This window comes from Streptomyces sp. NPDC005722 (genome assembly GCF_040630935.1).
Taxonomy (GTDB): domain Bacteria; phylum Actinomycetota; class Actinomycetes; order Streptomycetales; family Streptomycetaceae; genus Actinacidiphila.
Genome location: NZ_JBEXYN010000005.1, coordinates 168,050 through 370,326 on the forward strand (window position 1 = coordinate 168,050; position 202,277 = coordinate 370,326).

The following is a 202,277-nucleotide window of genomic DNA, read 5'->3' on the forward strand; positions in this document are numbered from 1 at the left end:
GCACGCCGCGCTGATCGGCTCCGACCCGGTCCAGGGGTCGGTGGTGAAGACCGCGCCGGCGCAGGTGCGGCTGACCTTCTCCGAGGGCGTGCTGCTGTCCAGGGACGCCATCCGCGTCCTCGGCCCGGACGGCAGACGCGCCGAGACCGGTGACGCCAACGACGGCGGCCGGGGGAACACCACCGCGGCCGTCGCCCTGCGCCCGGGACTCGGCGACGGCACGTACACCGTCGCCTGGAAGGCCGTCTCGGCCGACAGCCACCCGGTGGCGGGCGCCTTCACCTTCTCCATCGGCGCGCCCTCGAAGACCTCGGTCGCGCTGCCCACCGAGGAGGTGGGCGGCGGTGTCGTCGGCACCCTGTACGACATCGCCCGCTACGCCGCCTACCTCGGCTTCGCGCTGCTGGTCGGCGCCGCCTTCTTCATCGGCGTGTGCTGGCCGGACGGCGCCCGCACCCGCTCGATGCGGCGACTGGTGGCCACCGGCTGGGCGGCGATGGTCGCCGCGACGATACTGCTGCTGATGCTGCGCGCCCCCTACGCGAACGGTGGCGGCCTCGGCGACGCCTTCGACCTCGGCGGCGTACGCGAGGTCCTGGACACCCGGCCCGGCGCGGCGCTGCTGTCCCGGCTGCTGCTGCTCGCCGCGGGTGCGGTGTTCATCGCCGTCCTCTTCGGCAGCTGGGCCAAGCGCGAGGACCCGGTCGAACGCCAGGACCTGGCCTGGGGGCTGGCGATCGGCGGCACGGTCGTGTCGGTCGGCCTCGCCGCGACGTGGGCCATGGCCGAGCACGCCTCGGTCGGCATCCAGGCGTCGGTGGCGATGCCCGTCGACATCGTGCACCTGCTGGCCATGGCCGTCTGGCTCGGCGGCCTCACCGCGCTGCTGGTCGCCCTGTGGAGCGGGCAGCGCGTGGAGCGGGCCACGGTGCAGCGCTTCTCGAAGATCGCCTTCGGGGCCGTGGTGACCCTGGTCGTCACCGGCGTCTACCAGTCCTGGCGTCAGCTCGGCTCCTGGGACGCGCTGGTGTCCACCGGCTACGGGCAGCTGCTGCTGGTCAAGATCGGCCTGGTCATCGTGCTGGTGGAGCTGGCCTGGCTGTCCCGCCGCTGGACGGGGCGGCTCGGCGAGGCGGCCGCCGTACGCGGCAGGACCGCCGTCGCCCAGCCGGTCGCGGTGGGGCGCAAGGGCGCGGGCGGCGACGGTGACGCCTCCGAGCGCGCCGGGCAGCTGGCCCGGCAGGAGGCGGCGCTCGCCAAGGAACGCGCCCGCAAGGAGCGCGACGCCGACGCCGAGCGCACGGGCCTGCGCAAGTCGGTGCTGGCGGAGGTGGCCGTCGCGGTCGTGGTGCTGGCCGTCACGACGCTGCTCACCGGCACCCAGCCGGGCAGGGCCGCCGAGGAGGGCGCCGCCCAGCAGGCGACGGCGCCGGTGTCCGAGGTGCCCGAGCCGCTGGACGTGAGGATCCCCTTCGACACCGGCGGCCGCGACGGCAAGGGCGAGGCGGAGGTGACCCTGGACCCGGGCGGCATCGCCGAGAACGAGCTCCACCTGCTGGTCACCGCCTCCGACGGCCGCGCCTTCGACGTCCCCGAGGTGCAGGTCTCCTTCACGCTGAAGGCCAAGAAGATCGGGCCCATCCCGGTGACGCTCGGGAAGATCGACACCGGTCACTGGAGCGCCGAGAACGTCCAGATCCCCGTCCCCGGGGAGTGGACGGTCTCCGTCACCGTCCGGACCTCGGACATCGACCAGGTCACCCGCACCAAGGTAGTGAAGATCGGCTCATGAACGACCGTCCCCAGGACCTCTCGCGGCGCCGTCTGCTCGGCGCCGCGGGCGCGGCGGGCGCCGCCGGACTGCTCGTGGGCGGCGCCTCGGGCGCCGTCACCGCGCACGCCACCCGCGACGAGGCCACCGCGCTGACCTCGGTCGGCGCGACGGCCGTCCCCTTCCACGGCACCCACCAGGCGGGCATCACCACCCCGCTGCAGGCCCGCGGCCACCTGGTCGCCTTCGACCTGACCGCGGGGACCGGCCGCAAGGGCGCCGCGGCCCTGCTGCGCCGCTGGTCGGCGGCGGCCGAGGCGATGACGGAGGGCCGGGCGCCCGCGGGCGACAACCAGGTCGCCCTGGACGCCGGGCCGTCCTCGCTCACCGTCACCTTCGGCTTCGGCCGCGGCTTCTTCGCCAGGACGGGGCTGGGCGGACGGATGCCGCAGGCCCTCGCCCCGCTGCCGGACTTCGCCTCCGACGCGCTCGACCGGGGGCGCAGCGAGGGCGACCTGTGGATCCAGATCGGCGCGGACGACGCCCTGGTCGCCTTCCACGCGCTGCGCGTGCTGCAGAAGGAGGCCGCGGGCACGGCCTCCCTGCGCTGGCAGATGAACGGCTTCAACCGCACCCCGGGCACGACGGCCGAGCCGCGTACCGCCCGCAACCTGATGGGCCAGGTCGACGGCTCCAACAACCCCCGGCCCACCGACCCCGACTTCGACGCGCGCGTCTTCGTCCCCGCCGGCGGCTCGCCGCAGTGGATGGCGAACGGTTCCTACGCGGTCGTCCGGCGCATCCGCATGCTGCTGGACACCTGGGACAACCTCCCCCTGGAGCGTCAGGAGAAGGTGATCGGGCGCCGCAAGTCCGACGGCGCCCCGCTGTCCGGCGGCACCGAGTCGAGCAAGCCCGACCTCGACAGGATCGGCCCGGACGGCCGTGCGTTCGCGATCGCCGCCGACGCGCACGTCCGCGTCGCCGCCCCGGCCTCCAACGGCGGCGCGGCGATGCTGCGGCGCGGCTACTCGTACCACGACGGCTACCGCGAGGACGGCGCGCCGGACGCCGGGCTGCTCTTCGTGGCCTGGCAGGTCGACCCGCTCAAGGGGTTCGTGCCGGTGCAGCGCAAGCTCGACCGGGGCGACGGCCTGTCGCGCTTCCTGCGCCACGAGGCGAGCGGGCTCTTCGCGGTCCCGGGCGGGGCGGCACCGGGCGAGTACGTCGGCGAGCGGCTGCTGGAGTCCTGAGGAAGGGCGCCGCGTCAGGGCCTAGGCTGCTGGCATGTCGCCGGCGAGCCGTTACACCTATCTCGGCCCTGAGGGCACGTTCACCGAGGCCGCGCTCCGGACGCTGCCGGAGGCCGCCACCCGCGAGCTGGTGCCGATGGTCTCGGTGCAGGCCGCGCTCGACGCGGTGCGCTGCGGCGAGGCGGCGGCCGCCCTGGTCCCCATCGAGAACTCGATGGAGGGCGGCATCACCGCGACCCTGGACGAACTGGCGGCGGGCTCCCCGCTGATGATCTACCGCGAGGTGCTGCTCCCCATCGCGTTCGCGCTGCTGGTGCGCCCGGGCACGGGGCTCGGGGACGTCAAGACCGTGACCGGTCACCCGGCGGCCCAGGTGCAGGTCCGCAACTGGCTGTCGGCGCACCTGCCCGACGCCGCGTGGGAGTCGGCCGCGTCGAACGCCGACGGCGCCCGGCTGGTGGCGGAGGGCCGCCACGACGCGGCGTTCGCGGGCGAGTTCGCGGCACCGACGTACGGGCTGGAGCCGCTGGCCACCGAGATCCACGACGCGGCGAACGCCCAGACGCGCTTCGTCCTGGTCGGCCGTCCGGCCCGGCCGGTCGCGCCGACCGGCGCCGACAAGACCTCCGCGGTGTTCTGGCTGGGCGACGACCACCCCGGTGCGCTGCTGGAGCTGCTGCAGGAGTACGCGGTGCGCGGGGTGAACCTGATCCGCATCGAGTCGCGGCCGACGGGTGAGGGGATCGGCCGGTACTGCTTCTCGGTGGACTGCGAGGGGCACATCACCGAGCGCCGGGTCGGCGAGGCGCTGATGGGCCTGAAGCGGATCTGCCCGCAGGTGCGTTTCCTCGGCTCGTACCCGCGCGCGGACGAGGTGCCGCCGCAACAGCGCAGGGGGACGACGGACGAGGAGTTCACGGCCGCGGCGGACTGGCTGGGCCGCGCCCTGGACGGGCGGGTCTGAGCGGTTCGCGCACCGCTTCACGGGGCCTCCGGTGAACAACCGGTGGCCCCTTCGGTTGTCCACCGCGTTATCCACAGGCCCTTGCCGAGGGCTGGGGATAAGTCGACAGAACAAGTCGCCCAAGGAACCGCCAGATCGACAAATCGGCACACTCGCACCAAGTAGGCCCGCAGGCCCACAGGTCATCATTCGTCATCCCAATACCTTCGAACAACTCGATAGAGGGAAGAGTTCTCACTCGAAAGGGAGTGTTAGGAGGGTTTGGAGCGGGAATCCATGCCCCGGCACCCACCCCACGGAATGATCAAGTCCATCTTCCACAGCCCATCCACACGGGCTGTGGACAAGTGAGGGGGAAACCTCTCCCCCTGTGGATAACTCTCCGCTCCGGACCTGCCCCAACTGCCGTTGTCCACAGGGCACATGCCCTCCCCGGAGGGACGCGAAGAATTCGGTTGACGGTAACCGACCCGCCATTATCGGCGGCGCGGCATTTCCCGCACCCTCCTTTCGAAGCGGACATAACGCCTCATAAAGCACTTAACTTGTCGCGTCGGCACCCGGCGCACCGGTAGCCTGTTCCCGTGATTGACCTTCGCCTGCTTCGTGAGGACCCCGACCGTGTGCGCGCCTCCCAGCGCGCCCGTGGAGAGGACGTCGCGCTCGTCGACGCCCTCCTCTCCGCCGACGAGCGGCGCAGGTCGTCCAGTACCCGCTTCGACGAGCTGCGCGCGGAGCAGAAGGCGATGGGCAAGCTCATCGGCAAGGCGCAGGGCGACGAGAAGGCCGGGCTGCTCAAGAGGGCCGGCGAGCTCTCCGCCGCCGTCAAGGCCGCGGACGCCGAGCAGCACGAGGCGGCCGAGGAGGCGCAGCGCCTGCTGCTGCAGCTCGGCAACATCGTCCACCCCGACGCCCCCGTCGGCGGCGAGGAGGACTTCATCGTCAAGGAGGTCGTCGGCAGCCCGCGCGACTTCGCCGCCGAGGGCTTCGAGCCCCGGGACCACATCGACCTCGGCGAGCTGCTCGGCGCCATCGACGTCGACCGCGGCGCCAAGGTCTCCGGCTCGCGCTTCTACTACCTGACCGGCGTCGGCGCCCTGCTGGAGCTGGCCCTGGTCAACGCGGCCATCGCGCAGGCCACCGCGGCCGGCTTCACCCCGATGCTGACCCCGACGCTGGTCAAGCCGGAGGCCATGGCCGGCACCGGCTACCTCGGCCAGGTCGAGGACGACGTGTACTACCTGGAGAAGGACGGCCTCTACCTGGTCGGCACCTCCGAGGTCCCGCTCGCCGCGTACCACATGGACGAGATCATCGAGGCGTCGAAGCTGCCGCTGCGCTACGCGGGCTTCTCGCCGTGCTACCGGCGCGAGGCGGGCTCGTACGGCAAGGACACCCGCGGCATCATCCGCGTCCACCAGTTCGACAAGGTGGAGATGTTCGTCTTCACCCGCCCCGAGGACGCCGAGGCCGAGCACGCGCGGCTGGTCGAGTGGGAAAAGCAGTGGCTGACCTCGCTCGAGCTGCCCTTCCGGGTGATCGAGCTGGCCTCCGGCGACCTCGGCTCCTCGGCCGCGCGCAAGTTCGACTGCGAGGCGTGGATCCCCACCCAGGGCAAGTACCGCGAGCTGACCTCGACCTCGAACACCACCGAGTTCCAGGCCCGCCGGCTCTCGGTGCGCCTGCGGGACGAGAACGGCACCCGCCCGCTGGCCACCCTCAACGGCACGCTGTGCGCCATCCCGCGCACCATCGTCGCCATCCTGGAGAACCACCAGCAGGCCGACGGCTCGGTCCGCGTCCCCGAGGCGCTGCGCCCGTACCTGGGCGGCCGTGAGGTGCTGGAGCCGGTCGCCAAGTGACCTCTCCGCTCCCCTACCGCCTCGTCGCGACGGATCTCGACGGCACGCTGCTCGGCCCCGACCACACCGTCTCCGAACGCTCCCGCAAGGCGCTCGCCGCGGCCACCGCGGCGGGTGCCGGCCACATCGTCGTCACCGGGCGCCCGGTGGCCCGTACGGTGCACGTCCTGGACGACCTCGGCTACGAGGGCCTGGCCGTCTGCATGCAGGGCGCGCAGGTCTACCACGCGGGCGAGCGGCGGCTGCTGACCTCGGTCACCCTGGACCGGCAGACCGCCCGGGCGGCGGTGGCCGCGATCGAGGCGGAGACCGGCCGGCTGGCCGTGGCGGCGGCGCTCGACGGCGTGGACGGCGACATCGTGCTCGGCCCCGGCTACCGGCTGTTCGACTCCGAGCTGCCGGTGGGCGGCACGGTGGACGACGTCGAGGGGCTGTGGGCGTCGCCCGTCAGCAAGCTCTACATCCAGCGCCCGGGCATGGGGGACGACGAGCTCGCACAGGCCGCGACCGCGGCCGCCGGCGGCCTGGTCAGCGCCGTGATGTCCGGTGAGGGCATCGTGGAGCTGCTGCCGCTGGGCCTGTCCAAGGCCCGGGGGCTGTCGCTGGCCGCCCGCCGGCTGGGCGTGACGGCCGCGCAGACCATCGCCTTCGGCGACATGCCCAACGACCTGCCGATGTTCGAGTGGGCGGCGCACGGCGTCGCGATGGGCAACGCCCACCCGCTGCTGAAGGCGGCCGCCGACGAGGTCACGGCCTCCAACGGCGAGGACGGGATCGCGCTGGTCCTGGAGCGGCTCTTCCCCGGGGCGTGAGCCCGCGGCAGGCGAGGCCGGTCAGCAGGGGCGATGTCGTGCCCGGGGTCGGTGTACGTACGGCCCTGGGCCACCAGGGGGTCAGAGCGCGTACAGCCCGAATGCCGCCGGGGACTCGGTCCACAGCGCGCTGCCGGGCAGCGCGCGCACCGGCCGGGAGCCCGGCTCCGCCAGGTTGGTGCTGTTGTGGTGCAGCAGGAAGGACCGCAGGTCCGGCGGGGCGGCGGCCATGACGCAGCTGGTCACGGTGAGGACCAGCAGTCAGAGGTGCGTCCCGGGGGTGGAGCGCACCCAGGCGCCCACGCCGGGGAGGACGACCCGGGCCGCCGCGCCGCGTGGTGCGGAGCGGCGGCGCCCGGTGCCGGCGGTGCCGGCCGTCTCGTCCGTTGCCATCCCCTCCGTCGTGCGGCAGGGGACGGCGCGCATTCAGCGGGTTCAGGCCGCCTTGATCGCGGAGATGTCGAAGGTCAGCTTGACCTTGTCGCTGATCAGGACGCCGCCGCCCTCGAGGGCCGCGTTGTAGGTCAGGCCCCAGTCGCCGCGGTTGACGGTGGTGGCACCCTCGAAGCCGACACGGAGGTTGCCGTACGGGTCGGTGGCGGAGCCGTTGTAGGTGAAGTCGATGGAGACCGGCTTGGTGGTGTCCTTGATCGTGAGGTCACCGTGCATGCGGTAGGTCTCGTCGTCGACCTGCTCGGCGGAGGTGCTGCGGAAGCTGATCTCCGGGTAGGTGGCGGCGTCGAAGAAGTCGCCGGTGCGCAGGTGCTCGTCGCGCTGGGCCTGGTTGGTGTCGATGCTGACGACCTTGATGGTGACCTCGGCGGAGGAGTTGGCCGGCTTGCCGCCGTCCAGCTGCAGCTTGCCCTCGTACTCCGCGAACTGGCCGCGCACGGTGGTGACCATCGCGTGGCGCACGGCGAAGCCGACCTCGCTGTGGGTCGGGTCGATGGTGTACTCACCGGTCAGGTGCGCCAGGTCGGCGGACGCCGCGGTGGTGACGGCAGCGGTCTCGGCGGCGTCGCTCTTACGGTTGAAGAGGCCCATGATGAACTCCTTGGGGACGTGTTGGTTTACGATTCAACCTCATGCACCGTAACCGCATTCCCTTGAATTTTCAATGAGTCCTGTGACGTGGCCCACTTCCGGGGGACGGGGACGAAGCGCCGGGGACCCCTGTCGAGGGACCACAGGCGGCGGAGCCCGGCGACGGATAGCGCGGCGAGCGCGTCGATGTGGTGGGCCAGCTCCGGGCTGAACAGCGCGATGAGCAGGCCGAGGGCGGCCAGGAACACACCCACGGCGAAGAGCAGCGGAATCTCGGACATCACGCCGCAAATCTGACAATCCGATGTGCGGACGTCGGGGGAGCAGGGCCGCCCGGGCGGCAGAAGACCACCCGGGCGGCTTACGAGGCAACGGGGCCTAGGCCGGAACGATCACTCCTCGCCGGCCAGCGTCAGCGACCGCATCCGCTGCCCCGCGAACGCCGTCGCGGCGAGGGTCACACCGACCAGCAGCACCACCGCGAGCGGCAGGCCCACGTCGGAGGTCACCATGCCCTCGCCGGCGATCCTCTGGGCGAGCGCCAGGGCCCACTGCTGCACGCTCAGCGTGCGCGCCCCCGGCACCAGGCTGCCGATCAGCGACTCCCAGATCAGCGCGTAGACCAGGCCGAACACCACGGCCTGCCGGGTCACCACGCCCAGCAGCAGGAAGATCGCCGCGTACGTGACGGAGGCGACCGCCGCCGCGACGGTGAACGCGACCGCGATGCCCTGGCTGTTGCCGTTGAGGATGAACCCGGCGATCAGCGTCGGCACGGCCGAGAAGACCGCCGACACCGCGATGGCGACCAGCAGCTTCGTGACGATGATCGTCGGCCGCCGCACCGGCTTGGCCAGCAGGTAGATGATCGAGCCGTCGTCGATCTCCGGGCCGATGGCGCCGGTGCCGGCGATCACGCCGACCAGCGGCACCATCGTCGCCAGCGCGAAGCCGCCGAGCACCGAACTCGCGATGGAGTCGTCGGCGCCGACCAGCACCCGCACCGCCACGGAGATCAGGATCAGCAGCGCGGGAAGGGCGAACAGGACCAGGGCCCGGCGGCGGCCCAGCAGCCCCCGGTAGGTCAGCCTGGCCACGGTGGGATTGAACATCGGAACTCCTTGCAGCCGTTGCCTACGCCGTGACCAGGTAGGAGAAGACGCTCTCCAGGGACTCGTCGGACGGCGAGACCGTGTAGAGCCGGATGCCCCGCTCCCGCGCGACGCGCGGCAGCAGCTCGGTGAAGCCGGCGAAGTCGATCGCCTGGACGCGCAGCGCCCGCTCCTTCCAGTCCAGTTCGATGGCGGCCGTGGAGCCGTCCGCGATCAGCGCGGCGGCGAGCGCCCGGTCGTCGCTGGAGCGCACCAGGTAGCGGTGCGGCCGGTCCGTCATGAGCCGGCGGATCTTGCGGAAGTCGCCCGAGGCGGCGTGCCGGCCGGCGACGACCACCTCGATGTGGCTCGCCAGCTGCTCCACCTCCTCCAGGATGTGCGAGGAGAACAGCACCGTGCGGCCCTCGGCGCCCATCTGCCGCAGCAGGTCCATCAGGTGCAGCCGCTGCCGGGGGTCCATGCCGTTGAACGGCTCGTCCAGCAGCAGCACCGACGGGTCGTGCACCAGCGCGGAGGCCATCTTGGCGCGCTGCCGCATGCCCTTGCTGTACGTGGAGACCGGTCGGTCCTGCGCGAACTCCATCTCGACCGTGGCCAGGGCGCGCTGCGCCGCCGCCCCCGCGTCCGGCAGGCCGTGCAGCTCGGCGTTGGCGACCACGAACTCGCGGGCCGTCAGGAAGTCGTACATCGCCTCGCGCTCGGGGACGATGCCGATGTGCCGGTACACCTGCTCGTTGCGCCAGACCGTGGCGCCGTCGAGGGTGACGGTGCCGGCCGAGGGCGCCAGGAAGCCGCCCATCATGTTGATCAGGGTGGACTTGCCCGCGCCGTTGGGGCCGAGCAGCCCGGTGACGCCGGGGCCGATCGTCATCGTCACGTCGTTGACGGCGACGACGTTGCCGAACCAGCGGGACACGTGGTCGATGGACAGGGTGGTCACGACAGTACGGCCTTTCGGTAGCGGCGCATCAGCAGGCCGAAGGTGCCGGCGATCACGGCGAGGAGGACGAGGAGGTAGACCGTGCCGACGACCGCGTCCTTCGGACCCGCGCCCTCGGGGAAGCTGGAGGTCGCGCCCAGCCACCAGGTCTGCGCGCCGTCGATCAGCGTGATCGGCGAGAACAGGCCCAGCCAGCCGATCACGTCGGCGTTGCCGTTGATCGAGGCCACGCCCTGCACGCTGGTCACCGCACCGTACGAGAGCGTGAACACCGCGATGACCGCGGCGACGCCGAAGCCCCGGCGCGGCGTCAGCGCCGCGATCACCAGGCCGATGCCCGAGAACAGCAGCGACAGCAGCAGTGCGGCCAGCATCGCCTTGGCGAAGCCCGCGCTCTGGTCGCCCACGTCGAACTTGGCCAGCAGCGCCCCGACGTACATGATCAGCAGCGGCGTCGCGGTGAGGATGAACAGCGCGGTGGTCAGCGCCGCGAACTTCGACGCGACGTAGTCGACCGCCTCGATCGGGCGGGAGAAGTACAGCGGCGTCGTCTTGAACCGCAGGTCCAGCGAGACGGACTGCGGGGCCTGGGCCGCCAGGTAGAGGCCGATGACCGCCTGCATGATGATCGCGTACTGGGTGTACTCGATCGGCAGCTTGGTCGCCTTGGTGCCGATCGCCACCGCGACCATGATCCCGGCCGGCACGCACATCACGGCCAGCAGGATCATCGGCAGCACCTTGGACTTCGCCGAGCGGCCGAGCCCGTACGCGCTGCGCAGGCTCTGGACGTACAGCGACGTGCGCGCGTAGCCCCGTCCCAGCCGCGGGCCGTCGTAGTGCCGGTAGCCGATGTCGTGGATGACGTCGGCGGCGGGCGGCCTGCCCTCAAGCTGCGTCATGCTCGTCCCCTCCCCGGAAGATCTCGGCGATGCGGTGCCGGTGCTGCTCCATGCGCACCAGGCCCGTGCCGAGCTCCGCGACCGCGTCGCGGACCGCGTCGTACGTCTCGTCCCCGTCGATGTCGACCATGATCAGCCGGCCGTCCGCGTGCGCGTTGAGCCCGGCCGCGGTCAGCTTCTCCACCAGTTCGTCCTCGTGCTCGGTGACCTCGACGGTGAGCGAGGCGGTCGCCTGCGTGAAGTCGCTGGTCGAGGAGGAGCGCAGGAGGGAGCCGCCGTCGATGACGACGATGTGGTCGCTGGTGCGCTCCAGTTCACCCAGCAGGTGGGAGGTGACCAGCACGGAGATGCCGAACTCGGTGTGGACACGCCGGATCAGCTCGAGCATGTCGTCGCGGCCGACGGGGTCCAGCCCGTTCGTCGGCTCGTCGAGCAGCACCAGCCGCGGGTCGTGGACCAGTGCCTGGGCCAGCTTCACCCGCTGCTTCATGCCCGTGGAGTACCCGCCCATGGGGCGGTACCGCTCCTCGTACAGGCCGACGTGGCGGAGCGTGTCCGCGGTGCGCTCGCGCGCGGCGGACGGCGGCAGCCCCGAGATACGGGCCATGTGGACGACGAACTCCGTCGCCGACACGTCAGGGGGCAGGCAGTCGTGCTCCGGCATGTAGCCCACATGGGCGCGGATCGCCGCGCCCTCTGTCGCCACATCCATGCCCAGGACGGCGGCCCGGCCTTCCGTGGCCGGCGCCAACCCGAGGAGGATCTTGATCAGGGTCGACTTGCCGGCTCCGTTGGCACCGACCAACCCGGTCACGCCGGGTGCGATGTCGACGGTGAGCCGGTCCAGAGCGGTCACCCTCGGGTACCGCTTCGTCAGGCTTTCGGTAGCGATCACAGTCACGCCACGAACCTAGTGGCGCGGGCCACACCCCGTCGTCAGTCTGGGGGGCGGTTGTGCGTAGTCCTTGGGGTTGACCTTCCCGTAGGGGAGGCGGTGCGGTGCGTCCGTCTTGCCGGGGTTCCTCCTGCGGGTCGCACGGTTCAGCCGTGCCGGGGCGTCGTCCGGGAGCACGGTCGGCTCCACCGGTCGACCCCGACGGGCCGGACCCCGCGGGGGTGCCGCGTGGCGCTGCGCCGGGTCGTGGGGTGCGCGTGCGGGTGCGGGTGGGGATACGGGTGCGGGCCTGCGGATGCGCGTGTGCGGGGCCCGCGTGGGGGGTTCGGGGGTGTGCGGTGTTCGGCGTTGCGGTGTTCGGCGTTGCGGTGTTCGGCTGTGCGGTGCTCGGGCGGGGGCGCCCCTGCTCCGCCGGACGCGCGGATGCGGCGGTGTCGCCCGCCGTCGTGCGCGGGCGGGCCGGCGACCGGAGGGTACGTGACCCACGGGTGGGGCCGGTTCGAACCGGCGGTGACCGGCACAACTTCGGGGGTGCGGGTCGTCTCCGGCATCGTCGTCCTCGTCCTCGCGGTCGCGCTCGGGTTCCTGCTCGGGTTCCTGCTCAGGGTGGTGCTCAGGGTGGTGCTCAGGGTGGTGCTCTGCGCCGTGCTCCGGCCCGGGCCCTCGTGCGCGCCCGTCGTCCGGGGGGTCCGGACGGTTCCGCTGGAGCGGGTGCCGTGTCCGGCGCCGTGGTGGTGCCGGTGCGCTGCGCCTCGGGGGTTCCGCTCGTCGCGGTCCTCCGCGGCCTGCGGGGCCGGGGCGGCTTGACGTTCCGTCAACGGGGGCCGTGCGGCACGCCGTACGGGCTGGTCACGCGCGTCCGCGGCGGTCATGCGCAGAGCGCCCACTCGCGGCGGGGGGTACGGGCCGGGGCGGCGGTCGCGTCGCTCAGCACGGGGTCGAGACCCGCGTCGCCGATCGGACGGGTGCGCACACGGGCCACGGGCGAGGCGCCGTGGGCCTCGGCGCGGATGCGCTGCTTCATCGTCGGCGGCAGGGACAGTCCACCGGAACCGGTCGCGGCGGCGAGGCAGGGCGCGGACTCGAACGGGACGGACGGCTCGGCCACGGCGGGCTCGTCACGGTACGGCCTGAGGGACGACCCGCTGGACGAGCCGCGCGAGGGCGCGAGGGACGACCGGCGGGAGGCACTGCGCGTGGGTGTGAGCGACGACCGGCGGGACGAACTGCGCGACGACGGGACCTCGGCTGTGCGGCCGCCCGGTTCGGCACGGAGTCCCGTTCCCGACGCGGCGGCTCCCACGGCCACCGGTTGTGGTGCCGGTTCCGTACGCGGAGCCGGCGCCCAGTGGCGCACCGCCTCGGCGGTCGGGAGGAACCGGGTGCCGGGGACGGTCTCCGGTCGCGGCGCGGCCGGAGCCGTGCTACGCGAGACCGGGACGGCGAACCCGAAGTACGCGACCATCTTGAGCAGGAGCGTCACGAAGACGTCCCAGAACGTCCTGACGCGGTTGTTGGCAGCCATGACCTCTCACTTCCTTCGGTGAGTCGGGAGCGACTAATCCGATGATGCGGAAGTGAGCACGAAATCCTCGGTGCCGCACCCCGAGGGTGCCGATATTCCGATCAACACCACCCGGGTGGCCCAGCCGTGCCCCGGCCGGCCCCTCCGGCGCCGGTCTTCCGTCCCGCGCCGCCCCGAGTTGCGGCCCTCCCCCTCCCGGGGTAGCGGCCCTGTGAACCGGCCGGGGCGCCCTGCGGGGCGCTCCCAGGTTCCCGTGGTGAGCGGGGCCACCGGCCGGACGGGCACGGCTCGCCGAACGGTTTCCACCGGACGGCGGCTGCCGTCCCGATCATCGGACCGCACCGGGCCGGGCGGCGCGGGGCCAGCCCGTAGGGTGGGGAACATGCGCCTGAGCACTGTGATTCTGCCGATCTACCGCTGGCACGAGCAGGGGCGGAAGGTCTGGCGCCGGGCCGAGGAGCTCGGCTTCCACACCGCCTACACCTACGACCACCTGTCGTGGCGGAGCTTCCGGGACCGCCCGTGGTTCGGGGCGGTGCCGACGCTGACGGCGGCGGCCGCGACGACGGAGCGGATCCGGCTGGGCACGCTCGTGACCTCGCCGAACTTCCGGCACCCGGTGACGCTCGCCAAGGAGCTGATCACCCTCGACGACGTCAGCGACGGACGGCTGACGCTCGGCATCGGCGCCGGCGGGGTGGGCTTCGACGCGACGGCGCTGGGCCAGGTGGCGTGGTCGCCGCGCGAACGGGCCGACCGCTTCAGCGAGTTCGTCGACGTGCTGGACCGGCTGCTGACGGAGCCGGTGGTGAGCTACGAGGGCGAGTTCTACTCGGCGCACGAGGTGCGGAACATCCCCGGCTGCCTGCAGCGGCCGCGGCTGCCCTTCGCGGTGGCGGCGACGGGCCCGCGCGGGCTGCGGCTGGCGGCACGCTACGGCCAGGCCTGGGTGACCTACGGCGACCCGAAGGGCCCGGCGGACGTGCCGGTGGACAAGTGCCCCGAGGTCGTCTCGCGCCAGTACGACCAGTTGGAGATCGCCTGCGCCGAGATCGACCGCGACCCGGGCGAGCTCGACCGCGTCCTGCTGACCGGCTCGACGGCCGAGCGCCCGCTGGAGTCGCTCGACGCGTTCGTCGACTTCGCGGGCCGCTACGCGGAGGCCGGCATCACGGAGGTCGTGCTCCACTGGCCGGTGCCGGACTCCGTCTACGCGGCGGACGAGAAGGTCTTCGAGCGCATCGCGACCGAGGCGCCGGCCCAGCTCAGTTGAGCCGGCGGCGGGCGTTGCGCCGCCACTGGACGAGCAGCGCGGGGGACGCCACGGGCGGCGGGCCCGCCGGACAGACGTCGAAGTGGCTGATCCGGCAGGTGTCGGAGGGCACGGTGGCACGCAGGTTGACCGCCGTGCCGTCGCCCGCGACGCGCCAGCGGCGGCCGGCCGGGACGGCGGCCGGCGGCCACTCACCGGGCTCCACCAGGATCCAGTGACCGCCCGCGGTGCGGTGGCGGTACGCGGCGCAGGCGCACCGGCCGCAGGTCGTGGGGGTGCCGGCCGACGGGTCGGCGACGGGTATCGCGGTGCGCGCGGCCAGGCGGATGCCGTCCACGACGGTCGGCAAAGCGTCGGCCAGGAGCACCGGTTCCCGGTCGGGCCGTTCTTCACAACGCACAAGGGCCATGGCGAGATCGTGGCACCCGGCACTGACAACCGGCTGCGCAGAGTGTGGCGGTGCTCGCACTCCGCACCCGCCTGCTGTCATATGCAGGCACATGGGGGACCATGGGTCGGTGACCTCAGCCACCCAGCATCCCCGGACCCCGGACGCCACCCTCGCGGCCCCCTCGCCGCGGCTGATCGCCACCGACCTGGACGGCACGCTGCTGCGCGACGACAAGACCGTCTCGGCCCGGACGATCGCCGCGCTGGCGGACGCGGAGGCCGCGGGCATCGAGGTCTTCTTCGTCACCGGGCGTCCCGCGCGGTGGATGGACGTCGTCGCCGCGCACACCGCCGGCCACGGCATGGCGATCTGCGCCAACGGCGCCGCCGTCTACGACCTGCACCGCGGCAGGCGGCTGCTGGCGGCCTACCCCCTCGACCCGCGGGACGCCCTCGCGGTCGTCGCGGCCCTGCGCACCGCCGTCCCCGGCACGACCTTCGCCGTCGAGCTGACCGGCGGTTTCGCGTACGAGCCGGAGTACCCGCCGTACGCCCCCGCCCCCGACGCGGTGGTCGCCCCGGTGGAGGAGCTGCTGGACACCGCGCGGCAGGGCCAGCCCGTGCTGAAGCTGCTGGCCAAGCACCCCTCCATCGACCCGGACGTCTTCCTGCGCGCCGCGCGGGCGGTGGCCGGGGAGCACGCCGAGATCACCCGGTCCAGCGCCTCGGCGCTGCTGGAGATCAGCGGCACGGGCGTCAGCAAGGCGACGACGCTCGCGCGCTGCTGCGCGGACCTCGGCATCTCCGCCCAGGAAGTGGTGGCCTTCGGGGACATGCCCAACGACCTCGCCATGCTGTCGTGGGCGGGCACCTCCTACGCCGTCGCCAACGCCCACCCCGACGTGCTGGCCGCCACGACGCACCGCACCGGGGCGAACGAGGAGGACGGCGTGGCCCGCGTCATCGAGCGGATCCTCGCCGCCCGCTGACGCCGGCCGGGCGGCTCACAACGGCGCCTCCCAGGCGAGCGTGGTGCCCTTGCCGTCCGGCCCCGGCCCGAAGGTGGACTCGCCGCCCAGCGACTCCGCGCGGCGGGCGAGGTTGCGCAGACCGCTGCGCCGCCCGGTCTCGGGGATGCCGACGCCGTCGTCGGAGACGATGAGCCGCACCCCCTCGCGGCCGTCGGCGAGGACGGCGGTGGCGTCGAGCACCACCTCCACCCAGGTCGCGTCGGCGTGCCGCTGCACGTTGGACAGCGCCTCGCGCAGCGCCGCCACGAGGTTGCGGGCGCTGAGCGCGCCGACCCGGTGGTCGACGGGTCCGACGAAGCGGACGGAGGGCGGGAAGCCCAGGCCGCGGGCGGCGGAGCCGGTCTCGCGGAGCACCTGGGCGCGCAGTCCCGACGGCGCTTCGTCCCGCGGCTCCTGCTGCAGCGCGAAGATCGCCGTCCGTACCTCCTGGATGGTGGCGTCCAGCTCCTCGACCGCGTGCGCGATGCCCTCCTCGGCGTCGGGCGGCAGCGCCTTGCGCCGGGCCCCCTGGAGCATCAGGCCCGTCGCGAAGAGCCGCTGAATGACCAGGTCGTGCAGGTCACGGGCGATCCGGTCGCGCTCCTCGTAGACGGCCAGCCGGTTGCGGTCGCGCTGGGCGTCGGCGATGAGCAGGGCCAGCGCTGCCTGCGCGGCGAACTGGGTGGCCACGAAGCGCTCGTCGTCGGTGAAGCCCGGCGCGCCGTGGGTCCTGGGCAGCGCGAGCGCGCCCATCACGTGGCCGCTGCTCTGCAGCGGCAGCATCATGCAGGCGCCGAAGCGGGGGGCGATCGCCGAGGACATCCGTTCGTCGGTCGACGCGTCCTCCACGAACACCGGCTCGCCCGCCATCAGCGGCACCACGGGCGGGCTGTTCGCCTCGAGCACCGTGCCGACCAGGCCCGCGGGCTGTTCGGCCGAGACCGCGACCACCTCGAGGCCGCCCTCGACGGTCGGCAGCAGAAGCAGCCCCGCGTCGGCCCCCACGAGCGCGCGGGCCTGCTCGGCGACGACGTCGAGCGCGTCGTCGCCCGGTTGCTCGTCGCCCGGTTGTTCGTCGGCCAGCAGCGCGGTGGTGACCGAGCCGACGGCGTCCAGCAGTCTGGCCAGTGGTTCTGCCATACGGCGAGCCTAGGACGGAGCCGCGTCCTACGCCGTGATCGACTCCGGCTCCGGCGCGCCCAGTGCGTCGGCCGCGCGCTCGCGCTCCAGGCCCCGGCGGAACGGGCCGTCGGCCGCGGCCAGCGCACGGTGCGTCCCGCGCTGGACGATCCGGCCGCGGTCGAGGACGAGGATCTCGTCGACCTCCTCCAGACCGGTGAGGCGATGGGTGATCAGCACGGTCGTCCGGCCCGTGGTCGCGGCCAGCAGATCGGCGGTCAGGGCGTCGGCGGTGGCCAGGTCGAGGTGTTCGGCGGGCTCGTCGAGCACCAGCACGGGGAAGTCGGCGAGCAGCGCGCGGGCCAGCGCCAGCCGCTGACGCTGGCCGCCGGACAGGCGCGTGCCGTGCTCGCCGACCGGGAGGTCGAGGTCCAGGTCGAGCCGGGCGGCGGCGAGCGCCTCGCGCAGCCGCGCGTCGTCCGCGCCGGGGCGGGCCAGGCGCAGGTTCTCCCGGACCGTGCTGTCGAAGGCGTGCGCGTCCTGGGCGCACAGGCCGACCATACGGCGCACGGCGTCGCCGTCGAGGGCCGTGGCGTCGGTGCCCGCGAGGGTGTACGTGCCCTCCTCGACGTCCAGGAAGCGCAGCAGCACGTGGGCGAGGGTCGTCTTGCCCGATCCGGAGGGGCCGACGACGGCGATCCGGCGTCCGGGCGTCAGTTCCAGGCCGACGCCGTCCAGCGCGGGCCGGGGCTGCCCCGGGTGGCGGGCGGTGAGCCCGCGCAGCACCAGGGGGTGGGGCCCGGCGGGCGCGGGGGCCGGGTGCTCGGGCTCCCGTACGGGCGCGGGGGTGTCGAGCACGTCGTACACGCGCCGGGCCGCCTGCCCGCTGCGCTGCCGGTACTGCGCCGCGAGCGGCAGGGCCGCCACCGCCTCGAAGGCCGCGAGCGGGGTCAGCACCACGACCGCGAGCGCCACCCCGGACAGTTCGCCGGCGGCCACCGCCCGTACGCCCGCCCAGGCGCAGGCTGTGACGGTGAGTCCGCTGACCAGGGCGCCGAGTCCGGCGCCGAAGGCCGCGCCGGACGCGGAGCGGGCCGCGATCCGGGTGAGCACGCGGTCCGCCCCGGCCGCCCGGGCGCGGCGTCCGGGCAGCGCCCCGGCGACCGTCAGTTCCGCGGTGCCGGTGAGCACCTCGGCCACCTGGGCCGCGAGTTCGCCGCGGGCGGGGGCGAGGGCGCGCTCGGCACGCCGGGCGAGCGCCGCGGAGGCGGCCGGTACGGCCACGCCGGCCGTGAGCAGGCCCACCGCCAGGGCCGCTCCGGCCCCGGGCAGCAGCCACGCGGTGAACCCGGCCGTCGCGGTTCCGGTGAGCGCGGCGGCACCGGCCGGGAGCAGCCAGCGCAGGAAGTAGTCCTGGAGGCCGTCCACGTCGGCGACCAGGCGGGAGAGCAGGTCGCCGCGCCGGGCGTCGCGCAGCGCGGCGGGGGCGAGCCGCTCCAGCCGGCCGTACACCGCGACCCTGAGGTCGGCGAGGGCGCGGAAGACGGCGTCGTGCGAGACCAGGCGCTCGGCGTAGCGGAAGACCGCCCGGCCGATGCCGAAGGCCCGGGTCGCGGTGACCGCGACCATCAGGTACAGCACCGACGGCTGCTGGGAGGCCCGGGATATCAGCCAGGCCGAGGTCGCCATCAGGCCGACGGCGCTCAGCAGGGCGAGGGCGCCGAGCAGCAGCGCGAGGGCGAACCGCGGCCGCAGCGGCGAGGCGGTCCGGCGCACCCGGGTCAGCGGGGCGGCGGAGGGGACGGACGCGGCGGGGGCGACGGCGAGACCGGCGCCGAGGGGTTCGGGCGCGGGTGCCACGGCCCGGACGGGGCGCTCCGCGACGGCCGGTACGGCACGCTGCGGGGGGCCGTCGAACCGTAGCGTGCGGTCCGCCACGGCGAGCAGCGCGGGGCGGTGGACGACGAGGAGCACCGTGCGGCCGGCCGCGAGCCGCCGGACGGCGTCGACGACGGCCGCCTCGGTCTCGCCGTCCAGGGCCGCGGTGGGCTCGTCGAGCAGCAGCAGCGGGCGGTCGGCGAGGAACGCCCGGGCCAGGGCGACGCGTTGGCGCTGCCCGGCGGAGAGCCCGGCCCCGCCCTCGCCGACGGCCGTCGCGGGGTCGAGCTCGGGGGCGCCGGCGTCCAGGAGCGCGGCACGGACCTCGGCCGGGCCCGCGTCCGGCCGGGCCAGCCGTACGTTGTCGGCGATGGTGCCGGCGAACAGGTGCGGCCGCTGGGGGACCCAGGCGATCTGCCCGTGCCAGCCGGCCGGGTCGTGGGCGGCGAGGTCGGTGCCGTCGGCCAGCACCCGTCCCGCGGTCGGCTCGGTGAAGCCCAGCAGCACGGAGAGCAGGGTGCTCTTGCCGATCGCGCTGGGACCGGTGAGGGCGATCGTCTCGCCGGGGGAGACCCGCAGGGAGACCGGGCCGAGGCGGCCCTCGACCGCGACCCCGTCCAGTTCGAGGACGGCGGTCCGCAGGTCGGGGGCCGGGGTCGTGCCGCGGCGGGGCGGCGCGGTCTCCAGGACGGCGAAGACCTCGTCGGCGGCGGAGAGCCCCTCGGCGGCCGCGTGGTAGTGCGCTCCCACCTGGCGCAGCGGGAGGTACGCCTCGGGTGCCAGGACGAGGATGACCAGCCCGGTGTAGAGGTCGAGTTCGCCGTGGACCAGCCGCATGCCGACGCCGACGGCGACCAGGGCGACGGAGATGGTGGAGAGCAGTTCCAGGGCGAAGGAGGAGAGGAAGGTGATGCGCAGCGTCCGCATCGTGGCGCGCCGGTGGTCGGCGGTGATGGCACGGATGGACTCGGCCTGGGCCTTGGCCCGGCCGAAGACCTTGAGGGTGGGCAGGCCCGCGACGACGTCGAGGAAGTGGCCGGACAGCCGGGCGAGCAGCTGCCACTGACGGTCCATGCGGGCCTGGGTGGCCCAGCCGATGAGGACCATGAAGACCGGGATGAGGGGGAGGGTCAGGGCGATGGTGAGCGCCGAGATCCAGTCCTCGGTGACGATGCGGGCGAGGACCGCGGCGGGCACCACGACGGCCAGGCCCAGTTGGGGCAGGTAGCGGGCGAAGTAGCCGTCGAGGGCGTCGACGCCCCGGGTGGCGAGCGTGGTGAGCTCGCCGGTCCGCCGCTCGGTGAGCCCCGCCGGGCCCAGGGCGGTGACGTGCTCCAGCAGCCGTGTGCGCAGCTGGGACTTGACGGCGGCGGAGGCGCGGTGCGCGCACAGCTCGGTGAGCCAGGAGACGGCCGCCCGGCCGGCCGCGACGCCGGCGAGCAGCAGCAGCGGGGTGCGCAGCGCCCCGGCGTCGAGACCGCCCTCGAAGCCCCCGACGACGATCTCCGCGACGATCATCGCCTGCGCGATGACCAGGCCCGCGCCGGCCAGCCCGAGCAGGACGGAGACGGCGAGGAACACACGGGTCGCGCGGGCGTACCTCAGCAGCCGGGGGTCGACGGGTTTCACGTGAAACAGCCCCTCAGTGCGCTTCGGCGATGTGCTGGGTGCCGATCCGCTTGCGGAACACCCAGTACGTCCAGGCCTGGTAGAGCACGACCAGCGGGGCCGCGATCGCGGCGCACCAGGTCATGATCTTCAGCGTGTACGGGGTCGAGGAGGCGTTCTCCACCGTCAGGCTCCACGCCGGGTCGAGCGTGGAGGGCATGACGTCCGGGAAGAGCACCAGGAAGAGCATCGCCACCGCGGCGACGACGGTGACCCCGGAGAAGGCGAAGGCCCAGCCCTCGCGGCCCCGCAGGTTGGCGCCCAGCGCGGCGAGCAGCGCGAGCACGGCGACCGCCGCGGCCGCCAGGCTCCAGGCGTCGCCGCCGTGCCCCTGCGTCCAGGCCAGGAAGGCGAGTGCGAGCACCGCGGTGACCGCTCCGGCCCGGGTGGCGAAGCGGCGGGCGCGGGTGCGGATGTCGCCGAGGGTCTTCAGTGCCGCGAAGACCGCGCCGTGGAAGGTGAAGAGGCTGAGCGTCACGAGCCCGCCGAGCAGGGCGTAGGGGCCGAACAGCTCCCGGACCCCGCCGGTGTACTCGCCGGAGGCGTCGATCTCCACCCCGTGCACGATGTTGGCGAACGCCACGCCCCAGAGGAACGCGGGGAGCAGGGAGGTCCAGAAGATGGCCTGCTCCCAGGCCGTCTGCCAGCGTTCGGACGGGCGCTTGGCGCGGTACTCGAAGGCGACGACCCGGATGATCAGGCAGAGCAGGATCACCAGCAGCGGCAGGTAGAAGCCGGAGAAGAGGGTGGCGTACCACTCGGGGAAGGCGGCGAAGGTGGCGCCGCCGGCGGTGATCAGCCAGACCTCGTTGCCGTCCCAGACCGGGCCGATGGTGTTGATCAGCACCCGCCGCTCGGGCCGGTCGCGGGCGAGCAGCCGGGTGAGGACGCCGATGCCGAAGTCGAAGCCCTCGAGGAAGAAGTAGCCGGTCCACAGGACCGCGATGAGGACGAACCAGACGTCGTGGAGGTGCATGCCGTCTCTCCCTAGTACGAGAAGGCCATCGGGCGGTCGGCGTCGGCGTCGCCGCCGATCTTCGTGGGGGGGTTGAGGTCCGCCTCGGTGAGCTCGGGTGGCCCGGCCTTGGCGTACTTGACCAGCAGCTTCACCTCGACGACGGCGAGGACGGCGTAGAGCGTGGTGAGGACGACCAGCGAGGTCAGCATCTCGGCGGTGGAGACGCCGGGGGAGACCGCGTCCTCGGTGCGCAGCAGCCCGTACACCACCCACGGCTGGCGGCCGTTCTCGGTGAAGATCCAGCCCCAGGAGTTGGCGATCAGCGGGAAGCCCATGGTGAGCAGCCCGATCCGCCAGTACCAGCGGGACAGCGCCGGGGAGAGGGCGGCGTTCCTGGTGAGCATCAGGTGCGGCGGCTCGTCGTCGGCGGTGCGCCGGTCCTCGGCGAGCCAGAACCTGCGGCGGGTGAGCCACAGTCCCGCCAGGCCGACCGCGAAGGAGGTCATGCCGAAGCCGATCATCCAGCGGAAGCCCCAGTAGGCGACCGGGATGTTGGGCCGGTAGTCGCCGGGGCCGTACTTCTCCTGTTCGGCCTTGTTGACGTCGTTGATGCCGGGGACGTACGAGTCGAAGTCGTCGTGGGCGAGGAAGGACAGCAGGCCGGGGACCTCGACGGCCACGGTGTTGTGGCCCTCCTCGACGTCGCCGTAGGCGAAGATCGAGAACGGGGCCGGGGACTCGCCGTCCCACAGGGCCTCGGCGGCGGCCATCTTCATGGGCTGCTGCTCGTACATGACCTTGCCCAGCCGGTCGCCGCTGATCGCGGTGAGCAGTCCGGCGACGACGGCGGTGACCAGGGCGAGGCGCAGCGAGGTCCGCATGACGGCGACGTGCTTGCGGCGGGCCAGGTGGTAGGCCGATATGCCGATCATGAACGCGGCGCCGGTCAGGAAGGCCGCGGCGAGCGTGTGGAAGACCACGACGAGGGTGGTGTTCTGGCTGAGCACGGCCCAGAAGTCGGTGAGCTCCGCGCGGCCGGTGACCTTGTTGTAGCGGTAGCCGACCGGGTGCTGCATCCAGGAGTTCGCGGCGAGGATGAAGTACGCGGACAGGATCGTGCCCAGCGAGACCAGCCAGATGCAGGCCAGGTGGAGCTTCTGCGGGAGCTTGTCCCAGCCGAAGATCCACAGCCCGATGAAGGTGGACTCGAAGAAGAAGGCGATCAGCGACTCGAAGGCGAGCGGGGCGCCGAACACGTCGCCGACGAAGCGCGAGTAGTCCGACCAGTTCATGCCGAACTGGAACTCCTGGACCAGGCCGGTGGCCACGCCCATGGCGATGTTGATCAGGAAGAGCTTGCCCCAGAACTTGGTCGCCCGGAGGTACTTCTCCTTGCCCGTGCGCACCCAGGCCGTCTGGAGGCCCGCGGTCAGCGCGGCGAGGGAGATCGTGAGGGGGACGAAGAGGTAGTGGTAGACGGTCGTGATGCCGAATTGCCATCGCGCGACGGCCACGGAGTCCAGTGCCAGGTCCACGTCACGCCTCCTTACATCGAGCTTGTGAAAGTGAACGCATTCACAAGCTCAGTATGCCGCACACGTTTTCGCCCCCTCACACCGGGGGGTGGGAGGGGGCGAAAAGGGGCGTCCTACGACACCCTGCGGCACCCGGAACACTGCGCCGGGACGGTCACAGCTCCTTCCGGAAGGCCTCCGCGGTACGGAGCAGGACGTCGTTGGCGGGCTCCTCGCCGACCGTGATCCGCACGCCCTCCCCCGCGAACGGACGGACGGTGACGCCGGCCCGCTCGCAGGCCGCGGCGAAGTCGGTCGTGCGCTCCCCCAGCCGCAGCCACACGAAGTTGGCGTGCGTCTCCGGCACCGTCCAGCCCTGCGCGGTCAGCCCGTCGAACACCCGGGTCCGCTCGGTGACCAGCGCCTCCACCCGCTCCAGCAGCGCCGCCTCCGCGCGCAGCGAGGCCACCGCCGCGTCCTGGGCGAGCTGGCTCACGCCGAAGGGGACGGCCGTCTTGCGCAGCGCCGCGGCGACCGGCTCGTGCGCGATCGCGAACCCCACGCGCAGTCCGGCGAGCCCGTACGCCTTGGAGAAGGTGCGCAGCACCGCCACGTTGGGGCGGTCGCGGTAGACCTCGACGCCGTCCGGGACCTCGGGGTCGCGGATGAACTCCTTGTACGCCTCGTCCAGCACGACCAGCACGTCCTGCGGGACGCGGTCCAGGAAGCGCTCCAGCGCGGCCCGGCGCACCACCGTGCCGGTGGGGTTGTTGGGGTTGCAGACGAAGACCAGCCGCGTCCGGTCGGTGATCGCCGCGGCCATCGCGTCCAGGTCGTGGACGTCGTCCGCGTCCAGCGGCACCCGCACCGAGGCCGCCCCGCTGATCTGCGTGATGATCGGATAGGCCTCGAAGGACCGCCAGGCGTAGACGACCTCGTCGCCCGGTCCCGCGGTCGACTGCAGCAACTGCTGCGCGACACCGACCGAGCCGGTGCCCGTCGCGATGTGCTCCACCGGCACGCCGAAGCGGTGCGCCAGCTCGGCGTGGAGGGCCGTGCACGCCATGTCCGGGTAGCGGTTGAAGTTCTCCGCGGCGGCGGTGGCCGCCTCCAGGACACCCGGCAGCGGCGCGTAGGGGTTCTCGTTGGAGGACAGCTTGTAAGCCGTCACTCCCTCTTCCACGGCCGGGGGTCTGCCCGGCTTGTACGTGGGGATGCCGTCCAGTTCGCGGCGCAGTTTGGGGCTCATGCCCCACACCATACGAGCGGCCGCCCGGCCGGGGGAGGCCTTGCGGCACACGGGCGTGAGGCAGGGGCTCACGGCGAACGGAGCAGGTGGTGCAGCACCCTGCGCGCCGGTGGCGCACGCGGTGGCGCGCATCCCTCGTAGGGGTGAGTTGATGGCCGCGCGCAGCGCGGGGCACGGGCCCGGCCGCGCCCCGTGACGGAGCCGTAACCCGCGGTAGGCACCCACCGTCACCTGCGCTTTCCCTGCCGCACCCGGGACCGCGGGCGGGGAAACGTATCTGTCAACGCCCTGTCCGGCACCCCGCGAACGGACCACCCGACCCCTACTATCACCACGCCATGACAGCAGCAGGGAAGCACCAGGCGAGCCGGCCCGTCGGACGCCGGCTGGAGCGGGCCGGCATCAGGGACGTGGCCGCCGCGGCCGGGGTATCGATCACCACCGTCTCCGACGCGCTCAACGGCAAGGGCCGACTGCCCGACGCCACCCGCCGTCACGTCCGTGAGGTAGCCGACCGGCTGGGGTACCGCCCCTCCGCCGCCGCCCGCACGCTGCGCACCGGGCGCTCGGGGCTGATCGGCCTGACCGTCACGACGTACGGGGAAGAGCCCTTCACCTTCACGGAGTTCGCCTACTTCGCCGAGATGGCCCGGGCCGCCACCTCCGCCGCGCTCGCCCGCGGCTACGCCCTGGTCATCCTGCCGGCCTCCTCCCGGCACGACGTGTGGAGCAACGTCGCGCTGGACGGCACGGTCGTGATCGACCCCTCCGACCACGACCCGATGGTCACCGAACTGGTGCGGCAGGGCATCCCCGTGGTCAGCGACGGCCGCCCGACCGGCAGCCTGCCCGTCCAGGCCTGGGTCGACAACGACCACGAGGCCGCCGTGCTCGGCATCCTGGAACACCTCGCCGAGGCCGGCGCCCGCAGGATCGGCCTGCTCACCGGCACCAGCACCGACACCTACACCCGGCTGTCCACCACCGCCTACCTCGACTGGTGCGAGCGGATCGGCCAGGAGCCCGTCGTCGAGGCCTACCCCGCCCACGACCCGTGCGCGGGCGCGATCGCCGCGGACCGCCTGCTCGCCAGGCCCGACCGCCCCGACGCCGTCTACGGCCTCTTCGACCCCAACGGCACCGACCTGCTCGCCGCCGCCCGCCGCTACGGGCTGCGCGTACCCGACGACCTCCTGCTGGTCTGCTGCAGCGAGAGCACGGTCTACGCGACGACCGAGCCCCCGATCACCACGCTCTCCCTCAAACCGGGCCGGATCGGCACCGCCGTCGTCCAGCTGCTCATCGACGCCATCGAGGGGGTGGACGCGGGACGCCCCGTGCAGCAGGTCATGCCGACCGACCTGATCGTCCGCACCTCCTCGCAGCGACGCTTGCCGCGCACCACCGTCAGCCCGCCCCGCGGGCCCGCGGGAGAATAGGAACGGACGCTTCCGGGGCGAGAACGGCCCGCCCCGGGGGGATTTGTCCGCACCGGATGAAATCGCTATCAGCAGGTGTGTCACGCCACGACATCGTCATTCCTATGATGGGCGGATGGTGGCGCGACGGTGGAGGGGTCGATGACTCAGGGGGCAGGTCAGGGACCCATGCCCGGTACCTCGTACGGCTGGTCTCAGGACCCCGCGGAGGCAGTGGCGCACGGTGCGCCCATGACGTCGTCGGCGCACCCCGCCGATGCCGTCGGGGCCCCACCGGGACATCCGGCCGGGCACGAACCGACCATGGTCGACGAGCAGATGATGCCGCCGGAGTACACGCCCACGCAGCGTGACCTCCCGGTGGTCACGGTGGCCGACACGCAGGCGCTGGGCCCGCTCTACGTGGTCGGCGACGTCCACGGCTACCTGGACCGGCTGTGCGAGGCCCTGTACGCGACCGGGCTGATCGACTCCGAGGGCCACTGGGCGGCCGGCAACGCCCGCCTGTGGTTCCTCGGCGACTTCACCGACCGCGGCCCCGACGGCATCGGCGTGATCGAGCTGGTCATGCAGCTGTCCGCGGAGGCCGCCGCGGCCGGCGGCTACGCCAGGGCCCTCATGGGCAACCACGAGCTGCTGCTGCTCGGCGCCCACCGCTTCGGCGACACCCCCGTGAACTCCGTCGCGGGCACCGCCTCCTTCCTGGCCGCCTGGCGCCTCAACGGCGGCCAGACCACCGACATGGACCGGCTGCAGGACCACCACGTCGCCTGGATGTCCCGGCTGGACGCCGCCGCCCTCACCGACGGCCACCTGCTGCTGCACTCCGACACGACCGCGTACCTGGAGTACGGCACCACCATCGACGCGATGAACGACGCCGTCACCGGCATCCTGCAGCGCGGCGACGCCGACGAGTGCTGGGAGCTGTTCCGCAAGTTCACCCGGCGCTTCGCCTTCCGCGGCGACGCAGGGCCGCAGGCCGCCCGCGAACTGCTGGACACCTACGGCGGCCACCGCGTCGTCCACGGCCACAGCCCCATCCCGTACCTGCTCGGCGAACCGGGGGCCGAGCCCGGCACCGAACAGCCGGACCGCTCCGCGGTCGTCGAGGGACCGCACGTGTACGCGGAGGACCTGGCGGTGGCCATGGACGGCGGGGTGGCCATGGACGGCAAACTCCTGGTCGCACAGCTGCCGTTGTAGACCCCGAAACCCCCATTTTCCGGAAACACTCTGTCACCGCGTCACCTCCGCGCTCTACCATCGGGATATCCGTAGGCAGCTTCTCCTCCGCTTCCGCCCAGCCGGACCGGACCTTCGTCCTTCGTGAACCCCGGGAGGAACCGGAGACGGAGCATCGGGGGATGCACATGAACAGCGCTCCACACCTGCTGACCGAGGACCGCCCGGAGTTCGAGCGAGCCCTCGACACGGCTCTGCACTCGGAGGGCACGCGGGCCGCCCTCGCCGGCACGCGGAACCGCCTGAACGCCGAGCAGTTGCGCACCATGGCGCTCAACGCGGCCGAGTCCATCTCGGGCTGCGCCGCGCCCGAGTACGAGCAGTTCGTCAAGGTCCGCGAGGCCTTCGCGGAACAACGCCGCGAGGCACGCACCGCGGCCGTGCCGGGCCTCGGCTACGCGGCCGCGGCGGCCCCGGTCGCCGCGGACGGCTCCGGCGCCGGGCTGTTCGCCGTCGTCGCCGTGCTCACACCGATCCTGGCGGGCACGGCCGCCGTCATCTTCCTCGTGCTCGGGTACGCCCTGCGTTTCGGGCACCCCGAGCCGGCGATCGCCCCGCCGCTGCGGCAGGCCGGCTGGCTCTTCGCGGCCGTCGCCGTCTGCGGCATCGTCATCGGGATGGTCGGGCTGCTGCTCACCGCGCTGCGCAACGGCTCGACCGCCCTCCACGGCCCTCCGGGCGACGAGTCCCGCGACGTCGCGCTCGCCCGCGAGGTGTGGCGCCGGGCGCTGGTGGAGCGGGGGCTGCAGCCCTTCCTCGACGACGCCCTCGCCAAGGCCGCCGACGCGGCCCCCACCGCCCCCACCGCGACCACCGGCGGCGCCAACCCCCGGATGCCGCGGCTCGGTTACTCCCGCCCGGACTTCTCCAGCCCCGGCCACGAGTCCTCCCCCGAACCCGGCGACCGCTTCACCAGCCCGGACTTCACCAGCCCCGACTTCTCCAGCCCCGACTTCGGCGGCCCGGACCACGGCCCGGACTGACCTGCCGCGCCGAGGCGCTGTCGTACCCCGGTGCCACAGTACGGACCATGGACATCGACCGGTTCTGGTCCCTGATCGAATCCGCCCGCTCCACCGCGGCGACAAGTGGCGAGCCCGTCGACGAGGTGCTGGCGGGCCTGCTCACCGAGTTCCCGGCCCGGGAGGTCCTCGGCTACGCGGAACGCTTCGACGCAGTGCACGACGCCCTGTACCGCTGGGACGTCTGGGCCGCCGCCTACCTGGTGGGCGGCGGTTGCTCCGACGACTCCTTCATGGACTTCCGCGCCGGGGTCATCGCCCAGGGCCGCGCCTGGTACGACCGCGTCGCCGCCCAGCCGGACAGCCTGGCCGGTCACCCCACCGTGGTCGCGGCCGCCCGGAACGGGGACGACCACGCCCTCTTCGACGAGGACATGAACTACGTGGCCGCCCAGGCGTTCGAGCGGCTCACGGGCGACCGGGACTCCTTCTGGACCGCCTGGGCCGCCCACCGCCCCGCCGGTACGGGCACGCCCTCCGAGCCGGACATGGGCGAGGACTTCGACTTCGACGACGACGCCGAGATGCACCGCCGCCTGCCCCGCCTGGCACGCCTGTTCCTGGGCCCGGACACCGCCCATGGGTGACCGGAGCACCCCGGCTCAGTCGGCGAGCGGCAGGTAGACCCGGTTGCCGGAAGCGGCGAACTCGCGGGACTCCTCCGCCATGCCCGCCTCGATCTCCCCGGGGGTGCCGCCGTGGTGGCGGCGGATGCCCTGGGAGGTCTTCACCGGGTGGAGGTCCCCTCCGGCGATGGAGCGGAAGGGGGCGGAGGAAGCGTGATGATCGCGATTCCCTCCGGCTGGGCGATCGCGAGACGGCTGCCGTCCGGATGAAGGGCTGCCACGGGGGTGGGCACGTGGGTGACTCCGTAGCTGCCGACACGCGGCGAGACCTCCACCTCAGGCCACTCGGCGACGACGGTTCCGGTGACCACGTCGATCAGCCGCGGATACCCATACAGCGCGATGACACGCTCACCGTGGCCGATGAGCGTGCCGATCGGAAGCTCAATGGGGTGCCGGTGCAACCATCTCCGCTCGGGGAACGACCACACGCCCAACTGCCTCGGCCCCAGCGTCGCCGGATCGTCGCCCTCGTCGAATCCTTCCTCACCGGTCGCCACCACGAGGCGGTCACCGTCGAGCCAGCAGGCGGCATCGACCTCGGCGTCCACCCCGTTCCCCAGGTCCGGCAGGCCGTCGCCGTCGAGAACGGCGGGCTCCGTCAGCGCACTTTCGAGGTCGCACACCCAGGCGATCCCGAACGGACTCCACAGCCACCCGGCCGACAGGAGCCGCCTCCCGTCGGGGCTCACGGCAAGCCGTGAGTGGAAGACGTCGCGCGGCCTTCGCTCACCACGAGTGAGCCGCTCACCCGTTGCCACGTCCTCGACCTCGATGACCTCATAGTGCTCGGGGCAGTGCACCAGCACCTCCCGGCCGTCGGCGAGCGTGCCCAGCGCCACCGGGTAGTCGAAGTCCTCGGCGTGGTAGCGGCTCCGGTCGAGCTCGCGCACGATCCGCTGTCCGTCGAGGAGCAGCGCCTTCGTCCCCCGCTCGGTGTAGACGACGGTGTACCGGCCGGACGGCGAGACGACAGCCCGGTCGAAGGGGTACGGGTACACGAGCCCCGGCGCGTGCTCGACGCCGCCGGACGTCCAGCGCCGGCCCCCGTCCGCTCTGTCGACGAGGTCGTACCCGTCCCACATCAACGACCGCACCTCGCTGGTCGCCTTCCACCGCACCACTGCCGTGCTGCCCATCGATCCCCCTCCATTGCGGCCGCACTCGGCCGCGCGTCAACGGCTGGATGTAATCGAAGTAGCGGATCCACCAATGGGGCCGAGACGCCCCGGGACAGTACGTGGCCAGCGAGCTCACGCCGTTGTACGGGCGGGTCAGCAGACGCTCGGGAATGAGCACGTAGCCCAGATCCGTCAGCGCCCGCTCAACGCTCCGAAGGTCGTCGGCATCAAGCGCGGCCGCCTCCACCGCCTCGTCGGTGCTGTCGAAAACACCCGGGTTCTCGGCGGCCACGACGGCCATCGACCCGAAGTTGCTCACCGACACGACGATCCGCTCACGGCACGTCGTGGCTTCGCCCGGCACTTCGACACGGGCGTGCAGACTCGCGTCCTGGATCTGCCGGTCCACTCGGCACCGGGTGTCGAACGCAGCGTCCAGCCTGGCCACGAGCTGCTCAAGGACCGCTCGTGTCGCAGCATGGTCGTAGTCGCGCGGGCGCTCCACGAAGACCGGATCGTCGAGGCGATGGAGAAGGGCCACCAGCTCGTCGTGGCTGTACGTCATCGACGCATCATGGCGGGGCGACCACGGTCGTGTCGCCACCATTACGGAACGGGACGGGCCCGCGAGTCCCCTGTGGGTCGCGGGCCCGACTCGTGGCTCCGGCCCCGGCTCAGTCCGCCAGCGGCAGGTACACCCGGTTGCCGGAGGCGGCGAACTCGCGGGACTTCTCCGCCATGCCCGCCTCGATCTCCTCCGCGGTGCCGCCGTGTTGGCGGCGGATGTCCTGGGAGATCTTCATCGAACAGAACTTCGGCCCGCACATGGAACAGAAGTGCGCGGTCTTGGCCGGTTCCGCCGGGAGCGTCTCGTCGTGGAAGGCCCGTGCGGTGTCCGGGTCGAGGGCCAGGTTGAACTGGTCCTCCCAGCGGAACTCGAAGCGGGCGTCGGAGAGCGCGTCGTCCCACTCCTGGGCACCGGGGTGGCCCTTGGCCAGGTCGGCGGCGTGGGCGGCGATCTTGTAGGTGATGACGCCGGTCTTGACGTCGTCGCGGTCGGGCAGGCCCAGGTGCTCCTTGGGGGTGACGTAGCAGAGCATGGCCGTGCCCCACCAGGCGATCATCGCGGCGCCGATGCCGGAGGTGATGTGGTCGTACGCGGGCGCGATGTCGGTGGTGAGCGGGCCGAGGGTGTAGAACGGCGCCTCCTCGCAGATCTCCTGCTGGAGGTCGATGTTCTCCTTGATCTTGTGCATGGGGACGTGCCCCGGCCCCTCGATCATGGTCTGCACGCCGTGCCGCTTGGCCACGGAGTTGAGTTCGCCGAGCGTGCGCAGCTCCGCGAACTGGGCCTCGTCGTTGGCGTCCGCGATGGAGCCGGGACGCAGTCCGTCGCCCAGGGAGTAGGTGACGTCGTAGGCGGCGAGGATCTCGCAGAGCTCCTCGAAGTTCTCGTAGAGGAAGCTCTCCTTGTGGTGGGCCAGGCACCAGGCCGCCATGATCGACCCGCCGCGGGAGACGATGCCCGTCTTGCGGCGGGCGGTCAGCGGGACGTAGCGCAGCAGCACGCCGGCGTGGACCGTCATGTAGTCGACGCCCTGCTCGGCCTGCTCGATGACGGTGTCCTTGTAGATCTCCCAGGTCAGCTCCTCGGCCTTGCCGTCCACCTTCTCCAGGGCCTGGTAGAGGGGAACGGTCCCGATCGGCACGGGGGAGTTGCGCAGCACCCACTCGCGCGTGGTGTGGATGTTGCGGCCGGTGGACAGGTCCATGACCGTGTCGGCGCCCCAGCGGGTGGCCCAGGTCATCTTGTCGACCTCCTCCTCGATGGAGGAGGTGACGGCCGAGTTGCCGATGTTGGCGTTGACCTTCACCAGGAACCGCTTGCCGATGACCATCGGCTCGATCTCCGGGTGGTTGACGTTCGCCGGCAGGACGGCGCGTCCCGCCGCGATCTCCTCGCGGACGACCTCGGGGGAGACGCCCTCGCGGAGGGCGACGTACTCCATCTCCGGGGTGATCTCGCCCCGCCGCGCGTACGCGAGCTGGGTGACCGGTTCTCCGGGACGGCCGCGCCGGGGCAGGCGGGGGCGGCCGGGGAAGACGGCGTCCAGGTTGCGCAGGCCGCCGCGCGGTGAGGTGTGCTTGAGGCCGTCGTCCTCGGGGCGGACGGGGCGGCCGGGGTACTCCTCGGTGTCGCCGCGGGCGACGATCCAGTTCTCCCGCAGCGGCGGGAGGCCGCGGCGGACGTCGGTGGTCACGTTCGGGTCGGTGTACGGGCCGGACGTGTCGTACAGCGTCACGTCCCGGCCGTTGGTCAGGTGCACCCGGCGGACGGGGACCGCGATGTCCGGGCGGGACCCGGTCACGTAGCCCTTGTGCCAGCCGATTTCGCGCGCGCGTGCATCCTGCATGGTCATGAGACCCACTCCCTACGCCGGCATTACCCGGTAACAGGTTCAGCGGTCGGCGCAGCTGCGGCCCTTCGGCCGGTCAGCGCCCTCTCAGCCCGGTGCTCCGAGCTCCCGCGTTTGCAAAGGTGCCTCAACGCTAGCGGGTCCTCGCTGACGCACACCAGAGGGTGTTGCGATGATCGGGTCGTGGACTCCCAACAGCCGCACGCACACGCCCACGGTCACGGCCACGCCCACGGCCCGGTACCGCCGGTCTCCCGGCACCTGCGCAAGGTCATCGCCGCGGTGCTGATCCCGTTCGTCGCCGCCGTCGTGGCCGGTCTGGTCGTCCTGTGGCCGGGCGGTGTGCCGGAGCACGCGCGCACCGGTGTCGGCTTCGACCAGCAGACGCAGTCCGGGCGGGTGGTGAAGGTCGAGGACGTCAAGTGCGCCGACGTCAACGCGGAACCGGGCGCCGGCGCCGAGCCCTCCCCCGGGCCGGCGCAGACGCCGTCCGGTCCGGCGATCTGCGAACGCGCGACCATCGAGGTCACCTCGGGCAAGGACGCGGGCCGCACCTTCACCGAGATCGTGCAGCCGACCCAGACGCGGCACTACACCGAGGGCCAGAAGGTGCTGCTGGCGTACGCGCCGCAGGCGCCGCGCGAACTGCAGTACTCGGTGACCGACGTCGACCGGGCCTTCCCGTTGTGGCTGCTGGCCGGGATCTTCGCCCTGGTGGTGGTCGTGGTCGGCCGGCTGCGCGGGGTGCTGGCGCTGGTCGCGCTGGTCATCAGCTTCGCGGTGCTGACGCAGTTCATCCTCCCGGCGATCCTGCACGGCAGCAATCCGCTGCTGGTGGCGGTGATCGGCGGCAGCGCCATCATGCTGATCGCGCTCTACATGTGCCACGGCCTCAACGCCCGCACTTCGGTGGCGGTCCTGGGCACGCTCTGCTCGCTGCTGCTGATCGGCGTCCTCGGCTCGGTGTTCATCGACTGGGCGCTGCTCAGCGGCAACACCTCCGACGAGACGGGGCTGATCCACTCCCTGTACCCGGACATCGAGATCCGCGGCCTGCTGCTGGCCGGCATCATCATCGGTTCGCTGGGCGTCCTGGACGACGTGACGGTCACCCAGACCTCGGCGGTGTGGGAGCTGCGCGAGGCCGACCCGGCGGCGAGCCGGCGGCGGCTGTACTCGGCGGCGATGCGGATCGGGCGGGACCACATCGCCTCGGTCGTCAACACCCTGGTGCTGGCCTACGCGGGCGCGGCGCTGCCGTTGCTGCTGCTCTTCTCCATCGCGGAGCGCGGGGTGCTGGCGGTGGCGGGCAGCGAGCTGGTGGCCGAGGAGATCGTGCGGACCCTGGTGGGCAGCATCGGCCTGGTGGTGGCGGTGCCGCTGACGACCGCGCTGGCCGTCCTGGTGGTGTCGGCGGACCGCGGCAGCGGCGACACTGTTCCCGTGGGCTCCGGTCGCGGGCACCGGCGCCGCGCCAAGTGACCGCAGGGGGGCGGGGGACGTGGTGGGACTGCAGGGCCGGGTGACCGGAACGGTCGGGCCGGGGCTGGTCGGTGAGGTGATCGTGCCCGTCCGGGGCGGTGCGGAGGCGTTCCTGGCGTACCCGGCGACGGAGGGGGAGCGCATCGAGAAGGGCACGGTCGTGGTGGTCGTGGAGCACCTGCCGCCGCGCACCGTGTACGTGGCGCCCGCGTACGGCTGAGCGGAGCGCTCCGCTCCACGTCAAGAAAGCGACAAGGATCCGCCAGGACCTACCGCACCGTCAACCACAGGCGCACACTCCCGTACGCGGCCCCGACCGGGGCCATCCGTAAGGGGGCGTATGCCGATGCTGATCGGCGTTGCGGCGGGCGGGGCGCTCGTCGCGATCATCATTCTGATCGGCCTGTTCCGGCTCATGTGGCGGGTCGCCGAGCCCAACGAGGCACTGGTGATCTCCGGTTCCAAGCACCGTACCGACGGGGTGGGGGAGGGGATGGGGTTCCGCATCGTCACGGGACGCGGGACCCTGGTCCTGCCCGGCGTCCAAGCGGTGCGCAGGCTCTCGCTCGACCTCAACGAGGCCGAGCTGAACGTGGACTGCGTCACCCAGCAGGGCATCCCGCTGAAGGTGCACGGCGTGGTCATCTTCAAGGTCGGCGACGACATGGTGTCGATCGCCAACGCCGCGCGGCGTTTCCTGGACCAGCAGAAGTTCATGCCCGAACGGGTGCACAACGTCTTCGCGGGTCATCTGCGGTCCATCGTGGGCGGGCTGACGGTGGAGCAGATGATCCGGGACCGCGAGCGGCTCACCGCCGAGACCCGGGCCGCGTCGGGCTCGGAGATGGAGAAGCTCGGCCTGATCATCGACTCGCTGCAGATCCACGAGATCGTCGACCCGACCGGCTACATCAACAACCTTGCCGCGCCGCACGCCGCGGCCGTCCAGCGCGACGCCCGCATCGCGCAGGCGGAGGCGGACCGGCTGGCGACCGAGGCCGAGCAGCAGGCCGCCGCCCGCATGGCCGAGGCGACCCGGGACAGCCAGATCCTGCAGGCCGGTTACATGGCCGAGCGGGACAAGGCCACCGCGTCCTCCCGGCAGGCGGGCCCGCTCGCGGAGGCGGCGGCCCGGCAGGAGGTCGTCGTGCAGGAGACCCGGGTCGCGGAGCTGGAGGCGCAGCGGCGCGAGCAGCAGTTGCAGGCGGACGTCCGCAAGCCGGCGGACGCCTCCGCGTACGAGAAGCGGACGCTGGCCGAGGCCGAGCGCGACGCCCGCATCTCGGCGGCCGAGGCGAAGGCCCGCGAGACCGAACTGGCCGCCGCCGCCGAGGCGAACCGGGTCAAGACGGCCGCTGCCGCGCAGGCGGAGCAGACGCGGGTCAGCGGTGAGGCGACCGCCGCGGCCACCCGGGCCACGGGTGAGGCGGAGGCCGCCGCGACGCAGGCGCGGGGTCTGGCGGAAGCCGAGTCCGCGAAGGCCAGGGGCCTGGCGGAGGCCGAGGCGATCAAGGCGCGGGCCGCGGCCCTGGCGGAGAACCAGGAGGCGGTCGTCGCCCAGCAGCTGGCCGAGAACTGGCCGGAGATCGTCCGGGCGGGCGCCGAGGCCTTCGGCAACGTCGACCACATGGTGCTGCTCAACGGCGCCGACGGGATGTCGGAGATGTTCGCCAAGGCGCTCACCATGGGCGGGACGGGCCTGGGCCTAGCCCGTCAGCTGCTCGCCCAGATGAACGGCGCGACCGGCGCCGGCGGCGACGCCCCACCGAACGGTGCGGCGCCCCGGGGCCCCGAGCGCGTCCGGCTCCAGGACTGAGCGGCGCGCCTCCCGTGGGGCCCGGCCACCGGGCCCCACGGGGTCACCACTTGTCGCGGGAGTCGGACGAGGACGAGGTGAACTTCTTGACCACGTACACCAGGCCGCCGACCAGCGCCACGAACACCAGCACCTTGAACAGCAGCCAGAACAGGAACCCGATCGCGCTGGCGATCATGCCGCCGAAGACCACGATCGCGATCACCGGCACCGCGACCCACTTGACCCACCAGGGCAGGCCCTCGAAGAGCTTCACCGTTTCCTCCTCCTTGTCGTCCTTCCGCTCCCAGGCTAGGGCCGCGACGGCCCCGTGCGGAGGCCCCGCGGTCCCCATCCGTCCCTGACCCTTCCCCTACGGGAAACCGGGGGCGGCGGCGCTCAGGCCTCGGGGGGCGAGAAGACCACCAGCACCTTCAGGTCCTCGGTGACGTGGTGGAAGCGGTGCGGCGCCCCTGCGGGGACGTAGACCACGCTGCCGCGCGCGACATGGGTCGTCTCCTCCCCCACGGTGATCAGCGCCCGGCCGCTCACGACCAGGTAGATCTCGTCCTGGGCGTGCGGTTTCTGCGGGTCGAGCTCGCCGGCCCGGAGGGCGTAGAGCCCGGCGGACATGTTCCGCTCGCGCAGGAAGCTGAGGTACGCGCCCTCGTTGGCGGCCCGCTCGGCCTCCAGGTCGTCCAGCCGGAACACCTTCACTTGGCCGCTCCCTCTCACCACTGTGCCTGCGGGATCACTTCTGCGACGATCTCAGCCATGATGAACTTCGTCGTCAAGACGCTCGCGAACGCCGGAGCCCTGCTGGTGGCCATCTGGCTCGTGGGCAACATCACGCTCACCGGTGACGACACCGGCCACAGGGCCCTCACCCTGATCCTCGTCGCCCTGGTCTTCGGCGTGGTGAACTGGCTGGTGAAGCCGCTGGTGAAGCTGCTGTCGCTGCCGCTGCTCGTGTTGACGCTCGGCTTGTTCACGCTGGTCGTCAACGCCCTGATGCTGCTGCTGACCTCCTGGATCTCCGGCAAGCTCGACCTGGACTTCCACGTCGAGGGCTTCTGGGCGGCGTTCCTCGGTGGCCTGATCATCAGCATCGTCTCGTGGGCCCTGAACATGGTCCTCCCCGACGAGGACTGACCCGGGGGCTGCATCATGGAGCCCATGAGCGCTCCGTCCTCCCGCACCACCCCACTGCGGGTGTGCTTCGTCTGCACCGGCAACATCTGCCGTTCGCCGATGGCCGAGTCCGTCTTCCGCGCCCGTGCCGAGGACGCCGGGCTCGGCGGCCTGGTCGTCGCCGACAGCGCGGGCACCGGCTCCTGGCACGAGGGCGACGGCGCCGACCACCGTACGGTGGCCGTGCTCCGCGCGGCCGGTTACGGGTACGAGCACATCGCGCGCCAGTTCCAGCCCGAGTGGTTCGCCGGGCTCGACCTGGTGATCGCCCTCGACTCGGGCCACCTGCGGGACCTGCGCCGGCTGGCGCCCACCCCGCAGGACGCCGCCAAGGTGCGGCTGCTGCGTTCCTACGACCCCGCCGCGGACGGCGGCGCGGACGGCGGGGGCCTGGACGTCCCCGACCCGTACTACGGGGACCTGAGCGGCTTCGAGGAGTGCCTGGAGATGTGCGAGGCCGCCGCCGACGGCCTCGTGGACGCCGTGCGCGACGCCCTCGGCAGCGAGCCCGCGCCCGCGCCGTGACCGCTCCGGCCGGGCTCGCGGACCGGGTCGCCGCCCTGCTGGGGGAGCCGGTGACCGAGGCCGGCCCGGTGGGCGGCGGTTCCGTCTGCCGCTCCGTCCGGTTGCTGCGCCGCTCGGGCGGCCCGGTCTTCGCCAAGACCCTCCCGGACGCGCCGCCGGGCTCCTTCGCCGCCGAGGCCGCGGGGCTGCGGCTGCTGGGCGGCACGGGGACGGTGGCCGTACCGGAGGTGCTGGCCGCCGACGACCGCACGCTCGTGCTGGAGTGGGTCGAGCCGGGTCCGGCCACTCCTGCCGCGGCGGAGCGTCTCGGCCGTGAACTCGCCGCGCTCCACCGGGTCCCCGCCCCGGGGTTCGGGACGGCGCACCCCGCCTTCATCGGGCCGCTCCCCCTGCCGTCGCCGTCGCCCGGCTCCGGGGACTGGGCGGCCTTCCACGCCGCCGGCCGGCTGCTGCCCTTCCTGCGGCGGGCCGCCGACGGCGGGGCCATGGCGCCGGCGGACGTCCGCGCGGTGGAGCGGGTCTGCGAACTGCTGCCGCGGATCGGCGGCCCCGCCCGGCCGCCCGCGGTGATCCACGGCGATCTGTGGTCCGGCAACGTCCTGTTCGCCGCCGACGGCCGCGCCCGGGTCGTCGACCCGGCGGCGCAGGGCGGGCACCCCGAGGCCGACCTGGCGATGCTGGAGCTGTTCGGCTGTCCGCACCTGGAGCGGGTGCTCGCCGCGTACGAGGAGGTCCGGCCGCTGCCCGGCCGCCGGGAACGCGTGCCCCTGCACCAGTTGCACCCCCTGCTGGTGCACGCCGTCCTGTTCGGCGCGGGCTACGGGGCCGCCGCGGGTCGTGCCGCGCGGGCGGTGCTGGCGTCCGCCTAGCGGACACCCGTGTTCGTTGGCCCGTACACCGGTATCTTCCGCCTGTACGTTCGCGACGACGGGGAGAACGAGGAGAGGGCGATGACGGAGTACGAGAGCAGACCGGGGGACAGCACCCGCAGCGTGCACGCGGGCCGCCCGCCGGCCCGGCCCCACGAGCCGGCGCTGCCCGGCCCGGTGTTCGCCGCGCACTTCCACCTGCCGGGCGACGTCACCGGCCCGTACACCTACGGCCGCGACGAGAACCCCACCTGGACCCGGCTGGAGGAGGCGATCTCGGCGCTGGAGTCCCCGGACGTCCCCGCCGAGACGCTGGTCTTCTCCTCCGGCATGGGCGCCATCTCCTCCGTGCTGTTCTCCCAGGTGCGCTCCGGCGACACCGTGGTGCTGCCCTCCGACAGCTACCAGGCCACCCGCTCGCTCCAGAGCCGCCTGGAGGACTACGGGATCGCGGTGCGGCTGGCGCCCACCGCGGGCGACGGCCAGCTGGAGGCGCTGGAGGGCGCACAGCTGCTGTGGATCGAGACGCCGTCCAACCCGGGCCTGGACGTGTGCGACATCCGCCGGCTCGCCGACGCCGCGCACGCCGCGGGCGCGCTCGTGGCGGTCGACAACACCCTCGCCACCCCGCTCGGCCAGCGCCCGCTGGAGCTGGGCGCGGACTTCTCGGTGGCGAGCGGCACCAAGGCGCTGTCCGGCCACGGCGACCTGCTGCTGGGCTACGTGACCACCCGTCGGCCCGAGCTCGCCGCCGGGGTGCGGCTGTGGCGCAAGACCGTCGGTGCGATCCCCGGCCCCATGGAGGCCTGGCTGGCGCACCGTTCGCTGTCCACGCTCGCGCTGCGGGTGGACCGGCAGGCCGCCAACGCCCTCGAACTGGCCGCCGCGCTGCTCCGGCGTCCCGAGGTGACCGACGTACGTCACCCCGGCCTGGTGGACGACCCGGCGCACTCCGTCGCGACCGCGCAGATGGACCGGTTCGGCAGTGTGGTGTCCTTCACGCTGCCCGACAAGGAGCACGCCGAGCGCTTCCTGTCGGCGCTGCTGCTGACCACCGAGGCCACCAGTTTCGGCAGCGTGACCAGCACCGCCGAGCGCAGGGCGCGGTGGGGCGGCGACGCCGTTCCCGAGGGCTTCGTCCGCTTCTCGGTCGGCGTCGAGGACGCGGCCGACATCGTGCGGGACGTGACGCAGGCACTGGACGCCGCGGCGCGCTGACCCCGTTCATTTCGAACAGATATATCTACGTAGAGTGTCCTACGCAGAATGGGTGGTCCGAGCCTCCCCCCTCGTGGCTCGGACCACCCTGGCTTTACGCGCGGAGATCCGCCCGCACAAGGCTAGTTGACTCTGCGTCAGTGTCCAATCACAGTTGCGGTACAGACCTATCGATATATTTATATGTTGCGGTCGTACCGGTGGCTGGGAGGGAGCGGTTCCATGGATCTGGCTCTGCTGCGCACGTTCGTCACCGTGCACCGAGCCGGTTCCTTCACCCGGGCCGCCCAGCTGCTGGGACTGTCGCAGCCCGCCGTCACCAGCCAGATCCGCAGCCTGGAACGGCAGGTCGGCCGCCCCCTCTTCCTGCGCCTGCCGCGCGGCGTCGCCCCGACCCCCGTCGGCGACGACCTGGCCCACCGGGTGGCCCCGCACCTCGACGCCCTGCTGGAGATAACCGAGGCGGACCTCGACGAGGAGTCCGGCAACCGCACCCTGCACCTGGCCGGGCCGCCCACCTTCACCTCCCTGCGCGCCCTCCCCGCCCTCGCCCCGCTGATCGCCGAGGGCCTGCAGCTGCGCATCGCGCTGGCCGGCGAGGACGAGGCGCTGGCCGGCCTCGCCGCGGGCCACCACGACCTGTCCATCGGCACCGTCCGGCCGCGCGACCGGCTGCTGACCGCCACCGCCCTGTGGGACGAGGAGCAGATACTCGTGGCCGCCCCCGCCTGGCAGGAGCGGATCGGCGGCCCGCTCGCGGTGCGCACCCACGGGGCACGGGTCCTCGACGACGTCCCCGTGATCTCCTACGACGAGGGCATGCCGCTGATCGACCACTACTGGTCGGCGGTCTTCGACGCCACCCCCGCCATCGTCCCCGCCGTGGTCGTGCCCGACCTGAGGGCCGTCCTGGAGTGCGTGGTCGCCGGCGTCGGCATGGCCGTCCTGCCGCGCTACCTGTGCTGCGAGGCGATCACGGCGGGCGCCGCACGTGCGCTCCTGGAGCCGCCGGTGCCGCCCCTGCGCACGTACTTCGTCTCGGTGCGCGCCGGGACGCTCGCGCTGCCGCACATCGCGCGGGTGCACGAGCAGCTGATGCGCTCCTCCTCGGCCTGGTGACCGCGCCCGGCGTACGGCGGGTGGCCTCCGTGAGAACGGGACGTTCCGATTCGCCGTCCCGGAGGCGTTTGCCGCCTCCCGCGCCGCGGCAGATCTCTGGCATGCCCCCGGACATCGAAGCACCTGCCACACCCGGTGCAGCGACCGCCCCGGCCACCCGGCCGGTGGTCAAGCGCACCGCCCGCGCCATCCTGCTCGACGGCGACGCCCTGGTGCTCATCAAGCGCACCAAGCCAGGGCTCAACCCGTACTGGATCACCCCCGGCGGCGGCGTCGAGACCGGGGACGCCACCATCGTCGAGGCGCTCCACAGAGAGCTGGACGAGGAGCTGGGCGCCAAGGTCACCGATGTGGTCCCGGCCTTCGTCGACACCGTCGAGCACATCGGCGAGGACGGCTCGCACGGCGTGAAGGTGCAGCACTTCTTCGTGTGCCGGCTGGCCTCCATGGACCCCTCGCGGCGGCACGGCCCGGAGGTGGACGAACCCTCGGGGACCTACGACGTGGTCCGGGTGCCCTTCAGCCGGGTCGGGCTCGCCTCCGTCGAGATCGTGCCGCTGACCCTGCGGCACTACCTCGACGGCAACATCGAAGGGGTGCTGGGACTGCTCTCGGCCGACCTCGGCTGACCCGCGGGCACGCGGGCGGCGTCGGACGTCCCCGGGCGCCGCCAGGCCCCCACGGGCACCCTCAAGCACCCTCGGGCACCCTCAGGCCCCGAACCAGCCCGGGCGGCCGCCACCGGGCCGGGCCGGACGCGCGTGCGCGGCGTCGGCCGCGGCCCCGAAGTAGTCGCCGCCCTTGCGCCGCACGTCGTCGGTGCCCCAGGCCCGGCCGCCCTGCAGGGGCACCTTCGCCATCCGCGGGATGTGCTTCGAACAGTGCACGTACGCCTCGACGACGCTCACCCGCACCCACAGCTGCGGCCTGCGGCCGGGCACCGCGTCCACCGGGAGCGAGGGGTACAGGGCCCGCATCGCGCCGTCCGGGACCAGCCGGGCGCGGCCGTTGACGTGCAGCCCGATCCGGTCCCGGGTGAAGTCGACCATCAGGATGCCCACGTGCGGGTTCTCGCGCAGGTTGCCGACCGAGGCCATCACCCCGTTCCCCCGGTACTCGGGGTAGACCAGCGTCCGCTCGTCCAGGACGGTCAGGAAGCCGGGCGGACCCGCCCTGAAGGTGCTGTCGCACTCCCCCCGGCCGTCCGCCGTGGACAGGAAGAACATCTCCTGCCGCTCGGTGAACTCCCGCATCCGCGGGTTGAGGTGGTCCAGCACCTGCTCGGCGTAGAAGCGGTCCGCGCGGTCGGCCGTGCCCATCTCCTCCTGGACACGGTGCTCGCCCGCACTGCCGGGACGTTCCTGCGGCAACGTTTCTCCTCGTGGGGTGGGGTGGGGACGTGAGGGGACGGACTCAGGGGCCCGCCGCGACCAGTTCCTCGATCAGGTCGTGCCGGATGCGCCGGGACGGCATGCCGCCGCGCACGAGGGTGTCGACGCCGCTGCGGATCATCCCGGGCGGCCCGCTCAGGTACGCGTCGTACTCGGGCCAGGGGCCGTACTGCTGCACGATCTCGGGGAGCGGGCCGTGCAGCCCCCCTTCACCGCGGCCGTGGGAGACCACGGGCCGCACCGAGAGCCAGGGGTGGCGCTGCGCGAGCCCCAGCAGGGTGTCCAGGTCGTACAGGTCGTGGTCGCTGCGTGCGCCGTAGAAGACGTCCATGGCCCGGCGGCGGCCGTGCTCGGCGACGTCCTCGACCAGCGCCTTGATGGGGGCGATGCCGGTGCCGCCGCCCAGGCAGAGCAGCCCGTTGTCGGTGCTGTGGTCGACGACCATGGAGCCGGCCGGCGGGCCGAGCCGCAGGACGTCGCCCGGCCGGGCGCGGTGCACCAGCGCCCCGCTGACCCAGCCAGCCGGGACGGCCTTGACGTGGAAGACCAGCAGGCCGTCCGAGCGGGGGGCGCAGGCGAAGGAGTAGTGCCGCCAGACCCGGGGCCACCAGGGCGTCTCCAGCGTCGTGTACTGGCCCGCGAGGAAGGGGTAGGGCTGGTCGGGGCGGACGCTGACCACCGCGATGTCGGAGGTGCGCGGTTCGTGGCTGACGATCTCGGCCTGCCACCACGGCGGCGCGTGCTTCTCGTCGGCCGCCGCCGCGTCGATCATGATCTGCGAGATCACCGTGTAGGCGCGTACCCAGGCGGCCTCGACCTGGTCGTTCCAGACGGCCGAGGCGTACCGGGTCAGCGCCCCGATCAGGCATTCCCCCACGGCCGGATAGTGCTCGGGGCGCGTGCCGTATTTGCGGTGGCCGCGGCCCAGGTGGGACAGGTATTCGGTGAGTATCTCGGTGTCGTCCATGTGATCCGCGGCGGTCAGGAGCGCTTTCAGCAAACGGTCGCGCTGCGAGTCCATCGCGGCGGGAAAAAGTTCGCGCAACTCCGGATGTCGTATGAACAAAAGTGCATAGAAATACGACGTCGTCTTGTCAGCGACGGGCGCGACTTCCTCCATCGTGCGCCGGATCAGCTGCGCGTCCGCGCTCTGCGGCGCCGACCGCGGCCGGGCCTCCGCCCTGGGCGGGGGCTGCTGGGCCGGCGGCTCGGGATGGTGCCGCGGCCCCGCCGCGTCCTGCGTGGGGCCGGGCCTCGGCAGTGCGGGTCCCGGGTCGGCGGTCCGCCCGGCTCCCGTGCCCACCGGCCTTATCGGCCGTACCGGGCGGCTCGGCGCGGCGGCACCGTCGCCCTCGTGGTGGGGTCTCGGCCCGTCAGGGGGTGTGTGCGGCGTGAACCATCGGGGGGACCCAGCCCCCGCTCCCTTGCCCGGTTCGGCCGCGTTCGTGGTCAGAGCGTCCATGGTCAGCTTCGCCTCGAGCTTCTCCCGGTCGGTGTCCGTACGTCGGCCACACATCCTGCGCGGAAAGCCTGCCAGGGCTTCCCGCCGCCCGGACAAATAGCCGGAAGTACGGGAAACGGCGATACCGATCCCGTTAAGCTCAGCCGAATGTGGAGCCCCGCTGCCGCGGAACCCTGTCGACCCTACCCCGGGTCACCGCTTTCACAGCCGTCACTCAATTCCCTGACGATCATCACCGTTCAATCGTCACGTATTCAGCCCACGACCAGCGCATACGCTTCACGCAAATCGCGCCCGGTGTACGCGTGGCTCGCCAGCCCGCTCACATGGTGGTCCCCGTTGACCGCGACCGACACCGGCACCGCCGCGAAGAGCGCCGTGTCCGACAGCGAGTCCCCGTAGGCCACGCACTCCCGGCGGCTGACGCCGTAGCGGGCGCAGAGCTCGTCCGCCGCCGTCACCTTCGTCTCCGGCACCAGGATCCCCGCCACGTCCAGCCCCGCCGCCGGGCCGAACGGGACCTCCGGGAAGACCGACGCCCGGACCGCGTGCGCCCCCCACTCCAGCAGCCGCCGCACGAAGAAGTCCGGGGAGAGCGACACCACAGCGCAGTGCTCCCCGCGGTCCGCGATGTCCGCCCACACCTCCCGTATCCCGGCCAGCCACGGAGCGCCCTCGAAGGCTGCCGCCACCTGCGCCGGGGTGAGCGCCCGCCACAGGTCGTACGCGCGCTCCGCGTAGCCCGGCGAGTCCAGGACGCCCCGCCCGAGCGCGTGCTCCAGCTCGCGGAACTCCGCCACCAGGCCCAGTTCCCGGGCGAGTTCCATGCTCGCCGAGGAGCCGTGCATCAGCGTCCCGTCCATGTCGAAGATGTGCAGCCGTCCCACGCGGTCCCTCCCTCGTCGCCCGCCGCCCGGCCGGTGCCCGGCGGCGTCCCTCCGTACAGCCGGGCGGCGTCCTCCGCCGCCCCCCGGACCGCGGGCCGGCGGTCGGCGGCCCGCCAGGCCAGCGCGACCGTGCAGCGCACGTCCCCGGCCAGCGGCACGATCACCACGTTCGACCGCGCGTAGTGCTCGTCGGTCGCCGTGCTCGCCAGCGCGCAGCCGCGGCCCGCCGCGACGAGTTCGAGCGTCTCCTCCAGCGAGCCGGACCCCACCGTCCCCGCCACGTGGACGACGCCCACGGCCGACGGGTGCCGGAAACCGGCGTAGGCCGCGTCCGCGGTCCTCGGCACCACCCAGGTCCTGCCGCCCAGTTCGGCGGGCGCGACCTCGCTCCGGCGGGCCAGCGGGTCCGTCGCGGGCAGCGCCACGCAGCGCCGGTCACTGGAGACGGTCACCGTCCCCAGGCCCGGGGCGTCCAGCGGGGGCCACACGATGGCCAGGTCGGAGTGCCCGTCCAGCAGCCCGCAGGAGGGGTCGTCGAAGTCGTAGCGGCGCAGCCGCACCTCACCCGGTACGCGGGCCTGGACCAGGTCCAGCAGCTCCCGGGTGCGGCCGGCCGCCGCCTCGCCCAGGAAGCCCACGGTGAACGGCCTGGACGTCCCGGCCAGCAGCCCCTCGAGCTCGTCGGCGGCGTCGACCGCCGCCACCGCGTGGGCGAGGATCCGCCGTCCCAGGTCGGTCAGTTCGGCCCGTTCACGGGTGCGTACCAGCAACGGCCGCCCCGCGGCGGCCTCCAGGCGACGCACCGACTCGCTCACCGTCGGCTGCCGTACGTCCAGTCGGCGCGCGGCCGCCGAGAACGAGCCCGTACGCGCCACGGCCACGAACGCCCGCAGGGCGGGCAGGGTCAGCGTCACCCCGGGAGGATAGCCAGGCACCGGCCGATGGCCATAGGGGAAAACTATGGGCGCCGCCCGCCGCCGCCACGGCACGCTGCCCGCATGACTTCCCCGACGGTCCCCGCGGCCCCCTCGGCCCCCGTGCGCCGCCTCACCCCCGCCGACCTCCCCGCCTGCAGCGCGCTGGCCGTCAGCCGCGGCTGGGGCGCCGAGGAGCACAAGTGGCGCTTCCTGCTCACCCACGGCACCGGCTACGGCGTCGACGCCCCCGACGGCGACGGCCTGGCCGCCACCACCGTCCTCACCCGCTACGAGGGCGGCCTGGCGGCGGTCAGCATGGTCCTGGTCGCGGCCCGGTACGAGGGACGGGGCCTCGGACGGCGCGTCATGACCCACGTGCTGGCCGAGGCGGGCGACGACACCGTCACCCTGCACGCCACCGAACGCGGCCGCCCGCTCTACGAGAAGCTCGGCTTCCGGGCGATCGGCACCGTCGTCACGCACCGCGGCCGCTTCGCCGCGCCGGCGCCCGCCGCGACCGCTGCCCCCTCCGGCCCCGCCGGAGCGCCGGAGCCGCGGCCCTTCACCGAGGCCGACCTGCCGGCCCTGCTCGCCCTGGACGCCGAGGCGTTCGGCGCCGACCGCTCACCCCTGCTGCGCGACCTGCCCCGGTTCGCCGAGCGCGTGGTGGTGGCCGCCGGGGAGGACGGCGCCCTGACCGGCTACGCGGCCGCCTGGCTGAACGCGGACACCCTGGTCGTGGGCCCCGTCGTCGCCGGGGACGCCGGCACGGCCCGGCGCCTGGTCACCGCGGTCGCCCGGGACGCGGGCACCCCGGTCCGCCTCGACCTGCGCACCGGCACCCCCGACGCCCTCGACGGCTGGGCCGCGGAGCACGGCGTGACGCCCTTCTTCCCCAACACCCTGATGGTGCTGGGCGACCGCGACCTCCCCGGCGACGAACACCGCCGCCACGCACCCCTGATGGTCGCCCTGGGCTGACCGCGGGGCCGCCGGCCGACCTGCGGGATCCGCCGAGCCGGCCCCACGCACCCCATGGCTCAGGTCTGGGCCATGTCCACGAAGCGCGAGTAGTGGCCCTGGAAGGCCACGGTGATGGTGGCCGTGGGGCCGTTGCGGTGCTTGGCGACGATCAGGTCGGCCTCACCCGCGCGGGGGGACTCCTTCTCGTAGGCGTCCTCGCGGTGCAGCAGGATGACCATGTCCGCGTCCTGCTCGATGGAGCCCGACTCGCGCAGGTCGCTGACCATTGGCTTCTTGTCCGTGCGCTGCTCGGGACCACGGTTCAGCTGGGAGAGCGCGATGACCGGAACCTCCAGCTCCTTCGCCAGGAGCTTGAGGTTCCGGGACATGTCGGAGACCTCCTGCTGACGGCTCTCGGGCCGGCGCGAGCCGCCCGCCTGCATCAGCTGGAGGTAGTCGATGACGACCAGGCGGAGGTCGTTGCGCTGCTTGAGCCGGCGGCACTTGGCGCGGATCTCCATCATCGACAGGTTCGGGGAGTCGTCGATGTAGAGGGGGGCCGCCGAGACGTCCGGCATGCGGCGGGCCAGCCGCGTCCAGTCGTCGTCGGTCATGTTGCCGGAGCGCATGTGGTGCAGGGCGACCCGGGCCTCGGCGGACAGCAGGCGCATCGCGATCTCGTTGCGGCCCATTTCGAGGGAGAAGAAGACGCTGGGCATGCCGTTGGTGACCGAGCAGGCGCGGGCGAAGTCCAGCGCGAGCGTGGACTTGCCCATCGCGGGACGGGCGGCGATGACGATCATCTGGCCCGGGTGCAGGCCGTTGGTGAGGGAGTCCAGGTCGGCGAAGCCGGTGGGCACCCCGGACATCTGGCCGCTGCGCGAGCCGATGGCCTCGATCTCGTCGAGGGCACCCTCCATGATCTCGGAGAGCGGGAGGTAGTCCTCGCTGGTGCGCTGCTCGGTGACGGCGTAGATCTCCGCCTGGGCGGAGTTGACGATCTCGTCGACGTCGCCGTCTGCGGCGTACCCCATCTGCGTGATGCGCGTGCCGGCTTCGACGAGCCGGCGCAGGACCGCGCGCTCGTGCACGATCTCCGCGTAGTACTCGGCGTTGGCGGCGGTGGGCACCGCGTTGACGAGGCTGTGCAGGTAGGGGGCCCCGCCGACACGGGCGAGCTCACCGCGCTTGGTCAGCTCGGCGGCGACGGTGATGGGGTCGGCGGGCTCACCGCGGGCGTAGAGGTCGAGGATCGCGGCGTAGACGGTCTCGTGCGCGGGCCGGTAGAAGTCGGCGCCCTTGAGCACCTCGACGACGTCGGCGATGGCGTCCTTGGACAGCAGCATGCCGCCGAGCACCGACATCTCGGCGTCCAGGTCCTGCGGCGGTACGCGCTCGAAGCCGGACCCCCCGCGGTCCTCGTCGCGGTCGCGGTCGCGGTCCCGCTCGTCCCTGCGGCGGAAGCGCGAGACGGGCAGGCGGTCACCGGGTCCGTCCGGCGGGAACGGCGGTTCGCTCCCCCAGTGGTCGTCCGCGGGTTCGGGCTGGCTCACCCCCCTGCCACCTCCTCCCCGTCCGGCGCTGACCGCTGCGTCGTGTCCCTTTTCCTACGCCACGGCTCTGACAATCTGCCGCCCGGACACACCTGTGGCGCGTCGGGCGACGCCCCACGGTAGGGGTCCACGGGGCTCACAGCCAAGACGGTTATCCACAGGGGCTGGGGATGACCTGTTGATGAACCGCCCCTACCTGTGGAGAAGCGTGCTCCAGCTGTGTACAGGGCGGGGGACAGCGCGGTGGACAAGCACACAATCACCCAATGATCACGCCACTGACCTGCACTTTCTTCATCCACCCGCTGTGGACAAGAAAAACTTGCCCGCTCGGCCCAAGATCACGACAAACGGCACGGAGGAGATCACCCTACGCAGCCACGCGTAAGAGTCAGTATCTCCTTGCGTCCCTTACATGTGGATGATTACCCTGGCCGGGTGCCCCAGGTCGCCGAACTCTCCCCCCAGCAGGCCGTACGCCGCCACGACCGCGAGATCATCGCCCTCGCGCTGCCCGCCTTCGGCGCCCTCGTCGCCGAACCGCTCTTCCTCATGGCCGACAGCGCGATCGTCGGCCACCTCGGCACCTCGCAACTCGCCGGCCTCGGCGTCGCGGGCGCCCTGCTCACCACCCTCGTCGGCGTCTTCGTCTTCCTGGCGTACGCCACCACCGCGGCCGTCGCCCGCCGGGTCGGCGCGGGCGACCTGCCCGCCGCCATCCGCCAGGGCATGGACGGCATCTGGCTCGCCCTCCTCATCAGCGCCGCGGCGGTCGCCGTCGCGGTCCCCGCGGCACCCGCCCTCACCGGACTGTTCGGCGCCTCGGGCACCGCGGCGCCGTACGCCGTCACGTACCTGCGGATCAGCGCCCTCGGCATCCCCGCGATGCTCGTCGTCCTCGCGGCCACCGGTGTGCTCCGCGGGCTGCAGGACACCCGTACCCCGCTCTACGTCGCCGTCGGCGGCTTCGCCGTGAACGGCGTGCTCAACCTGGCGCTGGTGTACGGCGCCGGGCTCGGCATCGCCGGCTCCGCCTGGGGCACCGTGATCGCCCAGAACGCGATGGCCGCCGTCTACCTGGCCGTCGTGGTCCGCGGCGCCCGACGGCACGGTGCCTCCCTCCGGCCCGACCTGGCCGGCATCCGCGCCTGCGCCCAGGCCGGGACGCCGCTGCTGATCCGCACGCTGAGCCTGCGGGCCGTCCTGCTGATCGCCACCGCGGTCGCGGCCGGGCTCGGGGACGCCTCGATCGCCGCCCACCAGATCACCACCACCCTCTGGTCGCTGGCCGCCTTCGCGCTGGACGCCATCGCCATCGCGGGCCAGGCCATCATCGGCCGGTACCTCGGCGCCGGCGACGTGGCCGGGGCCCGGGCCGCGTGCCGCCGCATGGTGCAGTGGGGCATCGCCTCGGGCGTGGTCATCGGCCTCGTCCTGGCCGTCTCCCGGCCGCTGATCGCCCCGCTGTTCACCTCGGACCCCGCCGTACGCTCCGCACTGATGACCGCCCTGCTGGTGGCGGCGCTCTCCCAGCCCGTCTGCGGCGTGGTCTTCGTCCTCGACGGAATCCTCATCGGGGCCGGCGACGGCACCTACCTGGCCTGGTCGATGGTCGTCACCCTCGCCGTCTTCGCCCCCGTCGCCCTGGCCGTACCGGCCCTGGGCGGTGGGCTCACCGCCCTGTGGTGGGCGATGGGGCTGATGATGCTCACCCGGCTGGCCGGCCTGCACTGGCGCGCCCGTTCGGGGAAGTGGGCCGTCACCGGCGCCGTACGCGCCTGACCGCGGCCCCGCCGCGGACGGCAAGACGCCGGGCCCGGAACCTCGCGGTTCCGGGCCCGGCGTTCACGCGGTGCGCGAGGGTCAGGAAGCGACGACCTCGACGTCGAGAGCGGCCTCGACCTCGGGGTGCAGACGCACCGACACCTTGTGCGAGCCCAGCGTCTTGATCGGGGAGCCGATCTCGATCCGGCGCTTGTCCACGTCCGGACCGCCCGCGGCCTTGACGGCGGCGGCGATGTCGGCCGGGGTCACCGAGCCGAAGAGACGGCCGGCGTCGCCCGCGCGGGTCGACAGCTTGACCTTGACGCCCTCGAGCTGGGCCTTGAAGGAGTTGGCCTGCTCGACGGTCGCGATCTCACGGATCCGGCGCGCGCGGCGGATCTGCTCGACGTCCTTCTCGCCACCCTTGGTCCACGCGATCGCGAAACCGCGCGGGATCAGGTAGTTGCGGGCGTAGCCGCTCTTGACCTCGACGACATCGCCGGCGGCACCGAGGCCGCTGACCTCGTTGGTGAGGATGATCTTCGCCATTGCTCAGTCACCCTTCCTTAGCGAGCGGTCGAGGTGTAGGGCAGCAGCGCCATCTCACGGCTGTTCTTCACGGCCGTGGCGACGTCGCGCTGGTGCTGGGTGCAGTTGCCGGTGACCCGGCGGGCACGGATCTTGCCGCGGTCGGAGATGAACTTCCGCAGCAGGTTCGTGTCCTTGTAGTCGACGTACGTGATCTTGTCCTTGCAGAACACGCAAACCTTCTTCTTAGGCTTGCGAGCAGGCGGCTTCGCCATTGTCTCTCTCCAGTGTGATCAAGAAGTTTGGTGCGCTGCCCTTAGAAGGGCGGCTCTTCCGAGAAACCGCCGCCGCCGCCGGAGCCACCGCCCCAGCTGCCGCCACCGCCGCCCTGGCCGCCACCGGCCGGAGCGCCGGTCGCCCACGGGTCGCCGTCGGGCGCGCCGCCCTGACCGCCACCGGGGCCACCGCCCCAGCCGCCGCCCTGGCCGCCACCGCCGCCGTAACCGCCCTGGCCGCCGCGCGAGGCGCCGCCGCCACCGCTGGCGCGGGTGATCTTGGCGGTCGCGCTGCGCAGGCTGGCGCCGACCTCGTCGACGTCCAGCTCGTAGACCGTCCGCTTGACGCCCTCGCGGTCGTCGTACGAGCGCTGCTTCAGACGGCCCTGCACGATGACGCGCATGCCCTTCTGGAGCGACTCGGCCACGTTCTCCGCCGCCTGCCGCCAGACCGAGCACGTGAGGAAGAGGCTCTCGCCGTCCTTCCACTCGTTGGTCTGCCGGTCGAAGGTGCGGGGAGTGGACGCGACACGGAACTTCGCGACCGCCGCACCCGAGGGGGTGAAGCGCAGCTCGGGGTCGTCGACGAGATTGCCGACGACCGTGATGACGGTCTCGCCTGCCATGGTGAGTGACCTCTCGGCGTTGCTTGGCTTCTCGGTTTCCCGACTGCCTTGAGCCCGCAGGCTCAGTGGGTCTCGGGACGGAGGACCTTGGTCCGGAGAACCGACTCGTTCAGGTTCATCTGACGGTCGAGCTCCTTGACGACCTCAGGAGTGGCGTTGAGGTCGATGACCGAGTAGATGCCCTCGGGCTTCTTCTTGATCTCGTACGAAAGACGACGACGGCCCCAGGTGTCGACCTTCTCGACCTTGCCGCCCGCGTTGCGGACGACGCCGAGGAAGTTCTCGATCAGCGGGGAGACAGCGCGCTCCTCGAGATCGGGGTCGAGGATCACCATCACCTCGTAGTGACGCATGTGGAACCCACCTCCTTTGGACTCAGCGGCCACGGCGTTTCCGTGGCAGGAGGGTTTGCATCGCGTCGCAACGGTATCGCGGCCCACCGACAACGCCCGGGGCGTTCCGGGGATCACTCCCCGCAGGCCCCGTGGGACCTTCGTGTGGACCTGCACAGACACCGGTGCAGACGGTACACACTACCCGGCTCGTGGCTTCCGGTTGAAATCCGCCCCCGGAAGCCCGCAATCTGTACACATCGGGTGTGTCCGGCGCTACGATGCGCCACCTCTCCATCACGGAGGTTCCCCATGGCACAGGCAGTACGGCCCACCACCGGCAGCCGTCTCTACCAGCGAGCCCTCTCCACCCTCAACTCCGACGGCAGGCCCCACCCGGTCGAGAACACCCTGGCCGTCGTGACCGTCGTACTCGGCCTGGTGGCCGCCATCGCGGCGTTCTGGGACCACCTCCACCTGCTCAGCTGCTGGGCGGGGCTGGCGGGCATCCTCGTGGGCGCCTTCGGGCAGTACCGCTCCGCCACCACGGCCGAGCGCTTCCTCTTCATCATCGGGATGGGGCTGGCCGCGATCGGCTTCTACATCGGCATGGCCCACGGCGGCCTCTTCGGCGGGGTGGTGTAGCCGGCCGTCCCCCAACCCGGCACCCGCCGGGCGAAGCCGCGGACCGAGTTGTCCACAGCCCCCGCGGGGGCGTTCGCCGTTCGCAGTAGGCTTCGGCGCAGTAATGCAGTCAGCAATGCCGTAGCCGCAGCGATGGGGAGCGCCCCGCATGAGCTTGACCCTGAGGACCATCAGTCGGGAACAGCACCTGGCGTACATCCAGAGCCTGCCCTCGGCAAGCCACTGCCAGGTTCCCGCCTGGGCGGACGTCAAGACCGAGTGGCGCTCGGAGAGCCTCGGCTGGTTCGACGACAAGACCGGTGAGCTGGTCGGCGCCGGCCTGGTGCTCTACCGGCAGCTGCCCAAGGTGAAGCGCTACCTCGCCTACCTCCCCGAGGGCCCGGTCATCAACTGGTACGCCCCCAACCTGGACGAGTGGCTGCGCCCGATGCTGGCGCACCTGAAGCAGCAGGGCGCGTTCTCCGTGAAGATGGGCCCGCCGGTCGTCATCCGCCGCTGGGACGCGGCCGCCATCAAGTCCGGCATCGCCGACCCGGACGTCAAGCGCCTGCGCGACGTCGAGGCGACGTTCATCGAGCCCCGCGCCTTCGAGGTGGCCGACCGGCTGCGCCGCATGGGCTGGCAGCAGGGCGAGGACGGCGGCGCCGGCTTCGGCGACGTGCAGCCCCGCTACGTCTTCCAGGTCCCGCTGGAGAACCGCAGCCTGGACGACGTCCAGAAGGGCTTCAACCAGCTGTGGCGCCGCAACATCAAGAAGGCCGAGAAGGCCGGCGTCGAGGTCGTCCAGGGCGGCTACGACGACCTCCCCGTGTGGCAGCAGCTCTACGAGGTCACCGCCGAGCGCGACCACTTCCGCCCGCGGCCCCTCTCCTACTTCCAGCGCATGTGGCAGGTCCTCAACACGGAGGACCCCAACCGCATGCGGCTGTACTTCGCGCAGCACGAGGGCGAGGCGGTCGCCGCCGCGACGATGCTCGTCGTCGGCCGGCACGTCTGGTACTCGTACGGCGCCTCGGCCAACCACAAGCGCGAGGTCCGGCCGAGCAACGCCATGCAGTGGCGGATGCTGCGGGACGCCTACGCCCTCGGCGCGAGCGTGTACGACCTGCGCGGCATCAGCGACTCGCTGGACGAGAGCGACCACCTCTTCGGTCTCATCCAGTTCAAGGTGGGCACCGGCGGGCAGGCTGCCGAATACCTGGGCGAGTGGGACTTCCCGCTCAACAAGCTGCTGCACAAGGCGCTCGACATCTACATGTCCCGTCGCTGACCCGCGTGCCCGACTGACCGCAGACACCGCAGAAAGGTCCCCGTTCCGGCCATGGCGCTCACCCTGTACGTCGACACCGCGCGCTGGCGTGCGCACCAGCAGTCCGAGGCGGAGCAGTTCCCCGGGCTGGTACCCGTCTGCAAGGGCAACGGGTACGGCTTCGGCCACGAGCGCCTGGCCGAGGAGGCGATCCGGCTCGGCTCGGACATCCTCGCGGTGGGCACGACGTACGAGGCAGCCCGGATCAAGGACTGGTTCGGCGGCGACCTGCTGGTGCTGACCCCGTACCGGCTGGGCGAGGAGCCGGTGCCGCTGCCGGACCGCGCCATCCGCTCGGTCTCCTCCGTGGAGGGCGTGCGCGGCCTGGTCGGGGCCCGGGTCGTCATCGAGGTCATGAGCAGCATGAAGCGCCACGGCGTCAGCGAGGACGACCTGGTCAAGCTGCACTCGGCCATAGACGACGTGCGCCTGGAGGGCTTCGCCATCCACCTGCCGCTGGACCGCACCGACGGCTCCGACGCGGTGGAGGAGGTCTTCGGCTGGATGGAGCGGCTGCGCGCGGCCCGGCTGCCGCTGCACACCATGTTCGTCAGCCACCTGAAGGCGGGCGAACTGACCCAGCTGCGCAACCAGTTCCCGCAGACCCGCTTCCGCGCCCGGATCGGCACCCGGCTGTGGCTGGGCGACCACGAGGCGACCGAGTACCGGGGCGCCGTCCTGGACGTCACCCGCATCGCCAAGGGCGAGCGCTTCGGCTACCGCCAGAACAAGGCCTCCGAGGACGGCCACCTGGTCGTCGTGGCGGGCGGTACGTCGCACGGGGTGGGCCTGGAGGCCCCCAAGGCCATGCACGGCGTCATGCCGCGCGCCAAGGGCGTCGCGCGGGCCGGTCTGGCCACCATCAACCGCAACCTGTCGCCCTTCGTGTGGGCCGGCAAGCAGCGCTGGTTCGCCGAGCCCCCGCACATGCAGGTGTCGATCCTCTTCCTGCCGGGCGACGTGGCGCCCCCGGCCGTCGGCGACGAGCTGGTCGCGCACCTGCGGCACACGACGACCCAGTTCGACCGCGTCGTCGACCGCTGAGCCCCTCCCCGGGTCAGTGGGGCTGCGCCGGCGGCGCCGGGTCCACGCCCCACTGCACCGGGCGCGCCTCGCCGTAGCCGTGGCCGTCCTCGGGGCCGCCCTGCAGCGGCGCGGCGTGCCGCGGCCGGTGCGAGGGCCTCCCCAGCACGAACACGTCCTCCGCGCCGTCCAGCACGCCCCCGGAGGGGTCGTCCGAGCCGTCCTGGCGCACCGCGTCGCGCTCGGGGAAGAGGATGTCGCGGACGACGACCGCGCACAGGTACAGCGTCCCGATCAGGTGCGCCGCGATGGCCAGGTGGTAGCCGTCCTGCGGCAGTCCCTTGCTGTTGCCGCCCGTCGTGTACGCCAGGTACGACCAGATCCCGAGGAAGTACATGACCTCGGCGGCCTGCCACACCAGGAAGTCCCGCCAGCGCGGCCGGGCGAGCGCCGCCAGCGGCACCAGCCACAGCACGTACTGCGGCGAGTAGACCTTGTTCGTCAGGATGAACGCGGCCACGACGAGGAAGGCCAGCTGCGCGAAGCGCGGGCGCCTCGGGGCGTACAGGGTGAGCGCGGCCATGCCGGCGCAGAACAGCAGCATGAGGGCGATCGCGTACGCGTTCGCCCCGTCGAGGGACGTGCCGGTCTGCTGGGAGATGATCAGCCAGACCGAGCCGTAGTCGACGCCCCGCTCCTGGCTGAAGGTGTAGAACTTCGCCCAGCCGTCCCAGGCGAGCAGCATCACCGGAAGGTTCACCACGACCCAGGCACCCGCGGCACCGCCCAGCGCCGCGCTCCAGGCCTTGAGCTTCCCGGCCCTCAGGCACAGCAGGAACAGCGGCCCGAGCAACAGGAGGGGGTAGAGCTTGGCGGCCGTCGCCAGCCCGATCAGGATGCCCGCGGCCAGCGGACGGTTGCGCGACCACAGCATCATCCCGGCCGCCGCGAGGGCGACCGCGAAGAGGTCCCAGTTGATGGTCGCGGTCAGCGCGAACGCCGGCGCCAGCGCGACCAGCAGCGCGTCCCAGGGGCGGCGCCGGTTGGTACGGGCCACGCAGACCGCGATGACGGCCGTGCAGACCATCAGCATCCCGGCGTTGACCAGCCAGTAGACCTGCTCCCGGTGCTGGATCGTGCCGCCGTGCGGGGTCAGCCAGGAGGCGACCTCCATGAAGAGCCCGGTCAGGACCGGGTACTCCAGGTAGCCCATGCCGCCGGAGACCGTGTCCGGGATGCGGTCGAAGTAGGGGACCAGGTCGTCGGCGAAGCCCCGGCCGTAGTACAGGTGCGGGATGTCGGAGTAGCAGGCGTGGCTGTACTGGGCGTTCGCCCCGAAGAACCAGCCGCTGTCGTAGCACGGCACCTTCTGGACCATGCCGAGCGCGAACATCCCGATCGCCACGAGCACGACCACGCGCAGGGGGTTCCACCAGCCCCGCCGCCCCACGGCCGCGAAACGGCCGAGCGGACCGCCGATGACCTCGCTCCCCGCCACCGCGACCGGGTCCTCGCGGGTCGGGGGCACGACCGCCTCGGCCTCCGAGGCCTCGTGGTGGGGGTCTTCGCGCACGATCGTCATGGGCCACATCCTGCCCTACATCCGCGCGTGCGGAGCGTCGGATCCCCACGGCGCCCGCCCGTCCGCCCGGGACGGCCGCGGCCGCGGAGGGCACAAGCCCTCCGCGGCCGCGGATCCACTGCTCTGCGCAACGCGGGGCGGTCAATTGCCCCCGTTGCCTCCGGACCCCAGGAGCCCGCCGTTGCCGTTGCCCCCGTTGCCCTTCCCGGTGCTGCTGGAGGACGGGGTCCCCGATGGTGTCCCGCCGGTCCCTCCGTCGGAGGTTCCGCCGTCGTTCCCACCGCCGCCGTCCTGCTGGCAATCCCACTGCCAGGGCTTGCACGTCTCCGACTCGGTCGGGGTCGGCGGGGCCTGCGGCCGCGAGATGGTCGGGGTCGGCGTCGCCGTCGCCGACTCGGTCGGGGTGGCGGAGACCGAGGGGCTCGCCGACGGGGCGCCCGGCTCGTCGTGGATGTCACCGATCTTCGGGGCGTCGGGGAAGCCGGTGTCGGGCCCCGTCACGGCGCCCTTCATGTAGGCGGTCCAGATCTCGGTCGGGATGTCACCACCGTGGATGGACTCGACGCCCGCGGTGCCGTTCATGGACAGCAGTCCGTGGGTCTTGGGGTCCTCACGGAACATCGCCACGGACGTGGCCAATTGCTGCGTGTAGCCGACGAACCAGGCCGACTTGTTGCTGTCGGTCGTACCGGTCTTGCCGGCCGCCTTGCGGCCGAGTTCCTTGGCGCGGAAACCCGTACCGTTCTGGATCACGTTCTCCAGGACGTCGGTGACGTTGTCGGCCACCTCCGCCGGCATGACCCGGGAGACCTTGGGCTTGTCGAAGCCGTCGACCACGGCGCCGTTCTTCTTCACGGACACGACCGAGTAGGGATCCACGTGCTTGCCGGAGGCGGCGAAGGTCGCGTAGGCGTCGGCCATGCGGATGGCGCTCGGGGTGGACGTACCGAGGGCGAACGACGGGTTCCGGTCGGCCATCGTGGCCTTCAGGATGCCGGACTTCTCGGCGACGTCGGCCACCTTGTCCATGCCGACGTCCATGCCGAGCTGCACGAACGGCGAGTTGACGGACTGCTCCATCGCCTTGCGCAGGCTGATGTAGCCCCAGGGGTACGGGCTCTCGTTCTCCTGGAAGAAGGGCGTGTTGTCCTTCTTCAGGACCAAGGAGCCGTCCTGGTTCTTGATCTTGATGTGGTCGTTGCCGTTGTACTCGCTCAGCGGCGAGACGCCCTCGCCGTCGGAGCGGTACGTGCCGTACTCCATGGCGGCGGCCAGGACGAACGGCTTCCACGTCGAACCGACGGGGACACCCTTGGTGTCGGCGTTGTTCGTGAAGTGGTTGTTCTCGAAGCCCGCGCCGCCGTAGAGGGCGACGATGGCGCCGTCGTTGGGCTTCACCGACGCGGCGCCGAACTGGACGTGCTTGTCCTTCTCCTTCTTCGGATTGATGTTCGCCTTCTCGACCTTCCGCACGGCCTTCTCGAGGGCGTCGACCCTCTTCTTGTCGAAGGTCGTGTGGATCTCGTAACCGCCCCGGTCGAGCGCCGCGCGGCTTATGTCGGAGTGCGCCAGCACGTAGTTCTGAGCGGTGTCGACCAGGTAGCTGATCTGGCCCGTCATGCCCTTGGTGGCCTTCAGGCCCTGCGGCTCCGGGTACTCGCTGACGGCCTCGGTGTACTCGTCCTTCTTGAGCGCACCGTCCTTGTACATCTCGCCGAGGATCCACTTCCAGCGGCGCTCGGAGCGCTCCCGGTTGGCCTTGGCCGTCGCGGTGCTGTCGATGCTGGTGGCACCGGCCGGGTCGTAGTACGTCGGGCCCTTGAGCAGCGCCGCCAGGAAGGCGCACTGACTGGGGGTGAGCTTGGAGGCGTCACGGCCGTAGTAGGTCTGCGCCGCCGCCTGGATGCCGTAGGCACTGCGGCCGTAGTACGACGTGTTCAGGTAGCCCTGGAGGATTTCGTCCTTGTCGAGCTTCGTCCCCACCTTTATGGAGATGAACAGTTCCTTGAACTTACGGGTGACCGTCTGGTCCTGGCTCAGGAACGTGTTCTTGACGTACTGCTGGGTGATCGTCGAGCCACCCTGCGCCTGGCCGCCCCTCGCCATGTTGAACAGGGCGCGGGCGACACCCATGGGGTCGACGCCCGAGTCGTCGTAGAAGCTCTTGTTCTCCGCGGAGATGACCGCGTTCTGCATCGCCTTGGGGATCTCGGCGAGCGACACGTTCTGCCGGTTGGCACCGGTGCCGGTCGCCACCATGCGGTCGCCGTTCGCCCAGTAGTAGACGTTGTTCTGCGACTTGGCGGCGTCGTTCTCGTTGGGGATGCCCACCATCGCGTACCCGACACCGGCGACGGTGACGATGCTGCCGAAGAAGAAGAGGCACAACCCGGAGGCGAGCTTCCAGGACGGCATCCAGCGACGCCATCCGTCCCTGCCCCAGCGGGGGTAGTCGATGATGCGCTTCTTCGGGGGCTGCCCCCCTCCGCGGCCGCCCCCCGTGGCCGTCCTGCGACGACCACCCTTCTGTGCCTCCTGGGCGGCCCTGCGTGCCGCGGCGCGCCCCTGGTAGGGCGGCTCGGCCCCGCGGGCCCGGCCACCGGTGCTCGCGCGGCCCCCCGCGCCTGTGCCCGCACCCTGACGGGGGGGCTGTCCCGTGCCCTGGCGCGGGCCGTGACCCTGCCCCGAACCGGTGCCGTGCGCGCCGTACGGCTGCTGCGGCCTCGGCGGCCCAGCGGCCCGCCGGCCGCCGGGCGGCGGGGGCTGCTGCTGCGCGCCGCGCCGGGCGGCTGCCCGGCCGTCGCCGGGCGACTGCGGCGGCTTGCGACGGTGCTCGCTCATGAACAGCTACTCCTAGGACAGGCGGAATCGCCTGAAAGCGGCAGTTGGTTTTCCGGTCCCCCCGGCGTGCGATGGCCGCACTGCACCAGGGACAAGGACGCTCACTGACGTCACACGGTTCCCGGTGCTCTGCATGGCGAACAGAGTACGCACGGTCAAAAGAGGTTCTAGCCAGATGTTCATCACATTACGGACGGTTGACGGTGGACGGATTTGGCGATGTGACGTCGGTCACCGTGAGCCGCCTTGCCGTATCCGGGAAGTCGTTCTATCGTCCCGATGTATCGAGCCGATACATCACGGCGAGATAAGAGGCGCCGACGGAACGGACGGGAGGGGAACGCGGGCATGAGCAAGCGCTCCGGCATCCTCGAGTTCGCCGTCCTGGGCCTGCTGCGCGAATCCCCGATGCACGGTTACGAGCTGCGCAAGCGGCTCAACACCTCGCTCGGTGTGTTCCGCGCGTTCAGCTACGGCAGCCTCTACCCCTGCCTCAAGACACTGGTCACCCAGGGCTATCTGGTCGAGGAGACCGGCCCTGAACCCGATCCGCTCGCCGCGCCGCTGGCCGGCCGACGGGCCAAGATCGTGTACCGGTTGACGGCGGCCGGCAAGGAGCACTTCGAAGAGCTCCTCGCCCACTCCGGGCCTGACGCGTGGGAGGACGAGCACTTCGCGGCTCGTTTCGCCTTCTTCGGCCAGACGTCCAGGGACGTACGGATGCGCGTCCTCGAGGGGCGGCGCAGCCGCCTCGAGGAACGCCTGGAGAAGATGCGCGCGTCCCTCGCGCGTACCCGTGAGCGGCTCGACGACTACACGCTCGAGCTGCAGCGGCACGGCATGGAGTCGGTGGAGCGAGAGGTCCGCTGGCTGAACGAGCTGATCGAGACCGAGCGGGCGGGGCGCGGCAAGCAGCCCCCGGCCGCTCCGTCCGCCGATGCCGAGCAGGACAACCAACAGGAAAACGGCGGACCCGGCACGCGCCGGGGACCCGCGTGACGATTACACAGGGAGCAACCGGAATGGGTTCGGTTCGCGTAGCCATCGTTGGCGTGGGAAACTGCGCCGCTTCGCTGGTGCAGGGCGTCGAGTACTACAAGGACGCCGACCCGGCCAGCCGGGTGCCTGGCCTCATGCACGTGCAGTTCGGCGACTACCACGTGAGTGACGTCGAGTTCGTCGCCGCCTTCGACGTGGACGCGAAGAAGGTCGGCCTCGACCTCGCGGACGCCATCGGTGCCAGCGAGAACAACACCATCAAGATCTGCGACGTGCCGCAGAAGGGCGTGACCGTCCAGCGCGGCCACACCCTGGACGGTCTCGGCAAGTACTACCGCGAGACCATCGAGGAGTCCGCCGAGGAGCCGGTCGACGTCGTGCAGGTCCTCAAGGACCGCCAGGTCGACGTGCTCGTCTGCTACCTGCCCGTGGGTTCCGAGGCCGCGGCGAAGTTCTACGCGCAGTGCGCCATCGACGCCAAGGTCGCCTTCGTCAACGCCCTCCCGGTCTTCATCGCCGGCACCAAGGAGTGGGCGGACAAGTTCATCGAGGCCGGTGTGCCGATCGTCGGTGACGACATCAAGTCGCAGGTCGGCGCCACCATCACGCACCGCGTGCTGACCAAGCTCTTCGAGGACCGCGGTGTCGTCGTCGAGCGCACCATGCAGCTGAACGTCGGCGGCAACATGGACTTCAAGAACATGCTCGAGCGCGAGCGCCTGGAGTCCAAGAAGATCTCCAAGACGCAGGCCGTCACCTCCCAGATCCCCGACCGCGACCTGGGTGAGAAGAACGTCCACATCGGCCCCTCGGACTACGTGGCCTGGCTGGACGACCGCAAGTGGGCGTACGTCCGCCTCGAGGGCCGTGCCTTCGGCGACGTCCCGCTGAACCTGGAGTACAAGCTCGAGGTCTGGGACTCCCCGAACTCCGCGGGTGTCATCATCGACGCGCTGCGCGCGGCGAAGATCGCCAAGGACCGCGGCATCGGCGGCCCGATCCTGTCGGCGTCCTCCTACTTCATGAAGTCCCCGCCGGTGCAGTACTTCGACGACGAGGCCCGCGAGAACGTGGAGAAGTTCATCCGCGGCGAGGTCGAGCGCTGAGCAGCGGCTTAGCCCCCGTCACCACTCGTCGTACGACGCGATCGCACAGGCCCCCGGGTACCGCACCCGGGGGCCTGTCGGTCATGTGAGGCTGTGCGCATGCCCGTTGTCCGTGATCTCCGTGTGCTGCTGCGTTTCCGGGACTTCCGCCGGCTGCTGGCGGTCCGGCTGCTGTCCCAGCTCTCCGACGGGGTCTTCCAGGTGGCGCTGGCGGCCTACGTCGTCTTCTCACCGGAGAAGCAGACCTCGCCGGCCGCCATCGCCTCCGCGATGGCGGTCCTGCTCCTGCCGTACTCCCTCGTGGGTCCCTTCACGGGTGTCCTGCTGGACCGCTGGCGGCGCCGGCAGGTCCTCCTCCACTGCAACCTGCTACGGGCGGTGCTCTCCGTCGGCACGGCCGTGCTGATGCTGCTGCGCGTCCCGGACTGGCTGTTCTACCTGTCCGCCCTGTCGGTCACCGGCATCAACCGCTTCGTGCTCGCCGGCCTGTCGGCCGCCCTGCCCCGCGTCGTCGACGGGGAGCGCCTGGTCATGGCGAACGCGCTCTCCCCGACCGCCGGCACGCTCGCCGCCACGGTGGGCGGCGGAGCGGCCTTCCTGGTGCACCTGGCCGTCGCCGAGGGCACCCGCTCCGACGTCCTGGTCGTGGTGCTGGGCGCCTTCCTCTATCTCTGTGCCGGGCTCACCGCGCTCACCTTGGGACGGGACCGGCTGGGGCCGGATCCGACCCGTGTCCAGCCACGAGTGGGAGAGGCGCTGCTGAGCACCTTCCGCGGTCTGGCGCACGGTCTGGGGCACCTGCGCCGGCGGCCCCGTGCGGCGCGCGCCCTGGCCGCGATGACCGCGATGCGCTTCTGTTACGGCGGGCTCACCGTGACGGTGCTGATGCTCTGCCGCTACGCGTGGTCGGGCTCCGGCGGTACGGGCGACGGGACGGCGGACGGACTCGCGCTCCTCGGCCTGGCGGTCGCCGTGTCGGGGGCCGGCTTCTTCACGGCGGCCGTCGTCACGCCGTGGGCCACAGGGCGCTTCGGCACCTTCGGATGGATCACCGTCTGCGCGGGTTCGGCCGCCGTCCTGCTCCCCGGACTGGGCCTCCCCTTCGAACCGGCCCCGGTACTGGCCGCGGCCTTCGTGTTGGGGCTGGCCACGCAGGGGGCGAAGATCGCCACCGACACGGTGGTCCAGTCCTCGATCGACGACGCCTACCGGGGGCGCATCTTCTCCCTCTACGACGTGCTGTTCAACGTCGCCTTCGTCGGCGCGGCCGCCATCTGCGCACTGGTCCTCCCACCCGACGGCCGCTCCGCGGGACTCCTCCTGACGCTCTCCGCGGTCTACGCCGCGGTGGCGATCGGCACCGCGAGGACTCCGCGCCGTTTCACGTGAAACACGACGATCACCCCGCGTCCGTCCGTTTCACGTGAAGCAGCCGCCCCGGGTGATGGGCTGTCCGACCCCTCCAGTAGCGTTCGCGCGTTCACAGGAACTGACAGATTCATCCCAGGGAGGGGAACGACCATGGCGACTCCGCCGCCCCAGAACTTCAACAACCCGGACCCACAAGGTCAGCCCGCCGCCTTCCCGCCCCCACAGGGTCAGCCCGGCGCTTTTCCGCCGCCTACAGGTCAGCCCGGCGCCTTCCCGCCGCCGGCCGCCCCGCCGCGGCGAGGCAGGAACATCGGCAAGCGCGTCCTCGGCGTGGTCGTCACCATCATCGTCCTCATCGGTGTGCGGTTCGCGTTCTCCCAGTTCGACAAGACCGACGCCGAGACGTCGAAGGTCGGCGGGTGCCTCCACAACAAGGGCACCGACACGAGCCCGGACCTCGTGGACGTCGAATGCTCCTCCGGTGACGCCCAGTTCAAGATAGTCAAGAAGTTCGACGACTCGAGCGACCAGAAGCAGTGTGAGGCCGTCACCGAGTCGGACGTCTACTACACGCAGTCCGGCACCGACTTCAACAACGTCGTGCTCTGCCTGCAGAGCATCACCAAGTGACGGGGTCGCCGTTACGGTCGAGGGGGTCGTGTTTCACGTGAAACACGACCCCCTCGTTTCGCCCGGTGTCCGGACATGACGCCGCTCAGCCCTGAGCGGCCCACCACTCCTTCAGTGCCGTCACCGCCGCCTCCTCGCCCAGCGGGCCGTTCTCCAAGCGCAGCTCCAGCAGGTGCTCGTACGCCTTACCGACCTGAGGCCCCGGGGCGATGCCCAGGATCTCCATGATCCGGTTGCCGTCCAGGTCCGGACGGATCGCGTCCAGCTCCTCCTGTTCCTTCAGCTGCGCGATCCGCTCCTCGAGCCCGTCGTAGGTGCGCGCCAGGGCCGCGGCCTTGCGCTTGTTGCGGGTCGTGCAGTCGGAGCGGGTCAGCTTGTGCAGCCGCTCGAGCAGCGGTCCGGCGTCTCGGACGTAGCGACGCACGGCGGAGTCGGTCCACTCGCCGGTCCCGTAACCGTGGAAGCGCAGGTGCAGTTCCACCAGCCGGGCGACGTCCTTGACGATGTCGTTCGGGTACTTGAGCTTGGTCAGCCGCCCCTTGGTCATCTTGGCGCCGACCACCTCGTGGTGGTGGAAGGAGACCCGCCCGTCGGACTCGAAGCGCCGGGTGCGCGGCTTGCCGATGTCGTGCAGCAGCGCCGCGAGGCGCAGCACCAGGTCCGGCCCCTCGGTCTCCAGCGCCATCGCCTGGTCCAGGACGGTCAGCGTGTGGTCGTAGACGTCCTTGTGCCGGTGGTGCTCGTCCCGCTCCAGGCGCAGCGCCGGCAGCTCCGGAAGGACCCGTGCGGCCAGGCCGGTCAGCACCAGCAGCTGCAGGCCCTTGCGGGGGTGGTCGGAGAGGATCAGCTTGTTGAGCTCGTCCCGGACGCGCTCGGCGGACACGATCTCGATGCGCTCCGCCATCTCCGTCATCGCCGTCACGACCTCGGGAGCCACCTCGAAGTCCAGCTGCGCCGCGAACCGCGCGGCACGCATCATCCGCAGCGGATCGTCCGAGAAGGACTCCTCGGGTGTACCGGGCGTGCGCAGGACCCGCTGAGCGAGGTCGCCGAGCCCGCCGTAGGGGTCGACGAACTCCGCGTCCGGCAGGGAGACCGCCATCGCGTTGACGGTGAAGTCCCGGCGGACCAGGTCCTCCTCGATCGTCTCCCCGTAGGAGACCTCCGGCTTCCGCGAGGTCCTGTCGTAGGCCTCGGAACGGTACGTGGTCACCTCGATCTGATAGCCGGCCTTGCGGCACCCGACCGTGCCGAAGGCGATGCCCACCTCCCAGACGGCATCCGCCCACCCGCGGATGATCTTCAGCACCTGGTCGGGCCGGGCGTCGGTGGTGAAGTCGAGGTCGTTGCCGAGCCTGCCGAGCAGGGTGTCGCGGACCGAGCCGCCGACAAGGGCAAGCCGGAATCCGGCGTCCTGGAAGCGGCGACCGAGCTCCTCGGCAACCGGCGCGATCACGGGCGCGGTCTTCAGGGTCTGGGGGGCGTTGTTGGCATTCGGCACAACAGAAAAGGGTACGTGCCCATGCGCCCCGCGGCAGACCGGTTTACCGGCTCCCGCGATCATGCCGACGCCTCCGCGACCCCGGACTGTATCGATCTTGTGGCCCACTCACAGCACTTTGGGTCATCGAGCATCGTTACCATTCCAGGACGCACATCCGAAGACGACGAGGGACGGCCAGCGCGTGGGCGAGGCGGCACAGCACCCCGGAGGAACTCCGGCCCGTTCGAGGCTGCGCCGGGCGACGGCGCTGCTCGTGGGCGCCACCCTCTTCGCCGGCCTGGTCCAGGCCCGTACGGCCCCCGCGGCATACGCGGCGACCCCCGACGGCCGCACCGTGGACGTGTCACTGACCTCGCTGTCCCCCAAGGCCCCCGCCAAGGGCGACACCCTCACGGTGACGGGCACCGTGAGCAACAAGAGCAAGCACACCGTGAGCGGCGCACACGTCGGAGTGGAGATCGCCCCCCAGGGCCCGCTGGACAGCCGCAGCGCCATCAACGACGTCTCGACGGGCGCTCCGCACACCCTGGCCGACGGCGCGGAGATCGCCGGGCACACCGTGCCCGTGGACGACCTGCCCGCCGGCATCACCCGCACCTTCACGCTGAAGGTGCCGGTCAAGGCCCTCGACCTGGGGCCGGACGGCGTCTACCAGCTCGGAGTCTCGCTGACCGGGCAGACCAGGGACCGCGGCTACGACGAGTACCTCGGCATCGAGCGGACCTTCCTCCCCTGGTACCCGGACGGCGACGCCAAGCCCACCCGCTACACCTTCCTGTGGCCGCTGATCGACCGCCCGCACCTCGCCGTGCGCAGCGAGAGCGACGACCAGCAGAGCCCGATCTTCCTCAACGACGACCTCGCCGAAGACCTGGCGCCCGGGGGCCGGCTGCAGCAGTTGGTGTCCCTCGGGCGGGACCTGCCCGTCACCTGGGTCATCGACCCTGACCTGCTCGCCACCGTGGACGCGATGACACGCCGGTACCAGGTCGCGGGCCCCGGAGGTGATCTCGATCACACCACGTCCGGCACCGGCACCGAGAACGCGAAGCGCTGGCTGAACAGCCTCAAGGAGGCCATCGTCGGGGACGAGGTCGTCGCGCTCCCCTTCGCCGACCCCGACATCGCTTCCATCGCGCACCACGGCAAGAACGTCCCCGGCACCCTGAACCACCTCAAGACCGCCACCGACCTCGCGACGACCACCGTCGAGACCGTCCTCAACGGCATGGTCACCCCCGACACGGACGTCTCATGGCCCGTGGAGGGCGCCGTCGACCCCTCCATCGTCGACGTGGCCACCTCCGCCGGCGCGGACAAGGTGATCGTCCGCAGCGACAGCCTCGGCGAGTCCGGCAACCTCAACTACACCCCCACCTCGGCGCGGCCCATCGGCGGGGGCACCACCGCGGTCGTCGCCGATTCCGGGCTCTCCAAGGCCTTCCAGGGCGACATGACGACGGCCGGGTCCTCGACCCTCGCCGTCCAGAAGTACCTGGCGCAGACCCTGATGATCACGATGCAGTCGCCCGACCGGCAGCGCAGCGTCGTCGTCGCCCCGCAACGGATGGCCAAGGCCTCCCAGGCCCAGGCCATGGCCCAGGCGATCACAGAGGTCGCGGGCAGCGGCTGGGCCGAGACCGCGGACTTCTCCGCGGCGGCGAAGGCCACCCCCGACCCCAGGGCGAACCGCTCGGTGCCCGGCGCCGGCGCCTATCCCAAGCGTCTGCGCAAGCAGGAGTTGAGCACCGCTGCCTTCCGCCGGATCCAGGTGACCCAGGACGAGCTCGACGACTTCATGGCCCTGCTGAGCAAGCCCGACCGGGTGCGGACCCCCTTCGGCAACGCGCTGATGCGCTCGATGTCCACCGAGTGGCGTGGCTCCCCCTGGGACTCGGCCGCCTTCCGCACGGCCATCTCCGACTACCTCTCCGACCTGATGAGCCTGGTCTACCTGCTCCCCAAGACGGGGACGCTCACGCTGTCCGGCCGCAGCGGCACCATCCCGGTCACCGTGAAGAACGAGCTCGGCCAGACCGTGCAGGGCCTGGAGCTGCGCCTGTCCTCCAGTCAGGGCAACAGCCTCGACCCGGGCGTCCCGCAGCTCGTGACCGTCGAGGGCGGCCACACCCGCTCCCTGAAGTTCGAGGGCACGGCGGCCCGCAACGGCCTGAACACCATCACGGCCCAGCTCTACACACCGGACGGCGCCACGTTCGGCGCTCCCATCACGTTCCAGGTGGATGTCACCTCCATCACATCCACCGTCATGCTGGTGATCGCCGCCGGTCTCCTGCTGCTCGTGCTGGCGGGCGTCCGGATGTACCACCAGCGCAAGCGCCGCGCGACCACCGGGGACGAGGACGAGGACGACGACCCGTCCGAGGACGACGCGGAGCACGCCGGCGACGGCGGGACGGGGCAGGACGGGGATGACGCCACAACCGGCACCATGGGTGACCGGGACGACGTCCGTGACGAGCAGCCGGGTGACCTGGCGCCGGACACCTCCCCGGATAGTACGGACCCGTCCGGGACGGGTGAGAAGGTGGACCGATAGCCAGCGAGCCATGGCCGATGAGGTGGGGCAGAGATGAACGCACCGTACGACGGTGAGCGCGAACGGGAAGCCGGGGAGCGGTTCCCCGAGCAGCCCGGGCAGCACCCTGCCGCGCCCGACCCGTACCTGCAGGACACCTACGCCCGCGATCCCTACCGCCGGCAGGATCCGACCGTGCAGGACCCGGTGGGCGAGGCCCTCTACGACCGCACCGCGCACCCGCCGGCCCAGCTGCACGCCTACGGCCCTCCGTACGCCCACCAGGAGCCGTACCGCATGCCGTACGCCGACGACGCCGACACCCGGTACGTCGGCGTCGACGAGCTGGTCTCCCACGCGCCGGACGAGGACGGTGCGCCCGCGCGGCCGGACGAGTACGCCCACCTCTTCCGCGACGAGCCGGTCCAGGAGGCCCCCGCGGAGCCCGAGCCCGCAGCGGCGCCCGTGTCCGGGAAGTCCGGGGGACGGGCCGGCAGCATCCTCAAGTCCAGCGCCCTCATGGCGGCCGGCACCCTGGTCTCCCGGGTCACCGGGTTCCTGCGCACCCTGGTCATGGCCGCCGCGATCGGCGTCGGCACGCTGAACGACGGCTACCAGGTCGCCAACACCCTGCCCACGATGATCTACATCCTGGTCGGCGGCGGCGCGATCAACGCCGTGTTCGTCCCGCAGCTCGTCCGCGCCATGAAGAACGACGAGGACGGCGGCGAGGCCTACGCCAACCGCCTGCTGACCCTCGTCGCCGTCGGCCTGGCGGCCGTCACGGCGCTCTGTGTGTTCGGCGCGCCGCTGCTCATCCGGGCGATGTCCCACGACATCGCCTCCGACCCGGTCAGGTTCGAGGTCGCGGTCACCTTCGCCCGCTACTGCATCCCGACGATGTTCTTCATGGGCCTGCACGTGGTGCTCGGGCAGGTGCTGAACGCCCGCGGCCGGTTCGGCGCGATGATGTGGACCCCGGTCCTCAACAACGTCGTCATCATCGCCACCTTCGGTGCCTTCATCTGGGCCTTCGGCTCCTTCACCAGCACCGGCGTCACCTCGCAGACCATCACCCCGGAGGGCGCCCGGCTGCTCGGCCTCGGCACCCTGCTGGGCCTGGCCGTGCAGGCCCTGGCGATGATCCCCTACCTGCGCGAGGCCGGGTTCCGGATCAGGCCGCGGTTCGACTGGCGCGGCCACGGCCTCGGCCACGCGGCGAAGCTCGCGAAGTGGACCTTCTTCTTCGTGCTCGCCAACCAGATCGGCCTGATCGTCCTCACCCAGTTCGCCACGGCGGCGGGTGCGGCGGCCGAGAAGGCGGGCCACGAGGGCACCGGCATCACCGCGTTCAACTACGCGCTGCTCCTGTGGCAGATGCCGCAGGCCATCATCACCGTCTCCGTCATGACGGCCGTGCTCCCGCGGATCTCCCGCGCCGCCGCCGACGGGGACGCCGCCGCGGTCCGTGACGACCTCTCCTACGGCCTGCGGACCTCGGGCGTGGCCATCGTGCCCGCCGCCTTCGCCTTCCTCGCCCTCGGGCTCCCCATCGCGACCCTGCTCTACAGCAGCTCCGGCGACGGCGCGGTGAACATCGGCTTCGTCCTGATGGCCTTCGGACTGGGCCTGATCCCCTTCTCGGTGCAGTACATCGTCCTGCGCGGCTTCTACGCCTACGAGGACACCCGCACCCCCTTCTACAACACGGTCATCGTCGCCGCGTGCAACGCCGTCGCCGCCGCCGTCTGCTACTTCGTCCTGCCCGCCCGCTGGGCCGTGGTGGGCATGGCCGCCGGCTACGGCCTGGCCTACGCGATCGGCGTCGGAGTGGCGGTCAAGCGGCTGCGCAGGCGCCTCGGCGGCGACATCGACGGCAAGCGCGTGGTGCGCACCTACGCGCGGCTCATCGGTGCGTGCATCCCCGCCGCCGCGGGCGGCGGCGCCGTCGTCTACGGTGTCTCGCACTCGCTGGGTCACGGCGCTGCCGCATCGTTGCTGTCGCTGCTGCTCGGCGCCGTCGTGCTGGGCGGGATCTTCTTCGTCGCCGCCAAGCGCATGCGCGTCGAGGAGATGACGGCCATGGTCGGCATGGTCAGGGGCCGGCTGGGCCGCTGACGGCGCCCACCGCGCAACCTTCGTGGGCCGTCGTGTGTCGTGCATAGCGGTGGACTGTTGGCACAATTGTCCTCGGCTGTGTAGTCAGATCTTGCAACGGATGGGGAGGCAGGAACGACGGTGGCGGAACGGAGCACGGCTGCCGTCGGAGTGGCCAACGAGAGCGGCGAGGAGCAGCTCGCCGCCCATGCGGACAGTGCCACGGCCGACGAGGCGACGGACCGGAGCGAAGAGCAGGACGCGCCACAGCAGACCATCCCCGAGGAGACAGCACCGACCAATTCCGAGCCGCCCGAGCTCCACAGCGGCCACAAGCTCGCCGCGCGCTACCGCCTGGAGGACTGCCTCACCCGTGCCGACGGCTTCAGCAGCTGGAAGGCCGTGGACGAGAAGCTGCGCCGGGCCGTGGGCATCCACATCCTGCCCGCCGAACACAACCGGGCCCGTTCCGTACTGGCGGCGGCCCGCTCCGCGGCCCTCCTCGGGGACCCCCGCTTCGTGCAGGTCCTCGACGCCGTCGAGGAGGACGACCTCGTCTACGTGATCCACGAGTGGCTCCCGGACGCACGGGAACTCACCACCCTGATCACCGCCGACCCGCTGGAGCCGCACGAGGCCTACCAGATGGTCAACCAGATCTCCCAGGCCATGGCCGCCGCGCACCGCGAGGGCCTGGCGCACCTGCGGCTCGGCCCCGACGCCGTCCTGCGCACCGAGGCGGGGCAGTACCGCATCCGCGGTCTGGCGGTCGCCGCCGCGCTGCGGGGCATCTCCTCCGAGCGTCCGCAGCGTGAGGACACCGAGGCCATCGGAGCCCTCCTGTACGCCTCGCTCACCCAGCGCTGGCCGTACCCGGAGGACGACCACGGGCTCACCGGCCTCCCCAAGGACGTCGGCCTCGTCGCACCCGACCAGGTGCGGGCGGGCGTCCACCGCGGGCTGTCGGAGCTCGCCATGCGCGCCCTGGTCAACGACGGGGCGACGGCTTCCCGTGAGCCGGAGCCCTGCACCACGCCCGAGGAGCTGTCCAAGGCGGTCACCGCGATCCCCAAGATCCGGCCGCCCGAGCAGCCGGCGATGACGCCCTATTCACGCACCACCTACCAGCAGGGCTCCTACCGCCAGACCCCGGCGGGCCCCGCGTCCCCCGGCGCCACGAGCGCCCTCTCCGCCACGCCGCCGCCGGCCCTGCCCGGCCGCACCGGCAAGGCCCTCAAGTGGTCCGTCTCGGCCCTCCTCATCGTCGCCCTCGGCCTCGGCAGCTGGCAGCTCGCGGAGACGCTCATGGACCGCGAGAACCAGGCGAAGTCCGGTGGCACCTCCACTTCCCACAACACGGGAAGCGACGGGGGCAGCGACAACGGCGGCGCGAACCAGGTGACGCTGCAGCCGTTGCCCGTGAAGGGGGCGGCCGAGTACGCGCCCTTCGGCGGCGCCCAGCACCCGAACGACGTCGACGCCACCTACGACAGCAAGACGTCCACCTACTGGCGCACGAACAGCTTCGCCGACGGTCCCGAGTTCGCCCCCTCCGTCAAGAAGGGCGTCGGCATCGCCTACGACCTCGGAGCGGCGAAGAAGCTCGGCCAGGCGTCGATAGACCTCTACTACGGCGGCGACCACACGACGGTCACGCTCTACGCGGCCGACTCGCTGAACACCACGGCCGAGCCGGGCCAACTGAGGAAACTGGCCACCGTCACGACCAGCGACAAGACGGCCAAGCTCACCCTGAAGGCACCCGTGGAGACGCGGTACGTCGTGGTCTGGCTGACCGCCCTTCCCTATTCACAGGCCGACGGGTACTCCCAGGCCGGCTACAAGCAGGCCATCACCAATGTGAGGTTCGAGGGGCAGTAGCCCCGCGGGGAGGGGGATGGTGGCCACGCAGGGTACGGGCGGGGAGGTCAGCGACAGCGACCTCCTCGCCCGCCATGTCGCGGGGGACCCGAACGCCTTCGGGGAACTCGTCCGCCGGCACCGGGACCGGCTCTGGGCGGTGGCGCTGCGGACCCTGGGGGACCGCGAGGAGGCCGCCGACGCCGTACAGGACGCGCTCGTCTCGGCCTTCCGCGCCGCCCACACCTTCCGCGGGCAGTCGGCCGTCACGACCTGGCTGCACCGCATCACCGTGAACGCGTGCCTGGACCGGGCGCGCAAGGCGGCCTCGCGCCGCACCGCCGCGGTGACGGACGAGAAGCAGTTCGAGGAGCTGCTCGAACCGCACGAGTCCGCCGCGGCCCCCGCCGAGCGGGGCGAGCTGCACCGGGAACTGCTGCGGGCGCTCGCGACGCTCCCCGTGGAGCAGCGGGCAGCCCTGGTCCTCGTCGACATGCAGGGTTACCCCGTGGCGGAGGCCGCCGCCGTCCTCGACGTGCCGGCGGGAACGGTCAAGAGCAGATGCGCCCGGGGCCGGGCACGGCTGCTGCCACTGCTCTCCCATCTGCGGGACACGCCGGGGAGTAGCGGCGATCAGGCAGGGGCAAGGAACCGGACGGAGAACGCATCCGTCCCAGAGACGGAGGCCCGGCCGGGCCACGGCTTCACACAGGGCGGAGGTGGACACCCATGACGTCGACGACGGGTACGGACGAGCACCCCGAGGTCGCCGAGATCTCGGCACTCACCGAGGGCATCCTCCCGCCGGCGCGCTCGGCCGACGTCCGCGGGCACATCGACGGCTGCGCGCTCTGTGCCGACGTGCGTGCCTCCCTGGACGAAATCCGCGGATTGCTGGGCACGCTCCCGGGACCGCCCCGGATGCCCGCCGACATCGCCGGCCGGATCGACGCCGCGCTCGCCGCCGAGGCACTGCTCGCCTCCAGCACCGCGGATGTTTCACGTGAAACAGGGACCGCGGAGCCGCCTCGTGTTTCACGTGAAACATCGGCACCCGTCGGCGGACGGCCCTCCGGTCGTGGCTCCGGCCCCAGCGGCCCCGGCCGCGCCGGCGCCGGGTCCCGTCGGCGCCGGGTGAAGGGCGTCCTCGTCGCCGCCTCCGTCGCCGCCGTGGTCGGCCTCGGAAGCTTCCTTGCCCAGTCCACCTGGAGCACCGGGGGGAGCGCCGGCCTCGAGTCGTCGACGGCCTCCGACGCCGGCGCCAAGGCTGACGCCGACACGCTCGGCGCGCAGGTACACGATCTACTGACAAGCGGCGCGGGCGGGAAGCCCGGGAGCAAGCCCGCCAGGCAGTCCCCGATGGTCGGCATGGACACTGCCGTGCCGTCCTGCGTCCTGGGGGCCGTCGACCGTACGGACGCTCCGATCGCCCTCCAGCGGGGCAGGTACGAGGGCATGGACTCCTATCTGGTCGTGCTCCCGCACGAGGGCGACCCCTCACTGGTCGACGCCTACGTCGTGGACGCCTCGTGCACCACAGCGCAGCCCCCCGCCACGGGCACCCTCCTCCGCGAGGAGACATACCCTCGCTAGCCACGCCGACGGGAATGCCCGGACCGTAGGATCCGTTAGGCGGGATGACAATGGTCCCGCCGCCGAGGCACCCGGCGAACCGGCACAGCAGAGACGAGGAAGAACCCGTGAGCGACGTCCGAAACGTGATCATCATCGGTTCCGGGCCGGCGGGATACACAGCCGCGCTCTACACCGCCCGCGCCTCCCTCCAGCCCCTGGTCTTCGAAGGTGCGGTCACGGCCGGCGGCGCCCTCATGACCACGACCGACGTCGAGAACTTCCCCGGCTTCCGCGACGGCATCATGGGCCCCGACCTCATGGACAACATGCGGGCCCAGGCCGAGCGCTTCGGTGCGGAGCTGATCCCGGACGACATCGTCGAGGTCGACCTCGAGGGTGACATCAAGTCCGTCACCGACTCCGCGGGCACCGTCCACCGGGCGAGGGCGGTCATCATCGCCACCGGTTCCCAGCACCGCAAGCTCGGCCTCCCCAACGAGGACCAGCTCTCCGGGCGCGGTGTCTCCTGGTGCGCCACCTGTGACGGCTTCTTCTTCAAGGACCACGAGATCGCCGTCATCGGCGGCGGTGACACCGCCCTGGAGGAGGCGACCTTCCTCTCGCGCTTCGCCAAGAGCGTGAAGGTGGTCCACCGCCGGGACACGCTCCGCGCCTCCAAGGCGATGCAGGAGCGCGCCTTCGCCGACCCGAAGATCTCGTTCGTCTGGGACAACGAGGTCGCCGAGATCAACGGCGAGGGCAAGCTCTCCGGCCTGGTCCTGCGGAACACCAAGTCCGGCGAGACCTCCGAACTGCCGGTCACCGGCCTGTTCATCGCGATCGGCCACGACCCCCGCACCGAGCTGTTCAAGGGGATCCTCGACCTGGACGAGGAGGGCTACCTCAAGGTCGAGTCGCCCACCACCCGTACGAAGATCCCCGGTGTCTTCGCCGCGGGTGACGTCGTCGACCACACCTACCGCCAGGCGATCACCGCCGCGGGCACCGGCTGTTCCGCCGCCCTGGACGCCGAGCGCTACCTCGCCGCCCTGAGCGACGCCGGCAACGAGCAGACCCGCGAGCCCGAGCAGACCGCCGCCGCGGTCGTCTGACCGCGCAGCACAACCAAGTACCCGTCCTACACACCGAGGAGACAGCCGTGGCCGGCAACACCAAGACCGTGACCGATGCGACCTTCGACGAGGAGGTCCTGTCCAGTGACAAGCCCGTGCTCGTCGACTTCTGGGCCGAGTGGTGCGGTCCGTGCCGCCAGATCGCCCCGTCGCTCGAGGCGATCGCCGCGGAGCACGGCGACCAGATCACCATCGTCAAGCTGAACATCGACGAGAACCCGGTCACCGCCGCCAAGTACGGCGTCATGTCGATCCCGACCCTCAACGTCTACAAGGGCGGCGAGGTCGTGAAGACCATCGTCGGCGCCAAGCCGAAGGCCGCCATCGAGCGCGACCTGGCGGACTTCATCGGCTGAGCACCGCAGACGGACACGAAAGGGCCCGCCCCCGTGAGGGGCGGGCCCTTCGTCCGTTCACAGGGGCCGCAGCGCCGGTTCCTTCTGCACGGCGCCGAGCAGCCGGTCGATCGCCATCTCGACGTCCTCCTTCCAGGAGATCGTCGTGCGCAGTTCCAGCCTCAGCCGGGGGAACCGCGGGTGCGGCCGTACCGTCTTGAAGCCGACAGCCAGCAGGTGCTCGGCGGGCAGGACGCACGCGGGCTCCTCCCAGCGCGCGTCACCGAAGGCCTCGATCGCCCGGAAGCCCCGCCGCACCAGGTCCTTGGCCATCGTCTGCACCAGCACCCGGCCCAGTCCCTGTCCCTGGAAGCCCGGGAGGATCCGGGCGGTCATCAGCTGGACGGCGTCGGGGGAGACGGGACTCGTGGGGAAGGCCGTCGAGCGCGGCACGTAGGCGGGCGGGGCGTAGAGCAGGAAGCCGGCGGGCACCTCGTCCACGTAGACGACCCGGCCACAGGACCCCCACTCCAGCAGCACTGCCGAGATCCAGGCCTCCTTCTCCAGCTCCGGCTTGCCGGCCTGGACGGCGGCCTCCCCGCTCACCGGATCGAGCTCCCAGAAGACGCACGCGCGGCAGCGGTTGGGGAGATCCGGGAGGTTGTCCAGCGTGAGCGGAACGATCCGACGCCCCATGAGGTCTGACCCTCGTTTCTGTCGTGGACCCAACTGCCGACGAAGCCACCCACGGCGCCCAGCCCGAGCCCCGCTGCGAGGAGGGCGGCCCTCTGCCAATCGTGCTCCACTCCGACGCGCCGCACCGATCGCATGAGCCCCTCCTCGGAGGTAGTGCTCCATCCCGTACGCATCGTATCCGTGAGCGGACAAGTCCGACACCGGAGCAACGCTAACGGCCCAGCAAAAAGCGGGTCACATCCCTCTCGGGACGTGACCCGCCCGGTAGTTGCGATCCGTCACGCGGCGGTGAGGACGCCGGGGCTCACTCCTCCTCGTCGGACTCCTCGGTGAGCGACCGCTCGAGGACGTCTCCCTCGCCCGGTGCCATCGAGCCGAGGATGCGCTCCAGGTCCTCTATCGAGGCGAACTCCACGACGATCTTCCCGCGCTTCTGCCCGAGGTCCACCTTCACACGGGTCTCGAAGCGGTCCGAGAGCCGCAGCGCGAGGTCGGTCAGCGCGGGGGACATCCGCTTGCCGGCCCGGGGCGCCGGTGCCTTCCGCGCCGGCTGGGACTCGGAGTTCATCACATGCACGATCTCCTCGACCGCACGCACCGAGAGCCCCTCGGCCACGATCCGGCTGGCGAGCCGGTCCTGGTCCTCCACGTCCTCCAGGGCGAGCAGGGAGCGGGCGTGCCCGGCGGAGAGCACACCGGCCGCCACACGCCGCTGTACGGGCGCGGAGAGCTTCAGCAGGCGCAGGGTGTTGGAGACCTGGGAGCGGGAGCGGCCGATCCGGTCGGCGAGCTGCTCGTGGGTGCAGGCGAAGTCCTTGAGGAGCTGGTCGTAGGCGGCCGCCTCTTCCAGCGGGTTCAGCTGGGCACGGTGCAGGTTCTCCAGCAGCGCGTCCAGGAGGAGCTTCTCGTCGTCCGTGGCGCGCACGATCGCCGGGATGGCCTCCAGGCCCGCTTCCCGGCTGGCCCGCCAGCGCCGCTCGCCCATGATGAGCTCGTAGCGCTCCGGTCCGACCTGACGGACGACGACCGGCTGCAGGAGGCCGACCTCCTTGATGGAGGTGACCAGCTCGGCCAGCGCGTCCTCGTCGAAGACCTCACGCGGCTGACGGGGGTTGGGGATGATCGCGTCCAGCGGCAGCTCCGCGAAGTACGCCCCCGCCACCAGGGACGGCTCCTCAACCACGATGGCTTCAGGTGTTTCACGTGAAACGGGGATCGACGCGGTCCCCTCACGTCCCTGCTGTTCCGACAAGGCCGTCACCTTGGCGACGGCGACACCTCGCTCCGGCGCCAGGACAGGCGCGGCGGGCGTCGCCGTCGCCACCGCGGTCGCGGCTGCCGCGTCCGCACCGTTCGGTGCGGCGGGAATCAGCGCGCCGAGACCACGGCCGAGTCCTCTGCGTCGCTCACTCACTGGATCCCCTTCGACGTGTTCTGCTCTGTGTCTTGGCTGCGCCCAAGGCCGCGCAGGGCCATCTCGCGTGCCGCCTCGAGGTACGACAGCGCGCCGCTCGAACCGGGATCGTAGGTCAGCACCGTCTGACCGTAGCTGGGCGCTTCCGAGATGCGGACCGAGCGCGGGATGCTCGTGCTGAGCACCTCCTTGCCGAAGTGGGTGCGCACTTCCTCGGCGACCTGCGAGGCGAGCCGGGTCCGGCCGTCGTACATGGTCAGCAGGATGGTGGAGACATGGAGCTTGGGGTTGAGGTGGCCCCGCACCAGCTCCACGTTGCGGAGTAGCTGCCCCAGGCCCTCCAGGGCGTAGTACTCGCACTGGATCGGGATGAGGACCTCGGCGCCGGCCACCAGGGCGTTGACGGTCAGCAGACCGAGCGAGGGCGGGCAGTCGATGAGGATGTAGTCCAGTGGCTGCTCGTAGGACTCGATGGCCCGCTGCAGCCGGCTCTCGCGGGCCACCAGCGAGACCAGCTCGATCTCGGCGCCGGCCAGGTCGATGGTGGCGGGGGCGCAGAAGAGGCCCTCTACGTCCGGCACCGGCTGGACGACGTCGGAGAGCGGCTTGCTCTCCACCAGCACGTCGTAGATGGAGGGGACTTCGGCGTGGTGGTCGATCCCGAGGGCGGTGGAGGCGTTGCCCTGGGGGTCGAGGTCGACGACCAGCACCCGGGCCCCGTGGAGGGCCAGGGAGGCGGCCATGTTGACCGTGGTGGTGGTCTTGCCGACCCCACCCTTCTGGTTGGCGACCACCATCACTCGGGTCTGTGGTGGGCGTGGGAGTCCTTCACCGGCCCGCCCCAGTGCCTCCACGGCCAGTTGGGCGGCACGGCCGATGGGGGTGTCGTCCATCGGGGGCGGTGTTTCACGTGAAACATCATCCCCGAACGGCTCGGTGCGGGGACCGGGGACCGGATCGGCCATCGGTCCCGCGATGTTGGCGTCGGACCGCAAGGATTCACTCTCCTCGACTACAAGCTCGCAATGAAGAGAGCCTGCCATGCTTTCGGGGTCGCGAACCAGTGAGGGCGGTTCTCCTGTGGATGAATCCACCGGTCGAGTCACCGAATGGGTCATCTCGGAGGGCCGATGCGAGAGCATCTCGGCCGCCGCACGAGCGCGGCCGAGGATTCCTGGGAGCAGAGAGCGCCGTTTCACGTGAAACACGATGCGCAGCGCCGCGACCGTTTCCTACCCGACACTCCGGATTATGTACGTATGGCCGTTTGTATGGAGCACACGGCCGCGATCAGTGCCGTTGTCGACGGCTCGCCCGGGCCGCCTTGGCCCTGCGGGTCGCTCCCCGCACACCGCCGGGGCTCTCGCCCGCCAGCACCCGCACCACCGTCGAGAGCGGATCCACGATGCCCTCGCCGACCTGGACCACGGAGGTCTCCACAGCCCCGAGGCGGCTCAGGGCGGCGCGTGCGGCCTTCAGCTCCTCCTCGGCGGTGTCGCCCTTGAGGACGGTCATCTCCCCGTGCGGACGGAGCAGCGGCAGTCCCCAGCCGGCGAGACGTTCGAGCGGGGCCACGGCACGGGCGGTCACCACGTCCACCGGCGGTACCTTGCCGACCATCTCCTCGGCCCGGCCACGCACCACCACGACGTTGGACAGTCCCAGCAGCCGGACGGCCTCCTCCAGGAAGGTGGTCCTGCGCAGCAGCGGTTCCAGCAGGGTGATGCTGAGGTCCGGCCGGGTCAGTGCCAGCGGGATGCCCGGGAGCCCCGCGCCCGAGCCCACGTCGCACACCGAGACGCCCTGGGGGATCACCTCGGCGAGCACGGCGCAGTTCAGCAGGTGGCGCTCCCAGAGCCGGGGCACCTCGCGCGGGCCGATCAGCCCGCGGCGCACTCCCGCGTCGGCCAGCAGTTCGGCGTACCGCACCGCGTCCGCGAAGCGCTCACCGAACACCTCACGTGCCGCTTCCGGCGCCGGGGGAAGCTCCGCCGCTGCCTCCGTCACGAGAACCGTCCTTCCGTTGTTGCAAGCTTTCACCAGGCTGACAAGGTTCGGCCCCGCCTGCGAACAGACGGGGCCGAGTGAGTACCGCTGAGAGCTGAGACCGGTGGAGGTCAGGAAGCCGGGAGGACGACCACCCGGCGCTCGGGCTCCTCGCCCTCGGACTCGCTGCGCAGCCCCGCGGCGGCCACCGCGTCGTGCACGACCTTGCGCTCGAAGGGCGTCATCGGCTTCAGCTTCACCGGCTGGCCGGAGCCCTTGACCTCCTCGGCCGCCTTCTCGCCCAGCTCCGTCAGCTCGGCCCGCTTGCGGGCCCGGAAGCCGGCGATGTCGAGCATCAGCCGGCTGCGGTCACCGGTCTCCCGGTGGACCGCGAGCCGGGTCAGCTCCTGGAGCGCCTCCAGCACCTCGCCGTCCCGGCCGACGAGCTTGTTGAGGTCACGGCTCGACGATTCGCCGACGATGGAGACCGAGGCCCGGTCCCCCTCGACGTCCATGTCGATGTCACCGTCGAGGTCGGCGATGTCCAGCAGCCCCTCGAGGTAGTCGGCCGCGATCTCGCCCTCCTGCTCGAGGCGGGTGAGCGCGTCGGTGGTGTTGCCGTCCGTCACGGCGGGACTCCTCTGCTACTTCTTCTTCGACAGGTTCGGCTTGTCCGCGCCGCTGCTCGGCTTTGGCTTGGTGCCCGCGGCCGCCCCGCCGCCCGGCTTGGGCTTGGTGCCGCCGGCACCGGCCGGCTGCGCGGTGCCGCCCGTCTGGCGCTGCGACTTGCTCTGGCGCTTGGGCTGGGTGCGCTTCACCGGCGCCGCGTCCTGCGGCTCCTTGGCGGCGGCGGGCTCGTCCTTCAGCTTGCCCTTGGCCTTCAGGCGCTCCTGGCGCTGCTGGAAGGCGAGGCTGCCGGGAGTCGGGTTCCGGCGGATGACGAACATCTGCTGCCCCATGGTCCACACGTTGGTGGTCAGCCAGTAGATGAGGACACCGACGGGGAAGTTGATGCCGAAGACGGCGAACATGATCGGGAAGACGTACATCAGCATCTTCTGCTGCTGCATGAACGGCGTCTTCACCGTCATGTCGACGTTCTTCGTCATCAGCTGGCGCTGCGTGTAGAACTGCGAGGCCGACATCAGGACGATCATGATGACCGTGACCACGCGGACGTCGGTGACCGAGGCGCCGAGCTGCGTGAGCTTGTCGGCGCCGTCGGTGAACTTCGCGGCGAGCGGAGCACCGAAGATGTGGGCCTTCTGGGCGCTGTTGACGAGGTCCTGGCCCATCACGCCGACCTGCTTGCCCTGCGCGATGTAGCTCAGCACGTGGTACAGCGAGAAGAAGAAGGGGGACTGCGCCAGGATCGGAAGGCACGAGGAGAGCGGGTTGGTGCCCGTCTCCTTGTACAGCTTCATCATCTCTTCGGACTGGCGCTGCCGGTCGTTCTTGTAGCGCTCCTGGATCGCCTTCATCTTGGGCTGGAGCGCCTGCATGTTCCGGGTCGACTTGATCTGCTTCACGAAGAGCGGGATCAGGCAGATCCGGATCAGGACCACCAGGGAGACGATCGACAGGCCCCAGGCCAGGCCGCCGTCCTTGTCAAAGACAAGGCTGTACAGCGAGTGGAACTGGACGATGATCCACGAAACGGCATCGTAGAGGGGGTTCAAGATCCCCACGGTCAGGCTCCTTGGGCATGAGGCGACTCGACGGGCTCGGGAGTAACGGACCCGCCCGGTGCGTCACCCCGGAGGGCGTCGCGCAGGCGAGCGTGCCACGGTGGGCGCTTGCGCGGCGGGACATGGTCCACGCCGCCCAGCGACCACGGGTTGCAACGCAGGATCCGCCACGCGGTCAGGGCAGTGCCCTTGATCGCGCCGTGCCGATCGATCGCCGTATACCCGTAGTGCGAACACGAGGGGTAGTACTTGCAGACCGGACCGAGCAACGGGCTGATGGTCCACTGGTAAATCTTGATCAAGGCCAGCAACGGGTACTTCATAGCGCCACCCCCAGGAGCCTCCCGAGGGCGGCATCCAGGTCTCGGGCCAGCTGTGAATGGTCTGCGTCACCCGCACCGGGCAGCGCTCGTACGACTACCAGGCTACCGGGGGGCAGCACGGACAGACGTTCGCGGACAAGGTGACGAAGCCGACGCTTGACCAGGTTCCGGGTCACCGCGTTACCGACGGCCTTGCTCACGACGAAACCCGCACGCGCCGGGGAGGCACTCCCCCCCGCTGCGTGCGGGTCCCTTGTGTCACTGTCGGTGCGCAGGTGGACGACCAGAAGTGGCCGTCCGGCCCGACGTCCTCGACGTACCGCGGTCGCGAAGTCCTGCCGCCGCCTCAGCCGATTCTCGGTGGGCAGCACGACTCACACCTCGCGCTTCGGTGCGATCAGGCGGACAGGCGGGCGCGGCCCTTGCTACGGCGGGTCGCGAGGATGGCGCGGCCGGCACGCGTACGCATGCGCAGCCGGAAGCCGTGGGTCTTGGCGCGACGACGGTTGTTCGGCTGGAAGGTGCGCTTGCTCACTCGGGGGCTCCAGGATGAATCGTGTGTTGGCGGGGCGTCGCCTGGCTGTCACCGTGCGCCCACGAAGAACTCGCGGAACATCCTGGTGTGCACCGCTTGACGATCACCTCGGTGATCCTCGCCCATCGGTAGGCAGGCGGCAGCAGCCATCGACAACTCGACCTGGTTACGGTACGCGGGGCCGCGGCGTCAGGTCAAACCAGCCTCGGTCACCGCCGTACGCGCCGCCATCCGGACGTGGTTTTGCACACCCTGTGGACAACGACTTGAACCAGGCAGGCTGCGCTGACTACCGTGGCTGAACTCCGAAACCTTCCCGTCCGTCCCAAGAACCACACCTTCGTGGGACCCATCGGCACCAACCAGCGACCGAGAGAGCGTGCACTGTGGCTGACGTAACTGCCGATCTTGCCTCAGTGTGGCCCAGGGTCCTGCAGAAACTGCTCGTGGAGAGCGACGACCTCAAGCCGAAGGACGCGGACTGGCTGCAGCGGACGCAGCCGCTGGCGCTCGTCGCGGGCACGGCCGTGCTGTCCGCCCCCAACGAGTTCGCCAAGAGCGTGCTGGAGGGGCGGCTCCTGCCGCTGATCACCGACGTCCTCAGCCGTGAGTTCGGCCACCCCGTGGGCATCGCCATCGCCGTCGCCTCCGGCGGCGAGCAGGAGGCGGCCCCCGCCCCGCAGGCGCCGGTCGTCCCCGAACCGCAGCCGCAGCTCCAGGCGCCGTCGCATCCGCAGCCCCCCGCGTACGCCGCGGAACCGGGCCGGTACGACGAGCGGCCGCACGGCTACGGCGAGGTCCCGCGCATGCGCCCGGCCTACCCCGAGCACGTGGTCGGGCCCACCGGCGGCTCCGGCGGCTGGCCGCCCCGCGAGCCCGAGGACCGCTGGCAGCAGCAGCGCTTCGGCGACTACCAGGAGCGCGAGCACTACCAACCGCCCGCCTCCCGCTACGAGATCCCCTCGCCCCACCAGCCCCCGGCGCGACCGGAACCGGCGCCGCCGCAGATGCCGGCCATGCCTCCGCCGCGCACCGGAGGGGGGAACGGCGGTGCCGGTTCCCACTCGGGCGCCGGCGGGTCGGGCGGTTCGGGGGGCCCGGCGGAGCCCACCGCGCGGCTGAACCCCAAGTACCTCTTCGACACCTTCGTCATCGGCGCCTCCAACCGCTTCGCGCATGCCGCGGCCGTCGCCGTCGCGGAGGCACCGGCCAAGGCGTACAACCCGCTGTTCATCTATGGGGAGTCCGGCCTCGGCAAGACGCACCTGCTGCACGCGATCGGGCACTACGCGCGCAGCCTCTACCCGGGCACGCGGGTGCGCTACGTGAGCTCCGAGGAGTTCACCAACGAGTTCATCAACTCCATCCGCGACGGCAAGGCGGACGCGTTCCGCAAGCGCTACCGGGACATGGACATCCTGCTGGTCGACGACATCCAGTTCCTGGCGAGCAAGGAGTCGACGCAGGAGGAGTTCTTCCACACCTTCAACACCCTGCACAACGCCAACAAGCAGATCGTGCTCTCCTCCGACCGGCCGCCCAAGCAGCTGGTGACCCTGGAGGACCGGCTGCGCAACCGCTTCGAGTGGGGCCTGATCACCGACGTCCAGCCGCCCGAGCTGGAGACCCGGATCGCGATCCTCCGCAAGAAGGCGGTGCAGGAGCAGCTCAACGCCCCGCCGGAGGTGCTGGAGTTCATCGCCTCCCGGATCTCGCGGAACATCCGCGAGCTGGAGGGCGCGCTGATCCGGGTGACGGCCTTCGCCAGCCTCAACCGTCAGCCGGTGGACCTGCAGCTCACCGAGATCGTGCTGAAGGACCTGATCCCCGGCGGGGAGGACTCCGTCCCCGAGATCAGCGGACAGGCGATCATGGCGGAGACGGCCTCGTACTTCGGCCTGGACGTGGAGGACCTCTCCGGTTCCTCCCGCAGCCGCGTGCTCGTCACGGCCCGGCAGATCGCCATGTACCTGTGCCGGGAGCTCACGGACCTGTCGCTGCCGAAGATCGGCGCCCTGTTCGGCGGCCGCGACCACACGACGGTCATGCACGCGGACCGCAAGATCCGCTCCCTGATGGCCGAGCGGCGGTCCATCTACAACCAGGTCACCGAGCTCACCAACCGCATCAAGAGCTGACGCGGGACCTTCCACGCGTCCCCTCGGGGGTCTCCAACGCGTCCACTCGCGGCTCTCCCGCGCGTCCCCTCAGGCGCCCTCCGCGCGCCTTCCGGACGCACTCCGTACGTCCACAGCGCCCCGGGCCAACTCCCGGGGCGCTTCTCGTTGTTCGATTGCGCCGGCCGCGGCCCGGGGACAGGAACGTCTCTCCACAGGACGGGGCGGTTTTCCCCCGTCCACAGCCTGGGGATGCCCGGGTTGTCCCGAACGTGTCCACAGGCAGGGCCGTACGATGCTCGTTCGGCCTGCTGGGGGCCATGTGGATTTGTGGGCAACCCTGATCCACAGACTGTGGACATTCCGGCCGCCCACAGGACCCCTCTCGTGGTTGTCCACCGCTCGCCCACAGGTTGGGGGCGGTTGTCCCCAGTCAGGGGCCGCTTCTCCACAGTCCTGTCCACTGTTCGGCAACGGAACACACCCGCTCACCGGTCGGAGTGAACCGCGTCACACCAACGTGGTGGGTTGGGCTGGGGAGAACCCGGGTATTCCTGGGGACAGCGCTGGGGAGAACCGGGGGGCTCCTGTGAATCGCGTGTGCACAACTTCCGGCCGTCCACAGACGGGCCCGGTTGTCCACCGGCTCCACCCACAGGCGCGGTGGACAAAAAACAGGGCCTGACCTGCACCGGAACCACTTATCCACGGTTTCCACAACCCCTATTACTACGACCAGGGATAGTTACCGGGGAATCTGCTTCGAAGTGGGACCTGTGCACAACCGAGCCGCGGGCCGTCCGCCTCCCCGCCCTCCGGCTTGACCCCAACCCGCACCGCATGTCCGTGGCGGCTGTCAGACTGTTCTCGGCAAGAGGGCCAGCAGGGCCAGAGAGTCGGCCACAGACAGCCAGCAACAGCAGGAGGCGGTTCCGGTGAAGATCCGGGTGGAGCGCGATGTACTCGCGGAGGCAGTGGCCTGGGCGGCCCGCAGTCTCCCGGCCCGTCCCCCGGTGCCGGTCCTGGCGGGCCTGCTGCTGAAGGCCGAGGAGGGGCAGCTGAGCCTGTCCGGCTTCGACTACGAGGTCTCGGCCCGCGTCTCGGTCGAGGCCGACGTGGAGGAGGACGGCACCGTCCTCGTCTCCGGCCGGCTGCTCGCCGACATCTCGCGGGCACTTCCCAACAGGCCTGTGGAGATCTCCACCGAGGGCGTGCGCGTGACCGTCGTCTGCGGCAGCTCGCGATTCACACTCCACACCCTGCCTGTGGAGGAGTACCCGGCGCTGCCCGCGATGCCCACCGCTTCCGGCACCGTCCCCGGCGAGGTCTTCGCCGCGGCGGCCGCGCAGGTCGCCATCGCCGCCGGCCGTGACGACACCCTGCCGGTGCTGACCGGTGTGCGGATCGAGATCGAGGGCGACACCGTCACCCTGGCCGCCACCGACCGCTACCGCTTCGCGGTCCGCGAGTTCCTGTGGAAGCCGGAGACCCCGGACATCTCCGCGGTCGCCCTGGTGCCCGCCAAGACGCTGCTGGACACCGCCAAGTCCCTCACCAACGGCGACTCCGTCGCCATCGCCCTGGCCGGCTCCGGCGCGGGCGAGGGCCTGATCGGCTTCGAGGGCGCGGGCCGCCGCACCACGACGCGTCTGCTCGAGGGCGACCTGCCGAAGTACCGGACGCTCTTCCCGACCGAGTTCAACTCCGTCGCGGTGATCGAGACGGCCCCCTTCGTCGAGGCCGTCAAGCGCGTGGCCCTGGTGGCCGAGCGCAACACGCCGGTCCGGCTGAGCTTCGAGCAGGGCGTGCTGACCCTGGAGGCCGGTTCCAGCGACGACGCACAGGCTGTGGAGCGCGTGGACGCCACGCTGGAGGGCGACGACATCTCGATCGCCTTCAACCCGACCTTCCTGCTGGACGGCCTGAGCGCGATCGACTCGCCGGTGGCGCAGCTGTCCTTCACCACGTCGACGAAGCCCGCGCTGCTCAGCGGCCGTCCGGCGGTCGACGCCGAGGCCGACGACGCGTACAAGTACCTGATCATGCCGGTCCGGCTGTCCGGCTGACGCGAGGCCTGTCCGGTCGCGTCGCCCTGCGGGGGCCGACGTAGGCTCGACGTAGGTCAGGCAGGCTTCGAACGAAGGATCAACGATGGAGCTCGGTCTCATCGGTCTCGGCAAGATGGGCGGGAACATGCGCACGCGCATCCGCCAGGCCGGTCACACTGTCATCGGCTACGACCGCAACCCGGACCTCGCCGATGTCCACAGCCTGCAGGAACTTGTGGACAGGCTCGAGGCCCCGCGCGTGGTGTGGGTGATGGTGCCGGCCGGCGCCGCCACCCAGTCGACGATCGACGAGCTCGGTGAGCTGCTCTCCCCCGGTGACGTCGTCGTCGACGGCGGCAACTCCCGTTGGACGGACGACGAGAAGCACGCCGAGGAGCTGGCCGCCAAGGGCGTCGGCTTCGTCGACTGCGGTGTCTCCGGCGGCGTCTGGGGCCTGGAGAACGGCTACGCGCTGATGTACGGCGGCGAGCCCGAGCACGTGGAGAAGGTGCAGCCGGTCTTCAACGCCCTCAAGCCGGTGGGGAACTTCGGTTCCGTCCACGCGGGCAAGGTCGGTGCCGGCCACTTCGCGAAGATGGTCCACAACGGCATCGAGTACGCCATGATGCAGGCCTACGCCGAGGGCTGGGAGCTGCTGGAGAAGGTCCACTCGGTCACCGACGTGCGCGAGGTGTTCCGCTCCTGGCAGGAGGGCACCGTCATCCGCTCCTGGCTGCTGGACCTGGCCGTCAACGCCCTCGACGAGGACGAGCACCTCGACAAGCTCAAGGGCTACGCCGAGGACTCCGGCGAGGGCCGCTGGACGGTCGAGGCCGCGATCGACAACGCCGTGCCGCTGCCCGCGATCACCGCGTCCCTCTTCGCGCGCTTCTCGTCCCGCCAGGACGACTCCCCGCAGATGAAGATGATCGCCGCGCTCCGCAACCAGTTCGGCGGCCACGCCGTCGAGAAGCACTAGTCACACCCCCGGGAAGGAGGCGGCGCGCAGCCATGCACGTCGCGCATCTGTCGCTCGCCGACTTCCGCTCCTACGCCCGGGTCGAGGTCCCGCTCGACCCGGGCGTCACCGCTTTCGTGGGGCCCAACGGCCAGGGCAAGACCAATCTGGTCGAGGCGGTCGGCTACCTGGCGACCCTCGGCAGCCACCGCGTCGCGAGCGACGCCCCGCTGGTGCGGATGGGCGCCGACCGGGCGATCGTGCGGGCGTCGGTGGTGCAGGGCGAGCGGCAGCAGCTGGTCGAGCTGGAGATCAACCCGGGGCGCTCCAACCGGGCCCGGCTCAACCGCTCCTCCCAGGTCCGCCCGCGCGACCTGCTGGGGATAGTCAGGACGGTGCTCTTCGCCCCCGAGGACCTGGCCCTGGTCAAGGGCGACCCCGGGGAGCGCCGGCGCTTCCTCGACGAGCTGCTCACCGCGCGGGCGCCCCGGCTGGCGGGCGTCCGCAGCGACTACGAGCGGGTCCTCAAGCAGCGCAACACCCTGCTGAAGTCGGCCGCGATGGCCCGCCGCCACGGCGGCCGCGGCGCCGACCTGTCCACGCTCGACATCTGGGACCAGCACCTGGCCAAGGCCGGCGCCGAGTTGCTGGCCCAGCGCCTGGACCTCACCCACGCCCTGCAGCCGCTGGCGGACAAGGCGTACGAGCAGCTGGCGCCGGGCGGCGGTCCGGTCGTGCTGGAGTACCGCAGTTCGATCGGCGAACGGATCGCCGGGGCGTCGGGCCGCGAGCAGTTGTACGGGCTGCTGCTGGAGGCCCTCGGGGAGGCCCGCAAGCAGGAGATCGAGCGCGGGGTGACCCTGGTCGGCCCGCACCGGGACGACCTCTCCCTCAAGCTGGGGCAGCTCCCCGCCAAGGGGTACGCGAGCCACGGGGAGTCCTGGTCGTACGCGCTGGCGCTGCGGCTGGCCTCGTACGACCTGCTGCGCGCCGACGGCGGCGAGCCGGTGCTGGTGCTGGACGACGTCTTCGCCGAGCTGGACGCCCGGCGCCGGGCCCGGCTGGCGGAGCTGGTGGCCCCCGGTGAGCAGGTGCTGGTGACGGCGGCGGTGGACGACGACGTGCCGGACGTGCTGGTCGGCGCCCGGTACGCGGTGGAGGACGGCGGCGTGGAGCGGGCATGACGGATCAGCAGCAGCCGCCGGGGCAGGCGACGGGCGCCCAGGGCGAGCCGGTGTCCGGCGTCGACCTGGCCAGGGTCGCGCTGCGCGCGGCCAAGGAGCAGGCCCGCGCCAGGGGCGCGGCCGCGCAGCAGAAGAAGCAGGCCCGGCGCGGGGGGTTGCGCAGCGGCGCACGGGCGGACGGGCGCGACCCGTTGCCGCTGGGCGCCGCGATCAGCCGGCTGATCACCGAGCGCGGCTGGGAGGCCCCGGCGGCGGTGGGCGGCGTGATGGGCCGCTGGCCGGAACTGGTGGGTGACGACGTGGCCCTGCACTGCCAGCCGCAGCGGTACGACGAGGAGGAGCGGGTCCTCACGGTGCAGTGCGACTCCACGGCCTGGGCGACGCAGCTGCGGCTGCTCGCCCCGACGCTGGTGGCCAGGCTGAACGCCGACCTCGGGCACGGCACCGTGAAGCTGATCAAGGTCCTGGGACCGGGGGGACCGGTGCGTTCGTACGGGCGGCTGCGCGCTCCCGGGAGCCGTGGGCCGGGCGATACGTACGGATAGGCCGGAAACCTGCTGTGCGTAATCGGGTCGAAGCCCTGTGCGCCCGCGTGAGCCGTTTTGGGACCCGGTCCGCGTGTGGGGAGTCGTCAGGAGGTACTTCCGTCGGGCACACGGGAACTCAGGTACCGCCAAAGCCCCATCTATGTCGGCGCTACCGGTAGACTGGTAGCAGTACCGCCCGCCCCTGGCCTCCGGCACCGGGGGACCCCAGCGGGACCAGTCGAAGATGTCGAGTGATGAAGCCGGTTCCGCCCCGCGGGACCCGGCTCATGCTGTGCCAGAAAGGGCGCTTCGTGGCCGATTCCGGCAACCCCAACGAGATCAATACGTCCGCAGCTGACGGCTCCGCCGCACCCGCCTCCGGCGGGGCGTACGACGCCAGCGCGATCACCGTCCTTGAGGGCCTGGACGCGGTTCGCAAGCGCCCGGGCATGTACATCGGCTCGACGGGCGAGCGCGGCCTGCACCACCTGGTGTACGAGGTCGTCGACAACTCCGTCGACGAGGCGCTGGCCGGTCACGCGGACACCATCAACGTCACGATCCTCCCCGACGGCGGCGTGCGCGTCGTCGACAACGGCCGCGGCATCCCCGTGGACATCGTGCCGTCCGAGGGCAAGCCCGCCGTCGAGGTCGTGCTGACCGTCCTCCACGCCGGCGGCAAGTTCGGCGGCGGCGGCTACGCCGTCTCCGGCGGTCTGCACGGCGTCGGCGTCTCCGTGGTGAACGCCCTGTCGACGAAGGTCGCGGTCGAGGTCAAGCGTGAGGGCTTCCGCTGGACCCAGGACTACAAGATGGGTGTTCCCACCGCCCCGCTGCAGAAGAACGAGGAGGTCCCGGAGACCGGCACCTCGGTCACCTTCTGGGCGGACGGGGACATCTTCGAGACCCTCGAGTACTCCTTCGAGACGCTCTCGCGGCGCTTCCAGGAGATGGCCTTCCTCAACAAGGGCCTGACCATCTCGCTGACGGACGAGCGCCCCGAGCACGCGGACGTGGAGAACGAGGGCCAGCCGCGCTCGGTCTCGTACCACTACGAGGGCGGCATCGTCGACTTCGTGAAGTACCTGAACTCGCGCAAGGGCGAGACGGTCCACCCGTCGGTGATCGACATCGACGCGGAGGACAAGGAGCGGATGCTCTCCGTCGAGGTCGCGATGCAGTGGAACACCCAGTACAGCGAGGGTGTCTACAGCTTCGCCAACACCATCCACACCCATGAGGGCGGCACCCACGAGGAGGGCTTCCGCGCCGCGCTGACCACGCTGGTCAACAAGTACGCGCGCGAGAAGAAGCTGCTCCGCGAGAAGGACGACAACCTCACCGGTGAGGACATCCGCGAGGGCCTGACCGCGATCATCTCGGTCAAGCTGGGCGAGCCGCAGTTCGAGGGCCAGACCAAGACCAAGCTCGGCAACACCGAGGCGAAGACCTTCGTCCAGAAGGTCGTGCACGAGCACCTGACGGACTGGTTGGACCGCAACCCCAACGAGGCCTCGGACATCATCCGCAAGTCGATCCAGGCGGCCACCGCCCGCGTCGCCGCCCGCAAGGCGCGCGACCTGACGCGCCGCAAGGGCCTGCTGGAGACGGCGTCGCTGCCGGGCAAGCTGAGCGACTGCCAGTCCAACGACCCCGCCAAGTGCGAGATCTTCATCGTCGAGGGCGACTCCGCCGGCGGCTCGGCCAAGTCCGGCCGCAACCCGCAGTACCAGGCGATCCTCCCGATCCGCGGCAAGATCCTGAACGTGGAGAAGGCGCGGATCGACAAGATCCTCCAGAACACCGAGATCCAGGCGCTGATCTCGGCCTTCGGCACCGGTGTGCACGAGGACTTCGACATCTCCAAGCTGCGCTACCACAAGATCATCCTGATGGCCGACGCCGACGTGGACGGCCAGCACATCAACACCCTGCTGCTGACCTTCCTGTTCCGCTTCATGCGGCCGCTGGTCGAGGCGGGCCACGTGTACCTCTCCCGTCCCCCGCTCTACAAGATCAAGTGGGGCCGGGACGACTTCGAGTACGCGTACTCCGACTCCGAGCGCGACGCCCTGATCGAGCTGGGGCGGCAGAACGGCAAGCGCGTGCGCGAGGACTCGATCCAGCGCTTCAAGGGCCTCGGCGAGATGAACGCCGAGGAACTGCGGGTCACCACGATGGACGTCGACCACCGCGTGCTCGGCCAGGTCACCCTGGACGACGCGGCCCTCGCCGACGACCTGTTCTCGGTGCTGATGGGCGAGGACGTCGAGGCCCGGCGCTCCTTCATCCAGCGCAACGCCAAGGATGTCCGCTTCCTCGACATCTGAGTCGGCCCCCATCAGCCGCCGCCCGAAAGGACTTTGACCAGCAATGGCCGACGAGAACACCCCTGTCACGCCCGGCACCCCGGAGGGCGCCGAGGGCGCCGCCGCCGAGACGGACACCATGCGGATCGAGGCCGTGGGCCTCGAGACGGAGATGCAGCGCAGCTACCTGGACTACGCGATGTCCGTCATCGTGTCCCGCGCGCTGCCCGACGTCCGGGACGGCCTCAAGCCCGTCCACCGCCGCGTGCTGTACGCGATGTACGACGGCGGTTACCGCCCCGAGCGCGGCTTCTACAAGTGCGCCCGCGTGGTCGGCGACGTCATGGGTACGTACCACCCGCACGGCGACTCCTCGATCTACGACGCGCTGGTGCGGCTGGCCCAGCCGTGGTCGATGCGCATGCCGCTGGTCGACAGCAACGGCAACTTCGGTTCCCCGGGCAACGACCCGGCCGCCGCCATGCGGTACACCGAGTGCAAGATGGCGCCGCTGTCGATGGAGATGGTCCGGGACATCGACGAGGAGACCGTCGACTTCCAGGACAACTACGACGGCCGCAACCAGGAGCCGACGGTCCTGCCGGCGCGCTTCCCCAACCTGCTGATCAACGGCTCCGCCGGCATCGCGGTCGGCATGGCGACCAACATCCCGCCGCACAACCTGCGCGAGGTCGCCGAGGGCGCCCAGTGGTACCTGGCCAACCCCGAGGCGTCCAACGAGGAGTTGCTGGACGCGCTCATCGAGCGCATCAAGGGCCCCGACTTCCCGACCGGCGCCCTGGTGGTGGGCCGCAAGGGCATCGAGGAGGCGTACCGCACCGGCCGCGGCTCCATCACGATGCGCGCGGTGGTCGAGGTCGAGGAGATCCAGGGCCGGCAGTGCCTGGTGGTCACCGAGCTGCCGTACCAGGTCAACCCCGACAACCTGGCGCAGAAGATCGCCGACCTGGTGAAGGACGGCCGGGTCGGCGGCATCGCCGACGTCCGGGACGAGACCTCCTCCAGGACCGGGCAGCGCCTGGTGATCGTGCTCAAGCGCGACGCCGTGGCCAAGGTCGTGCTGAACAACCTCTACAAGCACACCGACCTGCAGACGAACTTCGGCGCCAACATGCTGGCGCTGGTCGACGGCGTGCCGCGCACGCTCTCGCTGGACCAGTTCATCAAGCAGTGGGTGACCCACCAGATCGAGGTCATCGTCCGCAGGACCCGCTTCCGGCTGCGCAAGGCCGAGGAGCGCGCGCACATCCTGCGCGGCCTGCTGAAGGCCCTGGACGCGATCGACGAGGTCATCGCCCTGATCCGGCGCAGCGCGACGGTCGACGTGGCGCGCGAAGGCCTGATGGGCCTGCTGGAGATCGACGAGATCCAGGCCAACGCGATCCTGGAGATGCAGCTCCGCCGCCTGGCGGCCCTGGAGCGGCAGAAGATCGTCCAGGAGCACGACGAGCTCCAGGCGAAGATCAACGAGTACAACCGCATCCTGGCCTCGCCCGAGATGCAGCGCGGCATCATCAGCACCGAGCTGACGGCGATCGTCGAGAAGTTCGGCGACGACCGGCGCTCGGCGCTGGTGCCCTTCGACGGCGACATGTCCATCGAGGACCTGATCGCCGAGGAGGACATCGTCGTCACGATCACCCGCGGCGGCTACGTCAAGCGCACCAAGACCGACGACTACCGGTCCCAGAAGCGCGGCGGCAAGGGGGTGCGGGGCACGAAGCTGCGGGAAGACGACATCGTCGACCACTTCTTCGTCTCCACCACCCACCACTGGCTGCTGTTCTTCACCAACAAGGGCCGGGTCTACCGCGCCAAGGCGTACGAGCTGCCGGACGCCGGCCGTGACGCCCGCGGGCAGCACGTGGCGAACCTGCTGGCCTTCCAGCCGGACGAGCAGATCGCCCAGGTGCTGGCCATCCGCGACTACAACGCGGCGCCCTACCTGGTGCTCGCCACCCGTTCGGGCCTGGTGAAGAAGACCTCGCTGAAGGACTACGACTCGCCCCGTTCCGGCGGCGTGATCGCGATCAACCTGCGGGAGACCGAGGACGGCAGCGAGGACCTGCTGATCGGCGCCGAGCTGGTCGGTCCGGCCGACGACCTGCTGCTGGTCAGCCGCAAGGCGCAGTCCATCCGGTTCACCGCGACGGACGACACGCTGCGCCCGATGGGCCGTGCGACCTCGGGCGTGAAGGGCATGAGCTTCCGGGAAGGGGACGAACTGCTCTCGATGAATGTCGTGCGACCGGGTACGTTCGTCTTCACCGCCACCGACGGCGGGTACGCCAAGCGCACCAGTGTGGACGAGTACCGGGTCCAGGGACGCGGCGGACTCGGCATCAAGGCGGCCAAGATCGTCGAGGACCGGGGTTCCCTGGTCGGGGCGCTGGTGGTGGAGGAGACCGACGAGATCCTCGCCATCACCCTCGGCGGCGGCGTGATCCGCACCCGTGTCAACGAGATCAGGGAAACCGGGCGTGACACCATGGGCGTCCAACTGATCAACCTCGGTAAAAAGGATGCAGTCGTGGGCGTCGCCCGCAATGCCGAGGCGGGGGCGGAGGCCGAAGAGGTCGTCGCCGCCGAAGAGGCCGAGGGCGAACAGCCCGTGGCCGCCGAGTCGGAGGAGTAAGAAGCCGTGAGTGGAGCCAAGGGCACCGCGGGTGGGACGGGCGCGGACGGAGGGCAGCCGATGCCGGTGGCCCTGCCGGAGGCGATCGGCGGTGCCCATGGCCCACGTACGGACAACGGCCCGCACCAGGGGGGAATCACCGTGACTGACACCCGTCCATCGCAGCAGCAGCACCAGCACGCGGTGCACCAGCAGACCTACGGCGGCGCGCCCGGCGCCCCGGTCGCGGAGCAGCCGCCGCAGCCCCAGCAGCAGCCGCAGGGCCCGCACCAGCCGCCGCAGGCGTACGCGCCCCCGGCCGGGCCCCCCGCGACCGCCGGCGTCCGCCAGCCGCGTCCGGCGGCCCGCACCGTCCCGCGCACGCGCAAGGCGCGGCTGCGGGTGGCCAAGGCCGACCCGTGGTCGGTGATGAAGGTCAGCTTCCTGCTCTCCATCGCGCTGGGCATCTGCACGGTCATCGCGGTCGCGGTGCTGTGGATGGTGATGGACGCCATCGGCGTCTTCACCACGGTCGGCGGCACCCTCAGCGAGGCCACCTCGTCGGGTTCGGACGGCGGCTTCGACCTGGTGTCCTTCCTGTCGCTGTCGCGCGTGCTGACCTTCACGGCGGTCATCGCGGTCATCGACGTCGTGCTGGCCACGGCGCTGGCCACGCTCGGCGCCTTCATCTACAACATGTCGGCCGGCATGGTGGGCGGGGTCGAGCTGACGCTGGCGGAGGACGAGTAACCGATTTTGGGCCACGGCCCCGTGTGCGCTAATCTTTCAACGCAACGCAGCGCGGGGCTATAGCTCAGACGGTTAGAGCGCTTCCCTGATAAGGAAGAGGCCACAGGTTCAAGTCCTGTTAGCCCCACCGCGTGAACGGCCCGTACGGATCATCCGTACGGGCCGTTTCCTTGCCCGCGCCGGCGGAGTTGGTTCCGGTGGCAGGTCACCGTTCGATATCGACCGGTGTGTATAGTCGGGCCCGTCGGAAGACCCCCAACGCAAGAAGGACGAGGTCGCGCGGTGAAGAAGTTTCTCCTGGTCGCACTGGCCGCCATCGGCGGTCTCCTCGTGTACCGCCAGATCCAGGCGGACCGCGCCGAGCAGGACCTGTGGACGGAGGCCACGGATTCCGTTCCGGCGGGTTCCGGCGCGAGCGTCTGAGACGCGGCAGCACGGACGAAGGATTCTCGGAGCCCCGATCACGATGTGGTCGGGGCTTCGTCATGCCCGCGGCGTCGTTGCCCGACCGTGACGTGATCCGCTTGTATTTGCTGTCGCAAATCAATAGCTTCGCTGAGGCCGACGATGTGCGAGGGGGAACAGCACATGCGACGAGGGAATGCGCTGCCGTGCGGGTCCCTGGGCCGGTTGTGGGCGGCCGCGGGCGGGCTGGCGGTGCTGGGCGCGCTGCTGGGGCCGCCCGGGGCGGCACGGGCCGCCACGGGCGGCGAGGGCGACAGCCTGGTCATGGTGCTGGACTCCTCCGGCTCTATGGCGGGCGCGCGCATGACGGTGGCCAGGGAGGCCGTCGGAGCCGTCGTGGACGCGCTGCCGGACGGCTACCCGACGGGACTGCGCGTCTACGGCGCGGGCAAGGAGCACGGCTGCGACGACACCCGGCTGCTGCAGCCCGTGCGGCCGCTGGACCGGGACGCCCTGAAGCGGGCCGTGGCCGGCGTGCGGCCCAAGGGCGACACCCCGATCGGGCTGTCGCTGCGCAGGGCGGCCGCCGACCTGCCCGAGGGCGGCCGGCGGACGATCGTGCTGGTCTCCGACGGCGAGGACACCTGCGGGGCACCCGAGCCCTGCGAGGTGGCGGCACAGCTCGCCGGACAGGGCGCCGACCTGCGGATCGACACCATCGGCTTCCAGGTGCGGGGCGGCGCCCGGGAGCAGCTGGAATGCGTCGCCGAAGCCGGGCACGGGAGCTACTACGACGCCCCCGACGCCGCCTCCCTCGTCCGGCAGTTGACGCGGGCCTCCCGGCTCGGCGCGGACGCCTACCGGCTCCGGGGCCGGCCGGTGACCGGCTCGGCGGCCGCCGCCGGTGCCCCGGGCCTGTCCCCCGGCCAGTACGTCGACGACATCGGCCCCGGCGAGACGCGCTGGTACGCCGTGGACCTGGACGCGGCCTCCACGGCCGACCTGGCGGTGACCGCGGTGCCGCGGCCGGGGGTGCGGGCCGCGTACGGGGACGGCGTCGAACTGCGGCTGGCGGGCACCGGGAGGTACCCCCTCACCTGCGGCTCGGACTCCGCGCACTTCGGGCAGGACGAGGGCGCCATGGTGATCGGCGGCGCCGTCAGCCGCATCCCCGGCGACGACGGGAGCGGCGCCTGCGACGAGGCGGGGCGCTACGTGCTCTCCGTGCACCGCACCAGCGCCGCCGGCTCGGACCGGGCCCGCTGGCCCCTGGAGCTGCGGTACGGCACCGAGCGGCCGTTCGCCGCGGGCGCCACCCCGGCACCGGCCGCCACCCGCTACGGGGACCCGCCGCCGGCGCTGACGGGCGCACCGCGCGACGTCGAGGGCGGCACGGGCTTCAACGACGCGCGCCGCCTCGGCACCGGCGTCTGGCGGGACACGCTGCTGCCCGGGCAGACGCGCTTCTACAAGGTGCGGGTCGGCTGGGGACAGCGGCTGACGTACTCCGCGGACTTCGCCAACGAACCCCTGCTGGAGCGCGGTTCCACGGCCTCGTCCTTCGTGGCGACGGCCGCGTACGGGCCGGGGCGGCAACCGCTGGGCGACGCCTCCGGGATGCCGCAGCGCCGCGGCTACTTCGGGCGGCCGCTGTCCGTGGGGCTCGGCACCGTGCCGGTGACGTGGACCAACCGCTGGGTGGCCGCCGCCGGCGCCCGGGGCGCCCGTACGGCGGGCGAGCACTACGTCGCCGTGTCGCTCGGGCCGGGCGCGGCGGAACTGGCGCGGAACGCGGCGGTGCGCGTCGTCGTGCGTGTGGCGGTGACGGGCACGGAGTCGGCCGGTCCGGAGTACGACGCGGCGGCGCTCGGCAGCGGTCCGGCCGCCGGCAAGGACGGCGGGGAGCGGGTGGTGTCCGGGCACCCGGAGAGCGCCGGTGTCCCCGCGGACGGCGGGGGCTTCATGACGGCGGGCGACGCGATCGCGGCGGCCGCGGGCGGCGCGTTGGCGCTCGCCGGGGTCGGGACGGTGGCCCTGCTGGGCCGCAGGCGGAGGGGCGGGGCATGATCCGCAGGGCAGTCACAGCGGTGGTGGCGGCGCTCGCGCTGTCGGCCGGTGCGGCGGGAACGGCGCTCGCCGATGCGGCCGTCCCCTCCTGGCAGCCCCAGGGCGAGGCCGTACAGGGCCGGGCGAGCACCGCCGACGCCCCGCGGCTCGAGCCCGGCGTCCTGTACCGGGACAGCCTGCCGGCCGACGGGGGCGGCAGGAACTACGCCCTCGACCTGGACGCCGTGCACTCGTCCTACCTCGCCGTCTTCGCGCTGCCCCGCCCGGGCACCGAGGTGGCGTACGGGGACGGCATCGAGCTGACGCTGACCAGCACCGACGGCACCCGCTGCGACAGCGGCCGCCGGACGTTCTCCGACGACGGGGCGGCCCGGCCGATCGGCACCTGGGTCCGGCGCACCATCGGCGGGGACGGACCGTGCCAGGACGCGCACGCCTACGTCCTGGAGGTCACCCGCACCTCGCAGGGCACCTCGGACGCCGCGCCCTGGCCGCTCCAGATCCGCCTCACCGAGGAGCCGGGGCTCACCGAGGGTGCCACTCCGGGCCCGGCGCTCAGCCCCGCCACGCGGACGCCCGTACCCGCGAGCGGCACCGCCCACGGCGTCACCGGCGGCGCGGACTTCCTCCACGCCGGGATCCTCGCCGCCGGGGTGTGGCGGGACGAGGTGCTGCCTGGTCAGACCCGCTTCTACCGGGTGCCGGTCGGCTGGGGGCAACAGGCCTGGGTCGCGGCGGACTTCGCCAACGCGCCCGTCACGAAGCCCGGCGGCTACAGCGGTTCGGGCCTGCGGGTGGAGGTCTACAACCCGCGCTGGGCCTTCATCGGCACCGACACCGCCTCCTACTCGGGCGAGCAGGCCTCCGTCACCGCCACGACCGGGAAGGTCGCCTACGCCAACCGCTACGAGAGCGGCGACGCCGTGTCGGCGGCCCGTTTCGACGGCTTCTACTACCTGGCGGTGTCGGTGCACCCGGAAGTCGCCGGCTTCGTCGACGGCGCGGTCCCGGTCACCCTGCGGGTCGGCGTCGAGGGCGCCGCGCAGGCCGGTCCCTCGTACGACGGCGACCCGGGCGAGGACCTCGGCCTCCCCGGGGAGCCCGGTTCCGGCGACCCGCTGCTGCGCGCCCTCGGCTTCGCGGCCCTGGGGGCGGGCACCGTGCTGCTGCTCTCGCTGGCGGTGTGGACGGTGGCCGCGCGGCGGCGCGGGACGGCCGCGGTCTCAGGAGGACGCTGACAGCGCCCAGAAGCCGAAGGCGAGGCAGAGGGCCGCGACGAGCAGCATCGGCACGACGACCCTGGCGGGAGGCCCGGGCCGGCGCGCGGGTACGGCGGGTGCGACGGCCGGGAGCGCCGGCAGCGGCGGGGTGAGGGGGGCGACGGGCGCGGCCACCGGGGCACCGGCACCCGTGACGGTGCCCGTGTACGGACGGGTGGGCGCCGGGGTGACGGGGGCCACGGTCGGCGGGGTGGGCGGCGTCGGGGCGGTCGCGACGGGCCGCCCGGCGGGGGCGGGCGGGGGCAGGCGGAAGCTTCCGGTCTCCTCCACGGACGGCGTGGGATCCAGCGGACCGTCGGGGGAGAAGCCGGCGGGCAGCGGCCCGATCTGGTCGAAGACCTCGACGGCCTCCTCGTCCGGGTCCGGGTCCGGCAGCAGCTCGACCGCCGCCGCCAGGGCCTTGCGGGCGCCCGCGGCGGTACGGAAGCGGGCCTCCGGGTCCGGCTGCAGCAGGGTGCCGATCACCTCCCACAGCGGACCGGGTACGCCCCGCGGGGCCAGGGGCATGCCGTGGACGTACTGGGTGACGATCGCCTCCGCGTCGGGCTTGCTGCCGCTGAGCAGGTAGAGGGCGACCAGCCCGGTCGCGTACAGGTCGGCGGGGAAGTCCGGTTCGGCGCCCAGCAGCTGCTCCGGGGCGAAGTAGCCCGGGGTGCCCACCACGTGGTTCGCCGCGGTGAGCCGGGGTTCCCCCTTGCGCATGGCGATGCCGAAGTCCGACAGCCTCAGGTGCGGGCGCCCGGTGCCGGTCGCCTCCAGCAGGATGTTCGCGGGCTTGATGTCCCGGTGCACCACGCCCTCGGCGTGCACGGCCGTCAGCCCGGACAGCAACTGGTCGAGCAGAGCGCCGACGTAGCGCCCGGGGAGCGGGCCGTAGTCGCCGATGAGGTGCGAGAGCGAGCCGCCGCGCACCAGGTCCATGGTGAACAGCACCTTGTCGTCGTCGGCCGCCCAGCTGGTGGGGGCGAGGACGTGCGGGTGGTCGATGCGCAGCGCCTGCTCCCGGACGAAGCGCAGCAGGGCGTGGGCGTCGCTCTGCAGCAGCACCTTGGCCGCCACGTAGCGCCCGCGACGCCGGTCCCAGGCGCGCCACACCGCGCCCACCCCGCCGCGTCCGACGGGATCGACCAGCTCGTACCGGCCCGCGAACACCTCACCCATGACGTGCGTCCGCCCCCTGCTTCCGCGTCTCGTAGTCCCGGACCGCCGCTTCGGACGGCCCGGCACCGTACACCCGGAGGAACTCTGCCAGTTGGGGGTGGCGGTGGGCGAGGGAGTCGGCCGCCTCGGCGATCTCGGCGGACGAGGCCACCGCGTGCAGCAGCGCGCGGACCTCGTGGACGACCCTGCGGGCGGGCGGCAGCGGGGCTCCGGCCGCGCTCTGGGTGGTGCCGAGCAGGGGCGAGCCCTCGGAGCCGCGGATCTCCTCCATCCGCGGCACGGCGTCCGCCGCGTTCACCGCTCCGCCGGACACCTCCGCGGCGAGCTCCTGCAGCGCCTGCAGCCGCTGTACGACCGCCGGGTTGCCGATCTTCGCGCGCTGCCCGCTCATCAGCTGGGACAGCATCGGCGCCGACAGCCCCAGCACCCCCGCCAGCCGCGCCTGGTTCAGCCCCAGGGTCTCCATGAGGCCGCGGAACAGCACACCGAGCGGCTCGCCGTACCAGGTGCGCTGCATGTCCTGGACGCGGGCGGCGGCGTCCGGCTGCGAGGTGTCCATTGCGGGCTCCTGACGGGGGACCTTTGCGGCCGCGAACTTGCCCGTCATCCTACGGACCGCCGATACTCGGTCGGTGATCCTCTCCGCAGCCGGTACGCTGGTCTGCGGCACGGGGCCTTAGCTCAGTTGGTAGAGCGCCGTCTTTGCATGGCGGATGTCAGGGGTTCGACTCCCCTAGGCTCCACACCGTCCGACCGGGCCGGGAACCTCATCGAGGTCCCGGCCTGTCGTGTACCCGGGGCCGGAATCCGGAGCCGGGGCGCCGGCCGTCCACCGCGTCATCCACCCTCCTCCCAGGGACGCCCGCCCCTTCGTGCGGCACAATCGGCGGCGTGCGTTTCGGCATTCTGGGGGAGACGAGAGCGCTGCGGGACGACGGGGGCACGGCCGCCGTCGGGGGCCCGGGACGGCGGGCGCTGCTGGCGATGCTGCTGCTGGAGGCGGGCCGGATCGTCGCCACCGAGCGGCTGATCGACGGGCTGTACGGGGACGAGCCGCCGGCCGGGGTCGGCAACGCGCTGCAGTCCCAGGTCTCGCGGCTGCGCGCGGCCGTCGGGGTGCCCATCGAGCGCCCGCCCGGGGGCTACCGGCTGGTGGTCGCCCGGGACGAGGTGGACGTGCACCGCTTCGAACGCCTCGCGGCCGAGGGCCGGGAGGCGCTGGCCGCGGGTGAGCCGGGGCGGGCGTCGGTCCTGCTGCGCGGTGCGCTGGAGCTGTGGCGGGGCTCCGCCCTGGCGGACGTGGGCGACGCGCCGTTCGCCCGGGCGCAGGTGACGCGGCTGGAGGAACTGCGGATCGCGGCGGTGGAGGACCGCATCGCGGCCGAACTGGTGCTGGACGCCCGGCACCACCAGGAACTCGTCGCGGAGCTGCAGGAGCTGGTCGCCCGCTACCCGTTGCGGGAACGGCTGCGGGCCCAGCTGATGCGGGCGCTGTACAGCTGCGGCCGCCAGTCCGAGGCGCTGCGGGTGTACGAGGACGCGCGGCGCGAGCTCGCCGAGTCCCTAGGCGCGGACCCCGGCCCGGAGCTCGCGGAGGCGCATCTGGCGGTGCTGCGCGGCGACCCGGGTCCCTCCCGTACCGCGCCGCCCGTGGTCCGCGCAGCCGGCGAGGGTGCGCCGGATGCCCGGTCTTCGGGTGTTTCACGTGAAACATCGTCCGCGGGGCGCCCGTCCGCGCCGTTCCTCGGGCACGGGCTGCCCGCCCAGCTGACCAGCTTCATCGGGCGCGAGGCGGAGCTGGCGCGGATCGGTGCGCGCCTCGCCGACGCCCGGCTGGTCACCCTGATCGGCCCGGGCGGCGCGGGCAAGACGCGCATCGCCGTGGAGGCCGCCGGGCGCCACACGGGGGAGGTCCGCTTCGTGGACCTCTCCGGGCTGACCCACGGCTCCGAGGTGCCGCAGGCGATCGCGGGGGCGCTCGGTCTGCGGGAGGCGGGCCTGCTTCCCGGGACCGCCGGGCGCGAGGGCGGGGCCCCGGAGGGTTCGCCGCTCGCCCGCCTCACCGCCGCACTGGCCGACCGGGATCTGCTGCTCGTACTCGACAACTGCGAGCACCTGGTCGCCGACGTCGCCCGTCTCACCGCGGAGCTGCTGGCCGCCTGCCCGCGGGTACGGGTCCTGGCGACCACCCGGGAGGCGCTCGGCGTCAACGGCGAGACGCTCTGCCCGCTGGAGCCACTGCCCGTGCCGGCGCCCGGCGCGCCGGAGGAGGACGTGCTCGGCTCCCCCGCCGTCCGGCTGTTCCTGGAGCGGGCCGCCGCCGTGAGCCCGTCCGGCCGGGTGCCCGACGCCGAGTCCGCCGCGCGGATCTGCCGGGCCTTGGACGGCGTTCCGCTCGCCATCGAGCTGGCCGCCGCCCGGTTGCGGTCGCTGTCGGCCGCCGACATCGCCGCCCGGCTCGGGGACGTGCTCGCCGGGCCGGACGACCGCTTCCGGCTGCTCTCCCGGGGCAGCCGTACCGCCCAGCCCCGCCAGCGGACCCTGCGCGGGGTCGTGGACTGGAGCTGGGAGCTGCTGCCCGAGGACGAGCGCACCGTGCTGCGCCGCGCCTCGGTCTTCGCCGGGGGCTGGACGCTGCGGGCCGCCGAGGCGATCTGCGCGGGCCCGGCGGGCGACGGCGCCATCGACGCCGAGGACATGCTCGACCTGCTCGCCTCCCTCGCCGACAAGTCGCTTGTGGTGGTGGACCGTCCGGACGCGCTCGGCGACGAGGGCGACGGCGCCGTCCGCTACCGGCTGCTCCAGACCATCAGGGCCTACGCGGCCGAACGCCTGGTGGAGACGGGCGAGTCGGAGGCGCTGCGCGAGGCGCACGCCGCCTACTTCCTCGACCTCGCGCGGACCGCCGACCCGTGGCTGCGCCGGGCCGAGCAGCTGGAGTGGCTGCGCCGGCTCGCCGCGGACCACGACAACCTGCACGCCGCGCTGCGCGGTTCGGTGGCCGCGGGCGACACCGTCCTGGCGCTGCGGCTGCTCGCCTCCCTGTGCACCTACTGGATGCTGCGCGGCATGCGGTACGAGGGAGCCCGGCCCGCCCGCGAGCTGCTGGCGGCGACCGCGCCCGGCGGGCCACGGGGGCTGGCGGAGGAGTACGCGCTGTGCGTGATCAGCGCCGCCTCCGTCACCGCCGACCAGTCCGAACTCGCCGTCCACCTGACGGCCGCGACGGACGTCGTCGCCGGGCTCGGCGGGATGGCCCGCCGCTACCCCGTGCTCAACCTGCTCTGGGCGCCCTTCGCCGGGGTGCCGGACGACGAGACGTTCGCCCGCTACGCGGAGGGCGCGACGAGTCTCGTCGAGCCCTGGCAGCAGGCACTGGTCCACGTCGGCTCCGGGTTCCACGCGTGGATGGTCGGCGGTGACATCGCCGCCGCCGACACGGAGTTCGGCCGGGCCCTCGCCGGTTTCCGCGCCCTGGGCGACCGCTGGGGGACCACGATGGCCCTCACCCAGCTGGCCTGGCTGTCGGGCGCCCGCGGCGACGTGGCGCGGGCCGTGGGGCTGATCGACGAGGCCCTCGGCCACGCCGCCGAACTGGGCGCCACCGAGAGCGTCGCCGAACTGCTCGCCGAACGCGGCAGGTGCGGGTTGCGGTCCGGACGGTACGAGGAGGCCCGGGCCGACTTCACGCGCGGCCTGGAACTCGCCCGGCGCTGCGGCGCCCGGGAGATGTTCGCCGGGGCGCACCTGGGGCTCGGCGAGTGCGCCCGGCTCACCGGCGACCCGGACGAGGCACGCCGGCTGTCGGCGCTGGCCCTGTCCGAGTCCCTGGACGGCTGGTACACCGGCGAGAGCGCCCGCGCCGAGGCGCACATCGCCCTCGGCAGGATCGCCCTGGAGCAGGGCGGTACCGACGCCGCCCGCGGGCACTTCCGCGAGGCCGCCGACGTGGAGCACGGGGCGCGCGACCTGCCGCTCGCGGCGAACCTCGCCGACGCCTTCGCCGCACTCGCCCTCGCCGAGGAGGACCTTCCACGGGCCGCCGAACTGCTGGGCCTGGGCCGTGCGCTGCGCGGCCGGGAAGTGGTGGACGGTCCGGACGCCGCCCGCACCGGGGAGGCCGTGCGGGCCGCCCTCGGCGACCGGGCCCACGATCAGGCGTGGGCGCGCGGTGCGGGCCTGCCCGCCGACCGGGCGCTGCGGGCGCTGACCGCGCTGACCGGCCGCCCGTAGCAGCCGGTCAGCGTGCGGTGCGCGGCCGGTCAGCGGCCGCGCGCACCGTGTCGGGCATGACGAATCCCGTACGCACAAAGGACGCCGCGGCCCCCGCCCGCCACCGCTGGGCCGCGCTCGCCGTCTGCTGCCTGGCCGCCATGCTCCTCGGCATCGACAACAGCGTTCTCAACTACGCCATCCCGTCGCTGCTGAGGGACATGGGACCGTCCGGTACCGAGATCCTGTGGATCTCCGACATCTACGGCTTCGCCATGGGCGGCCTGCTGGTCCTCATGGGCAACCTCGGGGACCGGCTCGGCCGCAAGCGGATGATGCTGCTGGGCGCCGCCGCCTTCGGCGTGGTGTCGCTGCTCACCGCCTACGCCCCCGGCCCCGGGGCGCTGATCGCCGGACGCGCGCTGCTCGGCGTCGCCGGTGCGGCGATGGTCCCCTCCACCCTCTCCGTCGTGCGCCACGCCTTCACCGACCCCAAGGAGCGCACCACGGCGATCGGGATCAGCAGCGGCATCGGCGCCGCGAGCTTCGCGCTCGGTCCCGTGGTCGGCGGCCTGCTGCTGGACCACTTCTGGTGGGGCTCGGTCTTCCTGATCAACGTCCCGCTCATGGCCGTCGTCCTGGTCGCCGGTGTCCTGGTGCTGCCGGAGTCCCGCAACCCGCGGCCGGGCCGGCTGGACTGGATCGGCGTGCCGCTGTCGGTCGTGGGCGTCCTGGGCGCCATCTACGCCGTCAAGGAGGGCTTCCGGGACGGCGCGGACCACGCGCCGGTGTGGGTCGCCGCGGCGATCGGGACGGTGGCCCTGGTGCTGTTCGCCCGCCGTCAGGTGCGCGTCGAGGAACCCCTGATCGACCTGCGCCTGTTCCGCAACCCCGCCTTCAGCGGCGCGGTCGGCTCCAACCTGGTCATGATCTTCGCCTCGTCCACCCTGTCGCTCGCCTTCTCCCTGTACTTCCAGGTCGTCCGCGGCTGGTCGCCCTTCACCGCGGGTCTGGCGCTGCTCCCGGGCCCGCTGGCCGCGGCCTTCGCCGCCCCGCTGGCCACGGCGCTCATCCCGCGGCTGGGACGGGCGCGGGTGGTGGCCCTCGGGCTGGTGCTGCTGGCGGTGAGCACCGCGGCGCTCGGCTCGCTCTCCTCGCCGGGGACGCCGTACTGGGAGCTGCTGGCGCCGCTGGTCGTCAACGGCGCGGGCGTCATCCTGGTCGTCTCCGTCACCAACGACACGATCCTGGCGAGCGCTCCCAAGGAGCGCACCGGAGCGGCCGCCGCCGTCTCGGAGACCGCCATGGAGATGGGCGGCTCGCTGGGCATCGCCGTCCTCGGCTCGCTGCTCGGCGTGTTCTACCGCGATGCCCTCGCCCTGCCCGCGGGACTGCCGGCGGGGGCCGCGGACGCCGCCCGCGAGTCGGTCGGCGGGGCCGCCGAGGCGGCCGCGCGGATGCCTGGCGCGGACGGGTCGGGGCTGCTGGCGGCCGCGAAGGACGCCTTCTGCCACAGCGTCCAGGTCACCGGTGTGGTGGCGGCGGTGCTGCTCGCCGCGGGCGCCGTCATGGCGCTGTACACCCTGCGCGGGGTGCCGGCGGAGATCCCCGACCCGGAGGCCGGGGAGGAGGACGTCCTGCCGCTGCCCGCGGCGTCCGGACGGTGACGACGGCGCGTACGGCAGGAGGGCGGCGGACCCGTCACGGGTCCGCCGCCCTCCTGCCTGCCTCCGGTCGCACCGTCGCCGGTGCCCGGGACGTCACGTCACGGGTAGGTGTCGCCGCGGTCGCGGCGGTCGTCGGAGTCCGCCTCCGCCTGCTTGGCCTGCACCTCGGGGTCGAGGGCCTCCACCGGCGAGCCGTCGACCTTGCCGAACGACGCGTCGGTCCCGACGCCGCCGTTGAGGGAGGCGCGGTCGGCGACCTCGGTGGCGGGCGCGGGCTCCACCAGCCAGTCGGGGTTGGTCTGCTTGCTCCACCACTTCCACGCGGCGAAACCCGCCCCGGCGACGAGGCCGGCCAGCAGCAGGCCCCGGGCGCACCGCCCGGTGCGGGCCCGCCGCTCGCGGCGGCGCTCCAGCCCGCGGATGTCGTCCGCCGTGACGTGGCTGCGCAGCGCGGCGACGGCGGCGGCGCTGCGGGCGGCCGCCTCCTCCGCGGCGGGGGCCGCGACGCTGCGCACGGTGGTCATCGCCTGACCCACCCGCGGGCCCGTGAAGTCCGCCGCCTGACGGGCGGTGTCACGGGTGAGCCGGGCGGCGGTGCCCACCCTCTGCTGGACGCCCGGCGGTACCGCCGCCAGGGCCTGGTCGACGCGCGCCGCCAGGTGCGCGTCGTACTGCGTCCGGGCCGCCGTGCGGGCCTGCCGCCCGGCCGCCGACACCCGCGGCGCCAGGTAGACCCTGGCCCCGTCCGCGTAGTGCACGGCGTTGACCCTCGCTGTGTCGGCGTACGGCGCCACCACGTCCGCGGCGTGCCGCACGCTGTCCCTCGTCCTCCCGGCTGCGTCGCGCACGCTGTCGATGCGGGTCACGAGAACCTCCTCCTCGGTGGCGTTCGGTTTTCGCCTTTCCACCCGGTTTGAAATCATGCCCGGCGCCGCGGGGTACGGCATGTGCGTACGGGCATCCGGGTCAAGGGGAGCCGTTCCCGACGATGCCACCGGATGACCTGCGGCGCGACTGTTGCGTCGGGCGAGCCGGGGCGTGCGAGGATTTGTCCCTGTCATCGAGGACTATGGAAGGTAAGACCGTGGCCGAGCAGCTCTACGCCACCCTGAAGACCAGCCACGGGGACATCACGGTGCGGCTGCTGCCGAACCACGCACCCAAGACGGTCAAGAACTTCGTGGAGCTCGCCGAGGGCACCCGCGAGTGGACGGACCCCCACACCGGTGCGACCTCCCACGAGCGCCTCTACGACGGCACGGTCTTCCACCGGGTGATCTCCGGCTTCATGGTCCAGGGCGGCGACCCGCTCGGCAACGGCACCGGCGGTCCCGGCTACCAGTTCGCGGACGAGTTCCACCCGGACCTCGCCTTCACCAAGCCCTACCTGCTGGCCATGGCGAACGCCGGGCCGGGCACCAACGGCTCGCAGTTCTTCATCACGGTCGCCCCGACCGCGTGGCTCACCCGCAAGCACACCATCTTCGGCGAGGTCACGGACCCCGCCAGCCAGAAGGTCGTGGACTCCATCGCGACCACCCCGACGAACCCCCGCACCGAGCGGCCGCTGGAGGACGTCGTGATCCAGAGCGTCGTGGTCGAGCGTCGCTAGCCCGGCCGGCCCGGCTCGTCGCGGGGTCCCGGGAACCCGAACGCCCCGCCCGTGCGTATGACGGGCGGGGCGATTCCGCTGCGAAGGGCTCAGACATGACCGACCAGGCCGTCCGCTGCTACCGGCACCAGGACCGGGAGACGGGTATCCGCTGCTCCCGGTGCGAGCGGCCGATCTGCCCGGAGTGCATGATCAACGCGTCGGTCGGCTTCCACTGCCCGGAGTGCGTGCGGGAGGGCAGGCGTGCGGCCCAGGCCGCCGAGCCCCGCACGGTGGCGGGCGGCACGGTCGCCGGCGACCCCCGGCTGGTCACCAAGATCCTGATCGGGCTGAACCTGCTGGTCTTCCTGCTCGCGCAGGTCGAGGGCAAGCAGTTCGTCTACGAGCTGGGGCTCTTCACCCCGTGCTACGTCCCCGGCGGCGTGCAGTGCGGCGTGGCGGGCGGGCCGGGCGAGTGGTACCGGCTGGTGAGCTCGATGTTCCTGCACCAGGAGTTCGCGCACATCGCCTTCAACATGCTCTCGCTGTGGTGGATCGGCGGTCCGCTGGAGACCCTGCTCGGCCGGGCCCGCTACACCGCGCTCTACCTGGTCGCGGGGCTGGGCGGCAGCGCGCTGGTCGTGCTGCTGGCCCCGGAGACCCTGACCCTGGGCGCCTCGGGCGCGATCTACGGGCTCTTCGGCGCGACGGCCGTCTACGTCAAGCGGCTGCGGATGGACATGCGGCCCGTCCTGATCCTGCTCGGGCTGAACCTGCTGTTCACCTTCACCTGGGGTGGCATCAGCTGGGAGGCGCACATCGGCGGTCTGGTCACCGGGGTGATCATCGCCGTCGCGATGGCGTACGCGCCGCGTTCGCGCCGGGCGCTGGTCCAGTGGGGGACGTGCGTGGCGATGCTGCTCGCCGTGGCGGTCACGGTGTGGGCCGGGGTCGCGAACATCTCCGCGTAGGCCGTAACGCACACCGTTGATCAGACGTTATCCACAGAGAGGCGGAGGCCTCCTGTGCATCCTGTGGGCAAGCCGTGCGCGGGCCCGTACACACCGTGTCTGACCTGCAAGATCAACGAAAGACCGGTGGTCCGTACATCGGACCACCGGTCACACCGGTGTCAACCGGCTGGCGGTTATCCACAGATCATGCGACCTTTTCAACACTGTGGATGACGCCTGTGGATAACTGTGCGAGCTGCTACTTCCACTGCGTGGACACGACGAACCCGCCCGCGATGAAGCCGAAGCCGACGGCGATGTTCCAGTTGCCCAGCTGCTCGATCGGGTAGCTGCCCTGCGTCACGTAGAAGACGACGATCCAGGCCAGGCCGACGAGGAAGAGCGCCAGCATCAGCGGTGCCACCCAGCCGCGGCCGGACTTCAGCTTTATGGGGGTGGTCTTCTCCGGGGGCGGAGTGAAGTCGGCCTTCTTGCGGATCCGTGACTTCGGCACGAGGGACTCTCCTGTCGATGCGCTGCGTAACCGCGCGTGTGACGTCTTGTGTGTGCGGCCGGACGGCTGGGGGCCCCATGCCTCCGGGCGTCCGTTAGCGTAGTGCTTCCTCGGGTTGGAAGGAGATAAGGCTACGGTGAGCAATCCGGTAGACGTCTCCTCGGGTCGCCGTTCCGCCCGGTCTGTGGTGCTTCGTGTCCTCAGTGCCGGGGTGTTCGCGATGGCCGGTCTGCTGTTCTGGATGAGTTTCGACACGGCCAAGGGCCTGGACATCCGCACCGACGACCCGCTGCTGCGCCTGTCGGACCGGGTCCAGGACAAGAGCCGGCAGAACGAGGAACTGGAGAACGAGCTCGCCGGGGTGCGCAGCGACGTCGACGGCCTCGCCCACACCGACAGCGGCGTCAGCGACGCCGCCCGCGAGCAGCTGGCGCGGCGCGGGGCCGAGGCGGGCACCGCCAAGCTGAGCGGCGCGGCCGTCTCCGTCACCCTGAACGACGCGCCGCCGGACGCGAGCCCGCTCGTCCCGGGCGTGCCGGACCCGCAGCCGAACGACCTCGTCATCCACCAGCAGGACCTGCAGGCCGTGGTCAACGCCCTCTGGGCGGGCGGCGCCTCGGGCATCAAGGTGATGGACCAGCGGCTGATCTCCACCAGCGCGGTGCGCTGCGTCGGCAACACCCTCATCCTGCAGGGCCGGGTCTACTCCCCGCCGTACCGGATCACGGCGGTCGGCGACCAGGGGAAGCTGCACGAGGCGCTCGACGCCAGCCCCGCGATCCAGAACTACCTGCAGTACGTCCAGGCCTACGGGCTCGGCTGGAAGGTCGAGGACGAACGGCGGGTGACTCTTCCCGGCTACTCCGGCACAGTGGACCTGCGGTACGCCAAGCCTGTGGGGTGAGCATGCGCCTGGTGGTGCGGACGCTGAGCGAGTTGTGCATCACCGTGGGCGCGTTGACCGTGCTCTTCGTCTGCTACGTGCTGTTCTGGACCGGCGTGCGGGCGGACCGCGCGATGGACGGCGAGATCGACCGGCTGCAGGACCGCTGGGCGACCGGGCCCGTCGCACAGGCAGGACCGTCCCCCGAGGGCACCGGCGGTCCCGCGCCCTCGGCCGTACCCGTCCCGTCCGCGCCGGCCGCGGCCCCGTACCGGGACGGGAGGGCCTTCGCGGTGATGTACGTGCCGCGGCTCGGCCGGTCCTGGCACAAGCCGGTGCTGGAGGGGACGGCGACCGGCACCCTGAAGAAGGGCCTCGGGCACTACGCGAACACCGCCCGGCTCGGCGCCGTGGGCAACTTCGCCGTCGCCGGCCACCGCCGTACCTACGGCGACCCGTTCAAGGACTTCCCCAGGCTGCGCGAGGGCGACGAGGTCGTCCTGACCGACGGGCGCACCTGGTACACCTACGAGATCGACCGCGCACCCTACCGCACCGTCCCCACCGACGTCGCTGTGATCGATCCCGTACCGCCGAAGTCCGGCTACACCGTTCCGGGGCGCTACCTGACCCTGACCACCTGCGATCCCGAGTGGGGCCACAGCCACCGGCTCGTCACCTGGGGGCACCTGGAATCCACACAGCCCGTGGAGGACGGTATGCCGGCGGGCTTGTCGGGCTAATCTTGGGCGAGGCACGGCACGGAAGGCAGGAAGGCGGCGCATGTACGGCTGGATCTGGCGGCATCTGCCGGGCAACGTGTGGCTGAAGGCACTCATCTCGCTGGTGCTCGTCCTCGCCGCCGTCTACGTCCTGTTCCAGTACGTCTTCCCCTGGGCGGAGCCGCTGCTGCCGTTCGGGGACGTGACCGTCGACGAGGGGATGACGGCCGTCCGATGAGCGCGCGCATCCTCGTCGTCGACAACTACGACAGCTTCGTCTTCAACCTGGTCCAGTACCTCTACCAGCTGGGCGCCGAGTGCGAGGTGCTCCGCAACGACCAGGTGCGGCCGGCCCACGCCCAGGACGGCTTCGACGGCGTCCTGCTCTCGCCCGGGCCCGGCACCCCCGAGGAGGCCGGCGTCTGCGTCGACATGGTGCGGCACTGCGCCGCCACCGACGTCCCGGTCTTCGGAGTCTGCCTCGGACTGCAGTCCATGGCCGTCGCCTACGGCGGCGTGGTCGACCGGGCGCCGGAGCTGCTGCACGGCAAGACCTCCCTGGTGACCCACGAGGGCCGCGGGGTCTTCGCCGGGCTGCCGACACCGTTCACCGCGACCCGCTACCACTCGCTGGCGGTCGAACGGGACACGGTGCCGGAGGAGTTGGAGATCACCTCCTGGACGGAGAACGGCATCATCATGGGACTGCGGCACCGCAGCGCCCGGGTGGAGGGCGTCCAGTTCCACCCCGAGTCGGTGCTCACCGAATGGGGGCACCGGATGCTCGCCAACTGGCTGGAGGAATGCGGCGACAAGGGCGCCGTCGAGCGTTCCGCGGGCCTCGCGCCTGTGGTCGGAACCAGGGCGTGACTGCGTGACCGCGCATCGGCACTTCGGTGACACCGCCGAATTCGCCGCCGCGGTGGAGCAGTTGGCGGACCCGCTCAACGACCCGCTGCCCGGCACCTCGCGGCGCGCGGCCCGGCCCGCGCAGGATTCCGCCGCGGAGCCCGTCGTGGAGCCGGCCGCGGAACCCGCCGCGGAGCCCTCCACACCCCCGCCCGCGGCCGCCCGCCCGGTCACGCCCGTCAGCGTGGTGCCGGGCCAGCAGTCGTACGCACAGGGCTTCCACGCGCCGGCGCGGCCCGCCTACGAGCCGCAGCCGGCCGAGCCGTGGCCGACCCGGCCCGCGCCGGCTCCGGTCCCGGCGCCCGGCGCCCCTCCCGGCACCGAGGAGCCGCGCTCCCGGCACCGGGGTCCGGCCGAACAGCCCTACGCCGAGGACGCCAGAGCCGTCCGGCGGCCGCTCACGGACGAGGAGCGCGCCGCAGTGCGCCGCCGGGTCGCGGGGGCTCCCGGCGACACCATGGCGATGCCCGTCGTGACCGAGCCGGCGGCCGAACGCGAACCGAACCCCGAACGGAACCCCGAACGGCACCTGGAACGGGACCAGGAGGGGGACGCGGAGCGGGAGGAGACCCCGCAGCCGTCCCCCGACGCCTTGGCGCCCGAGGGCGGCGGCCGTGCGGCCCGCCGTAAAGCCGCCCAGGAGGCCGCACGGCGCGGCGGCAGGGGACGGAGGCGTTCCGGTGCCCCGGCCGCCTCCCAGGCCGCCACAGAGGCCGCCACGGCCCCCATGGCGTCGACCCCGGCCGCCCCCAGGTCCCGTATGGAGGCGCGGCGCGCCGCACGCGCGGCGAAGGAGAGCCCCGCGGTGATCGCCAGCCGGGTGGCGGGCGAGGTGTTCATCACCCTGGGCGTGCTGATGCTGCTCTTCGTCACCTACCAGTTGTGGTGGACCAACGTCCTCGCCCACCAGCAGGCCGGCGGCGCCGCCAACAACCTGCAGAAGCAGTGGGAGGGCGAGAAGGGCCCGAACCGCGACCCCGGCGCCTTCACGCCGGGGCAGGGCTTCGCGATCATGTACATCCCCAAGCTGGACGTGAAGGCGCCCATCGCCGAGGGCGTCGACAAGCACAAGGTGCTCGACAAGGGCATGATCGGCCACTACTCCGGCCAGCTGGAGACGGCCATGCCCTGGGACAAGAAGGGCAACTTCGCCCTCGCCGCGCACCGCAACACCCACGGCGAACCGTTCCGCTACGTCAACAAACTGGTGGCGGGGGACAAGGTCGTGGTCGAGACGGAGAGCACGTACTACACGTACGAGGTGGCGAGCATGCTGCCCTCCACCCCGCCCTCCAACATCTCGGTGATCAAGCCGGTCCCCGACGGATCCGGCTTCACCAAGCCCGGCCGCTACATCACACTGACCACGTGCACACCGGAGTTCACCAGTAAGTTCCGGTTGATCGTCTGGGGCAAGATGGTCGAGGAACGGCCGCGCAGCAAGGGCAAGCCGGACGCCCTGGTCGAGTAGGCCAGGAACGGACGCACACAGATCGGGGCAAGTGGTGACGACCACCCAGCATGACCGCGCCCGGGAGGCCGTGCCGACCCGGCGCCCCCTCTCGCGGCTCGCCGCCGCCGTCAGCCTGATCGGTGAACTCCTCATCACCACGGGCGTGATCCTCGGGCTCTTCGTCGTCTACTCCCTGTGGTGGACCAACGTGCTGGCCGACCGCGCCGCCCGGCAGGACGGCGACGCCGTCAGGCGCCAGTGGGCGGACAGCGCCCCGGGCAAGCTCGACACCAAGGGCGGCATCGGCTTCCTCCACGTCCCCGCCATGGGCCGGAACTTCGAGGTCCTGGTGAAGAAGGGCACCTCCACGAAGGTGCTCAACGAGGGCGTCGCCGGGTACTACACCGACCCCGTGGAGTCGGCCATGCCCTGGGACAAGAAGGGCAACTTCACGCTCGCCGCGCACCGCGACGGCCACGGCGCCAAGTTCCACAACATCCACAAGATCAAGGACGGCGACCCGGTCGTCTTCGAGGACCGCGACACCTGGTACGTCTACAAGGTCTACAAGGTCCTCCCGGAGACCTCGAAGTTCAACGTCGACGTCATCGACCAGATCCCGAAGGAGAGCGGCAGGAAGAAGGCCGGCCGCTACCTGACGCTCACCACCTGCACCCCGGTCTACACCTCGCGCGACCGCTACATCGTGTGGGCCGAACTCGTCCGCACCCAGAAGGTGGACGCGAAGCGGACGCCTCCGGCGGAGCTGGGCTGACGCGGACGCGCAGGCGCGCAGGCGCGCAGCGAACGGGAAGGGGCCGCGGACACCGAGTCCGCGGCCCCTTCCGTGTCCCGGCACGCAGCCCGTGCCCGGGGCCCCGGGCCGGACCCTCGCGGGCGCCAAAGAAGCGGGGAGGCGGCCACCGTGGTGACCGCCTCCCCGCTTCGTCAGGCGTGGTGACCGGCTGCGTCAGCCGCCGTTGCCTCCGTTGATGAAGCCTCCGCCGCCCCCGTTGTTCCCGCCGTTCGGGTTGTCCTGGGCGAAGAGCGACAGGGTGTCACCCGGCTTCACCGGGGTGCCGGGCAGCGGGAACTGGTTGGTCACGATGGCGGTGTCGTTCTGCGACGAGTTGCCGACAAAGTTGATCTTCAGGCCCAGTTCGTTGGCTTCGGCCTTGGCTTCCCCGAGCGTCCTGTTCCTCAACTCGGGCATCTGGCTGGTGGACGGGGGCTTGGCGACGAACAGGGTCACCGTCTCGCCCGCCTTGATCGTGCTCCCGGCCGTCGGGTCGGTCCGGATGACCGTGCCCTGGGCGTGGTCGGCGGATTCCTCCTCGGTGACGACGACCTTCAGGCCGTCCGCCTGGAGGATCTGAGTGGCCTCGTCCTTGCTCTTGTTGCTCACGTCCTTGATCGTGACCTCTTCGGGCGCCACGGCCACCGTGAGGGTGATCGTCGTGCCCTTGGCCCGCTTCGAGCCGCCCTTGGGGTCCTGCTTGAGGACCGTGCCCGCGTCCTCGGTGGACGTCTGGGACTGCTTGTCGACCTCGAAGCCCGCGTCCTTCAGCTTGCTCTCGGCGTCGTCGAAGGCGTCACCGGTGACGTCCGGGACGTCGACCTTCTCGGTGCCCTTGGAGAGCTGCAGGGTGACGGTCTGGTCCTTGGGGATCTTGCTGTTGACCTCGGCCGACTGCTTGCAGACCTTGTCCTTGGGCTGGTCGGCGCAGAACATCGGATCGCCGAACGCGATGGTGATCCCGCCGTTCGCCGCCTTGGCCTCGGCCTCGGACTTGGTGTCGCCGACGAACTGCGGGACGGACACCGAGTCGGCACCGCCGCCGTTGCCGGAGAACAGCGCCTTGCCCATGAAGATCGCGCCGATCAGGACCAGGACGGCCGCGACGACCAGCAGGATCGTGGAGGTGTTGCTCTTCTTCGGCTTGCGCCGGCCGCCACCGCCCTGGGGCTGGTCGTAGCCGAAGCCGCCGTCGTCGTCGCGCATGGGCGGCAGCATCGAGGTGCCGGCGTCCTGCTGGGGCGGGAGGGCCGTGGTGGGCGAGTCGTTGCCGTAGCCGCCGTAGCCGCCGCCGTTGTAGCCGACGGCGCCCAGGGCGACCGTGGCGGCGACGGGCTGGCCGTCGAGGCAGGCCTCGATGTCGGCGCGCATCTCGTCGGCGGACTGGTAGCGGTAGTCCGGGTCCTTGGTCAGCGCCTTGAGGACGATGGCGTCCATCGCCGGCGAGACCTCGGGGTCGTAGACGCTCGGCGGCTGCGGCTCCTCGCGCACGTGCTGGTACGCGACCGCCACCGGGGAGTCGCCCACGAAGGGCGGCCGCACGGTGAGCAGCTCGTAGAGCAGGCAGCCCGTCGAGTACAGGTCGGAGCGCGCGTCGACGGTCTCGCCCTTGGCCTGCTCCGGGGAGAGGTACTGGGCGGTGCCGATCACGGCGGCGGTCTGCGTCATCGTCATGCCGGAGTCGCCCATGGCGCGGGCGATGCCGAAGTCCATGACCTTGACCTGACCGTTCCGGGTCAGCATCACGTTCGCGGGCTTGATGTCCCGGTGGACGATGCCCGCGCGGTGGCTGTACTCCAGTGCCTGGAGGATGCCGGTGGTCATCTCCAGGGACCGCTCCGGGAGGAGCTTGCGGCCCGAGTGGAGCAGCTCGCGGAGGGTGGAGCCGTCCACGTACTCCATGACGATGTACGGGATGGAGACCCCGTCGACGTAGTCCTCGCCGGTGTCGTACACCGCGACGATCGACGGGTGGTTCAGCGAGGCGGCCGACTGGGCCTCACGGCGGAACCGGGCCTGGAAGGACGGATCGCGGGCGAGGTCCACCCGGAGCGTCTTCACGGCGACGGTGCGGCCGAGCCGGGTGTCATGGGCGATGTACACCTCGGCCATGCCACCGCGGCCGAGCACCGAGCCCAGCTCGTACCGGCCGCCGAGGCGACGCGGCTCTTCCATAGCGCTTGCCCTTCCTAAACCGTCCGTGTGGCTGCTCGGGCATACCGTACCCGCCGCCGCGTGCCGATCCCGGTCCTCGCCGGTAGCCGATATACGACCGGTATCGCGACGTGCGACTTAGCGCACATCCATGGATACGGTGTGACCGGCATCACTTGTTCAGCACGGCCTCCATGACGCTCTTCGCGATCGGCGCGGCGAAGCCGCCACCGGAGATGTCGCCGCGGTTCGCGGCCGCGTCCTCCACCACGACGGCGACGGCGACCGGGGAGCCGCTGTCGGTCTTGGCGTATGAGATGAACCACGCGTAAGGCTTCTCACTGTTGTCCACGCCGTGCTGGGCGGTACCGGTCTTGCCACCGACGGTGACACCCGGGATCTGGGCCCGCGTGCCGGTGCCCGACTGCACGACGGTCTCCATCATCTGCTGGAGCTTCTGCGCGTTGTCCGAGCTGAGCGGCTGCGAGAGCTCTTCGGGCTTGACGCTGTCCACGAGCTTGTTGTTCGAGGCGCGGAGCTCACTCACCATGTACGGCTTCATCAGCTTGCCGTCGTTGGCGATCGCTCCGGCCACCATCGCCATCTGCAGCGGGGTGGCCGCGGTCTCGAACTGGCCGATGGAGGACAGCGCCGTCTGCGGCTTGTCCATCTTGGTGGAGAAGTTGCTGGCCGCCACGCGGACCGGGACGAACTGCTCCTTGTTGAAGCCGAACTTCTCGGCCTCCTCGACCATCTTGTCGCGGCCGAGGGTCGCCCCCAGCTTGCCGAAGACGGAGTTGCACGAGACCCGCAGCGCCTCCCTCAGGGAGACGTTCTTGCAGGCGATGCCGCCCTCGTTCTTCAGCTCCTGGTTGTTCGTGTCCGGGAGGATGTACGGCACCTCGGAGTCGGTCGGCTCGTCGACGTCGTCGTACAGGCCGTTCTCCAGCGCCGCGGCGGCCGTGACGACCTTGAACGTGGAGCCCGGCGGGTAGGTCTGCCGCAGTGCCCGGTTCAGCATCGGCTCGTCGGGGTCGTTCTCCTTCTGCAGGGCGTTCCAGGCCTTGCTGTCGGCCTGCGAGTTGCCGGCGAAGGTGGAAGGGTCGTACGAAGGCGTGCTCGCCAGCGCGAGGACGGCCCCGGTCTCCGGGTTGATGGCCGCGACCGCGCCCTTCTTGTTGCCCAGGCCCTCGAAGGCCGCCTTCTGGGCGGCGCCGCTGAGGGTCGTGACGACGTCGCCGCCCTGCTTCTGCTTGCCGGACAGCACGTCGACGGTGCGGGTGAAGAAGAGCCGGTCGTCGTCACCGGTGAGGATCTTGTCCTCGACGCCCTGGAGCAGGGTCGTGCCGAAGGCCTGCGAGGCGTAGCCGGTGACGGGCGCCCACATCTTCCCGTTCTTGAAGGTGGCCTTGTACTTGAAGTCGCTGCCCGTGGTCTCGGTGTGGCCGGTGATCGCCTTGCCGTCGACGAGTATGTCGCCGCGGGGGGTGGCGTACTGGTTGATCGTGACCCGTCGGTTGTTGGCGTCGTTCTTGAGCTCGTCCGCCTGCACGAACTGGATGTAGTTCACCCGGATCAGCAGGGCGAGCACGAGCACGCCGCAGAAGACGGCGACTCGGCGCAGGGGCTTGTTCACTGGGTCCGCACCACCTGGGTCGGCTCGGCATCGGGGGACGAGGCGGGGGCCGGCGCCGGGCGGCGCGCGGTGTCGCTGATTCTCAGCAGGATGGCCACCAAGGCCCAGTTGGCGATCACGGAGGACCCGCCCTGGGCCAGGAACGGCATGGTCATACCGGTCAGCGGGATGAGTCCGGTGACACCGCCGGCGACGACGAACACCTGGAGGGCGAAGGCGCCGGACAGGCCGATCGCCAGCAGCTTGCCGAAGGGGTCACGGGCGGCCAGCGCGGTACGGGCGCCGCGCTCCACGAGGAGTGCGTAGAGCAGCAGGATGCCCATGAGTCCGGCCAGGCCGAGTTCCTCGCCGACGGTGGCGAAGATGTAGTCGCTCTTGGCGGCGAAGCCGATGAGCCGGGAGTAGCCCTGGCCGAGACCCGATCCGAAGAGACCGCCGGAGCCGAAGGCCCACATGGCCTGCGCGGGCTGGCTCGCGCCCTGGCCGGCCTCGATGCTGCGGAACGGGTTGAGCCAGTCCTCCACACGGCTGTGCACGTGCGGCTCGAAGCTGCCGACGACCACCGCGCCGCCCACGGACAGCAGCAGACCGAAGACGATCCAGCTGGTGCGCTCGGTGGCGACGTAGAGCATGATCACGAAGAGGCCGAAGAAGAGCAGCGAGGTGCCCAGGTCGGTCTCGAAGACGAGGATGAGGATGCTGAGGCCCCAGATCACCAGGATCGGGCCGAGGTCGCGGCCGCGGGGCAGGTACATCCCCATGAAGCGGCGGCTGGCGAGCGCCAGCGCGTCCCGCTTGACCATCAGGTAGCCGGCGAAGAACACCGCGATGATGATCTTCACGAACTCGCCGGGCTGGATGGACATGCCCGCGACGGTGATCCAGATCCGCGCGCCGTAGACCGGCGGGAAGAACACCGGGAGGATGAGCAGGACCAGCGCCACGACCATCGAGATGTACGTGTAGCGCTGCAGGATGCGGTGGTCCTTCAGGAAGACCAGGACGCCGAGGAAGAGCGCGACGCCCAGTGTCGACCACATCAGCTGCGTCGGCGCCGAGGCGCCGCCGGGGAGCGAGCTCTCCAGGTCCAGCCGCCAGATGAACACCAGGCCCATGCCGTTCAGCAGGGTGGCGATCGGAAGCATCAACGGATCCGCGTACGGCGCGAACTTGCGCACGACGAGGTGTGCGACGAGGGCGATCGCGCCCAGCCCGAGGCCGTAGGCGAGCATTCCGGCCGGCAGCGAACCGCTCTTCGCCAGCCCGACGTTCGCGTACGCGAAGACCGGGATCAGGACCGCGAAGACGAGGAGCGCGAGCTCCGTGTTGCGGCGGCTCGGCGCGCCGACGGACGTGATGGTCGTGGTGTTGGTGACAACGCTCATGCTGGACTGACGCCCCTCCTGCTCACTGCTAGCTGCCGGTCGGGCACTGTTGGGCCAGCGACCGGTCCTCGTCGGAGAGGGTGGGGCTGGTCGACGGGCTGGTGGAGGGGGTCGTGCTGGGCTTGGGGGAGCCGGACGCGTCCGAGGACGGGGTGCCGTCGGTCTTGCCGGTGGCGGTGTCGGCGCCCTTCTGCTGGTCCTTCTTGGCCTTCTCCGCGGCGGCGGCGCTGGACTTGTCGACGGCTTCCTTGGTCTGGCAGACCTTCGCCTGGTGCTCGAGTTCGTCCGCGGTCCTGCGCGCGTCGGCGAGGTCGCTGGCGGCGATCGTGGCCGTGACGTACTTGCGCTGGTTCTGCGGTAGGTACTTGAGTTCGATCCCGGGGCGGTCCTCGTGGACCTTCGACAGGTCGAGCCAGGCCAGCTTCTGCTCGATGCCCTGGTAGATCGCCGCGTGGTCGCCCTTGACGCCCACGTAGTACTGCGTCTGGGTCCAGCGGTACGCGCCGTAGAGGCCGCCGCCGACGACGCCGAGGACGACCAGCAGGATCAGCGAGCGCTTGAGCCAGCGGCCGCGCTTGCGGGGCTTGCCCAGCTCCTCGTCGTCGTACCCGCCGAAGCCGCCCGTGGGCGTGCCGACCTGCGGGTTGCCGCTGCCGGGCGGGCCGAAGGCACCCTCGGGGGCCGGCGGGCGGCCGAGCTCGGAGGCGCGGCCGGCCGGGGTCTGCAGGTGCCGCGGGTCGGACAGCGGCAGGTGGTGCCGGCTGTCGGCGACGGCGCCCACGACGACGGGCGTGTCGTGCAGCTGCACGGCCAGGGTGTCGCCGTCGTCGATGTCCAGGACGTCGGCGACGATGCAGGTGATGTTGTCGGGGCCGCCGCCGCGCAGGGCGAGCTGGATCAGCTCCTGCACGGTCTCGGCGGGTGCCTGGTACCCGGCGAGGGTGTCCTCGAGGGTCTGGTGGCTGACGACGCCGGACAGGCCGTCGGAGCAGATCAGGTAGCGGTCGCCGGCCCGGACCTCGCGGATCGACAGGTCGGGCTCGACCTGGCCGCGGCCGTCCAGGGCGCGCATCAGCAGCGAGCGCTGCGGGTGCGTGCCGGCCTCCTCCTCGGTGATCCGGCCCTCGTCGACGAGCCGTTGCACCCAGGTGTGGTCCTGGGTGATCTGGGTGAGCACACCGTCACGCAGCAGGTACGCACGGGAGTCGCCGACGTGCACCAGGCCGAGCCGCTGCCCGGTCCAGAGCAGGGCGGTGAGCGTGGTGCCCATGCCCTCCAGCTGCCCGTCCTCCTCGACCATGACGCGCAGCTGGTCGTTGGCCCGCTGCACGGCGGTGGCGAGGGAGGTGAGGATGTCCGAGCCGGGGATGTCGTCGTCGAGCGGCACGAGGGTGGAGATCACCTCGGAGGAGGCGACCTCACCGGCGGCCTGGCCGCCCATGCCGTCGGCGATGGCGAGCAGCCGCGGACCGGCGTAGCCGGAGTCCTCGTTGCCCTCCCGGATCATTCCCTTGTGCGAGCCGGCGGCGAAGCGCAACGACAGAGTCATGCGCACCTCGCCCGTCGGCTCCGGGTACATCCGCACGCTGCCCACCCTCTCGCTCGCGCTCGCTGGCTGTGCTCGCCCATTGTGCGACTACTTCCGCAGCTCGATGACGGTCTTGCCGATGCGGATCGGCGCACCGAGCGGGATCGGGGTCGGCGTGGTGAGCCGGTTCCGGTCCATGAAGGTGCCGTTGGTGGATCCCAGGTCCTCGACGATCCAGTTGCCGTCGCGGTCCGGGTAGATCCTGGCATGACGGCTGGACGCGTAGTCGTCGTCGAGCACGATCGTGGAATCGTGCGCCCGGCCCAAGGTGATCGTCTGGCCCTGCAGCGCGACCGTGGTGCCCGCGAGCGAGCCCTCGGAGACCACCAGTTTGGTGGGGGCGCCGCGCCGGGCCCGGTTGTTGTTCTGCTGCTGGCGGCCCTGCGCAGCCGGCGCCTGCTGGCGCTGCTGCGGAGGACGCGACTGGGCCTCGCGGCGCCCGGCCGCGCGCTGGGTCACCCGGGTCCCGAACAGGTCGCTGCGGATGACCTGCACGGCCACGATGACGAACAGCCACAGTACGGCGAGGAAACCCAACCGCATGACCGTCAGGGTCAGCTCTGACATTGCCCCCGCTTCACCCTTCGGCTTGCCGGTACACGATGGTGGTACTGCCCACGACGATCCGTGAACCGTCGCGGAGCGTAGCGCGCTGGGTGTGCTGTCCGTCCACCACGATGCCGTTCGTCGACCCGAGGTCGACGACCGTCGAGGGCGATCCCGCCCTGATCTCGCAGTGGCGGCGGGACACACCGGGGTCGTCGACCCGCACGTCGGCCTCGGTGCTGCGGCCGAGTACCAGGGTGGGACGGGAGATCTGGTGGCGTGTGCCGTTGATCTCGATCCAGCGGCGTACGTTCATGGTGGCGCCCCCGGCGGCCGTCGGGCCGCCTCCGGGGAGCCGGGTGACCGGCGCGGCGCCGGGCGGCGGGCCGGCCGGAATCGGCGGCGGGCCCGAGGGGCGCTGCGGGGCCTGCGGCGGGTAGCCGTAGCCGCCGCGGCCCGCGGGGGGCTGCTGCTGGTACTGCTGTTGCGACTGCTGCTGTTGCTGCTGTTGCTGCGACTCGCTGGAGGCGAGGGTGCGGCTGCGCACCCGGTACAGGCCGGTGTCGAGGTCGTCGGCCTTCTCCAGGTTCACCTTGATGTTGCCCATGAAGGTGTAGCGCTGCTGCTTGGCGTAGTCGCGCACCATGCCGGCGAGCTCCTCGCCGAGCTGGAGGGCGTAGGGGCTCAGCCGCTCGTAGTCGGAGGTGCTGAGTTCGACGATGAAGTCGTTGGGGACCACGGTGCGGTCCCGGTTCCAGATCGTCGCGTTGTTGTCGCACTCACGTTGCAGGGCACCCGCGATCTCCACGGGCTGGACCTCGGACTTGAACACCTTGGCGAAGGTGCCGTTCACGAAGCCCTCGAGACGCTGCTCGAACTTCTTGAGTACTCCCACGGTGCACCTCCCTCCTCGAGGTCCTGCGGTCGCACACGGCCTCCGCCGTGATCTTCCGGTCCGATCCTTCCGGTACTGCTTACTGATCGTATCCACGCGCTGGGAAAACCGCTGGTTCCCCGGCAGCTCCCACGGGACCGGTGTCAACAGTGACACGGTCCGCGGCCGCTCCCCCACAGGGATGGTAGAGGTGGCCCCTGCCAGTGTCCCGCAACAGAGGACGGTTCCCCTCGCTCGGGGGTGCCCGGAAACGGATGTGATTCCACCCTGAGCAGCGTGCTAATGTTCTGGGTGTCGGAAGGGGCTGACGCACCGGACGGGGAAGACCCCCCAAGGTGTGAAGGACTCCAGAGGACAACACCCATGCGCGGGTGGCGGAATAGGCAGACGCGCTGGATTCAGGTTCCAGTGCCCGAAAGGGCGTGGGGGTTCAACTCCCCCCTCGCGCACAGAGCGGGAACGGGTCTTCGACCGTGACGGAAGTCGCAGTCGGAGGCCCGTTTCTCGTGTTGGTCCAAGGACCGGTCGGGCCGCCCGGCCGGTCGGTGGTGTCCTGACGTACCGGAGCCCCCTCGCAGGCCGTTCGCGGTCGGCGAGGGGCTCTTGCGTACGGGTGACGTCCGGCTGTGAGGCGTGTCACTCAAGTGGTGGGTGCCTGGTGGCCGGTTGGCGTCCGGTGCCGTCCTGTGCCCCGCGCAAGGGGTCCGGCACGTCCGGTTCCGGCCCTCCGGGTCGTCCGGCCGCCGCGGGGGCGGCCGGACGGCGGGGCAGCAAGGAGGCCGTACCGGATGACACGGGTGGAGCGGCAAGGGTTCGGCGGGTGAACATCATCCGCCGGCCCCGGTTGTGCGCTGGTGCTGCTTCCGGGGCCGCCGGGACGACTGTTACGGTCCATGACCATTGTGTGGGGGTGCGAGCCGGGGGCTCGTGGAAATCGTGCGGCGTGAGTGCGCCGCGACACGGCTGCCGTTGTGCCGGCCCGCTTTCTCCGTGACCTCCAGGAAGAACGGGTGGCCAGATGCGCCCTCGTCCGAGTCGCCGTCGTGACTGCCGTCCTGTCGTGCGCGGTTGCCGTCGGCTACGGCCCGTCGCCGGCGCCGGCCCACGGGCGTGCGGCTCACCAGCCGACGTGACGGGCGTCGTGCTCGCCGACCGGGGGTTCGCCGCCGGCCTCGGCGAAGGCCTGGAGGGCCTGGACGAGGTGGCGGCGCTGTCCCGGGGGCATGGCGTCGACGATGCGGGCGATCTCGGCCCGGCGGCGCTCCGTGACGTCGTTCACGGTGCGCCGCCCGGTCGCGGTCAGCGAGATGACCGTCGTGCGCCGGTCGGTGGGGGAGGCGTCGCGGGCGACCATGTCGACGGTCACGAGCCGGTCCAGCATGCGCAGCGCCGTGGAGGGCTGCACGCCCAGTTCCGCGGCGAGCTGCGAGAGGTTCAGCGCCCCGTGGCTCTCGAGGACGACCAGCATGCGCAGTTGGGGCAGGGTCAGGGCCTCCTCGACCGCCGCGAGCGAGCGGGCGGAGACGGCGACGAGGAGCCGGGACGCGGTCAGCAGGGCGCTGACCATCTCCTCGGCGGTGCTCCCGGGGCCGTCGGCGCCGGAGGAGGAGTCGGACGAAGCACGGGAGCCGGTGGCCATGGGTCCTTTCTACCGCTACCGCGGCCTCGTACGGGTCTGTACGGCACTCAGGTGAACGGCCGCGGCGCCGGGAACCCACGCCCGGGGAGAGCCGTTGAGCGAATGGGCAAAGGAATCGTCAAGGGGCGCGGCCCGCGCCGGAATGAGCAGGGAGATCCCATGGGTGTCAGCCTTTCCAAGGGCGGCAATGTCTCGCTGACGAAGGAGGCCCCGGGACTGACCGCGGTCACCGTCGGTCTGGGCTGGGACGTCCGCACGACCACCGGCACCGACTTCGACCTCGACGCGAGCGCGCTCCTGGTCAACGCCGAGAGCAAGGTCGTCTCGGACAAGCACTTCGTGTTCTTCAACAACCTGAAGAGCCCGGAGGGCTCGGTGGAGCACACCGGCGACAACCTCACCGGCGAGGGCGAGGGCGACGACGAGCAGGTCAAGGTGAACCTGGCCACCGTGCCGGCCGAGGTCGAGAAGATCGTCTTCCCGGTGTCGATCTACGACGCCGAGAGCCGCCAGCAGTCGTTCGGCCAGGTGCGCAACGCCTTCATCCGCGTGGTGAACCAGGCCGACAACAACGAGCTCGCCCGCTACGACCTGTCCGAGGACGCCTCGACGGAGACGGCGATGGTCTTCGGCGAGCTGTACCGCAACGGCGCCGAGTGGAAGTTCCGCGCCGTCGGCCAGGGTTACGCCTCGGGCCTGCGCGGCATCGCGCAGGACTTCGGCGTGAACCTGTGAAGTAGCCGTACGCCCGGGCGCACGGGCACGTACGACGGGAGGGGCCGCGTGGCGCACGCCACGCGGCCCCTCCGTGCGTGGGGGCGGCCGGGACGGGGTCAGGCGACTCGCGCGGCGAGCTCCTTGGCCTTGGCGGCGGCCTGCTCGTGGGCCTTGGCGCGGGAGGCGTCGGAGGCCTCGATGAGGCCGGACATGGCCGGGACGGCACGGGCCAGGGTCAGCTCGGGGACGATGAACTCGACGTCCGTGATGCCGAGGCCGCCCTCCAGGACCTTCGTCAGGTAGGTGGTGACGAACTCGAAGTCCTCGCGCGGGGTCCCGGGGCCGTAGCCACCGCCGCGGCTGGCCACCACGACGACCGGGGTGTCCGCGGCGGAGGGCCGCTCGCCCCCGGTGCGGCCCAGGATGATCACCTGGTCGAGCCAGGCCTTGAGGGTGCTGGGGATCGAGAAGTTGTACATCGGCGCGCTGATCAGCAGGGCGTCGGCGCGCTCCAGCTCGTCGGCCAGTTCGTTCCGCAGTGGGTGCTCGGCGCCGCCCACGTGGTGGGCCGCGTCGAGGTGCGGCACGGGCTCGGCGTTCAGGTCGCGGTAGATCACCTCACCGCCCGGGTGCTGGGCCTCCCACTCCTTGCGGAAGGAGTTCGCCACGTCGCGGGACGCGGAGGTCTCGGAGGGCCAGATGGACGAGTCGAGGTGCAGCAGCGTGGGCATGGGGGTGCCTCCACTTCCATAAAGTTTGCAGTGAAAGATTCGTGCGCAACTAGTACTAGCACAGGACCTTACTTTTCTGCAGTGAGTGATGGCAAGCCGGGTACCCTTGTGGCCATGGGACAGGGGACTGAGCGGGCCGCGCACGACGCGGAGCCGTGCGCCAAGGTCGACGTCGGGTTGACCCGCGTCTTCGGGATCCTGGGCAAGCGCTGGAGCGGCCTGATCGTGGCCGTCCTCACGCATCGTCCGGCGTACTTCGTCGAGCTGCGCCGGGCCATCCCCAAGATCAGCGAACGGATGCTCTCCGACCGGCTCACGGAGCTGGCCGAGGCGGGCATCGTCGTCCGCGAGGTGGACCCCGGGCCCCCGCTGCGGGTGAGCTACCGGCTCACCGAGGCGGGCGAGGCGCTCGGGCCGGCCCTGGGGGAGCTGGGGTCGTGGGCCGAGAAGTACCTCCCCGACGGTGCCGCCGCCTGCACCGAGGCCACGCAGGCCTGCACGGAGGGCGCTGAGGCCGGGCGCTGAGGCCGGGGCGCCTGCCGCTGAGGCCAGGCGCCTGCTGCTGAGCCCCGGACGCCGGCCGCGGGCCGGTCAGTCCCGGCGCTCCGGGGCGTCGTTGTAGCGGGTCAGGTACGCGGCGAACCGCGCCAGGTCCCCGTCGTCCCAGTCCGCCAGCCTCCCGCGGACGCTGCGCCGGGCCGCCCGGGTCGCCTCCGCCAGGAGTGCCGCGCCCGCCGTGCTCGGCAGCAGCACCTGGACGCGGTGGTCGGCGGGGTCGGGGCGCCGTTCGACGAGGCCGAGCCGTTCCAGGGTGGCGACCTGGCGGCTGACCGTCGACTTGTCGAGCAGGAACGCCTGGGCGAGGTCCGTGGCCCGGCAGTTCCGGCGCTCGCTCATGTGGGTCAGCAGCGTGTACGCGACCAGGGACAGTTGCGGGTGCATCCGGGCGGCCGCCGCGCGGGCGCGGCGGGCGAAGGCGGTCATCTCGCGGTGGATGGTCTCCACCGAGGCGTTTTTCCCGGCCTGCATGCTTGTAGGTTACATCTGACCGGATCGGGACGGTTTCCCCTGGTTCGTTCCCAGGTCAGACGGGCAAGGGCAGCTCGAACCAGACGACCTTGCCGACCGCCTTGCGGCTGGTGCCCCAGCGCCTGGAGAGGTTGCTGACCAGGGCCAGGCCGCGGCCCTCCTCGTCGTCGGCGTCCGCGCGGCGCAGCTGCGGCAGGTTGTGGTCGTCGTCGGTGACCTCGACCATCAGCTTGCCGACCCGCATCAGCCGCAGTGACACCTCGTGCGAGGCGACCCGCAGCGCGTTGGTCACCAGCTCGCTGACCAGCAGCTCGGTCAGGTCGCTGAGCCCGTGCAGCCCCCATCGCGCGAGCTGCTCGCGGGTGAGCGCACGGGCCCGCCGGACGTCGGAGATGTCCATCGCCAGCCGCCACTCGGCGACGTCCTCGGGCGGGATGCCCTGGAAGTTGGCGACCAGCAGCGCCACGTCGTCGCGGCGGTCGTCGGAGTGGACACGGCTGAGGATCTGCTCGCAGACGTCCTCGGGGGTCTGCTGCGGTTCGATGACGTTGGAGCACAGCGCCGCCAGGCCCGCGTCTATCCCCTGGCCGCGCACCTCCACCAGGCCGTCGGTGCAGAGCACCAGCCAACTGCCGTCCGGGACGGGGATCTCGACCGTCTCGAAGGGCACTCCGCCGACGCCGATCGGGGCGCCCTTGGGGATCTGCAGCAGCTCGCTGCGGCCGTCGTGACGGGCCAGCACGGGAGGGATGTGGCCGGCGTTGGCGAGGGTCAGGGTTCGGTGGATCGGGTCGTAGACCGCGTACACGCAGGTCGCCAGGTGCTCGGCGCCGAGGCGGTGGGCCAGGTTGTCCAGGTGGCGCAGCAGCTGCGCGGGCGGCAGGTCGAGTGCGGCCATCGTGATCACGGCGGTGCGGAACTGGCCCATCACGGCGGCCGACAGCAGACCGTGGCCCATGACGTCGCCGACGATCAGCGCCACGCGGCCGCCGGGCAGTTGGATGGCGTCGAACCAGTCGCCGCCGACCTGGGCCTGGCGGTCTCCGGGCATGTAGTGGTGCGCGATCCGGACCCCGGGGATGCGGGGCGGCCGGGTCGGCATCATGCTGCGCTGCAGTGTCGCGGCGGCGCGCGACTCCAGCCGGTGCAGCCGGGCGTTGTCCAGGTGCACGGCGCCCCGGGCGGAGACCTCGGCGGCGGTCGCGGCGTCCTTGGCGTCGAAGGGACGGCGGCCGGGATGGCGCAGGAAGCACATCCGTCCCAGCACCGTGCCGCGCGCGGTGAGCGGTACGACGACCATCGACCGCTCGGGAAGTAACGGGCCGAGCCCGGGCACGCCCAGGTCGAGCGCGATGTCCCGGGCGAGGGCGGGGTCTATCACCGGTACGAGCAGCGGCTCGCCAAGCCGCGGGGTGGAGTCGGCGGGCAGCGGGATCAGCTCGCCCTCCGGCAGGGCCGCCGCCCACGGGCCTGGGGTGGTGCCGGTGTGGGCCACGGCGACCCGGCGGGCGATGATCGTGTCCCCGGACAGGTCGTCCTTCGGCGGCTCGGTGTCGGAGAACAGCTGGTCGACGACGAGGACGGCGGCGAAGTCGGCGAACCGCGGCACGGTGACCGCGCACAGCTCGCGGGCGGTCGTCTCCAGGTCCAGGGTCGTGCCGACCTTGGCCCCGGTCTCGCGCAGCAGGGCCAGTTGCTCGTCCAGCACGTGGCCCGGGGCGAGCGAGGGGCTGGGCGCGGCCACGGGGACCAGCACCGGCGCCGCCGCGTCGGCCCGCGGCCCCGGCAGCAACTCCGGGTGCGGGGCGGGCCGGGTGGGCCGCGCGGTGCGGCCGGTGGCCGGGTTCACGGGGGGCGGTGCCACGGTCGTGCCGTACTCCTCGGGGAGCACGGGGAGCAGCACCGTGCCGTCGACCTCCACCGCCGGGTAGCCCAGGGGCACGATCTGACGGACGATCCGGTCCAGCCGCCCCGCGCTGACCCGGGGCAGCACCGAGCCCAGCCGGCCGGCCAGGTGCTCGGCGTGCGCGGGGTCGGCGACCGGGGCGAGGCGCGGGGTGATGCGGACGGCGCCGCGGGCGATGGTGCCGTCGGCGGTGTAGGGCAGCAGGTGGTCGCCGAGCGCGAGGCGCGGCCCGGTGTCGCGCAGCGGACGGGCGTTGGCGGCGATCACCAGCAGGCTCCGGCCGGCCGGTTCCATGATCCGGTAGGACCACCACACCACGTCCTTCACGCCGCCGTCGCGGTCGGTGGTGGGCAGCGCGCCGGCCCAGGCGGACCGGGTGAGCTCGTCCAGCACCTCCAGGGCGTCCTGCTCCCCGGGGTGCCGGCCCGCGGTGTGCGGCAGCAGTCCGGCCGCCGGGCGGCCGAACACGCCCTCCCAGCGGTGGCCGAAGAGTTCCTCGGCACCGCGGTTCCAGTACGAGATGTCGCCGTCGGGGCCGACGCAGAGCACGGCGAGGCGTACGAGCGCGGAGACACCGGTGGCGGCGAGCGGGGTCGTGGTCGTGGGAAGCCTGGTCATCTCGTCCAACGTCGGGCACCTGAGGTTCGGCTGCGGTTCGGCGCGGAAGGCTGAAAGAGCATCAGGGTCGGGTCTTCACCGTCCAGGCAAGCATGAAACATCGGGCACGGTCCGGTAAATGGCTAGATTGCCCCCAGGAGTGACCAACCGGGCATGGCCCAAGGGGAGGGAGAACACGTGGAGCACCGGCTCCCGCACGTCGCGGGATTCCAGAGGTGGCCGCACGACGGCGCGCCCAAGCAGGAGGGCAAGGCGCTGCGGGAGCGGGTACCGCGCGAGGCGCACGCGGTGTTCTCCCCGGGTCCCGACCGGCCGGGCACGGTGGAGGCGGTGCGGGAGTCCGGCCTCGGGCGCATCCCGGGACTCGTCCCGCTGCGGGTGGGGAGGATGGCGGCGAGCCCCTTCGCCTTCCTGCGCGGTTCGGCCGGGCTGATGGCCGCCGACCTCGCGGGCGGCCCGGTCACCGGGATCGGCGCCCAGATCTGCGGTGACGCGCACGCCGCCAACTTCGGCCTGTACGGGGACCATCTGGGCCGTCTCGTCATGGACATCAACGACTTCGACGAGACCGTGCACGGCCCCTGGGAGTGGGACGTCAAGAGGCTCGCCGCCTCCCTGGTGCTGGCCGGGCGCGAGGCCGGGGCGGACGAGGACGTCTGCCGGGGCGCCGCCTTCGACGCGGTGGGCGCGTACCGGCGGACCATGCGGCTGCTGGCGAAGATGCCGGTGCTGGACGCTTGGCACGCCATCGCCGACGAGGAACTGGTCGCGCACGCCGACGCCCGCGACCTGGCGGGCACCCTGCGCCTGGTGGCCGGGAAGGCGCGCCGCAACACCAGCGCCAAGTTCGCGGCGAGGGCGACGGAGGAGGTCGAGGGCGGCGGCCGGCGCTTCGTCGACGCGCCCCCGGTGCTGCGCCGGGTGCCGGACGAGGAGGCGGCGGCGGTCGCCGGGGCCCTGTCGCAGGACGGCTACCTGGCGACGATCGGCGAGGACCGGCGGCCGCTGCTGGCCCGGTACGCGGTGCACGACGTGGCGTTCCGGGTGGTCGGGACGGGCAGCGTGGGCACCCGCTCGTACGTGGTGCTGCTCCTGGACCACCTCGGGCAGCCGCTGGTGCTCCAGGTGAAGGAGGCCCGGCCCTCCGCGCTGCTGCCGTACCTGGGGAAGGCCGGGTTCGACGCCCCCGTGGCGGAGCACGAGGGGCGGCGCGTGGTGCTGGGCCAGAAGCGCATGCAGGTCGTCAGCGACAGCCTGCTGGGCTGGGCCGACGTGGACGGCCGGCCGTACCAGGTACGGCAGTTCCGCAACCGCAAGGGCAGCGTCGACCCCGCGGAGCTGGAGGCCGGCCTGATAGACGACTACGCGCGGATGACGGGCGCGCTGCTGGCCAGGGCGCACGCGCACTCCGCTGACCCGCGGCTGATCGCCGGTTACTGCGGCAAGGGCGAGCAACTGGACGAGGCGGTCGCGGCCTTCGCGGTCGCGTACGCCGACCGGACCGAGGCGGACCACGCGGAGTTGGTGGCGGAGGTGCGGGCCGGGCGGATCGCGGCGGAGGAGGGCGTGTGAGGGCACGGGCGCCGGTGGGCCGTGGGCAGCTACCAGGCCGTAGGCTGTGACCGGCGCCCCCCACTCCTCGTAGGCTGGACCGGTGACGAATTCCCCCGGCACCGAGTCGGCCCCCGGCACCGAGTCGGCCGCCGCATCCTCCGAACCGCAGGACCGGCTGGCCCAGGCGGTGCGTGCCGCCGAGCGCGCCCTGATCGAGTTCGAGATCGCGGTGGAGACCTTCAGGGTGGAGGTCGAGAACTTCTCCCGGCTGCACCACCAGAAACTCGGCCCGATGTACGCCCGGCTCGACGAGCTCGACGCACTGATCGCGGAGGCGGTCGCGGCGAAGAGCGGCTCCCGTGAGGACATCCAGCGCGCCTGGGAGGCGCGGGCCCTCGTGATGCCGATGCCGGGGGTGGAGGAGCTCTTCGAGGGGCTGCTCGGCACCGACGGGGTCAGGCCGCAGGAGGACCCGAACCCGCCGCGCCGCGTGCGGCCGGGCAAGGAGGCGCAGCGGCTCTACCGCGAACTGGTCCGCAAGGCCCACCCCGACCTGGCGCAGGACGAGGCCGAGGTCGAGCGCCGCAGCGCGTTCATCGCCCGGGTCAACGAGGCGTACACCTACGCCGACGAGCAGCGGCTGCGCGAGCTCGCGGAGGAGTGGGAGGCCGGGCCGGTCCCGGAGGAGGCGCAGCCCAGCGAGGCCGAGGTGCTGTACGCGCGGCTGGAGTGGCTGGCGCAGCGCAAGGAGCAGCTGGCCGCGCTCGCGGGCGAGCTGGAGAACAGCGCGATCGCGCAGATGATGAAGCTGGCCCCGGACGACCCGGACGGGCTGCTCAACGAGATCGCGGAGAGCCTCCTCAACCAGGTCGCCAACCGCGAGGCCCGGCTGGCGGAGCTGGTGCGGTCCTCGAAGGGCTCCGGTTAGCGGGTCGGGTACGTTCGACCTGCACGCCCAGACCGAAGGAGTCCGTCCCATGTTCAACGCCCAGCTGCCCGCGGTGGACGCCGCGCAGGTCCCCGCCGACGGCTACCTGCTCGACGTGCGGGAGCACGACGAGTGGGACGCCGGGCACGCCGAGGGCGCGGTGCACATCCCGATGGGCGAGGTCGTCGCCCGTCTCGACGAGGTCCCGGCGGACCGCCGGGTGCACGTCGTGTGCCGGGTGGGCGGCCGCTCGGCGCAGGTGACCCAGTACCTGCTCGCGCAGGGCCTCGACGTGGTGAACGTCGACGGCGGCATGCTCGGCTGGGACGCCGCGGGCCGCCCGCTGGTGTCGGACGGCACGGGCCCGGCGCACGTGCTCTGAGGCCCCCGAGGGGCCGTGCCCGTCCGTTCCCGGCGCTCAGGCCTCGGCGGCCAGCAGGTCGCCGAGTTCCTCCTCGTGGGCGGCGGCGGGGCCGAGGGAGAGCTCCAGCTGCTTGGCCCAGGCGTGGTAGCGGTGCAGCGGGTACTCGGTGTCGGCGCCGAAGCCGCCGTGCAGGTGCTGCGCGGTCTGCACCACCCGTCGTACGCCCTCCGAGGCCCAGATCTTGGCCACCGCGACGTCGGCCGGGTCCAGCCGCCAGGCGGCCTGCCAGCAGGTGACCTCCATCGCCCGCAGGTCGATGTAGCGGTCGGCGGACTGTACGGCCACCGCCTGGAAGGTGGCCAGCGGGTGCCCGAACTGCTCGCGCCGCGAGGTGTAGGCGCCGGTCATGCGCAGGACGGCGGTGCCGAGCCCGAGGGCCAGGGCGCAGGTGCCGGTGGTCAGGAGCCCGCGCAGCCGGTCCCAGGCGCCGTCGGCGGTGATCACGTCCGGCGCGGGGACGCGGACGGCGTCCAGCCGCAGTTCGGCGTGGCGCTCCCCGCTGGTCGAGATCTGTTCGGCCGCGGTGACCGCGGCGCGGGGGACGACGGCGACGACGGTGCGGCCGTCGGCGGCGGAGGCCGGGACCAGGACGTGGTCGGCGTGCGGGGCCCAGGGGACGGCGGTCTGGACGCCGTCGAGCAGCCAGTCGCGGGGGGTCCCGGTCCCGCTTCCGGTTCCGCTCCCGTCGCCGCCTGCGTCGGCGGGCCGTGCGGTGACGGCCAGCTCCGCGCCGTCGTGGCCGGTGCGGCCGGCGGAGGCGACGGTCAGCACCAGCTCGCCGCGGGCGACCGCGGGCAGCAGCCGGGCGCGCAGCTCGCCGGAGCCGTCGGCCTGCACGGCGAGGGCGGCGGCGCAGGTCTCCAGCAGCGGCACCCGGGCCAGTACCGCGCCCGCCTCGCGCAGCACCAGGCACAGGGCGACCGGGTCGAGGCCGGCCCCGCCGTACGTCTCGTCGAGCACCAGGCCGAGGAGGTCGGCCGAGGCCAGGCGGCCCCACAGCGGGCGGTCGAAGTCCTCGGCGACGGCCCCGGCGGTCAGGGCGGGGCTCGGCACGGCGTCGGGGGCGACGCCGGAGAACACCGCCCGTGCCGCCTCGACGGCCGCCAGCTGCTCCTCGCTGAAGCTGAAGTCCATGGGCCGGCCTCCCGGGCGCATCGATTCTGACGGTCTGTCAGATTAGGTGGGCCGGGCCGGGAAGTCCACATCCCCGTCGCCATCCCCGTCGCCGCCCCTCGGCCCCGCCCGTGGCCGTGCCCCCGCCCTTGCCGTGCGACCCGTGGCCCGTGCTGACCGGGACGGCTGTACCGCACGCGTGGGGCATGAGTACCGTTCCGTGCGGAGCTGTAAGCGGGGAAACAGGAGCGGAGACCACGATGGAGCCACCCGAGGAGTCCGGGGGACCGGCTGCGATAGCCAGGCTGTCGCAGCCCGGGCGGATCGTGGTCGCGCTGGGGCTGGCCGCGGCGGCGGTCGGCGTCGCGGTGCACCTGCTGATGGTCTTCCTGCACGTCGCGCCGGCGAACACCGCCACCAAGAAGCACGGCGACCTGGTCGGTTCCTACGTCTACCCGGAGTTCGAGCAGAACTGGAAGCTCTTCGCGCCCAATCCGCTCCAGCAGAACATCCACGTGTGGGCGCGCGCCGAGGTGCGCAAGGACGACGGCGCCGCCGAGGTGACCGGCTGGGTCGACCTCACGGCCATGGACGTGGCCGCCATCAGGCACAACATCGCGCCCAGCCACACCGAGCAGAACGAGCTGCGCCGGGCGTGGAGCTTCTACGCGGCCTCCCACGGTGAGAGCGACAAGCCCATCGGCATGCGCGGCGAGCTGAGCCGGCAGTACCTGCAGCGCATCGTCGAGCACCGCTTCGGGCCCCGGCTCAACGGCGGCGACGTCGTCCGCCTGCAGGTGCGGACCGGCACCACGGCGGTCGCGGCGCCCACCTGGAGCCCCGAGAAGACCGACACGCGCACCACCTTCCAGGTGCTGCCCTGGTGGAGCTCGGACGTGGCGGACGAGGACAAGGGCGGGGCCGAGGACGAGGGCGGGGAGGAGGCGTCGTGAGCGAGGCAGTGAACGGGGCCGCACACGAGGCGCGCGAGGCCACGCACGAAGGCGGAGGCGCGGCCGCCGAGGCAGCCGTGGACCGGGCCGCGCGCGAACCGGCGCCCGCGACCGCCCGGACGCCGGCCGCCCCCGTCCCGTCCCCCTTCGCCGGGCTGCTCGACTCCGCCGTCGGCGGTCTGTTCCGTGGCCTGGCCCGGATCACCGGCACCACCGTCGGCCCCTACCAGACCGCCGTCGTACGGATCGGCGTCGCGCTGACCTGGCTGCTGTTCCTGCTGCGCGAGTGGCCGCACCGCCACGAGCTCTACGGGCCCGACGGGGTCTGGAGCTGGGACCTGGCGAACCGGCTCGTCGCCGACAACCACGCCTTCACCGTGCTGCTGTGGGGCAGGGCCGACGCCTGGTTCGAGCTCGTCTACGCGGGCGCGATCGCGGCGAGCGTGATGCTGCTGCTCGGCTGGCGCACCCGCACGGCCTCGCTGCTGTTCATGATCGGCGTGCTCTCCCTGCAGAACCGCAGCGTGTTCGTCGGCGACGGCGGCGACAACGTGATCCACCTGCTGGCGATCTACCTCGTCTTCACCCGGTGCGGGCAGGTCTGGTCGCTCGACTCCCGCCGGCGGGCCAGGGGACGGGACGGCGACGGCGCGGGGATCGCGCTGTGGATCGTCCTCGGGCTCGTGCTCGCGGTGGCGCAGCTGCTCGGCCGTACCGGTCTGACCTGGACCGACGGACTGCTGCCCTGGCTGGGCTGGACCCCGTTCCTGTGGGGCTTCCTGCTGCTCCAGGCCGTGTGGTGGGCGGTGCGCCGCTACGCCCCGGGCGAGCCGCGCACGGTGCTCGACATGCTCGCCGGCATCGTGCACGCCGCCGCCCTGCTGGTGATCGTCGTCGAGGTGTGCCTGATCTACTCCACGGCGGGCTGGTACAAGGTCCAGGGCTCGCGCTGGCAGGACGGCACCGCGCTGTACTACCCGCTGCACCTGGACGACTTCAGCCCCTGGCCGGGGCTGTCCCACGCGATGGCCGCCAGCGGCCTGATGGTCATGGTGATCACCTACGGCACGGTGATCGTCCAGGTCGCCTTCCCCTTCACTCTCTTCAACCGCCGGGTGAAGAACGTGCTGCTCGCGCTGATGATGGTCGAGCACGCCTCGATCGCCGTCGTCCTCGGACTGCCGTTCTTCTCCCTGGCGATGATCGCCGCCGACGCGGTCTTCCTGCCCACCGGCTTCCTGCGCTGGGCGGGCGACCGGGTGGTGCGCCTGGTGCGGCGCGGCGGGGGCGCCGGCGGCCCCGGGAAGCCGGGGGACGCCGGGCCGCGTGACGCGCGGGAGACCGGGGGCGCGGCCGACGTGCGGGCGGTGGCGGGGCAACGAGGGCCGGGACCGGCCGGCGAGCCCGCCCCCTCTAACCTCGTGGTGTGAGCACCAGCCAGGACGACGCGGCCGAGCCCCTGCAGTACGACGACGGCTTCGGCCCCGAGGTCGGCGTCGGTCCGCACCCGCGGCCGTGGCCGGAGGGCGCGCGGTACGACCCCGAGCTGCTCGCGCACGGCGACCGCCGCAACGTGGTGGACGCGTACCGCTACTGGACGCGGGAGGCGATCGTCGCCGACCTCGACACCCGGCGCCACGACTTCCACGTCGCCGTCGAGAACTGGCAGCACGACTTCAACATCGGTTCCGTGGTGCGCACCGCCAACGCCTTCCTGGCCAAGGAGGTGCACATCGTGGGGCGGCGCCGCTGGAACCGGCGGGGCGCCATGGTGACCGACCGCTACCAGCACGTGCGCCACCACCTGGACGTCGCGGCGCTGGCCGCGTGGGCGGCGGCGGAGGACCTGCCGATCATCGGGATCGACAACCTCCCCGGCGCCGTGCCGCTGGAGACCACCGAGCTGCCCCAGCGCTGTGTGCTGCTCTTCGGGCAGGAGGGGCCCGGTCTGACCGACGAGGCGTGGAAGCACGCCGCGGCGGTCTGCTCGATCGCCCAGTTCGGCTCCACGCGGTCGATCAACGCGGGCGCGGCGGCGGCCATCGCGATGCACGCCTGGATCCAGCGCTACGCGCGGGTGGGTACGGAGCAGCCCCGTCCGGAGTGACAGGGCTGCTCCGGACGGGGCTGTCGATGGTGCGGGTGGGCGGGCCGGCCCGGGTCAGGCCTGGCGGCGGACCTCGATGACCCGGAAGCGGCTCGCGACGAAGGCGCCGTCGCACAGGGCCGCGTTGGCGGCCGGGTTGCCGCCGGAGCCGTGGAAGTCGGAGAAGGCGGCCGTCTGGTTGACGTACACCCCGCCGGTCAGGTTGAGGGAGAGCTGGGCGGCCTCCTCCAGGCAGACCTCCTCGAGCTGCCGCTCCACCTCGCCGGAGGTGGTGTAGGCGCCGACCGTCATGGCGCCCTTCTCCCGGACGGTGCGGCGCAGCAGCTCGACCGAGTCCTCCGTGGAGTCCATGGCGACGGCGAAGGCGACCGGGCCGAAGCACTCCGACATGTAGGCGGCCTCGTCGTCGGGCTTGGCGCCGTCCAGCTTCACGATCACCGGGGTGCGGACCACAGCGTCCGGGAAGTCGGGGTGCGTGACCTCGCGGGAGGCGAGCGCGACCTCGCCGAGGGAGGCGGCGGCCTCCAGGCGGGCCTTCACGTCCGGGTTGACCAGGGCACCGAGCAGGGCGTTCGCCCGGGCGTCGTCGCCGAGCAGCCCGCCGACGGCGGCGGACAGGTCGCCTACCACCTCGTCGAAGCCCTTGTGGCCGTCGTCGGTGGCGATGCCCTCGCGCGGGATCAGCAGGTTCTGCGGGGTGGTGCACATCTGGCCGCTGTACAGGGACAGCGAGAAGGCCAGGTTCGACAGCATGCCCTTGTAGTCGTCCGTGGAGTCGACGACGACGGTGTTGACGCCGGCCTTCTCCGTGAAGACCTGGGCCTGGCGGGCGTTCTCCTCCAGCCAGTCGCCGAAGGCGGTGGAGCCCGTGTAGTCGATGATGCGGACCTCGGGGCGCAGCGCCAGGGTCTTGGCCAGGCCCTCGCCGGGCCGCTCGGCGGCCAGGCAGACCAGGTTCGGGTCGAAGCCCGTCTCGGCGAGCACCTCGCGGGCGATCCTGACCGTCAGCGCCAGCGGGAGCACCGCGCGCGGGTGCGGCTTGACGACGACCGCGTTGCCGGTGGCCAGGGAGGCGAAGAGGCCCGGGTACCCGTTCCAGGTGGGGAAGGTGTTGCAGCCGATCACCAGCGCGACGCCGCGCGGCACCGGCGTGAAGTCCTTGCGCAGGGTCAGCGGGTCGCGCTTGCCCTGCGGCTTGACCCACTCGGCCGTGCCGGGGGTGCGGACCTGCTCCACGTAGGCGTAGGCGACGGCTTCGAGGCCGCGGTCCTGCGCGTGCGGGCCGCCGGCCTGGAAGGCCATCATGAAGGCCTGGCCGGAGGTGTGCATGACCGCGTGGGCCATCTCCGTGGTGCGCGCGTTGATCCGGGCCAGGATCTCCAGGCAGACCAGGGCCCGGTTCTCCGGACCGGCCTCGCGCCAGGCGGGCATCGCGGCCTTCATCGCGGGGAGCAGCACGTCGACGTCCGGGTGCGGGTACTCCACGCCCAGTTCGATGCCGTACGGGGACACCTCGCCGCCGGTCCAGCCGTCGGTACCGGGCTGGTCCAGGTCGAAGCGGGTGCCGCGCAGGGCGTCGAACGCGGCCTGGGCGGTCTCGCCGTCCGCGTATGCCTTCGGGTGCTCGGGGTACGGGGACCAGTACTCACGGGTACGGATCGCCTCGAGCGCCTTGTCGAGCGTCTCGCGGTGCGTTTCGACCGACGGGACAGCGGTGAGATCGGCAGCCATGGGGCCAACTCCTCGTCGAGCTGGATTGGGGTGGGCAGGGTGCTGGCTTCCCCGCTAGATTAACCGAATGTTCGGTCGGGACAAGGGGGCCGACCCAAGCTGTGGACAACCGGCGAGGAGCAGTGGCGGCGATGAGCGCTCTTGACCGATCTTGCACGGTCGCGGTGGTGGGCACGGGGACGATGGGCCAGGGGATCGCCCAGGTCGCGCTGGTGGCGGGGCATCCCGTACGCCTCTACGACGCGGGCCCGGGCCGGGCCGAGCAGGCCGAGCGGGCCATAGGGGAACGGCTGGACCGCCTGGTCGAGAAGGGCCGGTTGTCCGCCGAGGAGCGCGACGCGGCCCGCGGGCGCCTGTCGGCCGTCCGGGAGATCGAGGAACTGGCGGGCGTGTCGCTCGTCGTCGAGGCGATCCTGGAGGACCTGGGGGCCAAGCAGCAGCTCTTCACGGCGCTGGAGTCGGTGGTCCCCGAGGACTGCCTGCTGGCCACCAACACCTCCTCCCTGTCGGTGACGGCCGTGGGCGGCGCGCTGCGCCTTCCGGGACGTTTCGTGGGCCTGCACTTCTTCAACCCCGCCCCGCTGCTGCCCCTGGTCGAGGTGGTCTCCGGTGCCGCGACCGACGAGGCGGCCGCCAGGACCACGTACGACACGGCCGCGGTCTGGGGCAAGACGCCGGTGCGCTGCACCGACACCCCCGGCTTCGTCGTCAACCGGGTCGCGCGCCCCTTCTACGCGGAGTCGTTCCGGCTCCACGAGGAGCGGGTCGCGGACCCCGCCACGATTGACGCGGTGCTGCGGGAGAGCGGCGGCTTCCGGATGGGCCCGTTCGAGCTCACGGACCTGATCGGCCAGGACGTCAACGAGGCCGTCACCCGCTCGGTGTGGGACTCCTTCTTCCAGGACCCGAAGTTCACGCCCTCGCTCGCCCAGCGGCGGCTGGTGGAGTCCGGGCGGCTCGGCCGCAAGAGCGGGCACGGCTGGTACGACCACGCCGAGGGCGCCGCTCCTCCGGCGCCCCGCACCGCGGGCCCGGAGAAGCCGCCCGCCGAGGTCACCGTGTGCATGGGCGGCCGCGGTCCCGCCGCGGTGCTGCCCCAGCTGATCGCCGAGGCCGGCATCGAGGTGCTGGACGGGGAGGTCGCGGACCCCGAGGACGGGTACGTGGAGCTGCCGGGCGGCGGCCGGCTCTACCTCGCGGACGGCGGACCGGCCACCACGGGCCCGGCCGTCGACTACGTGCAGTTCGACCTGGCGCTGGACTACCGGGCGGCGACCCGGATCGCCGTCGCCCCGTCCGACTCCGCGCGCCCGGAGACGGTGCAGGCGGCGATCGGGCTCTTCCAGGCGCTCGGCAAGAAGGTCAGCGTCATCGAGGACGTCCCGGGCATGATCGTCGCCCGCACCGTGGCGATGCTGGTGGACTTCGCCACCGACGCCGTCGCCCGTGGCGTGGCCTCGCCTGAGGACGTCGACGCCGCGATGCGGCTGGGGGTGAACTACCCGCGCGGTCCGCTGGCCTGGGGGGAGGAGCTGGGCTTCGAGTGGGTCCGCGAGGTGCTGCGCAACCTGCACCAGGCGTATCCGGGCGGGCGCTACGCGCCGTCCCGCGCGCTGGACCGCCGCGCGGCGGCCGAGGGGGGACTGCTCTAATCATGACCATGGCACAGCGCGACGGCTCCGCCCCCAAGAGGGACACGTACACCCCGGACTCGCTGCTGGCCGTGGCCGTGGCGGTGTTCATCGAGCGCGGTTACGACGGCACGTCCATGGAGCACCTGTCGCGGGCCGCCGGCATCTCGAAGTCCTCGATCTACCACCATGTGCGGGGCAAGGAGGAGCTCCTGGAGCGCGCCGTCGGCCGTGCCCTGGACGGCCTCTTCGGCATCCTGGAGGAGCCCGGGGCGAGCGCCGGGCGCGCCGTGGAGCGGCTGGAGTACGTCACGCGCCGCACCACCGAGGTGCTGATGACGGAACTGCCCTACGTCACCTTGCTGCTGCGGGTGCGCGGGAACACCACGACCGAGCGGGCGGCCATGGAGCGCCGCAGGGAGTTCGACCACCGGGTCGCCGACCTGCTGAAGTCGGCCGTCGCCGAGGGGGACCTGCGCGGGGACGTGGAGCCCAGGCTGGCGACCAGGCTGCTCTTCGGGATGATCAACTCCATAGTCGAGTGGTACCAGCCGCACGCGGCCGGTACCCGGGAGCACGACGACGCCGCGGTCGTGGACGCCGTCGTGCGGCTGGCCTTCGACGGGCTGCGCGTCTCTTGACGCTGGTCCAGACCAGCCATCACGATCAGGGCCATGTCACTCGCCACGCGTACCCGCCTGTACTGCGCCGTCGCAGCCGCCGTCCTGCTGCTCGCCGGGTGCGGCGGGGGTGACGACGGCCCGCAGGCCGCCGACGCCACGCCACCGGAGGACTTCGGCTGCCTCACGGCCGCGCAGGCGAAGTCCGGCGCCGTCGGCTACGACGACACCGACGCCAACCCGGTGGACGCCTGGTTCGCCGGCAAGGGCGACACCGCTGTGCTGCTGATGCACCAGGCGGACGGCGACATGTGCCAGTGGATGCCGCAGGCGGACCTCCTGGTGAAGGGCGGCTACCGGGTGCTGGTCGTCGACTCCAACGGCAGTGAGGTGCCCGAGGTCCTGGGCGGCGTGGGGTTCCTGCGTGCCAAGGGCGTGCGGCACGTCCTGCTGATGGGCGCCTCCAAGGGCGGCACGGCCGTCCTGGAGGGTGCCGCCTCCGTGGAGCCGCCGGTGGATGCCGTCGTCTCGCTCTCCGCGCCGGAGACCTACGGGACGATGGACGCGAGCTCCGCGGTGCCGCGGCTGACGGTGCCCGTGCTCTACATGGCGGCGGCGGGCGACACCGCGTTCGCGGAGTCGACCGAGGCGCTGAGCAAGGCGACCAAGAAGGCGTCCGAGAACCGGCTCGAGATCGTCAGCGGGCCCCAGCACGGCGTGGGCATGCTGACCTCCGACCCCAACTGGGCCACCGTGACGGCATTCCTGAAGAAGTACGCCGGCTAGGCCCGGTTCAGCCCGCCGGAGGGGCCGGCGGATCAGTCGGTCAGCACCCGGTCGGTCTCCTCGAAGACCAGCAGGGTGCGGCTGCTGAGCACCTCGGGCACCGCCTGGATGCGCGTCAGCACCAGTTCCCGCAGGCTGCGGTTGTCGGGGGTGTGGACGAGCAGCAGCACGTCGAAGTCCCCGGACACCAGGGCGATGTGCGCCACCCCCGGCAGCTCCAGCAGTTTCTCCCGAACGGTGCGCCAGGAGTTCTGCACGATTTTCAAGGTGATGTACGCGGATGCGCCGTGACCTGCGCGTTCGTGGTCGACGCGGGCGGTGAAACCGCGGATGACCCCGTCCTCGATGAGCCGGTTGATCCGGGCGTAGGCGTTGGCGCGGGACACGTGGACGTGCTCGGCCACCGAGCGTATGGACGCCCGGCCGTCCTCCTGCAGGTAGCGCAGGATCGCCCGGTCGATGGCGTCCAGCGGACGCACCGCCGCCGGACCGGTGTCCGCCGCCGCTGCCTGCGGTCCCGGGGCGCCGCCCCGAGAAATTTGGGAATCCGTCACGCCCCCGAGCCTCCCTAGCATGGACGTACTGGCTCCATCTCAGGGTGTGGAGAACCGTTTGTCCACAGGCGGGACACACCTGTAGCCAAAATGCCTCCGGCGACCGAACAATCGGTAGGGGAGCGATACCCGCTCCCCCCACCGAACACGCCCACGAGGAGGTGCTCGCGATGACCGTCCTGGACCAGCACGTCTGGCAACCCCGCACCGACCCGGCGCCGCTGCTGCCCGACCCTGAGCCGTACCGACTGCTCGGCACCCCCGAGGCAGGCGCGCTCGACGCCGGACTGCTGACCACGATGTACGGACAGCTGGTGCGCGGCCGCCGCTACAACCGGCAGGCCACCGCGCTCACCAAGCAGGGCAGGCTCGCCGTCTACCCGTCCAGCACCGGGCAGGAGGCCTGCGAGGTCGCCGCGGCGCTCGCCCTCGAGCCCCAGGACTGGCTGTTCCCCAGCTATCGCGACACCCTCGCCGCCGTCGCCCGCGGTGTGGACCCGGTGGAGGCGCTGACGCTGCTGCGCGGCGACTGGCACACCGGCTACGACCCGCGCGAGCACCGGGTCGCCCCGCTCAGCACGCCGCTGGCCACCCAGCTGCCGCACGCCGTCGGCCTGGCGCACGCCGCCCGCCTCAAGGGCGACGACGTCGTCGCGCTCGCCATGGTCGGCGACGGCGGCACCAGCGAGGGCGACTTCCACGAGGCGCTGAACTTCGCCGCCGTGTGGCGCTCCCCCGTCGTCTTCCTCGTGCAGAACAACGGCTTCGCCATCTCGGTCCCGCTCGACAAGCAGACCGCCGCCCCGTCGCTGGCCCACAAGGCCGTGGGCTACGGGATCCCCGGCCGGCTCGTCGACGGCAACGACATCGCGGCCGTCCACGCGGTGCTCACCGAGGCCGTGGCCCGCGCCCGTGAGGGCGGCGGCCCGACCCTGGTGGAGGCGATCACCTACCGCATGGACGCCCACACCAACGCCGACGACGCCACCCGCTACCGGGAGGACTCCGAGGTCGAGGCCTGGCGCGGGCACGACCCGATCGCCGTGCTCGAACGCGCCCTGCGAGAGCGGGACCTGCTCGACGAGGCGATGGTCCGCGACACCGAGGAGGACGCGGAGCGGATGGCCGCGGCGCTCCGCGAGCGGATGAACGAGGACGCCGTCCTCGACCCGATGGACCTGTTCGCACACGTCTACGCCGAGCCCACCCCGCAGCTGCGCGAGCAGGCCGCGATGCTGAGGGCCGAGCTGGAGGCCGAGGCACAGTCATGAGCACCGCCACCACCGCGACCCCCGTGGCCACCGGACGCAAGCCGGCCACCATGGCCCAGGCGCTCAACCGCGCGCTGCGCGACTCCCTCGCCGAGGACCCGTCGGTCCACCTCTTCGGCGAGGACATCGGCACCCTCGGCGGCGTCTTCCGGATCACCGACGGCCTCGCCAAGGAGTTCGGCGACAGCCGCTGCACCGACACCCCGCTCGCCGAGGCCGGCATCCTCGGCACGGCCGTGGGCATGGCGATGTACGGCATGCGCCCCGTGGTCGAGATGCAGTTCGACGCCTTCGCCTACCCGGCGTTCGAGCAGCTCGTCAGCCACGTCGCCAAGATGCGCAACCGCACGCGCGGCGCCATGCCGCTGCCGCTGACCATCCGGGTGCCCTACGGCGGCGGCATCGGCGGTGTCGAGCACCACAGCGACGCCTCCGAGGCGTACTACGCGCACACCCCCGGCCTGCACGTCGTCACCCCCGCCACCGTGGCGGACGCCTACGGGCTGCTGAGGGCCTCGATCGCCTCCGACGACCCGGTGATCTTCCTCGAGCCGAAGCGGCTGTACTGGTCCAAGGCGGACTGGTCGGCGGACGCGCCGGAGGAGGTGGCCCCCATAGGGAAGGCCGTCGTCCGCCGCAGCGGCCGCTCCGCCACGCTCATCACGTACGGCCCGTCGCTCCCGGTCTGCCTGGAGGCGGCCGAGGCCGCCGTGCAGGAGGGCTGGGACCTGGAGGTCGTCGACCTGCGCAGCCTGGTGCCCTTCGACGACGAGACGGTCACCGCGTCGGTGCGCCGTACCGGCCGTGCGGTCGTCGTCCACGAGTCCTCCGGCTTCGGCGGCGTGGGCGCGGAGATCGCCGCCCGGGTCACCGAGCGCTGCTTCCACCACCTGGAGGCCCCGGTCCTGCGGGTCGCCGGCTTCGACATCCCGTACCCGCCGCCGATGCTGGAGCGGCACCACCTGCCCGGCGTCGATCGCATCCTGGACGCGGTCGGGCGCCTGCAGTGGGAGGAGGCGTGATGGCCGTCGTCCGCGAGTTCGCCCTCCCCGACCTCGGCGAGGGGCTGACCGAGGCCGAGATCGTGCGGTGGATGGTGCAGGTGGGCGACGTCGTCGCCATCGACCAGCCGGTCGTCGAGGTCGAGACGGCCAAGGCCGTGGTCGAGGTGCCCTGCCCCTACGGCGGCGTGGTCACCGCGCGCTTCGGCGAGGAGGGGCAGACCCTCGACGTCGGGCGGCCGCTGCTGACCGTCGCGGTCGGTTCCCCCGACGGGCACGCCGACGGCGCGCCCGCGGCCGCCGCCCCGGCCGCTGCCTCCGGTGCCTCCGCCGACGGCGACTCCGGGTCCGGCAACGTGCTGGTCGGCTACGGCACCAGCGGCCCCGCGGCCCGGCGCCGCCGGGTGCGGCAGGCGGCCGGTGCCGTCGCGGCCGCCCCCGCAGCCGTTGCCGCTCCGGCCCCGCCGGCCGCCGCGCCGGTCCGGCACGAGGGTCCCGTCGCCGTCATCTCCCCGCTGGTGCGGCGCAGGGCCCGTGAGAACGGCCTCGACCTGCGTGCGCTGACCGGTTCCGGCCCCGAAGGGCTGATCCTGCGCTCGGACGTGGAACGGGCCATCACGGCCGCTGCCACGGCGCCGGTCGCCGCGGCCGCCCCCGCGGTGTCCGCCGGCCCGGCGGCCGGGGCCACCCGCATCCCCCTGCGCGGCATCCGCGGCGCCGTGGCCGAGAAGCTCGGCCGCAGCCGGCGGGAGATCCCCGACGCCACCTGCTGGGTGGACGCCGACGCGACGGAACTGCTGGCGGCACGGTCGGCGATGAACGCCGCGGGCGGTCCCAAGGTCTCCGTCCTGGCGTTGTTCGCACGGATCTGCGCGGCGGCCCTGGCCCGTTACCCGGAGCTCAACTCCACGGTGGACACCGAGCGCGCCGAGATCGTCGTGCTGCCGGAGGTGCACATCGGCTTCGCGGCGCAGACCGACCGCGGTCTGGTCGTGCCCGTCGTCCGGGACGCCCACCGGCGCAGCACTGAGGAGCTGTCGGCGGAGATCGGCCGGCTCACCGAGGCGGCCCGCTCCGGCGGACTGACCCCGGCCCAGCTCACCGGCGGCACCTTCACGCTCAACAACTACGGCGTGTTCGGCGTCGACGGCTCCACGCCGATCATCAACCACCCCGAGGCCGCGATGCTGGGCGTAGGCCGGATCACCCCCAAGCCGTGGGTGCACCAGGGCGAACTGGCGGTACGTCAGGTGGTCCAGCTGTCGCTCACCTTCGACCACCGGGTGTGCGACGGCGGCACGGCGGGCGGCTTCCTCCGCTTCGTCGCGGACTGCGTGGAACAACCGGCGGTGCTGCTCCGGGCGGTGTGAACACGTCACGGTGGGCGATACTCCGGGCATGACTCCGGAGCCGCGTGAGCCGCGTGACCACCCATCGCCGCGTTCGCCGTACGAGCAGCCCCACGACGCGGTCGTCCTCGCCGGCGGCGCCGCAAGGCGCCTCGGCGGGGCCGACAAGCCGGGCCTGCCCGTCGCGGGGAGGGCGCTGATCGACCGCGTCCTGGACGCGTGCGCGGGCGCGGCCACCACGGTGGTCGTCGGCCCGCGCCGCCCCACCGTCCGCCCGGTGGCCTGGGCCAGGGAGGAACCGCCGGGCGGCGGCCCGCTGCCCGCGCTCTCCGCCGGACTGCGCCAGGTCACCGCGGACGTCGTGCTGGTGCTCGCCGCCGACCTGCCGTTCCTCTCCCGCACCACGGTGGACGCCCTGCTCGGTGCCCTGCGCGGAGCGGAGGGCGCCGACGGGGTCGTGCTCACCGATCCCGACGGCCGCGACCAGACGCTGGCGGCCGCCTACCGCACGGAGGCACTGCGCCAGCACCTGGCGCTGATCGCCGCCGAGCACGGGACGCTCACCGGGCTGCCGTTGCGGCTGCTCACCGGTGAACTCGCCCTGCGGCGGCTGCCCGACCCCACCGGGCAGGCCTCCTTCGACTGCGACACCTGGGACGACCTCTCCACAGCCCGGGCCCGTATCAGGGAGCATGGGGGCGTGTTGGATGAATGGATCGCCGCAGCCAAGGCCGAACTCGGCATCGACCTCGACGTCGACATCCGTATGCTCCTCGATCTCGCCCGGGACGCCGCGCACGGCGTCGACCGCCCCGCAGCGCCGCTGACCACCTTCCTGGTGGGCTACGCGGCGGCCACGGCGGGCGGCGGCGAGCAGGCCGTCGCGGAGGCCGTCAGGCGCGCCTCCGCGCTGGCCGAGCGGTGGGCGAAGGAAGCGGAGAGCGGGGACCCGGACGCATGAACCTGCCGGGTGCGGCGGGCGGTGCCCGCGACACCGGTGCCGGGGCCGCCGACGACGAGCTGGAAGCGGCGCTCGCCCTGGCCAACGGGCGGGCCGCCGGCCGGTACGGCCCCGTGCAGCCGCCTTCCGGCGGCGGCGCGGACGGCGCCCGGTCGCTCCCCCACCTGCACGGCGGGACCCGGGGCGGTGACCACGGTGCCTCCCGCGGCACGGCCCACGGCGGCCACCACGACATGCCGTGGCCGCGGGCCCGGCGCATCGCGGGCTCCGCCGCGGGACCGCTGGGCCGGCTGACCCTGCCGCTCGGCGAGGCCCTCGGGCACGCCCTGGCCGAGCCGCTGACCGCGCTCACGGACCTGCCCTCCTTCGACACCTCCGCGATGGACGGCTGGGCCGTCGCCGGGCCCGGCCCGTGGCGCACCGAGGGCAGCGTCCTGGCCGGTCAGCGGGCTGCGACCGCGCTGCTCGACGGGCAGGCGACCGTCATCGCCACCGGGGCCGCGCTGCCCCCCGGCGCGACGGCGGTGCTGCGCCGGGAGCACGGCCGGCTCACCGCCGACGGGCTGCTGCACGCCACGCGCGGCGGCCCCGGGCCCGGTCAGGACGTACGGCCCCGTGGCCAGGAGTGCCGCGGCGGCGACGAGTTGCTGGCGGCCGGCGCGCTGGTCACGCCCGCGGTGCTGGGCCTGGCCGCGGCGGCGGGATACGACGCACTGACCGTCACGGCGCGGCCTTCGGTGGAGGTCCTCGTCCTGGGCGACGAGTTGCTGGACGCCGGGGCGCCCGGCGCCGGCCGGGTGCGGGACGCGCTCGGCCCGCTGCTCCCCGGCTGGCTCACGGCACTCGGGGCGGGCACGGTCACCGTGCGGCGGCTGAAGGACGACGCCGGCCTGCTGCAGGACGCCGTCACCGCGTCCGCCGCCGAGCTGGTGGTCACCACCGGCGGCACGGCGGGCGGCCCGGTGGACTTCGTCCACCCCGTACTGGAGCGCATCGGCGCCCGGTTGCTCGTCGACGGCGTCGCGGTCCGCCCGGGACACCCGATGCTGCTGGCCGAACTGCCCGGCGGCGGGCGGCTGGTGGGCCTGCCGGGGAACCCGCTGGCGGCGGTCTCCGGGGTGCTGACCCTCGCCGTCCCCCTGCTGCGCGCGCTCGCGGGCCGCCCGGCCCCGGCGGCGTACGAGGCACGGCTCACCGGTGACGTGCACGGCCACCCCACCGACACGCGTCTGGTGCCGGTGGTCCTGGACGAGGAGTCGCAGGCGGCCCCGCTGCACTTCAGCGGCCCGGCGATGCTGCGCGGCATCGCGGCGGCCGACGGCATGGCCGTCGTCCCGCCGGGCGGGGCCGTGAAGGGCGACCGCACGGCCGTCCTGGAGACGGGCTGGGGGCGGCAGTGAGGGACGTGGGCCGCGGCCGTGGCGCCGCACGGACGGGTGTCGACATCGTCCACCTGCCCCACAAGAAGGCCGTCGGCCCCCTGGTCCAGGTGGTCCGGCGGCTCCTGATGGCCCTGCTGGTCCTGGTGCTGACCGTGCTGATCGTGTACGTCGACCGCGGCGGTTACCACGACAACGCCGGCGGCACGATGTCGCTGCTGGACTGCGTCTACTACGCGACCGTCACCCTCTCCACCACGGGCTACGGGGACGTCGTCCCCTACAGCGCGAGCGCCCGGCTGAGCAACGTGCTCCTGGTGACGCCCCTGCGCGTGCTCTTCCTGATCATCCTCGTCGGCACCACGCTCGAAGTGCTCACCGAGCGCACCCGTGAGCAGTACCGGCAGCAGCGCTGGAGGTCCACCGTGCGCGACCACACCGTCATCGTCGGATACGGCACCAAGGGCCGTTCGGCGGCCAGGACGCTGACCGGGCACGGGGTGCCGGCCCAGCGGATCGTGGTGGTCGACCCCGACCACAAGGCCGTGGAGTCCGCGGTCGCCGCGGGATTCGCCGGGGTCGTCGGCGACGCCACCCGCAACGACGTGCTGCTGCGCGCCGAGATCCAGCGGGCCAAGGAGCTGATCATCGCCGCGCAACGGGACGACACCGCCGTCCTGGTGGCCCTCACGGCCCGGCAGTTGAGCAAGCGGATCAACATCGTCGCGTCCGTGCGCGAGGAGGAGAACGCCCCGCTGCTCCGCCAGTCCGGCGCCAACGCCGTCGTCACCAGCTCCGGGGCGGCGGGCCGGCTGCTCGGGATGTCGATGCTCAGCCCCAGCGCCGGCGAGGTGATGGAGGAGCTGATCAGCTACGGCAGCGGGCTGGACCTGATCGAGCGCCCCGTCACCAAGGCGGAGGCCGGGCTGGACCCGCGCGAGGTCGACGACCTGGTGGTGGTCGTCAAGCGCGGCCACCGCCTGCTCGACCACGACAACCCCGAGGCGAGCCCGCTGCAGTTGACCGATCGGCTCATCGTCATCCACAGGACGAGCCAGGACGACCCGTCGCACGTCCCGCAGGGGTAGCGTCGGCGGCATGCATGCGATCACCATCCCCGAACCCGGCGGCCCCGACGCGCTCGTCTGGGCCGAGGTCCCCGATCCCGTACCCGCCGAGGGCGAGGTGCTGGTCGAGGTCGCCGCGACCGCCGTCAACCGTGCCGACCTGCTGCAGCGGCAGGGCTTCTACGACCCGCCGCCCGGCGCGTCCCCCTACCCGGGCCTGGAGTGCTCGGGCCGTGTCGCCGCCCTCGGCCCGGGGGTGAGCGGCTGGTCGGTGGGCGACGAGGTGTGCGCGCTGCTCGCGGGCGGCGGCTACGCCGGGAAGGTGGCCGTCCCCGCCGGGCAGCTGCTGCCGGTGCCCAAGGGCGTGGGGCTCGTCGAGGCGGCGGCCCTGCCCGAGGTGGTCTGCACCGTCTGGTCCAACGTCTTCATGATCGCCCACCTGCGTCCCGGCGAGACGCTGCTGGTCCACGGCGGTTCCAGCGGCATCGGCACGATGGCGATCCAGCTGGCCAAGGCGGTCGGCGCCAAGGTCGCCGTCACCGCGGGCAGCGCGGACAAGCTCGAGAAGTGCCGTGAACTGGGCGCCGACCTCGGGATCAACTACCGGGAGCAGGACTTCACGGCCGAGGTCCGGGAGGCCTTCGGCGGCGCCGACGTCATCCTCGACATCATGGGCGCCAAGTACCTGGGCCGGAACGTCGACGCCCTCGCGGTCAACGGCAGGCTGGCCGTCATCGGGCTCCAGGGCGGCGCCAAGGGCGAGCTCGACCTCGGCAGGATGCTGGCCAAGCGGGCCGCGATCACCGCGACCTCGCTGCGCGGACGGCCGCTGGAGGAGAAGGCGGCCATCGTGGCGGCGGTGCGGGAGCACGTCTGGCCGCTGCTGGAGTCCGGGGTGGTGCGCCCGGTCGTGGACCGCGCCCTCCCGATGCGGGAGGCCCCGGAGGCGCACCGGCTGGTCGAGGCCAGCACCCACGTCGGCAAGGTGCTGCTCACCCTCTGACCGCCGCCGGGCGGCCGGTACGGCCCCAGGGCACGACTGGCCGCCCATGACGCTCCGTGTGACGCTGGGAGCATGGAGTTGCGGAAGGTGGTCGTGGCGACGACGGTGACCGGAGTCGCCCTCCTGGTCACCGGCGCGGCCGCGCCGCCCCCTCCCCACCCGGCGGCGTCCTCCGGGCTGGCGGGCACCGAACCCGGTGAGGGACGCAGGCACCCCGGCCGGGCGGAGCCGCCGCAGACCCCGGGCGACGACGGCGGACGGCCCTCGGCCCACGTCCCCGTGCACGTCGAGGAGCCGCAGGACCAGGGCCCGGCCGCCGTCCGGGTACCCGTGGGACGGGTGCTGGAGGTCCTGCCGCTCGGCGTGGGACTGCTGCTGATCGGGCTCGGCCTGGGCTTCCTGGCCCTCCGGCTGCGCCGTGGCCGCTGACCTCCGCGTGCCGCGGACCGGGCCGGCCGGAGCCCCCGGGCCGCGGACGGGGGCTGCCGGGAGGAGTGGCGCGGGACGGTGGGGGGCACACATTCCGGAGAGGCGCCGGTGCGCGACAATGGCGGCATGGAGATGCCGATGAACGAACGGTCGCAGGAGAGCCCGCAGGTCCTGGTCGTCGGCCCGGACGGGATGGCCCTCGGCGGCGGCGGACACGCCGACCGCGCCGGAGAAGGCGACGAGCAGCGCGAGGTCCCCGTGACGGAGATGGTCGAACAGCCCGCGAAGGTCATGCGGATCGGCAGCATGATCAAGCAGCTCCTGGAAGAGGTCAAGGCCGCGCCCCTGGACGAGGCGAGCCGGGTGCGCCTGAAGGAGATCCACCACAGCTCCGTGAAGGAGCTCGAGGCGGGCCTCGCGCCCGAGCTCGTCGAGGAGTTGGAGCGGCTCTCGCTGCCCTTCGCCGAGGACGGCGTGCCGAGCGACGCCGAGCTGCGCATCGCCCAGGCGCAGTTGGTGGGCTGGCTGGAGGGCCTGTTCCACGGCATCCAGACCGCCCTGTTCGCCCAGCAGATGGCCGCCCGCGCGCAGCTGGAGCAGATGCGCCGCGCCCTGCCGCCCGGTGTGGGTCACGAGGGCGACGAGGACGGGCAGGCCCCGGGCGGGGCGCGCACCGGCCCCTACCTGTGAGCCGGCGGCACCACGACGGTACGTACGCGTAGGTACAGACGGCGGGGACCCATGGGGTCACCCGCCGTCCGTCGTTGATCCGGGTCCGTCCACGAGCGCGTCCGTCCACGGGCGGGTCCGCCCGGGTACGAGGCCCGGGGGCGTCAGCCGCCCTGGCCGGTGGAGACCCAGACGGTGATCCGGTCCTTCTCCGGCCTGAACGCGCCGTAGGTCTTGGGCTTCTGGTCGACGACCGCGCCCTTCCCGTAGATCTGCTCGTTGCGGTACTTGATCTCGTAGTCCCAACCAGCGGCTTCCATGCAGGACTTGACCGAGTCGACGTACTTGGTGAAGAAGTCCGGCATCACCACGGCGTCCGGGTCGTCGCCCAGGTAGCTCTTGGTGGCCTCGGTGCAGCGCGAGGCGTCGATGGTGCGGGTCTGGTCGGCCTGGCTGACGCCCGGCGCGGGTTCGTCGCCCGCCGGTTCGTCGTCCGCCGGGTCCGAAGAGGTCTCCTGGCGGCCGGTGGTGGCGGTGTTACCGGGCCGGGAGTCGTAGGTGGGAGTGCCGCCGGTGTCGTCCTTGGTGCCCGGGCCGCCCATCGACATGGCGATGACGACGACCACGACGACCGCGATCACGGCGACCGTGGCGCCGATGGCCACGACCGCGGTCGAGGCGCCGCCGCCCCTGCGCCCGCCGCCCGACGGGGTGCCCGGGCGCATCGTGTAGGGCGGGGTGGAGTGCTGCTGCCCGGCCTGCGGGTGCGAGGGGTGGGGCGCGTGGGGGGCGTTCTGCGGGTAGCCGTAGGCGGGGCCGGGCGGCGGGGTGTGGGCGCCGCCGCCCTGGGCGGCCGCGCCCCAGCGCTGCGGGTGTTGCTGCTGCTGCGGGTGCTGTTGCTGAGGCTGCGGGTACGGAGCCGGGGCCTGGTAGTGGTTCTGTATGTGCGGCGGCGGGGTGCGCAGGTCACCCTGCACCGGCGGGAAGACCGCGGAGGAGACGTCCTCGCCGCGGCCGCGCGGGCGCGGCCCGCCGCCGATGATCAGCGGCGTGGTGGCGCCGCCGTGGCCCGGGGCGGCGACCCGCTGCGCCTCGTCGCGCATGGCGTCGGCGGTGGGGAAGCGCTCGGCGGGGTTCTTCCTCAGGGCCCGCGCGACGAGCGCGTCGACGCCCGGCTGCACCGCCCGGTTGAGCGTCGACGGGGCCGGCGGGGCCTCCTGGACGTGCTGGTAGGCGATGGACAGCGGGGAGTCGCCGTCGAACGGGAGCCGTCCGGTGAGCAGCTCGAAGAGCAGGCAGCCCACCGAGTACAGGTCGGAGCGCTCGTCCACGCCGCGTCCCAGCGCCTGCTCGGGCGAGAGGTACTGCGGGGTGCCGACCACCATGCCGGTCTGCGTCATCGACGAGACGCCGGACTGCATCGCGCGGGCGATGCCGAAGTCCATCACCTTCACCACGCCGCGCTTGGTCAGCATCACGTTGCCGGGCTTGATGTCCCGGTGGACCAGGCCCATGCTGTGGCTCTCGGAGAGCGCCGCGAGCACGTCCGCGGTGATCTTCAGGGCCTTCTCGGTGGGCATCGCGCCGAACCGCGCGATGTCCTCGTCGAGCACCTCGCGCAGCGGCTTGCCCTCGACGTACTCCATGACGATGTACGGCACGAGCGCGCCGTCCGCGGTGTCCTCGCCGGAGTCGAAGACCGAGACGATGTTGGTGTGGTTGAGCTTGGCGACGGCCTGCGCCTCGCGGCGGAACCGCTCGCGGAAGGACTGCTCCCGGCCGAGGTCCGTGTGCAGCGTCTTGACGGCCACCGGGCGGTCCAGCACTGTGTCGTGTGCCAGGTGGACGGCGGCCATGCCACCCTGTCCCAGCAGGTCCCGGAGTACGTAGCGACCGTTGCCGACCGAGCGCCCGGAATGAGTGCCCCGCGTGCCGTCCCCGCTCATCCGTACCCGTCCCCTTGACGTTCCCCCTGGGCGCACCGCGCGTACGCACAAGACAGTTGCCCCGATCCTGCCCGCCCAGTCTGCCCGACGGCCTGGACAGGTCAAGTTCGTTGACCTGTTCGTCACCGGATGCGTATGAATCCCTTCGCGGGGGTGGCGAGGGCGGCACGGGAGCGCGTCCGTCGCCGAACGCGGTAGCGTGGTGCGCTGGAGGACCCTGTACGGCGACGATCGACGGCGAGGACTGATGGCACAGACGACAGCCGCCGGGGGCCCTGACGAGCCCTCTGCCGACGGCCGGGGCGTGCCCGACTCGCCTGAGCAGTGGGGCGCCGGAGGCCTGGTCGGAGACGGCCGTTACCGGCTGACCGGGCGTCTCGGACGCGGCGGCATGGCCGAGGTCTTCGCGGCCGAGGACGTGCGCCTCGGGCGGACGGTGGCCGTCAAGCTGCTCCGTTCCGACCTCGCCGAGGACCCGGTCTCCAAGGCCCGTTTCACGCGTGAGGCGCAGTCGGTCGCCGGGCTCAACCACCATGCGGTGGTGGCGGTGTACGACTCGGGCGAGGACGTCACGCCGGGCGGCACCGTGCCGTACATCGTGATGGAGCTCGTCGAGGGCCGCACGATCCGCGACCTGCTGCTGGGGTCCGACGAGCCGCCGCCGGTCGACCAGGCGCTCATCATCGTCTCGGGCGTGCTGGAGGCGCTGGCCTACAGCCACGCGCACGGCATCGTCCACCGGGACATCAAGCCGGCGAACGTGATCATCACCAACACCGGCGCGGTGAAGGTGATGGACTTCGGCATCGCGCGGGCGCTGCACGGCGCCTCGACCACGATGACGCAGACCGGCATGGTCATGGGCACCCCGCAGTACCTGTCGCCGGAGCAGGCGCTCGGCAAGACGGTCGACACCCGCTCCGACCTGTACGCGACGGGCTGCCTGCTCTACGAACTCCTCGCGCTGCGGCCGCCGTTCACCGGCGAGACCCCGCTGTCGGTGGTCTACCAGCACGTGCAGGACGAGCCGCGGCCGCCCTCCGAGCTCAGCGACCGGGTGCCGCCGGAGCTGGACGGGCTGGTGCTGCACGCGCTCGCCAAGCACCCGGACGACCGCTTCCAGACCGCCGAGGAGATGCGCGGCGTCGTCCAGTACGCGCTGGGCATGCTCAACGAGCGCGGCGGCCACACCGGCACCTGGAACACCGGCTACGTGCCCGCGCCGCAGGCCGCCCCGACCGCGCCGATGGGCGTCCCCCCGCAGTACGCGCAGCAGAACGCCCACCACACCTCGGAGTTGCAGCCGCCCCTGCTGCTCGGGCCGCCCGGCGGTGACGGCGGCGACCACGGCTACGGCGGCGGGCGGCCCCCGCACGGCGGCGGGCGCTGGGTCAAGCCGGTGCTCTTCGTGGTCGCGGCGGTGCTCGCGGTCGCCCTCGGCATCTACTTCGCCGTCGCCCACACCGGCGACAAGAAGCCCCCGGCGGAGAAGGTGACGCCGACGCAGTCGCAGCCGGAGAAGCCGACCTCGCAGCCGACCCAGGACGACACCACGGGCAGTACGCAGGAGGGCACCGGCGGCGTCACCGAGAAGCCGTCCTACAACTCGTCCCCCACCTACACACGGCCGACCTCGCAGGCCCCCGTGACCTCGCAGGCGCCGACGAAGGAGCCGAGCGCCCCGGCCAGCTCCGCGCCGCCCTCGCCGACGCCGACCCCGACCGAGACCGCGGGCGGCACCGAGGGCACCTCGGGTGAGGCGTCCGGCGGTACGGCCGGCACCGAGGGCGCGGACGGCGGCGTCACGGGCGGCTGACCGGCGGTGACCGGTGGCCGCGGTCCGGCGGCCGGTGACCACACCGCCGGCCGCCCGGGTCAGCCGGTGAAGGCCTCCAGCACGGCCTCGTACGCCGCGGTCCACCAGACGACCAGGGCGGACGAGGCCGGGAAGAGGGGGTCGGTCCTGCGGTCGTCGAGGACGTAGCGCCAGCGCAGCATCCAGAAGTCGTTGAGCCGCTCCCACCACACCCGGTGCACGGCGGCGGCCAGTTCGTCCTCCGCCACGCCCGCGGCGCCGCGGTAGGCCCGGGCGTACGCGCGGATCTTGTCGAGGTCCAGGGCGCCGCCGGGCTGCACGAAGAAGATCACGGCGGCCCGTACCGCCTCCTCGGCGCGCGGCTGCACGCCGAGCCGGTCCCAGTCCACGATGGCGACGGGTTCGTCCTCGCGGTAGAGCAGGTTGAGCGGGTGGAAGTCGCCGTGCACCCAGCCGGACACCGGGCCGGCGGCGTCGGGCGGGCGGCGGTGGGCGTGACGTTCCAGCAGGGCGCGGCGCTCCAGCAGCCGGTGCTCGGCCAGTTCGTCGAAGGTCTCGCGGGGCGCGCGATCGCGCACCCGGCGCAGCAGCGCGGTGATCAGCGCGTAGGTCAGTTCGGGGTCGGCGCTGGCGTGCCGGCCCGGCTCGGGTGCGGGCTGCACCTGGGCCAGCGTCGTGTGCACGAGACCGAGCAGCGCGCCCAGGCGACGGGAGTCGCCGGTGGTGAGTTCGCCGCCTTCGCGGTGCCGTCCCTCCACCCAGGGGTAGAGCGCGAAGCAGCGGCCGCCGACCACGGCGACGGTGCGGCCGTCGGCGTCCGGCACGGGCGGGGCGACGGGCAGGCCCACCTCGTCCAGCCGCTGGGTCGCCCGGTGCTGGCGGGCGATGACGGCGGAGTCCGCGGTGGCGCTGTCGACGTACAGCTTGAGGAAGTAGCGGCCGCGGGTGGTGGCCAGCCGGAATCCCCGGTTCAGTAGGCCCTGGGCAACGGGTTCGCAGGACAGCGGGGCGCCGGCGTCCGTGTATCGGCGCAGCAGGGTGTCCAGTGTCCCGGCGGAGGGCGGCGCCGTCGCCGAACTCCCGATCACCAGGCAGATGCTAGATCATTCCGGTGGTGGACTCGCGGGTCGAGCCGTACGTACACATGGCCCGGCTCCCGGCTTGTATCGTTTTGATGATCTGTGCCGAAGAGCGCCCGTTGTGCCGTCGAAGGGCGGAACGCGCGGGCCGTGCCGAGGAACTGCACCGCCCAGCCCGCTTCGAGGTCGTCCGCCTGGTAGGCCACGACCGTGCCGTCCACGCCCCACGAGCGGTCGGTGCGGATCAGCACGGAGCCGTCGTCGACGACGTGCCGGGCCACGGCGATGTACGGCAGGGCCCCCCGCGTCAGCGCCAGCCGCCCGTACCGAACCCTTCCCAGCAGCGCCAGCGCAGCGCGCCCCTCGAATTCCATGGGAACCACCCTGCCGGGCGGGGCCCCCGGAGGCGCAGAGCACTCAGCCCCCACCTCCGGGGTCGATGGTCCCTGATGGGGTCATACGGCCTCAACCGGCCGAATCGGGCACCGGTGCCGAATCCGGCGTCGAATGCGGCGTGGAATCCGGCGCCGGCACGCCCAGCACGCGGTCGCGCAGCACCGGGAAGTCCGCCCGGGTCTTGCCCACCAGGCCCGGGTCGAGGTCGGCGGTGAGGACCTCCTCGCCCGGTCCGGCCTCGGCGACCACGGCGCCCCAGGGGTCGACGACGACGCTGTGCCCGGCCAGCTCCACCCCGGCGTGGGTGCCCGCGGTGCCGCAGGCCACCACGTAGGCCTGCGACTCGATCGCCCGGGCCCGGGCCAGCAGCGTCCAGTGCTCACGGCGTCGCGCGGGCCAGCCGGCCGGGAGGACGACCAGGGTGGCGCCCGCGTCGACGAGCAGCCGGAACATCTCGGGGAAGCGCAGGTCGTAGCAGGTGGCCAGGCCCACGGGGACGCCCTGGACGTCGCTGGTGACGACGCGGTCGCCGGCGCTCATGAGCACGGCCTCGCCCCGGTCGAAGCCGAAGCGGTGGATCTTGCGGTAGGTCGCGCGGAGTTCGCCGTCGGGGGAGAACAGCAGGGAGGTGTTGTACAGCGCGCCGTCGGCGGCGCGCTCGACGATCGACCCGGCGTGCAGCCAGACGCCCGCGTCGAGCGCGGCGGCGCTCATGACCTCGGCCGTGGGACCCCGCAGCGGTTCGGCCTCTGGCTGGAAAAGATCGGCCGCGAAGGCCCCGACGGGCCACAGTTCGGGCAGGACGACCAGGTCCGATCCGGCTTGTGCGCGGACGAGTGACGCGACCCGTTCGCGCCGGGCGTCCACCGCTTCGCCGTGGTCGACGTCGATCTGGAGCAGGGAAACGCGCACAGTACCACCGCCCATGAGTTCGGCACGTTGTTGCGGGCCTACGATCGTCACACGAAAGCACTCCCGTGGTGTCACTGCGCAGCGTAATTTAAGGCGCACACCACGACCGCGCACCGACCGTCGAGGGGTCCCGTGACCGGCACCGTCCACAGCCAGATCCAGCCGTACATCGACGCCTGGACCCACTCCATAGAATCCATAGCCGAGTTGGTCCGCCCCGTTCCGGCGGGTGCCTGGAACCGGCCGACCGAGTGCCCGTACTGGTCCGTGCGCGACGTCGTCTCGCACGTGATCGCGTTCGAGTGCGAGCTGCTGGGCGATCCGCGGCCCATCCACACGCTCCCCAGCGACCTGCGGCACATGACCACGGAGCACGCCCGCTACGTCGAGGTGCCGGTCGACAAGCGGCGGCACCACACCGCGCCCGAGGTGGTCGGCGAGCTCGACTACACCATCATCCGCCGGTCGCGGCAGCTGCGGAACGAGACCCGCGGCGCGCAGGACACCGTCCGCGGCCCCATGGGCCGGGAGATGACCCTCGGGGAGCTGCTGAAGTGGCGGGTCTTCGACGTGTGGGTGCACGAGCAGGACCTGCGCCGGGCGCTGGGCGAGCCCGGCAACCTGGACTCGGCGGCCGCCGCCGTGGCCCGGGACCACATCCTGTCCGAGCTGCCGAAGGTCGTCGCCGAGCGCGCGGGCGCCCCGGCGGGTTCCGCCGTGGTGTTCGACGTCCACGGTGAGCTGGAGTTCATGCGGACGGTCCGGGTCGACCCCGAAGGCCACGGCTCGATCGACGGCAGCGTCTCGCTCGGCCCGGCGGTCACGCTGACCCTGGACTGGGAGACCTTCGTCCGGCTGACCTGCGGTCGCACGCGTGCGCACGCGGTGGAGGACCGGCTGAAGACCGAGGGCGACCAGTCGCTGGCCGACGCGATCCTGGCGAACATCGCCGTCACGCAGTGACGCCCGGGGGAGCGTTCATGTCCCGGCGGGGACGTGGACGCTCTCGACGCGGCTGACGGCGATGCGCTGCCGCTCCAGCCGCGCGGCCCGGCCGCGCAGCCGCAGGATCTGCACCAGGCCGAACGCCTGGAGCACGAAGACGCTGCTCCAGGCCACCCGGTAGTCGTCGCCGCTCGCGTCCAGCAGGACGCCGATGGCCAGCAGCGCGGCCATCGAGGCGGTGAAGCCGCCGATGTTGACGATGCCGGAGGCGGTGCCGAAGCGCTCGGGCGGGTTCGCCGGGCGGGCGAAGTCGAAGCCGATCATCGACGCCGGGCCGCAGGTGCCCAGCACGACGCAGAGCAGCACGAGCAGCCACAGGGGGGCGTGGTCCGCGGGCCAGACCAGGACCACCGCCCACATCACCGCGGTCGCCCCGACGACGCCGAGGGTGAGCGGCATCCGGGCGCCGTGGTGGCGGCCGATGATCTGCCCGAAGAGCATCCCGAAGACCATGTTGGCGATCACGACCACCGTCAGCAGGGTGCCCGCGGTCTCGCGGGACAGCCCCTGGTCCTCGACCAGGTACGGCAGTCCCCACAGCAGCAGGAAGACCATCCCGGAGAACTGGGTGGTGAAGTGCGTCCACATGCCCAGCCGGGTGCCGGGCTCGCGCCAGGCGGCGGCGATCTGCCGCTTCACGTAACCGCGTCCGGGGTGCTCGGGGGGCGCCGGCTCGAAGCCCTCGGGGTGGTCCTTCATGAAGAGCAGCACCAGGACGAGGACGAGCGCGCCGCCCAGGGCCGTCCCGACGAAGGTGGGGGTCCAGCCCGCGGAGTGCAGCAGCCGCGCCAGCAGCACGGTGCTCAGCAGGTTGCCCGCCACGCCGAACAGCGCGGCACCCTGCGCGATCATGGGTCCGCGCCGGGCCGGGAACCAGCGCGAGCCGAGCCGCAGCACGCTGACGAAGGTCATGGCGTCGCCGCAGCCCAGCACCGCGCGGGCGGCGAGCGCCGGTCCGTACGCGTGCGAGAGGGCGAAGCCGAGCTGGCCCGCGGTGAACAGGACGATGCCGATGCTCAGCACCTTCTTGGTGCCGAGGCGGTCGACCATCAGGCCCACGGGTATCTGCATGCCCGCGTAGACCAGCACCTGCAGGATCGAGAAGGTGGACAGCGCCGAGGCGCCGATGTGGAAGCGCTCCGCGGCGTCGATGCCGGCGACGCCGAGGCTGGTGCGGTGCACGACCGCGACCGTGTAGACGAGGGTGCCGATGCTCCAGACGGCGACCGCCCTGGTGCCGCCGGGCGGTTCACCGATGGTGGTGCCGCTCGTCGCCATCACTCCCCCCGGGCCAGGTGACTCACCCAGCTGACGTGCCGTTCGACCAGCGTGGCCGCCGCGGCGGTGTCCCCGGCGCGCAAGGCCGCGAGGATCTCGGTGTGTTCGGCGACGTTCTTGGCGATGCGGCCCGGTTCGGCGTGCATCGTCGCCACCCCCATGCGCAGTTGACGGTCCCTCAGCTGGTCGTACAGGTGGGACAGGATGCGGTTGCCCGCGGCGCGCACGATCTCGGCGTGGAAGCAGCGGTCGGCCGCCGCGAAGGCGGCCAGGTCGCCGGTGGCGGCATGGCCGCGCTGCTCGTCCAGCACCTCCTCCAGGCGGGTCAGCAGCCGCTCGGGCGCGGGCGCCACCTTCGTCACCGCGTGGCGCTCCACGAGCAGCCGGGTCTCCACGACGTCCGCGATCTCCTGCGCGGAGACCGGCAGCACCAGGGCGCCCTTCTTCGGGTAGAGCTTCAGCAGGCCCTCGGCCTCCAGGCGCAGCAGGGCCTCGCGGACGGGGGTGCGCGAGACGCCCACCGCCTCGGCCAGTTCGCCCTCGCTCAGGAGGGTGCCGCCCTCGTAGCGGCGGTCGAGCACCGCCTGCTTGACGTGCGTGTAGACCCGCTCGGCGGCGGGTGGCTGCTTGGCGGACGGCTCGGCGGTGGCGCCGGCGGTCGCGAGGGGGCTCCGGGTCATGATGCGCACATCATAGATACAAGTCGTATGCACGGGCAGTCCTCGTCCGGCATACGGACTGGTACGTGGGTCGCCGGGCGGGCCTCGCGCGGGGCCGGACGGTCAGGGCCCGGGCGGCCGGGATCCGGAGGGCCCGGGGCCCGTTCCCGTCCCCGTCCCCGTTCCCGTGTCCGTGCCCGCCGGACCGCCGCTGCGCAGCCGCGCGACGTAGGCGGCGGCCTGGGTGCGCCGCTGCATGCCGAGCTTGGCGAGCAGCGAGGAGACGTAGTTCTTGACGGTCTTCTCCGCCAGGTGCAGCCGGTCGCCGATCTGCCGGTTGGTGAGGCCCTCGCCGATCAGGTCGAGGATCCGCTTCTCCTGGTCGGTCAGGTCGGAGAGGCGGTCCTCCTGGCGCTCCCCGCCGCCGCGCAGCCGCTCCAGGACGCGCGCGGTGGCGACCGGGTCCAGCAGCGAGCGGCCCGCGGCGACGTCCCGGACCGCGCCGACCAGGTCGCTGGCCCGGATGTCCTTGAGCACGTAGCCGGAGGCGCCCGCCATGATCGCGTCGAAGAGCGCCTCGTCGTCCGCGTAGGAGGTGAGCATCAGGCAGGCGATCCCGGGCTGGGAGGAGCGGATCTCGCGGCACACCTCGACGCCGCTGCCGTCCGGCAGGCGCACGTCCAGCACCGCCACGTCGGGACGTACGGCCGGGATCCGGGCCAGTGCCTCGGCGGCCGTGCCGGCCTCGCCGACGACCTCGATCCCGTCCTCGGCGGAGAGGAGCTCGTGCACCCCGCGCCGGACGACTTCGTGGTCGTCCAGTAGGAAAACCGTAATGCCCGACTTTTCGGTCACAAGTTCAGCGTTGCACACGCGACCCGCGCCGACCTCTTACGAAGAATCGATCCTCGGGATACCGTGCCGTTGTCCCGGTGGCCTGCGAGAACGTCCATTTACTAGGAAATCCAAACAAAACCGCAGGTAGAACACCCTTCGCGCGAAAGCGGAAGGTGTGGGTAACGTTCACTTCGCAGGGCCTCCTGCCGGGTCACCAACACTCCCGGCTCGGCCGTGCCGCACACACCCCGTGCGCCGCGACGAGTCGGGCAGAGCCGCACTGGCCGCCGGCGGATCCCGGGGGCCGGACAGACGGAGGAGCAAGCGTGAGCGTGAAAAGCACTGCCGCGAAGCCCCGTACGCCCCGTACGGGCACGCGCGGTGGAGCGAAGCGCCGTGAGGGCGAGCCGGAGCTGGTACAGCTCCTGACCCCCGAGGGCGAGCGCGTCCAGCACAGTGAGTACTCCATCGACCTGAGCCCCGAAGAGCTGCGCGGTCTGTACCGGGACATGGTCCTGACCCGCCGGTTCGACGCGGAGGCCACGTCCCTGCAGCGGCAGGGCGAGCTGGGTCTGTGGGCGTCGCTGCTGGGCCAGGAGGCCGCACAGATCGGCTCGGGGCGGGCCACCAGGCCGGACGACTACGTCTTCCCCACCTACCGCGAGCACGGCGTCGCCTGGTGCCGCGGGGTGGACCCGGTCAACCTGCTCGGGATGTTCCGCGGGGTGAACCACGGCGGCTGGGACCCGAACGAGAACAACTTCCAGCTGTACACGATCGTGATCGGCTCCCAGACGCTGCACGCGACCGGCTACGCGATGGGCATCACCAAGGACGGCGCCGACTCCGCCGTCATCGCCTACTTCGGCGACGGTGCCTCCAGCCAGGGCGACGTCGCGGAGGCCTTCACCTTCGCCGCCGTCTACAACGCCCCCGTGGTCTTCTTCTGCCAGAACAACCAGTGGGCGATCTCCGAGCCCACCGAGAAGCAGAGCCGCGTGCCGATCTACCAGCGCGCCGCCGGCTTCGGCTTCCCCGGCGTACGGGTCGACGGCAACGACGTCCTCGCGGTCCTCGCGGTCACCCGCGCCGCCCTGGAGCACGCCCGCTCCGGCCAGGGCCCGATGCTCGTCGAGGCCTTCACCTACCGCATGGGCGCCCACACCACCTCCGACGACCCCACCCGCTACCGCCTCGACGAGGAGCGCGAGCAGTGGGAGCACAAGGACCCGATCCTGCGGCTGCGGGCCTACCTGGAGAAGCAGGGCATCGCCGACGAGGCCTTCCTGGCCGAGGTCGAGGCGGAGAGCGTCGCGCTCGGCAAGCGGGTCCGCGAGGCCGTGCGCGCCATGCCCGACCCCGACCCGATGGCGATCTTCGAGAACATCTACGCCGACGGCCACGCCCTCGTCGACGAGGAGCGCGCCCAGTTCGCCGCGTACCAGGCGTCGTTCGCGGACAGCACGGAGGGTCACTGACCATGGCAACGATGACCATCGCCAAGGCCCTCAACGAGGCGCTGCGCAAGTCCCTGGAGACCGACCCCAAGGTCGTGCTCATGGGTGAGGACATCGGCAAGCTCGGCGGCGTCTTCCGGATCACCGACGGCCTGCACAAGGACTTCGGCGAGGAGCGGGTGATCGACACCCCGCTCGCGGAGTCCGGCATCGTCGGCACCGCGATCGGCCTGGCCCTGCGCGGCTACCGCCCCGTCGTGGAGATCCAGTTCGACGGCTTCGTCTTCCCCGCGTACGACCAGATCGTCACCCAGCTCGCGAAGATGCACGCGCGCGCCCTGGGCAAGATCAAGCTGCCCGTCGTCATCCGCATCCCCTACGGCGGCGGCATCGGTGCCGTGGAGCACCACAGCGAGTCGCCCGAGGCGTACTTCTCGCACACCGCCGGTCTCAAGGTCGTCTCCCCGTCGACCCCGCAGGACGCCTACTGGATGCTGCAGCAGGCGATCGACTCCGACGACCCGGTGATCTTCTTCGAGCCCAAGCGCCGCTACTGGGACAAGGGCGAGGTCGACACCGACGGCATCCCCGCGCCGCTGCACAAGGCCCGGACCGCCCTGGAGGGCACCGACCTCACCCTGGCCGCCTACGGCCCGATGGTGAAGGTCTGCCTGGAGGCCGCCGCCGCGGCCGCCGAGGAGGGCCGTAGCCTGGAGGTCGTGGACCTGCGGTCGCTCTCCCCGCTGGACTTCGACGCCGTCCAGGCGTCGGTGGAGAAGACCCGCCGCCTGGTGGTCGTGCACGAGGCGCCGGTGCAGCTCGGCATGGGCGCGGAGATCGCCGCCCGCATCACCGAGCGCTGCTTCTACCACCTCGAGGCCCCGGTGCTGCGGGTCGGCGGCTTCCACGCCCCGTACCCGCCGGCCCGGGTCGAGGAGGAGTACCTGCCCGGCCTGGACCGGGTGCTGGACGCCGTCGACCGCTCGATGGCGTTCTGAGGAGAGGGTTGTGACGACAGTGGCAGCACCGCAGCGCTTCCGTGAGTTCAAGATGCCGGACGTCGGCGAGGGACTCACCGAGGCCGAGATCCTCAAGTGGTTCGTCCAGCCCGGCGACACCGTCACCGACGGCCAGGTCGTCTGCGAGGTCGAGACCGCCAAGGCCGCGGTCGAGCTCCCGATCCCGTTCGACGGGGTGGTGCACGAACTGCGCTTCCCCGAGGGCGAGACCGTCGACGTCGGCACGGTGATCATCACCGTCGACACCGGTGAGGGCGAGGAGCCCGCCGCGGCCGCCCCCGAGCCGGCCGCCGGGACCGCGGCCGCCGGGACCGCCCAGGCGCCCGCCGCGGAGCCCGAGCAGAAGCGGCAGCCCGTGCTGGTCGGCTACGGCGTCGCCGTCTCGTCGACCAAGCGCCGGCCGCGCAAGCAGCCCGCCGTGCCGGCGCAGTCCGGTGCGCAGCAGGCCGTCCAGGGCGAGCTCAACGGCCACGCCCCGGCCCCTGTCGCCGTGGCCCCGGCCGTCCCGGCGGCGGCCGCCACGGCGTTCGCACCCGCCGAGGTGCGTCCGCTGGCGAAGCCGCCGGTGCGCAAGCTCGCCAAGGACCTGGGCGTGGACCTGGCCTCGGTCACCCCGACCGGGCCGCAGGGCACGATCACCCGCGAGGACGTCCAGAACGCGGTGGCCCCCGCCGCCGCGCCGGCCGCCCCCGCACGGGTCACCGCCGTCGCGGAGGCGGCACCGGTTCCCACCGCCCCGGCTCCCGCCGCGGGCGTGCTGGAGACCCGGGTACCGATCAAGGGCGTCCGCAAGGCCACGGCCGCGGCCATGGTCGCCAGCGCCTTCACCGCGCCGCACGTCACCGAGTTCGTCACCTTCGACATCACCCGGACCATGCGGCTCGTCCAGGAGCTGAAGACCGACCCGGCCTTCGCCGGGCTCAAGGTCAGCCCGCTGCTGCTGGTCGCCAAGGCCCTGCTGGTCGCGATCCGCCGCAACCCGGAGATCAACGCCGCCTGGGACGAGGCCAACCAGGAGATCGTCCACAAGGGCTACGTCAACCTGGGCATCGCCGCGGCCACCCCGCGCGGCCTGATCGTCCCCAACATCAAGGACGCCCAGGCCAAGACCCTGCCCGAACTGGCGTCCGCCCTCGGTGAGCTGGTCGCCACGGCCCGTGAGGGCAAGACCTCGCCGGCCGCCATGCAGGGCGGCACGATCACCATCACGAACGTCGGCGTCTTCGGCGTCGACACCGGCACGCCCATCCTCAACCCCGGGGAGTCCGCGATCCTCGCCTTCGGCGCGGTCAAGGACCTGCCCTGGGTCCACAAGGGCAAGGTCAAGCCCCGCCAGGTCACCACGCTCGCGCTCTCCTTCGACCACCGCCTGGTCGACGGCGAGCTCGGCTCCAAGTTCCTCGCCGACGTCGCGGCGGTCCTGGAGTACCCCAAGCGCCTGATCACCTGGGCCTGATCCGCCTCGGACACGGCGACGGGAAGGGCCCGGACATTTGTGCGTCCGGGCCCTTCCCGCGCGTGTCGCCCCCACCCGGGCGGCGATATGTGACGTCATACGGCCATGGCGGTATCCATCTCCGTGGTCCTGCTCCTGATCGTGATCACGCTCATCCTGCTCCGGGCGAAGTCGCTGAAGGTCTCCCACGCGATCCTCTGCGTCCTCCTCGGCTTCTGCCTCGCCAGTTCCAGCCTCGCCCCCACCATCCATTCCGGCCTCGTCGCCACCACGGACGCCGTGAGCGACCTGCGCCCCTGACCTTCGGCGGCGCCGGCGGACGGGAGGGCCGGGGCGAGCGGCCGCCCGGGCCTGCCGTCGTCGAGCCGGACCCCGGCCCGGCTACTGCGGGAACGCGGCCCGCAGCGGAATCACCCGGGCGGAGGCCGCGGTGCTGCCCTTCGTGCCGCCGGGCAGCAGCACGCCCGACGGGAGGTAGGCGCCCTCGGAGGCCAGGAGGCCAGGAGGCCAGGAGGCCAGGAGGTCGGCGTCGCCGTCCCGGTCGAGGTCGCGCAGGGGCGTCAGTCGCCGACCTGGTGTTCCACGCGGTGCCGGAGGTAGGCGTCCGGATGGGACCGGGCCGTGGCGACCGCCACGTCCACCAGGGCGTGCAGCTCCGGCGGGTAGGCCGACCTCCGCAGCGGCAGGAGCGGCAGGATGCAGCGCCGCACGTCGATGGCCTCGTTGGCCACGAACTCGCGCAGGGCGGCCTCGTTCCACTCGGCCACCAGGACGGCCCGGTCGTCGCCGGGCGCCGTCCCGTCGAGGGCGGTCGGGTCCGCGGCCCGTACGAGGGTCATCCGCAGGGGCAGGGCCGTCCAGTACCAGGCCCGTGCGGCGCCCGCGCGCTCGCGGTCCGTGCCCGTGCGCAGGTGGCCGAGCAGCGCGAGTCGCACGCGGCGGTACCCGAAGGCGTTCAGGGCGGGTTCGACGAACTGGCGGTTGAAACTGGGGTCCGGATCGTGGACGGCCGCCCTGAGCAGCGCGTCGAAGGACTCCTCGGAGAGGACCGTGCCCCTGCGGCAGGCCGCGCGCAGGGCGGTCCGGGCGCGATGCCGCCAGGTCCGCAGGGGGTCGCCGTCCGGTCCGGGTGCGACGGTGAGCCCGAGGCACCTGACCACCTCCGCCAGGCAGGCCTCGAACGCCTCCGGTCCGGCTTCCGTGCGTCCCGGCAGTGCCATGAAGACCCGCGGCTCTGCCGCTGCCGCCCCGCTGCCCGTCGTCCCGTTCCCGTCCACCCGTCGCTCCCCCGTCGCCGGCCGTCCCATGGGTGTGCTCCGGCGTTCCCGTCCGGATGGCACCCTTGAAGCATGAACGATTCTGCCCCCGCGTCCTCCACCACGCCCCGCCGTGCCCGTGTCCGCGCCCCCGAGCTGGTCGGCAAGGGCGGCTGGATCAACACCGGCGGCCAGGAGCTGACCCTCGCCGACCTGCGGGGATCGATCGTCATTCTCGACTTCTGGACCTTCTGCTGCATCAACTGCCTGCACGTCCTGGACGAGCTGCGCGAGCTGGAGGAGAAGCACCGCGACACCGTGGTGATCGTCGGCGTCCACTCGCCGAAGTTCGTGCACGAGGCGGAGCACCGGTCGGTCGTGGACGCGGTGGAGCGGTACGGGGTGCACCACCCGGTGCTGGACGACCCGGAGCTCACGACGTGGAAGCAGTACGCCGTGCGGGCCTGGCCCACGCTGACCGTGATCGACCCGGAGGGGTACGTCGTCGCCCAGCACTCCGGTGAGGGCCACGCGCACGCGCTGGAGACGCTGGTCACCGAGCTGGAGGCGGAGCACGCGGCGAAGGGGACGCTGCGCCGCGGCGACGGGCCGTACGTGCCGCCGGAGCCGGTGGCCACGGACCTGCGGTTCCCGGGGAAGGCGCTGCGGCTGCCGTCGGGGAACCTGCTGGTGTCCGACTCGACCCGGCACCAGCTGGTGGAGACGGAGCCGGACGGCGAGACCGTCGTGCGCCGCATCGGCGGCCCCGGGGAGTTCAACGAACCCGAGGGCCTGGCGCTCCTGCCGGACGGCACCGTGGTCGTCGCGGACACCGTGAACCACCGGCTGCGGACGTTCGACCCGGCGAGCGGCGCCCTGGAGACGGTGGCCGGCACCGGGAAGCAGTGGTGGCAGGGGTCGGCGACCTCGGGCCCGGCGCTCGGGACCGACCTGTCCTCGCCGTGGGACCTGGCGTGGTGGGACGGCAAGGTGTGGATCGCCATGGCGGGCGTCCACCAGCTGTGGACGTACGACCCGGCGGACGGGACGGTCGCGGTGGCGGCCGGGACGACCAACGAGGGGCTCGTCGACGGGCCGGCGGAGCAGGCGTGGTTCGCCCAGCCGTCGGGGCTGGCGGCGGCCGGGGAGCGGCTTTGGGTCGCGGACTCCGAGACCAGCGCGCTGCGCTGGGTCGAGCGGGCCGCGGACGGCCCGGGGTACGCGGTGCGCACCGCCGTGGGCACGGGGCTGTTCGACTTCGGCCACCGCGACGGCCCGGCGGAGCAGGCACTGCTGCAGCACCCGTTGGGGGTGACCGCGCTGCCCGACGGGTCGGTCGCGGTCAGCGACACGTACAACCACGCGCTGCGCCGCTTCGACCCGGCGACCGGTGAGGTCACCACGCTCGCCACCGACCTGCGGGAGCCGTCGGGAGCGGTGCTGGACGGCGCGGAGATCGTGGTGGTGGAGTCCGCCCGCCACCGGCTGACGCGGCTGCGCCTGCCGGAGGAGGCGGTGCGGGTCGAGGGCGCGGCGCACCGTACGCAGCGGCCCGCGACGGACGTGGCGCCGGGGCCGCTGCGGCTGGACGTGGTGTTCTCCGCCCCGGCCGGCCAGAAGCTCGACGAGCGCTACGGCCCGTCGACGCGGCTGCTGGTCAGCGCGACGCCGCCGGAGCTGCTGCTGGAGGGCGCGGGCAAGGGCACGGACCTCTTCCGCGACGTCGTCCTGGACGGGGACGTCGGCGAGGGGGTGCTCCACGTGTCGGCCATGGCCGCGTCCTGCGACGACGACCCGGACAACGAGTACCCGGCCTGCCACGTGCACCAGCAGGACTGGGGTGTCCCCGTCCGCCTGACGGCCGACGGGGACACCCGGCTCGCCCTGGTGCTCGCCGGGATGGACGCCTGACGCATCCGCACGTCCGTCACACGTGCGGGTAGTTGCGGGCGCGTTCGTCCATCACCGGCATCGGCTCCACGACCCGGCGCTTCTTGAAGATGCTGATGTACGCGGCCAGGCCGATGACGCCGACCGCCATCATGATCAGGCCGACCAGGTCGAGGTTGACCCCGGCCATGTGCCAGTCGGTCGCGAAGGTGAGGATGGCCCCCACCGCGATCAGGCCGATGCAACCGCCGATGCCCATGATGTCCGCCTCCGAACGGGGTTGGCGCTACGGACTCGTAGGACTCGGGTACCCCGGTGCGGGCGACTCATGACCGCCGGACGCCGGTGAAGTCCGCCCCGTGCGGGCGGACTTCGCCGGCGGGGGCGCGGGCTCAGCCCTCCAGGAAAGCCTTCAGGGCGCTGGCCAGCAGGAACGGGTCGTCGGCGCCGCACAGTTCGCGTGCGGAGTGCATCGAGAGGATCGGCACGCCGACGTCCACGGTCGCGATGCCGTGCCGGGCGGCGGTGATGGGGCCGATGGTGGTGCCGCAGGGCATCGCGTTGTTGGAGACGAAGGCCTGCCACGGCACGCCCGCCCGCTCGCAGGCGGCGGCGAAGACGCCGCGGCCGGTGCCGTCGGTGGCGTAGCGCTGGCTGACGTTGACCTTGAGGATGGGGCCGCCGTTGGGCATCGGGCGGTGCGTCGGGTCGTGCTTCTCCGCGTAGTTGGGGTGGACGGCGTGGCCGGTGTCGGCGGAGGCGCACACCGTGCCGGCGAAGGCGCGGGCACGGTCCTCGTAGCTGCCGCCGCGGGCGAAGACGGAACGCTCCAGGACGTTGCCGAGCAGCGGGCCGAGGGCGCCGGTGTCGGACTCGCTGCCGGTCTCCTCGTGGTCGAAGGCGGCCAGCACGGGGATGTACGGCAGGTCGGCCCCGGCGACGGCGGCCAGGGCGGCGGTGCCGGCGTGCACGGAGAGCAGGTTGTCGAGCCGGCCCGCGGCCAGGAACTCGCGGTCGCGGCCGAGGTAGGCGGGCGGCTGGACGTCGTGGGTCATCAGGTCCCAGCCGACGACGTCGGCGGCGGCCACCCCGCCCTCCTCCGCGAGGAAGGCGATCAGGGCGCCCTCCTTGACCTCGCCGAGGCCCCAGACGGGCTGCATGTGGCGCTGCTTGTCGAGCTTGAGGCCGTTGTCGTTGACACCGCGGTCCAGGTGGACGGCGAGCTGCGGCACCCGCAGCAGCGGCCGGTCGACGTGGACCAGGGTCGTCGTGCCGTCGCGCAGCACCAGCCGGCCGGACACCCCCAGGTCGCGGTCGAGCCAGGTGTTGAGGAGGGCGCCGCCGTAGACCTCGACGGCGATCTGGCGCCACCCGAAGGAGCCGGAATCGGGACGCGGCTTGACGCGCAGGTTGGTGGAGTCGGTGTGCGCGCCGACCACCCGGAAGGGGGTGGCGGGCCCGGCACCCTCGGGCACGTACCAGGCGATGATCGCGCCGCCCCGCAGCACGTACCTGCCGCCCGCCTCGGCGCCCCACGCCTCGGTCTCGGCCACCTGCTGGAATCCAGCCTTCTCCAGGCGCTCGGCGGCGCTCGCGACCGCGTGGTACTGCGACGGGCTGGCGGTGAGGAACGCTGCGAGGTCGTCGGTGTGGCCGCGGCCGAAGTGGGGCTGAGGGTTCATGCTTCAAGCATAAGGACGCGCGGCGGCCCGCTCCCCGAGGGAGGAGCGGGCCGCCGTTGCCGTATCGGTCCCGGCCGGAACCGGTCAGGACCGGGTCAGAACGCCTCTTCGGGCAGGTCCATGATGTCGAGGCTGACGCCGTCGGCGACGGACCGCGCGACGGAGACCTGGGGCAGGATCTCGGCGGCGAAGTGCCTGGCCGCGGCGATCTTGCCGGTGTAGAAGGCGGTGTCCTTGGCGCCCGCGCCGGCGGCCAGCTTCGCGGCGGCGACGGCGGCGCCCTTGAGCAGGAGGTAGCCGACGACGACGTCGCCGGAGGCGAGCAGCAGCCGGGTGGTGTTCAGGCCGACCTTGTAGATGTTCTTGACGTCCTGCTCGGTGGCGGCGAGGTCGGTGAGCATCTTGCCGACGATGGCCTCCAGGTCGACGGCGGCCTTGGCGAGGTGCTCGCGGGCGGCGGCGAGCTCGTCGCCGCCGGTGGCCTCGGCGAGGAAGGTCTTGATCTCCTCGGAGAGGGCGGTGAGGGCGGCGCCCTGGTTGCGGACGATCTTCCGGAAGAAGTAGTCCTGGCCCTGGATCGCGGTGGTGCCCTCGTAGAGGGTGTCGATCTTGGCGTCGCGGATGTACTGCTCGATCGGGTACTCCTGCAGGAAGCCGGAGCCGCCGAAGATCTGCAGGGACTGGGCGAGCTGCTCGTAGCCCTTCTCGGAGCCGTAGCCCTTGACGATGGGCAGGAGCAGGTCGTTGAGGGCCTCGAGGTCCTTGGCCTCCTCGCCGGTCTCCTCGGCGGCGGCGATCGCGTCCTGGACGGAGGCGGTGTAGAGGACCAGGGCGCGCATGCCCTCGGCGTAGGCCTTCTGCGTCAGCAGGGAGCGGCGCACGTCGGGGTGGTGGGTGATGGTGACCTTCGGCGCGGACTTGTCCGTGAACTGCGCGAGGTCCGGGCCCTGCACGCGCTCCTTGGCGTACTCCAGCGCGTTGAGGTAGCCGGTGGAGAGGGTGGAGATCGCCTTCGTGCCGACCATCATGCGGGCGAACTCGATGATGCGGAACATCTGGCGGATGCCGTCGTGCTTGTCGCCGATCAGCCAGCCCTTGGCGGGGTGCTTGTCGCCGAAGGTCATCTCGCAGGTGTTGGAGGCCTTCAGGCCCATCTTGTGCTCGACGTTCGTGGCGTAGACGCCGTTGCGCTCGCCCAGCTCGCCGGTCTCGAAGTCGAAGAGGTACTTCGGGACGAGGAAGAGGGACAGGCCCTTGGTGCCGGCGCCAGCGCCCTCGGGGCGGGCGAGGACGTAGTGGAGGATGTTCTCCTCCATGTCGTGCTCGCCGGAGGTGATGAAGCGCTTCACGCCCTCGACGTGCCAGGAGCCGTCCTCCTGCTCGACGGCCCTGGTGCGGCCGGCGCCCACGTCCGAGCCGGCGTCCGGCTCGGTGAGGACCATGGTGGAGCCCCAGGTCTTCTCGACGGCGATCGAGGCGATCTTCTTCTGGACCTCGTTGCCCTCCTCGAAGAGGATGCGGGCGAAGGCCGGGCCGGAGGAGTACATCCACAGGGCCGGGTTGGAGCCGAGGATCAGTTCCGCGTACGACCAGATCAGGGACGGCGGGGCGGTGGTGCCGCCGATGCCCTCGGGCAGGCCGAGGCGCCAGTACTCCGAGGCCATGAAGGCCTTGTAGCTCTTCTTGAAGGAGTCCGGCACCGGGGCGGTGCTGGTCGCCGGGTCGAAGACCGGCGGGTTGCGGTCGGCGTCCGCGAAGGAGTCGGCGAGCTCGTTCTCCGCGAGGCGCGCGACCTCGCCCAGGATGTCCTTGGCGGTCTCGACGTCCATCTCGGCGAACGGGCCGGTCCCGTACAGCTTGTCGCGTCCGAGGACCTCGAAGAGGTTGAACTCGATGTCGCGAAGGTTTGACTTGTAGTGGCCCATGGCGACGGCTCCGTCGGGGTCGGTCGGACGGCGGGAAGGGTGCGCAGTCCTCGCAGCTTTATCACTTACCAGTCGGTAATGATGCTACCCGCGGGTAATAAAAACAACCCCTATCCGGCCGGACGTGACGGAGGGCCTTCGACTTCTGGAGGAACGTCCGGCTCCTGGCGCCGTAGTTCGTCCAGGGCCCCTACGGCGGCCGCCGTGACCGGCACCGCCAGCAGCATCCCGAGGATGCCCGCGAGGCTCGCCCCCGCGGTGATCGCCAGCAGCACGACGGCCGGGTGCATCTGCACCGTGCGGCTCTGCACCATCGGCTGCAGCACGTGCCCCTCCAGCACCTGCACCGCCAGCACCACCCCCAGTGCCCAGACGCCGATCACCCACCCCCGGTCGGCGAGGGCGACGAGCACCGCCACCGCGCCCGAGATGAACGCCCCCAGGTACGGGATGTAGGCGCCGACGAAGACCAGCGCGGCCAGCCCCACCGCCCCCGGCACCCCCAGGATCAGCAGGCCGATGCCGATCAGCGTGGCGTCGATCAGCGCGATGACCGTCGTCCCCCGCATGAAGCCCTCGACGGCCCCGAAGGAGCGGCGCGCGATCCGGTCCAGCAGCGGCCCGGTGCGGCCGGGTGCGGCGTCGCGCAGCAGGCCGGGGAAGCGGGCGCCGTCGCGCAGGAAGAAGAAGGTGAGCAGCAGCGCCAGCACGGCGGTCGCGATCAGCTGGCCCACGATGCTGATCCCGGACACCACCCCGGAGGCCGCGCGGGCCCCGTACTTGGTGGCGAAGGACTTGAGGCTGTCGATGGTGTCGTTCAGCGAGGTCCCCGTGGCGCCCAGGCGCGGCAGCACCTTGCGGGCCACGTCCTTGAGCGAGGCCACGATCTCGTCGCCGGTGTCCAGCAGGCTGTGCACCACGACGTACCCCGCGCCGGCCACGAACAGCACCAGCACCACGCAGGTCAGCGCCGCGGCCAGCGACCGCTGCACCCGTGCGGCCCGCAGTCTCCGGTGGAGCGGGCCCAGCAGGGCGCTGCCCAGCAGGGCCAGCAGGACGGGCGTGACCACCGCCGCGAAGGTGACGACGAGCCAGACCACGAGCGCGCCCACCCCGGCCACCAGGAGCACGACGCCGCACCACGCGGCCGTCCGTCGCGCGGAGGCCGGCAGAAGGGGCGCGTCCACCCGTCCAGCGGATCACGGGGGGTCCGCTGTCCGCATGCCGGAAAAGGCGAACGGGTGGCCCGCCCCGGTCGGATACGATATTGACGGTCCGTAGAGGAAATCCTCACCCACAGTAGCGACTTGGGAGCAGCCGGCAATGGCTCGACACCTCATCACCAGCGCCCTTCCGTACATCAACGGGATCAAGCACCTGGGCAACATGGTGGGGTCCATGCTCCCGGCCGACGTCTACTCCCGGTACCTGCGCCAGCGTGGCCACGAGGTCCTCTACATCTGCGCCACCGACGAGCACGGCACCCCGGCCGAGCTCGCCGCGCAGGAGGCCGGGCTCCCGGTCGCCGAGTTCTGCGCCCAGCAGCACGACGCGCAGAAGGCGGTCTACGACGGCTTCGCACTCTCCTTCGACTACTTCGGCCGCAGCTCCTCGCCGCAGAACCGGGGGATCACCCAGGCCATCGCCCGGGAGCTCAAGGAGAACGGCTTCATCGAGGAGCGCGCCATCCGCCAGGTCTACTCCCTGGACGACGAGCGCTTCCTGCCCGACCGCTACATCGTCGGCACCTGCCCGCACTGCGGCTACGACAAGGCCCGCGGCGACCAGTGCGAGAACTGCACCCGCGTCCTGGACCCGACCGACCTGATCGAGCCGCGCTCCGCGATCAGCGGCAGCAGCCGGCTGGAGGTCCGCGAGACCAAGCACCTGTTCCTGCTCCAGTCCAAGCTCTCCCACGAGGTCGAGGCCTGGGTCGACGAGCACGGCAAGGACTGGCCGACGCTCGCCTCCTCCATCGCCCGCAAGTGGCTGACCGAGGGCCTCCAGGACCGCGCGATCACCCGCGACCTGGACTGGGGCGTGCCGGTGCCGGCCGACACCTGGCCGGACCTGGCGGCCGAGGGCAAGGTCTTCTACGTATGGTTCGACGCGCCGATCGAGTACATCGGCGCCACCAAGGAGTGGTCGGACGCCGCCGCCGACGGCGAGCCGCGCGACTGGCGCTCCTGGTGGTACGACGTCGACACCGAGGTCCGCTACACCGAGTTCATGGCCAAGGACAACGTCCCCTTCCACACCGTGATGTTCCCGGCCACCCTGCTGGGCACCCGCGACAAGTGGAAGAAGGTCGACTTCGTCAAGGCCTTCAACTGGCTCACCTACTACGGGGGCAAGTTCTCCACCTCGCAGCGGCGCGGCATCTTCACCGACGCGGCCCTCGGGATCCTGCCGGCCGACTACTGGCGCTACTTCCTGATCGCGAACGCGCCCGAGTCCGACGACACCTCCTTCACCTGGGAGCACTTCGCGGCCTCCGTCAACAAGGACCTCGCCGACACCCTCGGCAACTTCGTCAACCGGGTGCTGTCCTTCTCCCGCAAGCGCTTCGGCGACGAGGTGCCCGCGGGCAAGGAGGCCGGGGAGGCCGAGCGGCGCCTGGGCGAGCAGATCGCGGAGCTCCTCGCCGAGTACGAGCGGCACATGGAGGACCTGCAGTTCCGCAAGGCCGCGCAGGCCCTGCGTGCCCTGTGGAGCGCCGGCAACTCCTACCTGGAGGAGAAGGCCCCCTGGCTGGAGATCAAGACGGACGCCGACGGCGCCGCCCTGACCCTGCGCACGGCCATGAACCTGATCCACCTCTACGCGGTCGTCTCCGAGCCCTTCATCCCGGCCACGGCCGCCGCGATGCGCGGTGCCTTCGCCCTGGCGGACGACACCGCGGTCTGGGTCACCCCCGAGGAGGCCCGCGCCCTGGCCGCCGTCCCGGCCGGGACGTCCTTCACCGTCCCGCCGGTGCTCTTCGCGAAGATCACCGAGGAGGACCTGGAGTCCTACCGCGAGCGCTTCGGCGGGGAGCCGGAGGCCGCCTGATGCCCACCGAGGCCAGGGACAGGTCCCCACTGGTGCTGATCCTGGCGGTGGGCCTGACCCTGGTCCTGCTGGTGGCCGGGGTGATCCTCGCCGTCTCGCTGACCGGCTCGGGCGACCGCCGCTCGGGCGCGGCCCCGGACGCGCACGGCGCGTGCCGCGGCAGCAACGTCACGCTGGAGGCGGCCGCCCGGCGCTTCGGCCTGCGGCTGCCGGACGACCGGCGGGACGTGCACTACCTCGCGCAGGGCGGCGGGCTGTCCGGCGCGCACGAGCTCGAACTGAGCTTCCGTACGACGGCCGACGGCCTGGAGGGGTTCCTCTCCGGTTCCGGTTTCGGCGCGCTCGGCCCCGACGTCCAGGCGCTGCGCGTGGGTGAGCCCCCCGCCGACCCCTGCCGCCGCGCCGCCGGTGGCCTGGCGAACGCCCGCTACGCCGGCGACCACGTCCCCGCGGCGGCGGCGCACGGCGCCTACAGCCGCGGCGTCGCCGTCGACGACAGCGACCCCGCCCACCCGGTCGTCGCCGTCGTCGCCCTGGACGGCTGAGCGTGCGGCCCGTCATGGTCGCGCTCCGGATCGACGTGCCCGAGGACCTGCGCGACCGCCTCGCGGCCATTGCCGAGGAACGCGGTCCGTCCCTCGAGGCCTACGTGTCGGATCTTGTCCGCGACGAGGTGCGGCGCAGGGACAACCTGGCCGTCCTCGAGCGGTTCTCGAGGCCCGCGTGCGGCACCCGGCTCGCCGAAGGCGACGTCATGGACGTGTTGCGCACGGTGCGGGCCGAGCGGGACGCGCAACTCGGTGTGCCGGGAGGCGACCAGGACGAGTGATCGTCGTCGACGCGGCACTTCCGACGACCCGCGTTCTGCGGTGACACCGAGGGGCCCGGAACCGCATGGTTCCGGGCCCCTCGGCGTCACGACGTGGTGCGGGCCGTCAGGCCTTCTTCTCCGGGGGGAGCCGCAGCGCGAGGTGCAGCTCCTTCAGGCGGGCCTCGTCGACCTGGCTCGGGGCGCCCATGAGCAGGTCCTGGGCGTTCTGGTTGAGCGGGAAGGCGATGGTCTCGCGGATGTTGGGCTCGTCCGCGAGCAGCATGACCATGCGGTCGACGCCCGGGGCGATGCCGCCGTGCGGCGGGGCGCCGAAGTGGAAGGCGCGGAGCATGCCGCCGAACTCGTGCTCGACGGTGTCCCGGTCGTAGCCGGCGATCTCGAAGGCCTTGTACATGATCGCGGGCTCGTGGTTCCGGATGGCGCCGGAGGACAGCTCCACGCCGTTGCAGACGATGTCGTACTGCCAGGCCAGGATGTCCAGCGGGTCCTTGGTCTCCAGCGCCTCCAGGCCGCCCTGCGGCATGGAGAACGGGTTGTGGGAGAACTCGACCTGTCCGGTGTCCTCGTTCTTCTCGAACATCGGGAAGTCGACGATCCAGCAGAAGCGGAAGACGTCCTCCTCGAACTGGCCGGCCCGCTTCGCGGCCTCGACCCGGACGGCGCCCATGATCTTGGAGACCTCGTCGAACTCGCCCGCGCCGAAGAAGATCGCGTGGCCCGGCTTGGCGTCGACGGCCGCGAGCAGCGCCTTGACGTCGTCCTCGGTGAGGAACTTGGCGATCGGGCCGGTGAGGGTGAGGTCGTCGCCGACCCGGACCCAGGCCAGGCCCTTGGCGCCCTGCTCGACGGCGTAGTCGCCGAGGTTGTCGAAGAACTTGCGCGGCTGCTCGGCGGTGTCCGGCACCGGCAGGGCGCGGACGTGCTTGCCGGCGAAGGCCCTGAAGCCGGAGTCGGCGAAGACCGCGGAGACGTCCACCAGTTCCAGGCGGGCACGCAGGTCGGGCTTGTCGTTGCCGTACTTGACCATCGACTCGCGGAACGGGATCCGCGGGAACGGGGAGGTCACGTGGCGGCCGCCGCCGAACTCCTCGAAGAGGTCGGTCATGACCTTCTCGATGACCTGGAAGACGTCCTCCTGCTCGACGAAGCTCATCTCGACGTCGAGCTGGTAGAACTCGCCGGGCGAGCGGTCGGCGCGGCTGTCCTCGTCGCGGAAGCAGGGCGCGATCTGGAAGTAGCGGTCGAAGCCCGCGATCATCAGCAGCTGCTTGAACTGCTGCGGGGCCTGCGGGAGCGCGTAGAAGGTACCGGGGTGCACGCGGGAGGGCACCAGGAAGTCGCGCGCGCCCTCGGGCGAGGTCGCGGACAGGATCGGGGTGGCCAGCTCGTTGAAGCCGAGCGCCGTCATCTCGCGGCGCAGGAAGCTGATGACCTGGGTGCGCAGCATGATGTTGCGGTGCATGCGGGCGCGGCGCAGGTCGAGGAAGCGGTTGGTGAGCCGCATCTCCTCGTTGGCGTTGTCCTCCGGGAAGACCGGGAACGGCAGCTGGTCGGCGGCGCCGAGCACCTCCAGCTCGGTGACCTCGACCTCGACCGCGCCGGTGGGCAGGTCGGGGTTGACGTTCTCCTCCGAACGGGCGACGACGCGGCCGTCGACGCGCAGCACGGACTCCTTGGACTGGTGGCTCAGCGCCTCGTACGCGGGCGTGCCCGGCCGGGCGACCAGCTGGACCACCCCGTAGTGGTCCCGGAGATCCACGAACAGGATGCCGCCCAGATCCCGGCGATTGTGCAGCCAACCACTCAGGCGCACTTCCGCGTCTACGTCGGTGGCGCGCAGCTCACCGCAGGTGTGGGACCGGTACCGATGCATCGTTCATCCAAGTCGTCTGAAGTTCGGGGATGAGGCCTCCCCAGTCTACGGGGGTACGCGCGCCCGACCCCATTCGGATGAAAGCCGCGAAAAACCATAAACTATGCGAATGCGCATCGAGGACGTGCTGGCCTCGCTCGGCACGGGCGTCTGGCGCTGGGACAGCGCCACGGACATGGTGGAGCTCGACGCCGTGTGCGCCGGACTGCTCGGACTTCCGCCCCGGCCGCAGAGGGTCCACTCGGGGGTGACCCGGGCCTGTTACCACGCCTCCGACTACGTGGACATGTCGGCGGCGGTCGCCCTGGCGGTGGCCGAGGGCACCTCCTCGGAGTCCTCGCTGCGCGTGGTCCGCGAGGACGGACGGGTCGTCCGCACGGTCGTGATGCGCACCTTCGGGCTCCCCTCCGCGGACGGCCGGCCGCAGGAGATCGTCGGGACGCTGCAGGAGGCGCCCGCGGTCCACGGGATCGTGGGCGCGGGCACCGGCGCCCGGTCCGCCGTGACGGCCCCGGCCGCACCGGCCGACTGGCGGCGGTCCCGCGAGGCCTTCCTGCTGGACGCGGGCCGGGCGCTGGCGGAGGCGGACAGCACCGAGGAGGTGCTCCGCGTGGCCGCCCACCTGTCCATGCCGGGGTTCTCCCCCGACCGCCTCGCCGTCTTCGGCGTCCAGGGTGACCGGCTCCGCGCCATCGGGTTCCACGGGCAGCAGCCCGGCGACGAGCTGCCCTTCCTGGACATGCCGCTCGGCACGGAGTACCCGGCGGCGGTCGTGGTGCGCACCGGCCGTGCCGTCTACCTGCCGAGCCCGCGGGCGTACGAGGAGCGCTTCCCGGCCACGTGGCCGCTGGTGCGGGACTTCGGGCGGTCGTCCTGGGCGTATCTGCCGCTGGTCGCCGCGGGCCGCACGATCGGCGCGTGGATGGCTGCCTTCCGGGAACGCGTCGCCTTCACCCCGGACGAGCGGTCGGTGCTGACCACCGTCGCCCGGATGCTCGCCCAGGCGCTGTCCAGGGCGCATCTGCACGAGTCCGAACGGGAGCTGTCCGACGGGCTGCAGCGTGCGATGCTGCCGGGACGGCGGCCGCAGGTCGAGGGGATGACGCTGACCGCCCGCTACGTGCCGACCGGCGGCGGGCTGCAGGTGGGCGGCGACTGGTACGACGTGATCGACCTGCCGTCCGGGCGCACCGCGCTGGTCGTCGGGGACGTGCAGGGCCACGACGTGCGGGCGGCAGGACTGATGGGGCAGTTGCGCATAGCGCTGCGCGCGTACGCCGCCGAGGGGCACCGCCCGGACGCGGTGTTGTCCCGGACCTCCCGTTTCCTGGCCGGGCTCACACACTGCTCCGAGGAGAGCGAGGACAGCCGTTTCGCCACCTGCCTCTACCTGGAGCTCGATCCGGCGAGCGGCACCCTGGACGTGGTGCGGGCCGGCCATCTGGACCCGGTCGTGCGGCTGGCGGACGGTACGACGATCGTCCGGCGGACGGCCGGCGGGCTCCCGCTGGGGGTCGTGCCCGACTCCGACTACCCGACCACGCGGCTCACCCTGGAGCCCGGCGAGACGATGCTGATCTGCACGGACGGCCTGATCGAGACCGGGGGCCACGACCTGGACACCGGCTTCGGGCGGGTGCGCTCGGTGCTGGAGGACACGGTCGACGACGGGCTGGAGGCACTCGCCGACACGCTCCTCGAGGCGGTGCACGGGCCGGCCTCGCACCATCTGACCGGCCCGCTCGCCGACCGCCGCGAGGACGACATCGCGCTGCTGCTGGTGCGCCGCGACCCCGTCGGGACGCGGGGCGAGGTCCCGGTGCGGCGCAGTGTGCTCACCGTCGCCCAGACCGATGCCCGGCAGCTGCGGGCGGCCCGGGAGGAGGTCCGCGCGCTGCTGCACGACTGGACGTCCGGCGAACAGGTGGACGCGGCCGTGCTGCTGGTGTCGGAACTGGTCACCAACGTGCTGCTGCACACCGACGACGACGCGGTGCTGGGAGCGCAGTTGCTCGGCTTTCCGGGCGTCCGGCGGCTGCGGGTCGACGTGACCGACCGCAGCGACGACATGCCGCACCGCCGCACCCCGGGCGAGCTGGCGGCCTCCGGGCGCGGACTGCTGCTCCTGCAGGAGATGTCGGACGCCTGGGGCGTGGATCCGCTCGGCGAGGGCAAGGCGATCTGGTTCGAACTCCACGAGGCTCCCGTCCGGGCCTAGCGGCCCGATACGCTGTGTGCCGTGTACGGCTACGACCAGAACGGGATGGCAGGGGCGGCGCCGCCGATGGGCGGGGCCGCGATGGGTGCGAGCTACCCCGAGCCGTCACCGCCCTCGCTGGCGGACGCGGTCCGCGCCTTCACGACGGGCTCGATGTCGGCGGAGGACTTCCAGGCGGTCTTCGCCACGTCCAAGGTCTACTGCCCGCGCGGTGACAACCCCGGTTTCCTGGCGCTGCACGACACGCAGCAGCCGGTGATCCCCATGTTCTCCTCGCTGAAGCAGCTGCGCCGCTACGCCGGCAAGGAGTCCAAGTACTTCGTGATCACGGGCGCCGAGGTGCTGGACCTGCTGCCGACCGGCTACGGCTTCGTGCTGGACATGGAGGGCGAGCACCGGATGGTGTTCGACGCCAAGGCGGTCGAGCAGATGGTGGAGTTCACCATGCGGCGGATGTACGGCTGATCCCGCCGCACCCCACGGAAACCGGACAAAGGCCGGGGAACGGTTGCGGGAAGTTCAGCGTTCAACTATGTTGAACGTTGAACAATACGAGGAGGATCCAGGCCATGCCCGCAGTGACCGTCGAGAACCCGTTGACCCTGCCGCGCGTCCACGCCCCCGCCGACGCGGTACGGCGGCGTGCACTGCAGGTGACCACAGCCCCCAGCGGCTTCGAGGGGGAGGGCTTCCCCGTCCGCCGCGCCTTCGCGGGCATCGACTACAAGAACCTCGACCCGTTCATCATGATGGACCAGATGGGTGAGGTGGAGTACGCGCCCGGAGAGCCCAAGGGCACGCCCTGGCACCCGCACCGCGGCTTCGAGACCGTCACCTACATCATGGACGGCGCGTTCATCCACCAGGACTCCCACGGCGGCGGCGGCACCATCACCGACGGCGACACGCAGTGGATGACGGCCGGCAGCGGGCTGCTCCACATCGAGACCCCGCCCGAGGCGCTGGTCATGAGCGGCGGCCTGTTCCACGGTCTGCAGCTGTGGGTCAACCTGCCCGCCAAGGACAAGATGATCGCGCCGAAGTACCAGGACATCCGCGGCGGCAGCGTCAAGCTGCTGGCGTCCGAGGACGGCGGCGCGCTCATCCGGATCATCGCCGGCGACATCGACGGCCACGAGGGCCCGGGCGCCACGCACACCCCGATCACCATGCTGCACGTCTCGGTGAACCCCGGCGCGGAGCTCACGCTCCCCTGGCGCGCGGACTTCAACGCCCTCGCGTACGGCCTGGCCGGCCGCGGCACCGCGGGCCCGGAGGGCCGGCCCTTCCGCATGGGGCAGGCCGTGGTCTTCGGGCGCGGCGATTCCCTCACGATCCGCGCCGACGAGTCGCAGGAAACGCGCAGCCCGAACTTCGAGGTCGTCCTTCTGGGCGGGCTGCCGATCCGTGAGCCGATGATGCAGTACGGCCCGTTCGTGATGAACACCCACGCCGAACTCGCCCAGGCCTTCGACGACTTCAAGGCCGGCCGGCTCGGCACCGTTCCCGCCGGTCAGGAGTGACGGCGGCCGCCGCGGGCGGCTCCGCATTAAACGGCCCCGGCCGGGAATCCGATTCCCGGACGGGGCCGTCGCATACGGTGGGAGCAATTCCGTCGGGCGGTTCGTTGGCCCTTCATTGGCCGCTGCATTCACCCTGAGTGACTGCACGTGCACTTGCACGTGCAGATGCACGTGACTACGTCTCTGGCTATCATCTCCCGTGTCCTGCACGGCACTTACCTGGAGAGAAGCATGCGCCACACGTACAACGGCATGGCCGCGTCCGATCTCCGCGGAGTGGTGTGGCAGAAGAGCCGGCACAGCAATGCGAACGGTCAGTGCGTGGAACTGGCCGCGCTTCCGGACGGCGACGTGGCGGTGCGCAATTCGCGTTTTCCGGACGGACCGGCGCTGATATACACGAAGGACGAGATCGAATCCCTCATCGTGGGGATGAAGAACGGGGAGTTCGATCACTTCGTGGCGAACTGACCCCGGTCGTCCCCGGCACGGTTCAACGGGACGGGCCGTCGTCCTGTCCGGGCATGCGGAAGAGGGCCCAGACGACCTTTCCCGTGCCGGTCAGGGGATGCCAGCCCCAGGTCTCGCTGAAGGACTCCACCAGGTGCAGTCCGCGTCCGGACTCGGCGACGAAGTCGGGGGCCTTGGCGACGGGTCCGTGGTTGCTCGGGTCACGGACCGCGCAGACTACGCGCGTTGACCATCTGACCAGGCTGAGCCTGACGCACCCGTGGGCCGCGTCCTCGGGCAGTGCGTAGCGCAGGGCGTTGGTCACCAGTTCGGAGGCGACCAGTTCGATGCCGTCCTGGAGCTCCTCGAGCCGCCAGGCGTGCAGCGTCGTCCGCGCGAATCTTCGTGCGTCACCGACCGCTTCGTACCGGGGCGGCAGCGGGCAGGAGGTGGCGCTCGACGACGAAAGGCGCTCCGGAACCAGCCCGTCCCATAAGGGCTGCACCCCGGCCGAGCTCTCAGTCCACATGCGCACCACCCGGTATCGGCACGTACGTCATCGTCCCGTACGGCCGGTGGCCGATGCAAGGGGCGGATGCACGTGCATTTGCATGACACGGGGCGGGTGGTGCGGAAGTGACGATCGAGCGTGACCGATCGAGTACTGAACGCAGCGCGAAGATGGCAGACTGCTGGATGCCACGGGGAGAAGGTAGGCGCAAATGACCACAGTGCAGTCAGGAAGCGGATCCATGGTGCGCCGCATCCTCCTGGGCTCGCAGCTGCGCAGGCTGCGCGAGGCGCAGGGCATCACCCGTGAGGCCGCCGGCTACTCCATCCGCGCGTCCGAGTCGAAGATCAGCCGCATGGAGCTCGGGCGCGTGAGCTTCAAGGAGCGCGACGTGGCCGATCTGCTCACCCTCTACGGCATCACCGACGACGCCGAGCGCACGGGGCTGCTCGGGCTGGTGCGGGAGGCCAACGTCGCCGGCTGGTGGCACGGCTTCGGCGACGTCCTGCCGCAGTGGTTCCAGACCTACGTGGGCCTGGAGGAGTCCGCCTCGGTCATCCGGTCCTTCGAGACGCAGTTCGTGCACGGACTGCTGCAGGCCGACGACTACACCCGCGCCGTCATCGAGCTGGGCCACCCGGACGCCCCCGCCGACGAGGTGGAACGCCGGCTGGACCTGCGGCACAAGCGCCAGAAGCTGCTCGGCTCGGAACTCGCCCCGGAGATCGTGGCGGTGATGGACGAGGCCGTCGTGCTGCGCAGGTTCGGCGGGCGTGAGGTGATGCGGGCCCAGGTCGCGCACCTGGCCGAGGTCTCGGAGCACCCCCACGTGACGGTGCAGTTGCTGCCGCTGGAGTTCACCGGGTACTCCGCCGGGGCCAGCGGTACCTTCACCCAGCTGACCTTCCCGGAGTCCGACGTGCCGGACGTCGTCTACGTGGAGCAGCTCACCGGGGCGATGTACATCGACAAGCGCGAGGAGGTCGACCAGTACCGCGTCGTCATGGCGAAGCTCCGCGCCGACTGCCTCTCCCCGGAGGCCACCAGGGACCGGCTGAACGCCGTCCTCCGCGACATCTGAGCGTGCCCGGCGGCACCGCCGGGTGCCGCGTCGGCCCCTCTGAACAGGGGTTTTGCAGCTTTTCAAAGATCTCACTCGATCGAGTGAAGTGGACCTTGACGCATTGGTCGGGTCATCGGCCCGGTGATCTCATGCTCCGGTGAGCCCGTACCTGCGGACCCGCACGACCGACGGGTGCGTCGTGGTCGAACTCAGCGGGGAGATCGACATCGTGGCGGCGATCGAGATCACTCCGCTGCTCGACGCGCTGACCCGCGCCCCCCGCACGGACCTCGTCGTCGACCTGGGGCCGGTCGACTTCATCGACTGTTCCGGACTCGCCGCGCTGTGCCGCGTACGGAGCCGGGTCCACGGCAACGGCGGGCGGGTGCAGTTCGTCTGCGCCCGGCCCCCGACCCTCAGGGTCCTGCGCGCCACCGGGCTGCTGAAGGCCTTCCGGCCGGTGCCGAGCGTGGACGAGGCGCTCGCCCGGATCGGGCGGCCGTGACCGCCCCGTCCACACGGCCGCGGGTCAGTCCGAGCAGACGGCCGACACGAACTCGGCGACCCGTTCCTGCGGCAGGTGGCGGGCCACGTCGGCCTCGCTGATCATGCCGATGAGGCGGTGCGCGGGATGGTCGATCACCGGCAGCCGGCGCACCCGGTACTCCTCCATCAGCTCCAGCACCCGGTCGATCTGCTCGTCCCCCTCGATGATCTGCGGCCGGCCCATGGCCAGCTCGCCGCAGGTGACCTCGGCCGGGTCGCGTCCCTCGGCGACGCACTTCAGCACGATGTCCCGGTCGGTGACGATGCCGACCAGCACGTCGTCGTCCCCGCAGATCGGCAGCGAGCCGATGTCCTGCTCGCGCATGATCCGGGCCGCGTCGGTGAGGCTCTCCCGCTCCCCTACGCACATGGCGCCGGGGTGCATGATGTCCAGTGCGGTGGTCATGACGGCGCCTCCTTGTGGCGTGGACCGATTTCCTTTGGCTCCATCGTCACCCTGGTGGAGTACTTCCGCGATAGGGAGCACGCTGGAAGGAGACACCGGGACCGCTGGAGGTGTTCCGTCATGCAGACCCTCGTCGGATGGCACATAGAGATGGACTTCCGGGAGGACGGCGCGCGGACGAAGGCCGCCGCGCTGCTCCGTCTCCCGGACGGCACTGAGGTCCGGTCGCACGGCCACGCCAACCGGCATCCCTCCGATCCCGAGCAGGAACGGGTCGGCGAGGAACTCGCGGCGGCCAGGGCGCTCAACGACCTCGCCCGTCAGCTCCTCGGCAAGGCGGCGCACGAGATCGAGGAGGTCACCCGCGTGCCCGCGCACCCCAGGATCTGAGCCCCCGGGATCTGAGCCCCCGGGACACGAGCGGGCCGGGCCCGGCCCGGCGCCCTCACAGCCAGCCGCGCCGCTTGAAGACCAGGTAGAGGCTGACGCAGACCACGCCCATCAGCAGGATCGCGAAGGGGTAGCCGAGCAGCCAGTGCAGCTCGGGGATGTGGTCGAAGTTCATGCCGTAGATCGTGCCGACGAGGGTGGGCGCGAAGAGGATGGCGGCCCAGGCGGAGATCTTCTTGATCTCCTCGTTCTGCTCGAAGCCGGCCTCCGCGAGCGCCCGCATCTCGGCGTTCTGCTGCTGCGCGACGAGGGTCGCGTTGAGGGTGAGCAGGTCGCCGAGCGCCTGCCGGAAGCCGTCCACCCGCTCGATGGTGTGCGTGACGTGGTCGGCCACGTCGCGCAGGTAGCGCTGCAGTTCCTCGTCGGTGCCGTACTTCACGAAGCCCGCCTGCAGCCCGTCCAGCATGGGGACGAGCGGGCGGGTCGCGCGCTGGAACTCCAGCACCTCCTGGGAGAGCTCGTAGATCCGGCGGGAGACCTGCGGGTCGCCGCCGAAGACCTGGATCTCGCTCTCCTCCATGTCCTTCTCGACCCCCGCGACGACCGGCGCGTAGCCGTCGACGACCGTGTCGAGTATCGCGTAGAGCACCGCCTCCGGCCCCAGCGTCAGCAGTTCGGGGTTGCTCTCCATGCGGCGCCGCACGGCGGACAGGTCGGGTGCCGCGCCGTGGCGGACGGTCAGCACGAAGCCGGGGCCGACGAAGATGTGCAGCTCGGCGAAGTCGACCTCCTCCGGGGCGTCCAGGTAGCGGGCGGCGCGCAGGACGACGAAGAGGGTCTCGCCGTAGCGCTCCAGCTTGGGGCGCTGGTGGGCCTGGATCGCGTCCTCCAGGGCCAGCGGGTGCAGGTCGAACTCCTTCGCGAGCGACACCAGCTCGGCCTCGCTCGGCCGGTACAGCCCGATCCACGCCATCGCGCCCGGCTCCGCGCGCAACTGGGTGTACGCCTCGGCGAGCGAGGAGGGGGTGGCGATGCGCCGGCCGTCGCGGTACAGGGCCGCGTCCATCACGCTGCTCACGCCGGCGACCGCGGTCTCCGCGATCCGCGGCTCCAGGGAGGCGTCGCCCTCCCCGGCCGGGGGTGCGGACGGCCGTGCGGGGCGGGCCGTCCTCGCCGTCCTGGTCCTCTCCTTCGCCGAGTTCCTCAGTGCGCGCAGGGCTCGCAGTCGACGCCCGGACACCGGCAGCACCCCCTCCTTCGGGCCTTCCGAGCAGGGTAGCCCGAGCCCGCCGGGAAGGGCCGCACCTCACCCGCACCGGCACCCGGTTCCGGGTGCCGTCGCCCGGCCCGGGGCGTCCGTGCCGACGGCCGGGGCCGTGTCCGCCGGCGCTGCTCGTGGTCTTCGTCCCGTTCGCGATACAGCGGTACGCACGCGGGGGGCGGTGACCGGGACCGACGAGTAACCTGATTCGCGGGGGACACGGGGGACACGGGGGGCGTACTCCGGAGGTCTTGATGGACGTCCCGGTGCTCTTCGGCCGGTTTCTCCTCGCGCCGCCCGCCCTTGCGGGGCCCGCCGTCCGCCCCGAGGACCCGTTCCCGCCGGGCGTGCTCCGCGGGCCGCTCCCCTCCGCCTTCCCCTCCCGCCCCGGCCACGGGCTCCGGCAGGCAGCCGGCCCGTTCTCCGACCCGCCCTCCCCGCTTCCCGTGACGCCGTGAGCGGCACCCCTCGGGCGGGAAGAACAAGAACGGTGAGCGGAGCGTAACGTTGCGGGCGGATACGGAGTGGCTGGCCATGGGGACTCCCGAGGAACGCGTGGACGCGGGCGTGGCGGACGCCGTCACGTTGCTGCTCGACGCCGAAGGGAAGCTGCTGACCTGGCCCCCCGCCGCCGAGCGGCTGCTCGGCCGCCGGGCGGCGGACGTCATCGGCACCCCCGCGGTGGGCCTGCTCGCCCCGGAGGACGCCGCACGGCCGCCGGAGATCGCCGAGCGCTGCCGTACCGAGGGCGGCTGGACGGGCGCGCTGCGGCTGCGTCGCGACGACGGCCTGAGGGTCACGCTGGGCGTACGGGTGGCCGGGCTCCCGGAGGGCGTCGGCGGTTCGTCCGCACGCTGGATGGTCCTGGCGGCGGAGTCCCGCAGCACCGCCCGGTCGTCGGCGTCCGGGATGACCCCGACGATGCTGGAGCGGATCGTGGGCCAGACGCCGATCGGGCTGGCCGTGGTCGACACCGAACTGCGCTGCGTCTGGTCGAACGCGGCACTGGAGCGCTTCGGCGCCGGCCCCTCCCAGGAGCGGCTGGGCCGCCGGCTCGCGGAGATCCAGCCGGGCCTGAACGCCACGGTCCTGGAGGCGCAGATGCGCCAGGTCCTGGAGACGGGCGTGCCGGTGATCGACTACGAGCACGTCGGACGGTTCCGAACCGACCCGCGCCGCGAGCAGGCGCACGCGATGTCCTTCGTGCGGCTGGAGGACGAGCGCGGCGTCCCCGTGGGCGTCTGCTACTCCGTGGTGGACATCAGCGACCGCTGGCGGGCCAGGAAGCGGCTGTCGCTGCTGGACCGGGCCAGCGAGCACATCGGCCGCACCCTGGACGTGATGCACACCGCGCAGGACCTGGCGGACGTGGTCGTGCCGGACCTCGCCGACTACGTGGCGGTCGAGTTGCTGGAGTCGGTCATCAAGGGCGCGGAGCCGCAGCCCGGCCCGCTGGGCGACGCGGTCACCGTGCCGCTGCGCCGCGGCGGGATGCGGTCGGCGCGGCAGGGCGAGCCCCAGCCGGCGTTCGGCATCGGGGCGGTCTCCGCGTACCAGGAGGACACCCCGCCGATCCGCTGCCTGACCGACGGCACGTCCTGGCTCAGCTCGCGGCTGGACCCGCTGGAGCGGGAGTGGGCCGCAGGACCGGCCGGCGACCGGGTGCTCCACTTCGGCGAACTCGGCCTGCACACGGCGATGGTGGTGCCGATCCGGGCCCGCGGGGTGACCCTCGGCGTGACCCTCTTCTTCCGGGTGCGCCGTGCCGACCCCTTCGACGGGGAGGACCTGCGGCTGGCGGAGGAGGTCGTCGCCAGGGCCGCGGTCTGCCTGGACAACGCGCGCCGCTACACCCGGGAACGGGACGCGGCCCTCGTGCTGCAGCGCAGCCTGCTGCCGCACACCTTCCCCCCGCAGGACGCGGTGGAGGTCGCCACCTACTACCGGCCGGCGGACGAGCTGTCGGGCGTGGGCGGCGACTGGTTCGACGTCATCCCGCTGTCCGGGGCGCGGGTCGCGCTGGTGGTGGGGGAGGTGGTGGGCCACGGCATCGAGGCGGCCGCGACGATGGGCCAGTTGCGTACGGCGGTGCGGACCCTGGCCGACCTCGACCTGCCGCCGGAGGAGCTGCTGGCCCACCTGGACGACCTGGTCGTCCAGGTGTCCCGGGGGGCCGGGGAGTCCGCGACCGTCGGGGTCGGCGGCAGCGCGCTCGGGTCGAGCTGCCTGTACGTGACGTACGACCCGGTCAGCAGGCACTGCGTCATGGCCAGTGCCGGCCATCTGCCGCCCGCCGTGCTCCGGCCCGCGGGCGAGCGGTGCGGGGCCGAGGGCGGGGAGGCCGTCCGCTTCCCCGAGCTGCCCATCGGCCCGGCGCTGGGCCTGGGCGGACTGCCCTTCGAGGCGACCGAGTTGCAGATGGAGGAGGGCAGCGTCCTCGCGCTGTACACCGACGGCCTGGTCGCGCCCGTGGAGGGCGCGGGGGACGTGCCGGACAGCGGGCGGAGCCGGCTGCGGGCCGCCCTGGAGGCGGAGGACGTGCCGCTGGACGCGCTGTGCCGCGGTGTCGTCGACGAACTGGCCCCCGCCCGCCCGCACGACGACGTGGCGCTGCTGCTGGCCAGGACGCGCTGCCTGGACCTCGGCCGGGTGGCCTCCTGGGACCTGCCCGCCGACCCCGCGGTCGTGGGCCGGGCGCGAGCCCTGTCCACCCGGCAGCTGGAGGACTGGGGCCTGGGCGACCTCGCCTTCACCACCGAACTGGTCGTCAGCGAGCTGGTCACCAACGCGATCCGGCACGGTTCCGGTCCGATCCGCCTCCGGCTGATCCTGGAGCGCGCGCTGATCTGCGAGGTCTCCGACGCCAGCAGCACCTCGCCGCACCTGCGGCACCCGCGCACCAGCGACGAGGGCGGTCGCGGGCTGTTCCTGATCTCACAGTTCGCGCAGCGGTGGGGCACCCGCTACACGGACGAGGGGAAGATCATCTGGGCCGAGCAGTTCCTCGACGGCCACGGTCCCGACGTGGGCATCGACATCGGCATCGACACGGTGACGGTGGGCGGGCCGGCCTGACGCCGGGTTCCGCCGCGCGTTCTCCCGTACGCCCGTCACCGGTGGGCCCGTTCACCCGCACGCCCCGGCGCCTTTGCCGGGGCGTCGTGCTGCGGGCCGGGGGACGGGGATGGTCCAGACCTATTGCCATCTGGTCCAGACCTTTCTACCCTGCCAGGGAACTGTGGTGGGCATGACATGGCGTCAACCGTCCACCAGGCGGCACTGGTTTCCCCGTCGGCCCCCCACTCGAGGAGCACCCTTGAGCACTGGAGACACCCCACGCACTCCACGCACCAGACGCATCAGGACCACAGCCGCCGCGGGACTCACCGCGCTGCTGCTCCCGCTCGCCGCACTCGTCGGCCTGGCCACGCCGGCCCACGCCGCGGGTACCACCGCCACGTACACCAAGACCCAGGACTGGGGCACGGGGTTCGAGGGCAAGTGGACGATCACCAACGGCGGTTCGTCGCCGATCAGCAGCTGGACCGTCGAGTGGGACTTCCCCGCCGGCACCTCGGTGACCTCGGCGTGGGACGCCGACGTGACCGGCTCCGGCACCCACTGGACCGCCAGGAACAAGAGCTGGAACGGCACGCTGGCCCCGGGCGCCAGCATCAGCTTCGGCTTCAACGGCGCCGGTAGCGGCAGTCCGAGCGGCTGCAAGCTGAGCGGCGGCTCCTGCACCGGCGGTGGTGGCGGCGACCCGACGCCCACCCCGACCCCGACGCCGACCCCCACCCCGACGCCCACGCCGACCCCGACGCCGACCCCCACCGGCCCCGCGGGGAGCAAGATCCGCCTCGGCTACTTCGCCGAGTGGGGCGTCTACGGCCGCAACTACCACGTCAAGAACCTGGTGACCTCGGGCTCGGCGAGCAAGCTGACCCACATCAACTACGCCTTCGGCAACGTCACCAACGGCCAGTGCGCCATCGGCGACTCCTACGCCGACTACGACAAGGCCTACACCGCCGACCAGAGCGTCGACGGCGTCGCCGACACCTGGGACACCGGGGCGCTGCGCGGCAGCTTCAACCAGCTGCGCAAGCTGAAGAAGCAGTACCCGAACATCAAGATCCTGTGGTCGTTCGGCGGCTGGACCTGGTCCGGCGGCTTCGGCCAGGCGGCCGCCAACCCGACCGCCTTCGCCAACTCCTGCTACAACCTGGTCGAGGACCCGCGCTGGGCCGACGTCTTCGACGGCATCGACATCGACTGGGAGTACCCGAACGCCTGCGGCCTGTCCTGCGACACCAGCGGGGCCTCGTCCTTCAAGACCCTGATGTCCGCGCTGCGCACCAGGTTCGGCTCCAACAACCTGGTCACCGCGGCCATCACCGCCGACGGCACCAACGGCGGCAAGATCGACGCCGCCGACTACGCGGGCGCCGCGCAGTACGTCAACTACTACAACGTGATGACGTACGACTACTTCGGCGCCTTCGACGCGGACGGCCCGACCGCCCCGCACTCCCCGCTCACCTCCTACAGCGGCATCCCGATCGCCGGGTTCTACTCCGACGCGGCGATCCAGAAGCTGAAGGGCAAGGGCATCCCGTCGAACAAGCTCAACCTGGGCATCGGCTTCTACGGCCGCGGCTGGACCGGCGTCACACAGGCCGCCCCGGGAGGCTCGGCGACCGGCGCCGCCCCGGGCACCTACGAGGCGGGCAACGAGGACTACAAGGTCCTCAAGAGCACCTGCCCCGCCACCGGTACCGTCGCGGGCACCGCGTACGCGCACTGCGGCAACAACTGGTGGAGCTACGACACCCCGTCGACCATCGCGGGCAAGATGGCCTACGTGAAGAACCAGGGCCTCGGCGGCGCGTTCTTCTGGGAGTTCAGCGGCGACACGGGCAACGGTGAGCTGATCACCGCGATCAACAACGGTCTGAGCTAGGCGTCGCGAGCCGGGCCGTACGGGCCGGAGGGGCGGGTTCGGGCCGCCCCTCCGGCCCGGTCGCGTACGGGGCCGTCAGCCGGTGGCGCAGGACGCGCCGTCGAGGGTGAAGCCCGTGGGCGGGGAGGACGTGCCGGACCGGGTGCCGACGAGCCCGAAGGTGACCGAACCGCCCGCCCGGACGTCTCGGTTGTAGTCCTCGGCCCGGGCGGTGACCGTACCGCCGCGCTGGGAGAAGTCGGCGTCCCACATCTGGGTCACGCGCCGGCCGTCGGAGTACCGCCAGCCGACCGTCCAGCCGTGGAGGTCCTTGCGGGTCGTCAGGGTGACCTCGGCCTGGAAGCCGTCGTACCAGCGGTCGGTCACCTCGTAGGCGACCGTGCAGGACGGCGCCGGCGGCTTCGCCGGGGCCTCCTGGGCGGGCGGCGCGCCGGAGGACGGCGCGCGGTCGGCGGCGGGGATGGTGTGCTCGGCGGCGGAGGGCTCGATCTCCTCGGGGAACCGCGCGCTCCCGCCGGGCTCGGCCGCCTCGGAGGCGCCGGACGCGCCCGGGGACGGCAGCGGCGGGAAACCGGGACCGTCGGGGGCGGCGCCGTCGTTGCCGCCCTGGGCCGTCGGCGCGGCCTCGGCGGAGCGGGGGGCGGAGTCGTCGGCGGTGACCAGGGCCGTCAGGCAGACCACGGCGGCCAGCGCCGCGACCGCGCCGGCCACGGCGGCCCTGCCCCCGGGTATCCGGCGCCCGGCCCGCCCGGCCCGCACGGCACGGGCGGTACGGGCGGTACGGGAGGCACGAGCGGTACGGGCCGCCCGTCGCGACGGCGGGGTCGGCACGGCGCCCCGCCCGGCCGCCCGGCGCCGGGCCTCCAGGTAGGCGGGACCCGCCCAGCCCAGCACCCCCTCGGCCAGCGCCTCTGCCGGGCCGCCGCCGAACGGGGTCAGGCAGACGGCGGCCCGCGCGCAGTCCGCGCAGCCGCGCAGGTGCCTGCGCAGGTCCTCGGGCGCCGCGTCGACGGGCATCCGGGTGGCCGCGTCCAGCAGCCGGGCGTAGCCCTGGCACTCGTCGGAGGGCGGTTCCTCCTGGTGGGCACGGAGGCAGCGGTCCCGGAAGTCCTGCCGGGCCCGGTCGGTCTCGCGCTCCGCGGCGGCGACGTCGATGCCCAGCGCGCGGGCGGTGACGGCCGCGGGGCGGCACTCGACCTCGGCGAACCACAGCAGTGCCGCGTCCGCCTCCGCCATGTCCCGCAGCCCGCGCAGGGCCAGCGGCTCGGGGCGCGCCGCCCTGCCGCGGCGTGCGGCGCGTTCCGCGTTGAGCCAGATCCGGAACTCCGGGTGCAGGCTGTCCCCCTCGCCCCGGGCCTGCCAGTCCGCGGCGGTGTCCCGTACTGCGGTCAGGAGCAGCGGCAGTGGCGGCAGTCCCGGTCCGGGCGAGGGGTCCATGGCGTCGGACGTCAGGTCCAGGCCGCGTTCGAACGCGTCGGCGGCGAGCAGCCCGCCGTCCTCGGGGGAGAGTGTGCACAACTGGGCGAAGCACAGCGCTTCCGCCCAGAACTCGGACAGCGGTACGGCCTCGGGGACCGGGGCTGCGGAAGTCATCGGGCGGGGGACCAACCCTTCGGCGTCGGGAGGCGGTTGCGCCTGCGCCTGGTGGTGCGGGGAGCCTTTCACGGTTCCCACACAAGTAGCAAGGCGCGACTTCGTCTGCCGACGGGGTGGTTGGGGCCTGAGCGAGGCTGTGCGGTTCTGCGCCCCCGGTGAGCGGTCCCGGTCAGTCGCGGTGGACGAAGCGGGCGACGACCGAGAGGGCCGCGGCGCCCTTGATCATGCCCATCCGGTTCCAGGTGAGCCCGAAGTCGGCCCGGTCGACGAGTACGTCCACGGTGAGCACGACGGCGTCCGCGGAGGGGGACTCGACGCGGCCGGTGAGGGCGACCGGGCGGGTGGTGCCGCGGACGGTCAGCTCGCCGTCGGCGGAGAGGGTGCCGTCGGTGCCGGCGGTGACCCGGTGGGCGGTGAAGACGATCGCCGGGTGGGCGTCGGCGTCGAGGAATTCGGCGGAGCGCAGGTGTGTGTCGCGCTGCCTGTTGCCGGTGTCCAGCGAGGCTGCGCCCACGGTGAGGGTGCCCCGCGCGCTGCCGTCGGCGGCGAGTTCGCCCTCGCCGCCGACCTCGCCGAACGCCCCCTTCACGGTGGCCGCGCCCCACATCGTGCGGTGGCGGAGCCGTACGGCCGAGGCCGCGGGGTCGAGGGTCCAGGTGCCCGCGCGCAGGCCGGTGGGGGTGGTCGTCGAGTCGGTCATGGGTGCCGCACCCTTCGTAGCTCGGCCGGCCAACCGCGATAGCTAGCCAGATATTAAGTAGCCAGTTAGACAATAACCGGCGTTGGTACCCTGGGCAATGTGACGGCGGAGATCCACGCGGAGACGGACGGCCGGTGCCCGGGCACCGCCGACCTGCACCTGCTCGCGCGGTGGGACGCGCTCCAGTCCGGCTTCCGGCGGGTGACCGACCAGTTGCTGGCGGACGTCGAGGCACGGTCCGGGCTGGCCCCGTCCTCGTTCCAGGCGCTGTGGTTCCTGATGACCACCCCGGAGCGCTCCGCGCCCATGCACCGGCTCGCGGGCACGCTGGGCTTCACCACGGCGGGCACCACGAAGGTGGCCGACCGCCTCACGGAGGCGGGGCTCATCGAACGCCGCCCCTGCCGGGAGGACCGGCGCGTCACGCTGGCGGTGCTGACCGAACAGGGGCTCCGGGTGGCCATGACGGCGGCGCTCACGTTGGCCGACGCGCTGCGCGAGCGCGTGGTCGGGCCCCTCGGCGGCCCGGAACGGTTCGAGGCCCTCACGGACGCGGTCACCGCCGTCGACCCCGATCCGCCGTCCGGGCCGCCCTGCGAGGGCTGAGGAGCGGCGCGGGGTCCCCTGCGGCGGGGTCGCCGGGTTGCTGTTGCGGCCGGTTCGTGGGGCCGGTTCGTGCGGCCGGGTCTCAGGCCTGGACGGTGACCGAGCGGGGGTCGAAGCCGTAGGGGAGTTCCAGGCGGTGGGCGCGCATCAGGGCGTCGTCGGAGAGGAGTTCCTGGGTGCGGCCGTCGGCGACGACGGTGCCGCCGCTGAGGACGACCGAGCGCGGGCACAGCTCCAGGGCGTACGGCAGGTCGTGGGTGACCATCAGGACCGTGACGTCCAGCGAGCGCAGGACGTCGGCCAGTTCGCGGCGGGAGGCCGGGTCGAGGTTGGAGGAGGGCTCGTCCAGGACGAGGATCTCCGGCTCCATGGCGAGGACGGTCGCCACCGCCACCCGGCGCCGCTGGCCGAAGGACAGGTGGTGCGGCGGCCGGTCGGCGAACTCCGCCATGCCGACCCGTTGCAGCGCCTTGCGGACGCAGGCCTCCAGCTCGGCGCCGCGCAGACCGGCCGCGGCCGGGCCGAAGGCGACGTCCTCCCGGACGGTGGGCATGAAGAGCTGGTCGTCCGGGTCCTGGAAGACGATGCCGACCCGGCGCCTGACCTCCGCCACGTGCTTGCGGTCGCCGACCGGGAGCCCGGCGACGGTCACGGAGCCGGCACCGGCCTCGAGGATGCCGTTGAGGTGCAGCACGAGGGTGGTCTTGCCCGCGCCGTTGGGGCCGAGGAGGGCGACCCGCTCGCCGCGGGCGATGGTCAGGTCGACGCCGAACAGGGCCTGGTGGCCGTCGGGGTAGGCGTAGGCGAGGCCCTTGACCTCGAGTGAAGCGGTCACAGGAACCATCCCATCAGGCAGACCGCCAGTGCGGCGGCCGGGAGCACGGCCGCGTACGACCACTGGGCGCGCGAGGCCGTGGCCTCGTCGATCACCGGCATGCTGCCGGCGTAGCCGCGGCTGACCATCGCCAGGTGGACGCGTTCGCCGCGCTCGTAGGAGCGGATGAACAGGGCGCCCGCGGACTTGGCGAGCACGCCCCAGTGGCGCGGGCCGCGCGCCTCGAAGCCGCGCGAGGCGCGGGCGACGCGCATCCGGCGCATCTCGTCGGTGATGACGTCCCCGTACCGGATCATGAACGAGGCGATCTGCACCAGCAGCGGCGGCAGGCGCAACCGCTGCAGGCCCAGGAGGAGTTCGCGCAGCTCGGTGGTGGAGGCCAGCAGGACGGAGGCGGCGACGCCGAGGGTGCCCTTGACGAGGATGTTCCAGGCGCCCCACAGGCCCTGCACGCTCAGCGACAGGCCCAGCACCTCGGTGCGCGGGCCCTCGGCGACGAACGGCATGAGGAAGGCGAAGGCGACGAAGGGCACCTCGACCAGCAGCCGACGCAGCAGGAACCCGGCCGGTACGCGCGCCACGGCGGCGACCGTGGCCAGGAGCACCGCGTAGAGGCCGAAGGCCCACACCGCCGAACGCGGTGTGGACACGACGACCAGGACGAAGCAGAAGACGGCGGCGATCTTGCACTGCGGGGGCAGCGCGTGCACCGGTGAGTGCCCGTGCCGGTAGAGCCGGTGGGCGTGCCCCGCGCCCATGGCTACGCGTCCGAGCCCGGCCGGCGGCGGACGACCCAGAAGACCCCGGTGCCGAGCACGAGGGTGGCGCCCACGCCGATCACACCGGCGAGGCCGCCGGAGAGCCGGGCGTTGCCGACGTCCTTGGTCTGGTAGTCCGCCAGCGGCGAGTCCTTGGCCGCGTGGTCCTCGACCTTCTTGTCGATGCCGTGGTCCGCGGCGACCTTCTCCAGGCCGTCGGGGCTCGCCGAGGCGTAGTAGCTGACGAATCCGGCGAGCAGCACGGCGGCGATCAGGCCGGCGATCCACAGCGGCCGTATGCCGCCGCGCTTCGGGGTAGTGGTCACGGCCGCCATCAGACGGTCGCCTCCTTGAGCTCCAGCGGGCGGCGCAGGTCACGGGCGCCGTGGACGAGGTCGGGGCGGACGGCGACGACGGCGCCCACCGTCGCGGCGGTGATCACCGCCTCACCGATGCCGATCAGGACGTGCACGCCGACCATGGCGGTGAAGACCTTGCCGAGCGAGACGTCGGTCGTCCCGCCCAGCGCGTAGATCCCGGTGAAGGCGACCGCTGCGGCAGGGACGGAGATCAGGGCGGCGACGAAGGCCGCGCCCGTCACCCCGCCACGTCCGTTCGGCAGCACCTTGACCAAGGCGCGGAACAGGGCGTAGGCGACGACCACGGTGACGATCGCCATGTCGGTGATGTTCACCCCGAGCGCGGTGAGCCCGCCGTCGGCGAAGAGCACGCCCTGGATGAGCAGGACGACGGACACGCACAACACCCCTGTGTAGGGGCCGACGAGTATCGCCGCGAGCGCGCCGCCGAGAAGGTGACCGCTGGTGCCCGCGGCCACCGGGAAGTTGAGCATCTGGACGGCGAAGATGAACGCCGAGACCAGCCCGGCCAGCGGCGCGGTGCGCTCGTCCAGTTCGCGTCGCGCGCCGCGCAGGCTCACCGCCACGGCTGCGGCCGCGACGGCACCGGTCGCCACCGACACCGGGGCGTCGATGAATCCGTCGGGTACGTGCATGGGGAGCTCCGCTCCAGGGTCGTATAGGAAGTCGAACGCTCAATAATAGAGTCCTATTGCGACACGTTTGCAAGAGCCTGTGCAGTGCCGGAGCGCATCCCGTGCATATGTCCGTTCGTGCTTCATCCCCGCTTCATCTGCGCTTTCGGCCATCGCTCAGAGCAGCGGGCGTCCCGCCCGCAGGTTCCAGCGCCCCGACCGCCCGCTGAATTCCGTCGCCGTCAGCGGCGGCACGTCGATCCGCCAGAAGGACGCCTCGGGGGCGCCCAGGGCCCGTACCGCGCAGGCCCGGACGATCTCCGGTTCGACGACGGCCAGCACGCGGCCCGGCGTCGCGGCCAGCCCGTCGAGCCAGCCGCCGACGCGGGCGCACAGCTCGCGCAGCGACTCGGCGTCGTGCGGCGCCGCGTCCGGGTCGGACAGCCAGGCGGCGACCGCCTCCGGCTCCTCGGCGCTCACCTCGGCCAGGGTGCGTCCCCGCCAGCGGCCCAGCGCCCATCCCGCGGGCGCGGTCTCCTCGGTGTCGAGGCCGAGCGCCTCCGCGGTCGCGCGGCAGCGCACCGTGGGCGAGACGGGCACCGGTCCCGCGCAGGACACCGGCGGCGAACCGGCCAACGCGCGGGCGGCGCCGAGCGCGTGCTCGTCCGGGGGCACGTCGTCGTCGAAACGGGCCTCGCGCAGCGCCGCGTTCACTACCGGTGAGATCAACGTCACCCGGGTCGTCATGCACCCTCCTCGTCCTCCGGCGACCCCGCGGAATCGCCAACTGCGGCCTCGGCCAGGGCCCGTGGGCCACCCGCGGACGGCTCCCGCGCGTGCCGGGGCGCCCCCGCGCGCTCTTGGCCGGATCTCCGGATCGCGGTACCGTCACGACGACATTCACGACGACACGGCGGAAGTCCGGTGCAAATCCGGCACGGTCGCGCCACTGTAAGCCCAGCCCCGCGCCAGGCGAGTCAGACCCGCAGTCGTCCGACAGAGCTCCACCGACCGGGACGCGAGTTCCCACCAGGAGGTCATGCCATGGCGCAGTCCGCCGCCCCGCCGGCCGTAGCCCCTTCCGCCGCCCCCGTGACGCTGCCGATCAGGGCGATCCTGCCCTGGGCGGTCTTCTTCGGCGTCCTGATGCTGGTCCTGCTCTACTTCGTGGGCGCCGAGCAGGGGGCCACGTCCCTCATGTCCGGCGAGAACGTCCACGAGTGGCTGCACGACGGGCGCCACCTGCTCGGCTTCCCCTGCCACTGACAGGGGCGCCGCAGCCATGAACCCCGTCAACTCCGTCACCGTCAGACGACTGCTCGTGCGGGGCATGCTGGCCGGCCTCGCCGCCGGCGTGCTCGCGCTGGTCGTCGCCTACCTGCTGGGCGAGTCCCGGGTCGACGCGGCCATCGCGTTCGAGGAGTCGCACGCGCACGAGCACGGCGGCGCCGAACCGGTCAGCCGTGCCCTGCAGTCCACCGCCGGTCTGGCCACCGGCATCCTCGTGTACGGCGTGGCGGTGGGCGGCATCGCCGCCCTCGCCTACTGCTTCGCCCTCGGGCGGATCGGGCGCTTCGGCGCCCGGCCCACGGCCGTGCTGCTCTCGGCGGCGGCACTGGTCACGGTCTACGTCGTGCCCTTCCTGAAGTACCCCGCCAACCCGCCGGCCGTCGGCGACCCGGACACCATCGGGAAACGCACCACGCTGTACTTCCTGATGATGCTGCTCAGCGTGCTGCTCGCGATCGCCACCGTGATCCTCGGCCGGCGCCTCGCGCCGCGCCTGGGCAACTGGTACGCGACCGTGGCCGCCGGTGTCTTCTTCGTCGTGACCGTGGGACTCGCGTACGCGTTCCTGCCCGCGATCAACGAGGTGCCGGAGCACTTCCCGGCGGCGCTGCTGTGGCAGTTCCGTCTGGCGGCGCTGGCGATCCAGCTCACGCTGTGGACCTCGTTCGGGCTGCTCTTCGGCCACCTGGCCGGACGCGTGCTGGAACCGGCCCCGGCCGCCGCCCCCGCGGGGCGCGGCACCGTGGGCGCGGGCACGACGGCGTCCGTCTAGGACGACACGGCCCGGCGCCTCGCCGGGCCCGCGGTGCCGACCGGACCGCCCGTACGACGCTCAGCGCGTCGTGCGGGCGTTCGTGTGTGCGTCCTTGGGCGCGTCCAGGTGTGTCTCCGTGTGCGCGGAGACGAGCGCGTGCAGCCGCTCCGCCGCGGCACGGCCGAAGGCCGGGTCGTTGAGGTGCGTGTCGTACTCGGCGACCTCCACCCGGCTGCCGCGCAGCTCCTCACGGAGGGTGCGGAAGAGCACCCCGTCCACGGCGCGGTCGTGGTACGGCCCGCCCGGCGCCCCGAGGGTGGACAGCCCGCGCAGCGGCAGCATGAGCGTGACCGGGCCGGTGGCCGCGCGCAGCTTCGCCGCGACCTGACGGCCGAGTTCGGCGCACTCGGCGGCGGAGGTGCGGATCACGGTCACCGAGGGGTTGTGGACGTGGACGTGGCGGGACCGGAAGCGGTCCGGCAGCGAGGCGAGCGGGCCGAACTTGACCATGTCCAGCGCCCCCGGGCCGACCACCTGCGGCAGCCCCGCGCGGCCCGCGGTGCGCAGCCGGTCGGGCCCCGCGCCGAAGGCACCGCCCACCAGCTCGTCGGCGAGCTCGCTGAGCGTCAGGTCCAGCACCCCGCTGAACATGCCCTCCCCGGCGAGCGACTCCAGGGAACGGCCGCCGGAGCCCACGGAGTGGAAGACCAGCACCTCGTAGCCGAGTTCGGTGAGCCGTGCCCGGGCGGCGTCGACGCCGGGGGTCGTCACGCCCGCCATGCTGGCCGCCACCAGCGGCCGGTCCCCGGCGGGCGGTGCGGACGCCGCGGCGAAGCCCCTGGCCATGCCGGCGATCGCGTCCGCCGCGTTGGCCAGGATCGGCGCCGACACCCGGTTGACGCCCGCGATGTCGACGACGCTGTACATCATGGCGATGTCGGTCGAGCCCACGTACGGGGAGACGTCGCCCGCGGCCATCGAGGACACCATCAGCTTCGGCACGCCGAGCGGCAGCGCCCGCATCGCGCGGGTGGCGATCGAGGTGCCGCCGCTGCCGCCGATGGCCAGGACGCCGTGCAGCCTGCCCTCGTCGTGCAGCCGGCGCACCACCCGCGCCGCTCCCTCGGCCATGACCGTCACCGCGGCGCCGCGGTCGCCCGCCCTGCGCAGCCGTTCGGCGTCCGCGCCCGCGGCGGCGGCCACGACGGTACGGGGGATGTCGGGGGTGACCAGGGGTTCGCCGGCCACGCCCGCGTCGATCAGCACGACCTCGACGGCGCCGCGCAGCAGCCGGTCCCGCAGCCAGCCGTACTCCGTGCCCTTGGTGTCCAGCGTTCCCAGCAGCGCAACGACCGGCATGGTCACCAGTGTTGGGCCCGGGGCCGGAAGTGACAAGGCCTCATGACGGGGGCACGGGGCGCAGCAGCAGGAGCGCGGTGTCGTCGGTGCGGTCGGTGGCCCGGCCGCCGTGGTGCACGAGGACCTCGGCGAGTTCGTCCAGCGGGAGCCCGCCCCGGGCGGACAGGGCCACGGCCAGGGCGGTGATGGCCTCGTCCAGGTCGCCGCCGGGGGTCTCGATGAGCCCGTCGGTGTAGAGCGCGAGGACGGCGCCGCGGGGCAGCGTCAGCGTGGTGGTGGGGTACTCGGCCCGGGGGTCGATGCCGAGCAGCAGCCCGGTCGGCCGGCTGAGGACGTCGGTGCGGCCGTCGGGGAGGCGCAGCAGGGCCGGCGGGTGGCCCGCGGAGGCCAGCCGCAGGATGCCCTCCGTGAGCCGGAGGTGGGCGTAGAGGCAGCTGGTGAACAGCCCGGTGTCGAGTTCGTCCAGCAGCCGGTTGGTGCGGGACAGCACCTGGTCGGGGGAGGCCCCGGCGGTGGCGTGCGCGTGCACCGCGGTGCGCACCTGGCCCATCAGGGCGGCGGCGTTGACGTTGTGGCCCTGGACGTCGCCGATGACCGCGGCGACGCAGGTGTCGTCCAGCCTGATCAGGTCGTAGAAGTCGCCGCCGACCTCCATGCCGCTGGTCGCCGGGAGGTAGCGGGCGGCGACCTCCAGGCCGGGCACGGTCGGCAGGGTGTGCGGCAGCAGCCCCGACTGCAGGCTGTGCGCGAGGTGGTGCTTGGCGTCGTAGATCCGCGCCCGGTCCAGGGCCTGGGCGATCAGCCCGCTGAGCGAGGTCAGGGCGGCCCGTTCGTCGGCCGGGAAGGAACGCTCCTCGGCGAACGCCATGACGCAGGCGCCCACGGGGCGGCCGGACGCGATCAGCGGCAGGAAGGCCCAGGCCGCCATGTCCGACAGCAGCTCCAGGCCCTGGTAGGCCCGGACGAGGTCCTCGCGCGAGCCGTAGAAGCTGGGGACGCCGGTGGTCAGCGCCCGGGTGGCCGGGAGGCGCGCGGTCAGCGCGGTGCCGTCCAGGGCCGCCATGACCTCGGGCCGGTAGCCGCGGTCGCCGATGATGTGGAGCCGGCCGCCCTCCGCGACGCACAGCACGAAGGCGTCCGCGCCGATCGCGGCCGGGAAGAGGTCGGCGACCAGCCGGACGACGTCGTCCACCCCGACGGCCTCGGTGAGGGCCGTCGCGAGGTGCATGAGGTGGTAGATCGCGCCGATCCGGATCGGCACCGCGGCCTCGTCGTACGCCGCCGCGCGCGCGGCCGGGTCCACCGTGTCCGCGTCGGTGGGGGAGATCCGCACGCTGACCCCGGTCGCGTCCGGGAACAACTGCACGAGCAGCCAGTGGTCGGGCGGCCGCAGGGCGGTGAACGAGACCGGCCGCCCGCTGAGCACGGCGGCACGGTAGCGGTCCTCGTGGGCGGGGTCCCGCAGCCAGCGCAGGCTCTCCCACGGGAAGGTGCCCACCAGCCGGTCGACGGGCACGCCGACGAGCTCCGCCGCGCGGGCGCTGGCGTAGGTGATCCGTCCGTCGAAGTCGAGGGCGCAGGCCCCCTCGGGCAGCCGCCGGGCCCAGTCCGCCGCCGCCAGGGCCTCGTACGGGTCGACCGGGAGGGCCCGCGCGGTCCGCAGCACCCGCGGCTCGGGCCCCGGCAGGATCGGCTCCCCGTCGGCGCCGGCCCGTACGAGCTGGTCGGCAAGGCGCTCGCGGGCCCGCTCCAGCAGCGCGCGCTCCGCGGGCGGCGCCTCGGCGGTGCGCGACCGGGACCAGATCAGCACGAGCGTGCCGAGCGCGGCGTCACCGACGGTGAGCGGGGCGGCGACCATCGACAGGTCGTACGGCATGACCAGCGCCGTGCGCGGATAGCGGTCCGCCAGTTCCTCCCGGGAGCGGACCAGGATCGTCCGGCCCTCCCGTACGGCGTCGGCCACCGGGGTCGACCGCTCCATGGGCAACCGCGACCAGGGCATCGACAGCTCCCGCGGCGCCCCGGTGATGACCTCCATCCCGAGCGCCCGGCCCTCGGGCAACACCAGGAAGACCGCACCGATATGGGCGCCCGTCGCGCGCACCACTTCGGCGAGCACTTGGTCCAGCAGCTCCCGGGCGGGGGCAGTCACCACCATGCGTGGCTCCACCATCGGGCCGACACCACCTATAAGGGGGACGATACGCCCCCCTTCGCCCCGTCTCCTCCCCGCGGAACCCGGTGCCCCGTGGGCGAGGGCCCACCGGGTTGCCCGGGGCCGGACCGGAACCGGCGGGTGGTCGCGACGGGAAGATCACCGCGAGGTACCGGGCGGCGCCTGCCGGTCCGTCGGGGCCGCCCGAGGGCGGGGGGCGGGGCGGTCAGTGGGCCGGGGCGGACGGAATGGCGGCGATGGCGCTGCCGGCCTGGTCGGCGAGGGTGACCGCGACCAGGCGGGCCTGCCGGGAGGGGACGGTGCCGGGGGTGGGGAGCATCATGAAGCGGCCGTGGAAGCGCCCGTTGTGGAAGACCCGGAGTTCGACCTCCTGGTCCGGCAGGCCGTACGCGTCGGCGTCCCAGGGGCGGCGGCCCCGCACCACGGTGCCGTCCTGCTCCAGCCGCGGCGGGTGCCCGACGAGGGTGCCGTACTCGAACCGGCAGCCCCGCAGGTGCAGCAGGCTGACCAGCTGGTCGCGGACGTGGTCGACCACGACGTGCGGGGTGACCGCGGACTGGGCCAGCCGGGCCGTCTCGTGGATGCGGGCGAGGTGGTCGGCGTCGGTGATCGCGATCACCGCGAGCCGCCGGGTGCGGGCGGCGAGCTGCGAGACGGCCAGGCCGACGGCGAGCAGCAGGACCGCCGTCACCACGTCGCCCGGGCCGCTGATCGTGAACCGCTCGTAGGGCGGGGCGAAGAAGAAGTCGAACCAGGCCGCGGCCGACAGCGCGGCGAGCGCGCCGGCGCGGCGGCTGCCGAGGACGGCGACGGCCACCACCGCGACCACCAGCACCAGGGCGACGTGCGTGTTCGACACCTGGGTGCGGAACGGCACGAGGGCCAGGCACACCAGCGGCGGCAGGAGCAGCCCGGCCGGCAGGGCCAGCCGTGCCAGGTGGGGGAAGGGGGAGCGGAAGGAAGGACGCGTCATGGTCATCGCCTCCGTCAGGGGGCCCGCCGCGGCCCCGGGGTTCACCGCAGGGGCGTGGCGGTGTGCAGGGGCAGCCGCCAGGTGTTGCGGCGGTGCATGTCGTCGAGGACGTCGTGGAGCGGGGAACGGGGTACGGCGAGCACCGGGCAGCCCGCGTGGACGAGGCAGTGCCGCGCCACGGACGGCCTCAGGAGCCGGCGGAGCGGGCCGCGGCGTCCGGCGCCGACCACCAGCAGGTCGTCCGGGCGGTCCGCGACCTGGGTCAGCGCCCATCCCGCGGGCCCGCGGACGATCACCGCGCGCAGGGGGAGGCCCTCCGGGAGGCCGCCGAAGGCGGACCCGATGGCGTCGGCCAGCTGCCTGCGGGCCCGGTCCTGCCACTCGTGCAGCAGCGGCGGGAACGGGGAGCGCCGGTAGGCGAACTCCCCGCCCGGAGGTTCCCAGGCGAGCACGGTGACCAGCACCGCACCCGTGCGGCGCGCCTCGGCGGCGGCCCGGTGCAGTGCCGTGAGGCTGCCGAGGGAGCCGCTCACCCCCACGACCACGCGGTGGTTTCGGGCGTCGTCCATGCCGTCCATGGAAGACCCGGGCGGGGCGGTGCGGGGCCTTCTTGTCGCGCTCTTGTCGCCGGGCGGCGCTCTCCTGACGCCGCCCTGACCCCGTTCCGACCCGGCCCTGGCCCCGTTCCGACCCGCCCCTGATCCCGTCCCGACCCCGACGGGGCTCAGGCCGGATAGGCGTGCGTCTGGGCCGCCTTGACCGTCGCCCACACCTCGGTGCCGGGGTGCAGGCCGAGTTCGGCGGTCGCCACCGTGGTGAGGTCGGCGGCGAGCGGGAGTTCGCCCCGGACGTCCACGCGGATCTGGTCGCCGTGCGACTCCAGTCCCGCGACCGTGCCCCGCCACAGGTTCCTGGCGCTGGAGCCGGTGGGGCGGTCCCGGTGCAGGGTGACGGCGCCGGGCGGGAAGGCCACGAAGGCCGGGCCGGACAGTTCCTCGGTGGTGGTGATGTCCGGCCCGCCGTCGATCGTCACGGTGTGGCCGTCGGCGCGGCCCCGGTAGAGGTTGAGGCCGACGAGGTGCGCGATGTAGTCGGTGCGCGGGCGGCGGGCGATCTCGCCGGGGGTGCCCTCCTGCACGGAGCCGCCGTGCTCGATGACCACCAGCCGGTCGGCCAGCACCATGGCGTCCAGGGGGTCGTGGGTGACCAGGACGGCCACCGCCTCGAAGTCGGCGAGGTGCCGGCGGAGCTGGGAGCGGACCTCCAGGCGGGTGCGGGCGTCGAGGGCGGCCAGCGGTTCGTCCAGGAGCAGCAGCCGGGGCCGGGTGGCGAGTGCCCGGGCGAGGGCGACGCGCTGCGCCTGGCCGCCGGAGAGCCGGCGGGGCCGGGCGGCGGCGTGCTCGGCCAGGCCCATGCGCTCCAGCCACCCGGCGGCCTCGGCGCGGGCCCGCGCCTTGGAGACGCCGTGGCAGCGCGGGCCGAAGGCCACGTTGTCCAGCGCCGACAGGTGCGGGAAGAGCAGGTAGTCCTGGAAGACGACGCCGACCGGGCGGGTCTCGGGGGGCGTGCCGTCCAGGGCGGCGCCGTCCAGCCGCAGGTGGCCGTCGGTGAGCGGGGTCAGCCCGGCCAGGGCCCGCAGCGCGGTGGTCTTGCCGGCGCCGTTGGGCCCCAGCAGGGCGAGCACCTCGCCGGGGGCGGCGGTGAGCGTCACGTCGAGGCGGAAGGCGCCGCGGTCGACGACCAGCCGGGCGTCCAGGCCCTGCGGGGCCGGGCCGCCGGTGGACGCGGGGGCTTTGTCCGGGGAGGTCATGGCGTGGCCATCCAGCGGTCGCGCAGTCCGGCCAGGACGGCGATGGAGACGGCGAGCAGCACCAGGCTGAGCGCGATGGCCGCGGCCGGGTCGCTCTGCAGGGCGAGGTAGACGGCGAGCGGCATCGTCTGCGTACGGCCGGGGAAGTTGCCCGCGAAGGTGATGGTGGCGCCGAACTCGCCGAGCGCCCGCGCCCAGGCCAGGACGGCACCGGCGGCGATGCCGGGTGCGATCAGCGGCAGCGTCACCCGGCGGAAGGCGGTGAAGCGGGAGGCGCCGAGGGTGGTGGCGGCCTCCTCGTAGCGCGGGTCGGCGGCCCGCAGGGTGCCCTCGACGCTGATGACCAGGAACGGCATCGCGACGAAGGCCTCCGCGATGACGACGCCCGTCGTGGTGAAGGGCAGCGTCAGCCCGAACCACTGGTCCAGCCACCGTCCGGCGATGCCGTTGCGGCCCAGTGCCAGCAGCAGGGCCACACCGCCGACGACGGGCGGCAGCACCAGGGGCAGTGTCACCAGGGCGCGCACCAGCCGGCGCCCGGGGAACTCGGTACGGGCCAGCAGCCAGGCCAGGGGCACGCCCAGCACGAGGGTCACCGCGGTCGCGAGGGTGGCGCAGATCAGGGAGAGCCGCAGCGCCTGCCACACCCCGGGGCTGGTGAGCTGCGCGGGCAGTTCGCTCCAGGGCGTGCGGACCAGCAGCCCGGCGAGCGGCAGCACGAGGAAGGCGAGCCCGAGCAGGGCGGGCAGCAGCAGCGGCAGGGGCACCGGGGAGCGGTGACCCTGCCGGCGGCCGGTGCGGCGCGGCCCGGGCCGGGCGGGTCCGGGCGCGCCGCCGCTGTGGTCGGTCACGGGTTGAGGAAGCCGGCGTCGCTGAGGACCTTGCGGCCCTGGTCGGACTGGACGAGGGCGATGAAGGCCTCGGCGGTGGGGGCGTTGGGGGCGTCCTTGAGGAGGACGATGGGGTAGTCGTTGACGGCGCCGGCGGACTCGGGGAACTCCACGCCCTCGACCTTGCCCGCGGCGGCCTTGACGTCGGTCTTGTAGACCACGGAGGCGTCGACCTCCTTCAGTTCCACCTTCGTCAGGGCGCTCTTGACGTCCTGTTCGTAGGA

The 202,277-nt window shown here is 72.3% G+C and carries 184 protein-coding genes, 3 tRNA genes and 2 pseudogenes (1 of these 189 cut by a window edge); 102 read left to right on the forward strand and 87 right to left on the reverse strand.

The genetic code is table 11. The features are described from left to right. The 5 genes from ABZ479_RS08520 to ABZ479_RS08540 form a co-directional block, all read left to right on the forward strand. Positions 1–1,792, forward strand: partial view of a copper resistance CopC/CopD family protein gene (locus tag ABZ479_RS08520; protein ID WP_500460740.1) — the 3' portion only. 92 nt of this gene lie to the left of the window's left edge; 1,792 of the gene's 1,884 nt are visible here — the last part of the coding sequence; the start codon falls outside the window, past its left edge; the stop codon is at positions 1,790–1,792. Then, positions 1,789–3,024: an iron uptake transporter deferrochelatase/peroxidase subunit gene (gene efeB / locus ABZ479_RS08525; RefSeq protein WP_500460742.1), complete on the forward strand. Its 1,236-nt coding sequence runs from the start codon at positions 1,789–1,791 to the stop codon at positions 3,022–3,024. Before ABZ479_RS08520 ends, efeB begins: the two co-directional genes overlap by 4 nt. Positions 3,025–3,058: 34 nt before the next feature. Next, positions 3,059–3,988 carry a prephenate dehydratase gene (pheA, locus tag ABZ479_RS08530; RefSeq protein ID WP_500460744.1) on the forward strand — a complete coding sequence of 310 codons (930 nt, stop codon included), beginning with the start codon at positions 3,059–3,061 and terminating at the stop codon, positions 3,986–3,988. A 584-nt stretch (positions 3,989–4,572) separates the two neighbouring features. Beyond that, positions 4,573–5,850: a serine--tRNA ligase gene (gene serS, locus ABZ479_RS08535; RefSeq protein ID WP_500460746.1), complete on the forward strand. Its 1,278-nt coding sequence runs from the start codon at positions 4,573–4,575 to the stop codon at positions 5,848–5,850. Further along, positions 5,847–6,662, forward strand: coding sequence for an HAD family hydrolase (locus ABZ479_RS08540; protein ID WP_500460747.1), 816 nt, complete (start codon positions 5,847–5,849; stop codon positions 6,660–6,662). The genes serS and ABZ479_RS08540 overlap by 4 nt, the downstream gene beginning before the upstream one ends. Before the next feature lie 81 nt (positions 6,663–6,743). On the opposite strand, the gene ABZ479_RS08545 is transcribed toward ABZ479_RS08540, so the two are convergent. From ABZ479_RS08545 to ABZ479_RS08585, 9 genes are all read right to left on the reverse strand, one after another. Beyond that, entirely contained in the window at positions 6,744–6,908 is a 165-nt protein-coding gene (locus tag ABZ479_RS08545) for a hypothetical protein (protein WP_500460749.1), read from the reverse strand. A gap of 15 nt (positions 6,909–6,923) precedes the next feature. Then, complete coding sequence (locus ABZ479_RS08550) at positions 6,924–7,055, reverse strand: hypothetical protein (RefSeq protein ID WP_500460750.1); 132 nt, start codon at positions 7,053–7,055, stop codon at positions 6,924–6,926. A 42-nt stretch (positions 7,056–7,097) separates the two neighbouring features. Further along, on the reverse strand, positions 7,098–7,706 hold the full coding sequence (locus ABZ479_RS08555; RefSeq protein WP_499604725.1) for a YceI family protein: 609 nt from the start codon (positions 7,704–7,706) through the stop codon (positions 7,098–7,100). 26 nt (positions 7,707–7,732) lie between these two features. Beyond that, positions 7,733–7,990 (reverse strand): hypothetical protein, encoded by a 258-nt coding sequence (locus ABZ479_RS08560; RefSeq protein WP_500460751.1) that lies wholly within the window; start codon positions 7,988–7,990, stop codon positions 7,733–7,735. A 108-nt stretch (positions 7,991–8,098) separates the two neighbouring features. Continuing rightward, positions 8,099–8,818, reverse strand: a complete 720-nt coding sequence (locus tag ABZ479_RS08565) for an ABC transporter permease subunit (protein ID WP_499604721.1) — start codon at positions 8,816–8,818, stop codon at positions 8,099–8,101. Between the two features lie 22 nt (positions 8,819–8,840). Beyond that, positions 8,841–9,758 (reverse strand): ABC transporter ATP-binding protein, encoded by a 918-nt coding sequence (locus ABZ479_RS08570; protein WP_500460752.1) that lies wholly within the window; start codon positions 9,756–9,758, stop codon positions 8,841–8,843. Further along, positions 9,755–10,660, reverse strand: coding sequence for an ABC transporter permease (locus ABZ479_RS08575; RefSeq protein WP_500460753.1), 906 nt, complete (start codon positions 10,658–10,660; stop codon positions 9,755–9,757). Before ABZ479_RS08575 ends, ABZ479_RS08570 begins: the two co-directional genes overlap by 4 nt. Beyond that, complete coding sequence (locus tag ABZ479_RS08580) at positions 10,647–11,561, reverse strand: ABC transporter ATP-binding protein (RefSeq protein WP_089225385.1); 915 nt, start codon at positions 11,559–11,561, stop codon at positions 10,647–10,649. The genes ABZ479_RS08575 and ABZ479_RS08580 overlap by 14 nt, the downstream gene beginning before the upstream one ends. A gap of 862 nt (positions 11,562–12,423) precedes the next feature. Then, positions 12,424–13,080, reverse strand: a complete 657-nt coding sequence (locus ABZ479_RS08585) for a DUF6344 domain-containing protein (RefSeq protein ID WP_500460755.1) — start codon at positions 13,078–13,080, stop codon at positions 12,424–12,426. Positions 13,081–13,462: 382 nt separating this feature from the next. Between ABZ479_RS08585 and ABZ479_RS08590 the strand changes: the two genes are divergently transcribed. After that, a complete protein-coding gene (locus ABZ479_RS08590) occupies positions 13,463–14,353 on the forward strand; it encodes an LLM class flavin-dependent oxidoreductase (protein WP_500460757.1) in 891 nt (296 codons plus the stop codon). Here the strand turns inward: ABZ479_RS08590 and ABZ479_RS08595 are convergent. Then, positions 14,346–14,762, reverse strand: coding sequence for a DUF6083 domain-containing protein (locus tag ABZ479_RS08595; protein ID WP_500460758.1), 417 nt, complete (start codon positions 14,760–14,762; stop codon positions 14,346–14,348). The two genes, ABZ479_RS08590 and ABZ479_RS08595, sit on opposite strands and share 8 nt — an antisense overlap. A 109-nt stretch (positions 14,763–14,871) precedes the next feature. Between ABZ479_RS08595 and ABZ479_RS08600 the strand changes: the two genes are divergently transcribed. Beyond that, the gene (locus ABZ479_RS08600) at positions 14,872–15,732 is read left to right on the forward strand and encodes an HAD family hydrolase (RefSeq protein WP_500460759.1); all 861 of its coding nucleotides are present in this window, start codon (positions 14,872–14,874) and stop codon (positions 15,730–15,732) included. Between the two features lie 15 nt (positions 15,733–15,747). Here ABZ479_RS08600 and ABZ479_RS08605 read toward each other — a convergent pair whose 3' ends face one another. The 5 genes from ABZ479_RS08605 to hisC all read right to left on the reverse strand — a co-directional run bounded on the left by ABZ479_RS08605 (position 15,748) and on the right by hisC (position 24,139). Next, positions 15,748–16,893: a GAF domain-containing sensor histidine kinase gene (locus ABZ479_RS08605; protein WP_500460761.1), complete on the reverse strand. Its 1,146-nt coding sequence runs from the start codon at positions 16,891–16,893 to the stop codon at positions 15,748–15,750. A gap of 27 nt (positions 16,894–16,920) precedes the next feature. Next, positions 16,921–20,379, reverse strand: a complete 3,459-nt coding sequence (gene cydD / locus ABZ479_RS08610) for a thiol reductant ABC exporter subunit CydD (RefSeq protein WP_500460763.1) — start codon at positions 20,377–20,379, stop codon at positions 16,921–16,923. Between the two features lie 13 nt (positions 20,380–20,392). Beyond that, on the reverse strand, positions 20,393–21,394 hold the full coding sequence (gene cydB, locus ABZ479_RS08615; RefSeq protein ID WP_500460765.1) for a cytochrome d ubiquinol oxidase subunit II: 1,002 nt from the start codon (positions 21,392–21,394) through the stop codon (positions 20,393–20,395). Positions 21,395–21,405: 11 nt separating this feature from the next. Continuing rightward, positions 21,406–22,911, reverse strand: coding sequence for a cytochrome ubiquinol oxidase subunit I (locus ABZ479_RS08620; RefSeq protein ID WP_500460767.1), 1,506 nt, complete (start codon positions 22,909–22,911; stop codon positions 21,406–21,408). Between the two features lie 154 nt (positions 22,912–23,065). Then, the gene (gene hisC, locus ABZ479_RS08625; protein WP_500460769.1) at positions 23,066–24,139 is read right to left on the reverse strand and encodes a histidinol-phosphate transaminase; all 1,074 of its coding nucleotides are present in this window, start codon (positions 24,137–24,139) and stop codon (positions 23,066–23,068) included. Between the two features lie 338 nt (positions 24,140–24,477). Here hisC and ABZ479_RS08630 point away from each other — a divergent pair, with 338 nt between their 5' ends. From ABZ479_RS08630 to ABZ479_RS08645, 4 genes are all read left to right on the forward strand, one after another. After that, positions 24,478–25,578, forward strand: a complete 1,101-nt coding sequence (locus ABZ479_RS08630; protein WP_500460771.1) for a LacI family DNA-binding transcriptional regulator — start codon at positions 24,478–24,480, stop codon at positions 25,576–25,578. A 168-nt stretch (positions 25,579–25,746) separates the two neighbouring features. Beyond that, positions 25,747–26,784: a metallophosphoesterase gene (locus ABZ479_RS08635; RefSeq protein WP_500460773.1), complete on the forward strand. Its 1,038-nt coding sequence runs from the start codon at positions 25,747–25,749 to the stop codon at positions 26,782–26,784. A gap of 161 nt (positions 26,785–26,945) precedes the next feature. Then, positions 26,946–27,806, forward strand: a complete 861-nt coding sequence (locus tag ABZ479_RS08640; protein ID WP_500460775.1) for a hypothetical protein — start codon at positions 26,946–26,948, stop codon at positions 27,804–27,806. Between the two features lie 47 nt (positions 27,807–27,853). Next, complete coding sequence (locus ABZ479_RS08645) at positions 27,854–28,432, forward strand: DUF4240 domain-containing protein (protein WP_500460777.1); 579 nt, start codon at positions 27,854–27,856, stop codon at positions 28,430–28,432. Between the two features lie 15 nt (positions 28,433–28,447). Here the strand turns inward: ABZ479_RS08645 and ABZ479_RS08650 are convergent, their stop codons facing one another. The 3 genes from ABZ479_RS08650 to thiC form a co-directional block, all read right to left on the reverse strand. Next, positions 28,448–28,576, reverse strand: a complete 129-nt coding sequence (locus ABZ479_RS08650) for a hypothetical protein (RefSeq protein WP_500460779.1) — start codon at positions 28,574–28,576, stop codon at positions 28,448–28,450. Further along, positions 28,573–29,610: a WD40 repeat domain-containing protein gene (locus tag ABZ479_RS08655; RefSeq protein WP_500460781.1), complete on the reverse strand. Its 1,038-nt coding sequence runs from the start codon at positions 29,608–29,610 to the stop codon at positions 28,573–28,575. The genes ABZ479_RS08650 and ABZ479_RS08655 overlap by 4 nt, the downstream gene beginning before the upstream one ends. A 656-nt stretch (positions 29,611–30,266) precedes the next feature. Then, positions 30,267–32,012: a phosphomethylpyrimidine synthase ThiC gene (thiC, locus tag ABZ479_RS08660; RefSeq protein ID WP_500460783.1), complete on the reverse strand. Its 1,746-nt coding sequence runs from the start codon at positions 32,010–32,012 to the stop codon at positions 30,267–30,269. A gap of 180 nt (positions 32,013–32,192) precedes the next feature. Here thiC and ABZ479_RS08665 point away from each other — a divergent pair, with 180 nt between their 5' ends. The 3 genes from ABZ479_RS08665 to ABZ479_RS08675 all read left to right on the forward strand — a co-directional run bounded on the left by ABZ479_RS08665 (position 32,193) and on the right by ABZ479_RS08675 (position 35,307). Beyond that, positions 32,193–33,491 (forward strand): YibE/F family protein, encoded by a 1,299-nt coding sequence (locus tag ABZ479_RS08665; RefSeq protein WP_500460785.1) that lies wholly within the window; start codon positions 32,193–32,195, stop codon positions 33,489–33,491. 19 nt (positions 33,492–33,510) lie between these two features. After that, entirely contained in the window at positions 33,511–33,711 is a 201-nt protein-coding gene (locus ABZ479_RS08670) for an NfeD C-terminal domain-containing protein (protein ID WP_499604689.1), read from the forward strand. 120 nt (positions 33,712–33,831) lie between these two features. After that, positions 33,832–35,307, forward strand: a complete 1,476-nt coding sequence (locus ABZ479_RS08675; RefSeq protein WP_500460787.1) for a flotillin family protein — start codon at positions 33,832–33,834, stop codon at positions 35,305–35,307. A gap of 43 nt (positions 35,308–35,350) precedes the next feature. On the opposite strand, the gene ABZ479_RS08680 is transcribed toward ABZ479_RS08675, so the two are convergent. Beyond that, complete coding sequence (locus tag ABZ479_RS08680) at positions 35,351–35,563, reverse strand: DUF5326 family protein (RefSeq protein ID WP_018558186.1); 213 nt, start codon at positions 35,561–35,563, stop codon at positions 35,351–35,353. Positions 35,564–35,685: 122 nt separating this feature from the next. Next, positions 35,686–36,003: a cupin domain-containing protein gene (locus tag ABZ479_RS08685; RefSeq protein ID WP_018558185.1), complete on the reverse strand. Its 318-nt coding sequence runs from the start codon at positions 36,001–36,003 to the stop codon at positions 35,686–35,688. 57 nt (positions 36,004–36,060) lie between these two features. On the opposite strand from ABZ479_RS08685, the gene ABZ479_RS08690 reads away from it, so the two are divergent. The 6 genes from ABZ479_RS08690 (at position 36,061) to ABZ479_RS08715 (ending at position 40,837) form a co-directional block, all read left to right on the forward strand. Then, positions 36,061–36,438 carry a phage holin family protein gene (locus ABZ479_RS08690; RefSeq protein ID WP_499604681.1) on the forward strand — a complete coding sequence of 126 codons (378 nt, stop codon included), beginning with the start codon at positions 36,061–36,063 and terminating at the stop codon, positions 36,436–36,438. Positions 36,439–36,462: 24 nt separating this feature from the next. Further along, the gene (locus ABZ479_RS08695) at positions 36,463–37,002 is read left to right on the forward strand and encodes a low molecular weight protein-tyrosine-phosphatase (RefSeq protein ID WP_500460788.1); all 540 of its coding nucleotides are present in this window, start codon (positions 36,463–36,465) and stop codon (positions 37,000–37,002) included. After that, positions 36,999–37,871 (forward strand): fructosamine kinase family protein, encoded by an 873-nt coding sequence (locus ABZ479_RS08700; RefSeq protein ID WP_500460789.1) that lies wholly within the window; start codon positions 36,999–37,001, stop codon positions 37,869–37,871. The genes ABZ479_RS08695 and ABZ479_RS08700 overlap by 4 nt, the downstream gene beginning before the upstream one ends. Before the next feature lie 81 nt (positions 37,872–37,952). After that, positions 37,953–39,089 carry a cystathionine gamma-lyase gene (locus tag ABZ479_RS08705; protein ID WP_500460790.1) on the forward strand — a complete coding sequence of 379 codons (1,137 nt, stop codon included), beginning with the start codon at positions 37,953–37,955 and terminating at the stop codon, positions 39,087–39,089. Positions 39,090–39,311: 222 nt separating this feature from the next. Further along, positions 39,312–40,208: a LysR family transcriptional regulator gene (locus tag ABZ479_RS08710; RefSeq protein WP_500460791.1), complete on the forward strand. Its 897-nt coding sequence runs from the start codon at positions 39,312–39,314 to the stop codon at positions 40,206–40,208. Positions 40,209–40,309: 101 nt separating this feature from the next. Then, positions 40,310–40,837, forward strand: coding sequence for an NUDIX domain-containing protein (locus ABZ479_RS08715; protein ID WP_500460792.1), 528 nt, complete (start codon positions 40,310–40,312; stop codon positions 40,835–40,837). An 81-nt stretch (positions 40,838–40,918) separates the two neighbouring features. Here ABZ479_RS08715 and ABZ479_RS08720 read toward each other — a convergent pair whose 3' ends face one another. The 4 genes from ABZ479_RS08720 to ABZ479_RS08735 all read right to left on the reverse strand — a co-directional run bounded on the left by ABZ479_RS08720 (position 40,919) and on the right by ABZ479_RS08735 (position 44,862). Further along, a complete protein-coding gene (locus ABZ479_RS08720) occupies positions 40,919–41,578 on the reverse strand; it encodes a pyridoxamine 5'-phosphate oxidase family protein (protein WP_500460793.1) in 660 nt (219 codons plus the stop codon). 43 nt (positions 41,579–41,621) lie between these two features. Continuing rightward, the gene (locus tag ABZ479_RS08725) at positions 41,622–43,061 is read right to left on the reverse strand and encodes a globin domain-containing protein (RefSeq protein ID WP_500460794.1); all 1,440 of its coding nucleotides are present in this window, start codon (positions 43,059–43,061) and stop codon (positions 41,622–41,624) included. A gap of 254 nt (positions 43,062–43,315) precedes the next feature. Continuing rightward, complete coding sequence (locus ABZ479_RS08730; protein WP_499604669.1) at positions 43,316–43,948, reverse strand: HAD family hydrolase; 633 nt, start codon at positions 43,946–43,948, stop codon at positions 43,316–43,318. Next, the gene (locus tag ABZ479_RS08735) at positions 43,909–44,862 is read right to left on the reverse strand and encodes a LysR family transcriptional regulator (RefSeq protein ID WP_500460795.1); all 954 of its coding nucleotides are present in this window, start codon (positions 44,860–44,862) and stop codon (positions 43,909–43,911) included. The genes ABZ479_RS08730 and ABZ479_RS08735 overlap by 40 nt, the downstream gene beginning before the upstream one ends. A gap of 84 nt (positions 44,863–44,946) precedes the next feature. Between ABZ479_RS08735 and ABZ479_RS08740 the strand changes: the two genes are divergently transcribed. Further along, positions 44,947–45,846: a GNAT family N-acetyltransferase gene (locus tag ABZ479_RS08740; RefSeq protein WP_500460796.1), complete on the forward strand. Its 900-nt coding sequence runs from the start codon at positions 44,947–44,949 to the stop codon at positions 45,844–45,846. Between the two features lie 59 nt (positions 45,847–45,905). Here the strand turns inward: ABZ479_RS08740 and dnaB are convergent, their stop codons facing one another. Beyond that, complete coding sequence (gene dnaB / locus ABZ479_RS08745; RefSeq protein ID WP_500460797.1) at positions 45,906–47,381, reverse strand: replicative DNA helicase; 1,476 nt, start codon at positions 47,379–47,381, stop codon at positions 45,906–45,908. A gap of 438 nt (positions 47,382–47,819) precedes the next feature. On the opposite strand from dnaB, the gene ABZ479_RS08750 reads away from it, so the two are divergent. Further along, a complete protein-coding gene (locus tag ABZ479_RS08750; protein WP_500460799.1) occupies positions 47,820–49,163 on the forward strand; it encodes an MATE family efflux transporter in 1,344 nt (447 codons plus the stop codon). 81 nt (positions 49,164–49,244) lie between these two features. Here ABZ479_RS08750 and rplI read toward each other — a convergent pair whose 3' ends face one another. The 4 genes from rplI to rpsF form a co-directional block, all read right to left on the reverse strand. Then, on the reverse strand, positions 49,245–49,694 hold the full coding sequence (gene rplI / locus ABZ479_RS08755; RefSeq protein ID WP_089225418.1) for a 50S ribosomal protein L9: 450 nt from the start codon (positions 49,692–49,694) through the stop codon (positions 49,245–49,247). Positions 49,695–49,711: 17 nt separating this feature from the next. Continuing rightward, on the reverse strand, positions 49,712–49,948 hold the full coding sequence (gene rpsR, locus ABZ479_RS08760) for a 30S ribosomal protein S18 (protein ID WP_026250812.1): 237 nt from the start codon (positions 49,946–49,948) through the stop codon (positions 49,712–49,714). Between the two features lie 41 nt (positions 49,949–49,989). Beyond that, complete coding sequence (locus tag ABZ479_RS08765; protein WP_500460800.1) at positions 49,990–50,574, reverse strand: single-stranded DNA-binding protein; 585 nt, start codon at positions 50,572–50,574, stop codon at positions 49,990–49,992. Between the two features lie 62 nt (positions 50,575–50,636). Continuing rightward, positions 50,637–50,927 (reverse strand): 30S ribosomal protein S6, encoded by a 291-nt coding sequence (gene rpsF / locus ABZ479_RS08770; RefSeq protein ID WP_018558167.1) that lies wholly within the window; start codon positions 50,925–50,927, stop codon positions 50,637–50,639. Between the two features lie 291 nt (positions 50,928–51,218). Between rpsF and ABZ479_RS08775 the strand changes: the two genes are divergently transcribed. From ABZ479_RS08775 to ABZ479_RS08785, 3 genes are all read left to right on the forward strand, one after another. After that, on the forward strand, positions 51,219–51,551 hold the full coding sequence (locus tag ABZ479_RS08775) for a hypothetical protein (protein ID WP_500460801.1): 333 nt from the start codon (positions 51,219–51,221) through the stop codon (positions 51,549–51,551). A gap of 148 nt (positions 51,552–51,699) precedes the next feature. Further along, on the forward strand, positions 51,700–52,821 hold the full coding sequence (locus tag ABZ479_RS08780) for a lipid II:glycine glycyltransferase FemX (RefSeq protein ID WP_499604656.1): 1,122 nt from the start codon (positions 51,700–51,702) through the stop codon (positions 52,819–52,821). A gap of 51 nt (positions 52,822–52,872) precedes the next feature. Continuing rightward, positions 52,873–53,904: an alanine racemase gene (locus tag ABZ479_RS08785; protein ID WP_499604654.1), complete on the forward strand. Its 1,032-nt coding sequence runs from the start codon at positions 52,873–52,875 to the stop codon at positions 53,902–53,904. Positions 53,905–53,917: 13 nt separating this feature from the next. On the opposite strand, the gene ABZ479_RS08790 is transcribed toward ABZ479_RS08785, so the two are convergent. Beyond that, positions 53,918–55,465, reverse strand: coding sequence for a glycosyltransferase family 87 protein (locus ABZ479_RS08790; protein WP_500460802.1), 1,548 nt, complete (start codon positions 55,463–55,465; stop codon positions 53,918–53,920). Between the two features lie 141 nt (positions 55,466–55,606). After that, positions 55,607–58,306 (reverse strand): transglycosylase domain-containing protein, encoded by a 2,700-nt coding sequence (locus ABZ479_RS08795; protein ID WP_500460803.1) that lies wholly within the window; start codon positions 58,304–58,306, stop codon positions 55,607–55,609. 348 nt (positions 58,307–58,654) lie between these two features. On the opposite strand from ABZ479_RS08795, the gene ABZ479_RS08800 reads away from it, so the two are divergent. The 4 genes from ABZ479_RS08800 (at position 58,655) to ABZ479_RS08815 (ending at position 62,412) form a co-directional block, all read left to right on the forward strand. Further along, on the forward strand, positions 58,655–59,305 hold the full coding sequence (locus tag ABZ479_RS08800; protein WP_018558161.1) for a PadR family transcriptional regulator: 651 nt from the start codon (positions 58,655–58,657) through the stop codon (positions 59,303–59,305). 23 nt (positions 59,306–59,328) lie between these two features. Then, positions 59,329–60,411 carry an inositol-3-phosphate synthase gene (locus ABZ479_RS08805; protein WP_500460805.1) on the forward strand — a complete coding sequence of 361 codons (1,083 nt, stop codon included), beginning with the start codon at positions 59,329–59,331 and terminating at the stop codon, positions 60,409–60,411. Between the two features lie 99 nt (positions 60,412–60,510). After that, positions 60,511–61,800: an MFS transporter gene (locus ABZ479_RS08810; RefSeq protein ID WP_500460806.1), complete on the forward strand. Its 1,290-nt coding sequence runs from the start codon at positions 60,511–60,513 to the stop codon at positions 61,798–61,800. 132 nt (positions 61,801–61,932) lie between these two features. Continuing rightward, positions 61,933–62,412 carry an LppU/SCO3897 family protein gene (locus tag ABZ479_RS08815; protein WP_500460808.1) on the forward strand — a complete coding sequence of 160 codons (480 nt, stop codon included), beginning with the start codon at positions 61,933–61,935 and terminating at the stop codon, positions 62,410–62,412. Between the two features lie 85 nt (positions 62,413–62,497). Here the strand turns inward: ABZ479_RS08815 and ABZ479_RS08820 are convergent, their stop codons facing one another. Beyond that, positions 62,498–63,913, reverse strand: a complete 1,416-nt coding sequence (locus tag ABZ479_RS08820; RefSeq protein ID WP_500460809.1) for a CCA tRNA nucleotidyltransferase — start codon at positions 63,911–63,913, stop codon at positions 62,498–62,500. Positions 63,914–64,097: 184 nt separating this feature from the next. On the opposite strand from ABZ479_RS08820, the gene ABZ479_RS08825 reads away from it, so the two are divergent. The 7 genes from ABZ479_RS08825 to trxA all read left to right on the forward strand — a co-directional run bounded on the left by ABZ479_RS08825 (position 64,098) and on the right by trxA (position 73,476). Further along, on the forward strand, positions 64,098–66,476 hold the full coding sequence (locus ABZ479_RS08825) for a DUF6049 family protein (protein ID WP_500460810.1): 2,379 nt from the start codon (positions 64,098–64,100) through the stop codon (positions 66,474–66,476). A 33-nt stretch (positions 66,477–66,509) separates the two neighbouring features. After that, on the forward strand, positions 66,510–68,573 hold the full coding sequence (murJ, locus tag ABZ479_RS08830; protein ID WP_500460811.1) for a murein biosynthesis integral membrane protein MurJ: 2,064 nt from the start codon (positions 66,510–66,512) through the stop codon (positions 68,571–68,573). A 120-nt stretch (positions 68,574–68,693) separates the two neighbouring features. Further along, positions 68,694–70,433, forward strand: coding sequence for a protein kinase family protein (locus tag ABZ479_RS08835; protein ID WP_500460812.1), 1,740 nt, complete (start codon positions 68,694–68,696; stop codon positions 70,431–70,433). A gap of 16 nt (positions 70,434–70,449) precedes the next feature. Then, on the forward strand, positions 70,450–71,145 hold the full coding sequence (sigM, locus tag ABZ479_RS08840) for an RNA polymerase sigma factor SigM (protein WP_499604639.1): 696 nt from the start codon (positions 70,450–70,452) through the stop codon (positions 71,143–71,145). Then, positions 71,142–72,005 carry an RsmA family anti-sigma factor gene (locus ABZ479_RS08845; RefSeq protein ID WP_500460813.1) on the forward strand — a complete coding sequence of 288 codons (864 nt, stop codon included), beginning with the start codon at positions 71,142–71,144 and terminating at the stop codon, positions 72,003–72,005. Before sigM ends, ABZ479_RS08845 begins: the two co-directional genes overlap by 4 nt. A gap of 107 nt (positions 72,006–72,112) precedes the next feature. Beyond that, a complete protein-coding gene (gene trxB, locus ABZ479_RS08850; protein WP_500460815.1) occupies positions 72,113–73,099 on the forward strand; it encodes a thioredoxin-disulfide reductase in 987 nt (328 codons plus the stop codon). A gap of 47 nt (positions 73,100–73,146) precedes the next feature. After that, positions 73,147–73,476 (forward strand): thioredoxin, encoded by a 330-nt coding sequence (gene trxA / locus ABZ479_RS08855; protein WP_089225436.1) that lies wholly within the window; start codon positions 73,147–73,149, stop codon positions 73,474–73,476. A gap of 57 nt (positions 73,477–73,533) precedes the next feature. On the opposite strand, the gene ABZ479_RS08860 is transcribed toward trxA, so the two are convergent. From ABZ479_RS08860 to rpmH, 9 genes are all read right to left on the reverse strand, one after another. Continuing rightward, on the reverse strand, positions 73,534–74,151 hold the full coding sequence (locus ABZ479_RS08860) for a GNAT family N-acetyltransferase (protein ID WP_499604632.1): 618 nt from the start codon (positions 74,149–74,151) through the stop codon (positions 73,534–73,536). Between the two features lie 304 nt (positions 74,152–74,455). Beyond that, positions 74,456–75,565, reverse strand: coding sequence for a ParB/RepB/Spo0J family partition protein (locus ABZ479_RS08865; RefSeq protein ID WP_500460818.1), 1,110 nt, complete (start codon positions 75,563–75,565; stop codon positions 74,456–74,458). Further along, positions 75,562–76,608 (reverse strand): ParA family protein, encoded by a 1,047-nt coding sequence (locus ABZ479_RS08870; RefSeq protein ID WP_500460819.1) that lies wholly within the window; start codon positions 76,606–76,608, stop codon positions 75,562–75,564. The genes ABZ479_RS08865 and ABZ479_RS08870 overlap by 4 nt, the downstream gene beginning before the upstream one ends. A gap of 247 nt (positions 76,609–76,855) precedes the next feature. After that, positions 76,856–77,572: a 16S rRNA (guanine(527)-N(7))-methyltransferase RsmG gene (gene rsmG / locus ABZ479_RS08875; RefSeq protein WP_500460820.1), complete on the reverse strand. Its 717-nt coding sequence runs from the start codon at positions 77,570–77,572 to the stop codon at positions 76,856–76,858. Between the two features lie 110 nt (positions 77,573–77,682). Beyond that, positions 77,683–78,180, reverse strand: a complete 498-nt coding sequence (locus ABZ479_RS08880; protein ID WP_499604625.1) for a Jag family protein — start codon at positions 78,178–78,180, stop codon at positions 77,683–77,685. A 15-nt stretch (positions 78,181–78,195) separates the two neighbouring features. Then, the gene (gene yidC / locus ABZ479_RS08885; RefSeq protein ID WP_500460822.1) at positions 78,196–79,239 is read right to left on the reverse strand and encodes a membrane protein insertase YidC; all 1,044 of its coding nucleotides are present in this window, start codon (positions 79,237–79,239) and stop codon (positions 78,196–78,198) included. Between the two features lie 2 nt (positions 79,240–79,241). Continuing rightward, complete coding sequence (gene yidD, locus ABZ479_RS08890; RefSeq protein WP_499604621.1) at positions 79,242–79,562, reverse strand: membrane protein insertion efficiency factor YidD; 321 nt, start codon at positions 79,560–79,562, stop codon at positions 79,242–79,244. Continuing rightward, positions 79,559–79,933 carry a ribonuclease P protein component gene (gene rnpA, locus ABZ479_RS08895; RefSeq protein WP_499604619.1) on the reverse strand — a complete coding sequence of 125 codons (375 nt, stop codon included), beginning with the start codon at positions 79,931–79,933 and terminating at the stop codon, positions 79,559–79,561. The genes yidD and rnpA overlap by 4 nt, the downstream gene beginning before the upstream one ends. Positions 79,934–79,959: 26 nt before the next feature. Beyond that, complete coding sequence (gene rpmH, locus ABZ479_RS08900; RefSeq protein WP_003975051.1) at positions 79,960–80,097, reverse strand: 50S ribosomal protein L34; 138 nt, start codon at positions 80,095–80,097, stop codon at positions 79,960–79,962. A 386-nt stretch (positions 80,098–80,483) separates the two neighbouring features. Here rpmH and dnaA point away from each other — a divergent pair, with 386 nt between their 5' ends. From dnaA to ABZ479_RS08960, 12 genes and pseudogenes are all read left to right on the forward strand, one after another. Next, complete coding sequence (dnaA, locus tag ABZ479_RS08905; protein WP_500460824.1) at positions 80,484–82,235, forward strand: chromosomal replication initiator protein DnaA; 1,752 nt, start codon at positions 80,484–80,486, stop codon at positions 82,233–82,235. A gap of 914 nt (positions 82,236–83,149) precedes the next feature. Beyond that, the gene (dnaN, locus tag ABZ479_RS08910) at positions 83,150–84,280 is read left to right on the forward strand and encodes a DNA polymerase III subunit beta (protein WP_500460825.1); all 1,131 of its coding nucleotides are present in this window, start codon (positions 83,150–83,152) and stop codon (positions 84,278–84,280) included. Between the two features lie 79 nt (positions 84,281–84,359). After that, a pseudogene (gene gnd / locus ABZ479_RS08915) lies at positions 84,360–85,241 on the forward strand (phosphogluconate dehydrogenase (NAD(+)-dependent, decarboxylating)); the annotation flags it as partial. Positions 85,242–85,273: 32 nt separating this feature from the next. Next, entirely contained in the window at positions 85,274–86,404 is a 1,131-nt protein-coding gene (recF, locus tag ABZ479_RS08920) for a DNA replication/repair protein RecF (RefSeq protein WP_500460827.1), read from the forward strand. After that, entirely contained in the window at positions 86,401–86,949 is a 549-nt protein-coding gene (locus ABZ479_RS08925; RefSeq protein WP_500460828.1) for a DciA family protein, read from the forward strand. Before recF ends, ABZ479_RS08925 begins: the two co-directional genes overlap by 4 nt. Positions 86,950–87,218: 269 nt before the next feature. Continuing rightward, on the forward strand, positions 87,219–89,261 hold the full coding sequence (gene gyrB / locus ABZ479_RS08930) for a DNA topoisomerase (ATP-hydrolyzing) subunit B (RefSeq protein WP_499604610.1): 2,043 nt from the start codon (positions 87,219–87,221) through the stop codon (positions 89,259–89,261). A 43-nt stretch (positions 89,262–89,304) separates the two neighbouring features. Continuing rightward, entirely contained in the window at positions 89,305–91,896 is a 2,592-nt protein-coding gene (gene gyrA, locus ABZ479_RS08935) for a DNA gyrase subunit A (RefSeq protein ID WP_500460829.1), read from the forward strand. A 60-nt stretch (positions 91,897–91,956) separates the two neighbouring features. Next, positions 91,957–92,625 (forward strand): DUF3566 domain-containing protein, encoded by a 669-nt coding sequence (locus ABZ479_RS08940; RefSeq protein WP_500460932.1) that lies wholly within the window; start codon positions 91,957–91,959, stop codon positions 92,623–92,625. A 53-nt stretch (positions 92,626–92,678) separates the two neighbouring features. Then, positions 92,679–92,752: transfer RNA gene (locus ABZ479_RS08945), tRNA-Ile, on the forward strand. Between the two features lie 155 nt (positions 92,753–92,907). Then, on the forward strand, positions 92,908–93,048 hold the full coding sequence (locus tag ABZ479_RS08950; protein ID WP_018559211.1) for a DLW-39 family protein: 141 nt from the start codon (positions 92,908–92,910) through the stop codon (positions 93,046–93,048). A gap of 165 nt (positions 93,049–93,213) precedes the next feature. After that, positions 93,214–95,097 carry a vWA domain-containing protein gene (locus ABZ479_RS08955; RefSeq protein WP_500460830.1) on the forward strand — a complete coding sequence of 628 codons (1,884 nt, stop codon included), beginning with the start codon at positions 93,214–93,216 and terminating at the stop codon, positions 95,095–95,097. Continuing rightward, on the forward strand, positions 95,094–96,335 hold the full coding sequence (locus ABZ479_RS08960) for a hypothetical protein (RefSeq protein ID WP_500460831.1): 1,242 nt from the start codon (positions 95,094–95,096) through the stop codon (positions 96,333–96,335). The genes ABZ479_RS08955 and ABZ479_RS08960 overlap by 4 nt, the downstream gene beginning before the upstream one ends. Here the strand turns inward: ABZ479_RS08960 and ABZ479_RS08965 are convergent. Together ABZ479_RS08965 and ABZ479_RS08970 are read right to left on the reverse strand one after the other, a co-directional pair. Further along, complete coding sequence (locus ABZ479_RS08965) at positions 96,321–97,538, reverse strand: serine/threonine-protein kinase (RefSeq protein ID WP_500460833.1); 1,218 nt, start codon at positions 97,536–97,538, stop codon at positions 96,321–96,323. The genes ABZ479_RS08960 and ABZ479_RS08965 overlap by 15 nt on opposite strands. Continuing rightward, positions 97,531–98,097, reverse strand: coding sequence for a DNA-binding protein (locus ABZ479_RS08970; protein ID WP_500460834.1), 567 nt, complete (start codon positions 98,095–98,097; stop codon positions 97,531–97,533). Before ABZ479_RS08970 ends, ABZ479_RS08965 begins: the two co-directional genes overlap by 8 nt. Positions 98,098–98,208: 111 nt before the next feature. Between ABZ479_RS08970 and ABZ479_RS08975 the strand changes: the two genes are divergently transcribed. From ABZ479_RS08975 to ABZ479_RS08985, 3 genes are all read left to right on the forward strand, one after another. Next, positions 98,209–98,281 (forward strand) — tRNA-Ala (locus ABZ479_RS08975). A gap of 148 nt (positions 98,282–98,429) precedes the next feature. Continuing rightward, entirely contained in the window at positions 98,430–101,771 is a 3,342-nt protein-coding gene (locus tag ABZ479_RS08980) for an AfsR/SARP family transcriptional regulator (RefSeq protein WP_500460835.1), read from the forward strand. Between the two features lie 56 nt (positions 101,772–101,827). Beyond that, complete coding sequence (locus ABZ479_RS08985; protein ID WP_500460836.1) at positions 101,828–103,417, forward strand: MFS transporter; 1,590 nt, start codon at positions 101,828–101,830, stop codon at positions 103,415–103,417. Between the two features lie 98 nt (positions 103,418–103,515). Here ABZ479_RS08985 and ABZ479_RS08990 read toward each other — a convergent pair whose 3' ends face one another. Next, the gene (locus ABZ479_RS08990; RefSeq protein WP_500460837.1) at positions 103,516–104,283 is read right to left on the reverse strand and encodes a DUF5324 family protein; all 768 of its coding nucleotides are present in this window, start codon (positions 104,281–104,283) and stop codon (positions 103,516–103,518) included. A 218-nt stretch (positions 104,284–104,501) separates the two neighbouring features. On the opposite strand from ABZ479_RS08990, the gene ABZ479_RS08995 reads away from it, so the two are divergent. After that, entirely contained in the window at positions 104,502–105,029 is a 528-nt protein-coding gene (locus ABZ479_RS08995; RefSeq protein ID WP_500460933.1) for a peptidylprolyl isomerase, read from the forward strand. 95 nt (positions 105,030–105,124) lie between these two features. Further along, positions 105,125–105,979 (forward strand): rhomboid family intramembrane serine protease, encoded by an 855-nt coding sequence (locus ABZ479_RS09000; RefSeq protein ID WP_500460839.1) that lies wholly within the window; start codon positions 105,125–105,127, stop codon positions 105,977–105,979. 241 nt (positions 105,980–106,220) lie between these two features. Here ABZ479_RS09000 and crgA read toward each other — a convergent pair whose 3' ends face one another. Further along, positions 106,221–106,475 (reverse strand): cell division protein CrgA, encoded by a 255-nt coding sequence (gene crgA / locus ABZ479_RS09005; RefSeq protein WP_499604592.1) that lies wholly within the window; start codon positions 106,473–106,475, stop codon positions 106,221–106,223. 136 nt (positions 106,476–106,611) lie between these two features. Here crgA and ABZ479_RS09010 point away from each other — a divergent pair, with 136 nt between their 5' ends. From ABZ479_RS09010 to ABZ479_RS09035, 6 genes are all read left to right on the forward strand, one after another. Continuing rightward, positions 106,612–107,379 (forward strand): DUF881 domain-containing protein, encoded by a 768-nt coding sequence (locus tag ABZ479_RS09010; protein ID WP_500460841.1) that lies wholly within the window; start codon positions 106,612–106,614, stop codon positions 107,377–107,379. After that, a complete protein-coding gene (locus ABZ479_RS09015) occupies positions 107,376–108,101 on the forward strand; it encodes a class E sortase (RefSeq protein WP_500460842.1) in 726 nt (241 codons plus the stop codon). The genes ABZ479_RS09010 and ABZ479_RS09015 overlap by 4 nt, the downstream gene beginning before the upstream one ends. Before the next feature lie 40 nt (positions 108,102–108,141). Further along, complete coding sequence (locus ABZ479_RS09020; RefSeq protein WP_499604589.1) at positions 108,142–108,318, forward strand: hypothetical protein; 177 nt, start codon at positions 108,142–108,144, stop codon at positions 108,316–108,318. Continuing rightward, positions 108,315–108,950, forward strand: coding sequence for an aminodeoxychorismate/anthranilate synthase component II (locus ABZ479_RS09025; RefSeq protein WP_499604587.1), 636 nt, complete (start codon positions 108,315–108,317; stop codon positions 108,948–108,950). The genes ABZ479_RS09020 and ABZ479_RS09025 overlap by 4 nt, the downstream gene beginning before the upstream one ends. A gap of 4 nt (positions 108,951–108,954) precedes the next feature. Further along, complete coding sequence (locus ABZ479_RS09030; protein ID WP_500460844.1) at positions 108,955–110,460, forward strand: class E sortase; 1,506 nt, start codon at positions 108,955–108,957, stop codon at positions 110,458–110,460. 70 nt (positions 110,461–110,530) lie between these two features. Further along, on the forward strand, positions 110,531–111,217 hold the full coding sequence (locus ABZ479_RS09035) for a class E sortase (RefSeq protein ID WP_499605026.1): 687 nt from the start codon (positions 110,531–110,533) through the stop codon (positions 111,215–111,217). Between the two features lie 195 nt (positions 111,218–111,412). Here the strand turns inward: ABZ479_RS09035 and pknB are convergent, their stop codons facing one another. The 6 genes from pknB to ABZ479_RS09065 form a co-directional block, all read right to left on the reverse strand. After that, positions 111,413–113,413 carry a Stk1 family PASTA domain-containing Ser/Thr kinase gene (pknB, locus tag ABZ479_RS09040; RefSeq protein ID WP_500460845.1) on the reverse strand — a complete coding sequence of 667 codons (2,001 nt, stop codon included), beginning with the start codon at positions 113,411–113,413 and terminating at the stop codon, positions 111,413–111,415. 151 nt (positions 113,414–113,564) lie between these two features. Then, positions 113,565–115,028 (reverse strand): peptidoglycan D,D-transpeptidase FtsI family protein, encoded by a 1,464-nt coding sequence (locus ABZ479_RS09045; RefSeq protein ID WP_500460846.1) that lies wholly within the window; start codon positions 115,026–115,028, stop codon positions 113,565–113,567. Then, complete coding sequence (locus tag ABZ479_RS09050) at positions 115,025–116,413, reverse strand: FtsW/RodA/SpoVE family cell cycle protein (RefSeq protein ID WP_499604580.1); 1,389 nt, start codon at positions 116,411–116,413, stop codon at positions 115,025–115,027. The genes ABZ479_RS09045 and ABZ479_RS09050 overlap by 4 nt, the downstream gene beginning before the upstream one ends. A gap of 28 nt (positions 116,414–116,441) precedes the next feature. Continuing rightward, a complete protein-coding gene (locus tag ABZ479_RS09055; RefSeq protein WP_500460934.1) occupies positions 116,442–117,992 on the reverse strand; it encodes a PP2C family protein-serine/threonine phosphatase in 1,551 nt (516 codons plus the stop codon). A 57-nt stretch (positions 117,993–118,049) separates the two neighbouring features. Continuing rightward, positions 118,050–118,568, reverse strand: a complete 519-nt coding sequence (locus ABZ479_RS09060) for an FHA domain-containing protein FhaB/FipA (protein WP_499604578.1) — start codon at positions 118,566–118,568, stop codon at positions 118,050–118,052. A 10-nt stretch (positions 118,569–118,578) separates the two neighbouring features. Then, positions 118,579–119,442: an FHA domain-containing protein gene (locus tag ABZ479_RS09065; RefSeq protein ID WP_499604576.1), complete on the reverse strand. Its 864-nt coding sequence runs from the start codon at positions 119,440–119,442 to the stop codon at positions 118,579–118,581. A 365-nt stretch (positions 119,443–119,807) separates the two neighbouring features. On the opposite strand from ABZ479_RS09065, the gene ABZ479_RS09070 reads away from it, so the two are divergent. Next, positions 119,808–119,891 (forward strand) — tRNA-Leu (locus tag ABZ479_RS09070). Between the two features lie 668 nt (positions 119,892–120,559). On the opposite strand, the gene ABZ479_RS09075 is transcribed toward ABZ479_RS09070, so the two are convergent. Continuing rightward, positions 120,560–121,081 carry a MarR family winged helix-turn-helix transcriptional regulator gene (locus ABZ479_RS09075; RefSeq protein WP_500460848.1) on the reverse strand — a complete coding sequence of 174 codons (522 nt, stop codon included), beginning with the start codon at positions 121,079–121,081 and terminating at the stop codon, positions 120,560–120,562. 159 nt (positions 121,082–121,240) lie between these two features. On the opposite strand from ABZ479_RS09075, the gene ABZ479_RS09080 reads away from it, so the two are divergent. Continuing rightward, positions 121,241–121,816 carry a TerD family protein gene (locus ABZ479_RS09080; protein ID WP_431959002.1) on the forward strand — a complete coding sequence of 192 codons (576 nt, stop codon included), beginning with the start codon at positions 121,241–121,243 and terminating at the stop codon, positions 121,814–121,816. Positions 121,817–121,914: 98 nt separating this feature from the next. Here ABZ479_RS09080 and ABZ479_RS09085 read toward each other — a convergent pair whose 3' ends face one another. Further along, positions 121,915–122,529 carry an FMN-dependent NADH-azoreductase gene (locus ABZ479_RS09085; protein WP_500460849.1) on the reverse strand — a complete coding sequence of 205 codons (615 nt, stop codon included), beginning with the start codon at positions 122,527–122,529 and terminating at the stop codon, positions 121,915–121,917. A 114-nt stretch (positions 122,530–122,643) separates the two neighbouring features. On the opposite strand from ABZ479_RS09085, the gene ABZ479_RS09090 reads away from it, so the two are divergent. After that, entirely contained in the window at positions 122,644–123,054 is a 411-nt protein-coding gene (locus tag ABZ479_RS09090) for a winged helix-turn-helix transcriptional regulator (RefSeq protein ID WP_500460851.1), read from the forward strand. A 66-nt stretch (positions 123,055–123,120) separates the two neighbouring features. Here ABZ479_RS09090 and ABZ479_RS09095 read toward each other — a convergent pair whose 3' ends face one another. Beyond that, positions 123,121–123,558 (reverse strand): MarR family winged helix-turn-helix transcriptional regulator, encoded by a 438-nt coding sequence (locus ABZ479_RS09095; protein ID WP_500460852.1) that lies wholly within the window; start codon positions 123,556–123,558, stop codon positions 123,121–123,123. A 55-nt stretch (positions 123,559–123,613) separates the two neighbouring features. After that, entirely contained in the window at positions 123,614–126,082 is a 2,469-nt protein-coding gene (locus ABZ479_RS09100; RefSeq protein ID WP_500460853.1) for a SpoIIE family protein phosphatase, read from the reverse strand. A 153-nt stretch (positions 126,083–126,235) separates the two neighbouring features. Here ABZ479_RS09100 and ABZ479_RS09105 point away from each other — a divergent pair, with 153 nt between their 5' ends. From ABZ479_RS09105 to ABZ479_RS09115, 3 genes are all read left to right on the forward strand, one after another. Then, on the forward strand, positions 126,236–127,654 hold the full coding sequence (locus ABZ479_RS09105; protein ID WP_500460854.1) for a DUF2252 domain-containing protein: 1,419 nt from the start codon (positions 126,236–126,238) through the stop codon (positions 127,652–127,654). Between the two features lie 82 nt (positions 127,655–127,736). Continuing rightward, positions 127,737–128,564 (forward strand): hypothetical protein, encoded by an 828-nt coding sequence (locus ABZ479_RS09110; protein WP_499604559.1) that lies wholly within the window; start codon positions 127,737–127,739, stop codon positions 128,562–128,564. Positions 128,565–128,613: 49 nt separating this feature from the next. Beyond that, complete coding sequence (locus ABZ479_RS09115; RefSeq protein ID WP_499604557.1) at positions 128,614–128,946, forward strand: rhodanese-like domain-containing protein; 333 nt, start codon at positions 128,614–128,616, stop codon at positions 128,944–128,946. A 36-nt stretch (positions 128,947–128,982) separates the two neighbouring features. Here the strand turns inward: ABZ479_RS09115 and ABZ479_RS09120 are convergent, their stop codons facing one another. Continuing rightward, entirely contained in the window at positions 128,983–130,122 is a 1,140-nt protein-coding gene (locus ABZ479_RS09120) for an acyl-CoA dehydrogenase family protein (RefSeq protein ID WP_500460856.1), read from the reverse strand. 239 nt (positions 130,123–130,361) lie between these two features. On the opposite strand from ABZ479_RS09120, the gene ABZ479_RS09125 reads away from it, so the two are divergent. The 3 genes from ABZ479_RS09125 to ABZ479_RS09135 all read left to right on the forward strand — a co-directional run bounded on the left by ABZ479_RS09125 (position 130,362) and on the right by ABZ479_RS09135 (position 133,161). Then, the gene (locus ABZ479_RS09125; RefSeq protein ID WP_500460857.1) at positions 130,362–131,054 is read left to right on the forward strand and encodes a DUF5819 family protein; all 693 of its coding nucleotides are present in this window, start codon (positions 130,362–130,364) and stop codon (positions 131,052–131,054) included. A gap of 77 nt (positions 131,055–131,131) precedes the next feature. After that, positions 131,132–132,484 (forward strand): HTTM domain-containing protein, encoded by a 1,353-nt coding sequence (locus ABZ479_RS09130; RefSeq protein WP_500460936.1) that lies wholly within the window; start codon positions 131,132–131,134, stop codon positions 132,482–132,484. Beyond that, positions 132,481–133,161, forward strand: a complete 681-nt coding sequence (locus ABZ479_RS09135) for a TrmH family RNA methyltransferase (RefSeq protein WP_500460858.1) — start codon at positions 132,481–132,483, stop codon at positions 133,159–133,161. The genes ABZ479_RS09130 and ABZ479_RS09135 overlap by 4 nt, the downstream gene beginning before the upstream one ends. Before the next feature lie 54 nt (positions 133,162–133,215). On the opposite strand, the gene paaN is transcribed toward ABZ479_RS09135, so the two are convergent. Then, positions 133,216–134,892, reverse strand: a complete 1,677-nt coding sequence (gene paaN / locus ABZ479_RS09140) for a phenylacetic acid degradation protein PaaN (protein WP_500460860.1) — start codon at positions 134,890–134,892, stop codon at positions 133,216–133,218. Between the two features lie 131 nt (positions 134,893–135,023). Between paaN and ABZ479_RS09145 the strand changes: the two genes are divergently transcribed. The 3 genes from ABZ479_RS09145 to ABZ479_RS09155 are packed head-to-tail and all read left to right on the forward strand — an operon-like array spanning position 135,024 to position 137,929. Further along, the gene (locus tag ABZ479_RS09145; protein WP_500460861.1) at positions 135,024–136,544 is read left to right on the forward strand and encodes a 3-hydroxyacyl-CoA dehydrogenase; all 1,521 of its coding nucleotides are present in this window, start codon (positions 135,024–135,026) and stop codon (positions 136,542–136,544) included. A 2-nt stretch (positions 136,545–136,546) separates the two neighbouring features. Then, on the forward strand, positions 136,547–137,164 hold the full coding sequence (locus ABZ479_RS09150) for a TetR/AcrR family transcriptional regulator (protein WP_500460862.1): 618 nt from the start codon (positions 136,547–136,549) through the stop codon (positions 137,162–137,164). A gap of 33 nt (positions 137,165–137,197) precedes the next feature. Further along, positions 137,198–137,929 (forward strand): alpha/beta hydrolase family protein, encoded by a 732-nt coding sequence (locus ABZ479_RS09155; RefSeq protein ID WP_500460863.1) that lies wholly within the window; start codon positions 137,198–137,200, stop codon positions 137,927–137,929. Between the two features lie 32 nt (positions 137,930–137,961). On the opposite strand, the gene ABZ479_RS09160 is transcribed toward ABZ479_RS09155, so the two are convergent. Continuing rightward, complete coding sequence (locus tag ABZ479_RS09160; RefSeq protein ID WP_499604542.1) at positions 137,962–138,504, reverse strand: Lrp/AsnC family transcriptional regulator; 543 nt, start codon at positions 138,502–138,504, stop codon at positions 137,962–137,964. A gap of 149 nt (positions 138,505–138,653) precedes the next feature. On the opposite strand from ABZ479_RS09160, the gene pdhA (ABZ479_RS09165) reads away from it, so the two are divergent. From pdhA (ABZ479_RS09165) to ABZ479_RS09205, 9 genes are all read left to right on the forward strand, one after another. Next, positions 138,654–139,754: a pyruvate dehydrogenase (acetyl-transferring) E1 component subunit alpha gene (pdhA, locus tag ABZ479_RS09165; RefSeq protein WP_500460865.1), complete on the forward strand. Its 1,101-nt coding sequence runs from the start codon at positions 138,654–138,656 to the stop codon at positions 139,752–139,754. Further along, a complete protein-coding gene (locus ABZ479_RS09170; protein ID WP_500460866.1) occupies positions 139,751–140,776 on the forward strand; it encodes an alpha-ketoacid dehydrogenase subunit beta in 1,026 nt (341 codons plus the stop codon). The genes pdhA (ABZ479_RS09165) and ABZ479_RS09170 overlap by 4 nt, the downstream gene beginning before the upstream one ends. Then, a complete protein-coding gene (locus tag ABZ479_RS09175; protein ID WP_500460867.1) occupies positions 140,776–142,125 on the forward strand; it encodes a dihydrolipoamide acetyltransferase family protein in 1,350 nt (449 codons plus the stop codon). The genes ABZ479_RS09170 and ABZ479_RS09175 overlap by 1 nt, the downstream gene beginning before the upstream one ends. 28 nt (positions 142,126–142,153) lie before the next feature. Continuing rightward, entirely contained in the window at positions 142,154–143,065 is a 912-nt protein-coding gene (locus ABZ479_RS09180) for an NTP transferase domain-containing protein (RefSeq protein ID WP_500460869.1), read from the forward strand. Continuing rightward, positions 143,062–144,465, forward strand: a complete 1,404-nt coding sequence (locus tag ABZ479_RS09185; protein WP_500460870.1) for a molybdopterin molybdotransferase MoeA — start codon at positions 143,062–143,064, stop codon at positions 144,463–144,465. Before ABZ479_RS09180 ends, ABZ479_RS09185 begins: the two co-directional genes overlap by 4 nt. After that, positions 144,462–145,532 (forward strand): potassium channel family protein, encoded by a 1,071-nt coding sequence (locus ABZ479_RS09190; protein WP_500460872.1) that lies wholly within the window; start codon positions 144,462–144,464, stop codon positions 145,530–145,532. The genes ABZ479_RS09185 and ABZ479_RS09190 overlap by 4 nt, the downstream gene beginning before the upstream one ends. 10 nt (positions 145,533–145,542) lie before the next feature. Next, positions 145,543–146,514 carry an NAD(P)H-quinone oxidoreductase gene (locus ABZ479_RS09195; protein WP_499604528.1) on the forward strand — a complete coding sequence of 324 codons (972 nt, stop codon included), beginning with the start codon at positions 145,543–145,545 and terminating at the stop codon, positions 146,512–146,514. Positions 146,515–146,586: 72 nt separating this feature from the next. Continuing rightward, a complete protein-coding gene (locus tag ABZ479_RS09200; protein ID WP_500460874.1) occupies positions 146,587–146,943 on the forward strand; it encodes a hypothetical protein in 357 nt (118 codons plus the stop codon). 126 nt (positions 146,944–147,069) lie between these two features. Further along, the gene (locus tag ABZ479_RS09205) at positions 147,070–147,633 is read left to right on the forward strand and encodes a bacterial proteasome activator family protein (RefSeq protein ID WP_499604524.1); all 564 of its coding nucleotides are present in this window, start codon (positions 147,070–147,072) and stop codon (positions 147,631–147,633) included. A gap of 143 nt (positions 147,634–147,776) precedes the next feature. Here the strand turns inward: ABZ479_RS09205 and ABZ479_RS09210 are convergent, their stop codons facing one another. Beyond that, complete coding sequence (locus ABZ479_RS09210; protein WP_500460875.1) at positions 147,777–149,558, reverse strand: Stk1 family PASTA domain-containing Ser/Thr kinase; 1,782 nt, start codon at positions 149,556–149,558, stop codon at positions 147,777–147,779. A gap of 247 nt (positions 149,559–149,805) precedes the next feature. On the opposite strand from ABZ479_RS09210, the gene ABZ479_RS09215 reads away from it, so the two are divergent. Beyond that, positions 149,806–151,374, forward strand: a complete 1,569-nt coding sequence (locus tag ABZ479_RS09215; protein WP_500460877.1) for a protein kinase domain-containing protein — start codon at positions 149,806–149,808, stop codon at positions 151,372–151,374. A gap of 59 nt (positions 151,375–151,433) precedes the next feature. Here the strand turns inward: ABZ479_RS09215 and ABZ479_RS09220 are convergent, their stop codons facing one another. The 3 genes from ABZ479_RS09220 to ABZ479_RS09230 form a co-directional block, all read right to left on the reverse strand. Beyond that, positions 151,434–152,462, reverse strand: coding sequence for a phosphotransferase (locus tag ABZ479_RS09220; protein WP_500460878.1), 1,029 nt, complete (start codon positions 152,460–152,462; stop codon positions 151,434–151,436). Then, positions 152,459–152,827, reverse strand: coding sequence for a pyridoxamine 5'-phosphate oxidase family protein (locus ABZ479_RS09225; protein ID WP_499604517.1), 369 nt, complete (start codon positions 152,825–152,827; stop codon positions 152,459–152,461). The genes ABZ479_RS09220 and ABZ479_RS09225 overlap by 4 nt, the downstream gene beginning before the upstream one ends. Positions 152,828–152,918: 91 nt before the next feature. Beyond that, a complete protein-coding gene (locus ABZ479_RS09230; RefSeq protein ID WP_500460880.1) occupies positions 152,919–153,761 on the reverse strand; it encodes a carbon-nitrogen family hydrolase in 843 nt (280 codons plus the stop codon). Between the two features lie 132 nt (positions 153,762–153,893). Here ABZ479_RS09230 and ABZ479_RS09235 point away from each other — a divergent pair, with 132 nt between their 5' ends. Next, positions 153,894–154,724 (forward strand): maleylpyruvate isomerase family mycothiol-dependent enzyme, encoded by an 831-nt coding sequence (locus ABZ479_RS09235; RefSeq protein WP_500460881.1) that lies wholly within the window; start codon positions 153,894–153,896, stop codon positions 154,722–154,724. Positions 154,725–154,739: 15 nt separating this feature from the next. Here the strand turns inward: ABZ479_RS09235 and ABZ479_RS09240 are convergent, their stop codons facing one another. The 3 genes from ABZ479_RS09240 to ABZ479_RS09250 form a co-directional block, all read right to left on the reverse strand. After that, positions 154,740–156,044 (reverse strand): MFS transporter, encoded by a 1,305-nt coding sequence (locus ABZ479_RS09240; RefSeq protein WP_500460883.1) that lies wholly within the window; start codon positions 156,042–156,044, stop codon positions 154,740–154,742. After that, positions 156,044–156,724, reverse strand: coding sequence for a GntR family transcriptional regulator (locus ABZ479_RS09245; protein WP_500460884.1), 681 nt, complete (start codon positions 156,722–156,724; stop codon positions 156,044–156,046). Before ABZ479_RS09245 ends, ABZ479_RS09240 begins: the two co-directional genes overlap by 1 nt. 102 nt (positions 156,725–156,826) lie before the next feature. Next, a complete protein-coding gene (locus ABZ479_RS09250; protein WP_500460886.1) occupies positions 156,827–157,558 on the reverse strand; it encodes a response regulator in 732 nt (243 codons plus the stop codon). A 308-nt stretch (positions 157,559–157,866) separates the two neighbouring features. On the opposite strand from ABZ479_RS09250, the gene pdhA (ABZ479_RS09255) reads away from it, so the two are divergent. The 4 genes from pdhA (ABZ479_RS09255) to ABZ479_RS09270 all read left to right on the forward strand — a co-directional run bounded on the left by pdhA (ABZ479_RS09255) (position 157,867) and on the right by ABZ479_RS09270 (position 161,772). Beyond that, positions 157,867–159,018 (forward strand): pyruvate dehydrogenase (acetyl-transferring) E1 component subunit alpha, encoded by a 1,152-nt coding sequence (pdhA, locus tag ABZ479_RS09255; RefSeq protein ID WP_499604505.1) that lies wholly within the window; start codon positions 157,867–157,869, stop codon positions 159,016–159,018. 2 nt (positions 159,019–159,020) lie between these two features. Next, entirely contained in the window at positions 159,021–159,995 is a 975-nt protein-coding gene (locus ABZ479_RS09260; RefSeq protein WP_499604504.1) for an alpha-ketoacid dehydrogenase subunit beta, read from the forward strand. Positions 159,996–160,047: 52 nt separating this feature from the next. After that, positions 160,048–161,472 carry a dihydrolipoamide acetyltransferase family protein gene (locus ABZ479_RS09265; RefSeq protein ID WP_500460937.1) on the forward strand — a complete coding sequence of 475 codons (1,425 nt, stop codon included), beginning with the start codon at positions 160,048–160,050 and terminating at the stop codon, positions 161,470–161,472. Positions 161,473–161,577: 105 nt separating this feature from the next. Further along, positions 161,578–161,772 (forward strand): hypothetical protein, encoded by a 195-nt coding sequence (locus tag ABZ479_RS09270; protein WP_406266671.1) that lies wholly within the window; start codon positions 161,578–161,580, stop codon positions 161,770–161,772. A 260-nt stretch (positions 161,773–162,032) separates the two neighbouring features. On the opposite strand, the gene ABZ479_RS09275 is transcribed toward ABZ479_RS09270, so the two are convergent. Next, complete coding sequence (locus tag ABZ479_RS09275) at positions 162,033–162,749, reverse strand: hypothetical protein (RefSeq protein WP_500460888.1); 717 nt, start codon at positions 162,747–162,749, stop codon at positions 162,033–162,035. 72 nt (positions 162,750–162,821) lie between these two features. Here ABZ479_RS09275 and ABZ479_RS09280 point away from each other — a divergent pair, with 72 nt between their 5' ends. Continuing rightward, positions 162,822–164,639: an NHL domain-containing thioredoxin family protein gene (locus ABZ479_RS09280; protein ID WP_500460889.1), complete on the forward strand. Its 1,818-nt coding sequence runs from the start codon at positions 162,822–162,824 to the stop codon at positions 164,637–164,639. Positions 164,640–164,655: 16 nt separating this feature from the next. On the opposite strand, the gene ABZ479_RS09285 is transcribed toward ABZ479_RS09280, so the two are convergent. The 4 genes from ABZ479_RS09285 to ABZ479_RS09300 all read right to left on the reverse strand — a co-directional run bounded on the left by ABZ479_RS09285 (position 164,656) and on the right by ABZ479_RS09300 (position 169,412). Then, positions 164,656–164,877, reverse strand: a complete 222-nt coding sequence (locus tag ABZ479_RS09285) for a hypothetical protein (RefSeq protein ID WP_018559143.1) — start codon at positions 164,875–164,877, stop codon at positions 164,656–164,658. Positions 164,878–165,010: 133 nt separating this feature from the next. Next, positions 165,011–166,300: a M18 family aminopeptidase gene (locus ABZ479_RS09290; protein WP_500460890.1), complete on the reverse strand. Its 1,290-nt coding sequence runs from the start codon at positions 166,298–166,300 to the stop codon at positions 165,011–165,013. Between the two features lie 95 nt (positions 166,301–166,395). Continuing rightward, entirely contained in the window at positions 166,396–168,225 is a 1,830-nt protein-coding gene (locus tag ABZ479_RS09295; protein WP_500460891.1) for an acyl-CoA dehydrogenase, read from the reverse strand. Positions 168,226–168,335: 110 nt separating this feature from the next. Next, the gene (locus ABZ479_RS09300) at positions 168,336–169,412 is read right to left on the reverse strand and encodes an AI-2E family transporter (protein ID WP_500460892.1); all 1,077 of its coding nucleotides are present in this window, start codon (positions 169,410–169,412) and stop codon (positions 168,336–168,338) included. Between the two features lie 136 nt (positions 169,413–169,548). Here ABZ479_RS09300 and metG point away from each other — a divergent pair, with 136 nt between their 5' ends. Genes metG through ABZ479_RS09315 form a run of 3 tightly spaced genes read left to right on the forward strand, consistent with a single transcriptional unit; the run spans position 169,549 to position 172,105 of the window. After that, positions 169,549–171,276, forward strand: a complete 1,728-nt coding sequence (metG, locus tag ABZ479_RS09305; protein WP_500460894.1) for a methionine--tRNA ligase — start codon at positions 169,549–169,551, stop codon at positions 171,274–171,276. Next, positions 171,276–171,821 carry a hypothetical protein gene (locus ABZ479_RS09310; RefSeq protein ID WP_500460895.1) on the forward strand — a complete coding sequence of 182 codons (546 nt, stop codon included), beginning with the start codon at positions 171,276–171,278 and terminating at the stop codon, positions 171,819–171,821. The genes metG and ABZ479_RS09310 overlap by 1 nt, the downstream gene beginning before the upstream one ends. Positions 171,822–171,835: 14 nt before the next feature. Then, positions 171,836–172,105, forward strand: coding sequence for a hypothetical protein (locus ABZ479_RS09315; protein WP_500460896.1), 270 nt, complete (start codon positions 171,836–171,838; stop codon positions 172,103–172,105). A 106-nt stretch (positions 172,106–172,211) separates the two neighbouring features. On the opposite strand, the gene aspS is transcribed toward ABZ479_RS09315, so the two are convergent. Beyond that, entirely contained in the window at positions 172,212–173,981 is a 1,770-nt protein-coding gene (gene aspS / locus ABZ479_RS09320; RefSeq protein WP_500460897.1) for an aspartate--tRNA ligase, read from the reverse strand. A 109-nt stretch (positions 173,982–174,090) separates the two neighbouring features. Between aspS and ABZ479_RS09325 the strand changes: the two genes are divergently transcribed. From ABZ479_RS09325 to ABZ479_RS09340, 4 genes are all read left to right on the forward strand, one after another. Then, entirely contained in the window at positions 174,091–176,199 is a 2,109-nt protein-coding gene (locus tag ABZ479_RS09325) for an ATP-binding SpoIIE family protein phosphatase (protein ID WP_500460898.1), read from the forward strand. 21 nt (positions 176,200–176,220) lie between these two features. After that, the gene (locus ABZ479_RS09330) at positions 176,221–176,664 is read left to right on the forward strand and encodes an SseB family protein (RefSeq protein ID WP_089227507.1); all 444 of its coding nucleotides are present in this window, start codon (positions 176,221–176,223) and stop codon (positions 176,662–176,664) included. A gap of 104 nt (positions 176,665–176,768) precedes the next feature. Next, entirely contained in the window at positions 176,769–177,722 is a 954-nt protein-coding gene (locus tag ABZ479_RS09335) for a pirin family protein (RefSeq protein WP_499599397.1), read from the forward strand. 231 nt (positions 177,723–177,953) lie between these two features. Continuing rightward, positions 177,954–178,193, forward strand: coding sequence for a DUF397 domain-containing protein (locus ABZ479_RS09340; protein WP_499599398.1), 240 nt, complete (start codon positions 177,954–177,956; stop codon positions 178,191–178,193). Between the two features lie 22 nt (positions 178,194–178,215). Here the strand turns inward: ABZ479_RS09340 and ABZ479_RS09345 are convergent, their stop codons facing one another. Then, the gene (locus ABZ479_RS09345) at positions 178,216–178,701 is read right to left on the reverse strand and encodes an ATP-binding protein (protein ID WP_500460900.1); all 486 of its coding nucleotides are present in this window, start codon (positions 178,699–178,701) and stop codon (positions 178,216–178,218) included. A gap of 193 nt (positions 178,702–178,894) precedes the next feature. Between ABZ479_RS09345 and ABZ479_RS09350 the strand changes: the two genes are divergently transcribed. Next, entirely contained in the window at positions 178,895–179,764 is an 870-nt protein-coding gene (locus ABZ479_RS09350) for a Sco1979 family transcriptional regulator (protein WP_499599401.1), read from the forward strand. Positions 179,765–179,903: 139 nt separating this feature from the next. Further along, positions 179,904–180,251, forward strand: a complete 348-nt coding sequence (locus tag ABZ479_RS09355) for an STAS domain-containing protein (protein WP_499599402.1) — start codon at positions 179,904–179,906, stop codon at positions 180,249–180,251. 24 nt (positions 180,252–180,275) lie between these two features. On the opposite strand, the gene ABZ479_RS09360 is transcribed toward ABZ479_RS09355, so the two are convergent. After that, complete coding sequence (locus ABZ479_RS09360; protein WP_499599403.1) at positions 180,276–180,698, reverse strand: CBS domain-containing protein; 423 nt, start codon at positions 180,696–180,698, stop codon at positions 180,276–180,278. A 120-nt stretch (positions 180,699–180,818) separates the two neighbouring features. On the opposite strand from ABZ479_RS09360, the gene ABZ479_RS09365 reads away from it, so the two are divergent. Beyond that, positions 180,819–181,088 (forward strand): DUF1876 domain-containing protein, encoded by a 270-nt coding sequence (locus ABZ479_RS09365; RefSeq protein ID WP_018559126.1) that lies wholly within the window; start codon positions 180,819–180,821, stop codon positions 181,086–181,088. Between the two features lie 55 nt (positions 181,089–181,143). Here ABZ479_RS09365 and ABZ479_RS09370 read toward each other — a convergent pair whose 3' ends face one another. Then, entirely contained in the window at positions 181,144–182,328 is a 1,185-nt protein-coding gene (locus ABZ479_RS09370) for a magnesium and cobalt transport protein CorA (protein WP_500460902.1), read from the reverse strand. 555 nt (positions 182,329–182,883) lie between these two features. On the opposite strand from ABZ479_RS09370, the gene ABZ479_RS09375 reads away from it, so the two are divergent. Beyond that, positions 182,884–185,424: a SpoIIE family protein phosphatase gene (locus tag ABZ479_RS09375; RefSeq protein ID WP_500460903.1), complete on the forward strand. Its 2,541-nt coding sequence runs from the start codon at positions 182,884–182,886 to the stop codon at positions 185,422–185,424. A 241-nt stretch (positions 185,425–185,665) separates the two neighbouring features. Further along, positions 185,666–187,312, forward strand: coding sequence for a glycosyl hydrolase family 18 protein (locus tag ABZ479_RS09380; protein ID WP_500460904.1), 1,647 nt, complete (start codon positions 185,666–185,668; stop codon positions 187,310–187,312). A gap of 75 nt (positions 187,313–187,387) precedes the next feature. Here ABZ479_RS09380 and ABZ479_RS09385 read toward each other — a convergent pair whose 3' ends face one another. After that, positions 187,388–188,905 (reverse strand): cellulose binding domain-containing protein, encoded by a 1,518-nt coding sequence (locus ABZ479_RS09385; RefSeq protein ID WP_500460906.1) that lies wholly within the window; start codon positions 188,903–188,905, stop codon positions 187,388–187,390. A gap of 172 nt (positions 188,906–189,077) precedes the next feature. Further along, complete coding sequence (locus ABZ479_RS09390; protein ID WP_500460907.1) at positions 189,078–189,608, reverse strand: YceI family protein; 531 nt, start codon at positions 189,606–189,608, stop codon at positions 189,078–189,080. Positions 189,609–189,707: 99 nt separating this feature from the next. Here ABZ479_RS09390 and ABZ479_RS09395 point away from each other — a divergent pair, with 99 nt between their 5' ends. After that, positions 189,708–190,214 carry a MarR family winged helix-turn-helix transcriptional regulator gene (locus tag ABZ479_RS09395; protein WP_500460908.1) on the forward strand — a complete coding sequence of 169 codons (507 nt, stop codon included), beginning with the start codon at positions 189,708–189,710 and terminating at the stop codon, positions 190,212–190,214. Between the two features lie 82 nt (positions 190,215–190,296). On the opposite strand, the gene ABZ479_RS09400 is transcribed toward ABZ479_RS09395, so the two are convergent. The 4 genes and pseudogenes from ABZ479_RS09400 to ABZ479_RS09415 form a co-directional block, all read right to left on the reverse strand. Next, positions 190,297–191,049, reverse strand: coding sequence for an energy-coupling factor ABC transporter ATP-binding protein (locus tag ABZ479_RS09400; protein ID WP_500460910.1), 753 nt, complete (start codon positions 191,047–191,049; stop codon positions 190,297–190,299). Then, a complete protein-coding gene (cbiQ, locus tag ABZ479_RS09405) occupies positions 191,046–191,807 on the reverse strand; it encodes a cobalt ECF transporter T component CbiQ (RefSeq protein ID WP_500460911.1) in 762 nt (253 codons plus the stop codon). The genes ABZ479_RS09400 and cbiQ overlap by 4 nt, the downstream gene beginning before the upstream one ends. A 2-nt stretch (positions 191,808–191,809) precedes the next feature. Further along, positions 191,810–192,822: pseudogene (locus ABZ479_RS09410) on the reverse strand (energy-coupling factor ABC transporter permease). A gap of 156 nt (positions 192,823–192,978) precedes the next feature. Further along, complete coding sequence (locus ABZ479_RS09415; protein WP_500460913.1) at positions 192,979–193,548, reverse strand: histidine phosphatase family protein; 570 nt, start codon at positions 193,546–193,548, stop codon at positions 192,979–192,981. A gap of 297 nt (positions 193,549–193,845) precedes the next feature. Between ABZ479_RS09415 and ABZ479_RS09420 the strand changes: the two genes are divergently transcribed. After that, positions 193,846–194,067, forward strand: a complete 222-nt coding sequence (locus ABZ479_RS09420; RefSeq protein WP_499599421.1) for a CbtB domain-containing protein — start codon at positions 193,846–193,848, stop codon at positions 194,065–194,067. Positions 194,068–194,083: 16 nt separating this feature from the next. Further along, positions 194,084–194,863 carry a CbtA family protein gene (locus tag ABZ479_RS09425; protein WP_500460915.1) on the forward strand — a complete coding sequence of 260 codons (780 nt, stop codon included), beginning with the start codon at positions 194,084–194,086 and terminating at the stop codon, positions 194,861–194,863. A gap of 60 nt (positions 194,864–194,923) precedes the next feature. Here the strand turns inward: ABZ479_RS09425 and ABZ479_RS09430 are convergent, their stop codons facing one another. The 7 genes from ABZ479_RS09430 to ABZ479_RS09460 all read right to left on the reverse strand — a co-directional run. Then, positions 194,924–196,204 carry a Tm-1-like ATP-binding domain-containing protein gene (locus ABZ479_RS09430; RefSeq protein WP_500460916.1) on the reverse strand — a complete coding sequence of 427 codons (1,281 nt, stop codon included), beginning with the start codon at positions 196,202–196,204 and terminating at the stop codon, positions 194,924–194,926. Positions 196,205–196,244: 40 nt separating this feature from the next. Beyond that, complete coding sequence (locus ABZ479_RS09435) at positions 196,245–198,362, reverse strand: SpoIIE family protein phosphatase (RefSeq protein WP_500460917.1); 2,118 nt, start codon at positions 198,360–198,362, stop codon at positions 196,245–196,247. 223 nt (positions 198,363–198,585) lie between these two features. Beyond that, on the reverse strand, positions 198,586–199,353 hold the full coding sequence (locus tag ABZ479_RS09440) for a DUF4118 domain-containing protein (protein ID WP_500460919.1): 768 nt from the start codon (positions 199,351–199,353) through the stop codon (positions 198,586–198,588). Positions 199,354–199,394: 41 nt separating this feature from the next. Beyond that, positions 199,395–199,931 carry a universal stress protein gene (locus ABZ479_RS09445; RefSeq protein WP_500460921.1) on the reverse strand — a complete coding sequence of 179 codons (537 nt, stop codon included), beginning with the start codon at positions 199,929–199,931 and terminating at the stop codon, positions 199,395–199,397. A 146-nt stretch (positions 199,932–200,077) separates the two neighbouring features. Further along, positions 200,078–201,163, reverse strand: coding sequence for an ABC transporter ATP-binding protein (locus ABZ479_RS09450; protein WP_500460923.1), 1,086 nt, complete (start codon positions 201,161–201,163; stop codon positions 200,078–200,080). Beyond that, positions 201,160–202,014, reverse strand: coding sequence for a molybdate ABC transporter permease subunit (gene modB, locus ABZ479_RS09455; RefSeq protein ID WP_500460925.1), 855 nt, complete (start codon positions 202,012–202,014; stop codon positions 201,160–201,162). The genes ABZ479_RS09450 and modB overlap by 4 nt, the downstream gene beginning before the upstream one ends. Then, positions 202,011–202,277: extracellular solute-binding protein (locus ABZ479_RS09460; RefSeq protein WP_500460927.1), on the reverse strand; the 267-nt coding region annotated here is incomplete at its 5' end. The genes ABZ479_RS09460 and modB, both read right to left, overlap by 4 nt.

Bases quoted from the DNA above. Each gene is read 5' to 3' on its own strand.
- efeB (WP_500460742.1), top strand. From the start codon at position 1,789: ATGAACGACCGTCCCCAGGACCTCTCGCGGCGCCGTCTGCTCGGCGCC.
- pheA (WP_500460744.1), top strand. From the start codon at position 3,059: ATGTCGCCGGCGAGCCGTTACACCTATCTCGGCCCTGAGGGCACGTTC.
- ABZ479_RS08550 (WP_500460750.1), bottom strand. From the start codon at position 7,055: ATGGCAACGGACGAGACGGCCGGCACCGCCGGCACCGGGCGCCGCCGC.
- ABZ479_RS08555 (WP_499604725.1), bottom strand. From the start codon at position 7,706: ATGGGCCTCTTCAACCGTAAGAGCGACGCCGCCGAGACCGCTGCCGTC.
- ABZ479_RS08565 (WP_499604721.1), bottom strand. From the start codon at position 8,818: ATGTTCAATCCCACCGTGGCCAGGCTGACCTACCGGGGGCTGCTGGGC.
- ABZ479_RS08575 (WP_500460753.1), bottom strand. From the start codon at position 10,660: ATGACGCAGCTTGAGGGCAGGCCGCCCGCCGCCGACGTCATCCACGAC.
- ABZ479_RS08585 (WP_500460755.1), bottom strand. From the start codon at position 13,080: ATGGCTGCCAACAACCGCGTCAGGACGTTCTGGGACGTCTTCGTGACG.
- ABZ479_RS08590 (WP_500460757.1), top strand. From the start codon at position 13,463: ATGCGCCTGAGCACTGTGATTCTGCCGATCTACCGCTGGCACGAGCAG.
- ABZ479_RS08595 (WP_500460758.1), bottom strand. From the start codon at position 14,762: ATGGCCCTTGTGCGTTGTGAAGAACGGCCCGACCGGGAACCGGTGCTC.
- ABZ479_RS08605 (WP_500460761.1), bottom strand. From the start codon at position 16,893: ATGGCAGAACCACTGGCCAGACTGCTGGACGCCGTCGGCTCGGTCACC.
- cydB (WP_500460765.1), bottom strand. From the start codon at position 21,394: ATGCACCTCCACGACGTCTGGTTCGTCCTCATCGCGGTCCTGTGGACC.
- hisC (WP_500460769.1), bottom strand. From the start codon at position 24,139: ATGAGCCCCAAACTGCGCCGCGAACTGGACGGCATCCCCACGTACAAG.
- ABZ479_RS08630 (WP_500460771.1), top strand. From the start codon at position 24,478: ATGACAGCAGCAGGGAAGCACCAGGCGAGCCGGCCCGTCGGACGCCGG.
- ABZ479_RS08635 (WP_500460773.1), top strand. From the start codon at position 25,747: ATGCCCGGTACCTCGTACGGCTGGTCTCAGGACCCCGCGGAGGCAGTG.
- ABZ479_RS08640 (WP_500460775.1), top strand. From the start codon at position 26,946: ATGCACATGAACAGCGCTCCACACCTGCTGACCGAGGACCGCCCGGAG.
- ABZ479_RS08645 (WP_500460777.1), top strand. From the start codon at position 27,854: ATGGACATCGACCGGTTCTGGTCCCTGATCGAATCCGCCCGCTCCACC.
- ABZ479_RS08655 (WP_500460781.1), bottom strand. From the start codon at position 29,610: ATGGGCAGCACGGCAGTGGTGCGGTGGAAGGCGACCAGCGAGGTGCGG.
- thiC (WP_500460783.1), bottom strand. From the start codon at position 32,012: ATGACCATGCAGGATGCACGCGCGCGCGAAATCGGCTGGCACAAGGGC.
- ABZ479_RS08675 (WP_500460787.1), top strand. From the start codon at position 33,832: ATGCCGATGCTGATCGGCGTTGCGGCGGGCGGGGCGCTCGTCGCGATC.
- ABZ479_RS08690 (WP_499604681.1), top strand. From the start codon at position 36,061: ATGATGAACTTCGTCGTCAAGACGCTCGCGAACGCCGGAGCCCTGCTG.
- ABZ479_RS08695 (WP_500460788.1), top strand. From the start codon at position 36,463: ATGAGCGCTCCGTCCTCCCGCACCACCCCACTGCGGGTGTGCTTCGTC.
- ABZ479_RS08705 (WP_500460790.1), top strand. From the start codon at position 37,953: ATGACGGAGTACGAGAGCAGACCGGGGGACAGCACCCGCAGCGTGCAC.
- ABZ479_RS08710 (WP_500460791.1), top strand. From the start codon at position 39,312: ATGGATCTGGCTCTGCTGCGCACGTTCGTCACCGTGCACCGAGCCGGT.
- ABZ479_RS08715 (WP_500460792.1), top strand. From the start codon at position 40,310: ATGCCCCCGGACATCGAAGCACCTGCCACACCCGGTGCAGCGACCGCC.
- ABZ479_RS08725 (WP_500460794.1), bottom strand. From the start codon at position 43,061: ATGGACGCTCTGACCACGAACGCGGCCGAACCGGGCAAGGGAGCGGGG.
- ABZ479_RS08740 (WP_500460796.1), top strand. From the start codon at position 44,947: ATGACTTCCCCGACGGTCCCCGCGGCCCCCTCGGCCCCCGTGCGCCGC.
- rplI (WP_089225418.1), bottom strand. From the start codon at position 49,694: ATGGCGAAGATCATCCTCACCAACGAGGTCAGCGGCCTCGGTGCCGCC.
- rpsR (WP_026250812.1), bottom strand. From the start codon at position 49,948: ATGGCGAAGCCGCCTGCTCGCAAGCCTAAGAAGAAGGTTTGCGTGTTC.
- ABZ479_RS08765 (WP_500460800.1), bottom strand. From the start codon at position 50,574: ATGGCAGGCGAGACCGTCATCACGGTCGTCGGCAATCTCGTCGACGAC.
- rpsF (WP_018558167.1), bottom strand. From the start codon at position 50,927: ATGCGTCACTACGAGGTGATGGTGATCCTCGACCCCGATCTCGAGGAG.
- ABZ479_RS08775 (WP_500460801.1), top strand. From the start codon at position 51,219: ATGGCACAGGCAGTACGGCCCACCACCGGCAGCCGTCTCTACCAGCGA.
- ABZ479_RS08780 (WP_499604656.1), top strand. From the start codon at position 51,700: ATGAGCTTGACCCTGAGGACCATCAGTCGGGAACAGCACCTGGCGTAC.
- ABZ479_RS08785 (WP_499604654.1), top strand. From the start codon at position 52,873: ATGGCGCTCACCCTGTACGTCGACACCGCGCGCTGGCGTGCGCACCAG.
- ABZ479_RS08790 (WP_500460802.1), bottom strand. From the start codon at position 55,465: ATGACGATCGTGCGCGAAGACCCCCACCACGAGGCCTCGGAGGCCGAG.
- ABZ479_RS08795 (WP_500460803.1), bottom strand. From the start codon at position 58,306: ATGAGCGAGCACCGTCGCAAGCCGCCGCAGTCGCCCGGCGACGGCCGG.
- ABZ479_RS08800 (WP_018558161.1), top strand. From the start codon at position 58,655: ATGAGCAAGCGCTCCGGCATCCTCGAGTTCGCCGTCCTGGGCCTGCTG.
- ABZ479_RS08805 (WP_500460805.1), top strand. From the start codon at position 59,329: ATGGGTTCGGTTCGCGTAGCCATCGTTGGCGTGGGAAACTGCGCCGCT.
- ABZ479_RS08810 (WP_500460806.1), top strand. From the start codon at position 60,511: ATGCCCGTTGTCCGTGATCTCCGTGTGCTGCTGCGTTTCCGGGACTTC.
- ABZ479_RS08815 (WP_500460808.1), top strand. From the start codon at position 61,933: ATGGCGACTCCGCCGCCCCAGAACTTCAACAACCCGGACCCACAAGGT.
- murJ (WP_500460811.1), top strand. From the start codon at position 66,510: ATGAACGCACCGTACGACGGTGAGCGCGAACGGGAAGCCGGGGAGCGG.
- sigM (WP_499604639.1), top strand. From the start codon at position 70,450: ATGGTGGCCACGCAGGGTACGGGCGGGGAGGTCAGCGACAGCGACCTC.
- ABZ479_RS08845 (WP_500460813.1), top strand. From the start codon at position 71,142: ATGACGTCGACGACGGGTACGGACGAGCACCCCGAGGTCGCCGAGATC.
- ABZ479_RS08860 (WP_499604632.1), bottom strand. From the start codon at position 74,151: ATGGGGCGTCGGATCGTTCCGCTCACGCTGGACAACCTCCCGGATCTC.
- ABZ479_RS08870 (WP_500460819.1), bottom strand. From the start codon at position 76,608: ATGGCAGGCTCTCTTCATTGCGAGCTTGTAGTCGAGGAGAGTGAATCC.
- yidD (WP_499604621.1), bottom strand. From the start codon at position 79,562: ATGAAGTACCCGTTGCTGGCCTTGATCAAGATTTACCAGTGGACCATC.
- recF (WP_500460827.1), top strand. From the start codon at position 85,274: ATGCACGTCGCGCATCTGTCGCTCGCCGACTTCCGCTCCTACGCCCGG.
- ABZ479_RS08925 (WP_500460828.1), top strand. From the start codon at position 86,401: ATGACGGATCAGCAGCAGCCGCCGGGGCAGGCGACGGGCGCCCAGGGC.
- gyrB (WP_499604610.1), top strand. From the start codon at position 87,219: ATGCTGTGCCAGAAAGGGCGCTTCGTGGCCGATTCCGGCAACCCCAAC.
- gyrA (WP_500460829.1), top strand. From the start codon at position 89,305: ATGGCCGACGAGAACACCCCTGTCACGCCCGGCACCCCGGAGGGCGCC.
- ABZ479_RS08940 (WP_500460932.1), top strand. From the start codon at position 91,957: ATGCCGGTGGCCCTGCCGGAGGCGATCGGCGGTGCCCATGGCCCACGT.
- ABZ479_RS08955 (WP_500460830.1), top strand. From the start codon at position 93,214: ATGCGACGAGGGAATGCGCTGCCGTGCGGGTCCCTGGGCCGGTTGTGG.
- ABZ479_RS08960 (WP_500460831.1), top strand. From the start codon at position 95,094: ATGATCCGCAGGGCAGTCACAGCGGTGGTGGCGGCGCTCGCGCTGTCG.
- ABZ479_RS08965 (WP_500460833.1), bottom strand. From the start codon at position 97,538: ATGGGTGAGGTGTTCGCGGGCCGGTACGAGCTGGTCGATCCCGTCGGA.
- ABZ479_RS08970 (WP_500460834.1), bottom strand. From the start codon at position 98,097: ATGGACACCTCGCAGCCGGACGCCGCCGCCCGCGTCCAGGACATGCAG.
- ABZ479_RS08985 (WP_500460836.1), top strand. From the start codon at position 101,828: ATGACGAATCCCGTACGCACAAAGGACGCCGCGGCCCCCGCCCGCCAC.
- ABZ479_RS09000 (WP_500460839.1), top strand. From the start codon at position 105,125: ATGACCGACCAGGCCGTCCGCTGCTACCGGCACCAGGACCGGGAGACG.
- ABZ479_RS09020 (WP_499604589.1), top strand. From the start codon at position 108,142: ATGTACGGCTGGATCTGGCGGCATCTGCCGGGCAACGTGTGGCTGAAG.
- ABZ479_RS09025 (WP_499604587.1), top strand. From the start codon at position 108,315: ATGAGCGCGCGCATCCTCGTCGTCGACAACTACGACAGCTTCGTCTTC.
- pknB (WP_500460845.1), bottom strand. From the start codon at position 113,413: ATGGAAGAGCCGCGTCGCCTCGGCGGCCGGTACGAGCTGGGCTCGGTG.
- ABZ479_RS09050 (WP_499604580.1), bottom strand. From the start codon at position 116,413: ATGAGCGTTGTCACCAACACCACGACCATCACGTCCGTCGGCGCGCCG.
- ABZ479_RS09055 (WP_500460934.1), bottom strand. From the start codon at position 117,992: ATGTACCCGGAGCCGACGGGCGAGGTGCGCATGACTCTGTCGTTGCGC.
- ABZ479_RS09060 (WP_499604578.1), bottom strand. From the start codon at position 118,568: ATGTCAGAGCTGACCCTGACGGTCATGCGGTTGGGTTTCCTCGCCGTA.
- ABZ479_RS09075 (WP_500460848.1), bottom strand. From the start codon at position 121,081: ATGGCCACCGGCTCCCGTGCTTCGTCCGACTCCTCCTCCGGCGCCGAC.
- ABZ479_RS09080 (WP_431959002.1), top strand. From the start codon at position 121,241: ATGGGTGTCAGCCTTTCCAAGGGCGGCAATGTCTCGCTGACGAAGGAG.
- ABZ479_RS09085 (WP_500460849.1), bottom strand. From the start codon at position 122,529: ATGCCCACGCTGCTGCACCTCGACTCGTCCATCTGGCCCTCCGAGACC.
- ABZ479_RS09090 (WP_500460851.1), top strand. From the start codon at position 122,644: ATGGGACAGGGGACTGAGCGGGCCGCGCACGACGCGGAGCCGTGCGCC.
- ABZ479_RS09095 (WP_500460852.1), bottom strand. From the start codon at position 123,558: ATGCAGGCCGGGAAAAACGCCTCGGTGGAGACCATCCACCGCGAGATG.
- ABZ479_RS09100 (WP_500460853.1), bottom strand. From the start codon at position 126,082: ATGACCAGGCTTCCCACGACCACGACCCCGCTCGCCGCCACCGGTGTC.
- ABZ479_RS09105 (WP_500460854.1), top strand. From the start codon at position 126,236: ATGGCCCAAGGGGAGGGAGAACACGTGGAGCACCGGCTCCCGCACGTC.
- ABZ479_RS09115 (WP_499604557.1), top strand. From the start codon at position 128,614: ATGTTCAACGCCCAGCTGCCCGCGGTGGACGCCGCGCAGGTCCCCGCC.
- ABZ479_RS09120 (WP_500460856.1), bottom strand. From the start codon at position 130,122: ATGGACTTCAGCTTCAGCGAGGAGCAGCTGGCGGCCGTCGAGGCGGCA.
- ABZ479_RS09125 (WP_500460857.1), top strand. From the start codon at position 130,362: ATGGAGCCACCCGAGGAGTCCGGGGGACCGGCTGCGATAGCCAGGCTG.
- paaN (WP_500460860.1), bottom strand. From the start codon at position 134,892: ATGGCTGCCGATCTCACCGCTGTCCCGTCGGTCGAAACGCACCGCGAG.
- ABZ479_RS09145 (WP_500460861.1), top strand. From the start codon at position 135,024: ATGAGCGCTCTTGACCGATCTTGCACGGTCGCGGTGGTGGGCACGGGG.
- ABZ479_RS09150 (WP_500460862.1), top strand. From the start codon at position 136,547: ATGACCATGGCACAGCGCGACGGCTCCGCCCCCAAGAGGGACACGTAC.
- ABZ479_RS09155 (WP_500460863.1), top strand. From the start codon at position 137,198: ATGTCACTCGCCACGCGTACCCGCCTGTACTGCGCCGTCGCAGCCGCC.
- ABZ479_RS09160 (WP_499604542.1), bottom strand. From the start codon at position 138,504: ATGCTAGGGAGGCTCGGGGGCGTGACGGATTCCCAAATTTCTCGGGGC.
- pdhA (WP_500460865.1), top strand. From the start codon at position 138,654: ATGACCGTCCTGGACCAGCACGTCTGGCAACCCCGCACCGACCCGGCG.
- ABZ479_RS09170 (WP_500460866.1), top strand. From the start codon at position 139,751: ATGAGCACCGCCACCACCGCGACCCCCGTGGCCACCGGACGCAAGCCG.
- ABZ479_RS09175 (WP_500460867.1), top strand. From the start codon at position 140,776: ATGGCCGTCGTCCGCGAGTTCGCCCTCCCCGACCTCGGCGAGGGGCTG.
- ABZ479_RS09180 (WP_500460869.1), top strand. From the start codon at position 142,154: ATGACTCCGGAGCCGCGTGAGCCGCGTGACCACCCATCGCCGCGTTCG.
- ABZ479_RS09185 (WP_500460870.1), top strand. From the start codon at position 143,062: ATGAACCTGCCGGGTGCGGCGGGCGGTGCCCGCGACACCGGTGCCGGG.
- ABZ479_RS09195 (WP_499604528.1), top strand. From the start codon at position 145,543: ATGCATGCGATCACCATCCCCGAACCCGGCGGCCCCGACGCGCTCGTC.
- ABZ479_RS09200 (WP_500460874.1), top strand. From the start codon at position 146,587: ATGGAGTTGCGGAAGGTGGTCGTGGCGACGACGGTGACCGGAGTCGCC.
- ABZ479_RS09205 (WP_499604524.1), top strand. From the start codon at position 147,070: ATGGAGATGCCGATGAACGAACGGTCGCAGGAGAGCCCGCAGGTCCTG.
- ABZ479_RS09210 (WP_500460875.1), bottom strand. From the start codon at position 149,558: ATGAGCGGGGACGGCACGCGGGGCACTCATTCCGGGCGCTCGGTCGGC.
- ABZ479_RS09215 (WP_500460877.1), top strand. From the start codon at position 149,806: ATGGCACAGACGACAGCCGCCGGGGGCCCTGACGAGCCCTCTGCCGAC.
- ABZ479_RS09225 (WP_499604517.1), bottom strand. From the start codon at position 152,827: ATGGAATTCGAGGGGCGCGCTGCGCTGGCGCTGCTGGGAAGGGTTCGG.
- ABZ479_RS09240 (WP_500460883.1), bottom strand. From the start codon at position 156,044: ATGGCGACGAGCGGCACCACCATCGGTGAACCGCCCGGCGGCACCAGG.
- ABZ479_RS09245 (WP_500460884.1), bottom strand. From the start codon at position 156,724: ATGACCCGGAGCCCCCTCGCGACCGCCGGCGCCACCGCCGAGCCGTCC.
- ABZ479_RS09260 (WP_499604504.1), top strand. From the start codon at position 159,021: ATGGCAACGATGACCATCGCCAAGGCCCTCAACGAGGCGCTGCGCAAG.
- ABZ479_RS09265 (WP_500460937.1), top strand. From the start codon at position 160,048: ATGCCGGACGTCGGCGAGGGACTCACCGAGGCCGAGATCCTCAAGTGG.
- ABZ479_RS09270 (WP_406266671.1), top strand. From the start codon at position 161,578: ATGGCGGTATCCATCTCCGTGGTCCTGCTCCTGATCGTGATCACGCTC.
- ABZ479_RS09280 (WP_500460889.1), top strand. From the start codon at position 162,822: ATGAACGATTCTGCCCCCGCGTCCTCCACCACGCCCCGCCGTGCCCGT.
- ABZ479_RS09285 (WP_018559143.1), bottom strand. From the start codon at position 164,877: ATGGGCATCGGCGGTTGCATCGGCCTGATCGCGGTGGGGGCCATCCTC.
- ABZ479_RS09290 (WP_500460890.1), bottom strand. From the start codon at position 166,300: ATGAACCCTCAGCCCCACTTCGGCCGCGGCCACACCGACGACCTCGCA.
- ABZ479_RS09295 (WP_500460891.1), bottom strand. From the start codon at position 168,225: ATGGGCCACTACAAGTCAAACCTTCGCGACATCGAGTTCAACCTCTTC.
- metG (WP_500460894.1), top strand. From the start codon at position 169,549: ATGGCTCGACACCTCATCACCAGCGCCCTTCCGTACATCAACGGGATC.
- ABZ479_RS09310 (WP_500460895.1), top strand. From the start codon at position 171,276: ATGCCCACCGAGGCCAGGGACAGGTCCCCACTGGTGCTGATCCTGGCG.
- ABZ479_RS09315 (WP_500460896.1), top strand. From the start codon at position 171,836: ATGGTCGCGCTCCGGATCGACGTGCCCGAGGACCTGCGCGACCGCCTC.
- aspS (WP_500460897.1), bottom strand. From the start codon at position 173,981: ATGCATCGGTACCGGTCCCACACCTGCGGTGAGCTGCGCGCCACCGAC.
- ABZ479_RS09325 (WP_500460898.1), top strand. From the start codon at position 174,091: ATGCGCATCGAGGACGTGCTGGCCTCGCTCGGCACGGGCGTCTGGCGC.
- ABZ479_RS09335 (WP_499599397.1), top strand. From the start codon at position 176,769: ATGCCCGCAGTGACCGTCGAGAACCCGTTGACCCTGCCGCGCGTCCAC.
- ABZ479_RS09340 (WP_499599398.1), top strand. From the start codon at position 177,954: ATGCGCCACACGTACAACGGCATGGCCGCGTCCGATCTCCGCGGAGTG.
- ABZ479_RS09345 (WP_500460900.1), bottom strand. From the start codon at position 178,701: ATGTGGACTGAGAGCTCGGCCGGGGTGCAGCCCTTATGGGACGGGCTG.
- ABZ479_RS09350 (WP_499599401.1), top strand. From the start codon at position 178,895: ATGACCACAGTGCAGTCAGGAAGCGGATCCATGGTGCGCCGCATCCTC.
- ABZ479_RS09360 (WP_499599403.1), bottom strand. From the start codon at position 180,698: ATGACCACCGCACTGGACATCATGCACCCCGGCGCCATGTGCGTAGGG.
- ABZ479_RS09365 (WP_018559126.1), top strand. From the start codon at position 180,819: ATGCAGACCCTCGTCGGATGGCACATAGAGATGGACTTCCGGGAGGAC.
- ABZ479_RS09375 (WP_500460903.1), top strand. From the start codon at position 182,884: ATGGGGACTCCCGAGGAACGCGTGGACGCGGGCGTGGCGGACGCCGTC.
- ABZ479_RS09385 (WP_500460906.1), bottom strand. From the start codon at position 188,905: ATGACTTCCGCAGCCCCGGTCCCCGAGGCCGTACCGCTGTCCGAGTTC.
- ABZ479_RS09390 (WP_500460907.1), bottom strand. From the start codon at position 189,608: ATGACCGACTCGACGACCACCCCCACCGGCCTGCGCGCGGGCACCTGG.
- cbiQ (WP_500460911.1), bottom strand. From the start codon at position 191,807: ATGGGCGCGGGGCACGCCCACCGGCTCTACCGGCACGGGCACTCACCG.
- ABZ479_RS09415 (WP_500460913.1), bottom strand. From the start codon at position 193,548: ATGACGACCCGGGTGACGTTGATCTCACCGGTAGTGAACGCGGCGCTG.
- ABZ479_RS09420 (WP_499599421.1), top strand. From the start codon at position 193,846: ATGGCGCAGTCCGCCGCCCCGCCGGCCGTAGCCCCTTCCGCCGCCCCC.
- ABZ479_RS09425 (WP_500460915.1), top strand. From the start codon at position 194,084: ATGAACCCCGTCAACTCCGTCACCGTCAGACGACTGCTCGTGCGGGGC.
- ABZ479_RS09430 (WP_500460916.1), bottom strand. From the start codon at position 196,204: ATGCCGGTCGTTGCGCTGCTGGGAACGCTGGACACCAAGGGCACGGAG.
- ABZ479_RS09435 (WP_500460917.1), bottom strand. From the start codon at position 198,362: ATGGTGGTGACTGCCCCCGCCCGGGAGCTGCTGGACCAAGTGCTCGCC.
- ABZ479_RS09440 (WP_500460919.1), bottom strand. From the start codon at position 199,353: ATGACGCGTCCTTCCTTCCGCTCCCCCTTCCCCCACCTGGCACGGCTG.
- ABZ479_RS09445 (WP_500460921.1), bottom strand. From the start codon at position 199,931: ATGGACGGCATGGACGACGCCCGAAACCACCGCGTGGTCGTGGGGGTG.
- ABZ479_RS09450 (WP_500460923.1), bottom strand. From the start codon at position 201,163: ATGACCTCCCCGGACAAAGCCCCCGCGTCCACCGGCGGCCCGGCCCCG.